The 226646-nt window shown below is 60.5% G+C and carries 214 protein-coding genes and 3 pseudogenes (2 of these 217 only partly in view); 99 read left to right on the top strand and 118 right to left on the bottom strand.

What is annotated here, in order from left to right; translation table 11 throughout:
- The 3 genes in view from ACD590_RS16690 to ACD590_RS16680 are tightly spaced (at most 12 nt apart) and all read right to left on the bottom strand, a layout consistent with a single transcriptional unit that may run on beyond the window.
- Positions 1–417 carry the 5' portion of a transglutaminase family protein gene (locus ACD590_RS16690; protein ID WP_018243168.1) on the bottom strand. Its footprint begins 408 nt before the window's first position, so 417 of the gene's 825 nt are visible here — the first part of the coding sequence; it begins with the start codon at positions 415–417; the stop codon falls past the left edge of the window.
- A gap of 12 nt (positions 418–429) precedes the next feature.
- Positions 430–1371: an alpha-E domain-containing protein gene (locus tag ACD590_RS16685; RefSeq protein WP_018446778.1), complete on the bottom strand. Its 942-nt coding sequence runs from the start codon at positions 1369–1371 to the stop codon at positions 430–432.
- Positions 1371–2780: a circularly permuted type 2 ATP-grasp protein gene (locus ACD590_RS16680; protein WP_018446777.1), complete on the bottom strand. Its 1410-nt coding sequence runs from the start codon at positions 2778–2780 to the stop codon at positions 1371–1373. Before ACD590_RS16680 ends, ACD590_RS16685 begins: the two co-directional genes overlap by 1 nt.
- A 367-nt stretch (positions 2781–3147) precedes the next feature.
- Between ACD590_RS16680 and ACD590_RS16675 the strand changes: the two genes are divergently transcribed.
- Positions 3148–4047 carry a DMT family transporter gene (locus ACD590_RS16675; RefSeq protein ID WP_439003062.1) on the top strand — a complete coding sequence of 300 codons (900 nt, stop codon included), beginning with the start codon at positions 3148–3150 and terminating at the stop codon, positions 4045–4047.
- Between the two features lie 158 nt (positions 4048–4205).
- On the opposite strand, the gene ACD590_RS16670 is transcribed toward ACD590_RS16675, so the two are convergent.
- From ACD590_RS16670 to ACD590_RS16660, 3 genes are all read right to left on the bottom strand, one after another.
- Positions 4206–5939, bottom strand: a complete 1734-nt coding sequence (locus tag ACD590_RS16670) for a DEAD/DEAH box helicase (protein ID WP_018446775.1) — start codon at positions 5937–5939, stop codon at positions 4206–4208.
- 246 nt (positions 5940–6185) lie between these two features.
- Positions 6186–7301 (bottom strand): DNA alkylation repair protein, encoded by a 1116-nt coding sequence (locus ACD590_RS16665; RefSeq protein ID WP_439020936.1) that lies wholly within the window; start codon positions 7299–7301, stop codon positions 6186–6188.
- A gap of 117 nt (positions 7302–7418) precedes the next feature.
- A complete protein-coding gene (locus ACD590_RS16660; protein WP_439003550.1) occupies positions 7419–8447 on the bottom strand; it encodes a LacI family DNA-binding transcriptional regulator in 1029 nt (342 codons plus the stop codon).
- Between the two features lie 162 nt (positions 8448–8609).
- Between ACD590_RS16660 and ACD590_RS16655 the strand changes: the two genes are divergently transcribed.
- Positions 8610–9557, top strand: coding sequence for a dihydrodipicolinate synthase family protein (locus ACD590_RS16655; protein WP_018243161.1), 948 nt, complete (start codon positions 8610–8612; stop codon positions 9555–9557).
- 196 nt (positions 9558–9753) lie between these two features.
- Positions 9754–11139, top strand: coding sequence for an MFS transporter (locus tag ACD590_RS16650; RefSeq protein WP_439003060.1), 1386 nt, complete (start codon positions 9754–9756; stop codon positions 11137–11139).
- Between the two features lie 229 nt (positions 11140–11368).
- On the opposite strand, the gene ACD590_RS16645 is transcribed toward ACD590_RS16650, so the two are convergent.
- Positions 11369–11677 (bottom strand): hypothetical protein, encoded by a 309-nt coding sequence (locus tag ACD590_RS16645; protein WP_003561784.1) that lies wholly within the window; start codon positions 11675–11677, stop codon positions 11369–11371.
- On the opposite strand from ACD590_RS16645, the gene ACD590_RS16640 reads away from it, so the two are divergent.
- Together ACD590_RS16640 and ACD590_RS16635 are read left to right on the top strand one after the other, a co-directional pair.
- The gene (locus ACD590_RS16640; RefSeq protein WP_141678138.1) at positions 11676–11885 is read left to right on the top strand and encodes a hypothetical protein; all 210 of its coding nucleotides are present in this window, start codon (positions 11676–11678) and stop codon (positions 11883–11885) included. The genes ACD590_RS16645 and ACD590_RS16640 overlap by 2 nt on opposite strands.
- Positions 11886–11994: 109 nt before the next feature.
- A complete protein-coding gene (locus ACD590_RS16635; protein ID WP_439003059.1) occupies positions 11995–15354 on the top strand; it encodes a response regulator in 3360 nt (1119 codons plus the stop codon).
- Here the strand turns inward: ACD590_RS16635 and mnmD are convergent.
- Entirely contained in the window at positions 15348–16088 is a 741-nt protein-coding gene (gene mnmD, locus ACD590_RS16630; protein WP_112904504.1) for a tRNA (5-methylaminomethyl-2-thiouridine)(34)-methyltransferase MnmD, read from the bottom strand. The genes ACD590_RS16635 and mnmD overlap by 7 nt on opposite strands.
- Here mnmD and ACD590_RS16625 point away from each other — a divergent pair.
- The 8 genes from ACD590_RS16625 to ACD590_RS16590 all read left to right on the top strand — a co-directional run bounded on the left by ACD590_RS16625 (position 16087) and on the right by ACD590_RS16590 (position 21587).
- Positions 16087–17265 (top strand): NAD(P)/FAD-dependent oxidoreductase, encoded by a 1179-nt coding sequence (locus ACD590_RS16625; RefSeq protein ID WP_439003058.1) that lies wholly within the window; start codon positions 16087–16089, stop codon positions 17263–17265. The two genes, mnmD and ACD590_RS16625, sit on opposite strands and share 2 nt — an antisense overlap.
- Before the next feature lie 114 nt (positions 17266–17379).
- Positions 17380–18087 carry a DUF1045 domain-containing protein gene (locus ACD590_RS16620; protein ID WP_128412314.1) on the top strand — a complete coding sequence of 236 codons (708 nt, stop codon included), beginning with the start codon at positions 17380–17382 and terminating at the stop codon, positions 18085–18087.
- Positions 18088–18202: 115 nt separating this feature from the next.
- Positions 18203–19126 carry an allantoinase PuuE gene (gene puuE / locus ACD590_RS16615; RefSeq protein WP_018446766.1) on the top strand — a complete coding sequence of 308 codons (924 nt, stop codon included), beginning with the start codon at positions 18203–18205 and terminating at the stop codon, positions 19124–19126.
- The gene (gene uraD, locus ACD590_RS16610; RefSeq protein ID WP_018446765.1) at positions 19126–19626 is read left to right on the top strand and encodes a 2-oxo-4-hydroxy-4-carboxy-5-ureidoimidazoline decarboxylase; all 501 of its coding nucleotides are present in this window, start codon (positions 19126–19128) and stop codon (positions 19624–19626) included. Before puuE ends, uraD begins: the two co-directional genes overlap by 1 nt.
- Positions 19623–19985 carry a HepT-like ribonuclease domain-containing protein gene (locus ACD590_RS16605; RefSeq protein ID WP_439003057.1) on the top strand — a complete coding sequence of 121 codons (363 nt, stop codon included), beginning with the start codon at positions 19623–19625 and terminating at the stop codon, positions 19983–19985. Before uraD ends, ACD590_RS16605 begins: the two co-directional genes overlap by 4 nt.
- Positions 19986–19989: 4 nt before the next feature.
- On the top strand, positions 19990–20490 hold the full coding sequence (locus ACD590_RS16600) for an ureidoglycolate lyase (protein WP_032980743.1): 501 nt from the start codon (positions 19990–19992) through the stop codon (positions 20488–20490).
- The gene (uraH, locus tag ACD590_RS16595; protein WP_003541961.1) at positions 20487–20843 is read left to right on the top strand and encodes a hydroxyisourate hydrolase; all 357 of its coding nucleotides are present in this window, start codon (positions 20487–20489) and stop codon (positions 20841–20843) included. Before ACD590_RS16600 ends, uraH begins: the two co-directional genes overlap by 4 nt.
- A 3-nt stretch (positions 20844–20846) precedes the next feature.
- Positions 20847–21587 carry a metallophosphoesterase family protein gene (locus ACD590_RS16590; protein WP_439003056.1) on the top strand — a complete coding sequence of 247 codons (741 nt, stop codon included), beginning with the start codon at positions 20847–20849 and terminating at the stop codon, positions 21585–21587.
- A 135-nt stretch (positions 21588–21722) separates the two neighbouring features.
- Here the strand turns inward: ACD590_RS16590 and ACD590_RS16585 are convergent, their stop codons facing one another.
- The 4 genes from ACD590_RS16585 to ACD590_RS16570 all read right to left on the bottom strand — a co-directional run bounded on the left by ACD590_RS16585 (position 21723) and on the right by ACD590_RS16570 (position 26131).
- Complete coding sequence (locus tag ACD590_RS16585; protein WP_439020935.1) at positions 21723–23477, bottom strand: flotillin family protein; 1755 nt, start codon at positions 23475–23477, stop codon at positions 21723–21725.
- Positions 23474–24121: an OB-fold-containig protein gene (locus ACD590_RS16580; protein ID WP_113542396.1), complete on the bottom strand. Its 648-nt coding sequence runs from the start codon at positions 24119–24121 to the stop codon at positions 23474–23476. The genes ACD590_RS16585 and ACD590_RS16580 overlap by 4 nt, the downstream gene beginning before the upstream one ends.
- A 5-nt stretch (positions 24122–24126) precedes the next feature.
- Positions 24127–25284 (bottom strand): PspA/IM30 family protein, encoded by a 1158-nt coding sequence (locus tag ACD590_RS16575; RefSeq protein WP_193443378.1) that lies wholly within the window; start codon positions 25282–25284, stop codon positions 24127–24129.
- A 235-nt stretch (positions 25285–25519) separates the two neighbouring features.
- Complete coding sequence (locus ACD590_RS16570; RefSeq protein ID WP_439003055.1) at positions 25520–26131, bottom strand: CDP-alcohol phosphatidyltransferase family protein; 612 nt, start codon at positions 26129–26131, stop codon at positions 25520–25522.
- A 202-nt stretch (positions 26132–26333) separates the two neighbouring features.
- On the opposite strand from ACD590_RS16570, the gene ACD590_RS16565 reads away from it, so the two are divergent.
- The 3 genes from ACD590_RS16565 to ACD590_RS16555 are packed head-to-tail and all read left to right on the top strand — an operon-like array spanning position 26334 to position 29893.
- A complete protein-coding gene (locus tag ACD590_RS16565; protein WP_439003054.1) occupies positions 26334–28118 on the top strand; it encodes a bifunctional alpha/beta hydrolase/class I SAM-dependent methyltransferase in 1785 nt (594 codons plus the stop codon).
- A gap of 9 nt (positions 28119–28127) precedes the next feature.
- Positions 28128–29456: a phosphatase PAP2/dual specificity phosphatase family protein gene (locus ACD590_RS16560; protein WP_439003053.1), complete on the top strand. Its 1329-nt coding sequence runs from the start codon at positions 28128–28130 to the stop codon at positions 29454–29456.
- The gene (locus ACD590_RS16555; RefSeq protein ID WP_130759614.1) at positions 29453–29893 is read left to right on the top strand and encodes a hypothetical protein; all 441 of its coding nucleotides are present in this window, start codon (positions 29453–29455) and stop codon (positions 29891–29893) included. Before ACD590_RS16560 ends, ACD590_RS16555 begins: the two co-directional genes overlap by 4 nt.
- Positions 29894–30335: 442 nt before the next feature.
- Here the strand turns inward: ACD590_RS16555 and ACD590_RS16550 are convergent, their stop codons facing one another.
- The 8 genes from ACD590_RS16550 to ACD590_RS16515 all read right to left on the bottom strand — a co-directional run bounded on the left by ACD590_RS16550 (position 30336) and on the right by ACD590_RS16515 (position 39815).
- Complete coding sequence (locus tag ACD590_RS16550) at positions 30336–32183, bottom strand: TniQ family protein (protein ID WP_439020933.1); 1848 nt, start codon at positions 32181–32183, stop codon at positions 30336–30338.
- A gap of 2 nt (positions 32184–32185) precedes the next feature.
- Positions 32186–33367, bottom strand: a complete 1182-nt coding sequence (locus ACD590_RS16545) for an ATP-binding protein (protein WP_439020932.1) — start codon at positions 33365–33367, stop codon at positions 32186–32188.
- 318 nt (positions 33368–33685) lie between these two features.
- A complete protein-coding gene (locus tag ACD590_RS16540) occupies positions 33686–35908 on the bottom strand; it encodes an integrase (protein WP_439020930.1) in 2223 nt (740 codons plus the stop codon).
- 17 nt (positions 35909–35925) lie between these two features.
- The gene (locus ACD590_RS16535) at positions 35926–36690 is read right to left on the bottom strand and encodes a hypothetical protein (RefSeq protein WP_439020928.1); all 765 of its coding nucleotides are present in this window, start codon (positions 36688–36690) and stop codon (positions 35926–35928) included.
- Positions 36691–36857: 167 nt separating this feature from the next.
- Positions 36858–37538: a hypothetical protein gene (locus ACD590_RS16530; protein ID WP_439020927.1), complete on the bottom strand. Its 681-nt coding sequence runs from the start codon at positions 37536–37538 to the stop codon at positions 36858–36860.
- Positions 37539–37602: 64 nt separating this feature from the next.
- Positions 37603–37929, bottom strand: coding sequence for a hypothetical protein (locus tag ACD590_RS16525; RefSeq protein WP_131714108.1), 327 nt, complete (start codon positions 37927–37929; stop codon positions 37603–37605).
- Positions 37930–37960: 31 nt separating this feature from the next.
- Entirely contained in the window at positions 37961–38350 is a 390-nt protein-coding gene (locus ACD590_RS16520; protein WP_439020926.1) for a hypothetical protein, read from the bottom strand.
- 901 nt (positions 38351–39251) lie between these two features.
- Positions 39252–39815, bottom strand: a complete 564-nt coding sequence (locus ACD590_RS16515) for a hypothetical protein (RefSeq protein WP_131714105.1) — start codon at positions 39813–39815, stop codon at positions 39252–39254.
- 94 nt (positions 39816–39909) lie between these two features.
- On the opposite strand from ACD590_RS16515, the gene ACD590_RS16510 reads away from it, so the two are divergent.
- The 4 genes from ACD590_RS16510 (at position 39910) to ACD590_RS16495 (ending at position 43558) form a co-directional block, all read left to right on the top strand.
- Positions 39910–40104, top strand: coding sequence for a hypothetical protein (locus tag ACD590_RS16510; protein WP_131714104.1), 195 nt, complete (start codon positions 39910–39912; stop codon positions 40102–40104).
- 318 nt (positions 40105–40422) lie between these two features.
- On the top strand, positions 40423–40806 hold the full coding sequence (locus ACD590_RS16505) for a type II toxin-antitoxin system prevent-host-death family antitoxin (RefSeq protein WP_130751387.1): 384 nt from the start codon (positions 40423–40425) through the stop codon (positions 40804–40806).
- 268 nt (positions 40807–41074) lie between these two features.
- The gene (locus tag ACD590_RS16500) at positions 41075–41680 is read left to right on the top strand and encodes a hypothetical protein (RefSeq protein ID WP_130751385.1); all 606 of its coding nucleotides are present in this window, start codon (positions 41075–41077) and stop codon (positions 41678–41680) included.
- Between the two features lie 9 nt (positions 41681–41689).
- Positions 41690–43558: an AAA family ATPase gene (locus tag ACD590_RS16495; RefSeq protein WP_439020924.1), complete on the top strand. Its 1869-nt coding sequence runs from the start codon at positions 41690–41692 to the stop codon at positions 43556–43558.
- A gap of 18 nt (positions 43559–43576) precedes the next feature.
- Here ACD590_RS16495 and ACD590_RS16490 read toward each other — a convergent pair.
- Positions 43577–43781 (bottom strand): annotated as a pseudogene (locus tag ACD590_RS16490) (DNA polymerase IV); the annotation flags it as partial.
- Between the two features lie 397 nt (positions 43782–44178).
- Between ACD590_RS16490 and ACD590_RS16485 the strand changes: the two are divergent.
- Positions 44179–44667: an invasion associated locus B family protein gene (locus tag ACD590_RS16485; protein WP_439020923.1), complete on the top strand. Its 489-nt coding sequence runs from the start codon at positions 44179–44181 to the stop codon at positions 44665–44667.
- A gap of 379 nt (positions 44668–45046) precedes the next feature.
- On the opposite strand, the gene ACD590_RS16480 is transcribed toward ACD590_RS16485, so the two are convergent.
- The gene (locus tag ACD590_RS16480; protein ID WP_439020922.1) at positions 45047–45274 is read right to left on the bottom strand and encodes a hypothetical protein; all 228 of its coding nucleotides are present in this window, start codon (positions 45272–45274) and stop codon (positions 45047–45049) included.
- A gap of 237 nt (positions 45275–45511) precedes the next feature.
- Positions 45512–45640, bottom strand: a complete 129-nt coding sequence (locus tag ACD590_RS16475) for a hypothetical protein (RefSeq protein ID WP_018069779.1) — start codon at positions 45638–45640, stop codon at positions 45512–45514.
- 91 nt (positions 45641–45731) lie between these two features.
- Between ACD590_RS16475 and ACD590_RS16470 the strand changes: the two genes are divergently transcribed.
- Both ACD590_RS16470 and ACD590_RS16465 read left to right on the top strand, forming a co-directional pair.
- Positions 45732–46133 carry a response regulator gene (locus ACD590_RS16470; RefSeq protein WP_113546431.1) on the top strand — a complete coding sequence of 134 codons (402 nt, stop codon included), beginning with the start codon at positions 45732–45734 and terminating at the stop codon, positions 46131–46133.
- A 21-nt stretch (positions 46134–46154) separates the two neighbouring features.
- The gene (locus tag ACD590_RS16465; RefSeq protein WP_439020921.1) at positions 46155–46466 is read left to right on the top strand and encodes a hypothetical protein; all 312 of its coding nucleotides are present in this window, start codon (positions 46155–46157) and stop codon (positions 46464–46466) included.
- A 72-nt stretch (positions 46467–46538) separates the two neighbouring features.
- Here ACD590_RS16465 and ACD590_RS16460 read toward each other — a convergent pair whose 3' ends face one another.
- The 4 genes from ACD590_RS16460 to ACD590_RS16445 form a co-directional block, all read right to left on the bottom strand.
- The gene (locus ACD590_RS16460; protein WP_439020920.1) at positions 46539–46955 is read right to left on the bottom strand and encodes a hypothetical protein; all 417 of its coding nucleotides are present in this window, start codon (positions 46953–46955) and stop codon (positions 46539–46541) included.
- An 88-nt stretch (positions 46956–47043) separates the two neighbouring features.
- Positions 47044–47397 carry a MarR family winged helix-turn-helix transcriptional regulator gene (locus ACD590_RS16455; RefSeq protein ID WP_439020919.1) on the bottom strand — a complete coding sequence of 118 codons (354 nt, stop codon included), beginning with the start codon at positions 47395–47397 and terminating at the stop codon, positions 47044–47046.
- An 897-nt stretch (positions 47398–48294) separates the two neighbouring features.
- On the bottom strand, positions 48295–48672 hold the full coding sequence (locus ACD590_RS16450; protein ID WP_439020918.1) for a GFA family protein: 378 nt from the start codon (positions 48670–48672) through the stop codon (positions 48295–48297).
- Between the two features lie 175 nt (positions 48673–48847).
- A complete protein-coding gene (locus ACD590_RS16445; RefSeq protein WP_439020917.1) occupies positions 48848–50188 on the bottom strand; it encodes a chloride channel protein in 1341 nt (446 codons plus the stop codon).
- A 662-nt stretch (positions 50189–50850) separates the two neighbouring features.
- Here ACD590_RS16445 and nhaA point away from each other — a divergent pair.
- Complete coding sequence (gene nhaA / locus ACD590_RS16440) at positions 50851–52041, top strand: Na+/H+ antiporter NhaA (RefSeq protein WP_164048796.1); 1191 nt, start codon at positions 50851–50853, stop codon at positions 52039–52041.
- Positions 52042–52121: 80 nt separating this feature from the next.
- On the opposite strand, the gene ACD590_RS16435 is transcribed toward nhaA, so the two are convergent.
- The 6 genes from ACD590_RS16435 to ACD590_RS16410 form a co-directional block, all read right to left on the bottom strand.
- A complete protein-coding gene (locus ACD590_RS16435) occupies positions 52122–52655 on the bottom strand; it encodes a DUF2062 domain-containing protein (protein WP_439020916.1) in 534 nt (177 codons plus the stop codon).
- Between the two features lie 207 nt (positions 52656–52862).
- Positions 52863–54104, bottom strand: coding sequence for a glycosyltransferase (locus ACD590_RS16430; protein WP_439020914.1), 1242 nt, complete (start codon positions 54102–54104; stop codon positions 52863–52865).
- A 334-nt stretch (positions 54105–54438) separates the two neighbouring features.
- On the bottom strand, positions 54439–56340 hold the full coding sequence (locus tag ACD590_RS16425; RefSeq protein WP_439020913.1) for a potassium transporter Kup: 1902 nt from the start codon (positions 56338–56340) through the stop codon (positions 54439–54441).
- Between the two features lie 481 nt (positions 56341–56821).
- Positions 56822–57085, bottom strand: coding sequence for a hypothetical protein (locus ACD590_RS16420; RefSeq protein WP_439020912.1), 264 nt, complete (start codon positions 57083–57085; stop codon positions 56822–56824).
- A gap of 4 nt (positions 57086–57089) precedes the next feature.
- Positions 57090–57902 (bottom strand): Ku protein, encoded by an 813-nt coding sequence (locus ACD590_RS16415; protein WP_439020910.1) that lies wholly within the window; start codon positions 57900–57902, stop codon positions 57090–57092.
- An 11-nt stretch (positions 57903–57913) separates the two neighbouring features.
- Positions 57914–58822, bottom strand: coding sequence for a Ku protein (locus ACD590_RS16410; RefSeq protein ID WP_439020908.1), 909 nt, complete (start codon positions 58820–58822; stop codon positions 57914–57916).
- A 335-nt stretch (positions 58823–59157) separates the two neighbouring features.
- Here ACD590_RS16410 and ACD590_RS16405 point away from each other — a divergent pair, with 335 nt between their 5' ends.
- Together ACD590_RS16405 and ACD590_RS16400 are read left to right on the top strand one after the other, a co-directional pair.
- A complete protein-coding gene (locus ACD590_RS16405) occupies positions 59158–59340 on the top strand; it encodes a DUF3606 domain-containing protein (RefSeq protein WP_077988735.1) in 183 nt (60 codons plus the stop codon).
- A 148-nt stretch (positions 59341–59488) separates the two neighbouring features.
- Positions 59489–59725, top strand: a complete 237-nt coding sequence (locus ACD590_RS16400; RefSeq protein ID WP_439020906.1) for a hypothetical protein — start codon at positions 59489–59491, stop codon at positions 59723–59725.
- Between the two features lie 8 nt (positions 59726–59733).
- Here ACD590_RS16400 and ACD590_RS16395 read toward each other — a convergent pair whose 3' ends face one another.
- Positions 59734–60153 (bottom strand): hypothetical protein, encoded by a 420-nt coding sequence (locus tag ACD590_RS16395; protein ID WP_439020904.1) that lies wholly within the window; start codon positions 60151–60153, stop codon positions 59734–59736.
- 21 nt (positions 60154–60174) lie between these two features.
- Positions 60175–60573, bottom strand: a complete 399-nt coding sequence (locus tag ACD590_RS16390; RefSeq protein WP_439020902.1) for a hypothetical protein — start codon at positions 60571–60573, stop codon at positions 60175–60177.
- Positions 60574–60792: 219 nt separating this feature from the next.
- Here ACD590_RS16390 and ACD590_RS16385 point away from each other — a divergent pair, with 219 nt between their 5' ends.
- Positions 60793–60993: a dehydrogenase gene (locus tag ACD590_RS16385; RefSeq protein ID WP_245509974.1), complete on the top strand. Its 201-nt coding sequence runs from the start codon at positions 60793–60795 to the stop codon at positions 60991–60993.
- A 949-nt stretch (positions 60994–61942) separates the two neighbouring features.
- Positions 61943–63700, top strand: a complete 1758-nt coding sequence (locus ACD590_RS16380) for a phosphatase PAP2 family protein (protein WP_439020900.1) — start codon at positions 61943–61945, stop codon at positions 63698–63700.
- A gap of 126 nt (positions 63701–63826) precedes the next feature.
- Here the strand turns inward: ACD590_RS16380 and ACD590_RS16375 are convergent, their stop codons facing one another.
- Complete coding sequence (locus ACD590_RS16375; RefSeq protein ID WP_439020899.1) at positions 63827–64825, bottom strand: hypothetical protein; 999 nt, start codon at positions 64823–64825, stop codon at positions 63827–63829.
- 410 nt (positions 64826–65235) lie between these two features.
- Positions 65236–65859, bottom strand: coding sequence for a hypothetical protein (locus ACD590_RS16370; RefSeq protein WP_130751345.1), 624 nt, complete (start codon positions 65857–65859; stop codon positions 65236–65238).
- Positions 65860–66208: 349 nt separating this feature from the next.
- Here ACD590_RS16370 and ACD590_RS16365 point away from each other — a divergent pair, with 349 nt between their 5' ends.
- Entirely contained in the window at positions 66209–66412 is a 204-nt protein-coding gene (locus tag ACD590_RS16365; RefSeq protein ID WP_164590728.1) for a dehydrogenase, read from the top strand.
- A 470-nt stretch (positions 66413–66882) separates the two neighbouring features.
- Positions 66883–68166: a trypsin-like peptidase domain-containing protein gene (locus tag ACD590_RS16360; protein WP_130751341.1), complete on the top strand. Its 1284-nt coding sequence runs from the start codon at positions 66883–66885 to the stop codon at positions 68164–68166.
- A 189-nt stretch (positions 68167–68355) separates the two neighbouring features.
- On the opposite strand, the gene ACD590_RS16355 is transcribed toward ACD590_RS16360, so the two are convergent.
- The 9 genes from ACD590_RS16355 to ACD590_RS16315 form a co-directional block, all read right to left on the bottom strand.
- Positions 68356–68730, bottom strand: a complete 375-nt coding sequence (locus ACD590_RS16355; protein ID WP_130751339.1) for a DUF3307 domain-containing protein — start codon at positions 68728–68730, stop codon at positions 68356–68358.
- Positions 68731–68743: 13 nt separating this feature from the next.
- Complete coding sequence (locus ACD590_RS16350; protein WP_439020898.1) at positions 68744–70606, bottom strand: adenylate/guanylate cyclase domain-containing protein; 1863 nt, start codon at positions 70604–70606, stop codon at positions 68744–68746.
- Positions 70596–71912: an NAD(P)/FAD-dependent oxidoreductase gene (locus ACD590_RS16345; protein ID WP_130751335.1), complete on the bottom strand. Its 1317-nt coding sequence runs from the start codon at positions 71910–71912 to the stop codon at positions 70596–70598. Before ACD590_RS16345 ends, ACD590_RS16350 begins: the two co-directional genes overlap by 11 nt.
- Positions 71913–71915: 3 nt before the next feature.
- Positions 71916–72389 carry a DoxX family protein gene (locus ACD590_RS16340; protein WP_130751333.1) on the bottom strand — a complete coding sequence of 158 codons (474 nt, stop codon included), beginning with the start codon at positions 72387–72389 and terminating at the stop codon, positions 71916–71918.
- Between the two features lie 15 nt (positions 72390–72404).
- Positions 72405–73190 (bottom strand): HvfC/BufC family peptide modification chaperone, encoded by a 786-nt coding sequence (locus ACD590_RS16335; protein ID WP_439020897.1) that lies wholly within the window; start codon positions 73188–73190, stop codon positions 72405–72407.
- On the bottom strand, positions 73180–74205 hold the full coding sequence (gene bufB, locus ACD590_RS16330; RefSeq protein ID WP_130751329.1) for an MNIO family bufferin maturase: 1026 nt from the start codon (positions 74203–74205) through the stop codon (positions 73180–73182). The genes ACD590_RS16335 and bufB overlap by 11 nt, the downstream gene beginning before the upstream one ends.
- A gap of 41 nt (positions 74206–74246) precedes the next feature.
- A complete protein-coding gene (locus ACD590_RS16325) occupies positions 74247–74516 on the bottom strand; it encodes a BufA1 family periplasmic bufferin-type metallophore (protein WP_003545955.1) in 270 nt (89 codons plus the stop codon).
- Positions 74517–74758: 242 nt separating this feature from the next.
- Positions 74759–75838: a patatin-like phospholipase family protein gene (locus tag ACD590_RS16320; protein WP_130751328.1), complete on the bottom strand. Its 1080-nt coding sequence runs from the start codon at positions 75836–75838 to the stop codon at positions 74759–74761.
- 31 nt (positions 75839–75869) lie between these two features.
- The gene (locus ACD590_RS16315) at positions 75870–76700 is read right to left on the bottom strand and encodes a 3-hydroxybutyrate dehydrogenase (RefSeq protein WP_003545957.1); all 831 of its coding nucleotides are present in this window, start codon (positions 76698–76700) and stop codon (positions 75870–75872) included.
- Positions 76701–76878: 178 nt separating this feature from the next.
- Here ACD590_RS16315 and ACD590_RS16310 point away from each other — a divergent pair, with 178 nt between their 5' ends.
- The 5 genes from ACD590_RS16310 to ACD590_RS16290 all read left to right on the top strand — a co-directional run bounded on the left by ACD590_RS16310 (position 76879) and on the right by ACD590_RS16290 (position 81368).
- Positions 76879–77775, top strand: coding sequence for a LysR family transcriptional regulator (locus tag ACD590_RS16310; protein WP_130751478.1), 897 nt, complete (start codon positions 76879–76881; stop codon positions 77773–77775).
- A 192-nt stretch (positions 77776–77967) separates the two neighbouring features.
- Complete coding sequence (locus ACD590_RS16305) at positions 77968–78459, top strand: cupin domain-containing protein (RefSeq protein ID WP_130751326.1); 492 nt, start codon at positions 77968–77970, stop codon at positions 78457–78459.
- Between the two features lie 87 nt (positions 78460–78546).
- Positions 78547–79761 (top strand): MFS transporter, encoded by a 1215-nt coding sequence (locus tag ACD590_RS16300; protein ID WP_439020896.1) that lies wholly within the window; start codon positions 78547–78549, stop codon positions 79759–79761.
- 99 nt (positions 79762–79860) lie between these two features.
- The gene (locus ACD590_RS16295; RefSeq protein WP_130751322.1) at positions 79861–80343 is read left to right on the top strand and encodes a DUF302 domain-containing protein; all 483 of its coding nucleotides are present in this window, start codon (positions 79861–79863) and stop codon (positions 80341–80343) included.
- 257 nt (positions 80344–80600) lie between these two features.
- Positions 80601–81368 (top strand): adenylate/guanylate cyclase domain-containing protein, encoded by a 768-nt coding sequence (locus ACD590_RS16290; protein WP_439020894.1) that lies wholly within the window; start codon positions 80601–80603, stop codon positions 81366–81368.
- Between the two features lie 6 nt (positions 81369–81374).
- Here the strand turns inward: ACD590_RS16290 and ACD590_RS16285 are convergent, their stop codons facing one another.
- Positions 81375–83207 (bottom strand): DNA cytosine methyltransferase, encoded by a 1833-nt coding sequence (locus ACD590_RS16285; protein WP_439020893.1) that lies wholly within the window; start codon positions 83205–83207, stop codon positions 81375–81377.
- Between the two features lie 483 nt (positions 83208–83690).
- Here ACD590_RS16285 and ACD590_RS16280 point away from each other — a divergent pair, with 483 nt between their 5' ends.
- The 6 genes and pseudogenes from ACD590_RS16280 to ACD590_RS16255 all read left to right on the top strand — a co-directional run bounded on the left by ACD590_RS16280 (position 83691) and on the right by ACD590_RS16255 (position 89713).
- Complete coding sequence (locus ACD590_RS16280) at positions 83691–85322, top strand: Hachiman antiphage defense system protein HamA (RefSeq protein WP_439020891.1); 1632 nt, start codon at positions 83691–83693, stop codon at positions 85320–85322.
- 1 nt (position 85323) lies between these two features.
- A complete protein-coding gene (locus ACD590_RS16275) occupies positions 85324–87480 on the top strand; it encodes a DEAD/DEAH box helicase (protein ID WP_439020889.1) in 2157 nt (718 codons plus the stop codon).
- Positions 87481–87542: 62 nt separating this feature from the next.
- Positions 87543–87965, top strand: a complete 423-nt coding sequence (locus ACD590_RS16270) for a hypothetical protein (RefSeq protein ID WP_439020888.1) — start codon at positions 87543–87545, stop codon at positions 87963–87965.
- A gap of 9 nt (positions 87966–87974) precedes the next feature.
- Positions 87975–88118 (top strand): annotated as a pseudogene (locus ACD590_RS16265) (IS66 family transposase); the annotation flags it as partial.
- Positions 88119–88330: 212 nt separating this feature from the next.
- Positions 88331–89488, top strand: a complete 1158-nt coding sequence (locus ACD590_RS16260; protein ID WP_439020886.1) for a Shedu immune nuclease family protein — start codon at positions 88331–88333, stop codon at positions 89486–89488.
- A gap of 6 nt (positions 89489–89494) precedes the next feature.
- Positions 89495–89713, top strand: a complete 219-nt coding sequence (locus ACD590_RS16255; protein WP_439020884.1) for a hypothetical protein — start codon at positions 89495–89497, stop codon at positions 89711–89713.
- A 208-nt stretch (positions 89714–89921) separates the two neighbouring features.
- Here ACD590_RS16255 and ACD590_RS16250 read toward each other — a convergent pair whose 3' ends face one another.
- Complete coding sequence (locus tag ACD590_RS16250; protein WP_439020883.1) at positions 89922–91493, bottom strand: hypothetical protein; 1572 nt, start codon at positions 91491–91493, stop codon at positions 89922–89924.
- A 270-nt stretch (positions 91494–91763) separates the two neighbouring features.
- On the opposite strand from ACD590_RS16250, the gene ACD590_RS16245 reads away from it, so the two are divergent.
- Positions 91764–92528, top strand: coding sequence for a hypothetical protein (locus ACD590_RS16245; RefSeq protein WP_439020881.1), 765 nt, complete (start codon positions 91764–91766; stop codon positions 92526–92528).
- Here the strand turns inward: ACD590_RS16245 and ACD590_RS16240 are convergent.
- Genes ACD590_RS16240 through ACD590_RS16225 form a run of 4 tightly spaced genes read right to left on the bottom strand, consistent with a single transcriptional unit; the run spans position 92503 to position 94884 of the window.
- On the bottom strand, positions 92503–93030 hold the full coding sequence (locus tag ACD590_RS16240; RefSeq protein ID WP_131714516.1) for a hypothetical protein: 528 nt from the start codon (positions 93028–93030) through the stop codon (positions 92503–92505). The two genes, ACD590_RS16245 and ACD590_RS16240, sit on opposite strands and share 26 nt — an antisense overlap.
- Positions 93031–93065: 35 nt before the next feature.
- On the bottom strand, positions 93066–93950 hold the full coding sequence (locus ACD590_RS16235) for a bis-aminopropyl spermidine synthase family protein (protein ID WP_439020880.1): 885 nt from the start codon (positions 93948–93950) through the stop codon (positions 93066–93068).
- A complete protein-coding gene (locus tag ACD590_RS16230; protein ID WP_439020879.1) occupies positions 93947–94336 on the bottom strand; it encodes a hypothetical protein in 390 nt (129 codons plus the stop codon). Before ACD590_RS16230 ends, ACD590_RS16235 begins: the two co-directional genes overlap by 4 nt.
- Positions 94337–94368: 32 nt before the next feature.
- On the bottom strand, positions 94369–94884 hold the full coding sequence (locus tag ACD590_RS16225) for an ImmA/IrrE family metallo-endopeptidase (protein WP_439020878.1): 516 nt from the start codon (positions 94882–94884) through the stop codon (positions 94369–94371).
- Between the two features lie 334 nt (positions 94885–95218).
- Between ACD590_RS16225 and ACD590_RS16220 the strand changes: the two genes are divergently transcribed.
- Both ACD590_RS16220 and ACD590_RS16215 read left to right on the top strand, forming a co-directional pair.
- Positions 95219–96973 carry an ATP-dependent nuclease gene (locus tag ACD590_RS16220; protein ID WP_439020877.1) on the top strand — a complete coding sequence of 585 codons (1755 nt, stop codon included), beginning with the start codon at positions 95219–95221 and terminating at the stop codon, positions 96971–96973.
- 234 nt (positions 96974–97207) lie between these two features.
- Entirely contained in the window at positions 97208–98632 is a 1425-nt protein-coding gene (locus ACD590_RS16215) for a hypothetical protein (protein WP_439020876.1), read from the top strand.
- On the opposite strand, the gene ACD590_RS16210 is transcribed toward ACD590_RS16215, so the two are convergent.
- The 4 genes from ACD590_RS16210 to puuD all read right to left on the bottom strand — a co-directional run bounded on the left by ACD590_RS16210 (position 98629) and on the right by puuD (position 103521).
- Positions 98629–99492, bottom strand: a complete 864-nt coding sequence (locus ACD590_RS16210) for a hypothetical protein (protein WP_439020875.1) — start codon at positions 99490–99492, stop codon at positions 98629–98631. The two genes, ACD590_RS16215 and ACD590_RS16210, sit on opposite strands and share 4 nt — an antisense overlap.
- A 219-nt stretch (positions 99493–99711) precedes the next feature.
- Positions 99712–100854, bottom strand: a complete 1143-nt coding sequence (locus ACD590_RS16205; RefSeq protein WP_130759612.1) for an alpha-hydroxy acid oxidase — start codon at positions 100852–100854, stop codon at positions 99712–99714.
- A gap of 121 nt (positions 100855–100975) precedes the next feature.
- Positions 100976–102286 carry a guanine deaminase gene (guaD, locus tag ACD590_RS16200; protein ID WP_439003050.1) on the bottom strand — a complete coding sequence of 437 codons (1311 nt, stop codon included), beginning with the start codon at positions 102284–102286 and terminating at the stop codon, positions 100976–100978.
- Complete coding sequence (puuD, locus tag ACD590_RS16195) at positions 102283–103521, bottom strand: urate hydroxylase PuuD (protein WP_439003049.1); 1239 nt, start codon at positions 103519–103521, stop codon at positions 102283–102285. Before puuD ends, guaD begins: the two co-directional genes overlap by 4 nt.
- On the opposite strand from puuD, the gene ACD590_RS16190 reads away from it, so the two are divergent.
- Together ACD590_RS16190 and ACD590_RS16185 are read left to right on the top strand one after the other, a co-directional pair.
- Positions 103505–103723 (top strand): hypothetical protein, encoded by a 219-nt coding sequence (locus ACD590_RS16190; protein WP_165419713.1) that lies wholly within the window; start codon positions 103505–103507, stop codon positions 103721–103723. The two genes, puuD and ACD590_RS16190, sit on opposite strands and share 17 nt — an antisense overlap.
- 164 nt (positions 103724–103887) lie before the next feature.
- Complete coding sequence (locus ACD590_RS16185) at positions 103888–104220, top strand: hypothetical protein (protein WP_018243137.1); 333 nt, start codon at positions 103888–103890, stop codon at positions 104218–104220.
- An 88-nt stretch (positions 104221–104308) separates the two neighbouring features.
- On the opposite strand, the gene gcvA is transcribed toward ACD590_RS16185, so the two are convergent.
- A complete protein-coding gene (gene gcvA / locus ACD590_RS16180; RefSeq protein WP_112904474.1) occupies positions 104309–105205 on the bottom strand; it encodes a transcriptional regulator GcvA in 897 nt (298 codons plus the stop codon).
- A 101-nt stretch (positions 105206–105306) separates the two neighbouring features.
- On the opposite strand from gcvA, the gene ACD590_RS16175 reads away from it, so the two are divergent.
- The gene (locus tag ACD590_RS16175; RefSeq protein ID WP_018243135.1) at positions 105307–105498 is read left to right on the top strand and encodes a hypothetical protein; all 192 of its coding nucleotides are present in this window, start codon (positions 105307–105309) and stop codon (positions 105496–105498) included.
- Here ACD590_RS16175 and xdhC read toward each other — a convergent pair.
- The 4 genes from xdhC to ACD590_RS16155 all read right to left on the bottom strand — a co-directional run bounded on the left by xdhC (position 105474) and on the right by ACD590_RS16155 (position 111068).
- Positions 105474–106289: a xanthine dehydrogenase accessory protein XdhC gene (gene xdhC / locus ACD590_RS16170; RefSeq protein WP_439003048.1), complete on the bottom strand. Its 816-nt coding sequence runs from the start codon at positions 106287–106289 to the stop codon at positions 105474–105476. The two genes, ACD590_RS16175 and xdhC, sit on opposite strands and share 25 nt — an antisense overlap.
- A gap of 63 nt (positions 106290–106352) precedes the next feature.
- Positions 106353–108692: a xanthine dehydrogenase molybdopterin binding subunit gene (xdhB, locus tag ACD590_RS16165; protein ID WP_439003047.1), complete on the bottom strand. Its 2340-nt coding sequence runs from the start codon at positions 108690–108692 to the stop codon at positions 106353–106355.
- A 103-nt stretch (positions 108693–108795) separates the two neighbouring features.
- The gene (gene xdhA / locus ACD590_RS16160; protein ID WP_439003046.1) at positions 108796–110262 is read right to left on the bottom strand and encodes a xanthine dehydrogenase small subunit; all 1467 of its coding nucleotides are present in this window, start codon (positions 110260–110262) and stop codon (positions 108796–108798) included.
- A 29-nt stretch (positions 110263–110291) separates the two neighbouring features.
- Positions 110292–111068 (bottom strand): 3-hydroxybutyrate dehydrogenase, encoded by a 777-nt coding sequence (locus ACD590_RS16155; RefSeq protein ID WP_439003045.1) that lies wholly within the window; start codon positions 111066–111068, stop codon positions 110292–110294.
- 158 nt (positions 111069–111226) lie between these two features.
- Here ACD590_RS16155 and glpK point away from each other — a divergent pair, with 158 nt between their 5' ends.
- The 6 genes from glpK (at position 111227) to map (ending at position 117425) form a co-directional block, all read left to right on the top strand.
- Entirely contained in the window at positions 111227–112720 is a 1494-nt protein-coding gene (gene glpK / locus ACD590_RS16150; protein WP_018446746.1) for a glycerol kinase GlpK, read from the top strand.
- A 172-nt stretch (positions 112721–112892) separates the two neighbouring features.
- A complete protein-coding gene (locus ACD590_RS16145) occupies positions 112893–113267 on the top strand; it encodes a YciI family protein (RefSeq protein ID WP_011653034.1) in 375 nt (124 codons plus the stop codon).
- On the top strand, positions 113264–114523 hold the full coding sequence (locus tag ACD590_RS16140; RefSeq protein ID WP_210067816.1) for an RNA polymerase sigma factor: 1260 nt from the start codon (positions 113264–113266) through the stop codon (positions 114521–114523). The genes ACD590_RS16145 and ACD590_RS16140 overlap by 4 nt, the downstream gene beginning before the upstream one ends.
- Before the next feature lie 100 nt (positions 114524–114623).
- Positions 114624–115091, top strand: coding sequence for an SRPBCC family protein (locus ACD590_RS16135; RefSeq protein ID WP_018243126.1), 468 nt, complete (start codon positions 114624–114626; stop codon positions 115089–115091).
- A 254-nt stretch (positions 115092–115345) separates the two neighbouring features.
- On the top strand, positions 115346–116407 hold the full coding sequence (locus ACD590_RS16130) for an LLM class flavin-dependent oxidoreductase (RefSeq protein ID WP_439003044.1): 1062 nt from the start codon (positions 115346–115348) through the stop codon (positions 116405–116407).
- Between the two features lie 259 nt (positions 116408–116666).
- Complete coding sequence (map, locus tag ACD590_RS16125; protein ID WP_018243123.1) at positions 116667–117425, top strand: type I methionyl aminopeptidase; 759 nt, start codon at positions 116667–116669, stop codon at positions 117423–117425.
- 72 nt (positions 117426–117497) lie between these two features.
- Here the strand turns inward: map and ACD590_RS16120 are convergent, their stop codons facing one another.
- A complete protein-coding gene (locus ACD590_RS16120; protein WP_018243122.1) occupies positions 117498–118073 on the bottom strand; it encodes a PadR family transcriptional regulator in 576 nt (191 codons plus the stop codon).
- Between the two features lie 166 nt (positions 118074–118239).
- On the opposite strand from ACD590_RS16120, the gene ACD590_RS16115 reads away from it, so the two are divergent.
- Both ACD590_RS16115 and sbmA read left to right on the top strand, forming a co-directional pair.
- Positions 118240–119424, top strand: a complete 1185-nt coding sequence (locus ACD590_RS16115) for a YbfB/YjiJ family MFS transporter (RefSeq protein WP_176707458.1) — start codon at positions 118240–118242, stop codon at positions 119422–119424.
- A 124-nt stretch (positions 119425–119548) separates the two neighbouring features.
- The gene (sbmA, locus tag ACD590_RS16110; RefSeq protein WP_027683515.1) at positions 119549–120814 is read left to right on the top strand and encodes a peptide antibiotic transporter SbmA; all 1266 of its coding nucleotides are present in this window, start codon (positions 119549–119551) and stop codon (positions 120812–120814) included.
- 210 nt (positions 120815–121024) lie between these two features.
- On the opposite strand, the gene ACD590_RS16105 is transcribed toward sbmA, so the two are convergent.
- Positions 121025–122011, bottom strand: a complete 987-nt coding sequence (locus ACD590_RS16105; protein ID WP_028732951.1) for a polysaccharide deacetylase — start codon at positions 122009–122011, stop codon at positions 121025–121027.
- A 136-nt stretch (positions 122012–122147) separates the two neighbouring features.
- Between ACD590_RS16105 and ACD590_RS16100 the strand changes: the two genes are divergently transcribed.
- The 3 genes from ACD590_RS16100 to der all read left to right on the top strand — a co-directional run bounded on the left by ACD590_RS16100 (position 122148) and on the right by der (position 125066).
- Complete coding sequence (locus tag ACD590_RS16100) at positions 122148–122732, top strand: NnrU family protein (RefSeq protein ID WP_439020874.1); 585 nt, start codon at positions 122148–122150, stop codon at positions 122730–122732.
- A gap of 207 nt (positions 122733–122939) precedes the next feature.
- Entirely contained in the window at positions 122940–123623 is a 684-nt protein-coding gene (locus tag ACD590_RS16095) for a tetratricopeptide repeat protein (RefSeq protein ID WP_028732950.1), read from the top strand.
- Positions 123624–123641: 18 nt separating this feature from the next.
- On the top strand, positions 123642–125066 hold the full coding sequence (der, locus tag ACD590_RS16090; protein ID WP_018243116.1) for a ribosome biogenesis GTPase Der: 1425 nt from the start codon (positions 123642–123644) through the stop codon (positions 125064–125066).
- Positions 125067–125170: 104 nt separating this feature from the next.
- Here der and ACD590_RS16085 read toward each other — a convergent pair whose 3' ends face one another.
- Positions 125171–125620: a MarR family winged helix-turn-helix transcriptional regulator gene (locus ACD590_RS16085; protein WP_439003043.1), complete on the bottom strand. Its 450-nt coding sequence runs from the start codon at positions 125618–125620 to the stop codon at positions 125171–125173.
- A gap of 161 nt (positions 125621–125781) precedes the next feature.
- On the opposite strand from ACD590_RS16085, the gene ACD590_RS16080 reads away from it, so the two are divergent.
- The gene (locus tag ACD590_RS16080) at positions 125782–126795 is read left to right on the top strand and encodes an alpha/beta hydrolase (protein ID WP_327209297.1); all 1014 of its coding nucleotides are present in this window, start codon (positions 125782–125784) and stop codon (positions 126793–126795) included.
- Positions 126796–126801: 6 nt separating this feature from the next.
- On the opposite strand, the gene ACD590_RS16075 is transcribed toward ACD590_RS16080, so the two are convergent.
- Together ACD590_RS16075 and ACD590_RS16070 are read right to left on the bottom strand one after the other, a co-directional pair.
- Entirely contained in the window at positions 126802–127983 is a 1182-nt protein-coding gene (locus tag ACD590_RS16075; protein WP_028732947.1) for a glycosyltransferase family 4 protein, read from the bottom strand.
- Positions 127984–128224: 241 nt separating this feature from the next.
- Entirely contained in the window at positions 128225–129265 is a 1041-nt protein-coding gene (locus ACD590_RS16070) for a glutamine synthetase beta-grasp domain-containing protein (protein WP_018243112.1), read from the bottom strand.
- Between the two features lie 432 nt (positions 129266–129697).
- Here ACD590_RS16070 and gstI point away from each other — a divergent pair, with 432 nt between their 5' ends.
- Positions 129698–129889 (top strand): glutamine synthetase translation inhibitor GstI, encoded by a 192-nt coding sequence (gene gstI / locus ACD590_RS16065; protein WP_018243111.1) that lies wholly within the window; start codon positions 129698–129700, stop codon positions 129887–129889.
- A gap of 118 nt (positions 129890–130007) precedes the next feature.
- Here the strand turns inward: gstI and ACD590_RS16060 are convergent, their stop codons facing one another.
- The 7 genes from ACD590_RS16060 to ACD590_RS16030 form a co-directional block, all read right to left on the bottom strand.
- The gene (locus tag ACD590_RS16060) at positions 130008–130928 is read right to left on the bottom strand and encodes a sugar kinase (protein WP_130717443.1); all 921 of its coding nucleotides are present in this window, start codon (positions 130926–130928) and stop codon (positions 130008–130010) included.
- 194 nt (positions 130929–131122) lie between these two features.
- Complete coding sequence (locus tag ACD590_RS16055; RefSeq protein WP_439003042.1) at positions 131123–131464, bottom strand: hypothetical protein; 342 nt, start codon at positions 131462–131464, stop codon at positions 131123–131125.
- A gap of 162 nt (positions 131465–131626) precedes the next feature.
- The gene (locus tag ACD590_RS16050; RefSeq protein WP_439003041.1) at positions 131627–132613 is read right to left on the bottom strand and encodes an ABC transporter ATP-binding protein; all 987 of its coding nucleotides are present in this window, start codon (positions 132611–132613) and stop codon (positions 131627–131629) included.
- A complete protein-coding gene (locus ACD590_RS16045) occupies positions 132606–133598 on the bottom strand; it encodes an ABC transporter ATP-binding protein (protein WP_018243107.1) in 993 nt (330 codons plus the stop codon). Before ACD590_RS16045 ends, ACD590_RS16050 begins: the two co-directional genes overlap by 8 nt.
- Positions 133599–134516: an ABC transporter permease gene (locus ACD590_RS16040; protein WP_018243106.1), complete on the bottom strand. Its 918-nt coding sequence runs from the start codon at positions 134514–134516 to the stop codon at positions 133599–133601.
- On the bottom strand, positions 134513–135436 hold the full coding sequence (locus ACD590_RS16035) for an ABC transporter permease subunit (protein ID WP_017965401.1): 924 nt from the start codon (positions 135434–135436) through the stop codon (positions 134513–134515). Before ACD590_RS16035 ends, ACD590_RS16040 begins: the two co-directional genes overlap by 4 nt.
- A 48-nt stretch (positions 135437–135484) precedes the next feature.
- Positions 135485–137065 carry a peptide ABC transporter substrate-binding protein gene (locus ACD590_RS16030; RefSeq protein WP_112904438.1) on the bottom strand — a complete coding sequence of 527 codons (1581 nt, stop codon included), beginning with the start codon at positions 137063–137065 and terminating at the stop codon, positions 135485–135487.
- 285 nt (positions 137066–137350) lie between these two features.
- On the opposite strand from ACD590_RS16030, the gene bglA reads away from it, so the two are divergent.
- Entirely contained in the window at positions 137351–138997 is a 1647-nt protein-coding gene (gene bglA, locus ACD590_RS16025; protein ID WP_439003040.1) for a beta-galactosidase BglA, read from the top strand.
- Between the two features lie 74 nt (positions 138998–139071).
- Here bglA and ade read toward each other — a convergent pair whose 3' ends face one another.
- Positions 139072–140769, bottom strand: coding sequence for an adenine deaminase (gene ade, locus ACD590_RS16020; protein ID WP_112904434.1), 1698 nt, complete (start codon positions 140767–140769; stop codon positions 139072–139074).
- Positions 140770–140888: 119 nt separating this feature from the next.
- Positions 140889–141992 carry a branched-chain amino acid ABC transporter substrate-binding protein gene (locus ACD590_RS16015; protein ID WP_439003039.1) on the bottom strand — a complete coding sequence of 368 codons (1104 nt, stop codon included), beginning with the start codon at positions 141990–141992 and terminating at the stop codon, positions 140889–140891.
- Between the two features lie 488 nt (positions 141993–142480).
- Between ACD590_RS16015 and ACD590_RS16010 the strand changes: the two genes are divergently transcribed.
- Positions 142481–143395 (top strand): HD-GYP domain-containing protein, encoded by a 915-nt coding sequence (locus ACD590_RS16010; protein ID WP_439003038.1) that lies wholly within the window; start codon positions 142481–142483, stop codon positions 143393–143395.
- Between the two features lie 124 nt (positions 143396–143519).
- On the opposite strand, the gene ACD590_RS16005 is transcribed toward ACD590_RS16010, so the two are convergent.
- The 6 genes from ACD590_RS16005 to ACD590_RS15980 all read right to left on the bottom strand — a co-directional run bounded on the left by ACD590_RS16005 (position 143520) and on the right by ACD590_RS15980 (position 149339).
- Positions 143520–144845 (bottom strand): aspartate aminotransferase family protein, encoded by a 1326-nt coding sequence (locus ACD590_RS16005; protein WP_018243099.1) that lies wholly within the window; start codon positions 144843–144845, stop codon positions 143520–143522.
- Between the two features lie 356 nt (positions 144846–145201).
- The gene (locus tag ACD590_RS16000; RefSeq protein ID WP_003561417.1) at positions 145202–145519 is read right to left on the bottom strand and encodes an ArsR/SmtB family transcription factor; all 318 of its coding nucleotides are present in this window, start codon (positions 145517–145519) and stop codon (positions 145202–145204) included.
- Positions 145520–145634: 115 nt separating this feature from the next.
- Positions 145635–146384, bottom strand: coding sequence for a HugZ family protein (locus tag ACD590_RS15995; RefSeq protein ID WP_439003037.1), 750 nt, complete (start codon positions 146382–146384; stop codon positions 145635–145637).
- 31 nt (positions 146385–146415) lie between these two features.
- Positions 146416–147468, bottom strand: coding sequence for a choline ABC transporter ATP-binding protein (gene choV / locus ACD590_RS15990; protein WP_018243097.1), 1053 nt, complete (start codon positions 147466–147468; stop codon positions 146416–146418).
- On the bottom strand, positions 147465–148310 hold the full coding sequence (choW, locus tag ACD590_RS15985) for a choline ABC transporter permease subunit (protein WP_026242356.1): 846 nt from the start codon (positions 148308–148310) through the stop codon (positions 147465–147467). Before choW ends, choV begins: the two co-directional genes overlap by 4 nt.
- 72 nt (positions 148311–148382) lie before the next feature.
- A complete protein-coding gene (locus ACD590_RS15980) occupies positions 148383–149339 on the bottom strand; it encodes a choline ABC transporter substrate-binding protein (protein ID WP_018243096.1) in 957 nt (318 codons plus the stop codon).
- A 237-nt stretch (positions 149340–149576) separates the two neighbouring features.
- Between ACD590_RS15980 and ACD590_RS15975 the strand changes: the two genes are divergently transcribed.
- The 3 genes from ACD590_RS15975 to ACD590_RS15965 all read left to right on the top strand — a co-directional run bounded on the left by ACD590_RS15975 (position 149577) and on the right by ACD590_RS15965 (position 152609).
- The gene (locus ACD590_RS15975) at positions 149577–150179 is read left to right on the top strand and encodes a thymidine kinase (protein WP_018243095.1); all 603 of its coding nucleotides are present in this window, start codon (positions 149577–149579) and stop codon (positions 150177–150179) included.
- Positions 150180–150255: 76 nt separating this feature from the next.
- On the top strand, positions 150256–151329 hold the full coding sequence (locus tag ACD590_RS15970; RefSeq protein WP_439003036.1) for a hypothetical protein: 1074 nt from the start codon (positions 150256–150258) through the stop codon (positions 151327–151329).
- A 149-nt stretch (positions 151330–151478) separates the two neighbouring features.
- A complete protein-coding gene (locus tag ACD590_RS15965) occupies positions 151479–152609 on the top strand; it encodes a DUF2333 family protein (RefSeq protein WP_065276282.1) in 1131 nt (376 codons plus the stop codon).
- 121 nt (positions 152610–152730) lie between these two features.
- Here the strand turns inward: ACD590_RS15965 and ACD590_RS15960 are convergent, their stop codons facing one another.
- Complete coding sequence (locus ACD590_RS15960) at positions 152731–153192, bottom strand: PAS domain-containing protein (protein WP_027683539.1); 462 nt, start codon at positions 153190–153192, stop codon at positions 152731–152733.
- A 46-nt stretch (positions 153193–153238) separates the two neighbouring features.
- On the bottom strand, positions 153239–153964 hold the full coding sequence (locus ACD590_RS15955) for a helix-turn-helix transcriptional regulator (RefSeq protein ID WP_113542376.1): 726 nt from the start codon (positions 153962–153964) through the stop codon (positions 153239–153241).
- A 475-nt stretch (positions 153965–154439) separates the two neighbouring features.
- Between ACD590_RS15955 and ACD590_RS15950 the strand changes: the two genes are divergently transcribed.
- A complete protein-coding gene (locus tag ACD590_RS15950; RefSeq protein ID WP_439003035.1) occupies positions 154440–156137 on the top strand; it encodes a hypothetical protein in 1698 nt (565 codons plus the stop codon).
- An 85-nt stretch (positions 156138–156222) separates the two neighbouring features.
- On the opposite strand, the gene ACD590_RS15945 is transcribed toward ACD590_RS15950, so the two are convergent.
- A complete protein-coding gene (locus tag ACD590_RS15945; RefSeq protein ID WP_018446715.1) occupies positions 156223–156753 on the bottom strand; it encodes a TIGR00645 family protein in 531 nt (176 codons plus the stop codon).
- A 159-nt stretch (positions 156754–156912) separates the two neighbouring features.
- Here ACD590_RS15945 and ACD590_RS15940 point away from each other — a divergent pair, with 159 nt between their 5' ends.
- The 5 genes from ACD590_RS15940 to ACD590_RS15920 all read left to right on the top strand — a co-directional run bounded on the left by ACD590_RS15940 (position 156913) and on the right by ACD590_RS15920 (position 163135).
- Positions 156913–158592, top strand: coding sequence for a formate--tetrahydrofolate ligase (locus tag ACD590_RS15940; RefSeq protein WP_439003034.1), 1680 nt, complete (start codon positions 156913–156915; stop codon positions 158590–158592).
- A 75-nt stretch (positions 158593–158667) separates the two neighbouring features.
- Positions 158668–158829 carry a hypothetical protein gene (locus ACD590_RS15935; protein WP_439003033.1) on the top strand — a complete coding sequence of 54 codons (162 nt, stop codon included), beginning with the start codon at positions 158668–158670 and terminating at the stop codon, positions 158827–158829.
- Positions 158830–159259: 430 nt separating this feature from the next.
- Positions 159260–161200: a DUF3604 domain-containing protein gene (locus ACD590_RS15930; RefSeq protein ID WP_439003032.1), complete on the top strand. Its 1941-nt coding sequence runs from the start codon at positions 159260–159262 to the stop codon at positions 161198–161200.
- Positions 161201–161234: 34 nt separating this feature from the next.
- Positions 161235–162143, top strand: coding sequence for a peptidyl-prolyl cis-trans isomerase (locus ACD590_RS15925; RefSeq protein ID WP_439003031.1), 909 nt, complete (start codon positions 161235–161237; stop codon positions 162141–162143).
- The gene (locus tag ACD590_RS15920) at positions 162140–163135 is read left to right on the top strand and encodes a HupE/UreJ family protein (protein WP_439003030.1); all 996 of its coding nucleotides are present in this window, start codon (positions 162140–162142) and stop codon (positions 163133–163135) included. Before ACD590_RS15925 ends, ACD590_RS15920 begins: the two co-directional genes overlap by 4 nt.
- A gap of 173 nt (positions 163136–163308) precedes the next feature.
- Here the strand turns inward: ACD590_RS15920 and ACD590_RS15915 are convergent, their stop codons facing one another.
- Positions 163309–164262 carry an extensin-like domain-containing protein gene (locus ACD590_RS15915; protein WP_130652847.1) on the bottom strand — a complete coding sequence of 318 codons (954 nt, stop codon included), beginning with the start codon at positions 164260–164262 and terminating at the stop codon, positions 163309–163311.
- A gap of 270 nt (positions 164263–164532) precedes the next feature.
- Between ACD590_RS15915 and ACD590_RS15910 the strand changes: the two genes are divergently transcribed.
- The 6 genes from ACD590_RS15910 (at position 164533) to queF (ending at position 171863) form a co-directional block, all read left to right on the top strand.
- Positions 164533–166767 carry a TonB-dependent hemoglobin/transferrin/lactoferrin family receptor gene (locus ACD590_RS15910; RefSeq protein WP_439020873.1) on the top strand — a complete coding sequence of 745 codons (2235 nt, stop codon included), beginning with the start codon at positions 164533–164535 and terminating at the stop codon, positions 166765–166767.
- Positions 166768–167033: 266 nt separating this feature from the next.
- On the top strand, positions 167034–169223 hold the full coding sequence (locus ACD590_RS15905; protein WP_113542370.1) for an anthranilate synthase: 2190 nt from the start codon (positions 167034–167036) through the stop codon (positions 169221–169223).
- 121 nt (positions 169224–169344) lie between these two features.
- Positions 169345–169584 (top strand): hypothetical protein, encoded by a 240-nt coding sequence (locus ACD590_RS15900; protein WP_003561395.1) that lies wholly within the window; start codon positions 169345–169347, stop codon positions 169582–169584.
- Between the two features lie 15 nt (positions 169585–169599).
- Positions 169600–170271 carry a DUF2161 domain-containing phosphodiesterase gene (locus tag ACD590_RS15895; protein ID WP_282680622.1) on the top strand — a complete coding sequence of 224 codons (672 nt, stop codon included), beginning with the start codon at positions 169600–169602 and terminating at the stop codon, positions 170269–170271.
- A gap of 213 nt (positions 170272–170484) precedes the next feature.
- Positions 170485–171399: a CDF family cation efflux transporter EmfA gene (gene emfA / locus ACD590_RS15890; protein WP_018243077.1), complete on the top strand. Its 915-nt coding sequence runs from the start codon at positions 170485–170487 to the stop codon at positions 171397–171399.
- Positions 171399–171863, top strand: coding sequence for a preQ(1) synthase (gene queF, locus ACD590_RS15885; RefSeq protein ID WP_018446703.1), 465 nt, complete (start codon positions 171399–171401; stop codon positions 171861–171863). The genes emfA and queF overlap by 1 nt, the downstream gene beginning before the upstream one ends.
- A gap of 137 nt (positions 171864–172000) precedes the next feature.
- On the opposite strand, the gene ACD590_RS15880 is transcribed toward queF, so the two are convergent.
- On the bottom strand, positions 172001–172756 hold the full coding sequence (locus ACD590_RS15880) for a DUF2076 domain-containing protein (RefSeq protein ID WP_439003029.1): 756 nt from the start codon (positions 172754–172756) through the stop codon (positions 172001–172003).
- Between the two features lie 231 nt (positions 172757–172987).
- Here ACD590_RS15880 and ACD590_RS15875 point away from each other — a divergent pair, with 231 nt between their 5' ends.
- From ACD590_RS15875 to leuA, 3 genes are all read left to right on the top strand, one after another.
- Entirely contained in the window at positions 172988–173572 is a 585-nt protein-coding gene (locus ACD590_RS15875) for an ATP-dependent Clp protease proteolytic subunit (RefSeq protein WP_003561390.1), read from the top strand.
- 142 nt (positions 173573–173714) lie between these two features.
- Complete coding sequence (locus ACD590_RS15870) at positions 173715–174944, top strand: benzoate/H(+) symporter BenE family transporter (RefSeq protein WP_439003028.1); 1230 nt, start codon at positions 173715–173717, stop codon at positions 174942–174944.
- Between the two features lie 429 nt (positions 174945–175373).
- Entirely contained in the window at positions 175374–177125 is a 1752-nt protein-coding gene (gene leuA / locus ACD590_RS15865; protein ID WP_018446700.1) for a 2-isopropylmalate synthase, read from the top strand.
- Positions 177126–177217: 92 nt separating this feature from the next.
- Here the strand turns inward: leuA and ACD590_RS15860 are convergent, their stop codons facing one another.
- Positions 177218–177727 carry a winged helix-turn-helix transcriptional regulator gene (locus ACD590_RS15860; protein ID WP_028732927.1) on the bottom strand — a complete coding sequence of 170 codons (510 nt, stop codon included), beginning with the start codon at positions 177725–177727 and terminating at the stop codon, positions 177218–177220.
- 5 nt (positions 177728–177732) lie between these two features.
- Between ACD590_RS15860 and ACD590_RS15855 the strand changes: the two are divergent.
- Positions 177733–178714 (top strand): annotated as a pseudogene (locus tag ACD590_RS15855) (quinone oxidoreductase family protein).
- A 56-nt stretch (positions 178715–178770) separates the two neighbouring features.
- Here the strand turns inward: ACD590_RS15855 and ACD590_RS15850 are convergent.
- From ACD590_RS15850 to ACD590_RS15835, 4 genes are all read right to left on the bottom strand, one after another.
- Entirely contained in the window at positions 178771–179616 is an 846-nt protein-coding gene (locus ACD590_RS15850; RefSeq protein WP_018243070.1) for an anti-sigma factor family protein, read from the bottom strand.
- 2 nt (positions 179617–179618) lie between these two features.
- Positions 179619–180128, bottom strand: a complete 510-nt coding sequence (locus ACD590_RS15845) for an RNA polymerase sigma factor (protein WP_018243069.1) — start codon at positions 180126–180128, stop codon at positions 179619–179621.
- 186 nt (positions 180129–180314) lie between these two features.
- A complete protein-coding gene (locus ACD590_RS15840) occupies positions 180315–180875 on the bottom strand; it encodes a tetratricopeptide repeat protein (protein ID WP_018243068.1) in 561 nt (186 codons plus the stop codon).
- 159 nt (positions 180876–181034) lie between these two features.
- Positions 181035–181943 carry a metallophosphoesterase family protein gene (locus ACD590_RS15835; protein ID WP_032980518.1) on the bottom strand — a complete coding sequence of 303 codons (909 nt, stop codon included), beginning with the start codon at positions 181941–181943 and terminating at the stop codon, positions 181035–181037.
- Between the two features lie 73 nt (positions 181944–182016).
- On the opposite strand from ACD590_RS15835, the gene ACD590_RS15830 reads away from it, so the two are divergent.
- Entirely contained in the window at positions 182017–182493 is a 477-nt protein-coding gene (locus ACD590_RS15830; protein WP_439003027.1) for an NUDIX domain-containing protein, read from the top strand.
- Positions 182494–182499: 6 nt separating this feature from the next.
- Here the strand turns inward: ACD590_RS15830 and ACD590_RS15825 are convergent, their stop codons facing one another.
- On the bottom strand, positions 182500–183486 hold the full coding sequence (locus ACD590_RS15825; protein WP_439003026.1) for a glutathione S-transferase family protein: 987 nt from the start codon (positions 183484–183486) through the stop codon (positions 182500–182502).
- Between the two features lie 194 nt (positions 183487–183680).
- Between ACD590_RS15825 and ACD590_RS15820 the strand changes: the two genes are divergently transcribed.
- On the top strand, positions 183681–184244 hold the full coding sequence (locus ACD590_RS15820; RefSeq protein ID WP_183619199.1) for a GNAT family N-acetyltransferase: 564 nt from the start codon (positions 183681–183683) through the stop codon (positions 184242–184244).
- 60 nt (positions 184245–184304) lie between these two features.
- Here the strand turns inward: ACD590_RS15820 and ACD590_RS15815 are convergent, their stop codons facing one another.
- The 5 genes from ACD590_RS15815 to ACD590_RS15795 are packed head-to-tail and all read right to left on the bottom strand — an operon-like array spanning position 184305 to position 191551.
- Positions 184305–184721 carry a GNAT family N-acetyltransferase gene (locus ACD590_RS15815; RefSeq protein ID WP_183619197.1) on the bottom strand — a complete coding sequence of 139 codons (417 nt, stop codon included), beginning with the start codon at positions 184719–184721 and terminating at the stop codon, positions 184305–184307.
- A gap of 4 nt (positions 184722–184725) precedes the next feature.
- Positions 184726–186795 carry a hypothetical protein gene (locus ACD590_RS15810; RefSeq protein WP_247265075.1) on the bottom strand — a complete coding sequence of 690 codons (2070 nt, stop codon included), beginning with the start codon at positions 186793–186795 and terminating at the stop codon, positions 184726–184728.
- A gap of 1 nt (position 186796) precedes the next feature.
- Positions 186797–189610: a DUF4159 domain-containing protein gene (locus tag ACD590_RS15805; protein WP_427147885.1), complete on the bottom strand. Its 2814-nt coding sequence runs from the start codon at positions 189608–189610 to the stop codon at positions 186797–186799.
- Positions 189607–190527, bottom strand: a complete 921-nt coding sequence (locus ACD590_RS15800; RefSeq protein ID WP_018243060.1) for a DUF58 domain-containing protein — start codon at positions 190525–190527, stop codon at positions 189607–189609. Before ACD590_RS15800 ends, ACD590_RS15805 begins: the two co-directional genes overlap by 4 nt.
- 13 nt (positions 190528–190540) lie before the next feature.
- Positions 190541–191551: an AAA family ATPase gene (locus tag ACD590_RS15795; protein WP_003541786.1), complete on the bottom strand. Its 1011-nt coding sequence runs from the start codon at positions 191549–191551 to the stop codon at positions 190541–190543.
- Positions 191552–191709: 158 nt separating this feature from the next.
- Here ACD590_RS15795 and ACD590_RS15790 point away from each other — a divergent pair, with 158 nt between their 5' ends.
- Genes ACD590_RS15790 through ACD590_RS15780 form a run of 3 tightly spaced genes read left to right on the top strand, consistent with a single transcriptional unit; the run spans position 191710 to position 194230 of the window.
- Entirely contained in the window at positions 191710–192333 is a 624-nt protein-coding gene (locus ACD590_RS15790) for a DUF1285 domain-containing protein (protein ID WP_018243059.1), read from the top strand.
- Entirely contained in the window at positions 192330–192980 is a 651-nt protein-coding gene (locus ACD590_RS15785; RefSeq protein ID WP_018243058.1) for a CoA pyrophosphatase, read from the top strand. Before ACD590_RS15790 ends, ACD590_RS15785 begins: the two co-directional genes overlap by 4 nt.
- Positions 192977–194230: a CCA tRNA nucleotidyltransferase gene (locus ACD590_RS15780; protein ID WP_439003025.1), complete on the top strand. Its 1254-nt coding sequence runs from the start codon at positions 192977–192979 to the stop codon at positions 194228–194230. The genes ACD590_RS15785 and ACD590_RS15780 overlap by 4 nt, the downstream gene beginning before the upstream one ends.
- On the opposite strand, the gene ACD590_RS15775 is transcribed toward ACD590_RS15780, so the two are convergent.
- The 3 genes from ACD590_RS15775 to hemF form a co-directional block, all read right to left on the bottom strand.
- Positions 194231–194416 (bottom strand): DUF1059 domain-containing protein, encoded by a 186-nt coding sequence (locus tag ACD590_RS15775; protein WP_003561358.1) that lies wholly within the window; start codon positions 194414–194416, stop codon positions 194231–194233.
- A 114-nt stretch (positions 194417–194530) separates the two neighbouring features.
- Positions 194531–194800 (bottom strand): hypothetical protein, encoded by a 270-nt coding sequence (locus ACD590_RS15770; protein ID WP_018243056.1) that lies wholly within the window; start codon positions 194798–194800, stop codon positions 194531–194533.
- A 103-nt stretch (positions 194801–194903) separates the two neighbouring features.
- A complete protein-coding gene (hemF, locus tag ACD590_RS15765; protein WP_047618591.1) occupies positions 194904–195815 on the bottom strand; it encodes an oxygen-dependent coproporphyrinogen oxidase in 912 nt (303 codons plus the stop codon).
- Positions 195816–195993: 178 nt separating this feature from the next.
- Here hemF and ACD590_RS15760 point away from each other — a divergent pair, with 178 nt between their 5' ends.
- A complete protein-coding gene (locus tag ACD590_RS15760; RefSeq protein WP_018243054.1) occupies positions 195994–196254 on the top strand; it encodes a hypothetical protein in 261 nt (86 codons plus the stop codon).
- A gap of 3 nt (positions 196255–196257) precedes the next feature.
- On the opposite strand, the gene ACD590_RS15755 is transcribed toward ACD590_RS15760, so the two are convergent.
- Both ACD590_RS15755 and ACD590_RS15750 read right to left on the bottom strand, forming a co-directional pair.
- A complete protein-coding gene (locus ACD590_RS15755; protein WP_439003024.1) occupies positions 196258–197904 on the bottom strand; it encodes a Na/Pi cotransporter family protein in 1647 nt (548 codons plus the stop codon).
- Between the two features lie 216 nt (positions 197905–198120).
- Complete coding sequence (locus ACD590_RS15750; protein ID WP_439003023.1) at positions 198121–198582, bottom strand: tRNA (cytidine(34)-2'-O)-methyltransferase; 462 nt, start codon at positions 198580–198582, stop codon at positions 198121–198123.
- A 386-nt stretch (positions 198583–198968) separates the two neighbouring features.
- Here ACD590_RS15750 and ACD590_RS15745 point away from each other — a divergent pair, with 386 nt between their 5' ends.
- Positions 198969–200825, top strand: coding sequence for an ABC transporter ATP-binding protein (locus ACD590_RS15745; RefSeq protein ID WP_439020872.1), 1857 nt, complete (start codon positions 198969–198971; stop codon positions 200823–200825).
- 112 nt (positions 200826–200937) lie between these two features.
- Here the strand turns inward: ACD590_RS15745 and ACD590_RS15740 are convergent, their stop codons facing one another.
- Entirely contained in the window at positions 200938–201168 is a 231-nt protein-coding gene (locus ACD590_RS15740) for a CopG family ribbon-helix-helix protein (protein WP_018446685.1), read from the bottom strand.
- 162 nt (positions 201169–201330) lie between these two features.
- Here ACD590_RS15740 and ACD590_RS15735 point away from each other — a divergent pair, with 162 nt between their 5' ends.
- Positions 201331–203244, top strand: a complete 1914-nt coding sequence (locus tag ACD590_RS15735; protein ID WP_439003022.1) for an ABC transporter ATP-binding protein — start codon at positions 201331–201333, stop codon at positions 203242–203244.
- Here ACD590_RS15735 and ACD590_RS15730 read toward each other — a convergent pair.
- The gene (locus ACD590_RS15730; RefSeq protein WP_130717389.1) at positions 203200–204132 is read right to left on the bottom strand and encodes an endonuclease/exonuclease/phosphatase family protein; all 933 of its coding nucleotides are present in this window, start codon (positions 204130–204132) and stop codon (positions 203200–203202) included. The two genes, ACD590_RS15735 and ACD590_RS15730, sit on opposite strands and share 45 nt — an antisense overlap.
- A gap of 284 nt (positions 204133–204416) precedes the next feature.
- Between ACD590_RS15730 and petA the strand changes: the two genes are divergently transcribed.
- The 4 genes from petA (at position 204417) to ACD590_RS15710 (ending at position 207846) form a co-directional block, all read left to right on the top strand.
- Positions 204417–204995, top strand: coding sequence for a ubiquinol-cytochrome c reductase iron-sulfur subunit (petA, locus tag ACD590_RS15725; RefSeq protein WP_026188482.1), 579 nt, complete (start codon positions 204417–204419; stop codon positions 204993–204995).
- Positions 204996–205009: 14 nt separating this feature from the next.
- Entirely contained in the window at positions 205010–206278 is a 1269-nt protein-coding gene (locus ACD590_RS15720; RefSeq protein WP_018243046.1) for a cytochrome b, read from the top strand.
- Positions 206279–206303: 25 nt separating this feature from the next.
- Entirely contained in the window at positions 206304–207188 is an 885-nt protein-coding gene (locus ACD590_RS15715; RefSeq protein ID WP_047618577.1) for a cytochrome c1, read from the top strand.
- A gap of 115 nt (positions 207189–207303) precedes the next feature.
- A complete protein-coding gene (locus ACD590_RS15710; RefSeq protein ID WP_018243044.1) occupies positions 207304–207846 on the top strand; it encodes an adenine phosphoribosyltransferase in 543 nt (180 codons plus the stop codon).
- Between the two features lie 24 nt (positions 207847–207870).
- On the opposite strand, the gene ACD590_RS15705 is transcribed toward ACD590_RS15710, so the two are convergent.
- Positions 207871–208338 (bottom strand): MaoC family dehydratase, encoded by a 468-nt coding sequence (locus ACD590_RS15705; protein ID WP_018243043.1) that lies wholly within the window; start codon positions 208336–208338, stop codon positions 207871–207873.
- Positions 208335–208826 (bottom strand): MaoC family dehydratase, encoded by a 492-nt coding sequence (locus tag ACD590_RS15700; protein WP_439003021.1) that lies wholly within the window; start codon positions 208824–208826, stop codon positions 208335–208337. Before ACD590_RS15700 ends, ACD590_RS15705 begins: the two co-directional genes overlap by 4 nt.
- A gap of 81 nt (positions 208827–208907) precedes the next feature.
- Here ACD590_RS15700 and ACD590_RS15695 point away from each other — a divergent pair, with 81 nt between their 5' ends.
- Positions 208908–210005: a hypothetical protein gene (locus ACD590_RS15695; RefSeq protein WP_439003020.1), complete on the top strand. Its 1098-nt coding sequence runs from the start codon at positions 208908–208910 to the stop codon at positions 210003–210005.
- 193 nt (positions 210006–210198) lie between these two features.
- Here ACD590_RS15695 and ychF read toward each other — a convergent pair whose 3' ends face one another.
- Positions 210199–211302: a redox-regulated ATPase YchF gene (gene ychF / locus ACD590_RS15690; protein ID WP_026188481.1), complete on the bottom strand. Its 1104-nt coding sequence runs from the start codon at positions 211300–211302 to the stop codon at positions 210199–210201.
- A gap of 264 nt (positions 211303–211566) precedes the next feature.
- On the opposite strand from ychF, the gene clpS reads away from it, so the two are divergent.
- Positions 211567–211878 (top strand): ATP-dependent Clp protease adapter ClpS, encoded by a 312-nt coding sequence (gene clpS, locus ACD590_RS15685; RefSeq protein ID WP_026188480.1) that lies wholly within the window; start codon positions 211567–211569, stop codon positions 211876–211878.
- A gap of 31 nt (positions 211879–211909) precedes the next feature.
- Here the strand turns inward: clpS and ACD590_RS15680 are convergent, their stop codons facing one another.
- The 5 genes from ACD590_RS15680 to ACD590_RS15660 all read right to left on the bottom strand — a co-directional run bounded on the left by ACD590_RS15680 (position 211910) and on the right by ACD590_RS15660 (position 217074).
- Positions 211910–212362 (bottom strand): GNAT family N-acetyltransferase, encoded by a 453-nt coding sequence (locus ACD590_RS15680; protein ID WP_018243038.1) that lies wholly within the window; start codon positions 212360–212362, stop codon positions 211910–211912.
- 4 nt (positions 212363–212366) lie between these two features.
- Positions 212367–213098: an aminoacyl-tRNA hydrolase gene (gene pth, locus ACD590_RS15675; protein WP_018243037.1), complete on the bottom strand. Its 732-nt coding sequence runs from the start codon at positions 213096–213098 to the stop codon at positions 212367–212369.
- Positions 213099–213190: 92 nt separating this feature from the next.
- Positions 213191–213904 (bottom strand): substrate-binding periplasmic protein, encoded by a 714-nt coding sequence (locus tag ACD590_RS15670; RefSeq protein WP_018446677.1) that lies wholly within the window; start codon positions 213902–213904, stop codon positions 213191–213193.
- 25 nt (positions 213905–213929) lie between these two features.
- Positions 213930–216281 carry a putative bifunctional diguanylate cyclase/phosphodiesterase gene (locus ACD590_RS15665; protein WP_047618560.1) on the bottom strand — a complete coding sequence of 784 codons (2352 nt, stop codon included), beginning with the start codon at positions 216279–216281 and terminating at the stop codon, positions 213930–213932.
- 184 nt (positions 216282–216465) lie between these two features.
- The gene (locus tag ACD590_RS15660; protein ID WP_439003019.1) at positions 216466–217074 is read right to left on the bottom strand and encodes a 50S ribosomal protein L25/general stress protein Ctc; all 609 of its coding nucleotides are present in this window, start codon (positions 217072–217074) and stop codon (positions 216466–216468) included.
- A 403-nt stretch (positions 217075–217477) separates the two neighbouring features.
- On the opposite strand from ACD590_RS15660, the gene ACD590_RS15655 reads away from it, so the two are divergent.
- Complete coding sequence (locus ACD590_RS15655; RefSeq protein WP_130717365.1) at positions 217478–219025, top strand: hypothetical protein; 1548 nt, start codon at positions 217478–217480, stop codon at positions 219023–219025.
- A 222-nt stretch (positions 219026–219247) separates the two neighbouring features.
- Here the strand turns inward: ACD590_RS15655 and ACD590_RS15650 are convergent, their stop codons facing one another.
- The 6 genes from ACD590_RS15650 to lgt all read right to left on the bottom strand — a co-directional run bounded on the left by ACD590_RS15650 (position 219248) and on the right by lgt (position 225230).
- Positions 219248–220180, bottom strand: a complete 933-nt coding sequence (locus tag ACD590_RS15650) for a ribose-phosphate pyrophosphokinase (protein ID WP_018073974.1) — start codon at positions 220178–220180, stop codon at positions 219248–219250.
- Between the two features lie 105 nt (positions 220181–220285).
- Positions 220286–221107: a hypothetical protein gene (locus tag ACD590_RS15645; protein WP_439003018.1), complete on the bottom strand. Its 822-nt coding sequence runs from the start codon at positions 221105–221107 to the stop codon at positions 220286–220288.
- Between the two features lie 91 nt (positions 221108–221198).
- Entirely contained in the window at positions 221199–222350 is a 1152-nt protein-coding gene (locus tag ACD590_RS15640) for a M24 family metallopeptidase (protein ID WP_018243031.1), read from the bottom strand.
- Positions 222351–222355: 5 nt separating this feature from the next.
- Complete coding sequence (gene pgeF, locus ACD590_RS15635; protein WP_439003017.1) at positions 222356–223150, bottom strand: peptidoglycan editing factor PgeF; 795 nt, start codon at positions 223148–223150, stop codon at positions 222356–222358.
- A gap of 111 nt (positions 223151–223261) precedes the next feature.
- A complete protein-coding gene (locus ACD590_RS15630; protein WP_018243029.1) occupies positions 223262–224362 on the bottom strand; it encodes a class I SAM-dependent methyltransferase in 1101 nt (366 codons plus the stop codon).
- Between the two features lie 19 nt (positions 224363–224381).
- The gene (gene lgt, locus ACD590_RS15625; RefSeq protein ID WP_439003016.1) at positions 224382–225230 is read right to left on the bottom strand and encodes a prolipoprotein diacylglyceryl transferase; all 849 of its coding nucleotides are present in this window, start codon (positions 225228–225230) and stop codon (positions 224382–224384) included.
- 201 nt (positions 225231–225431) lie between these two features.
- Here lgt and ACD590_RS15620 point away from each other — a divergent pair, with 201 nt between their 5' ends.
- The 3 genes from ACD590_RS15620 to proC form a co-directional block, all read left to right on the top strand.
- A complete protein-coding gene (locus tag ACD590_RS15620; RefSeq protein ID WP_003541711.1) occupies positions 225432–225692 on the top strand; it encodes an accessory factor UbiK family protein in 261 nt (86 codons plus the stop codon).
- A gap of 389 nt (positions 225693–226081) precedes the next feature.
- A complete protein-coding gene (locus ACD590_RS15615) occupies positions 226082–226582 on the top strand; it encodes a YbjN domain-containing protein (protein WP_003541709.1) in 501 nt (166 codons plus the stop codon).
- A gap of 1 nt (position 226583) precedes the next feature.
- Positions 226584–226646 carry the 5' end (the start) of a pyrroline-5-carboxylate reductase gene (gene proC, locus ACD590_RS15610; protein ID WP_439003015.1) on the top strand. Its footprint extends 765 nt past the window's final position, so only the first 63 of its 828 coding nucleotides appear in the window; it begins with the start codon at positions 226584–226586; the stop codon falls past the right edge of the window.

The following is a 226646-nucleotide window of genomic DNA, read 5'->3' as shown; positions in this document are numbered from 1 at the left end:
TTCGTGGATTGCGGCCATCAGCGCGTGCATGCGGGCAAGCTCGTTATCGCCACCGACGCCCTTGATCAATTCCTTGACCAACTTACCGCCCTTGGTCAGCGGCGTGTCGCGCAGGAAGAGCCAAAGCGGGCAGAAGCCGGTGTGCGGGCCGGTGACGCCGTTATTGTCCTCCGTCTCGACCTCGCCTTCGGCGAGAATACGCGTCACATCCTGCTCGCCTTCCAGCGAGACCAGATTGACGTGATTGCCGTACTGGTCGTCATATTCCACTTCGGGCGTGGCGCCCTCGACGTTCAGCGCCCAGCCGAGCACTTTCTGAGCGGGGCTCGTCGGCGGCGTCAGCCGCAGCCTTTGCAGCGAGAACTGCGTCGGTCCGTCGTAGCGGTATTCGGTGAGGTGGCTGATCTTCAGTCTCATATTGTTATCCGCTTATACATAGAACCGGTAGCCGTCGGAAATTTCCGCGCCGAGCTTGTTATTGCGCGAGACGAAATCCTCCAGGAATTCGTGCAGGCCCTGATCCATGATATCCCGGATCGCTCTCGTCTGCAGTGTCTTGCGGATCGCATCCGCGGTATCGTGGGCAGGGAGCCGCTCCTCGTAATCCTGGGCGAGATAGCCGAGATTGCTGACGATCTTCTCGTAGCAATAGGCAAGCGAGCGCGGCATCTGGACATTGAGGGTCAGGAAGTCGGCGATGTTCATCGCCCGGTACTCGCCGTCATAGGCCCAGCTATAGGCGCGGTGGGCGGAGACCGAGCGCAGGATCGATTCCCACTGCACATTGTCGAGAGAGGAGCCGACGGCCGAGACCGAGGGTAGCAGCACGTAGTATTTCACGTCGAGGATGCGGCTGGTATTGTCGGCCCGCTCAATGAAGGTGCCGATGCGGGCAAAATTATAGAGCTCGTTGCGCAGTGTCGAGCCATGGAAGGCACCGCGGATGAGGCCCGCCCGGCGCTTGATGACATCGATCACCTCTGGCATTTCGGCCGCCTTGACGCGCTTTTCGAGCAGCGACTTCAAGTCGATCCAGCATTCGTTGGTGGCTTCCCAGGTCTCCCGCGTCAGCGCGGTGCGCACCATGCGGGCATTGTTGCGGCCGGACTCGATGCAGGACATGACGCTCGATGGATTGGCGCGATCGCGCAGCAGATAGTCGATCGCGTCGGCATTCGTCAGCTTCGTGTGGCCCTCGTCATATGCCTCGCGCACCCCAGCGCTTTGCAGCACGCCATCCCAATTGTCATCGCCTGCGCTGCTGCGGGTGAGCGACATGCGCAGCCCAGCATCGACGAGGCGGGCGATATTTTCGGCGCGCTCGATGTAACGGAACATCCAGTATAGGCCGTTTGCGGTTCTTCCGAGCATCAGTCCTCCAATACCCAGGTGTCTTTGGTGCCGCCGCCCTGGCTGGAATTGACCACCAGCGAGCCCTGCTTCAGCGCCACGCGGGTGAGACCACCCGGAATGATCTGAACCTTGTCGGATACAAGCACATAGGGGCGAAGGTCGACATGGCGCGGCGCGATGCCCTTGTTGACGAGGATCGGCACAGTGGAGAGCGACAGCGTCGGCTGAGCGATGTAATTGTTCGGCTTGGCCTTCAGCTTCTCGGCGAAATCGGCGCGCTCCTTCTTCGATGCCGTCGGGCCGACCAGCATGCCGTAGCCGCCGGAGCCGTGCACCTCCTTGACCACCAGCTCTTCCAGATGCTCCAGCACATATTTCAGGCTATCGGCTTCCGAACAGCGCCAGGTGGGCACGTTTTCGAGCAGCGCCTTGCGGCCGGTATAGAATTCGACGATCTCGGGCATATAGGAGTAGATCGCCTTATCGTCGCAAATGCCGGTGCCCGGCGCATTGGCGATGGTGATGTTTCCGGAGCGGTAGACATCCATGATGCCGGGAATGCCGAGCGCGGAATCGGCCCGGAAAGTCAGGGGATCGAGGAAGTCGTCGTCAACGCGGCGGTAGAGCACGTCGATCGCTTCGTAACCGCGTGTCGTCCTCATCTTCACCTTGCCGTCGATGACGCGCAGATCCGAGCCTTCGACCAGTTCGACGCCCATCATGTCGGCGAGGAAGGAATGCTCATAATAGGCGGAATTGTAAATGCCCGGCGTCAGCACGGCGACGCGCGGCTTGCCCTTGCAGCCAGGAGGGGCGAGCGAGGCGAGGCTCTGGCGCAACAGATAGGGGTAATCCTCGACACGCTGCACCTTGTTCTCATGAAAGAGTTCAGGGAACATCTGCATCATGGTTTCCCGGTTTTCCAGCATGTAGCTGACACCGGAGGGCGTGCGGGCATTATCCTCCAGCACGTAAAACTGGTCCTCTCCGGTGCGCACGATGTCGGTGCCGACGATGTGCGTGTAAACGCCGCCGGGCGGCCGGAAACCGATCATTTCAGGGATGAAGGTGACGTTGTTCTCGATCAGCTCACGCGGAACGCGGCCGGCGCGGATGATCTCCTGCTTATGGTAGATATCGTCCAGAAAGGCGTTAAGCGCGATCACCCGCTGCTCGATGCCTTGGGCGAGCTTGCGCCATTCGCGGGCGGAGATGATGCGGGGAATGATGTCGAAGGGGATGAGCTTTTCGGAACTGTCGGCGTGGCCGTAGACCGCGAACGTGATGCCGGTCTTCCGGAAGATGTTTTCCGCATCGCGGGACTTGGATATCAGATGCGCCCGGTCTTGGCTGTTGTACCACTCGAAGTATTTTTCATAAGGCGCGCGAGGACTTTCGTCCCCGGTAATCATTTCGTCAAATGCCAAAGGCTCGGCTCCCCTTTTTGTTCATTTGAATACAACGCAAATGGCAATGCAAGAACCATGCGCAGTTCGAGGAAAAGATTTTGCGCTGCGGGAAACGGGTGAAAATCTGGGCATTTAAGGTGATGACGTGCGGCATGGCGGATAATCAATCGCAAGGGCTGCGCAAAATCTGAGCATGTGACCGTTTTTCGTTCGGCCAGGGCGATCGAATATGGTCATGTGCGCGAGGCTCGGCGCCTTCCGTGGCAACCGCCATCGGGTCGTTGCATCAGCGAAATTTCAAATAAGCATCAACGCTTCGCTTTTGACTGCAGCCGCCGGGTGGGGCTATCAGCACGGCGAACCCTTCTCTCCCGAGCCATGCCCCATGTCTCTCGATCGCCTTGCCCCCGCCGTTTTCGTCCTGCTCTGGTCCACGGGCTGGGTAGTGGCGAAATACGCCTCGCTGCATTCCGAGCCGTTCACCTTTCTTTCGATACGCTATGCGCTGTCGGCGGCGGCATTCCTGGCGCTCTGCCTGGTGGTGCGGGCGCAATGGCCCAGCCGGGCGGCGACGCTGCGCGCCGTCTATTCCGGCTTCTTCCTGCATGGTTTCTATCTCGCCGGTCTCTGGTGGGCGATCGCCAATGGCGTGCCGGCCGGCATATCGGGCATCATCGCGGCGCTGCAGCCATTGCTGACGGCGATGGCAGCTCCCTTCCTCATCGGCGAGCGGCTGCAGCAGGCACAGAAACTCGGCCTTGCCCTCGGCTTCATCGGCATTGCCATCGCCATTTCGCCGAACCTCCTCGATCCGGCGACCGCCGATCTCACGCATGCCGCCCTGCCGCTGGCGATCAACCTGGTCGCCATGGCGTCCGTCACCTACGGCACGCTCTATCAGAAGAAGCACCTGCAATCCGGCGACCTCAGAACCATCGCGACCTTGCAATATATCGGCGCGCTGATCCTCACCCTGCCGCTTTCGCTGATCTTCGAGCATCAGCATTTCGACGGCGCCGCACAGGCCTATGGTGCGCTTGCCTGGTCGGTCTTCGGCCTGTCGATGGGCGGCGTCGGGCTGCTGCTTCATCTGATCCGTCGGGGCCAGGTGTCACGCGCCGCCTCGCTGATCTACCTGATGCCGCCAGCGGTCGCTCTAGAAGCCTTCATCGCCTTCGGAGAACCGCTGACCCTGCCATTGATCGTCGGCACGGTAGTGGTCGTGACAGGCGTCTATCTCACCAACCGCAAGGCGTTCAGCGAGCATAGGCCTGCGGAGGTTTAGAGCGCCGTGCGTCCATTCGGACGCGCAAAGGACGCTCTAACTCTTTGAATCTACGCATCGCGCTTTCCGAAAATCGATTCCGATTTTCGGGCCGATGCGCTGGATAACAAAAAGGCCGGAGATATCCCCGGCCTTTTTGCTTTTCGATCGTTCAATTATCAGGCGCGTTCGCGGCGCTGGCCGCCGCCGTTGCGGGAGCCGGAGCCACCGCGACGGTTGCCGCCGTTGCCATCCCGGCGCGGTTCGCCGGCCTGGGCCTGCTGCGGGCCGCGGTCCTCGCCGTGCTTGCGGGCCGGACGGCCGTGGGCGTGACGGCTGTTGCCGCGGTGATGACCGCTCGGTTCACCATTGGCATGGGCGCCGTGATGGGCCGGACGCTGTGGCTTTGCAGAGGAGCGGAAATCGGAGGTCGAGGCCAGATCGTTGTCGGGGCCGAGATCCGGGGTCGCTTCACCGCGGCGCTGACCGCGGAAATCCTCGTTGCGGCTGGTCGGGCGCTCCGGACGCGGACGACGCTCGTCGCCGCCGGCGCGGACTTCGCTGCCTTCACCTTCGCGGCGCGGGCGGCGTTCCTGACGGTTGCCGCGATGCTCCGAACGGTTCTGGTCGCCACGGCCTTCGCCACGACCCTGACCTTCGCGACCCTGGCCGCCATTACGGCTACGGTTGTTGCCATTGCCGTTGGCACGGCGGGGTCCGCCGCTGATGTTGGCCGGCGGTTCGCCGCTTGCGACAGCGATGTCGATGCCCATCAGGCGCTCGATATCACGCAGCAGCTTGGCTTCGTCGGGAGCGCAGAAAGCGATGGCGATACCGTCGCGGCCGGCGCGCGCCGTGCGGCCGATGCGATGGACATAGGCGTCAGGCACCTCAGGCAGGTCGTAATTGTAGACATGGCTGACAGCAGGGATGTCGATGCCGCGGGCGGCGACGTCGGTGGCAATCAGCGTCTTGATGCTGCCGTCGCGGAAGGCCTTCAGCGCCCGCTCGCGCTGGCCCTGGCTCTTGTTGCCGTGGATCGAGGCGACGGAATAGCCGATATTCTCGAGATGCTTCATCAGCTTCTCCGCACCGTGCTTGGTGCGCAGGAAGACCATGGCGCGGCCGTCAGGGTTTTCGGTCAGCGACTTGCGGAGCAGTTCCGTCTTGTCGTTCTTGCCGCCGACGAAATGGACGTACTGTTCGACCTTGTCGGCAGCCTTGCCCGGGGGCGTGACTTCGACCTTGACGGGATCGACGAGATATTCGCCGGCGAGATCGGCGATCGCCTTCGGCATGGTGGCCGAGAAGAGCATGGTCTGGCGCTTTTTCGGCACCATCTTGGCGATCTTGCGCAGATCATGCACGAAGCCGAGGTCGAGCATCTGGTCGGCTTCGTCAAGCACGAGATAGCGGACCGTGGTCAGCGTGATCGCGCGGCGATTGACGAGGTCGAGCAGGCGGCCCGGCGTGGCGACGAGGATGTCGGTGCCCTTTTCGAGCTGAAGCTGCTGCTTGTTGATCGAGACGCCGCCGACGACGACGTTGATGCGCAGCGACGACTTGCGGATGAACTTCTTCAGGCTCTCGGCGATCTGGTTCACCAGTTCGCGGGTCGGCGCCAGGATCAGCGTGCGCGTCGTGCGGTTGTCGGGACGCCGCTCATCGGCGAGCAGCTTTTCAATCAGCGGCAGGCCGAAAGCGGCGGTTTTGCCGGTGCCGGTCTGGGCAAGGCCGATCAGGTCGCGGCCTTCGAGGAGGAGGGGAATGGCATGTTCCTGGATGGGCGTCGGCGTCTCGATGCCGAGCTGGAACAAAGTAGCGACGATCGGCTTGGAGACACCAAGCGATTCAAAATTAGTCAAGGTATAACCTTTCGGGGCGCCACAATGACTATCGCCGGAACGCACCATGCGATCCGGTTTCATTCTGGCGTCAAGAACCCCGCGTGAAGTGGGAACTTGTGAGTTGGAAAAAGCTTTCCAGCGCTTCTGGCCGCTCATGGGAGTGCGGCGCTCTATCGAAATGCGCTTTTGTCCCTTCTTCCTGCGTCTGTATTTTTCAGCAGGGGCACGCTCACGCGGCGGCCGGAAGGGTGAAAGCTGACCCGCATTTGGGCTAGTTCGCGTGGAAAGTCAAGTGCAGTGCACAAGAAAGCCTCAAGCCGGGTCAGGGGAGGGCATGACGAGGACGAAGCTTTGCGATGCGGTCTCAACGCCGTTGACGAGGATGGCGATGCGATGTTCGCCTGGATAATAGCGTCGCGTCGTGATTGGCCGCATGGCGTGGCGGCGCCCAATTGTATCGCTTTGCCCCGGAGCGAGCATTATTGCCTTGCATTTGAAGACCTTGGGTGAGAGCGAACCGTCGCTCTTCATATGGTGAATGGCGTAGTCGATCATCAGCGACTGCGCTCGCTCGCCGGCGTTTGTTACCAGGATTTCGAAATCCAGCCCTTCGCCGAACATCACCTCAGCATTCCGGAGCCGCAGTTCGCATTCGAGCGAAGCGGCCGCGGCGAAGCCGAAATTGGCGAGCGCCTGCGCGTGGCCTTTCTTCAGAAGCGTGCGCGAGGCGTGTTTCAGCAGCCAGCGACGTTCGGATGAAGCGCCGTCGATATGACTGGCGATGAAGGCGGCGACCAGGTCCGGGTGGTCCTTGGCGACGTCGTTCAGGCTGTTGGCCACGGAGCGGCGCACATAATCTTCCGGATCATCCATCAGTGCGGTCAGGATGGGCAGGATCGGCGCCGGATTCTTCACGAGCTGCGGCAGACGCATCGCCCAGGGCAGGCGCGGCCGCGTTCCCTCGCTCGCCAGCCGTCGCACATGCTGATCGGGATCGCTGACCCAGCCGGAAATGATGGCGAGTGCGCGTTGCTGATCATGATGGATGAATCTCCGGATGCCGAATTCGGCTGTGAAATGCGGCGTCAGCGCCTTCAGGAGGTCGAGACCGAGATCGAAGTGATCGGGGCCGCGTGCGGCGATGAACTGATTGACTGGCAGCAGCATCCAGCCGGAGAGCCCCGGCCTGCCGGCGGCGGGCAGGCTCGCTTTGAGCATGGCTGCGGCCTCCCGGAAATCACCGGGAAGGGTGGCAAACAGCGCGTCGCGGATCAGGGCCGAGCGCTCCATCAGCTCCAGCGCGGTGAGGCCCTCGGTCGCCAGCGTCACGAAGCGGTTTTTATCGAAAGTCGGCGCGTTGCCGGCAATGCGATCGGCCATATCGCCGACCAATGCCTCATGCAGCAGGTTCTTGAGCGGTTCTGGCATGCTAGTCCTTCCTCTCTATGCGGCCGCCGCATGCCGCCCGCATGAGGGTCTGCGAAACATCTGGCCATTTGCTATCGGATCGTGTGGAGATAGCGGGATGTGCGTGTGACGCGAGCTTTAGCGTATCGGTGCCGTCGATTTCCTTGGAATGAGGGTTGGAGCCGAGATCCGAATACGCTCGTCGGCAGCGCTGTTGTCACCGGCGAGAAGATCAAGGGCGTTTGATGCAATTTGCTCAAACGGCACCCGCAACGTCGTGAGCGGCGTGGGGAGGTGGCTGACAATCGGAATGTCGTTATAGCCTACGATCGAGATGTCCTGCGGCACGGAAAGGCCAAGTTTCGTCAGTCCCGACAAGGCGCCGATGGCGGTGTTGTCGTTGACGGCGAAAATAGCGGTTGGGCGCGGACTAAGATGCATCAGTGTCTCGACCGCTAACGCACCGGACTCGATGCCGAAAGTCGAGGGAATGATGTAGGAGGGATCCGCATTCAGTCCAGCTTCTTCCAGGGCGTGCCGGAAACCCTCCACTCGGCCCCGCGAACTGGAGGCATAGGATGGACCGGCAATGACGCCAATTCTGCGATGGCCGAGATCGAGGAGGTGGCGGGCCGCGAGGTAACCACCGAGCCTGTCATCGCCGACCGACGAGAGGCTGTGGCCATCCGTCCGGAGTGCCAGGACATAAGGAATACCGCGTTTTGCCAGCTCGTCCGGAAAGTCATCGTCTTCCCGCGCTGTGGAAAGAATCAGTCCATCGACACCGCGCTTCAGCAGAGACTCGGCCGCGAGCCGGTCTGCCTTTGGCTTGTCGTCGGTCGTTGCGACAATGGCGAAGCGGCCACTACGGCTGCAAGCCTTGGCCAGTGCTTCGTAAAGCATGGCCATGACCGTATCCGTCAACCTGGGCACGATCACCCCGATTGTCATTGTGTTGCCGCGCCTAAGGCTCGCTGCGGAAACATCCCGGACGTATCCCAGCTCTTCGGCAACCTTGCGCACGCGCCGCGCGGTCTCGCTGTCGGAGCGGGGAAGCCTCTCGTCCAGTATGCGGGACACGGTAGACTTGGAGACACCGGCTGCGGCAGCGACGCCGTGAATAGTGACGCGGGTCTGCCCCGGAACTTCATCCGTCTTTGAATTCATTGAGCCTTTTCCAATCGAGTCAGCAAGACGCCGCCGCTCTTTCAGCATGCACCAAAAAAGATATTGACTCCAGAGAATTCGAGAACGATAGTGGGAACGTTCCCGTAAACGATCCTATATCGATCGCAAGCGAACTGCGATCGCACGAAGGAGGAGACCAATATGCAACCGATGGATATGCGCGGGCTGAGCCCGGCCCCCGTTACCGCTTTCACCCGCGACGGTGAAGTTGATCACAAAGCCAACGCCAAACTCGCCAAATGGCTGGTCTCGATGGAAGGCGTCAAAAGCCTCGTCATCCTCGGTCATGCCGGCGAGGGCACCTTCCTCACGGAAGAGGAGCGCCTTGCTCTCATCCACACTTATGTTGAAGCAGTCGACGGTGCCGTTCCGATCATTGCCGGGATTACCGGTGAAGGCACGAAGGTCGCCGCTGAAGAGGCCAGGAAATGCAAGGCCGCTGGTGCCACCGGCGCACTCGTCTATCCCAACCACGGCTGGCTGCGTTTCGGCTTTCAGAAGGGAGCGCCTCAGGATCGCTACAAGGCAATCTGGCAGGAGTCTGGCCTTCAGTGCATCCTGTTCCAATATCCCGACGCCACCAAGGCATCATACGATCTCGATACACAGCTTGCGATTGCCACACAGGAAGGCGTCGTCGCCACCAAGAACGGCGTGCGCAATATGAAGCGCTGGTATGTCGAAATTCCGGAGCTGAAGAAGGCCAATCCAAAGCTGCAGGTTCTGAGCTGCCACGATGAATGGCTGCTGCCAACCATGTTCGATGTCGACGGTCTGCTCGTCGGTTATGGCAATATCGCGCCCGAGTTGCTCATCGACCTGATCAAAGCTGGCAAGGCGCAGGACTATCCGGAAGCGCGCAAGATCTTCGAGCGCCTTCTTCCGGTGACGCGTGCCGTCTATCATCGCGGCTCTCATATGGAAGGCACCGTGGCCCTGAAACTCGGCCTCGTGCACCGCGGTATCCTTGACCACGCTACGATCCGCGAGCCGCTGAAGAGCCTTGGCGAAAAGGCCGAAGCGGAGATCTTTGCTGCCTTCGACGCCGCCGGTATCGGTCGCGTTGACCAGTTGCTGGCTGCCGAGTGACCTCTTTGACGCCCCTGCGCAGGTCGCAGGGGCGCATTCCGAAGGGAGGAGGAAACCATGGAAACTCGCCGAGGCAGACTTGAACGTCTTTGCAGGCCATTGCTCTGACAAGACGAACTGACGCGCAGTAGCAACATCAAGCAGGAGCGCCCCTGGCCGGGAGAGTGGTAGGCCACGGGGCGAGAAGGAGGAACCAATGAATGTCATGCAGCCTATGCCGGCTGAGACGGCGAATGCCGCTGATCCTCAGGCCGAAATCAGCGCTCGTCTGGAGCGCCTTCCCATCACCCGCGAGGTATTCTGGGCGCGCAATATCGTCGGCGCGGCAACATTCTTCGACGGCTACACGGTCATCGCCATCGCATATGCCATGCCCGTCCTCGTCCGCGAGTGGGGCCTGACTCCCTCACAGACAGGCATGATCCTGTCGATGGGCTATCTGGGGCAGTTGATCGGTGCGATCCTGTTTGGCTGGCTTGCCGAGAAGGTCGGCCGGCTGAAAGTCCTTCTGTTCACGATCCTGCTCTTCGTCAGCATGGATGTCGCATGCCTGTTCGCTGCCGGGGCCGGCATGATGATGGCCTTTCGTTTCGTCCAGGGGATCGGCACCGGCGGCGAGGTTCCGGTCGCCAGCGCCTATATCAACGAGTTGATCGGGTCGAAGGGGCGCGGCAAGTTCTTCCTCCTCTATGAGGTCATGTTCCTGCTAGGCCTCGTCGGCGCCGGGCTGATCGGCTACTTCATGGTACCGGTTTACGGCTGGAAGGCGATGTTCGTCGTCGGTCTCGTTCCCGCAATCATCATGATTCCTCTGCGCTGGTTCCTGAAGGAATCACCGCGTTGGCTGGCTGCCAACGGCCGCTATGGCGAAGCAAACGCTATCGTCACCCGCATGGAAGAGAGTGCCCGCGCAGCCGGCAAGGAACTGCCCGAGCCGAAGCTCATCCAGGCGCCGGTCCGCCGCAAGTCGGACTGGCGCGAGCTCTTCCAGGGCATTTACCTGAAGCGGACGCTTTCCATCTGGGCAATGTGGTTTACCGCCTATACGGTGGCCAACGGTACGATCACCTGGCTGCCGACCCTGTATCGACAGGTCTTCAATCTGCCGCTTCAAACCAGCATCTTCTATGGTTTCCTGACGTCGGTCGGCGGCGTGATCGCCGCCGTCATCTGCGCGCTGCTCATCGACAAAGTGGGACGCAAGCGCTGGTACACCGGTGCACTGCTTCTCGCTCCCGTGCCGCTGCTGGCTCTCGCATGGCTCGGCGCGACGTCTCCCATCCAGGTTCTGGTTCTTGCCGGTCTCGCTTATGCGATTGTCCAGACCGTCACATTCTCCCTGTACCTATACTCGGCAGAGATCTACCCAACGCGCCTCAGGGCACTGGGAACAGGAACCGGCAGCGCCTGGCTTCGCTTGGGATCATCGGCCGGTCCGATCCTCGTCGGCACGGTGATGTCTTCCATGGGCATCCAGTATGTCTTTGTGAGCTTCGCAGCCATTCTGATCGTCGGTGCCATCATCACGGTGTTGTTTGCGGTCGAAACCAAGGATCGCGTGCTGGAGGAGCTTTCTCCGTAACGGTTGAAAATGCGATCTGATCGGCTTGGAGCTGGCGGATGAAAGTCCGCCAGTTTCATTTGATTGTCGTTCCGACTACTGCATCATTCCTTAAATCGGAATCGATTTAAGGATAAAATTATGCAGAAATTCAAAGCGTTACAGCATTCTCTGTACGTCTGAAAAGACGCGCGGCGCTGTAATTTGACCGGCGCCGACGAGAGGTCAGGCGACGCCGGATGCGTTTCCGCTATCGCTGGCAAACTTTGACGCGATAGGGATTGCCCCAATCGTCGTGCAACCATTCGAAATGGCAATAGTCCGGCCGATAGTAAGTCCGGTAAACGGGGTAGGGGCGGTAAGCGGGATAAGCGGGATAGACCGGGTAGGCGGGACGGGCGGCCTCCGACAGCAGGGCGCCGCCGACGACGCCGGCGGCAAGGCCGCCCCAGAAGGCATCGCGTGGACGGGCATCGGCAGTGGTGGCGGTGGCGAGCGAGGCGCCGGCGAAGGTCAGGGCGATCAGGCCCGTCGCCATGGTCTTATGAAGAACGGACATGGTATTTTCCTTTCATGGGCATGGCTTCCATAAAGCCATGCCGAGACTCGGCCCGGATCGCGGCGGCGCAATGGCCGCGCAAGCGGTTTCGGCATTAAATTTTCGTCATGATTTCAAGGGATCCCGACGTCGAAAGAATTATTGCGAGCGTCCTTTCAGTCTCGTGCAAGCCGGGGCTGGTAATCTCGAATTATCTTCAGCTTGGTGAGCCGGCTCGTAAAATTCCGCTGTCGAAATTTATGGTTAAAACCTTGTTAAAAGCCTTGGCGTTATAGTTTTTGTAGTCGATATTTCATTCATTGCGGGAGCGATCTTTTTTGAAATCAGCCGGGGAACTTCTGGAGTTGGCTTGTCGCCGGATCGCTGATCTGGATACCCCGGCCTATGTCAAGAACAGCGAGTTGCGCTATGTCGCCGTCAACGAGGCCTATGCCCGTTTTCTGGGTCGCGAAATCTCCGATTTCATCGGCAGGCGCAGCCGCGAGCTTCTCGACCGTCCCGAGGAAGAGGATCGTGAGGACAAGGAGCGCCGCGCGCTGGTATTCGGCACTGAGGAAAACGCAATCTGCTTCGATGCGGCGGGCCTCAGCCATGAACGCATCCAGATAGAAAGCTTTTCGCCATCGCTGGACCGGGCTTACGTGCTCGGCATTTTCGAAGTGCGCGCCGCGCCGCGCCGCGCCGCCGACGATAGCGACGACGCCGCCGATTTCGCCCGCGTGCGCGAGGCGCTGGAACAGCTCGACCATCCGATTGGCATATTTGCCGAGGATGGCCGGCCGCTGGTCGTCAACGCCGCCTATCGCAACGACGCAAAGCCTGCGGCCGTCAGCGACACGGCCTGGCACGAGAGCGTCAATGAGCTCGACCTGCTGCGGACCATCCTGGAGGACCTCCCGGTCGCGGCCTTCGTGCGCGACGAGAAGCATCGCCTCGTCTATGCCAATCAATATTACGAAACCTTCAGCGGCCATAGCCGTTCTCGGGTCCTTGGGATGACCGAACACGAAATGTTCGGTCCGGAAGGGGGCGAGGCGATCTACCAGGAAAACCTGCTGGCGTTGGAGGGAGGCAAGTCGAAGGAGATCGAAAGCCTGCTGCCGAGCAAGGACGGCCATATCTATTCCGTCCTCTCGCGCGTCAACCGCGTCGTAACAGCGGATGGTCGGCCCTATGTCGTCGGCTCCTTTTCAGACATCTCACCACTCAAGGAACGAGAGAAGGCGCTGATCGAGGCGCAGAAGCAGGAAGAGGTGCTGCACCGGGATATCGAGAATATCCTACGCTCGCTTCCGATCGGCGTGCTGATCCTCGATAACGACCACCGGATCCTCTCCGTCAACGACGAGTTCTACAGCATCTGGGAGTTGCCGCTCGACGATCCCTTCGACGGCCGCCCCTTCATCGACGTCATCCGCCGCAATTATGAGCTCGGTCGCTACGACGGCACACAGACGCCCGAGGAAATCTACGCTTTTCGCAAGCACCTGTTCGAAACCGAGGAGCCCGAGCCGATCGAGCTCGGCTGGGCGGGTGGCAAATCCGTCATATTCGACAGCCGCCGTATCTCAAACGACCGGATACTGCTGACCTATGCCGACATCACGGCAGTGCGTGAGCGGGAAAATGAGGTCCACGAGGCCCGTGCCGCGCTGGAGCATCTCGGCGAGATGATGCGCGACGCGACACACGCCATGCCGCAGGGCCTCGCCATCGTCCAGGACGGCATTATCAAGATGTCTAATGAGGCGCTGGCTCATATCCTGGAGATTCCCGCCACCTATATCGAGACCGGGCAAGGTTGGCTCGGCATGTTCGAGTTCTGCGCTGCGCGCGGCGACTTCCACGAGGACGCGGCCGAGATTCTGCAGGGTTGGCGCGACAATATCGCGGCGAGGTTGCCCATCTCCACTGCCTTCCATGTCGGCGGCGAGCGCTGGGTGAACATGGATGCAACGGTCAGCCGGGGACAGCATTGGGTGGCGCTTTTTACCGATGTCACCGAACTCAAGAGCCGCGAAGAGGAACTGCGCCAGTTGCTGTCGCGCGCCGAAGCAGCCGACCGCGCCAAATCCGAATTCCTCGCCAATATGAGCCACGAGATTCGCACACCGATGAACGGCGTGCTTGGGATGGCGGAACTGCTTGCCAAGACCAATCTCGATACGCGCCAGAAGACCTTCGTCGATATCATCGTCAAGTCGGGCAATGCGCTGCTGACGATCATCAACGATATCCTCGACTTCTCGAAGATCGATGCCGGGCAGATGAAACTGCGCAAAGCCGCCTTCGATATCACCGAAGCGGTGGAGGACGTAGCGACACTCTTGTCCTCGCACGCCGCCGAGAAGAACATCGAGCTCCTGGTGCGAGCCGCGCCCGATTTGCCCGCTGCGGTCATTGGCGACGCCGGGCGCTTCCGCCAGATCGTCACCAATCTCGTCGGCAACGCCGTCAAGTTCACCGAGCGCGGCCATGTCTTTGTCGATGTCGGCTTCCAGCCGGCCGCCGGCGGCGAGATCATGGCGAGTATCCGCATCGAGGATACTGGTATCGGCATTCCGCCGGAGAAGCTCGAATCGGTCTTCGACAAGTTCTCGCAGGTGGACGCCTCATCGACCCGGCGGCATGAGGGTACAGGCCTCGGTCTTGCGATCACCGCCGGGCTCGTCGACCTCTTCGGCGGTTATCTCAATGTCGAGAGCGAATGGGGCAAGGGTTCGGTCTTCACCGTCAACCTGCCGTTTGCGGTTGCGGCCGCCCGCCTTGAGCCGAAGCCGTTGCCGATCAACGTGCAGGGTGCGCGCATCCTCGTCGTCGACGACAATGAAGTGAACCGGCGAATCCTGACCGAACAGCTGTCCCTTTGGGGCTTCGACGGCGTGGCCGCCGAAGGCGGCGGTACCGGTCTTGCGATTCTGGAGGCGGCGGCCAATCTCGGCGTCACCGTCGATGCCGTCGTGCTCGATTATCACATGCCCGATATGAACGGCGCCGATGTCGCGCGCAGGCTACGAGCCGATCCCCGCTTCGTCGAACTGCCGATCATCTTCCTGACGTCGATGGATATTTCCGGCACGGAAAAGGAATTCGCGGCGCTGAACGGCCACGCGCATCTGATGAAGCCGGCGCGCGCCAACGTGCTGCGCAACACGGTCGTCGAGGTGGTGCGCGCCAGCCGCGTCAAGCAGGCATCCGAGGCCGAGATTGCCCGGCTGCAGACGGAAGTGGCCGTGCAGGCGCCCGCGCCTGCGCCGCAGAAGCGAACCGCTGAATTCGTCGACGTGCTCGTCGCCGAGGACAACGAGGTCAACCAGATCGTCTTCACACAGATCCTGCAAGGCACGGGTCTTTCCTTCCTCGTCGTCGACAATGGCGAGGAGGCGGTCGCCGCCTGGGAGCGGTATACGCCGCGCATTATCATGATGGACGTCTCAATGCCCGTCATGAACGGCCATCAGGCGACCCAGACGATCCGCGCGCGCGAAAACGGGCAGGGGCACCGGGTGCCGATCATCGGCGTCACCGCCCATGCGCTCGAAAGCGACCGCGAGCTCTGCCTCGATGCCGGCATGGACGACTACATGTCGAAGCCGATCAGTCCCGAGCTGCTCGAGGAAAAAATCCGCCAGTGGCTCGGAACGAGCGAGCAGCAGCCGGAGCGCACCAGCTACTGATCTGCGCGCTGACTGGGGGATGCCTTGATGCCACAGAGCATTTCGCGCTTGCCGGCGAAGCCCTGGCGGCGCTCGACGGCAAAACCCGCGGCGATGAGATTGCGGCGCACGAAGCCGGCCGCCGCATAGGTGGCGAAAGTGCCGCCGGCTGCGCTTTTCTCACAGACGAGCCGCATCAGTTCCTCCGACCACATATCGCTGTTGCGCGACGGGGCGAAGCCGTCGAGATACCAGGCGTCGAAGTCGTCTTCGGCTGCCGCGACGCCGTCCAAGGCATAGCCGCATACGACGCTGAGCGTCGTCTGGGCGTCGAGATCGAGACGCACGATACCGGCCGGTATTTCCGGCCAAGCCGCCGTCAGCACCTGACGTTCGGCATCGATCTCCGGCCAGTGCGACAGCGCCCGGCCGATTTCTTCGCCGCGCATCGGGTGGAGTTCGAAGGAGGTGAAATGCAGGTGCTGGCCGTCGGCACGGTGGAGCTTCCATTGCCGCCAGGTTTCGGCGAAGTTCAGGCCGGTGCCGAAGCCGAGTTCTCCGATCCGGAATCTCTGCCCGTTCCAGCGTTCCGGCAGGCCGTTACCGGCGAGAAAAACGTGGCCGCATTCCAGCCGCCCATCGGTCTGGCAATAAAAATGATCGCCAAAGGCGGTGGAATAGGGCATATCGCCGTCGCGCCATTCGAGCGGCTGCGGCGCGCCCGCGCCAATCTGATCGGGGTTCACGTCTGTCATGGAAAAAGCCGATAGTCCTCAGCCGGTCTCAGGTCAATCATCCTCAGAATTGCTGATCGTCGGCGGCGGCATCATGGGTCTCTGGGCGGCCGTCCATGCCGAGCGCCGGGGCATCCGTACTCTTGTTGCTGACGCCGGCAGGTTGGGCGAAGGTGCAAGCGGCGGCCTGCTCGGCGCGCTGATGCCGCATATGCCGGACCGATGGTCGGAGAAGAAGCAGTTCCAGTTCGATGCGCTGGTCTCGCTCGAAGCCGAAATCACAGCGCTCGAAGCCGAGACCGGGCTTTCCGCCGGGTATAACAGGTCCGGACGGCTGATCCCGCTGCCGAAGCCGCATCTCAAAAAAATAGCGCGCGGCCATTTCGAGGACGCTGAACAGCATTGGCGGGTGGGCGAGCGCCGCTTCCATTGGCATGTGCTCGACAGGCCACCGGTCAATGGCTGGATCGAGGCGTCCGCCGGCGAGAGCGGCGTCGTGCACGACACGCTCGCCGCCCGCGTCGCGCCCCGCTTGCTGATCGCAGCGCTTATCGCATTCCTGCGGCGAGCAAAGCATGTTCGTATCCTGGAGCATGCGACGGTTGCGTGCCTTGACCCTGATCGCGGCACGACCGAAGTCAACGGTGAAACGATCGCTTTCAGTCACTGCATCGTGGCCGCCGGCCATCGCTCCTTTCCATTGCTGCAAGAACTGACGCCGGGGCTGAAACAACCGCTCGGCCAGCCGGTCAAAGGGCAGGCAGCATTATTGAAAGCCGATATCGACCCGGCGCTGCCGACGATCTTTCTCGACGGGCTCTATGTCGTCGCGCATGAGGGCGGGCACGCGGCAATCGGCAGCACCAGCGAGAACAGTTTTGACGATCCCAGCTCGACCGACGCCCAGCTCGACGTGCTGATCGAGGCGGCGCGCGGCATCGTGCCGACGCTTCGCGACGCTCCCGTTGTCGAGCGCTGGGCCGGGCTTCGTCCGAAGGCGATCGACCGGGATCCAATGATCGGCCGCCATCCCGATCACCGGCGCCTGATCGCGCTGACCGGCGGCTTCAAGGTCAGCTTCGGCCTCGCCCACCGGCTGGCGGAGGCGGCGATATGTATCGCAGGCGATACAGACTGCGGATTTTTGCTGCCGGAAAGCTTCGCAATTTCAAGCCACATCGTCGCGGCTTCACGTTAAACGTGAATTAGGCGGCGCTGCGTTTCGTTATTCTGTCATGCAAATCACCTATCTGCTTGCGCATCGACAGCGCCGGATCTCACCGGCGCTTACTTCCTTGATGGAGGAAATTGCATGCGCTATGCCATTTGCTTCACGCCTCCGGCGAGCGACCCGCTGTCGCTCGTGGCCGCCAACTGGCTTGGCCGAAACGTGTTTTCGGGCGATATGATGGAGCCTCCTGCAGTCCGTGGCCTCGGCATTCACGAGATCGCCTTCCATACTGCCGTGCCGCGGCGCTACGGATTTCACGGCGTTTTGAAGGCGCCGTTCCACTTGTCCCGCGACATGCCCGAATCGCAACTCCTGCGCGATCTTATGCGTTTTTCCGGGACCTTTGTTCCCTTCCAGATTCCGCGTATCGAAGTCGCCCGGCTCGGCAATTTCTACAGCCTGCTGCCGAGCACTCCCTGCGAGCAGATCCAGTATCTCGCTTCGGCGATCGTGCAGGAATTCGATCGTTTCCGCGCGCCGCTCAGCGAGGCTGAGATCGAACGCAGCGATCCAGACGGGCTATCGGCGACGCAATTTGCCAATCTGCATCGCTGGGGTAACCCTTACGTGATGGAGGAGTTCCGCTTTCATATGCCGGTAACGGGTCCCGTCAACGCGATCGACATGCCGCGCATCGAGCCGGTGTTGCGGACGATCTTCGAGCCTGTCCTGAGCGAGCCTGTCACGGTTTCGAACGTGGCGCTGATGATCGAGGAGGGCACGGGCGGTCCTTTCCGCGTTCATTCGTTGCATCCAATGGGCAAGGTCAGCGCGCGCAAAATCGCTTGAATCTGCTGATGAGCTAAAGGCTTGTGCCGTAAAGGCAAAATCCGGCCGAGCAGTTTCCGTCTCGACATTCCGGCTGCGGATGCTACCGTTCCCCGTCTTTTCAGAAGGTGATTTGATGGTATCCGAGACTTATCCGCGCAATCTCGTTGGTTACGGGCGTCTGACGCCTGATCCGAAGTGGCCGGACGAGGCACGCGTCGCCGTGCAGTTCGTCATCAACTACGAGGAGGGCGGCGAAAGCTCGATCCTCGACGGCGATCCGGCTTCGGAAAACCTGCTGTCGGAGATCGTCGGCGCGGCCGCCTGGCCAGGGCAGCGTAACCTCAACATGGAATCGATCTATGAATATGGTTCGCGTGCCGGCTTCTGGCGGCTCTGGCGCATGTTCACCGATCTCAAGGTGCAGGCGACCGTTTACGGCGTGACGCTGGCGATGGCCCGCAACCCCGAGGCCGTCGCTGCGATGAAGGAGGCAGGCTGGGAGATCGCCAGCCACGGCTACCGCTGGCTGGAATATAAGGATTTTCCAGAAGATCTGGAGCGCAAGCATATCCTCGAAGCCGTGCGACTGCACACCGAACTCACCGGCGAGCGGCCCTACGGCATGTATCAGGGCAAGCCTTCCGACAATACGCTTCGGCTGGTGCAGGAGGAGGGCGGTTTCCTTTATTCCTCCGATTCCTACGCCGACGACCTGCCTTACTGGGTGAAGGGCGTCGACGGGAAACCCTTCCTGATCATTCCGTATACGCTTGAAACCAATGATATGCGATTTGCGACGCCGCAGGGCTTTAATGCCGGCGATCAGTTCTTCACCTATCTGAAGGATGCCTTTGATACGCTTTATGAGGAAGGCAAGGCGGGCAGCCCGAAGATGATGTCAGTCGGCCTGCATTGCCGCCTCGTCGGACGTCCCGGCCGGGCAGCGGCGCTGAAGCGCTTCATCGAATATGTGCTGAAGCACGACAATGTCTGGATTCCACGCCGCATCGAGATTGCCGAGCACTGGCACAAGCACCATCAGCCGGAAGCGCTTTGATGGTGTCGCGCGAGGATTTCGTCTCCCGCTTCGGCGGCGTCTTTGAACATTCGCCTTTCATCGCCGAGCGCGCCTATGACGCCGGCCCCGTGACGGAGCCGCTGACGGCGGCCGGCGTGCATGCGACGCTAACCGCCGCGTTCCGGGCGGCAAGCCCACAGGAACGTCTCGACGTGCTGCGTGCCCATCCAGACCTTGCCGGGCGCCTCGCGATATCAGGCGAACTGACCGAGGACAGCCGGAAGGAGCAGGCCGGCGCCGGTCTCGATCGCTTGAGCCCAGCCGAGCATGCCCGCTTCACCGAACTCAATTCGACCTATGTCGGAAAATTCGGCTTTCCCTTCATCATCGCCGTCAAGGGGCTTGGCAAGGACGATATCCTGTCGGCGTTCGAAACACGGATCGGCAATGATCGGCATGAGGAATTTGTGACCGCGACGGCGCAGGTCGAACGGATCGCGCTGCTGCGGCTGACATCGATGCTGCCGGAGGCTGAATGAAAGAGCGGCGCGCCATCGACTATCTCAATGAAATGTATGAGGCGGCATCCGAAGCGCTGTCTTTCGTCGGCGGAATGGATGAGGCGGCGTTCGTCGGGGACAAGCTCACCTTCAAGGCTGTTGCCTTCTGCCACTTCACCATCGGTGCGGCGGCGTCCCGACTGCTCGTCAACCATCCGGAATTTGCGACTGAGCATCCCGATCTGCCATGGACGAGAATCTGTGGCATGGGTAACCGTATCCTCGAGGAAGTCTTCGATCTCAGTCCGTCGAACATATGGGAGGCGACCTATCGCACGCTGCCGGAGCTTCTTTCCGCGATCGATGCTGTCCGTTACTGGCATGCCCAAGGCGAATGAAGCCATGTCCGAATTTCTCGAGATCCGCCCGCTCACCAAATCCGCCTTCGCTCCCTTCGGCGAGGTGATTGAGGCCGATCCGGCCTCGATGCGGTTCATCAATGGCGGCACGACGGAGCGTTTTCATGCGCTGGCCACCGCTGATGCGACGGGCGAGGGCGCAGGCGTCATCATCAACCTCTTTCGCGGACAGCCGCGCAGCTTCCCCTATGACGTCGGGATGATGGAGCGCCACCCCCTCGGCAGCCAGAGTTTCTCGCCGGTCTCGGGCCGTCCTTTTCTCGTCGTCGTCTCCGAGGACGAGAACGGCCGCCCGGGCAGGCCGCAGGTGTTTCTGGCGCGCGGCGACCAGGGCGTAAACTACCGCCGCAATGTCTGGCATCATCCGCTGATGGCGCTCGACCAAGCCTCAGACTTCCTGGTCGTCGACCGCGACGGGCCAGGCAACAATCTTGAAGAATTCTTCTTCGAAGCCCCTTTTATCATCAAAGAGCCAGCCCCATGACCGGACTGACCACGCATGTTCTCGACACCGCCCTCGGCAAGCCGGCCGAGGGCCTGAGGATCGATCTTTTTCAGCTCGACGGCGAGATTCGCAGGCATCTGAAGACGGTCGAGACCAATGCCGACGGCCGGGTTGATGGCGGCCCTATCCTCATTGGCGAAAATTTTCGAGCCGGTACCTATGAGTTGGTCTTCCACGCCGGCGATTATCTGAGGGCCAGCGGCACGCCTCTGCCGCATCCGGCCTTCCTCGATCTCGTGCCGATCCGCTTCGGCATTGCCGACGTCACGGCGCATTACCATGTGCCGCTGCTGATTTCGCCCTATGGCTATTCTACCTATCGAGGGAGCTAAAACATGCGGTTTGCGGCAATTGCCGATATCCACGGAAACCATCTGGCGCTCGAGGCAGTGCTTGCGGATATTCGTGCGCAGGGGATCGATGAGATCGTCAATCTCGGTGATTTCTTTAGCGGCCCGCTCGAAGCCGGCAAGACGGCGGACTTGCTGATGCCGCTCGGCCTGACCTCGATCCGCGGCAATCACGACCGCTACCTGATCGAACAGGATCCGGCGGCGCTGCATGTTTCGGATGCCGCCGCTTATCACCAATTGTCGCCAGCCCATCTCGATTGGATCCGTAGTCTTCCATTCGATACCGTCTATCGCGATGAGGTCTATCTCTGCCATGCGACGCCGAAGGACGACAATCTCTACTGGCTGGAATCCGTTTCGCCGGAGGGTTTCGTCTTCCTGAAGCCGATCGAGGCAATCGAGGCGCTGGCCGACGGCATCGACCTGCCGCTGATCCTTTGCGGCCATAGCCACATCCCCCGCGCTATCAGGCTTTCCGACGGCCGTCTCATCGTCAACCCCGGCAGCGTCGGCTGCGCGGCCTATGACGACGAACTGCCCTATTACCACAAGGTGGAAGTCGGCCACCCGCTGGCGAGCTACGCCATTCTGGAAAAGACGGCGGCCGGATGGATATGGCAGTTCCGAACCGTCGCCTATGACCATATGGCGATGTCAGTACTGGCCGCCGAAAGGGGCCGTGCCGACTGGGCAGGCGCGCTGGCAACGGGTTGGGTGAGATAGAGCATGATGCCGAAAAGTGTGTGCGGTTTTCGGGCAACATCACGCTCTAACTATTTAATTTAGAACAGGATTCAGATTTTAGGCCGAACCGGCCTAAAATCATCCTGTTCTAGTCCAGACCCGCTTGCGCGGTGATCAGTCCTTCTTTGGTGCCGGCTTCGGGGCCGGAGGGATGATCGTTTGTGTCGGGGCTGGGGCCGGTGTGGCCGGCTTTGCCGGGGCTGCGGCGGTTGCCGGTCTTGCCGGTTTTGCGCCATCGAGATTTCCAAGAAGTGATGAGATGGCATCGTCGCCGTCGAAGCCGGCTTCCTTCAGCAATTTGTCGAGGATCGGTTTATTCGCCTGATAGGAGAGGAGCTGGCTGGCCAGCCCTTCGCCGAGCCCGATGCCGTTTCCGCCGGCCGCTCCGTTTCCGCGGCCGAGCATGCCGCCGGTATCGAATATCCTGATATCGGAGATCTTCTCGATCGGCTTGACCGCCTCGGCGAGCGCCTGCGGAATGATGCGGATACGTTCGCGGGTGATCTCGAACTCGATGATAGCAGAGCTCAGCTTGTTGCGAGCGTCGTTGAGCAATGCTTCGCTCTCGGCCGCGGCCTTGCCGGTTTCGAGAATGCCCTTGGCCTTGATGATCGCCGCATCCGCCTCGGCGGTTGCGAGCGTCTTGATGGCCTCGGCCTGGTCGCTTGCTGCCTGCTTTTCGGCCTCCGCGCCGACGGTGACGGCGGTTGCTTCCGTCTCGGCTTTCTTGCGCGCATCAATCACGGCAATCTGCTTTTCGCGTTCGGCAATCTCGATCGCCTTGGCTGTGCCGACTTTTTCCTCTGCCGCTATCGCCAGCGCGCGGGCCGTTTCCGCAGCCGCCTTCGCTTCGGATTCTTCACGGCTTTTGTTGGCAACGGCGATCGCGCTTTCCTGCGCCACGATCTGGAGGTCACGCTTGGCTTCGGTTTCGCGTTGCTGGACGGCGCGGGCGGCGTCGATGTTGGCGCTTTCGCGAGCCTGCTTGGCGGATGCCTCGCGTTCGGCGATCGCCTGTTCGGAGGCGATGCGGGCTTCCTCCTCGGCGCGTTTTGCGGCCTGCTCCTGCTGCGCGGTTTCGGCGCGTGTCGCCGCGGATTTGTTGGCGATGTCTCTTTCCTGGCTGAGTTCGGCCTCTCGCTTCGTCCGCTCGATGGTCAGCGATTGCTGGCGGGCCTCGAGATCCTTCTGGGCGATGGCGACTTCGGTGTCGCGAACGATCTCGTTCCGCTCCTTCTTGCGTCCCTCGGTGATGCGGGTCAATGCCGCCAGGCCCTGCGCGTCGAAGAAGTTGTTGGCGTTGAAATGCTTGATATCGGTTTGGTCGAGGCGTGTCAGCGACACGGATTCGAGTTCGAGGCCGTTCGACTGGAGATCGGCGCCGACAGCTTCCTGCACGGCCTTGACGAAATCCATGCGCTGTTCCTGCAGCGCGTCGAGATTCATCGTCGCGGCCACCGAGCGAAGACCGTCGACGAATTTCGCCTCGATCAGGATGCGGAGGGCCTCGGCGTCATTGGTGCGATTGCCGAGTGTCTGAGCTGCAAGCGCAATCGAGGAGGCATCGGGTTTGACGCGCACATAGAACTCGGCGCCGATATCGACGCGCATGCGGTCTTTGGTGATCAGTGCATCGCCTTCGCCGCGGCGAACCTCGAGCCGCAGCGTCTTCAGGTTGACCCGCGCGGTCGAATGGAAGATCGGAAGGACGACCGAACCGCCGTCGAGCACGACCTTCTGGCCGCCGAGACCGGTGCGCACATAGGCCTCATCGCGGCTGGAGCGCGCGTAAAGAGAGGCGAGGACAAAACCGATGCCGAAGATCAGAACAATCCCAATGCCGGCTGGTAGAATAACGTCGTACATCATTGCTGCTCCCTGAAAGATTGATTGTTCGCATCGGTGGGGTCGACCGGCGCGGGAATGGCGATAAACACATTGGCCTTGTGATCGACGAGAAGAACCGAAGCGCCGATCCCAAGCGGACCCTCGCCCTTGGCGGCTCGGGCTCGAAGCACATGCCAGTTTCCGTGCTGATCCTTGACACGGACGCGGCCCGGCAGTCCCTGATCGAGCGGGCCGATCGACACCTCGGCGGTCCGGCCGAGGAAGGCGTCGAGATCGACGGCATAGGTTTCGTCGTGCGGTACGAGCCGCGCCACAGTTCTGCTCGATGCCCTGACCATAGGGATGGTTGCGAGCGCGGCAGGTATGACGGCGATGAAGCTCGGCAGCGGCGCCCAGAAGGCGCTGGCGACGGCCTGCAAGGCAAACCCCGTCATCGCGAAGAAGCCGAGAGTCATCATCAGAAGAATCAGCAGGGGAACACCGCCGAGATTGAGCCAGGACAGGTATGCCAGGATGCCGTCATGGCCATGAACCTCCGGCTTTCCCAGAAATTCCGTCATCGAAAAACCCATGACCATCGCAAGCATCTCGATCGCGGTCAGACCTGCAAGCACGGCGGCGGCGATGGCAAAGGGAGCACATTCGGGAGCGAAGAGAAGGGCCATCGGCGTTACCGGTTATCCGCCTTGAAGCGTGCGAGGCGCGCCTCGATCGCCTGTTCGCGATGCAACCGGTCGAGTTCGTCCAATTCGGAACTATGGGCATGCTCGCCAGTAGGAACCCCGGTCAGCCGGGAGACTGCCGCGGCAGCGCGGGCAGCATCTGCACCCGGTGCGGGCTGGCTGTGGCCGGTCGCGGCGTGTTCGGGATGCCGGGCGATGCTGCGCTTGAAATCGGCAAGGCGGGCGTCCGCCTCGCGGCGCGTGGCGAGGACGGCCTGCAAGGCTTTCTGGCCTTCGTCCACCTGTTCCCTGGCATCGGCCAGCGCCTTGTCGAGCGCTGCGATCTGGGATTCGAGATCGATCTGGCGAGCAACGCCGGCCTTTGCCAGGTCATCCCGCTCTGACGAGACGGCGATGCGGATCTTTTGGTCGAGCGCGTTCAGGTCGTCGACGATTTCGTCCTTGCGGCTCTGGATGCGGTATTCCTCCGCGCGCGCCTTGCCGAGATCGGTGCGGGCCTCATCCGCCGCTGCATCGATCTCGCGGATCGCCTGTTCGATGACGGCGATCTTGTTTACGCCTTCGGCCTTGTCGATCGCCGCATTCGCGATGCCCGCGATCAGACGGCCCATGCGTGAGAGAATGCCTTCGTTCGTCATGTTTTCCTCCATCCGAGCGGAATTCGGCGTAACGCCGATGTGAATCTCGTAGCGATTCTGGCCTGCAACGAGGTAGGCCGGAAAAATACTCTCCCATCCCCTGGAATAACCCGCGACATCGAAGGGCACGGCAACACGTCCGTGCACCGTGGCGATCGTCAGGTCCGAGGGGCCTTTGATGGCGAAGAGCTTGTCATCGAGCGGCAGATGCGGCGGATCGGCGGTGACGCCGCGATTGGCGGCGAAATCGCGAAGGCCGAGCGTGACCAGCCTTGCCGGCAAGCCCGTCTGCTCGCGGACGGTTTCATAGGCAAGGTCATGCAGCACGACGAGATTGGCGCCCGTCCTGTCGGAGACGAGGCCAGTCAGGATTTCGATCATCCTGAGATAGGCGGCAATGGTATCGTCCAGCGCCTGCCGGGCACTGTCGTCAGGCGCCAGCGTGTAGCGCAGCAGCGATGGATGTGGTGTCTTACCTGTGATAACCATAGGTAAAACATAAAGCACCGCTTTTGTGCTTTCAAGGGGTGGCGATGAAAATACAACCTAGGCTTAACGTGCGGTTAGAAGGACTGAGGCAGTGTCCATTATCGAGAGATGTCGCGAGCTGGCGGCAGTGAGCAGCCTTGTGAAAAGAGTCACGGACTCTTGAAGCCCAACGCGTGACCGGCAGCAAAAGCCTCGACACAATTCCGGATCACATGTGCCGATAAAAGAACCGGCAGCAGATCGGCTCCGTTCCCTATCGGGCGACCGTATGCGCCTCGCGAATACCGGCGCTGATACGGTTGATGGTGGTCCATATGAGAAGTAGAGCCACCACCGCCCAGATCCACGAAGTCCATGCTGCAAATGTACCACCAACCGCGACAAAGATGCCGAGCGCGCCGAAAAGGACCGCGCGGTCGCTCTTGCCCAGCGGCCCGTCGTAACGCCGGCTTGCCCCGACCGTTTGACCCAGAACGCCGGTAAATTCCGTCAGCGCCGAGAGGAATATGACCGCCATCGCCGGCACAAAGCCGTTCGGATCGATGAGCGCAAACGGCAAATACAGGGCGACATCCGACACGACATCACCGATCTCGTTCAGATACGCGCCTAAAATGCTCTTCTGCCCATGTTCGCGCGCGAGCATGCCGTCGATGGCGTTGAGACCCATGCGCAGGAGAAACCATACAGGCACCAGCAGGAACCAATGCGGAAGCGGGGCGACGCTCAGAAAAAAGCCCAATGCAACCGAGACGGCGGCGGCAACTGAAGTCACCTGATTGGCGGTGACGCCTCGCGCCGCGAGGGAACGCACCAGAGGGCGAAGAATATTCTGAAATCGGGACTTCAATTGATAGACAGACATGCTACCTCATTGGAATTTCGTGCATCGAAATAGTCTATCCCCGCCTCTCGCGGGTGCAGATCATCTTACTTAGGAGGAAAGCCACACTTCATATCGGTTCTCGTAAAGGACTTACATTTGCAACTAGACTTTTGCAATGCAGGCAAATCACTGTTCCCGCCAATGGTTGTAACCCACCCACCAATCAGAATTGGAGAAGACCGTGCTGCAAACTGCCGATAGTGGGCAACCGTCCTCGACGGCCAGACCAATGCATGAATCCGAATTCGCATCGCATGATGGCACTCGACTCTTTTATCGGGCGTGGCCTTCGACGGGCGCTGCCCCGAAGGGCGTAATCATTCTTCTCCATCGCGGCCACGAGCATAGCGGCCGCGTCACCCACCTTGCCACCGAGCTCGGCCTCGATGATTTTTCCTTCTACGCCTGGGACGCACGCGGCCATGGACGCTCGCCGGGAGAGCGCGGCTATTCGCCATCCTTTGCTGCCTCGGCGCATGATCTCGATTGTTTCGTCCGCCATGTCAGCGAGACAAGCGGTACTGCTGTCGAAGACATCGCCGTCATTGCGCAGAGCGTCGGCGCGGTCCTCGCCGCCACCTGGGTGCACGACTATGCGCCGCCGATCCGTGCGCTCGTGCTTGCCTCACCGGCCTTCAGCGTCAAGCTCTACGTGCCTTTCGCCAAAGAAGGCATTGCACTCTGGGAAAAGGTTAAGGGGACATTCTTCGTCAATTCCTATGTCAAGGCGAGGTTCCTGACGCATGACCCCGAGCGCATCGCCTCGTACGAATCCGACCCATTGATATCTAGGCCAATTGCCTCCAACATCCTGTTGCAGCTCTATGAGGCGGCAGCCCGCGTTGTCGGCGACGCCCGCGCCATCACCGTCCCGACCCAATTGCTGATCTCCGGCAGCGACTGGGTGGTGCGACACGCGCCGCAGCACCGGTTTTACGAAAATCTCGGCAGCCGGATCAAGGAACGGCATGTGCTTGCCGGCTTCTACCATGACACGCTTGGCGAAAAGGAGCGCGCGATTGCCCTGGCCGAAGTCCGCCGTTTTATAGACGCGCGTTTCGCCGAGCCCCGGGCGCCTGCCAACCTTTGCACCGCCCATATCCAGGGCTATACAAAGGACGAGGCCGACCGGCTCGCGAGCCCGCTGGGCGCCACATCCCCACGTGGCATCTACTGGGCGCTCAGCCGCCTCAACATCAAGATCGGTGCTTTGGTGTCTGAAGGCATAAAGACAGGGGTCAAGACCGGTTTTGATTCCGGCTCGACCCTCGATTACGTCTACGAGAACAAGCCGCGCGGGCTCGGTCCCGGCGGGCGATTGATCGACAAGGTGTTCCTCGATGCGATCGGCTGGCGCGGCATCAGGCAGCGCAAGCTACACTTGCAGGAACTGATCGACCGCGCGCTGCAGCGCCTGAAAGCAGTCGGCCGCAATACCCACATGCTCGACATAGCGGCCGGGCACGGCCGTTATGTCCTTGATGCGATCGAGACAGCTGCCGTGCGTCCCGATAGTGCGCGGTTGCAGGACTATTCCTCCATCAACGTCGATGCCGGCCGCAAGAGCATTGCGGCGCGTGGACTGAGTGATTTCGTCAGCTTCCGCCAGCAGGATGCCTTTGACTGCGAGGGGCTGGCTGCAATCACGCCGGCTCCGGATCTCGCGATCGTCTCCGGCCTTTACGAGCTGTTTTCCGACAATGCGATGATCGCCGCGTCGCTCAACGGGATCGCCCGCGCGATGCTGCCCGGTGGTCTGCTTGTCTACACCAACCAGCCATGGCATCCACAACTGGAGATGATCGCCCGCGCACTGACCTCCCACCGCGGCGGCGAGGCGTGGGTGATGCGACGGCGGACGCAAGAGGAAATGGACCAACTGGTCGCCGCAGCCGGTTTCCGCAAGATCGAACAGCGCATCGATCAATGGGGCATTTTCACTGTCTCGCTGGCCGAGAGAGTCTGAGGGCAAAGCGTGGAGAGGGCACGTTCTACTTTTTCCGCGGCAGCACCGGTCCCGAAGCGGGCGGCGCTCTGGCTCGTCTTCCTGGGACCGTTCTTCTATCTGAGCTATGGCGGCGCCAATTGGCTGGCATCGCAACGCGCTCATGTGCCGAACGTCGCCTTCGCATGGGAAAGCGCCATTCCGTTCCTTGGATGGACTATTATTCCATATTGGTCGATCAATCTGTTCTATGCACTCTGCCTGTTCATCAACACGACGCCGCGCGACGTGGATATGCTCGCGCGACGTTATCTGACGATCCAGATAGTAGCCGTCGCCTGCTTCGTCGCGTTTCCGCTCGAAGCGACTTTCGTGCGGCCGGCAACGAGCGGCCTGCCCGGTTTCATGTTCGCCGTCCTCGGCGGCTTCGATAAGCCGTTCAACCAGGCGCCGTCGCTGCATATCGCACTCCTGGTGGTGATCTGGGATCATCTGCGCGGCCGGTTGCCGCGGAAGGCACGGCTTCTTTGGCACCTTTGGTGCCTCCTGATCGGTGTCTCCGTGTTGACCACGTGGCAGCATCACGTCATCGACATACCGACCGGCATGCTGCTCGGTCTGTCTGCCGTCTGGCTTTTTCCGCGCGATGCCGGGTCGCCTCTCGCGAACTTTACGATGAGCGGCGATCCAAAGTCGCGCCGTCTCGGCATCTATTATCTGTGCGGTGCCGTCGCATTTCTCGGCCTTGGAGCGCTCTGCACGCCTCTATCGGCCGCAGCGCTTCTGTTGCTCTGGCCGGCTGTTGCGCTGGCGATCGTCGCAGTCGGATATTTCGGCGCCGGCCCGCAGATATTCCAGAAACGCATCGATGGCCGGGCCACGCTTGCCAGCCGCTGGCTATTGGCACCCTACCGGCTCGGCGCTCTCATCAACATTCGGCTCTGGACCCGGAGAATGCCGGCTTCTGTTGTGATCGCTGACGGCGTCCATCTCGGTCGTTTTCCGCGTCGCCACGAGGCCGACCGTTTTGCCACGGTGATCGACATTACCGGCGAACTTCTGCGCCCCGGCGGGACACGCGCGCGCTGGTGCAGCTTTCCCACCCTTGATCTTACAGCCCTCGACAAGATCCAGACGCTCGCCGCAGCGAACCTCGTCGAGGATGCGCGCCAGCAGGGACCGGTCCTCGTCTGCTGTGCGCTAGGTTTCCAGCGGAGCGCCTGCGTCATCGTGGGCTGGCTGCTCATCAGCCGACGTTGCGAAAATCCAGCCGAAGCACTGCGGCTGATCGAACGGGCGGGGTGGCGCGTTCATCTGCCGGCGGAAAGTATCCATGCCATAGCGGAGGGCGTGCAATGACGCAGTGGAATACCACGGCCTCGGCGGCTGCGCGAAATCTCGGCCGCAATTCAATCTTCTGCGGGCTGACAGCGCTGTTGCCACTGATTGTCGGCCCGGTCACCGTGGGATATCGAGGCCTCGCTCCACCGCTCGGCTGGCTTTTGATGCTCGTTTTCTGCGTGATTGTTCTTGCGCTGGCGATCCATCTCCTCTTCGATGCGCTGTTGTTTCGGCTCGCGGCGAGCCACGAGACCGAGACGGCCGGTCTTGCCGCCGTCGACGACCTGTTGTCCCGAATGCAGCTTCGCAAGCCTGACGGGATACCGCCTGACCTCGAGAGGCGGATTGCCGGATCGCGCCGCATCGTCTGGCGGCAGCGTTTTGCGCTCGCCGTCTCTCTCGTGATTTTCGCGATCCTTCTGCTCGATGCGATCGATGGGCAGCCGCTCTGCTGAATACGACGGCAGGCGATAGATGCGGGTGCTCTCCGGCATGCGTCTGGCAGGTCTTGCCCACGCCATCAGGGACGTTCAGCCAGTGCCGATTTCTCTCCTTGAGCCTCTTTGCTGTTATCTGGCGTTCGAGGTGGAATACCAGAAACGGACGCCCGGACAGCATGCTCTTCAGAATCGTGTGCTCAATGACTCAGCAATCGCGACGGCGATTCCGGGATTGGTGACTCTCCCAAGCTGGCTTCTCAATGAGCAGGCGGCTCACAAAAGGCAGGGTTTTAAAATATACCATTGAAAACATTATATAATTTTCAAATCATACCCGATAAAATGTCATTCCTGTCCTGTCAGATACGACACGAATTCCGAAAATTTCCGGAGAATAGGCACAAAAAAACCCCGGCTTGAGATGCCGGGGCCTGGTTTGGACTAGAATTCTGCCTGATTATGACTTGCGAGTTTCCGCTTTGTAGCTCTCGATTTCAGAGCGGCGATAGAGGGTTCCGTTTCTGCGCTGACCGATCGCGCGCACTGGGTGAACGCCTGCATTTTCCAGCGCGACCTTCAAGTTCCGATGCGGCATCCATCCAGCCGACGCTTCCGAGAGGGTGATGTATTCACGGCGAAACGCAGCGTAGGCTTCGTGCTCAACCACGTAGTAGGGAACGCCGTTCAAGCTCTGGGTGACTTTCTTCAGTTCGAACAGACCCGAATAGAAAAGCGGCTTGCCAACCGCATATGTCAGCCCGAGTTCACGCAGGAATTCGTGGCACTTCACGCCGAGCGATGGCGGCGCGAAGGCGGCTCTTGTCTGCTTCACATCCACCAGCAGCCGATCGACGCCAGCACGCGAGGGGTCCTTGGAGAGGTATCTTTTCGACACCTTGTCCTGCAGGATCGCTCCCAAAATATCGACTATTGAGCAGACTGCCTTGTGGGCAGCCACTCCCAACGGCACCAGGTCAGGCGACTCGTCACGCACTTCGAGACCTCCGGTCAGCTTTTCCATAAGCTCGTCGACAGCCTTCCGAGAGAACTTCGGTTTCTGCTTCTTCAAGGGCTTCGGCTTCTGTGTCAGCAAGCCTGCCTTGACCATCTTCTGCACTGTCGGAAGTGTCAGGCCCAGCCGTCTTGTAATCGCTTCGATATCGATGTCATCCTGGTACTCGGCTACGGCTGCCTCGACGTGCGAGACGCGGCACATGACATAGTTGTCCGATTTTCGACGATCGGCCGTGCTCAGAACACCATGCTGCTCGAGAATTCGACGAAGTGTCCGGCTGTCGATACCTGTTTCACGCATTGCCGTGTGCGCGGTATGCCATGTGCGGGTGCCGCCGCCGCCGATGAACGGATCCTCGGGGCCGATCGGTACCTCCGACATCGCGCAGTCTCGCACGAAATCGATCAGTAGGCGCAGCGCAGGCACTTCAACGTGCTTTGTAAGAAAGCCCTGCAGTTCTCCGTAAAGTGCGTACCCCTTCGAAAATTTGTTGCGCCTGATGAAGTCCTTGTTCACTTTCGAAAGACATCCGCGGAGCTTGCGCCTGTCCGCCAACAGCTCAAACCCGCTCAGACGGAGGTCGCGCGACACTGAGACCCGGCCAGTGAACCTAAGGTCGGGATCGTTGGCCAATCGTTCGGTGCGTCCAGCGAGGATGCAGAGCTTCTGCGCCATGGGGTACGGCAGCCCATGCAGGAACTCCATGGACGGGGCCGATCCGGTAGCCAAGCTCTCCGCGAAATACAGGTCGTATGCATGAGGCGGAGCCTCCGAGCACGTCGCAATGGCACGCTCCACCTCCGCCCTATTCTTGCGGAGGTACATCGCGAAGTCGAAACGGTCGCTCTTGGGGTATCGGAAAGAGGACGTGAAGATCGGAGTGCCGTGTTTGACGCAGATCTCGTTGAAGCTCAGAAGCCAATCCCAGCGAACGTGTGGTCGAGCTTCCCAGCGTCCGTATCCGCTACGGATCTCGCTCTCGATGCAGCGCGGGCAGAAACGCGGGTTGCTAAGGTTCAGATGCCACCCGTTGAACTCACGGTCGCCGTATTCAACGATGGTGCCTCGTACGTGAAGATTGCGCGAGGCGAGCGTTTCCGTGTCGATGCCGGTGAGAACGGAAAGCCCGTCGAGCGTCCGGGGGTGCAGTAGATGGTGATCCTGGCGGAAGTTCATATGCCGAAGGAAGTCGCGGATGCTTGGGGCGGCATTAGCCGCCACAAGCCTGGATACGAACATCTGGAGAGGTTCCGTGTTCGCAAGGATGGGCACATGTGCGAGACGAGCCATGTTCAGGCCTCCTTCTTCCTGGATCTTGAGGGCTTGGTCTCGCGCGGTGCCTTCGCGATAACGTGGGCCAGGGACTGGCGAGGATCGACCCTCTCCCAGTCGTTGACCAAGAACACGTTGGCGGAGGGTCGGCAGCCGAACTTAAAGGCATAGTCGGCGGCATAGTGCTTGATCTTCACCGCGGGGCCTGATGCGGTCCCGGCAGGCTCGTTTTCATGCTCGGTCTGAGCGCGCTCGGTAGCTCCCTGGATGGCCTGGATGATGGTTCCGCACGCACCCTGGTAGGCGTGGATCAGCCTGTGCGCGAAGTCGATCGAGTCCGTCTCGCCGAGCAAGACGCCCTCGTCCCTCACCATGTGCTGCTGGAGGGCAAGCAGTGCCTCGGCATCCGGGCGGGTCATCTGCTTGAGTTCCACTACGAAGCTGCGATTCCGGAGCTGGGCGTCGCCATCCTCGGGCGAAAGGAAAAGACCGAGCGACGGCACGCCGGAAAGGATCATGTGCAAGGGCCATCCGGGGATCTGCAGGAGACTCTTGATGATGTCCGACACGTTCTGGATCTCGTTCGTCGTCGTCCCCTTCATCACATGCTGCATCTCGTCGATGTGCATGAAAAGAATGCGGTTATTCCGAATGGTCGCCTTCAGAAGGTCGAACAATTCCTGCTCAGTGAGCTTGTGGGAGACGTTCGGGTAGCCGCATGCCTCCAGTGCCTTTCGAGCGAACCCTTTCAACGTGATGGGGCGTGGGCATTCGAACGAGACGAAGGGCGTTACCAGTTCTCCCGAAGGACGTCGGTAGGGCAAGAATTCCTTGCGCTTGGGAATGTGGAATTCCATTGCGCGGGTCTTTCCGCTGTCGGACTCGCCGATCAGGAACAGCGCTCGCCGCTTGCCGGACTCCCCGAACGCTGCGGCCGCGGCATTTTCGCAAAGCTCATCAATGCCATTTGCGATCAATGCGTCCTTGGGCATCGTCACGTACCGTGCCTGCTTTTTGCCACGGCGCTCGGCACTCATCCGTCTCTCGGGGCTCAGGGTCGCGAGAAGGGCGAGGGCTGCTTCGTGGAACTGCGGCATGCCGTCGTCGATGACGGGCGTCCCGGTCTCGATGGCGGGCGAGACGAGCGGGCCGTCGTTGGAGACAGAGGCAAGTGCGGTATTGTTAGAGGACTGCGTAGTCATGGTGGTGCTCCTGTGGAGTTGGTAGGATTGGATTTGCTTCAGTAGAGGTGGCTCGTCAGGAAGCGGCGCGAGAGGCGCGGCAGCCGGAATTGTCGAGGGAGGTCTTCGCAACCTCGACGAAGCTTGCCAGCGCTAACGGCGCTGGTGCCTCGATGAAGGTGCGAGGCGTGGGGTCGCGGTACTCTTACTGAGAGCTGTCGCGAACGCGGTGGCGGGAAGACGGCGGAATACTACGGGCGCAAGGGCCATGATTTTTCTCCTGGGTTGATAGTGGTCTGACCCGCGCATCAAGGGGCGCGGGCCGTTTTCTGCGAAACGTCAGCCCTCGATCGAGAACGAGAACCCGCTCTGCTCACCGCCATATCCGAGGCCGGACTCTTCCAGTTCCGGGGCGGCTTTCGTATCATCGAGGTAGGCGTCGACCTCCTTCTTGTTGCGTGCAAGGAAGCGAAACTCCTCGATGGAGGTCGTCAGCGGGTCATGGGCGATCGCCAGCGGCGCAAGCTCCTTGCCGCTCAGAACGTCCATCGTGATCTCGCGAGCAAAGCGCTCGTGTTCGACCTTGCGATAGGCGGCTTCGCTAGGGATGTCGGTTCCGAGTTCGGCACGGGCTGCTGCGGCGATGCCGGCTTCGCGTAGATCATTGATCGCCTTGAGCATCGTGGAGAGATTGATCTCAACGTTCTTCGCGTGGGTCTTCGAAAGCTCGGTCATCGCCTCCGTCCACTCCCACACGCTGACGCCTTCCGGCAGATGCTCCGCGGTGAGGTCACGCCACTTGAAGCCGTCGTGGAAGGAGATCGTCCGCAGGCTGAAGCGGTCGATGCGGACCTTCACCTCGACGCTCGGGGAATTCGGCAAGGCCGCGCGTTCCGCCCAGAGGCGTTCGAGCTCGCGTGACTGATAGTGGATACCAAGGAAGACAATTCCGCGGGCGGAAACCTTTCGCTTGATGACGGTTCCGAACATGACACGGCGCTGGCGCTGGCTCAGCGGAGGGAGCATGGCGTATTCGCGCGACAAGCGCATCCAAGCATTAGCCGGCGTCTCTCCACCAAGACCCGAATGCGGCTGGTGGTGATAGATGTCGACGATCGCACGGGTCAGGAAGCGGCAGACTTCGTCCACGTTGAGAACGGCGTTTCCTTCGCCATCGTAGTCACCCTTGGCGTAGACGCTGGAGAACGTGCGGCCATCGAAGTAGGCGAGGAACTTCTGTCCGAACGAACGGAAGACGGATTCAATGGTGCCACGTGCCGACGCCATGCCTGCCGGCGGGATCGTGTGCACGCAGTGGAGCGCTGCCACGGCCTGACGGAAGCCGGTGTCGATGAATCCCGCTCCAGCGTCGGTGACAAGCTCACGGGGAACGAATGAATGGATCCAACGGCTCTCTGCGCCCGCTACTTCCGCGATGTGCTCCTTCTCGGTGACGATCATTTCGAGCGCCGCGATCGACGAATGTGAGGAGTTCGCGCGGGTGCTGAACCGGAGAGCAACGATGCAGCGGGTTGCAACGTCGATAGCGACGGTGACCCAGACGCGCACCTTCGTCAGTGCCTCGCGCTGCTTCTCCGTCAACGTCAACCAGACCGGAGTGAGGATGAACCAGGCGTGAAGGTCTACCTTCCACTCGTCCATCTCGACGCGCTCGCCGGGTGCGAAGACCTGCAGGCCGTCGCGAACGGGAGCGAACTTCTTCTTCGCTGCGTCCTCGCCGAAGCGGGCCGCGTGAAGGAAGTACTCGCCCATGCCCTTGATCAAGGCCTCGAACGAATTGCGGGAAGGCATCTTGTAAAGGTGGCCGCCCTTGGGGCAGGCCTCGTTGCGCTTCTTGATCTCAGCCTGGAGCAAGCCGAAGCAGAAGCGCATCGAGGGACGCTTGTCGGTGGCGTACTTCTGGGAGAACTCCGTCCAGAGGCGGAGGTCGGCCGGATGGGCCTTCGAGTAAGAGCCGGGCCCCTTGCGACGGCTCACCAGCACGGCCGGATCGCAGCCGCCCTCAATGTAGAGATTGTAGAGACGGCGGAAGTGGCGAGCATTCGGAAGCGCTACGATCGTGTTCTTCTTGCCTGCCTTCTTGGAGGTCCATTTCAAGAGCACGTGCTGACGGGCGAGCGGCAGGACGTACTTATCCAGGCAGTCGTGACCCAGCGTAACCTTGCGCCTCCAACCCATCTCAGCGAGACGCGGATCCTTCTTACCGATGAGTGTGATGACGAAGTCGAAGGCGTCGGCGTAGACGAGGGCGCGGCGGGCCTGGTCCTCAGGGACATCGACGATGTCGCGCCCGAGCTTGAGCGGCGAGAGTTCGAGTCCCTGGCGATCCACCTCGACCTTGTTGTCGAGGTGGAGGATGTACATGGTGGCATGCGAGAACTGCTGGACGACGCCGTCCTTGTTGCGGAGTTCGCTGTAGTCCGCCGTCTGGCGGACAACCGTATAGTCGACGTTGTCGATCTTGACGGACTTGGCGTCACCCAACCAGAACATGGGCGCTGCGTTACGGGTGGCGAGTGCGTAGGGATTGTACATGTTCATTGCTCTGTTCTCCTTTGTTAGAGCGTGACGATCATGAGGGTGGTGTCTTCGATGCGTCCGGGTGCGGCAGGGCGCAGGAGACCTTCGTCGATGAGGCACCAGAGGGCAGTGCGGCGATGAGCGGGGACTTCGGCGCCTACGAAAAGGGCACGGAACGTGACCGGACCACGGACCCCCTTCACCACCTCGAGCGTCGCCTGATATTCTTCCTCGTTGCGGAGGCGGCGCGAGAGAAGGATCTCGCGTGCATTGTGCGCGGCGTCGTCGGAGGCGAACGTCTCGGTGACGAAGTTCACGTCGTCCAAGAGGCCGTTCATACCCTGCTGTTTGATGCGCAACAGAGTGCCGACAAGGTTGGTCTCGATCAGTTTCATGATCGGCTTCGCAGCGATCCCGAGACGCTTGCCGTTCCTGAGGCGCGCACAGAAGTCAAAGGTGTGCGCGTGGCGGATCCCGTAGACGTCTGTGAAGTGGCACGTCGGCTGCTGGGTCAGCAGTTCCACGATGTCGCGGTTGGTCTGAAGAATGAGCGCGGCATTGCGTTCCACCGAGCTTTCAAAGGTGAGCACACGGGGAGCATTGCTGTTCGCCACCAGGGTGCCGCGATAATTGATCGGCGACTTGGGAGCGGGTGTACGGTCACCATTGGCAGGCAGCGGTTCCGGATACTCGATGGCTTCCGTCGGCTTCCCGTAGGTGGCCGATGCCGGGATGGTGTAGTCGATCTTGTCGCCGAGGCGGACGCGGACCAGGTGGTGCTTGATGAGATGTTCGCGACGCACGAGATACTCCTTTGGCTGTCGTGAAAAATCGGCATGGCAGGTCCGGCCGCGGTGGCGATAACACCGCGTTCGGCAACTTTGATTTTCGGAAAGGGGCAGCCCGCTATGCGGGAAGCTCTAAGTTTGTAAATGTGCTCGGCGCAGAGCGCCGACACCTGCGTTCGTCATCACGCGGCCTCCTCGATGAGCGCCTTGGCGATCTCGTCAGTGAAGAACAAGCGCCATGCTTCCTCTGCGGCCCCGTCAAAGCGCCACGAATTCTTTTCGCCAAGCTCGACGAGCAGCAGTTCGAAAACGAGGTGTTCGAAACCCTCTACGCGGCAGGCGAGGCGCACCGAATTCTCGATGAGACCCTTGTCCTCGGCTTTGACCTCAACTGCTCTGGGTGCTGGCTGGCGCGCCAGACGCTCACGATGCTTCTGCTCGGCGATGCGCGCGATGACGCGGTTGGCCTGCTCGATCTGATTGAGATCGGAATCCAGGAGAGTCTGGAAGAAGTCGCTTCCAGGCGCGCCGTCACCCAGACTGACGTCTTCAGGCGAAGCGATGGTGTCACTGACACGCCAGTCCTCGAGCATTTCCAGGAAGGCCTCGTAAGTCGGAATCCCGAGCGGGGCCACATTCAGTTCGGCGAGCTGCAGGTTCAGATCGCCGAAAGCTGACATCGCACCATTCCAGAGCGCGTGTTCCTGATCCGGGCACTTCGCGGCGAGATACAGTACGTCGTCGAGAGCGTGCTGTCGCAGTTCCTCGAGGCCGAGCTTCCGCTGGACATCAGGATACTGGAGCGTGTCTCCGAGAACGTCGATCGCGTCCTGGATAAGCTCGATGGCATTGTGGTACTTCATGGTCTTCTCCTGTTTTATGACGGTAGGAAGTACGCGCCGCCGAGGTGGCGGCGCGTTTAGGTGGTCAGTGGATCTCGGCGTCGCTCGCCTCGACCCGCAGAAACGCGAGGAAGGTCTCGTAGGAAACGCACCGCAGCGGCGGGGCATCCATGGAGGCCAAGCTCAGGTTCACCTCCTTAATGGCGCTGGACATCCAGTCCCAGACTTCACGCTCAGCTCCGGGGATGTCGCGGGCAGCCTGAAGAGCCTCCTCGAGAACTTCACGTTCAACCTCTGAATGCCCCATCTCTTCGCGGATGCGGCGCTGCTCGTCCCAGTGATCAGCGATCTGCTGGAAGGTGCTCTCGATGAGCGGGTTGATCTTGGGAGTGCGGAGGACAGGCGGTTTCATGGCGTTTTCCTTTCTTGTGGGTTCGATTAGGTCAATTGAAGTTGATCTCGAGGGCCCGCGCGGCAGAAGACACGAGATCGAAGGTGTGGACCCGCCGCAGCCGGCCGAAGCGCATGTGCCGGACGAATTCGTCCGGCATGGACTTCACGATGCGGCGGAAGGTGGTGAGCGACGGCTTGCGGACCGGCACGCTGTTCCGTTCCGCGTCCTCGTCGACAAGTGCGCACAACAGCCGGTAGATCTGGCCGACGCTCGGTCGAGCTGCATCTGCGTAGGCGACAGCGGCGATCCGGAACAAGTCGATTTCGTTCCTCGTGAAGTAGCCCCAGCGCTTTTCTCGCGACCATCGACGAAGCTCCGGAATGAAGCGTTCCGGAATGCGGTCGCCAAACAGAAGGCGTGCGTCATCGTTCTGCGTCATCGCGCAGTTCCTTTCGTTCGATTCTGTGAAGAGGCCAGCAGCGGTCCTTCGCGCCCGTTGGGCGGTGAGACATGCTAGTCGAAGCGGGCATGTAGACGCCCAATCCGAGTGCCGATCCTAAGGACCAGCATCCTCAAGCCTCAATGCGAGGCCCTCGGCTCGGATGTCTTCCGGAGAAACCGGAAAGTTCCGGCGAAGCAGGCTTCGACAGAACTTGGTGTCGTCACCGGCGGCGACGACACAGCGACATCATTGTCGCGCGTGGTGGATGTGCTGGAGGGGGTCTTTCTTGGACATGCTGTTCCTCATTTTTCAAAACTAAATGGTCTTGCTGAGGGAAGGGTGGCCTCCAGGAGGTCACCGAAGTCGCATCGATGCCTTAGGCGGCTTGTTGGCCCTTCCGAGCCCGATATGTCGATGTGACTTGTTGCATGTCTTGCAGTTCCTTGATGGGTGACCCGAATTGGATCGACGGGACTGAAAATACACAGGCCTTCAAACTTGTAAATGGTGCGGTTCCAGTCTTTCGGGGCTCGAGGCCCTGATTTTCCTTAATAAAACGTAAATAAAATCCGAAGAAATAGTTACAATTATAGTTAATATCATGTGTGTTTTCCATTTGTTTACCAACATGGTCCCGGGCATTTCGTTTTGCCTGGCCATGATTTGTAAATTTCCGGTCCCGGTTTGACACGGATTCTGCGCAGTGAAAAAAGTGATAGGAACAGCAACATTTTTTCCTATCCGCCCTCTTTTAGCGGATTGAGCTGCGTCTGATCTGGTTCCAAGCGGCATTTGAAACTCGGCGATCTTCGCACTTCCGGTTGAGTGCACCGGCAAAGGGCTTCTGCGAGCGCGCTTCTTCCGGGCGACGGCACCACAGTTTGGCGGCGACGTCCAATCATCGAAACACCAGACAGTTCGTCGCTCCGTCCCTGGGTTCGAAGTCCCATCGATCCGCAGGTTCCACGAACCACTTGCGCTTGACGGGTTCGTACAGGCCTGGAAGTGGAAACTCCTCATTGATGAACATGAAATCAAGGATGTCTCGGGTCACTATCGGCATCCCATAGCGGATGGCGATCGCTGCTATAGCGGGATCACATCCGAACCTCAGATCGTCATCGGGATCACTGCTCGCCCAGAACCGTCTGAATCGGGGAACTATCGCCATCTGCGCGATCAGCCGGGAAACAGCGGAATCCATCTGAGGAATGTACACGTTCGTTTCCAGCATTCGATCCAACCAGGCGAGAAGGGGTCTCGCGCGTTCCGGGTTGATCTTGCTCAGCATCTGGCCCCCGCGTTCCAGTTCGAAAACCGCCGGTGCTGGAACTGCTACGATCCTGTCCGGGAGGGATGCCAGAAATCGTTTCACTTCCTCGACAGGTTTCGGCCCCCTGGCCTCACTCAGGACACTTGTATCTAGCAGGATATGCATGTCCTTTCCCCGGGAGCGTTTCATGCGATCGTTCCGGAAGATGGTTTACGAAGGATTAACCGCCTAGCGGCACAAGAGGAGATGATCTATCCTCAAGCCGAGAGAGGATTCGTAAGTGATGCCGCGCCAAGCCAACGAATGGACCATAGAAGAAGCCGAACTCAATATGCTCAAGCTTCTTGAAGCCGCCAGGACAAATGGACCTCAGAGGATTGTTGACCCACTGAACGGGTTCTTCATCGTCTCCCACACGAATCCTCAACCGAAACCCAGTTTCATCAAATTCCTCGTTGAAGACGGCGTCGATGAATGAACGCCATTGACTGCGGCTTGCGCTTCCAGCAGTCCGTCGCGGCGTTCCTGAGGTTTATCACTGTCAGCAAAACTCCGGAGGTGGCAAACTTCCACCCGAACCCGCACCAGTGGATTCTATGGCGGGGTGGCGCATGGTTCGAATGCAGGCGAGCAGGATCGGTATTCAGGTCGGGAAACTGCGGACGCAGAGTAGGGCGCTCGCCAACGCAAAACTCTATGTTGATGTTCGAACCTGATTGTCAGCATGCGTGGCCACAGGAGCTTGAACCACTTGCGTGGCCACAGTATTGTCTAGCTCTGAAACGGAGCTAGGACGATGGACGTACGCGTTCTTAAGCAAGTCAGAGAGATGCGCACCGCTTCGAAGAACGACTTCGTCGAGGGTCTCGGTCGCACGCTGGTCGAGGTTGCCGGCGGCACCCTGACCGTCCGGAAGGCCAAGGACGGCCTGAGCGGCGTCCTCAGGCGCGTGCGAGAGGGAGTGCCTCAGATAATTGGCAGCACCGAAGACGCCGCCGTAATCATCTCCGTTAAGGATCTCGCGACTCTGCTCGACGCGGCCAAGGAGCAGACGTTTGGCGAGGCGCTCGACGACGTTGGCTTCACGCCCTACCGCGGCGCGCGCATCGTGATCGGCGCGGGCCGGAACCGCGAGACGCTCAAGCACCGCGGCGACGCTGTTCCGCCTCCGACCGGCTGACTGCATGTATCTTCTTTCGACGGGGGCCCCTTGGACTTGATTTGCGGTCAGCCGGAGATGTGCCGCTGGTGAGATCGGTCGCCCGCGTTCCAGCCGCTTCTTTTCAGTTCGGTGAAGTCGTTCTGCTCAAAGGCCGACCCAAGATTCCGTTTGACGCCGGCTTAAGTGTTCTCTATATGTTCCGATCATGAAGCTCCAACAACGACAATACCAACGCTGATCGAACCGCCGCCGGGCGGCATTCCTTCAATCGTGTCTGGGTATCGTCATGAGTTCCGAGAGTTTCCATACCCGCGGCCGCGCCAGTGCGCGCGTTGAGCGTATCTTCTTTCCTCCAAAGGCAACCATCAAATGCGTCGGCGATCGCCTGTTCCGATCGCAAGCTGCGCGTGACGTGGGCTGTCTCCTTGATGTCGATCCGGAGGTCGAGTCCTGGGCGTGCCAGCCTTTTGAGTTGAAGGTGCTGGATCGAATCCACATCCCTGATTTCCTCGTGACTTACTCGACGACACGAAGGTGCCTGCTCGACGCATGCGAGACAGGCGGCGACTTCGCGATCAGTGACGCTGCGGCTTCCATGGGGTATTCGCACCGCTTCATCACCCGGGAAGAGAGAGAGGGCGGCTGGCGGCTCCGTAACGCCCGAGATCTCCTGCGCTATGGTAACTATCGTTGCCCGCTGGGCGACCGCATCCGCGTGATAGCTGCGCTCGATGAAGTTGGTTCATTCTCGGTGGCCGAAGGGCTTGGCCTCTTTCGTGAGATCTCGCCGATGGCAGGCCTGGCCTCGCTTGTCCTCCAACGAATTCTAACGGTCGATCTCGATGAAGAACTGATCAATCCCGACACCGTCGTCCGACGCGGCGAGCGCTAGGAAGCTGCCATGAACATGAATTTTTCCGAACGCGCGGCGACTCTCGAGGTGACCGCATGCTCCTATTCCGTTCGCAAAGCTCTGCGCAAGGCGGGTGCCCTTATCCGGAAGGAGGCATCTATCGGGCTCATCATCCCCCGGGACAGAGACGTTACCAAATATGCCGATGCGCTCAGGAGCGTCCTGCGGTCCACCAAGCGTGCCGAGGTTTACACGCAGTGCACCGTTGAGGTCTCCCACCGTGGTGACGCCAACTGGCTTGAGGCCGCCGACATCCTAAAGGCGAAGCCCGGCGTCGTGCTACTCATACCTCATGGCGTCACCATTCCTCCCGAAATAAGGGTCTCTCTGGATGAAGTCATTCAAGTCGAGCCGATCCGTCCAGTTCATCTAGTTGCCGCCATCAAGTCCTCGCGCGGAGAACCGACCACTGCTGAGGAAGCCAGGATGTTGCTGTCGTATCCCATGGACTTGATGTTCCAGGCACTTCGACCGGGCAGAAGCGTTCAGCACGCTCTCGTGCGACTCTCGGACGCGGCTGGAGCAAAGGCCGAGAGGCTGCCGCTAGCCGCTATGAGCTTCGGCGTCGAAGAGCTCCCGGGTTTCGGGCAAGCGAAGGAATGGGCTTTGGGCCTCGCCGAGGATCTTCGCGATTGGGCGCACGGATCGCTGGCTTGGAGCGATATTGATTGCGGCCTCCTGCTAAGCGGACCGCCAGGCACCGGCAAGACTATGTTCGCGCAGGCGGTTGCAAAGACCTGCGGCGCCGCGTTCGTAAGTGCCTCCTGTGCGACGTGGCAGGCCAAAGGGCACCTCGGAGATTTCTTGGCCGCCATGAAAAAGACATTCAGCGAAGCGGCAGCGAAAGCGCCGTGCATCCTCTTCTTGGACGAATTCGATGCGGTCGGGGATCGAGCGAAATTCAGCGGCGACAATGCAAATTACTGCGTTCAGGTCGTCAACGGTATTCTCGAGGCCCTCGACGGGTCGCCCCGCCGCGACGGCATCGTCGTCATCGCTGCGACCAACTACCCGGATGCGATCGATCCCGCACTGCGGAGGCCTGGTCGCCTCGACAGGCACATCAAGGTCGAGCTTCCCGACCACGACGCACGGAAGGACATCTTGACACTGCACCTGGGAACCGAAATTTCTGCCGATGTTCTCGCCCGTTCCGCACGCGCCACAAGGGGATACTCCGGCGCGGCTCTTGCCCAGCTCGCCCGGGATGCGCGGAAGCAGGCCAGACGCGCACGGCGATCGGTTACCGCCGACGACGTCCGGGCCGTCACGCCTTCGTTGAGGCCTCTCGATCCATCAACGCGACGTGCGGCGTGCGTGCACGAGGCCGGGCACGCCGTTGTCGGGACAGAGCTGGCATACGGCGAAATCGCGGTGATCACGGTGGTGCGTGAGTTGTCGCCCTGCGACGACAGCGCAGGGCATGTTGCCTGGCGGCTTGCCGAAACGCTCCAGAGATCACGGGAGTCCTACGCGAATGAGATCGCCATGATTCTCGGGGGCAGGGCAGCCGAAGAGGTCATCCTAGGATTTCTGACAGACGGTTCGGGGGGGATGAACGGCTCAGATCTCCATCGCGCTGCTGATATCGCAACGGTTATGGAGGCCACGTTGGGCATGGGGTACGGGCTTTCCTACAGCTACGTGAGAACTTCAGAGGATCTCGAGAAGCTGCGTCGCTCCGATCCTGTCCTGCGCAAACGCGTGGAGAAGCTTCTGAACGCCGAACTCGAACGCGCGAAGGAAATAGTGCGAGATAGGCGTGCCGATGTCGAGCGGCTCGCCAAGGCAGTTATGGAGAGGGAGCTTCTATCCGGCTTGGAGATGCGGCAGTTGTTGAGACCTTGTTCCGAATGAAGGGCACTGGCCGGCCATTCCGCTGCGCAGTCACCGAAGGCATGGCGGAATGAACGCCGAACTTTCTGGCTTCGTAGCTGGCGGCCGCAACCACCCCTCGGGCAGCAGGACTGCCGACGGCAACAGGCATGCCACGCAGCTCCCGATTGTCACGCAGCTCGACCGATGCGTAGAAGGCATCCACCCCAATTGCGGTCATTGCGACCTGTTTGCATATAACCATTTCCTTAAGCCAAGGGGTTGAACCACCAGTCCGGAATGAATTATATCACGTCATGATATTGATGCGACCCGAGCTCGACCTTCAACATGTCCGACGTCCCGAACCCCAAATCCTTACCTTCAGACGAAGTGCTTGCCGACCGTCTGGGCCTCACGACGAGAGAGTTCCAACGATATCGCACCCAGAATCTCGTCACGGTTTCCTCAACCGCTGCCGTCGGTGAGAGCGAAGGCCTCATGGTCACCTGCCAGCTTGGAAACCGAGTCTGGGAGGGGCACGTCGTGAGCGGGTGCATCACCTTCGAAGAGGTCCGGTTCTTGCGCGGGAAACGCGCAACCAACCCGCGCTAGGGCCGAGCCGCGAGCGTTGACTTCGACACTTCAGGAAGAGGAAAAAAATGAAGAAGCTTGCCAGCGTTGCTGTCGCTGCATCAATCCCGTTGACCGCCCATGCTGCTGCTAGGATGGTGTCTCAGAGCGGTGACTGGGGCGTGTATTCCTTTACGAGAAACGGATCTCGGGTTTGCTATGCGCTTTCGGTGCCGAAGGAATCTGCTCCCGTCAATGTGGACCATGGAAAAAACTATTTCCTGATTGCGCCGGCGGAGAAGGGGGGCGGTAATGAACCCGAAGCCATCCTCGGATACGCATTGAAAACTGACTCGACAGTGCAGGTTTCAATTGGGGACAAAACGTTCAAAATGTTCGTTAAGGACAAAGCCGCCTGGGTTTCGGACGCCGCTCTCGAACCGGAACTCGTCGATGCACTTCGGTCCGGCAGCCAAATGACCCTGCATGCGACGTCGGCACGAGGCACTCGTACGACCTATACCTATTCACTGAGAGGGGTGACAGCGGCGCTAGAGGGCGTTGCCCACTGCAAGTGAGGGGCGTGTTCAGCCTATTCCAAACGGGGCTCTCTGCTCGGGTGTCGCAAGTTCCTTCGGGCGATGCCTGGGAGTCCTGCCACGGGCCGAAAGGAGCAGATCCAGTTCTTTTTTAGAGGTGCCAAACCGCTGAAGAACTCGTTCCGCCTCGTGCCGACCAAGGCCATAGCGCAGACGTAGGCTTCGGACGTTGTAAAAGGACTCGTCTTGTTCGGCGTGCATTTCAGCCCTTTCATCGTTGTCACAGCGCTAAGGTTTTCGTGATCATCCACAATGCCATCGCCACCGGCAACGCAGGCGCACTTCAATTCATGTTTCTCGGTAGAGAACGGTTTTTTTACTCTGGGGTCGCCATCAACATTGAACCGCTCTCCGGTTATCAAGCGGTTTGCCGCGGCGGCTGGAATAAGTCGCGTCGCTCTCTCAGTTCGACGTCTTCATGCGCCCACTTGGCAAAATCGTCCAAAGTCGCCGTTCGGGAGAAGGGGATGCCGAACAGATACTGGCGATAGGCGATGATGCCGTTTTCGATCCGGGACACGTAACGCGGTCGTCCGGGATCGCGCGACACATAGGCGTGGTCTGGCTGGATCAGCGAGCGTTGCATGTCGAATATCTCCTTCGCAGGAGTAATGAGCGGCGCGCGCAACGGTTCCGTTTCCAGCGGAAAATGTCACGTGATGATGTATGTGAGGGTCAGAGCTGCAGGAAGGCGTAGATCGCTCCGCCCCATATCGCCGCGACGAATAGCACGACGGCCACCAGACAAACCTTGCTTTCAAGGGACACGGTCACGCTCCGACGCTACAGTTCATCGTTGATTTTCGCTGCCCTGCGCCAGAGATCAATTCACCGCCTGTAGCTGTTGAGCCTGCGAGACCTCGGAAGATGTCTCGCCGGGGATGGAAGCGATGGCGAACATGACCGCGACATAGCAGGCAAATACAGCAGAGAGGAAGGCGGTCTTGGTCATGGGCTCGCTCCTTATATCATGTGGTGACATTCTTTGACAGTTCGCCCATATTGTCAATCATGAATGCAGCATGAACGAAGGAGGGAAATTGGTGGCTGGGGAGAAAATACTGATTGTCGAAGACGACATGCTGATCGCGTCTGATCTTGAGGATATTCTGATGACACTTGGCTATGAGATCTCCGGGATAGCCGACAGCTTTGAGACCGTGCAGCAGTTCGCTGCCTTCAGTACGATTGCCTTGGTAGACGTCAATCTGAGAGACGGAGCGACCGGTCCGCGGATCGGGCAGTATCTCGCGAGCGATTTCGGCGTCGCGGTCGTCATGGTCACGGGAAGCCCCGAACTGATTGAAACCGATCTTTCAAAGGTTATCGGCCTGATATCGAAACCCGCCCATCCAAACTTGATCCGGGACGTTCTCGAATATCTGAGAACAATCCGCGAAGGCGAAAGAGGCGTCCCGCCAGGAGGAATGCGGCTCTTCGTTTGAACAGGCTAGGGAGGGGACGACATGATCGATAGACGCGCCGAACTCGGTCATTGGATAGGGCGGCTTGAAACGATTCTGATCAGTCGGGGAGTGCTAAGGGAGGACGGCGAGCTCGCGATCCAGGTCGGATCGCAGTTTCCCAAGGATCTTGAAGACGCGCTGGACGGATTCATCGAGAACCCGATCGAGTTGGTGGGCCTTCTGAAAATATGCCGGGACGCGCGCGACGGCAGACCGTTGTCGCCTGCGGTCCTGATGGCCGCACACCTCATGACCAGAGAGGTTCTGCAGGCATTGAAAGATTCGGAGGCTGTTGGCGATTTCAGATCGTGAAAATGGCCCGCCCGAAATCATTTCGGACGGGCCTCGCGAGGGCCAGATAACTCATCACTTCCGGCCTGAACTCTAGCTGTCGGTGACTGCCGCATCTCCTCCCGATTGCGGCAGTTCCTTCATCTTCACGAGTTGGTCGGCGCAGGCGTCCGCCGCGTTCGTGATATTACCGTCGATCCCCGCGATTTTGGCCCAGCCTCCATCGGTGATGAAGTCGTCACGTTGCCATGACGACTTCGCCTGCAGGGCCTTAAGGTTCTCCTGTGCGTCCTTCGCCGTCACAAAGTTATGGACGCAGATGCCCGCGACCAGATCCGCCTTCGCGTTTCGGACGGCGATGTCGGTCATCACCCTGGCCCTTCCCGACGTTGTCCATCCTCCCCAGGTGAAGCCAAGAGCCATCGTCAATGCCGAGGCCCCGACGATGGACCAGGCCCATAGGGTCTTGGACGGTCGGTAGTTGGACCAGCCACCTTCGCCGCTTTGCATAGCTGTTCTCCTCCTTTTATATCACGCCATGATACAATAGGGCGTTCGGAGGTCAAGCGCGTCGCGATCAAGAAATGGTGAGTGACGGTCAGGCCAGTTCCGTCACCTGACGAAGCCGAGACAAGGATTCAGCCAGCAGCGGCTCGTGCGCAAGCATTGCTTCAACATGAACCTTCGCCAGGGATTCAAGGGTCAGCTCACCCTTCGTCGTCAGGCCGATCAGCACGCTGCGCTTGTCATCTTCTGCGGGTATCCGCTCCGCCAGGCCTGCCGAGCACATCCGATCCACAAGCTGGACGGCGCTGTTGTGTTGCATGAGCATCTGTTCGGCGAGGTCGCGAAGCCTGATCTGCCAGCCCGACGCCGTGCGCACGACCAGGAGAGCCTGATATTGCTGCGAGGTGACACCAGCCTCGGCAAGGGCCGCCTCGCTGAACGACAAAAACCGCCTCATGGCTAGCCGGAATCCCGCCAGGCCTTCATAGACGTCGTCAGTCAGGCCAGAAGTCCGGCGTCCCGATCGAGGCATGCGAATGGTCCTTCTCAAATGTCATGATGTGACATGAACAGCGGCACACAATAGGAGAACGGTCTGCAAGTTGAGCCGATGCGGTAAGTGTTGGGTCGCAACGGCGTCGACGGATAGCTCGCGAGCCATATTCTCTCGATGTTGCTAAAAAAACTGTGCCAATTTCGTGACCTCACTAGAAAATTCTGTCGTGTTTCAAAGATTCGAATCCGAAGCGTTGCCACGTGACACAGATCATTTGGACGTGAGCCTTGAAGGGAATGGCCGGCATCTTCACCGGCTGGCGGCGTAATGCAGAGCTTCGCACTGTCGACGCGGAGGGGCTGGTAGAATGTAGCTTCGAGCGCTGTGGCCCGTGACTATGATGACGTGTCCGAATCGATCGAGGCGGCCTGATGATCCACGAGATTGAACCTGTGAATATTCCTCCCTAGTCTGCCTCTTCGGCTGCGGCTTCCGTGAAAATCTCGGACCGGACTTCGTCCACGGTCTTACCCACCGCACGAAGAGCGACGATCCTCCGGATGGTGGCGTAGGAGTTCGGATCGTTTCGGTTCGTTGCCGAATGCCTGCACCATTCGTCGAGCAGGAGACTTACCACAACATCTTCGCTGGCTTCCGTCGATGTCGCTTCAGGACGTCGGTGGAAGGCAAGGCTCACGAGCCCGAACAGCTTCAAACCTATCGCGGACGCTGAAAATATCATGCCGGGATATTAATGGTTTTCTTGCTCGCGAGGAAATCACAAACTAGAGGGCGGCCCTCGGAAATCGCCTGGAGAAAGAGGCCCCACTGCCGACGCGCCTTTGCCTAACCGAAATCGAGCGATACCCACCCCAGGCGACTTTCCCCGTAGACGCTTTGCGTCGGCGCTAGCGAGGAGGGGTCGGCGAAGCATCCCATAGCGACCGCGACGAGACCTTTCCTGAACTCCGGCATCCAGAAAACCGTCGAACCGCATGCAGGGCAGAACCTGAACTCGATCGATCTCCCGCTGTCGCCCGACCGGACGTAGCTGTTCGATGCTCCGGAAGTCTCCATTTGATTCGCTTGGAAGAAGACGGCCACTCCGAACGCGCTGCCGGTGCGACGCTGGCAGGCCCGGCAATGGCAGACGGAGATTTTGACGGGTTCTCCATCGGCGATTATCGAAAGCTGGCCGCATGAACAACTGGCCGCTCGTCTCATTCCGTGCTCCTCCCTAATTGATGTTCGCGATGCCAACCGACTATTCACGCCTCCCTTCGTCGACCCCGCGATGCCGGTGGACGGATCGAGCACAGCCCGAGAAGCGTTTCGACGCCGGGAGCATGCCGGTCAGCGAGATAGCCGCGCAGGTTCGTCGCTCGTCCGTGTAGGCACGCTACTCCGATTCCCTTTCGACAACACGCCGCGCCCGGATCGCCGCCGCAATAAAGACCCGTGAAAGACCGTGGTAGAGGGGTTCGCGCGATAGGATCCGCGACGTCACGTAGCCGATCATCGACACCGCCATGATTGGGATGACTGCCTGATGGTCGCCGGTCATTTCCAGGATGATGACGAAGGCCGTCATCGGGGCCTGCACGACGCCCGCGAAATAGCCGGCCATGCCGAGGATAGCCGCCAGTGCGATGCTGGTGCCGAGCAGGGAGCCGACGGTGCTGCCGAAACCGGCGCCGACGGCAAGCGACGGCGCAAAGATGCCGCCCGGAATACCTGACAGCATGGACAAGAAGCTGGCGGCGAGCTTTTCAACGAAGAAGAGCAGAGGCAGGGCATTGCCTTCGACCGCAGCTCGCGCCTGCTCGTAGCCGGTGCCGAAAGTCGTGCCTCCCGACGCCACGCCGATGACTGCGATCACCAGTCCGCAGATGCCCGCAAGCGCCAGCATGCGCTTCAGCGGCTGTGGTTGCGCCCAGCGGCGGATCTTTTGGCCGAAGTGCAACGCGAAACCGCTGAAGGCCGCTCCAAGCGCACCACCGCCGATGCCGCAGATCAGAACCAGCCCCCAGTCGCGAAGCTCGGTGGGGGCAGCCGATGCCATGCCGAAATAATTGTAGCTTCCAGAAAGCCCAAGAGCCGCGAGACCAGAGAGGATGACTGCCGTGAGCACCAGCCCGTTCGCCCGAGATTCGTAGGTCCGGCTCATCTCCTCGATGGCGAAGACGATACCGGCAAGCGGGGTGTTGAAGGCGGCCGCAATGCCCGCCGCCGATCCGGCCAGAATCAGCCCGCGCGCCTGCGCCATGCCACTGAACCGGGCGACGGCGAGCATGATCGACGCGCCGACCTGCACGGTCGGACCCTCGCGGCCGATCGAGGCGCCAGAGAATAGCCCGAGCACCGTCAGCACAATCTTGCCGAAAGCGATCTTCAGCGATAGCAGCCGCGTCCGATCTTCTTCGTCCCGCAGATGTCGCGCGGCGATCGCCTGCGGAATGCCGCTGCCCTGCGAGTTCGGAAACAGCGTCGCCGCCAGATAGGCCGACAGCATGAAGCCGAGCGGGGTCAGCGCAAGTGGCAGCAGGAAGGCCCATTCACCGGACGAGGTGAGAGACCCGAAGCCCTTCTGCGCCAGATCCGCAAGCTTCGCAAAGCCGACGCTGATCACCCCGATTGCCAATGCCCCGCACCAAAACACCAGCCTCGGCTGCCAAAGCGAGAAAGAGCCCCATAAGACGCGGGAGCGGCGAAAGAGCTTGGAATATCGATAGGATGGCATGTCGGGGCTCGGCGATACGGGGCGGGGTTGTCCTTTACTAGCGCCATCGCGCCCCAAGATCACCCCCAATTGCAACGTGTCGAACGTGGGCAAGACCGCGGGAGTGCCGAAGCACGGAGGCTCAGTTCGACGCATTCGATTTAGGCTTGCCGTCCCTCGGGCCGGACATCGTCGCTTTGATGCGTTGGATGAGGGCATGCAGCCCAGCCCCACATTTCCGTCAGGGGGTTCAACGACGACCGCGCCAATCGAGGATCAGCTCTCGAGGGTGCTTTCGGACCCATAGGAGCTGCCGATAATTTACATCGCATGAGCGAGAGTTTAATCTGAAGCGCTTCCTTAGGCGGTCGAACGCCAAAGGCATCTGGCTCGCTCCTGGCTCCCCCGCTGGAGCGGGCTTTTTTCTGTGTTCTGCCTCCTGGCGAATTGCAGGTCCGCCAGGGTGATAACTCGCGGGTAGTCCAGTTTCATCTTGCTATTTCGAGAAGCGCTGATCGAGGCAGGATGCCCATCTGCTGTCGAGTGTTGCGAGACGTGGGTATGCTCTGGAAATCCGTGCTGCTTTTGTGTACCCCTTTCAAGATGGCGTGTGCTGCGTGCGCCGCGGGCTTCCCGAAATCGACGGAGACAAAGATCAACCTTCCACAAGGGAGCGCGCAACCATGTCCTTGCCGATCGCGACCGGTCGCATTCAATCTACTCTGCGCGGATTTCTTGATAGCGAGGCATCTGGTGGCCTCGTTCTTATGGCTGCCGCGGCGATGGCGCTTGCCGTTGCAAATTCCCCGCTGGCGGAAGCCTATTTCCATGCCCTTCACTTCTATATCGGTCCACTGAGCTTACAGCATTGGATTAATGACGCCCTCATGGCCGTGTTCTTCCTGCTTGTCGGTCTGGAGATCAAGCGGGAGATGCTCGACGGCCAGCTCTCGACCTGGAGCAGGCGAATCCTTCCGGGTGCCGCCGCGGCGGGAGGAATGCTCGCCCCAGCCCTCATCTATCTGGCTTTCAATGCCGGTGCGCCAGCAAGCCTCCGCGGTTGGGCGATCCCGACGGCTACCGACATTGCATTCGCGCTCGGAGTGCTATCGCTCTTTGGGAACCGAGTTCCTGCGTCGCTGAAAGTCTTTCTGGCGGCGCTTGCCATTATCGACGACCTCGGCGCAGTACTCGTCATCGCACTCTTCTATACAAGCGGTCTCAATCTCGCGGCTCTTGCTGGAGCTGCCGCGGTTCTGGCCCTCCTGTTTTTGATCAACCGAGCTGGCGTGAAGACGCTGACGCTCTATCTCGCCCTTGGCGTCGCCTTGTGGGTGCTCATGTTCATCTCGGGGATCCACGCGACGCTTGCGGGCGTGCTACTGGCCTTGACGATACCGATTAAACTTTCTCCCGGCGCTCCGGAGGCTAGCGACGAAGAATCCTTGCTGCACCGGCTCGAACACCTCCTTCATCGACCGGTGGCATTCGTCATCGTTCCACTCTTTGGCTTCGCCAACGCCGGCGTTTCCCTTCTCGGCACGTCCATCTCGAGTTTAGGAGACCCTCATACGATTGGCGTCGCCGCCGGACTGTTTGCTGGCAAGTTGCTGGGGGTTCTTTCTGTCGTCGGTCTCCTGGTGAAGTTGGGCGTTGCGCAGCTTCCGGCAATGGCAAACTGGACGCAGATGACCGGTGTCGCGCTCCTGTGCGGCATCGGCTTTACGATGAGCCTTTTCATCGGTCTCCTCGCTTTCGACGACCCAGCGGTACAGGACAAGGTCAAGATCGGCATTCTGCTCGGTTCGGCGATCTCTGGCGTGGCCGGATCCGCGGTTCTGTTGGTGAGCCGGAGGAAAAGCAGCCGGTCGTAGTCGTTTACGAGTTCGCAGCGACGCCTCTCGTAGACGTCAAGTTCTTCGGAGGGTCTTCGCGCGGCCGCCTCTTTTGGATCTTACGATCTCCGCCGCTTTCCTCGCTGCTGGAACAGGCGAACGCCTTGCCATGTCAACACATAAAAGACTGCACCGGATAGCGCGGCGAGCGGAAGGCCGCCGACAAGTATCGGCTTTAGAATGGGATGCCAAAGCGGCGCAAAATCGAGGTGCCGGAGCAGGGCGAACAGATTGGCTTCACCCACCCTCTCGGGCGCGCGACCCAAAAGAAAGATTCCGATCCGGTAGGCGGCAGCAAAGATCAGCGGAAAGGTAAGAGGGTTTCCAAACGCCGTCCCGAGCGCAGCCGCGATCATATTGCCTCTGAGGATGAAGGCGAGACAAAAAGCCATGACGAAGTGAAAGCCCAGGAAGGGTGTACAGGACACGGCCACTCCTGCTGCAACGCCAGCCGCGACGGCATGAGGAGTAGCCTTCAATCGAAGCACTCGAATGGCAATGTACCGGATGGACCGCAATAGCCCCTTGGATGGCCAAAGGACGGCACGGATCCGCTGAGCCAGTGAGAGCGGCTTCCGTCTCCTAAACAGCATTCATTGACCTTCCGCTGCGTGAGCGCTGGATCTCAATCGATAGATATATCGAGAGAACCGCGCATGAAATGCAAGCCATCGATCTTTGCAGGCGAGCATATCTTTCGCGTACGCACATTGCGGCATCGCTGTAGTTTATCGCCTTCTCCCGATTTTGCCCGCTTGGCACGAATGGCCTCTCGACTGGGTAGGGCGAATTCATGGGCCTCAATGCAGTTTGTTCGCAGCAGCCTCGATGAAGCCGACTGCGGTGGCCACGCCATTCTCGTCCCTGATCCGTGCGCCAACCGCGTCTGCCTGGCGTCGCATAAGTGGATCGTCCATGGCCGCGATTGCGTCTGTCAGGCTCTCGACGGTCAATGCTCTGCGATCGAGTGACAATCCGACGCCGAGATCTGTTATCCGTCTTGCCCAGAACGGCTGATCGCCGAAAAATGGGCAGATGATCATCGGCTTGCCGGCCCGAAGAGCGGCCGCGGTCGTTCCGGCGCCGCCGTGGTGGATGACCGCGCTCACCTCGCGAAGCAACCTGTCGTGGGGGGCGTCGCGGACGACGTGAACGTGCCTGGATTTATGTTCTGCGGTTAGGGCCCCGCCTCCAACAGCCAAGATACCCCGCTTGCCCTGCCTCCCGAGCGCCTCGACAACAGTGGCTGTCATCCGGCCCGGATCGACGCCCGGCATGCTTCCGAAGCCGACGTAGACTGGCGGCTCTCCTTCGGCGAGGAAGGCTGCCAAATCGTCTGGAGGTCGCCAGTTCTTGCTGTCGAGAAACCAGTAGCCACTCACCAGCACGTTACTGCCCCAGTCCGGAGGGACCGGCACGACGTGGCGACTATAGGCGTAGAGCGTGCCACTCGAAGCGATGGCTGGCGTCCTGCGTTGCGCCAATCCAAGTTGTCCCACCCTCCAGATCGAGAGCAACGTGCCGAACAGAAGTTCAGCGCCCCTGATCGCCGCGATATGGCTGGTCCGATTGAACCAGCCCAGATCGTTGAAAGGCAACATCGGGCTGGGAAAAGCGGCGGTCGGCGTAAAGCCAGGCAGAGGCGAGGCCAGAATAAATGGGCACTGAAGCGCCTCCGCCATATGTGGGACCGCGATCGCCTTCGGATGATGCACGAAGATATCGGGGGTGAAGGCCTGGGCTGCTTTCCATTCCGCGTCGAACAGGGTTCGCATCATCGGACGTGCATACTTGAGCAGCTTGAAACCGGCACTGAAGCCCTTGCCGCCCGCGATCGCCGCCTTTCCTTCAGGAGTATCGAGAAGAGCGAGAAACTCTCCGGGCAGGGGGGCGAATGCGATGCCGTGGTCTTGCACCATGCTCTCGAACTGAACCGGAGCAGCGAGCTGTACTCGGTGTCCTCGCTCGATCAATCCCAGTGCCAGAGCGATATAGGGCTGAACGTCTCCGCGCGTGCCGAGCGTATGAATGGCTACCCTCATTGCGCCGTCACCGCCTGGTTCAATAGCCGTTGTTCCCAATGTCACCTTGCGGCTCGGTGGCGGGTCTTCCGAAAGCCATCTGCTAAGAGCCGAACCATCCCATCGCCCCCGCGCCCACGAGCGCAATTTGCGCCACCGCGAGGAGGGCCAGGACTATGATTACGAAGGGAATCCACTTCTTCCTAATATTCATTCCAGCGTCCACTCAAGCTACCGCTGTTGTCTACAGTAAAGGGCCGGACGCCCGCAACGAGCGGCTGGCGACTTTCCCCAGAGTCAGTTCCTGAACGACGACCGTACCGATGACGACGGCATAGGTAGCTGTGGTGCGCCACTAGATGGTTGTCTGCAGCCCGAGTTCGACCACTCGCCCCGACGGCAGCCCGAAATAGTCTGTCGCATTGCTGGCATTCTCCGCGAGCGATATAAACAGACGGTCCTGCCAGAACGGCAGGCCGCCTTTCTTCGACGGGAGGATCGTTCGGCGGGAAAGGAAGAACGAGGTCGACATGATGTCGAACTTCAGGCCAAGCTTGCGGGCGAGAACGAGCGCACGAGGAATGTTGGGCGTCTCCATGTAGCCGAACGTGATCACCAGCCGACTGAAGTGGCGATTGAAACTTTCGAGAAAGATTTTCTCATCGTCCGGGACGAAAGGCGTAGTCGAAGTCACGACGCTGAGAATGACGTTCTGCTCATGGAGCACCTTGTAGTGCTTCAGGCTATGGAGGAGTGCGGTCGGCGCGCCTTCGATGTCGCTCGTCAGGAACATTGCCGTGCCAGGCACCGTAGGCGGCTTCTTCCGAGCCAGGTTGTCGATGATCGCCGAAAGTGGGATTTCGTCAGCCTTGGTGCGGGCAGCAAGCAGCCGACGCCCCGCCGTCCATGTCTGCATGATGAGCGCCATCATCGACGCCACCGCAACGGGAACCCATCCCCCTTCTGCGAACTTCGCGATGTTGGCGGCTAGAAACCCGGCGTCGATCAGCGTAATCGGCACGATGACTGCAAGAGCCGCCGCCAGCTTCCAGCTCCAGATACGGCGCATCACGATGAACAGGAGGATCGAAGTGATGAACATCTCGCCTGTCACGGCGATACCGTAAGCGGCGGAAAGGCCGCTCGAGTTTTGGAAGAAGAGTACCAGAGCAGCCACGAAGATGAACAGCAGGTTGTTCACCTGCGGCATGAAGATCTGTCCGGATTGTGTTTCGGAGGTGTGAAGGATTCGCAGGCGCGGAAGCAGGTTGAGGTGCATCGCCTGACGGACGAGGGAATAAGCGCCGGAGATCACGGCCTGGCTGGCGATGACCGTTGCCGCGGTGGCCAGACAGACCATAGGAATCCGCGCCCACTCCGGATGCATGCTGAAAAAGGGATGCTCAGCCATCTCGGGGTTTGCGAGCACGAACGCTCCCTGTCCGAAGTAATTCAGAAGCAGACTAGGGAAGACGAGCGAAAACCACGCCGTGACGATCGGGCGGCGTCCGAAATGTCCAAGGTCGACATACAGAGCCTCGGCGCCGGTCACGGCAAGAAAGACGGCCCCGAGCACCGCGATGGCCGAGCCGATGTTGTTTGCGATATATTGGAGTGCGTGTACCGGATTGACTGCGGCTAACACCGACGGATCGTCAAAGATGTGGATCGCCCCGCTGACGCCAAGAACGATAAACCACAGAGCCGTTACGGGACCGAACACCGACGCCACGCCGCTCGTGCCGAATCGCTGGACGAAAAACAGCACGGCAATAATCGTCAGCGTTATAGGCACGACCCAGTTGGACAACGCTGGTGCGACCACCTCGATGCCCTCGACCGCAGACAGGACTGAGATCGCCGGCGTGATGATCGCATCGCCGAGGAACAGCGAAGCGCCGATCACGCCCAGGACAAGCACCCACTTGGGGCGCCCCGTCAGACCTTCGCGGGCGAGAGTCATGAGCGACAGCGTGCCGCCTTCGCCCCGGTTGTCCGCCTTCAGCACGAACGTCACATACTTCAACGTGACGACGATCGTGAGTGCCCAGACGATCAGTGACAAAATTCCAAGCACGTTGGCACGATTCGCTCCCGATCCAACGGTGGCGTGGAGGGCTTCCCTAAAGGCATAGAGGGGGCTTGTTCCAATGTCGCCATAGACGACTCCCAGAGCGGCGAGAACGAGCGATGGCAGTCCTTGCCGGGTCTGGTGTTCCAGTTCCGGATCTGCTGATCGCAGCTTTTCATCGGTCAATATGGGCTGTCCTATTGTATGCACTGTGAATGCTGGAAGTTGCCACCGGCTTGGTATGATGGCAACGCGAAAACGTACGCTCCGCAACTGCATCCACCTTCCCATAACGTCCGACGACGCGAGCTTGAACTTCCGGAGGCGTGCGTCGAAATCACCTCGACCAGGTAGCTGGCGGACGTTGTCGAGGAACCGTCAAACGACTGACCGGCTTCCCAGGCCTGACCCACGCCCCGGAAGCCGGCTGGCACATCCTTCGGGTAGCTTTCTAGTTGAGACTTGTTGCAGACACACTTCAGAGGTAGAACTCTCTCATAGGCCTTGCTGATGAGCGCTGCATTCGCTGCTCGCAACGCCGCATCGCTGAAATGCTTTTGACCACGGATGTACTGGCACTGGTAAGAAGGCGATGATGAGGAAGGTCGGTGCGGTTTCGCCCCGGCCTTTTTTGTTGCCTGAGAGGCTGGGGTTTCCTCAGGGCGGATCAGTGCCGCGTATCCAGCGACGGCTCGTCGTCGTCAAAGTTTCCATTGCTGGCGGCATCGTACGGGTTGAGGCTCCGGCCGCCGCCACGCGTGCCATATGCCGTCAACTGAACCATGACCTCTTTCGCACGCTCAATGGCCTCGTCTTCGCTTCCAGCGTGACCGTCCGCGACCTTGATCGACACCACTTCCCCGTCGTCGCCGACGAAATCTATCCGCCAGCCCATTTTCTCGTGTGCAACTTTGGTTTCCAGCAAGTGCATGTGACTACCCGGCCTTCCTGCCTTTGAGATCGGCCTCGACGGTCTTTCGGAGCGCATCCATGATGTTGACCACATTCGACGTCTGAGCGGATTCGGCAGTTTTCCCCTTCGCCGTTTTTTTCGGTTTCAACGCCTTTTTCTTCTCATCGATGAGCTTTAGCAGGCTGGTCTGAATGGGATCGCTGACCATGTCCGGCGACCAGCGCGCGGTCTTCTGCTTGATGAGCTGCTGCACAAGGGGAATGAGATCCGGATCTGCTTTCTCCTCGATGTCTTCGAAATAGTTCTGTTCCGGTCGAACCTCGTCGCCGAAACGCAGCGTCCAGAGTACGATGCCTTCGCCGCGCGGCTCCAGGACGACGGCCCGCTCTCGGCGGCCCATGACCAGCTTCGACACGCCGAAAACCTTGTCGGCCTTCATGGCATCTCTGATCACCGCAAATGCCTCGTTGCCGACGGCGTCGTCCGGCATCAGGTAGTGCGGCTTCTCAAGGTAGATCCACTCGATGCTGTCGGCCGGGACGAACTTGTCGATGTCGATCGTCTTCACCGTGTCGAGCGCAACGGCATCCAGATCGTCCTCGGTTAGGATAACGTAGTCGTTCTCCCCGCGAGCGTAGCCCTTGGCTTCGTTGTCGTCCTTGACGGGCTTGCCCGTGACGGAATCGATGTACCGGGAGACGACGCGGTTGCCCGTCTCCTTGTTGAGTGTATGGAAGCGAACCTTCTCGCTTTCGCTCGTAGCCGGGGTCATAGCCACGGGGCAGGTGACCAGGGAGAGTTTGAGATAGCCTTTCCAGTAATATTTCGGAGCCATCACCTATCTCCCTAGCTGGCCTTGCGCCGCGGAGCGGCCCCGGAAGAGGCGGCTTTCGAAGCCACTCCGCGCGCGGCGCGCTGCCTGCCAGTGCCTTGATTGGCATTGGCCGCAGTGCGTTTCGGTTTGTCGTCAGCGGCCTTCATCATTCCAGCACTCTCTCGGAGCGCGGCCAGAAGATCGTTGGGCTTCGAGACCTGCACCTTCTTAGGCTTCTGAAGCGACTTGCCTTCCAGCTTCGCCTTCACCAGATCCGCGAGGGCGGCTTCGTAGCGGTCGTCGAACGTCGCCGGATCGAACTCGCCCTTCTTGGTGCTGATGATGTGCTTGGCGAGATCGAGCATCTCGCCCTGGATCTTGAGCTTGGGCATCTCCTCGAAAGCCTTTTCGGAGGAACGAACCTCGTAGTCGTAGTTGAGCGTGCTGGCGATCAGGCCCTTGCCGTGCGGCCGTATCAGCACCGTACGCATTCGACGGAATAGGACGGTGCGGGCGATGGCTACGACCATCGACTTCTTCATCGCATCGCGGAGAGCCGCAAAGGCGTCTCCGCCCATCTTGTCGGGCGTGAGGTAGTACGGCTTGTCGAAGTAGACGTCGTCGACGTCGGAGCAGGGGATGAACGCCTCAATTTCGAGCGTCTTGTTGCTCTCAGGGATCGCGGCGGAAACTTCCTCAGGATCGATGATGATGTACTGGCCGTTCTCGATCTCGAAGCCCTTGGTCTGGGCTTCCTTCGGCACAGGATCCTCGGTCTCGCTGTCTATGAAGATGCGGTTGACGCGGTTGCCCGTGGCCTTGTTGATGGTGTTGAAGGTGATGCGCTCGCTAGTCGAGGCTGCCGTGTAGAGAGCGACGCCGCAGCTTACCTCACCGAACTTTAGAAAGCCTTTCCACTGTGCACGCTGTCCTGACGGCATGACAAAATCTCCGAATCACCAATACGCGACTCAAAGACGTGTCAGGGTGATTCGTTCCGACTCGAAACGAATCATTTTTCAATACTTTACGGAATTTCTCTCTCAAATTGATTCGGCCGTCTAAGCCCGTCGAATTGCGTCCGACGGTAGTGGAAAGCGGTGAAGATCTGTTCAGTTCGAGAGGCACGGCAACCACCTTCCTCCAGCACAATGCCGGGCACCGTTTTGGAAATCCGTGGCCGCTTCAAGCGCACCATCATCATCCAATATCTCCGGGGAACCACCGGAATCGTTGTGAGTTTCTACTGCGGACGTTCATTCGAAGGAGAAGCCCGATGGCACAGACACCGACATCCCGCGGCCGCGCACAGGATCGAGCCCGCGTGGCCGGCGGCCAGGATCACGAGGTCAAGTACGAAGCAACGAAGGAAGGCGTCTCGAAAGATGCCGTCAAGAAGGCCGTGAAGAGCGCTGGAAACTCACGGAAGAAGGTTGAGGCCGAGATCGGCCGCCGTTAGGCGGCCGAACGGCGTTGCCCTGTCCACGGACGAGGCAGTCCACGTGGGTGTCCTGTCTTTCCTAGTCTGGGATCATGGCGACGTCACTGTCTCGTAAGGAAGCAGTCATAGCCACGCCGGCCTGCCGCCTCCATGTCTGGGGTAACGCATGTCCAGGTGCATACAGAAAGAATACCTGCTGATTTCGAAGGCGGTCCGTGAATGGTATCGGTATTACGAGGTGGAGTGGGACGATCAAGCGTCCTCGTTTTTGTGTGATGCCGCCATCGAACTCTACAACGAGGGCTGTCGCTCGGTAGAGGAGATGGCGACCGTTCTGATCGGCACTTACGTCGGGCTCGCCGCCACGCGCGTCAACGCGCCATCTTCGAGCTCAGTGCATTGACGGCCAAATCAGATCGGGCTGAACTCAACGAATTCGCACTGCATGTGATCCGACCGCGTCTTCTTCCAGTCGTAGACATATTCCCCCTGGTCGATTGCCGAGCAGCTCATTCCAGGCAACACGGTACCGGATGGATTGGTCGCCGCTTTCCGAGCGATGTACCGCCAGAACATGCCCGAGGGATCGGACTGGTCCTTCTCGATACGAGAGAGTTGGACGACACCGCATGGACCTTCGGGCTGGGATGATACGACCCAAGCGCCACCATTCGCGAAGTCGGAGACCCAGACGAACTCCTGCGTGAACGGGTTCGAGCTGACCTCGCAGGTCCGAAGATCCTTCGCGTGGTCGGCCCTGGTGATCTTCAGGAAGTTCTCCTCGGTCGGATGATCGCACATGCCTGCGAGAGCGCGTAACGTGTCGAGCATACTGGGGTTCGCCTTCGCGTCCTATCGTAGACGGACCATGCCTTCCTTAAACTTCGTGGCATCCGTCGCGATTCCAGGATTGCGGGCGAGGGCGTCATCAATGGAAATCTGACCGGTGGCCATGCCGAGCCACGCGCCCATCATGTTGCATTCCTTGGGATCGGAGAATTCCTGCACAGCACCCGGATAGTTCTTGCGAGCTTCATCGAGCTTCTTTTTCAGATCGGCTGCCTTCGCCTTCTTGCGAACAGCCGTCTGGAGGAACTCGCATCGGAGGCGCTGCTGGCCCGGCTGAAGCCCGCAGCTATACGTCAGCGAGGAATCCTCCTGCTGGTTATAGAGCATGCCATTGGTGGGATAGTCTGTGGCGACGGCATCGAACGCCACCATTCCGACTGCAACCATTATCAGCGTTTTCATCGATTTTCCCCCGTCCTCAACTTTGCTCCGGCAGGAAGGGGAATTCAACCTCAGGACACGCCGCATCTTGTGACCTAAAACGCGTTCAACGAATCCTTGCTACGACTCGTTCTGGTGTCTAGCTTTTCGGTGCTCGCGCTGTCGCGCCGTTGCATAGGCCGCTTCGCTGCCGCAACATTGTCTCTGAGCATGCTCTCCCTGAACTGACGAGGATCCGACATGCTTGCTGAACGTCATATGACACCGGAATCCAACCCCGTCGACGCAGCTATGGCCTGGCACGGAGGTGATCCGCGCGCAACCATCGATGCTCTGCTCAAGGATCGTGAACGGCTGTGCGAACAGCTCGCAATCGCTCGGGCATGCATCAGCAAAGGCTATACGCGAGGTTGGTTGCCCGGCGCTGAATTCGAGGGATGATTATAACTGCGGAGGGGAGCAGTGTCCCGGGTTTCGCCGCAGAACTCGTGAGGGCGGCGAACGAAGTCGACCGCCTGACCGCGAGCGAAATCGAGAGCTTGTTGCTTCGTGCGATGACCACGGTGCGCGATCTACGCGAGCAAGCTGGCATCCCTGGAAGTGGTACCGAACACGATGCAATCGTCCGCCCATCGCGGCAAAAGGCGTCGCCACATTTTCCCAAGCGAATATCTCGGCAATCCTGCGCGAAGCCGCAGATATGGTCCGGGCTCTCTGGATCATCGTCGACAGCGGGACCGTTGTGACCTTGAAGCCGTCGCGGTAAAGCAACAATAATCGTCCTTGATCGGGTTCCTGTGCGATCAAGGCTAGTAGTTTCCCCAGGGCATGGGCCCTTGCGATTGATCGTTATTCGAAGAGAGCACGGCGAAGATGCTTTGACGCGAGACCGGACGTCGAGCGCTACCGTATCGCCCGCCCAGTTTCCAACTGTCCCCAGACGGGCAGGCTACGCCGTTGGAGCGCGTCATGCCGTCGAGCGATTGCCGACTGGTTACAAAACCACGACATCCGTCCAGTCTATCGATACTGCCATGATCTGTTCGACAACGCCCGCGCTGCCGCGATGCCCGCTTCTGGCGCGCCACGGCCAAGGCGACTGTCGGCCCATTCCCGACGTCGCGTGAGTATCGTCAGTGGATCAGCATCAAGCTCAATAACCGTACTTTGCGTCCTCGTGGCGCAAACTGCCTGATGGTCTGCGGTCAGCCTCGACACTGAATGGCTGTGTCAATCCGAAAGATATGCTGACACTACTTCATTCTGATAGCAGGCTTTACAACTTTATGACGAGTTCGCCAGCATTGACTGCACGTGGTTGTGTGATCCAGATTAATGCACGCAGGAAGTGAGTGCCGTCAAGGCGCTTGTCAACTAGAGGAGGGACACTATGTTGTTATTGCCAGAGGTTGACGAGCCTGTTGCTCTCAAGTCGTTGTCGGTCCTGTATTGGAACCACGTCGGCCTCGAGATGAATCGCATTACCCATTCGCTTGGCGGACCCCACACGGGCCCGACAATGAGTTCCAGAGCGCTCGGCCTGCTTCAGTTGGCCATGCACGATGCCTACTTCGGCGCTATCGGCAAAACCGCTGCATCCGATCCACCGCCATATCTGGGGGATCACAACTCAAACGACCTTTCCACCTTACCGGAACGCGACGCCGCTTGGGGATCTACTGAAGCCGAAGAAGCGCTCTCAGCCGCCGCCATTACGGTTTTGGATGCGTTGTACAGGAAAGGCGGAGCGGGCATCTCCATCCTCGCCAACAATACCCTAGTCTCATCGTTAAACGCATACATCTCTTCATTCACCGGCAGCATCTCAGTTCTTGGCGGACCTTATGGCTATGGCAGGAAAGTGGCCGAGCGGATACTGGCACTGTTGGCTGTCTCGGATAATCAGCATGGCGCAGACGCGGGCCGTTACAGGCCGAGCAACGAGCCAAAAAAGTTCAGAGATGAACCGGTGAATCCGGTGCGCAGGCCCGACATCGACCCTGATCATCCCGAACGCGGGACCAAGCCTCAGCGTATTTACCACGGCCCCTATTACGGCTCCGAAGTGGCCTCCTTCGCAGTTACTGACCCGAATGGGCACCAACTCGCTCACTGGCCGCACGCCGACTACGTTCCCGCTCTGATCGAGGTAAGGAAGCTCGGTGGTGCACCGTCACTGAATTGCACCACGCGAAAGCCGGATGACACTGTCACTGCGCTGTATTGGGCATACGATGGCGCTAATCTGATCGGTACACCGCCCCGGCTGTATAACCAGATCATCAGGAAAATCGCCTGGCAAGAATGGGGAGCAAATCCTGCGGGAAACCTCGGGAACTTCGTCCGCCTCCTCGCTCTGGTCAATGTTGCAATGGCGGACGCGGGCAAGTTTTCCTGGAAGGAAAAATATAAGTTCGAGCTGTGGCGTCCCTTATCCGGCATACGGGAGCACGATCCCTCTAGCGGTCCCGCTGCTGTCAATGGATCAGCCAAAATAGATGTCGAAGCGGATCCGTTTTGGCTCGCTTTGGGAGCACCCGAGACGAACTCCAACAAGATTTCCTTCAAGCCGCCATTTCCCGCATATCCTTCTGGGCATGCCACTTTTGGAGCGGCTTGTTTCCAGATCGCCCGTCTTTATCTCGCGCATACCAAGGGCCAGAACCAGAATCCGGCTGCGCCCGACAACATCGGGTTCAGCTTTGTGTCGGAAGAATTGAACGGGGTGAGCCGTGACCTTCACCAACCCTTCGTGCCCGATCAACCACTCGGCGATCAGCCCGGCGTTATCCGGACGCGGATCGTACGTTCCTTCCCGTCGCTCTGGAGCGCAATTTTCGAGAATGCAATCAGCCGCATCTACCTGGGCGTTCACTGGCGTTTCGATGCATTCGACTTCCAGGACGTGAACGGAAAGTATGACACTCCGGATCAGATAACCTACAGCAATGTCTGGGTCGCGGCCCGCGGATCGGGTGACCCGTTGCCGATCGGCGGCGTTCCGCTTGGACTCGGCATCGCAAACGACATCTGGGGGAACAACATGCGGCGTGCGGGTAGTGCGACATCAGCTTTGACGTTCAATGACCCCGCCGCGATTTCGCGCCGCGTCGAGCAGTTGAAGTCAACAAATACAAACATCCGGTGATCTCATGCCAGTGGTGGGATGGTCTGCGGCCAGAGCGCTGTAAGCGAAGAGGCCAAACAAACAGGCAAGCAGTGATCTCATGAAGTTGCTTCCCCTGGTTCTAAGTGTCTCCTGAACGCTCATGATTCAGTTCCCAGCGCCAAGAATATTGGAAACAGCACCCTCCTTTTCGTCGCCGTCTTTCACCCGCGCTGCGATGTTTGACTTGATCCCGTCGACCATTGTTTGAAGTTCCGGCCTGATGGCGAGGGCCGCGGCGTGCTCGGCAGGCATGTCGACAAACAGACGCATTGAGGTCAGTCGTATAGCTACACTGTCGAAAATCGTTCCTGGGCGAAGGATCTCGTACATTGCGGTCGCCGACCATCGTGACGGATCTGCGTTTTCGACGTCGATGAGGCATCGGTACGTCATGCCGTCCGGCGGGACCATCCTGCTGAGCTCGTCCCGTGAGTGGCGGTAGCACAGGACATCCCACAGGACTCTGCGCTCGGCCTGGCCGTACTCACCGTACATATCTCCCGACCATTGGAAGTCGAGCATGCCGGGGGATCCTTCCCTGTCGTAGCCGTATTTGTTGCGAGCTTTGATGGACTGATACAGAGCCGTATCGAAATCATTCTCCTTCAGATCGACGCCATCGCATCTCTCGACCATTAATGGCTTATCGCTCCCCATGATGTTGCCAAAGAGCTTGTCCTCGCGCAGTTCGCGGCTGTCGCATCGGTCGAATCTGAGCTTGATCCTTACGAGGCGATCCTCGTAGGCATACGCCTCGACGGTCGCCTCTCGGCCGATCGTGCACCGGATCGAAGTCAGCTTGCGCGAGTGTAATGCCCGCTCTTCATCGTAGTCCCTCGCCGGGTCTGGTTTCCCGCCGATGGAAATGAAGCCGGGACCCGGCGTATCGACAGGATCGAAGAGGTTGTCGGATAGGGTGGTGTCCTTGTTGATCCACCTTACAGGAACAGTAAAACCCCCTGAAGCGCAGCGGCTGGCCTGTCCCAGTGCGGCCTGCAGGGCAGATGTCGATTTACCAAGTTGAGCTGACCAATCGAATGCTTGAGCTACCACTACTGTCGGCATGAATGCCAACAGGGCTACTGCTGCGGTTGCAGACCGCATACCCGTCCCCGCCATTAAACCCTGAGATTGTGTAGCCAATTGGACAGGCATCAACAAGAAGGATCGAGATGGGCGGCAGCGCCGGAACGACCGTCCGCGATATCGCCCGTGGGTTCAACGTCCATCCCGGATAGTCGCCAGAGAAGTGCAACGCTTGGGGGAAGTATGCCGGCACCCTCCTGGCTGAAAATATTCTGCTTCGCCCGACTAGGTCGAAGGTGGGGTTCGAAGAATTCATCGACTAGGCCCCCGTACTCCGAACAGAAGCCGCGTTGAAGTGAATTTCGCCGGTGACAACAGCTAGATAAAGTTCAACTAAATCGGGAGAGTACCCGCGCGAGTGTAAGATTTCCCGAACGCCTACCGTATCAATGCGTATCAATCCGGTTTCAATTTCGCACAGAATGTCCTCATGAGCCGGAACCAGATGGAATTCGTTCGTTGAACAAATATCTTCGATTGAGTTCATCATTAATCTCCAATTCACCGCTCCATGTGCTGAAAGCTTCAAGAAGTTTGAATGCGAGATCTCTCGGCCGCAAGGCGCTAGGGCGACCACCTGGAATGTTCGCCAACGCGGGCAATAGTTGTGGGCTACCGCTGGTCAAAAACGGCTCGAATAAGCGTATTAAATCTGAGGGGTATTGTCCTTCAATGTCAGCTAGCCGCGACTTAATGCCGGACAGGTTCTGATACCACCAATCCTGCGTAGGTGTGAAGCCTAGCACCAACCAGGCGAACCGGCCTTCTTGCGCAGCAACCAATTTCAGTTTGTCGAATTGTAGGTTCTCAGCAGCCATGTAGAGAGCTTGCGTCAGGCGTCTGGTATTGCCGCGTCCTCTCAGCGATCCCAATACGAAGACGTCATCGATCTCCACAGCATTGCTTGAAAAATTAAGTTTAACTTTGGCGTTCGCGGGTCCATGAAAATCTATCCGATCCTTGCTGGTCGGGCTTTTGTCGATGAAATCGAACGTCAGCTCGGGGAAGGATTTGCACACCTGATGAGCGAATTTCGACGTAACTGTCCGCACTACTAACCCCTTGGGGAACTGCCAAAGCATTGGCATACACGCTGTTGATTAAGCACGTGTTCCACTAACGCCCACTATCGTGGTTCGAGGGATGGTCCGGTCGCCAGACTTGTCCAGGTCTCTGACTTGGCGATAGCTTGGGTAGCTCGGCTACAAGGCGAGACCTGAAGGATCGAAAATCCTTCGTGAGGAATGAGGCCGGCGGAATCCCGGGGCACCGGTGCTTGCTGCGACTCGGTCAGGTCGCTACCGTGGAGACGCTCCCGCCATCGTGCGTCGTTGCAATGAGCTGCCCTCGCGCTCAGCGACCTTCCATGGAGCATGTTTCTCCGGAATGTACGAGGAACTGATGATGCTCACTGAACAAAATAACAAGGCCGATCAGAATCCCGTGGATGCAGCGATGGCATGGCACGGCGGTGACCCACGAGCCACCATCGAAGCCCTTCTTCAGGATCGCATCTGGCTTCAGGAGCAACTCGCCATCGCGAAGGCCTGCATGGGAAAAGGCTATACCCGAGGATGGATGCCCGGCGCCGAATTCGAGCAGTGATGGTTCAAACGCAAGACAGCAGTATCCCATCATTCGTCGCCGAACTTGCAAAAGCCGCGAACGAAATCGAACGGGTGACGCCTTCGGAGGTTCGGAAACTGCTGTTCCCTGCGATAACGACCATGAGCGATCTCCGGGAGCAGGTCGGAATCCCTGGGAGCGAAACCGGCCACGACGCGACAGTCAGCCTCAATGCCGTTGCAAACGACATATAGCGACAATCGAGCGAGTGGATGTCGGTAGCGCTCCTCGAGGCTGCCGATCTTGTCCGGGCCCTGTGGGTTGTCCTCGACAGCGGCGTCGAGATCACCACGATCTTTAGGGACTAGGCGGATACGTCGCGATGGTCGGGCAAGGCGCACAATTCGGAGACAGTCCACAAGAGAGCCGCCGATCATTATGCAAAGTTGCAAGATTAGGTTGAAATCGACACCTCAGATGCTCTACTTTTCGACATCTGGGGAGCTCGCATGTCTGTCACCTGCCGCGTAATCATCGTCGCTGGCCTATCGATGGCCATCGCTTCAAAGTCATTTGCCGACGAACCCACGTCCTCGGGAACGGGGTTTGCGGTCACAGCGGACGGATGGATCGTGACCAACGCCCATGTGGTGCAGGAATGCGGACGCATCGAGGTGAAGGGGAGGGGCGATGCCGCAGATCCCCGCATCGATGAGATCAATGATCTGGCAGTCGTGAAGATCACGGCCGGCGAGCCACTAAAGCCGCTGGTATTCAGAAAGTCTGCAACAAGGCTCGGCGAGGATATTGTTGCGGTGGGATATCCTCTGGCCACGCTACTCGCAGATTCCGTCAAGATCACCACGGGCAACGTGAACGCTCTCGCGGGGATCCGCAACGACACGAGATATATACAGATCTCGACACCAATCCAGCCCGGGAACTCGGGAGGTCCCGTCGTTGACCGGAATGGACTCCTTCTCGGCATCACGAGCGCCACTCTATCTAAGAGGACTGCAGACGAGATCGGTATCACTGCTCAGAACGTGAACTTCGCTATCCGCGCGTCGGTGGCCGAGCTATTCCTGCAGTCTCAGAGCCTCGTTGCTCAAGCCGCTGACGCAACTGAAAATCCGACAGCCTTGTCGACGGCCGATCTTGCAGATCGCGTCACACCATCCGTCTTCCAGATCCTATGCTATCCCAAGGCAGACGCGCGCGCCGCCATCGGTGAGGCACCGCGTTCTAGCCAAACCCAACCTCCCGCAAACTCCGTCAACGTTCCGGCGGACAACGGGGCCACCAATGAAGCGTCGCTCGAAGTTCCCCGAGCCCGGAGCGGCTTCGTGCTTCATCCCAAGGGAATAGCCCCGATCAAATCTGACGCCAACGGCGATGCGAAGACGATCGGACAGGCGCCAAACGGAAGTCCAGTGGAGGTCACTGAACTACTAGGCGACTGGTATCGCGTCGCCGTCGGCGCATCCAGCGGCTACATGCACTATTCCTGGGTGCGGGTGAACGAATTCGAGGAACCTGCTGGCGACGGACGTTTCGTGCAGGTCAAATCCTTCCGGACACTCGAAGAGGCCCGCTCGTTCATCAAAGCCTCGTCGGTTCCGCTCGCGGCACATCTGGCTGCGAACGGCTGGATCGCCGTGACACTGCATGACGTCTATGGCGAGCAGGAAGCGAAGGACCTGTCACACGCGCTCAAGACGCACGGTCTCATCGCGAAGGATGCCATGGTGACCTACGGAAATACCTACGTCCGCAAGGTCTGCTGCGACTGAAATCGAGAGGACTGCCATGAATTCTTCGTTTCGACATCTCGGCGTTGCTTGTGCAGTCGTCGTTGGCGCTCAAGATCGGGCTGCCTCATCGCCTTTGGTCAGTCGAATGGCTCATTTCTCCCGGCGGAGCCAAGCCTGCGTCCACTTCGGACGAAGCGCGGACAGGCGGTTGCGTCACCGGATGACCTCTCAGGTCGCCATAACCAGAATTCCAGTGTAGGTAAGGTGATGCAGCAGTTGATCCGCTCCGTGTGAGGCCCAGTAGGCTCGGGTCGTCATGGCAACCGGGTAGAGGTGCGAATGTACCGCCTTCACGTGGTCAATCAGGTAGTGGATCAGAAATTCTGCCACCGCCAGGAGCGTGACCGTCTTGGCATCCAATCCGAATAGCAAGAGCCCCGGAATGGTGCCGGCCGCGTGGATCGCTGCATGGGCATAGCCGCCCGGATGGCGGATGTCGCCCTTGCCCTGCAGAATCCAGGCCGGCTGCAAGAGATAGTCGGCGGCGAAATGCTTGACCTGCAGCCAGGCGAGTAGGCCAATAAGGGAAAATGCACTCTCCATGCTGCCTCCTCCCTCAAGTCGGGGCCGATTTCCTCTCCAAGGTGAAAATTGGCACCGGTTGCGACTTGCCGCGCACCATCGCTTCGCCCAGCGAGCGCGCATCGACCTGATTGCAGGTTCGCTCCAACGTCTCGCCACTCAGCACGATTTCTACGCCATTGTCTTTCGCGACGCCGACGAGACGGCTCGCGAGATTCACGGCATCGCCGATCGCGGTATAGCTCAAGCGTTCGGCCGAGCCGATATTGCCGACGAGCGCCGTGCCGCTGTTAATGCCGATCCTGACCCTCACCGTGTCGTGGTGGGGTGCCAGCGGCGGCATGGCATGCATCGCATTACGGATGGCGGCGGCGGCACGGCAGGCGCGTAGTGCATGATCGGGCTCGTCGTTCGGGGCATTCCAGATCGCCATCACAGCGTCGCCGATGAATTTGTCGACCGTGCCGCCCTCGGCGTGGATCGCGGCGATGGAAAGCGTGAGGAAGCGGGTGAGGTGCGGCTCGACACCGGCGCCGAGGTCCTCTGTCATCTCGGTGAAGCCAGGAAGGTCGGCGAAGAGGACAGTGATGTCGGTGAGCTTGCCGCCGGGCTTGGGCTCTATGCCGCCATCGACCAGTGGCCGAACCACATCCAGCGGCATGAAGCGGGCGAAGGCCGATAGGCCTGACGACATCCGTTTCAGCGCCACCGAAAAGTCGTTGAGTTCAGCCAGCATCGTAGGCGTGTGGCTGACTGCACCGAGTTCAAAACGTTCGACCGCATGTAATTGCTGGGCAAGCCGGGCAAGCGGCCGGGCGAAGAGCAGGCGAGCGAAAACAATAGCCGTGACGGCGGCGAGCAGCGCGATTCCCGCAATGATGAAGAGCACGCGCTTGGTGTTCTCGTCGATATCGCCTGCAAACGTAGAGCGTGGGATTGCCGTCAGCAATCGCCAATCCTCGAACGGCAACGTGTTGGATGAAATGAAGACCGGGCCAATCGCGTCGCTCTGCTGAAGCGTGCGGAAGGCACTACGAGGATTGGCCTTGCGCGCGGACGCGACGGCGGCGGAAAGCGCATCGGCCTTTGGAAAATCAGCGAGATGGGCGGCCATGACGCCGTCTGACGGCTCTGATGTCGCGAGAACCACATCGTCCTTAGCGAGCACATAGACTTTGCTCTCTGAGGGGATGTTGAGATCCTGCAGCGTCAGTGACAATTTCCGCAGGCTGACCGCCACCATGACGACGCCTTCGAGCCGACCGAAGGCCTCGACACGCTTGGAAAGAACGATCGACGGCTCGAAGCCGCTGGGCAGGATATCGACAACAGTCCAGGCCGGATCCCTGCTGTCTTTGCCCTTGCGATACCAGGACGCCCCCTCCGTCACATAAGCGCTCTCGGTCTTGACGCGCTCTTCGAAGAATATGTCGCCGGGGATCGGCTTGTATCGGTCACGGCGCAGCGTGCGAGGTTCGCCGGGCGCGGCTATACCGATTTCGACCATCTCGATCCGGCCATCGGGGGCGGCATGTGAGCCGAAGAAGCGCCCATCGGTGAAACCGAACCCAATCCAGGCGATCGCCGGCTGCTCACGCAGCAGCGAGAGAAATAAGAACTCGCGCTTGACCTCGTCATCGGGCTTGATGGCGCCCTGGAAGAAGACGGAGCGGATTATTTCCGCCGTGCTCGATACGAGTGCGAGTTGCGAGGCGAGTTCGTTGCGGACGGCCCCAGTGCTCTGCGCATCCAGGGCCGCCACGACATTGTCGACATTGGCACTCGCGGTACGTTGCCAGATCAGATGTACGAGGACCGCGGTCGAGATGACGGCAAGCAGCAGCAGCATAGTGACTGCGCGGCCCATCTTCACGCGTGGAAGGAAATCAGCGCTCATGGCGGTCGGTGATGAGGCGGGCGCTCCGCTCATAGCGAAGATAGGCCAGGCCCCAATCCATGAAAACCACCAGGCGATTGCGGAAACCGACGAGGAACCAGAGATGGGCGAGGTTCCAGATCAGCCAGGCCGAAAACCCGGACAACCTGATCCGTCCGAAATCGGCGACCGCCGCCTTGCGGCCGATCGTGGCGAGATTGCCGAAATGCCGGTAGCGGAATGGCGCGACCGGATTGCCCGCGATGAGCGCCCGGATGGCATGCGCGGCATGCTCGCCCATCTGCTTGGCGGCTGGCGCTGTGCCTGGCACGGGATGGCCATCCTCGTTCTTCGCCGCGGCGGTATCGCCGATGACGAAGATGTTGTCGTGGCCTTGGACATTCAGCCGTTCGTCGACCACGGTGCGGCCGGCACGGTCGGCCCCGGCGCCGAGCCATTTGGCCGCTTTGGATGCCATGACACCCGCGGCCCAAAGCACGCATGCCGAGCCGATGTGGCGGCCGTCGGCGAGGATGACGCCTTCGCCATCGCAATGGGTGACGGCAGCCGTGGCCCACACTTCGACGCCCAGGCCTTCAAGCTGACGCTGCGCCTTTGCCGACAGGCAGGCCGGCATGGTGGGCAGGATCCGGTTGCCAGCTTCGACCAAGACGACGCGTGCCGAAGCGGCATTGATATGACGGAAGTCGCGAACCACGACCTTGCGGGCAAGTTCGGCAATTGCACCGGCCATTTCGACGCCTGTCGGGCCGCCGCCGACCACAACGAAGGTCAGTAACGCCTCGCGCCGCTGATCATCCTCAGTGACTTCGGCGCGTTCGAAAGCGGAGAGAATCCGGGCACGGATCTCCGTCGCGTCGCCGATCGTCTTCAGGCCCGGCGCGCATTCGGCCCACTCCTCATGGCCGAAATAGGCATGACGGGCGCCAGTGGCGACAACAAGATAGTCGTAGGGGATAGAGCGCTCGGCGGTGTGAACAAGCTGCATGGCTTTCTCGATCCGCTCGACCCTTTGCATCAATACAATCACATTCTTCTGGCGCGACAGGATGCGGCGGATCGGCATCGCGACTTGAGCGGGGGATAGGCCTGCAGTCGCCACCTGGTAGAGCAGCGGCTGGAAGAGGTGATAATTGCGACGGTCGATGACGGTGATATCGACCGGGATGCTCTTGAGCGCCACGGCTGCGGCAAGCCCGCCGAAGCCGGCACCGAGAATGACCACGCGTGGGCGGCCATTCCCGGGCATTGGGCGGATCATGTTCGGCGCACCGCCCGTCATCGCGCCCTCGGCTTCGATCCGCATGGCTCAGCGCTCCCGCGAGAAAAAGCGGCCGGCGAGATGGTCGAGCGAAATGACGCCCGCGCCTCGCGCGAAAATCAGCAGCAGCGGAGCCGCCCAGGTCAGATGTTCGCCCCAATGGGTGGGATAGACGAAGATCTGGATCGTCGCCACGACCCCAAGCAGCATCAGTGCCGCGACACGCGAGAAGAGGCCGAAGAAGATCAGGATTGCACCCGACAGTTCGGCGGCCGTGGCGAGCAGGGCCGCGACACCGGGATCGAGCACCGGCAGGCGGTATTCGAAGGCGAAGAGCTGGACCGTGACGGGCCAGGAGGCGAGCTTGCTCTGCGACGATTGCCAGAACACGTTCGCAACAGTGAGCCGCGCGACGAGCTGCACGGCCGAAAGCGGCACGGATGAGGCCAGCCGGAGTGCCTGCGAATAAAGGCCGGCGAAGCCGCCTCGTTCGGGCATGGATGTCGGGGTCATCATGGTCATCGATCCATTTCCTTGTCAGTTGATGTTTGCAGGTTGGTGGCGGACACGCGTGACGAGTCCGTCGGCAAAGAGACCGCCGAGCGAGGCGACGAGGTCGAAATTCGGATCGCGCGCGGCGGCTTTTTTGACGGCATGTTCAAGTCCGCGGCCGCTCTTTAGCGCCTGCAGAAAGGCGTAATGGGCGCCGTTGAGGCGGAGAAAGCGAACGCTGTCCCGGTTCCGCCACAACGCGATCCGCTGCGGTTGCCTTCTGATGCCGCCAAGCTGTTCGAGATCGCCTCTTGCCTGGTGCGCCGACCAGATGTCGAGCGCCGGCCAGCGGCAAAAGAGCAGTCGCAAAGACGGCTGGAGGATCAGGTCGGGCATGGTGCCTTCGCCACCTCGCGAGAGTTCCGCCATATTCGCAGGCTGCAGCGCCGGCGCGTCGAGCGCCTCGGCGATCAACCATTCAAGCCGCGCCGTATCGGCGATGAAGGGCATAGGCTTGAGGTCTTCGAGCCGGCCGAGGAAATCGGCGAAGTCGCTGCCATAGCGTACCAGCCGCGCTTCGGACGGCGGGCTCACGCGAATGAAGGTTGCGGCAATATGGCGGAAATACCGCTCTCCAATCAGGCTGACGGCGACAGGGAAGACCGACACGAGCGTGGCATTCAGCGATGCGAATGTGTTGTTGCGGTAGATGTTGAAGCGGCGCATGGGATCGAAGCGGCCGCCCGTATCGAATGAGGGGCCGAGATCCGGCCCTCCACGGTTAAGGATAGAATCCGCGACGGCGTGCTGCAGTTCGAGTTCAGACAGCATAACGCGCCCTCCGTGTGACGGAGTTGCTCGCGAAAACCGACGGTGTGATCGTCGTCAAGGCCGAGATCGCAGGCATGGCGCCGCGTGCGAGATTGCTCGTGGAGGGCAGCTCGATGCCGTGGAACCTGCGGTCCGGCTGCTGGGCGATTTGCGGCGCACCACGCTTCTCGAAACTGATCGAGGCGGCCATCATGTCGGCCCACATTGCTTCGCCGAGCAGCACATCGAGCGCGGGAACTTCGGTGTCCCATTCGATCAGCGTCGGGCGTGGGCCGATCTTGCGCAGCACATGCGCATAGAGCGACCAGACGGCCGGCGGCACGCGGGAGCCGTGATCGTCGATCAGCACGATGTCGCCCTCGACGTCGTTGACCGCATGGCCGGCGAGATGGATTTCGCCGATGGCATCGGCGGGCAGGTCGTCGATGAAGGCCTTGGCGTCGAAATCGAGATTGCAGGCCGAGACATAGACATTGTTGATGTCGAGCAGGAGGCCGCAACCGGTGCGCTTGACGAGTTCGGCGAGGAATTGCGCCTCGGTCATCGTGGAATTGGCGAAGGCGATATAGGCCGACAGGTTCTCGATGAAGACGCGGCGCTGCAGCCTGTCCTGCAACTGGTCGACATTGGCGACGACGATATCGAGCGCATCTTCGTCGTAGCGGAGCGGCAGGAGATCGTTGAGATAGGCGCCGTCGGCAACGCTCCAGGCGAGATGTTCCGAGACCAATGCTGGCTGAAACCGGATGCACACGCTCCGCAACCGGTCCAGATGGTCCCGATCAAGGCCCGAAGCGCTGCCGAGCGAGAGACCGACGCCATGCACCGACAGCGGATAGGTCTCGCGCAAATTTTCCAAAGCATCGACGGCGGCGGAATCGCCCATGTAGTTTTCAGCATGAACCTCCAGCCATCCCGCCGAAGGCCGGCGGGAGATCATATCGGAAATATGCGGGGAGCGCAGACCAATGCCCGCGGCATCCGGTACTGGAAGATTGGGAAATATCTTGGACATTGGTCACTCCTTCATATGGGTTGAATGAAGCTCGGGAGGCCTCAGGCCTTGGGTTCGATCGCGCCGCCGGAAATCTTGGCGCAGGTGCCGGCCGGCACATAGACCCAGGCATCACCCTGGTTGTCGGCTGTCGAGGTGCCGGCGCAGGAGTGGGTGGCCGTCTGGCAATCGTTAAGGCCGGCCTTGACGACGCCGTAGCACTTCTCGAACGAGAATTCGGGCTGTGCAGCAGGGCCGGCAAAGGCGCTGGAGGCAGCCATGGAGGTGATGGCAGCAAGAGCGGAGCCGATGAGGATGCGGGTCGAGTTCATGGAAATGTCTCCTGGTTGAGTTTTGATCAAACCGGTTTCCGGCTTGACTGAATTACTTTCCCGCATTGCCGGTGATGTTTGAAATGCTGTTGCGGCATGGTTTTCATAGACTGGCGCTATGCGCGGCGGCGGCTGGCGAGAAGGCAAAAAATACCCCCCGGGGCGACCCGGGGGGAGGAAGTGGCATGCAGCGAGGGACCGAGCGGACCGAACCGGCGACGCGGAAGGAACTCCTTGGAAAATCAGAGATATCGTTCGCGAATGTCGACTGTCGAGCGCTTGCCGATGTCCTGGTAGTTGGCCAGCAGCCACATGTCGGCGCATTTCCGGCCGCGGTCGCGCAGATCGACCAACGCCCCCCAATCGGCATTGAGCTTGCTCGACACGGAAAGGCTCTTCATCGTCTCGTCATCGGAGATGCCGTGCACGAAGATGCGCTTGAGATTGCCGGTACTTTCCGGAGATGCATCAATCAAATCGGTGACGAAAGCCACCGCCCGCATTTCCCGCAGCAGCGACGAATTGAAACTGATCTCGTTGATGCGATTGAGTATCTCGGAGGCAGTGTGTGGCACCTCGGCACGCTCGATCGGATTGATATGGACGACCAGCACATCCGGCGTGTCGCAGCCATAGATCAGCGGAAAGATCGCCGGATTGCCCATATAGCCGCCATCCCAGTAGGACTCGCCGTCGATTTCGACAGCCTGAAACAGGAAAGGCAGACAGGCCGAAGCCATGATGGCATCGATCGAGAGCTCGTCATTGCCGAACACCTTGACCTTGCCGGTCCGGACATTGGTGGCGCAGATGCTGAGCTTCACTGGGCAGCGCGCCATCCGGATCGCATCCATGTCGACCGATTGGTCCAAGATCTGCCGGAGCGGATTGAAATTGAAAGGGTTGAACTGGTAGGGCGACATCAGCCGCGTCACCATGTCGAACATCATGAAGGCCGGCGAGAATTCCAGCGCCCGAGATCCGGTCATCTTGTCGAAGATCGTCGGCTGCAGAGGCCCGGATGCCGATGCATGGCTGACGCGCCGCCAGAAATTGGCGAGCGCGGTCTGCGCCCCGCTCCGCCCGCCTTCGGCCAGGCCATAGGCCAATACCGCGGCATTCATTGCGCCGGCGCTGGTTGCGACGACACCTTCCAACGACAGGTTCGGCTCGTCGAGCAGCCGGTGGAGCACACCCCAGGTGAAGGCGCCATGCGCGCCTCCGCCCTGGAGCGCCAGATTGAGCGTCCGCGGCTCTCGCTCAGAGGAGGCGACAACCGCGCTGTCGGAGATTATTTTCTTCACACCTGCGTGCTTGTTCATGGTCCTCACTCCCGATTTGTTTGTGTTGAGATCAATGCGCCGTCCACCCGCCGTCGACCGGAATGGCCGTGCCGGTGATGGAGCTCGCCAGATCGCAGCAGAGAAAGACGCTGAGGGCGCCCATTTCCTCGACGGTTGCGAAACGCTTGGTCGGCTGGTTCTTGAGAAAAACGTCGCGGATCACTGCGTCACGGGCGATGTTATGCGACTTCGCCTGCGCGTCGATCTGCTGCTCGACAAGCGGCGTCCAGACATAGCCGGGGCAGATTGCATTCGACGTCACGCCGAACTCGGCACCCTCAAGTGCAATCGACTTGGTGAACCCCACCATGCCGTGCTTTGCTGCGACATAGGCCGACTTGAAGGGCGAGGCGACAAGGCCGTGAGCTGAGGCGACATTGATGATGCGGCCATAACCGCGCTCGCGCATGCCGTCGAAAGTGGCCTGGACAAGATGAAAGGCGGCCGACAAGTTGATCGCCATGATCGCATCCCACTTCTCTGGCGGAAATTCGCCTATGGGAGAAACATGCTGGATGCCGGCATTGTTGACGATGATATCGACCTGGCCGAACCGTGCCTGTGCGCGCTCCACCATCATCAGGATAGCGTCGCGCTTCGACATATCGGCGCTGTCATAGGCGACATCGACATCGTTGCCTTCGGCCATCTCGGCTCGCAACGTTTCGATCTCGGCCGGATCGCCGAAACCGTTGAGCATGATCGAGGCGCCCGCTCTTGCCAGCGCATGGGCAATGCCAAGGCCGATGCCGCTGGTCGAGCCCGTCACGATCGCCGTACGACCTTCGAGCATCTTCCGGCCAGCCAGGGCTTCGGTTTCTGTAGCAAGCAGATTGAGCATCGCATTCTCCATTTTTAGGCGCCACGACGTGTAGCTTCCCGTTCAAAATGGCGCGGCTGCAGTCATAAGAGAAATGCCGCTCGCTAATGGAATTGATAATTCAGTGGCATTGGCGGAAGATAGCGCTCGGGACCAGAATAGATGCACTGGCATACATTTGGGTTATTGGGGAGCGGATATGGATATTCATCACATCCGGTATTTTCTGGCCGTTTGCGAAACGCGCAACTTCACGCGCGCGGCGCAGAACTGCAATGTCACCCAGCCCGCGCTGAGCCGCGCCATTCAGCAGCTCGAGGACGAGGTGGGCGGGCTGCTTTTCCGTCGCGAACGGAACCTCACCCACATCACCGATCTCGGCAACCTATTGCGTCCGCGTTTCCAGCAAGTGCAGGACGAACTTTTAGGCGTCAAAACCGAGGCGTCGAAATTTCTCTGCCTCAACGATGCGCACCTCAAGGTCGGCATCATGTGCACGATCGGACCGCGGCGCTTTACCGGCCTGCTCACCGACTTCAACATGCGCCACAAGGGCATCCAGCTCCAACTCGTCGAGGGCATTCCGGCCAAGTTGTCGGGCTTGCTGGAACAGGGCGAGCTCGATATCGCGATCATGTCGAGCGCCGACAATTTTCCGGAACGCTTCGATGTGACGCCGCTGTTTCGGGAACGGTTCATGCTGGCCTTTCCGTCGGGGCACCGGCTCAGTCAATACGATGCCATTCCGATCGCCGCGATTGATGGCGAGATCTATCTTCGCCGTGTCAATTGCGAGTACTGGGACTACCTGACAGATCTCTGTGACGCCCAAGGCGTGAGCACTATCGTCTCCTATTCGAGCGAACGGGAGGATTGGATTCAGAATCTTGTCGCCGGAGGGCTCGGTATCTGTTTCATTCCGGAATACAGCGCGGTCGTGCCTGGCCTGCAAGTCCGGCCCGTCGCCGAACCGGAGGTGACCCGCGAAGTCTGCCTTGTAACCGTAACTGGCCGCCGCTTCTCCCCCGCCGTCTCGACTTTCGTCAGCGCGGTCAAATCTTACGGTTGGGCCACGCTTCCAAGCCGCTCGCACTGAAAGCATAACGAATGCAATGATTTGTGCTCCGTGTCCTGGCGATGCGGAGGCGTCCGCACGTCCTGCGTTTCACGATAGCTTCAGGCTATGGAATTGAGAATAAGGCGGCATTTCTCATTCGCCATCGAGCTCTCCATGCTCCTTGTCATGCCCGGCGCGAACGCTTCATCCGGGCCAACAAGGAGAACTCTGATGAAATTCGACCTCAATGCCAAGCGCATGACACTCGCCACCGTCCTCACTCTCGCATCCTTCACCGCCATCCCGACCGGCTATGCCCATGCCGGCGAATGCCCGGTTGATCAGGTCGCCGAAAACGGCATGCAGCCGGGCGAAATGATGCCGAAGAACGTGACCGACGAAGTCATTTCCTCGATCGATCTCGCCTCCAAGGGCGATGCCTGGAAGAACAGTGCCCTACGCATGCGCAAGCTCGTCGTGCAGCCTGGTGGCGTCGTGCCGTGGCATTCGCATGAGGTTCGCCCAGCCAATATCCTGATCGTTTCGGGTGCGATCACCGAATACCGCAGCACTTGCAAAGTGCCGATCGAGCACAAGGCCGGCGACGTGACTGCCGAATTCGGCATGCTGTCGCATTGGTGGAAGAACAATGGCAGCGAGCCGGCTATCCTCTACTCCGCCGACATCCTCACCTCGGAAGCGCAAAAGCACGAATCCATGTGAGCTGCTCCCAGGCTCGCTGAAAGGCGTCTCCGGTCCCGCCAGATCGGAGATGCCGCACCACTTCATCCAACTGTTGGAGCGATCGCCATGACCGGCATCGAGCACGTCCTCAATCCGCCGCGCGCAAATCTCGGAGCCGACACCGATCGTTGGCGCTTTGCCGTCATCGCGCTGATCGCCTTCCTGACGCTGGTCGATCTCTTCGCGGCCCAGGCAATCTTGCCCACACTTGTCGAGAAATTCCAGGTCAGTCGCGCCGCCATGGGCTTTGCCGTCAATGCAAGCACTTTCGGCATGGCCGTCGCCGGCCTTGGCATTGCCTTCTTCGGTCGCAGGATCGATCATCGCAGCGGTATCTGGATCAGCCTTGCGCTGCTTTCCCTTCCCACGACAGCTCTCGCCTTTACCCACGATCTGAAAGTTTTTGCCTCCCTCCGTATCGTCCAGGGCCTCTGCATGTCGGCAGCCTTCACACTGACCATTGCCTATCTGTCGGAACACTTCTCGCCAACGCAAGCGACAGGCGCGTTGGCGGCCTATGTGACCGGCAACGTCGCGAGCAACTTCTTCGGTCGCATCCTCTCCGCAGTCGTGGCCGGGTTCGGTGGGCTTGAAATCAACTTCCTCACCTTCGCGGCCCTCAACATCGCGGGCGCGCTGCTTGTGCGGCTCACCCTCAAAAAGACCTCGGCCATGATGCAGACTAGCGAGGACGGATCATTCAACATGCGCCGCTGGACCTATCATTTCGCCGATGGTGAGCTGCGCCGCGTCTTCGCGATCGGCTTCCTTATCCTTTTCGTCTTCATCGGAACCTTCACCTATGTGAATTTCCAACTCGTGGCTCTCGGCCTGTCGCCGATGACGCTCGGCCTCGTTTATCTGGTATTCCTGCCGTCGATGTTGACCACGCCGATGGCAGGCAAGCTCGCGGCAAGGATCGGAGCGAAACTAGGGATCATCTCGACGCTTGGGCTCGCTGTTGTCGGCCTCGCGGCACTTCTGAGTGTCAGCTTGCCTCTGGTGTTGGCCGGACTGGCGCTTGTGGCAATAGGGACATTTCTCGCCCAAGCGATCGCCACCGGATTGGTTGGCCGACGCGCAGTCACGGACAAGGCAGGCGCTAGCGGAATTTACCTCGCGTCCTATTACACCGGGGGTCTCGCAGGCAGCCTAGTACTCGGCCAGATCTATGATGAGATGGGCTGGCCGGCCTGTGTCGGCGTGCTCGTCGCAGCGCTGCTTGCAGCCATTGTGATCGCTCTTCCCATCGGCTCAACGCCCGGTCCGTCTCGGTTATAATCCAAGGTCATCGAAACGCACATCGAACGGCATTATCCATCCCGGACATCACCAGCGACAATCCAGGCGTATCGTCCAACCCAACAAAGGAATGAAGAAATGCCCAGGTTTATCAGTCAACTATTCGCCTTCACCATGCTGACCTCCGCCGCTCTCGGCGTAACCTCCGCCAGCGTCGCACAGGCCGGTAAGCGTGATGGCGTCGTCACGCTCGAGAGTCGCTACTCGGTCAGCGAGACCGTAAAGAGGATCAAGGCCGACGTCGCCGAGAAGGGAATCATACTATTCGACGACATCGACCAGGCAAAGCTCGGAAATGCCGCCGGCAACAAGGTCCGACCGTCCCGCCTGATCCTGTTCGGGAATCCCGCGTTGGGAACGACTTTCATCACAGCGAGCCCGACCTCCGGTCTGGATTGGCCGGTCCGTGTTCTCGTCTATCAAATGAAGGACGGTTCGGTGAACGTCGCCTATAACGATTTCGGCTGGATTGCCCGTCGCCACGGCATCGGCAACCGCAAGAAAGAGCTCAAGATGGCGACCGAGGTGATTGAGTCGGTAACCTCATCGGTTCGCAAATGAGTACTTCTGGCTTGGGTGAGACACTCGCCCAAGCTCCAATTTAAAGCTGAAGAGAGTAGCGACCTAAAGTTCCTTGCGATGGTCAGCTTCTCGCCGAGTATGCGAATTCTTAAAGACCAAAGCCATGGTCATTCAATAGCGAGGGGCTCACGGCTTCGCGCCGGAATGGACCGCGTTTTGCCTTGAGGTAGTTTGTGTCGAACTTCGGCCCCATGCTATCATCTGCGGCGGAACGCGTGCTCACCGAGGGGATCGGCATGGAACGCAAGCTCGCAGCAATTCTTGCCGCCGATATTGCCGGCTACTCGTCCCTGATGGAGATGGACGAAGGCGGCACGTTCAAACGACTGAGAGCTGGCCACAGCGAACTGCTCGAGCCCGAAATCAAGAAGCACAATGGGCGTATTTTCAAGCTGATGGGCGACGGGTTGCTCGCTGAATTCGGCAGCGTCGTCAATGCGGTAGAATGCGCTGCAGCACTTCAACGGGGGATGGCCCAGCACAATGCTGAAACCCCCGAAACCGCGCCTTTGGAGATACGCATCGGCATCAACCTCGGCGAAGTGATCGTCGATGGTGACGATCGCTACGGCGAGGGTGTGAACATAGCCGCCCGTCTGCAGGCGCTCGCCTCGCCCGGCGGCATCTGCGTTTCAGGAAAGGTATCGAAGGAGGTCGCAGGCAAGCTCGCATTTGCGTTCGAGCCAATGGGCGACCAGATGGTTAAGAACATCGCAGAACCGATCGCTTGCTATCGCGTGAACTTCGATGGGGGATCGCCAGACCGCATTGAGACGCCGCCTCACAAGCGCAATTCCGCGCAGAAGAAACTATGGATCGCTGTCCTGCCCTTCAGCAACATGAGCGGCGATCCCGAGCAGGAGTACTTTTCCGACGGCATCACCGAGGACATCATCACCGACCTGGCGAAGATCTCGGATCTCCATGTCGTCGCCCGGAACACGACGTTCACCTACAAGGGCCGAGCGGTGATCGGCAAATTGCGCCGCATTCGCTGGCCATGAGTACCTCTACGTGGGCGTCTCAACCGAGCTCGCCGCGAGGTCTCCGGTGAGGTCCTTTTCAGCCGCGATATAGTCCGATAGCAGCGCCGGCGCGGATACCAATCTCCTATCGTTATGCTCCGGCCAGAGCATCGCTTCAATGTCCCAACTCACGCCCTTGAGCGCCCCGTGGATCGCAAGACCAATCGCCGCCGCCATGCGCGACGGCACCGCGTTGCCAATCTGGTCAGCCGTCGCTTGCTTGCCCCCGACGAATTCCCACTCGTCCGGGAAGTCCTGAAGCCGGGCACGCATCCTCGCCGTCAGTGCGGGCATGAAGCCCGGTCTCGCTGCCTGCTCCCTGGTGGGGGCCGTTTCCGGCAGGCCCGCGATATCGACGCCCTTGGAGCCCCAGCGAGCTGCCTCTTTGGCGCGCGGCTTCCCGCGGCGCGTTACAACGGTGGACGCTACGTCATTGGCCTCCCGCCGCTCTCTGGCCCATTCGTAGGCTCCTTCCCAACCGTTTGCCGCCATCAGATCAACGAGGACGTCGCCGATGTTGGCGCGCCGCTGTGGGAATTTCGGCGGCATTCGGAAACTCCGTGCGAGATCCTTGCGGATTCCGATGAACAGGACACGGCTTCGTTCCTGAGCCAGCCCATAGTCTTTTGCCTGGATGCGATGAATATCGACCTCGTAGCCAGCATGCTTGAAGCCACGTAGGACGTCGGCGACATGGTCCGAGTGGCGTGCCTGTAGCAGGCCATCGACATTCTCGAACAGAAACGCCTTCGGCTTGATCTCATCAACGATGCGAACGCATTCCGGGAGCAGGTCGCGCGGGTCTTCCTTACCGAGACCGTACCCGTCGGATGAATACGGCTGGCAGGGAGGGCCCCCGCTTACGAGGTCGATTTCAAGCTGGCGGTAAAGCCTGAAATCCATCGTCCGCAAATCTTCCTGAATGACTGTCCAATCACGACGGTTGCGGCGGAGCGTGGCGGCAGCATGATTGTCGTATTCGACGAGCGCAACGTGCTCGAAGCCAGCCCGCTCAAGACCTATGGACATCCCGCCGGCTCCCGCGCAGATCTCGACGACCGTCGGGCGCTCGTGAGCCGGAGGTAATGCTCGAATGCTCGCCTTATTCTCTTTGTGCCCCGGCAACGCTCTCCCGGTCAGAGCATTAAGCGACTGCAGCCACGGATGCGCCCGGCCGGGGTCAGTCTCGCCGACGCCACCGGCAAGGGGCAGGGTGCCGTCCTCGAGATGCGTCAGGGCGCGATACGCCACCGATAGCTCGTATGCGGCCGAATGCGGTTTAAGTTCCTCAGGAGCGCGATGATCCAGGCCGAACAGATCTTCGAACCCAGTCCGCAGTTGGCCGGCCTCGTGCCGGACGTCCTTGGCCCCGAGTTCGGCAGCATCTCGGATGTCGATGATGCCTGAGACGAAGGAATGGAGTCGATCGAGGAAGGCGGCAGAGGAAACCTGTACTCGCTTGCGCGCTGTCGCTGCCGTGATCTTGCCACCTCGTGCAGCAATCACTTCCTCAGGGGACAGCTTCGCCTCGCGCAGACGCTTCCGGATGATCGAAATACCCTTGAGATCGATCCTCGCGCCGATTTCCATTCTCTCTAGCACTTCCGACCTGGTCTCCTCGTCAGCTCCGACCAGCGCCTTCAGCACCGGGAATGAAACCCGGTTTTTCTGTAGCAGATCCTCGCGGCCGCGCAGACTGCTGCTGAAGCGGACATAGGTCGATAACTCTGAGGCCGGCATGTTGCATGTGACGCGCAAGAATTCTCGTGCTTCGCGTTCCGTCGTCTCCTTCGTGAGCTTTTCGACTTCCGCAGCCATTTCGAGGATCCGGGCCGCCATCTGCTTCTGCAGCTCATTGATCCGACGCTTCGCCGCCGATAGTGCCTCTGCCTTGGAATTCATAGTGCCCTGCAACGCTTGACTCGACCAGTAGATGTCTCGTAGCGGCACAGGTGTTAAGGGCCCGGGAAGGCATTCGTTCAAATGCGTTTGATTGGCGAATTCAGTCTCTGTTCGGGAGGGCGCCCCTGTCCACTGCTTATCGAGTCTGCCGCCGCGACGCAGGCGCGATGGTGGGGAGATCCTTTGACATTGCCCCCCGACGACAGGAGTGGCGGCGAAGCATGCCGCGCGTTGTCAAAAAAGGGAACATGAACCTACATCGTTTTCAGCAAAGACACTCCACAGCATAGGTAACCACCACTCTCTCGAGGCAAAGCAATCCGCTGAAATGTCGTTGTACGGCTCGCAATTTAAGCTAGAGTACCGAGCGTAGAAACAGTTGCATTATAAGATTCGCATATGTCCCTCCCGCCGTTAATCGGGCCTAACCCCTCAGATGCCGGTGGTGTCGCAGGGCGTCGAGGCTTCCGGTTCCAAGATCATGTGGCTGCCCGTTTCCTGCTCCAGCTTCTGCAAACGCAGAACTTGGTTCAGGTCGAGTGCGAGACCGGGGACGACATCGCACTACGCTGGGATGATGGGAACTGCCAGACGAACGAGTATGTGCAGGTCAAGACCACCGACGACGACCGGAAATGGTCGCTGACCGAAATTTGTCAGCGGTCTCCGGCTTCGACAAAGGGCACATCGATCGTCGAGCGTTCTCTGGGCACAGAAGCTTTTCCCGGGCCTTCGATGTTTCGCTTCGTCAGCGCGCGCGACGTTCGCCATGAACTTGCTCCTTTGAAGATCGCAAGGGAATACCGCTTCGACAGCAACGCAGCGCATGCGCTGGCTATGCTTGCGCCCAGAATCTCCAAGAAGCTTCCCGGTGCGACTTCCCCCCAGGGCACGACCGTCGAAGCGTGGGCTCATTCGATGCTTTGGGAAACCATCGGCGGCGGGCTCGAAGCCCTCAGGCTGGAAAATGTGAACGGGCTTCTGCGTCTTGCCGAAGCTGACGGGGAATGCCTTCTCGTATCGGCTGCCGAGCAGATCTATGATGGCCTTGTCGGACTCGCCGTAGCGGCTGGCGATGCGTCGCGAGCACAAAATCCCACGGCGAAGGTCATCACGAAAGGCGAGATTGCCTCTTGGTGGAGGGAGCAAGCTTCACTGATAAGGCAACGGAACCAGTCTTTTGTGAAGGTCTATCAGTTTGCGACGCCTGGCTTCTTCAGCGAGATACACCGGATGAGTGAAGCTGATCCTGCCCACTCTATGGCGTCCTATGACGCAGAGTTCGACGGGGGGACGTGGAGGAAGGACGAACTTTGCGAGTACCTGATCGACTGGCTGCCAGAGATTGCCTTGTCTGCTCGAGTCCTTGCGCAGACTCCAAAACTGGAGGCACGTCGGCACATTCACAGGGCGCTTGAATCCTTCGACAGGAGTCGGCTCGACGAGGAGGCACTTCTGGCCCAGTTGCTTCTGCATGCCGTTCTTCGGCATTACAAGTCGAGCGAGCCCCTTACATGTAAATTGTTCAGCCTGGGAGGCGCGACCGCTGATGAAATGAACGCGCATGTCGTGCATTCGCCAGCAGGGGACGAGCTGTGGCTCGGCCAATCCCACATAACGGCGACGCGCGATCTGACAAGTGTGACGGGCGCAGTGGTGCACGTGCTTGAACAGACGCTTGATCGCGACTTCCTAAAGAAAGAGCGCGAGATCATAGTTCAGTTCCGCGAACCTCAGCATCTGCGGCCCACCAACATCGAACGAATATTCGAGCGCCACTCGAAGCTAGAAGACCTGATCAAGGTTCTGAACGTGCCAGTGCTTGTCGCTTATGACAGCGCGGTGCTCGCTGCTGGCTTTGCCGACGACTACCTGGATCGCCTCCAGTCGGAAGTCCAGGCGACATATGGCTTGGTCAGGAATCAGTTCTCGGACGCCCTGAAGAAGGTGCGAGTTCACGTGTTCCTGGTGCCTGTTCAAGGCGCCTCGGACTTGCTGAAAGAATTCAAGGAAAGATTGCGGAGAGCCTGAGATGGATACAAGCGAGTTGAGGCAGAAGCTACGATCAGACTTCACCTTCGACGAGGCTACACAAATCCTTTCTGCGACCAGTCGTCTGGTGAACGCGCGCGCAACCCACGATGAAGGGCGCGAACTGGTAATACGCTGCCTGGATCGTCGCGAGCGGTTTCCTACTGGTCTTGCGCCCGTTCTCGACGGGTTGGTTCGTTCCGTCGGATTGCTTCCCTATGTGGTCGACAGGCAGGCCGACACTTTGGAGGATCAACTCCTTCTCGAGGCTCACCGCATGCCGATTGCTGGAGACACGAGGGTGTTCCATACCCTCCAGCTCCAGATATACCGGGAACTGATCGCTGGCCGGAACGTCGTGCTGAGCGCGACAACGAGTGTCGGCAAGAGTGCGATCGTCGATGCGGTCATTGCAGCCGGCAAGCATCATCACCTTGCAATCATCGTTCCTACGATCGCTCTCATCGATGAGACTAGACGCCGTATCGCGATGCAATTTGGCGATCAGTACGACGTGGTCACGCACCCGACGCAGACCACGTCCCCAGACCGCGAAACGATCTTCATCTTGACCCAGGAGCGAGCGCTGACGCGACCGGATCTGGATCGAGTGACTTTTTTCGTCATCGACGAGTTCTACAAGCTTGATCTGCGGGGGGATGACGACAGCGAGCGGTCCATCGATCTCAATCTTTGCTTTCACAAGTTGGCGTCGACGGGCGCCCAGTTCTACCTCATCGGCCCCCACGTCGACGGCGTTCTCGGGCTTGCTTCGTCGTACGAGTATCTGTTCGTACCATCACTGTTTTCGACCGTCGCCTTGGACGTCGTGCAGTTCCATTTGCCGCGGCACGGAGGTCAACGAGAAGCGAAGCTCGTGGAGCTTTGCACCGACCTGGCCTCGCCGACGATCGTCTACTGCCAGTCGCCGGGTAGCGCTCAGCAGGCTGCAAATGCCTTGCTGGACGCAGCGATATTCCCACCGGCATCCGACCTGGCCGCTGCTATCGAATGGCTCGCGTTTGAATATCCTTCGGATTGGATCGTCACGACCGCCCTGAAGCACGGGATAGGAATCCACCACGGAAACATTCCGCGTGCTTTGCAGCAGTACGTTCTACGAGCATTCGAAAGCGGATTGCTGAACCTGTTGATCTGCACGTCCACGATGATCGAGGGCGTCAACACGGTGGCCGAAAACGTCGTTCTCTTCGATAAGCGGCTGAACAACACCTCTCTCGACCACTTCACATTTCGAAATATCGCCGGCCGCGCCGGCCGTATGCGGCGCTATTTCGTGGGTAAGGTCTTCGTCCTCGAAGAGCAGCCGGCTCCGGATCGCTTCACGGTTGAGATCGCTGTCGGAACACAGGGTCCGAACGCGCCGATCTCGCTGCTTCTCGATCTGGAGGAGAAGGATCTCACGGAGGCTTCATCTGAACGCATCAGGGAAGTCCGCGAGGCTAGCCCGCTTTCGCCGCAAATTTTGCGCCTCAACCGACACGTTCCAATCGATCAACAGGAGGCGATTTACAGGCTCATCAACCGGGATCTCCATCAATACCACGACATGCTTGCCTGGACGGGAATGCCAAATCCTCAGCAACTTCTTGGCGTTTGCGAGTTCATTTTCGAATACCTTGATACGAATGTCCTCAAGGGATACGGCATATTTTCCGGGACGGCCTTGAAGGCCGAAATAAACAGAGTGCAGATGTCGCGACGCTATCGCGAGGTGATCGACAACTTCGTAGCTCATCGACGCGCGGATGCGACCATCAGCGACGGGGTCGAGTTGGCACTGCGTTTCATGCGCAAGTACGTGTCTTACACATTCCCACGGCACCTTATGGCAATCTCGCACATCCAGGCCGACGTGTTCGAAAAGGCGGGGCGGGTGCCTGGAAACTACGGCCTTTTTGCCGGCATGTGCGAGAACCTGTTTCTGCCTGCAGGCCTGTACGCCCTAGACGAATACGGCGTTGCTCCCGAGACCGCGCGCAAGCTGGGTCCAGGCGACTTCAAGACGCTCGACGCGGCCCTTGACTACATAGCAAGCGCCGACCTTCAGGCTACACAGCTTCTCGGTTTCGAGCACGACATGCTTGGCGAAATCAGGTCCACATTGAAGCGGAGAAAGGCACCGCTCAGCGGATGAGCGAGTTAACACCTCCAGTTCAAAATCATTCAGCGCACTTAAACTTATTCGGAGCGGATTTTATGGACATCACGCAGGAAAAGATCGACCGGGCTGCGAATTATTTTCATCAGGCAAACCAGTTGCTTGCTCAACGTTTTAACTATTCTCTCGTTGCGCATTCCATGGCGTTAGCTGCCTACGCGACCTGTATCGGCTTCGATCCCAATGATCAGCCATTCGTGTCCTTAATCGTGGCTTGCTTCGGTGCGTATTATGCAATTGTGCAATATGTGATTACAAATCCTCTTTCGAAACGAATAGATGCTTTGCGAAAGACGTATCTGATGAAGGATGACGTGTATTTGGTATACAAGGACGCGGTGGGTGGAAGTCGTCCAAGAGGCATCCAGAGCATCCAAGTTCCGTTCGTACTTTTCGGTTGCTGGGCTATCCTGTCGGTTTACTCGTTTGTCGCTCTGCTCAAAGTTGGCTTCCCGATGTAGCGCCATCTCGCAATCCGCTTTACCCTGTCGCGCTGGGAAGGCTTGACCCGCTTTATCGACGACGGCCGGATCGAGATCGACTCCAACATCGTCGAACGGTCAATCAGGCGAATCGCTCTCCATCGGAAGAATGCGTTCTTCGCAGGATCAGACGTGTTCGAACCTCCAATCAATGATTCTCACCACGGCCAACCACGATGTGAAGATGGAGCAACTCGCCCGCGGACGTTGCCTCCATCTGCTGCGGAACACAGGGCGGTCCGTCCTGCCGGGCGCTGAAATGGCCCTCAAGCCGGAGAGTTGCTGTTGTGAAAGCGGCAATCGGGTGATCTAGTCCGGTCCGGCAGAACTGATGGATGTCCGGGATGAACGACGACGACGCGAAGTTCTTCGAGCTTCGGAAGGAAGGAAAGGCGTACCTCACGAAAGTCTTTACGCACGGCTCGATCGATGTCGAGCGGCGGCGTTTGATCCGCGGTGTCATTGAAGGAACCGAACGCGTCCTAATTGGCGAGATTGAAGGAGCCATGTGCCTCCGACTGACCGGCGAGAAGCGGAAGACGCAGGTGACGGCGCTCGTTAGCCAGGATGACGGCGGCATCCGGCGGATCACGCTGGAGACCTTTAAAAACCGCGCCGGCGACTGGTATCAGGGGTACGACAAGGACTCATTCACCTTCCGGTCCGATGAGTTTGAACGGCTACTAGCGTTCCTTGAGAGCATCCAGTTCATCGACCGCTCAAACGAGGACAGGTTCGATGTCCGAGACGTGTCGGTCGGAAGCGGCCCGAAGATCATAACCGACGCCTCCGACCACGCATTGCTTACGAGGATTCGAAAGCTCGACCCGCAGGAACGAGAACGGCTTCTCCGAGGCATACACGCTGACCTGACCCAGAATGAGATCAACCTTCTCCTCGGGCGGCGACAAGGACTTGAGGAATTTGAGCGCCAGCTTGCCGATGGCAGGTGGGTGGAAGCGGACTGGCAGGATTTCTTTGAGCGCCAGAGCTGGGTGTTCGGCTACGGCCTTGACTACCGGATCATGCGACCATTTGATCGGGAGATGGTAGTCGGCGCCGGGGGTACGGACAACCGAGATCGGCCGACCGTCGACTACATGATGAACTTCACCGACTATTCCGTCCTCGTTGAGATCAAGCGGCCGGACACGCCGATCTTCCAGCGGCGTCGGGCCGGGCGCTCGGGCACCTGGCGCTTTAGCAACGAGTTCATGGACGCCGTCTCGCAGGTTCTCGAGCAGAAGGCCGAATGGCTTGTGCAGGCGCAGACGGGACAGAACTACGACAAGTCCGGTGAGCGTCGGCTGGATACGCGTTCGCGTGATCCGAAGGCGATTCTCGTGATCGGTCGCCGTGCCGACGTACAAGGTGAGGGCAGCGCCCGCGACGCCGAAGTCAGACGCGATACGTTCGAACTCTTCAGGCGGGACACCCGGAACCTCGACATCGTGACTTTCGACGAACTGCTCGAGCGCGCGCGTTTTATTACAAGAGACTGATGCCACATGACGCTCCGCCCTATAGAAGCCAAGCTTGTCGATGACCTCTTGGCTCAGGGAGGCTATGTCCTCAACTTCACGAACCAGACCTTCGCCGAGATCCAAGGCCGCATCATACATTTCGACAAGGCGAAATACGAAGAAAGCATCCTCCTGGGAGTCGAACGTGACGTGGGAGACGACTTCCTCATCGAGCGGATCAACCCCAAGAATGCGTCAGTCTAGTGTCCTAACCCGATCCTGAGGTTACAAACTGAAAAGTCTGCCAATGACTATCACGGATACTTTCGCCTCTGGCTCGCAGCCGGAAGCAGCGAGCGCCGCCGCGCGCTCCTTCCCGTCGTGGCCATGACCGCTCCCAGCGACCACGGCCGCATCGCAGGGCAACCGGGGCTGGTAGATTCCCAGGATCACGAGGCGTGGTCACAAATGACTACGGTGCACCACTGCGGTACCTCTGTGCCACATAGTCCGCATGCAGCCGGACGGCGTCCACCGCATTCACGACGCCCGCCCGTGCCAGCGCCATGAGCAGCTCTTCGACGGCATCCATCGGAACTGCGTCCGGGCCCGCCACGTCCTGGGACAGTCTAACGCCGCTGGAGGCGGCGAGTTCTTCGATGCGGTCTCGCGCAGTGTTCGCGAAGGCTTCCGAGGTGAAATCCAGGTCGAGATCCTCGATCACGGCCAGCGTGACCTTATGCAGGAGGGCGGCGAGATTCCTCATCTCGTCGTCGGCGCTTGCGCTGGCGTAGCGGGAGACTGGATTGCCATGCATGGACGCGTTGCGCATACCGTCCCAGGCGTTGAACTCGGCGGCGGTCACGCGCCCGGCGCGCCGGAGTGCGGAAAGTACGTTCTTCGGGGAGAGCCTCCGGCGGCGCTCCAAAGTGCCAAGCAGAGCGCTGCGCAGATTTCCATCGCCCTGCCATGCCCGTACATGCTGGGAAAGGGCCTCGACGGTGGCGGCGCTCACGGTTGGGTTCAGACCATTGCTCGGGATGAGCTTCTGCAGCAGGCTTTCAACCGAACTGGCGATGACCATGGCCCATACCCATCGCGAGCCGCGCGTTGCGTGAACGACCTCTTCGTAAAGCTCGGTGATCGGCGACGCATCGATTTCGAGGGGCGCCGCCTCGTGGGCGCGGATTATGTACGCCAGAATGGAGGCGTACAGATTCCAGAATCCCCCATGATCGGCGTATCTGACTTCGCTCGACCAGAGCCGAACCCATCCCCCCGTGCTCATGAAATTGCGAGTTGGACGCACGCTGATGACCACCCTGCCGTCCGGATGGTTGCGGGCTATGATCCGCGGAAAGATGAGCTGTGCGAACATGATGCGGAAAGGCTCGACGAGCCAGTTCTCCGCGAACGGAAACCGGAAGCGCGGGGATGCTGTCACCGAGGCAGTCAACATCTGCGCATCGCGATCGTATTGAAAGCGGATCTCCTCGCCGAGGACTACGACGACGCGCCCGCCTCCGACCTGGTGATGGAGGGTATAGTCGAAATCGTCGCCGCGCGGGACATGAACTGCGATCTCGGTCGTGCCGGGCTCGCGTGCCACCTGTCGGTCTTGAACCCAGATACCGCCGTCGATCTCGCCCGAGCAGATCAGGTGCTCGTCCGCGGCCATGCTCATACCTGGGCACGTCCACGAGCTGCTGAAGGTGGAACCGTCGGCAAATTCCCCTTCGACCCGGAATGCCAGCCTCGGGTCGTAGGGGTTGTCGCGGCAGCGCGTCGCCCTGCTAAGCGCCGGTCCAATCTGATAGATACTGCCGTCGAGCCGGTAGGAAATAGTCTCATGGTCTGGAAACTCGAGGGTCCCGGCACCTTCGACTAAGGCTCCCTGATGGTCGTCGCCAAGCAGCCTCATTCTCGCAACGGGGATCGAGAGGGGGCGATCCATCAGGTGACGCCAGCGGTACAGAGTGTCTGCGACTGGCGCGGCTTCGGGGACTATTTCCGATATGTCCGGAGGTGATATCGCTTCAGTCATTCTCGTGTCCTTGCCAGAGGACAAGTGGTTCAGCACAGCATGCCCCACCCGGTCCGTTCGTCAAAATACCCTCTACCGCAGGATTGCCAAAAGAACATATAAAGAACATAATAAGGCAATCCACGGGTTCTCCACCGCCTTTCCACAGGCCTCGCACAAGTGGGATGTGGAAATCAAGCAGAGGTGCACGCGCGACTCGATGTGCGCGACAGATGGGCTAGAACGTCCGCTTGCCGCGCGCGTGGGCGTCGAAAAGTTTTGGGGGCCGCAATGCAGTTCGATCTGTTTCCGGAGGTAGATGAGTTCGTCGAAGTCGCAGCGGACGCGCCGGCCATTTCGGCATCGCCGCGCTTCGTCTGCTGGACGAAGATGCAGGCTGAAGCGGGCCAGGACCTGTCGGACATCTTCCGTCGGAAGGAATACGAGCGGAAAGCGGGCAACGGGGTGTTCTTCTGGGGCATCGGAAGCCCGCTGGACTTCTCAAGGCTCGGGTCGAGCGGCGGCGTCGATCTCGTCTTCTCCACCATGTTGTCGGCGCCGAAGTCAGAGGACAAGAATCCCGAGAGCGTGCTCGTCTGGCGCAAATACCTGACCGCCAACGGACGGGAGGTCGATCTGCCGCCGCACGTCCTCCTGATGAGCCGGGCGACGACGAAGCTTGGCCCCAAGAAGCGTCACTACGCGCTTGTCTGCCACTCTGACCGGGAGCTGACTCTTTCGGACGAAGGAGAATTCGATCCGTCCGTTTATCGGAATGCCGGACCGAACGGCGGCAAGGTAGGCTTTTCGCAGGTCACCTCGCTGCTCGAGAGGGCATCGGAGGCCCAGACGCCGTCGCGCTACCGGATCAACTTCCGTGCTGAGCTGCGGCGGCCGTTTCTAGTGAAGCTTTGCGATCCCGTGCTGCTGGAGCCGGAAGACCGTCGCCGCGTCGACGATCACCGGGCAGGGGAGTCCGGCACCTGGCTGCGGTTCGCGACCCAGATCCGGGCAGGCTCCGCTTCCGCGTTCAACGAGCCGGCCGCTCGCCTCTGAGCAGCACGCCGAAAGGCTGCGCGAGCTTCGCGGAGTAAGCCGACTTCACGATCCGCGGCGAGACCTCGTTCGCCGGACCCACGTAGTCCAGAAGGCCCTTGTCCACGCGGCCCTTGATGTATCCCCCCGCGTTCTTGCCCTCGCTCGGGCCGATGCCGACCACGTAGCGCGTAAGGTCGACTTCGAGATCGCCTGGGACGATTTCGTTCAGGACGAGAGCGTATTTCGAACCGCGTACCTCGATACCTTCCGGGACCGGCTTCCAGTTCTCCCCGTCCTCCGAATACTCGTCCGCAATGACCGACACGGAATGGTTCGACTTGATCAGCTCCATGACGAGCCGGACATCGCGACCCTGCTCGATCCTGTACTTGGCGAAAGGCTGCAGCTTTGAGATCGGATGCATGGTGCCGCCGCCGTAGCCCCAGAAGCTCATGCCCGTGCGATCGAACTCCTTGTTCTTTCGTACGAGGATGTCCTCGAAGGATTCGGACGCATGCATTCCTACCTTCATAAATACGATCGACTCCATCCCATTCATTCCGCTACCTCGCTTTCAATCTTGTAGTCCCGTGGGTCCGCCATGCCGCGTCCGATATGCTCGATCTCCCGGACGTAACGAGCCTCAAGATGCTGGTCGCGACCGTAGAAGTCCTTCTTCTCCTCGGCGGTCAGCGGCTCGTTCGTCAGTTCGAACTTCTCCACCTTCCGGAAGATCATCGCGCAGGATGCCAGTTCGGGCGCGTCTTCGAGATGGTAGGTGTGCATGTGCGGCTGCATCTCGACGACTGCCATGCCGAGCTCGATCGCCGCTTTCTGCGTCATCCGCAGTACCAGGCCCGGCCATGTTTTCGTGTCGTCGTCGGCGATCGCGACGACGCCCAATCCTTGGTCAGTCAGAAGCTGCGCGCCGCGCCGAAGGAAGGAGACAACGCTCTTGCCGTCGTTGTACTGGCCCCACGGCGGGTTGATGTGGAAGGCATCGAAGGATTCGAGGAGGGCAGGGTCGAGGGCGTCCGCAACGTTATAGAGACGAGCCTGCATCTGGTGGGAGAACTCGTTGTCCTGCGCGAATCGGTTGACCGAATTCACCATGCGCTCGTCGAAGTCGAGTAAGAGAAGTCTGCTCGGACCGTATTCAAGAATTCCCTCGTTCATAAGGTGGGCAATCGATAGACCGATGGCGTCGCCGTCGCCCACGAAGGCGAGCGAACGGCCGTCGAGCTTGCGGCACAGGTATTCGGCGTACACGACCATGTCGCCGACCTTCATGTAGATCTGGTCGAATTCGCGGATCGGAGGAGGGCGGTTCTGGACGACGTCCGACAGGGCGTTGAGGGCCAGGCGCAGGTCGAGGGCCTTGCGCCTCGGCTGGCCGTTACGCCCGTTACCGTTTTTCTTGCGCTCGTCGTTGTCGCTCATGAACTCCTCGAGGATTTCTTTCGCTGCGGAATTTCCGATATCGGCAGCGAGAGTTGCTTGCCGAAGAGATAGCGGGTGACGAGGTAGCCCAGCCCGAAGACCTGCGCGAGGACGCTCGGAAAGAGGACCTTGAGCAGAGTGACGTCGAAACGCAGGACCTCCGCGCCGATGAGGAGCATGAGCAGGAATGCGAAAGCGATCTCGACGCAGATCAGCGAGAAGATCATCTTCGCATAGAGCGACCGCATCTTGCGCTCGTCGTCCGTCTGCTGCGACCAGACGCGGAGAAATGCCTGAAGTCGCTCGCGGGCCTCCCATTCAGCGAAATTGTTCGGCTCCCAGGACGAGCCGTCGTGCGGTTTGACCTCGCCCAGAACGTCGACCACTGATTTCGGTTTCGTAGGAGGGCCCGCGTCGTTCATTCAAGGAGCCCCAAAGTGTCGAGGCGGAACGTCATCGCCTGCTGGGAGACCTGGAAGAACGCTGCCATTCCTTCAGGATCTGCGATCTCCTTCCAAGCCCGGAGTACGGCGTCCCTAGGCATGAGGAGGGCGGCTGCGAACACGTTCGCTTCCCATTCGGCACGACGGGCGGCGTCCCAAGGGGTGTCGGGATCCTGCACCGTGCGGAAGTTGTCCTGAGTGTCGATGAATTCGCCCTCGCCGGCGGCGAGGTGGAGAATGAAATGGCCTAATTCGTGAGCTACCGTGAACCGCTTCCGGACCGGCCGGTCATTGACGTTAACGTAGATGCTGGTGTTGGACGGCCGCTTTGCGATCAGTCCATGAATCCCTTCGTCGTCGAACGTGGCGTTGTAGACCTTAAGTCCGAGTTCGTTCGCGACGGCGACGGGATCCACCGGGCCGGTCGAATCCATCCCGATCCGCGAAAGCAACGCACTCGCTTCCTCCTCGATCGCATTGCGCGTCGCCAAGTCTCGCTCCTGAAGAACCGTGCTGATGCAGAGAACGAATCAATGAATGAATTTGATAAGTATAGCTCGATATTTCTGTCTACTCAACCGCAGCTTGCGAAGTAGTTTGGTATTTGCGCACAACACGATGGCGACAAGTAATGTCTCTGGTGTTTGCACTCCACAATCCGAGCGGAATGGTCTGAACGTTATAGCAACAAAGACAATCTGGCTCCCGTTGATCCGGTATCGATTGACCGGACCGCTTCAACAGCCCGGCAATCACCGAAGTTAGTATGGCAAAGACTCCAGAATCACACGTATAACGTTTTCGATTTCAAGCCCGGTTCACGTCATGCTCATAAAATCCTTAGAATTCTTCGACTTTAAGACATACCCGCATTTTGGAATTTCCGCGAGAGAACGAAACGTTCTTGTCGGTCCTAATAATATAGGGAAGTCGACTGCTTTGGACGCACTTCGGATCGCGTTCGATGTCCTTCGGTTTGCCAGAAGACGGACACCCGATCTGAAAGATCAAGAGGGCGATGGCGTTTGTCCGACATACATGGTCCCGCCCAGCGTCATCCAGACCGACCTCCGGTACTGCGTGCATAACTTCGATGAAGGTCCTGCGCGGATACACATCAAGATTGCAAACGGCTCGGTTCTGAAAATGAAGATTCCGCCGGACGGTGATGTCGAATGTTGGCTCGTTTCCGACATGCGAGTTCAACGATCGGCCAGCTACCTCAAGAAGGCGTTTCCCTTGGACATCGTCGTGGTGCCGACGCTTAGTCCCTTAGAGCAGAATGAAGAGCTCGTCACCGAAGTCACCGCGGAACGGAATCGTTTCGGCCGGCTCGCCAGTCGAAGCTTTCGAACGTTCTGGTACCGGCAAGAGGAAAGCGAATTCGAAGCATTCGCAGACCTCGTCGAACTAGGGTGGCCAGGCGTCCGGATTCAGAAGCCGGAGCTTGAAAGGACTGACGGGAAAACCATCGTCAGGATGTATTTTCGACACGGTGGGAAGGTCCGCGAAGTGCAATGGGCCGGCTTCGGCTTTCAGGTGTGGATGCAGACGATGATGCATCTTCGAAATGCCGGGAAGGATTCCGTGCTCGTCCTCGACGAGCCGGACGTCTATCTGCATCCCGACCTGCAGCATCGCCTGCTCAAGATCGTTTCCCACCGCGTGGGTCAGCTCTTCATTGCCACGCATTCAACCGAGATCATTAACGACGTCGATCCTGGTGACGTACTGGTCCTGCGGCCTGGGGCCAGATCCGCAAAGCGCATTAAAAACGAAGATGATTTCTCCACGGTCTACGATGCCATCGGCAGCTCCGAGAACGCACAGTTCGCGCGCTTGGCACGGACGAGGAAGGTCCTTTACGTCGAGGGCAAGGACGCGCGATTGCTGGGAAAGATCGGCAAGCTCGCCGGCGGTTCTGAATTTCTGTCTGACTCGTCGGTGACGCTGATGAAGACCGACGGATTCGCCAACTGGACCAGGGTCTCAACGTCAGCATGGGTCTTCAAGCAGTTCTTCGAGTTCGAGGTGAAGGTCGCCTCGTTGTTCGACAGGGACTATCGTACAGAAGCTGAGGTTCAGGAATTCGTCGACGAACTGAAAGGAAGCGATGTTCTCTGCTTCGTCCTGCCGTTCAAGGAGATCGAAAATCTTCTTCTCGTCCCGGAGGCTATTAAAAAGGTTGTCAGCAAGCATGCGCGCCGCCAGCTCCCTGCCAATTGGCAGGCACGGGTGGAAGAGATCTACGAGGCATCGCTCGAAGGCTTGAAGGACCAGACGTCATCGAACATCGTGATCAATTCAGTCCAACAAGAGATGAAGCGGAAACCCAGCTCGAACATGCACAGCGTCTATACCCTCGCATTGGAGGAGTTCCGAAGGAACTGGGATCAACCCGAGTTTCGAAGAACGAAGGTCGGCGGTAAGGCCGCCTTCTCCGGCATCGCGAAGGCGGTTCAAGATGAATTTGGCGTCAACTTGACGGAAACCCGAGTGGTCGATGAGATGACCATTGCCGACATTTCGGCGGCCATCAGAAATATCTTCCAATCCCTGGAGAACTTCTTCCGCGACTGAACCCTGAATCTAGCGAGCACATTGCGATCCCCGGCTGGTGAGCAATCCATTGGCTAGCAACTGCCACCAAACTGTGAAGCATGCGAGCGAGGTAGGATCGAGTTGCTCACAGGTTCGGTCGCGAACACGACGCGGGAAGCGCCTATGCGGTGAGCCTGCGGGCGATTGCTGTAACGCTAACCAACTGACAAGGATTGGATGCGACAAGGAGGAGACGGATCCTTGAGTTGCACCATGACAGAACCTGACGCCATCGACGATCTCCCCGGCAAGCTCGAACATGAGGATATCGGCAGATATTTCGCAGAAGCCATCCGTTGCTATCACGCGGAAGCCTACCGAGCCTCGATAATCATGGTCCACAATGCCGTCATGGCAAAGCTGCGTCATGAGCTTTCCGAATTCGTCAAACTAGACATGGCTGGAGGTTTGAAAGCCGAAGGGGAAGTCATTGCTCTCGAAAAATCCAGGGGAGGCTACGAAGGGAGAGTCGTCTCCTATTTCAAGGACAACGGGTACTTCAGCCCGCACCAGGATGGTTTCATAAACAACCTCGCGAGGATCAGAAATGATCTCGCGCACTCATCGGGGAGGGAAGCGTCGCAGGACGAAGCAAAGCTTATGCTGCGCCTGTCGATAGATCACTTCCTTGGCTCGCAAAAACCTCATCCTGGTGTTGCTATTCCGCTCCTCATTAAGCATCTGAGTAGACCAGATTACTTCCCGGACGTCACCGTCGACGGCGTTTGTTCTGTCGTCGAAAGCGAAGTGAAAGCAATTGATCCGACGGGCTACAAGCGTCTTCTCGACCAGTTGGTCGATGCTGTGGAGATGCCGGGGAGCAAGAAGGATGCCGAACTTGTCGGCGGGGTCGAGGCGATGAATACCGCCGCCACGAACGCGGAGAACTTCCTATGCGGACTTCTTCTTCTGAAAGACGTGGAAGAGACAAGGATCTGGTCAGCCCGGATTGCAAAATCAGTCTTTGAGAGACGAAAATCACGTACCCTGAATCCGGAAGGCCACGGTTACTTGCTAAGTCTGATCAGTGTATGGCCAGCCTTCCTGAAAGAGTTGGAACCGGCGTTTCTGATGAGGATCGACCAGCTTGCCGCAGCGGTCTACCAAGCGCTCGACAAGCTTCCTGAGAAAGAGGCCAGCCGTCACCCCGCACAGGTCGTCCTCGCTATGTCATCCGAGCCCACTGAAAGGGGCCCCGCCACGGATTTCCCAATGATGCTCGACTGCATCATTGACCGGTTCTGGAGTGACGCGGACGTTGTCGATGCTCTCCTGGACGCGGGCTTGGGAACGAGACTGGTAGACCGGATCGTCAGCCGCATGGAGGAAGCAACAGCGTCCGTCGACGAAGCTGAGGTTGCCGAAATCCTGAGGCGTTTTGATGCGAGACTGGCCGAGCAGATCGACGGGCCGAAGGCAATTAAACTTCTCAGCTCGATGTCGCATTCGCGGTTCTGCGGCGCTGTGGCCGAAATTTACAACGGGGAATTCTTCCGCCTTCCAAAAATTAGAGGGCTCGGCCGGGCGTATGTAGTCGAGCATATCCCGGGACGGCTCCAAGATCTTGGGTTGACCCGGGAGCCAGTCGTTGTAAGCGGGTTTGAACGGGCGATGAGGCGACGCCGGAAGAGCGGCTAAAGATAATTCGCCCAATCATTGGTTGGATACAGGTCCAGATACGGTTCCTTGAGCGCATCCGGATGGAGGTATCTATAGTCGCGTGGGCCCGCCCACTCGTGCTCCTCCCGGGCCTCCAGCAGCCGCTTGATCCCGTTAACGCCGAGGTGCCCCCCGGTCCTTTCCTGGAACAGGATATTGAGTTCTTCTTCAGAGCGTACGTGGTCCCGTCCATCGGATGCGATCTCGAAAAGGAGCATATAAAGGTACTCCTCTGTAGTGAAGCCCCAGTCATAGGCATCCTTAAGGGTCCAATCCATGATGCCGGTTTCGGCTAGATGCTTGCCATAGATGGCTGTAGTCGGAGCGGTCTTGGCGAAAACGTAGGCGGTTAGGAAGCGTCCATTGCGGCCTTTCGGATCGGCCCATTGAATTTCCTCATCGCGAATTTCCTGCCTGTACGCCCTGTCTCCGAAACGTTCGCTGCTGACAGCGCGTTCGGCGCGGTCGCGGATGTCATACATCGAGCTGAACCGTCCAGGGTCATTCAAGTGTCCAGTGAAGGAAGACGACATTAGCGCTGTCAGCTCAAGTTCGCTTCGCACGTGATCTCCCATCGAAGCATGCCAGTAATGCATGATCGCCTGATACTCGCGTGTCGTGAAGCCGAGTGCGACTACGTCGTCAAGGTTCAAGTATTGGAGACCCTTTTCTCCCACGGTTCTCGTGCTGTGCCCATAGCCGCTTTTTGTGTCGCAATCGTAGATCGCATAAGGCGTTGCGAAGCGATCGGCAGTGCTAGCGACCAGGTTGCCATCGGCATCGAGCCAACCGCGAGCTTTCTCGAACGGCGGCGGGTCCACGCGAATTTCTCGTGCCATTTATCGTCTCCTCCATAGTTCGAGCTATGATGAGGCGATCGGTAGCAAGGAAGAAGCTACACTGGCAGAGCGGCGGTTGTTCCCTGGTCGAAGGTGGACGACTGTAGCGGAAGCGCTGGGATGTGGCTCTATGGCGAACCGTGTCGGATGTGATCAGTCAAGAATGTCATCAAAGTCGGGATTCGTGACTTTTCTGAACGGGCTGCTCACTCAAGCAGGTCATTGCCGCCCTGCGATGATCGACGAATTTACGTCATTGATGTCGCGCCTGCCGCAGAGTGCCATGGTGATGTCCATCTCCTTGCGGATGATGCCGAGCGCCAGCGATACGCCTTCCTTGCCCATGGCGCCGAGGCCGTAGAGGAAGGGGCGGCCGATATAGGTGCCCTTGGCGCCGAGCGCCACGGCCTTCAGCACGTCCTGGCCGGAGCGGATGCCGCCGTCGAGATGGACCTCGATACGGTCACCGACGGCATCGACGATCTTCGGCAGCATGCTGATCGAGGAGGGAGCGCCGTCAAGCTGGCGCCCGCCGTGATTGGAGACGACGATCGCATCGGCGCCGGTGTCGGCGGCCGCCTTTGCATCCTCCGGATCGAGTATGCCCTTGATGATCAGCGGGCCGCCCCATTGTTCCTTGATCCAGGCGACATCCGCCCAGGACAGCCGCGGGTCGAACTGCTCGTGCGTCCATGCGGAGAGCGAGGCGATGCTGGAGACATTCTTCGCGTGGCCGACGATATTGCCGAAGGTGCGGCGCTTGGTCTGCAGCATATCCAGGCACCAGAAGGGCCGGGTCGCCATCTGCCAGACATGTTTCGGCGTGAATTTCGGCGGCGCCGACAGGCCGTTGCGCAGGTCTTTATGGCGTTGGCCGAGGATCTGCAGATCGGCGGTCAGCACCAGCGCCGAGCATTTGGCGGCCTTGGCGCGATTGATAAGGTTGAGGACGAAATCCTTGTCCCTCATCACGTAGAGCTGGAACCAGAAGGGGCGCGTCGTCACCGATGCGACGTCCTCGATCGAGCAGATGCTCATCGTCGAGAGCGTGAAGGGAACGCCGAACTCCTCGGCGGCGCGTGCCGCCAGCATCTCGCCGTCGGCATGCTGCATGCCGGTCAGTCCGGTCGGCGCCAGGGCCACCGGCATCGACACTTTCTGGCCGATCATCGTCGTTTCCAGCGTACGGTCGGTCATGTCGACCATCACCCGCTGGCGCAGCTTGATCTGGCTGAAATCGCTCTCGTTTGCCGCGTAGGTCGATTCCGTCCAGGCGCCCGAATCCGCATAGTCGAAAAACATCTTCGGCACACGGCGCTGTGCAAGCTTTTTCAGGTCAGCGATGGTGAGCGGAGCGGCCATGAATTGAACCTTCACATCTGAATGCGGCTATCGGCCATAACATGAATTTCGTGGGAGTGTTACGGGAAACTGGCCGTGCCGGGCAGCTTTCATGGTCCGATTTCAAGGGTGACAGGGCGTCTCATTGAAGCTCCTTCTTCGACGCAACGCCGGCCACATAGGTCTCGGCGATCGCCCGGTCGTCGCCCATCGTCTGCAGCAGGAAAAGCTCCTCGGGCAGCGTCTTCACCACTTCCATCTTCAGCGCCATGGCCGGTGTCGCCGTGGCATCGAGAACGACGAAATCGGCCTCGGTGCCGGGTTCCAGCGTGCCGATCCGGTCCGCCAGCGACAGGGCCTCGGCATTGCCGCGGGTCATCAGGTAATAGCTTTCCAGCGGGTTCAGCCGTTCGCCGAGCAGCTGCTGGATCTTGTAGGCCTCGTCCATCGTCCGCAGCATCGAATAGCTGGAACCGCCGCCGATATCGGTCGCCACGCCGATGCGAACCGGCTTTTGGCGCCGCGCCAGCGCCTTCAGCGGAAACAGGCCTGAGCCGAGGAAGAGGTTCGAGGTGGGGCAGTGGACGGCGACGGCACCCGCCTCGCTCATGGCATCGGCTTCGCGCTCGGACAGGTGGATGGCGTGGCCGAAGAGGCTCTTCGGCCCGAGCAGGCCGTAGCGGGCGTAGATGTCGGTATAGTCGAGCGCGTCGGGATAGAGCTCGCAGGTGAATTTGATCTCCTCGTGGTTTTCCGAAAGATGCGTCTGGATGTGCAGGTCGGGAAATTCGCGGGCAAGCGCTGATGTCGCCTCCATCTGCGCCGGCGTGGAGGTGATGGCGAAGCGCGGAGTGATGGCGACGTGGTTACGGCCCTTGCCGTGCCAGTCCGCTATCACTTGGCGGGTCTCATCATAGCCCATCTCGGGCGTGTCGAGCAGGCCCTGCGGGGCATTGCGATCCATCATCACCTTGCCGCCGACCATGCGCATATTGCGCCTCAGCGCCTCGGCAAAGAAGGCGTCGGCCGAGGTCTTGTGCACGGAGCAATAGGCGACCGCCGTCGTCGTGCCGTGGCGGATCAACTCGTCATAGAAATGCGTGGCGATCCTTTCAGCATGCGCACTTTCGACGAAACGGCATTCCTCGGGAAAGGTGTAGGTGTTCAGCCACTCGAGCAGGTTGGCCGCATAGGAGGCGATCACCTGCATTTGCGGAAAATGCAGGTGCATGTCGATGAAGCCGGGCATGATCAGATGCGGGCGGTGGTCGATCTCGACCATGTCCTCGCCTGTTTTTGCCTTGATGTCGGCATAGGGGCCGACTGCCGCGATCAGCCCATGCTCGATCAGCAGGCCGCCATCCTCCTCGTAGAGATAGCTTTGGCTGTCGGTAAGGCTTAGCGGCGCGCGATGGAAGGAAAGCAGGCGACCGCGCAGGAGTGTCGTCGTCATTGTGTCTTGCCTTCGACTGCGCTCTCGAACCACGCGACGAGCAGCTTGCGCTCGTCCGGCGTGATGTCGGTGATGTTGCCGGGCGGCATGGCATGGCTGCGGCCCGCCTGTATATAGATTTCGCGGGCATGGGCGGCGATTTCCGCGTCATTTTCGAGCAGCACGCCCTTCGGCGGCCGCACGATGCCCTCATAGACGGGCTCGGCCGCGTGGCACATGGAACAGCGCGTCGAGACTAGCTGCTTGACGGCGGGGAAATGCGGATCGCCGGCGAATTGCTGGAAGGCGGGCGCGACCGCGGCCGCATCCGTCTCGCCCGTCAGCAGCTTCGGCGCGGTTGAAAGCCACATGATCAGGATGAAGAGGATGACGGTGACGATCCACGTCCAGGTCGGCCGGCCCTTTCTGGCATGCGTGGTGTTGAACCAGTGACGGATGGTGACGCCCATCAGGAAGACCAAGGCGGCGATCAACCAGTTGAACTGCGTTCCGAAGGCCAGCGGATAATGGTTCGACAGCATGAAGAAGATGACGGGCAGCGTCAGGTAGTTGTTATGCAGCGAACGCTGCTTGGCGACCTGCCCGTATTTCGGGTCGGGCGTGCGCCCGGCGATAAGGTCGGCGACAACGATCTTCTGGTTCGGAATGATGATCATGAAGACGTTGGCCGACATGATCGTGGCGGTGAAGGCGCCGAGATGCAGGAAGGCGGCGCGGCCGGTGAAAAGCTGAGTATAGCCCCAGGCCATGAAGACGAGCACGACATAGAGCACCGCCATCAGCCCCCAGGTATTCCGCCAAAGCGGGGATTTGCAGAGCAGGTCGTAGACGATCCAGCCGAGGGCAAGCGACGCCAGCGAGATCAGGATGGCGACGGGCGGGCTGATATCGAGCACATGCCGGTCGATGAGGAAGAGGTCGGCGCCGCCATAATAGACGATGCAGAGCATCAGGAAGCCGGAAATCCAGGTGAAATAGCTTTCGTATTTAAACCAGGTCAGATGCTCCGGCATCTGGGCGGGCGCCACCAGATATTTCTGGATATGGTAGAAGCCGCCGCCATGAACCTGCCATTCCTCGCCATAGGCGCCGGGCGGCAGATGCGGGCGCTTCACCAGTCCGAGATCGAGCGCGATAAAATAAAAAGACGACCCGATCCAGGCGATCGCGGTAATGACATGGAACCAGCGCGCCGCGAAGGCGAGCCATTCCCATGCTATGGCATATTCATACATCGAGTTCCCCTATCTTCCTCCGACTCGTGACATTGCGGAAATTTTGGCGGGGAGGGAAGAGGAGATTGAAGAACTGCACACGCGCGACGACCGGCGCGGCCAAAGGAGCAATGGAATGATCACCGCGCTCGTCGAGATCTTCAGCGGTTTTGCAGAAGCTGCCGATCGCGGACGGATCGCCGATCTGCTGTCGCGTGCCTAAAAGCTGCCGAGAAGGCTGTGCATTATCTCTGCCTTATACTGAATCTGCTAATTCAGCAGATCTGGAACTGCGACGACTCGATTACAGTTATTTTTGCAGGCCGCCGGAATAAAATAAGAACCCTTAGATCATCGGCGGCGCATTCATCGACGGAGAAGATGCCCATGCGCAGCATTCTGACGTGTGTGATGATTGCGTATGCGTCGTTGGCGACGGCTCACGACGCACCTTCGGGGTGGAGTTATGACCCCTATTGTTGCAACGGCGACAGTCATAATGGCGATTGTCAGATGATCCCTTCGAAAAGCGTGGCGGTGACGCCAGGCGGATATCGTGTGACGCTGATGCCGGGAGACCACCGGTTGGTGACGCATGCTCATGTCTTCCTGCTGCCAATGACGAAGGCAATGCAATCCGGCGATAACGACTATCATCTCTGTCTGTTCCCGAACGAGGATACGCCGCGCTGTTTCTATGCGCCGGAAATGGGATATTGAAGGCGGACCACAGCACCGGACCCGGCTCACCAACCGGGTCCGGTATGTCGTTGTCCGAAAACCGCTGTACAGTTTCAGGCGGCATGCATCAATTTCCGGCTGCCTTCATCTCCTCAAGGATCCAGTTGCGGAAGGCCTTGATCTTGGGCACGTTGCGACGGTTTTCGGGGTAGACGAGCCAGTAGGCCTTGCCGTCGCTACGGGTCAGTTCGAAGGGCTGGTAGAGCCGGCCGAGCGCGATCTCGGCCGCATAGAAGGCCGGATGGAGAATGGCGACGCCATGGCCGGCGATCGCCGCATCGGCTTCCACCGCCTGGGAGCCAAGCTGGTTGCGCGGGCGCCGATCGAGATCCGTCTCGGTGACGCCGGCTGCCTCGAACCATTGTTTCCACCAGACGTCGCCGGCGTCAAAGAGATCGAACTTCAGGAGATCGCGCGGCTCGCTGATGCCGCCTGCCGTCTCCGCCAGCTTTGGGCTCAGCATCGGGGTGAACTCCAGGCCCATCAGCCGGTGCAGCGTCAGCCCCGGCCAGTTGCCGTCGCCCCAGCGGATGCCGACATCGATCTGCTCGCGGGCGAAGTCGATGATATCAGAGCTCGCCTGAAAGCGCACCGCGATCGCCGGATGTTTCAAGTGGAAGGAGCCGAGGCGCGGCGCCAGCCATTTCGAGGCGAAGGTATGGGTCGAACTGATGGCGAGCGTGCCTTCGACGCTGTCGCGCGCCGTCGCCATCGCGTCGTGCAGCAAGGCAAAGGCTTCGGTTACCTTCGGCGCCAGCCGCTCGCCGGTCTCCGTCAGTGCGATCTGGCGGGGACGGCGCAGGAAGAGCGGCTCGCCGACATTCTCCTCCAGCAGCTTGATCTGGTAGCTGACGGCCGTCTGCGTCATGCCGAGCTCGTCGCCCGCCTTGGTGAAACTTCCGAGCCGGGCAGCGGCCTCGAAGACGCGCAGCGCATTCAGCGGGAATTGTTTGGAGAGTTTCATGGATAAGTTCTCTTGATGCAGGCAGACGGTCATTCGATTGGAATTGCAGCATTTTTACCGTCAAACTGCAACTCATACCATCAAACCATCGAGGTGATGTCATGGATTGCTATGCTATCGAACAGAGCCCGCCGCAGCAGACCATCGGAATTTTCCGGCGCATCGGCGGTCGGCTGACGCGGATCTGGCGCATGCCCAGCCTCGATCTCGACACGGTGCCGGATCGCGTTAAGCGCGATCTCGGTTTCCTCGACGGACGCGATCCCTATTACGAGGACGAGCGGATGCGGTAGGCCGCGAGCGCCGTCAGGATTTCGGCGGCGGTCATGGCGGCGATCACCTCAGGGCGCTTGTCCCTGACCGCCAAGCCGCCGATCGGCAGCGTCAGCCGCTCCATCCAGCCGCGCTCTCCGCCACCTTCGCGGGAAAGCCAGCTTGCGAAGGTGGCGCGCTTGGTCGCCGAGCCGATCATGCCGGTATAGGCGAGGTCGGTCTTTTCCAGCGCCTCGCGGGCGATGAGGAAATCCAGCGCGTGGTCGTGCGTGAGGATGACGACCACGCCGCCGGCCGGAATATCCCTGACCAGTGCTTCGGGCATCGGCACGAGCCGCGCCTTCGTCTCTGCCGGCAGGTTGGCGAGCTCTTCCTGCCGCGTTTCGACGACCGTCACCGACAGCGGCAGCGGCGCCAAGGCCGCAGCCAGCGCCCGACCGACATGGCCGGCACCGAAGAGATAGACCTCCGGCAGACACTCGATCTCACTGGTTAGCCTGGCTTCGATTTCTTCAGCAACCGCCTTTGTCACCCGGCGAAACCGCAATTGCGTGCGTCCGCCACAGCACTGGCCGATGTCGGGCCCAAGGGGGATATCCATCTCCGCCATCCCACCCGTTCCCGCGAGCATGTCCCGCGCATTCGCGATCGCCATGAATTCGAACTGGCCGCCGCCGATCGTGCCCCACAGAGCTTCAGCCGAGACGAGCATGAAGGTACCGGCCTCACGCGGGGTGGAGCCCTGCGTACCGGTGATGTCGATGAGGATGCTGTCCGGGTGGGCGGCGAGGAAGCGGCGGATGTCTGTCATGGGTGGCTGACCGATGGGTTCGCCGCCGAGGACAGCAAACGAGCCTTACGCGCGCCCATTTTCCTACGCCCGCTTCATCCGCTCGACCGCCATCAGCACCCGCTCCGGTGTCGCCGGCGCGTCGAGCCTCGGGCAGACCCGATAATCCGCGACACTTGCTACCGCCATCGACAGCGCTTCCAGCACCGAGATCGCCAGCATCAAGGGTGGTTCGCCGACGGCCTTGGAGCGGCCGATGGTGGCCTCAGTGTTCTCGGACCATTCGGCAAGGCGCACGTTGAAGATCTTCGGACGGTCGGAAGCGAGCGGGATCTTGTAGGTAGAGGGGGCATGGGTGCGCAGCCGGCCGTTGTCGTCCCACCAGAGTTCTTCCGTCGTCAGCCAGCCCAGGCCTTGGACGAAGGCACCTTCGACCTGACCCATGTCGATCGCCGGATTCAGCGAGCGGCCGACATCGTGGAGGATGTCGGTGCGGTCGATCAGATATTCGCCCGTCAGCGTGTCGATCGACACCTCGGTGCAGGAGGCGCCGTAGGCGAAATAATAGAAGGGCGTGCCGCGGCCGGCCTTGCGGTCCCAGTGGATCTTCGGCGTCTTGTAGAAACCGGCGGCGGAAAGCTGGACGCGGGCGAAATAGGCCTGCTTGATGAAATCGGGGAAGGGGATCTCGATCTCGCCGACGCGCACGCGGTTCGGCAGGAAGGCGACGTCGGCAGGCCCAACATCCCATTTCTCGGCAGCGAAGGCGACCAGCCGTTCCTTGATCTGGCGGGCAGCGTCATAGGCGGCCATGCCGTTCAAGTCCGAGCCGGAGGAGGCGGCAGTGGCCGAGGTGTTCGGCACCTTGGCCGTCGTCGTCGCGGTGATCTTCACCCTGTCGATATCGACCTGGAAGCTGTCAGCGAGCACCTGCGCCACCTTGGTATAGAGGCCCTGGCCCATTTCGGTGCCGCCATGGTTCAGGTGGATCGAGCCGTCCTGGTAGATGTGGACGAGGGCGCCGGCCTGGTTGAAGGCAGTCATGGTGAAGGAGATGCCGAATTTCACCGGCGTCAGCGCGATGCCCTTTTTTATATAGCGGCTGTCGCGGTTGAAGGCGATGATGGCGTTGCGCCGTGCCTGGTATTCGGACGTTTCCTCCAGCTCCTCGACGATGCGGGGGATGATATTGTCCTCGACCTCCTGATGGTAGGGGGTGAGCGTGCGCCCGGAGCCCGGCTGGCCGTAGAAATTCAGCTTGCGGACATCGAGCGGATCCTTGCCTACGGCATAGGCGATTTCCTCGATGAAGCGTTCGGCCCCGAGCATCCCCTGCGGCCCGCCGAAGCCGCGGAAGGCGGTGTTGGAGACGGTGTGCGTCTTCAGTGGTTTCGACGTCAGATGCACATGCGGGTAGAAATAGCTGGAATCGGCATGGAAGAGGGCACGGTCGGTTACCGGCCCTGAGAGGTCGGAGGAGAAGCCGCAGCGTGCCGCATAGGTCGCGTCGACCGCGTGGATGCGTCCTTCGGCATCGAAGCCGAGCTCGTAATCGACGAGGAAATCGTGGCGCTTGCCGGTAGCGCTCATATCCTCGTCGCGGTCCGGGCGGAATTTGATCGCGCGGCCGAGCTTCTTGGCGGCAATCGCCGCAAGTGCTGCGAACTGATTGCCCTGCGTCTCCTTGCCGCCGAAGCCGCCGCCCATGCGGCGCACGTTGACGGTCACGGCGTTGGAGGGAATATCGAGCACATGGCCGACGATGTGCTGGATCTCGCTTGGATGCTGCGTCGAGGACCAGACGGTGACCTCGTCGTCCTCGCCGGGGATCGCCACGGCGATATGGCCTTCGAGGTAGAAATGCTCCTGTCCGCCGATGCGCATCTGACCTTTCACACGCATGGCGGCATTCGTCATTTCCGTATCCGGCTCGCCGCGCCGCAGCGTCATCGGGGTGATGACCAGCGGGCTGCCATTGGCGAGCGCCCCGTCGATATCGCTCCAATGCGGCAGGTCGCGATAGTCGATCTTTGCCAGCCGCGCGGCGCGGCGGGCGGCATCACGCGTCTCGGCGATGACGGCAAAGATCGGCTGGCCGTGGAACTGAACTAAAGTTTCGGCCAGCAGCGGCTCGTCATGGCTGCCGTTGGAGCTAACGTCGTTGGCGCCGGGGACATCCTTGCCGGTGAAGACCCAGACGACGCCGGGATAGGCGGCGACCGCGGAGAGATCGATAGCGGCGATTTCGGCATGTGCCCGGTCGGAGAGGCCGAGGGCGCCGTGCAGCAGGCCCGCGGGTTCCGGAATATCGTCGATATAATCGGCGGTTCCGGTCACATGCTTATGCGCTGAATCATGTCGCTGCGAGCCGTGCATCGGGCCTGCGATGATGGCCTTGCGCTCTTCGAAGGTGGACTTGTCCATTAGCGCCTCCCTCCGCGAAGGGAGTGAGGGGAGGCGACCGCGACCGTTCCCATCGAAGCTTGCCACCAGGTCTTGGAGATCAGGCTGAAGATCGATTTTTCCATCACGCCACCTCCTCGAACCGCTTCAGTTCGGCCGGCGCGCCGACGGTCTCAAGATAGAACCGCGTCAACAGGTTCTTCGCCGTCAGCTGGCGGTATTCCGCCGTCGCGCGCCAGTCGGTCAGCGGCTGGTAATCGGCGTCGAATGCGGGGCGGGCTGCCTCGATCGTCGTTTCCGTCCATGGTTTGCCAATCAACTCGGCCTCCACCGTGCGGGCGCGTTTCGGCGTCGCCGCCATGCCGCCGAAGGCGATGCGAATATCGGTGATCATCTCGGCATCGTCGAGCGTCAGCAGGAAGGCGCCGAGCACGGCAGTGATGTCCTCGTCGCGGCGCTTGGTGATCTTGTAGGCGGCAAAGCGGCTCATTGCTGCGGGGTAGGGCACGAAGACGCACTCGACGAATTCGCCGGGCTTCCGGTCCTGCTTGCCATAGGCGATGAAGAAATCCTCGAGCGGCATTCTGCGCTGGCCTTGCAGGGATCGCAGCGTCAGCGTCGCGCCGAGCGCGATCAGCGGCGGCGGGCTATCGCCAATCGGCGAGCCGTTGGCGATGTTGCCGCCGATCGTGCCCATGTTGCGCACTTGCTCGCCACCGATGCGATCGATCAGCCGCCCGAGCGCCGGGATTTTCTTGGAGATCGCCTCGAAGGCCCTGGTGTAGCTGACGCCGGCGCCGATGGTGACGCCGTCCTCGCCTTCCGTAACCGACTGCAATTCGCTGAGGTGATTGATGAAGACGACCGGGCTCAGCCTGCGCATCTGCTTCGTCACCCAGAGGCCGACATCGGTCGCGCCGGCGACGATAATCGCGTCGGGTTCCTGTGAAAGGACCTCGGCCAGCGCCTGGACAGAAGCCGGCACGATCAGCCGGTCTTCGCCATTCCCAATCCTGATCGTGCCGCTCGCCTGCATTGCCCAAAGCCGCGCGACGATTTCCGAGCGCGTCCGTTCCAGCGGGTCGAAGAGCGTACTCGGCCGCACCAGGCTCACCTGCTCGGCGGCCTTGACGATCGGCTCGTAGCCCGTGCAGCGACAGAGATTGCCTTGTAGCGCCTTTTCAATTTCCTGGCGGCTCGGCTTTTCCTTGGCGAGCCAGAGACCGTAAAGCGACATGACGAAGCCCGGGGTACAGAAGCCGCATTGCGAGCCATGACAATCGACCAATGCCTGCTGGACGGGATGCAGCGCGCCGTTCTTGCCGGCCAGATGCTCGACGGTCACCACATGGCTGGCGTGCAGCGAACCCATGAAACGAATGCAGGCATTGACGGATTCATAGGCGAGCTTGCCGTCGGCCAGCCGGCCGACGAGCACGGTGCAGGCGCCGCAATCGCCTTCCGCGCATCCTTCCTTGGTGCCCGTCAGCTGTCGCTTCAACCGCAGAAAATCGAGAAGCGTCTCGGTTGGCCTGACATCGGTGAGTGTGATGTCCTCGCCATTCAGGATGAAGCGGATGCTGTCGTTCATGATGTTCCTGTTGTTGTTTTTCCAAATGGTTAAGCCGCCGTCCAGCCACCGTCAATCGAGATGTGCGTTCCCGTCACCTGCCGGGCGGCATCGCTAGCGAGATAGAGCGACAATGCGCCGATTTCCTCGGCCTTGACGAATTCATGCGTCGGCTGCGCCTTGAGGATGACCTCGCTCTTCACCTGTTCCTCGGTCATGCCGCGGGCCTTGGCGGTATCCGGTATCTGCTTCTCTACGAGCGGCGTCAGCACGTAGCCGGGGCAGATGGCGTTCACGGTCACGCCGAATTCGGCGAGCTCCAGCGCTGCCGTCTTCGTCAGGCCTAATATACCATGTTTTGCCGCGACATAGGCGGATTTGAAAGGGGAGGCGACGAGCCCGTGGGCCGAGGCGATGTTGATGATCCGGCCGTACTTCTTCGCTTTCATCAGCGGGATCGCGGCGCGCATGGTATGAAAGGAACTCGACAGATTGATCGCGATGATCTGATCCCATTTCTCGATCGGGAAATCCTCGACCTTCTCGACATGCTGGATGCCGGCATTGTTGACCAGGACATCGACGCCGCCGAAGGTCTTGGCCGCCGTTTCGATCAGGTCGGCGATCGAGGCGGGCTTGGTCATGTCGGCCGGATGATAGAGCGCCCGGCCTTTGGATAATGATTCAAGCCGTTCGACGATCGCCTTGATTTCATCAGCCTTTCCAAAACCGTTGATGACGATGTTGTCGCCCGTTTCTGCGAAGGCAGTGGCGATCGCAAGACCGATGCCGCTGGTGGAACCGGTGACGACGACTGTTCTGCTCATGCTGTTCTCCCTGAAATGGCGATGCTGCGGTGCAGCGCTTAGCTGCGAGGTTATGCCCAAAGCCGGCGGGCTGGCAATTCCGCTTTATTCGCTTTTCTCGCCCCCATCCGTGTCCTATTGATTTGCTTCGACAATTGACATGCTGAGGGAGGGTTTTCATGAGCGGATATGTTCTGGCGATCGATCAGGGAACGACGTCGACGCGGGCGATCGTCTTCGATGGCGACATGCATGTCGCCGGCAAGGGCCAGAAGGAATTTACCCAGATCTACCCGCGCTCCGGCTGGGTCGAGCACGATCCCGAGGAAATCTGGGATTCGGTCGTCTCCACCGTCCACATGGCGCTGCGCGATGCCGGGATCGAGGCTAGGGATCTTGCAGCACTCGGCATCACCAACCAGCGCGAGACGGTGGTCGTCTGGGAACGCGAGACGGGTCGGCCGATCCAGAATGCCATCGTCTGGCAGGACCGGCGCACGGCAAGCTATTGCGACAATCTGAAAAGGCAGGATCTCGAGCGGCTGTTCACGAAGAAGACCGGCTTGATCCTCGATCCCTATTTTTCCGGCACCAAACTTTCCTGGATGCTTGCAAACGTGAAGGGCGCGCGGGCGCGCGCTGCCAGGGGCGATCTCTGCTTCGGCACGATCGACACTTTCCTGATCTGGCGGCTGACGGGTGGCAAGAGCTTCGTCACCGATGCCACCAATGCCTCGCGCACGCTGATGTACAATATTGCCGAAAACGCGTGGGACGAGGATCTGCTCGATATTCTGAGGGTCCCCGCCGCGATGCTGCCGGAGGTCAAGGATTGCGCCGCGGATTTCGGCACCGTCGATCCTGATATCTTCGGTGCTGCTATCCCCATCCTCGGCGTTGCCGGCGACCAGCAGGCGGCCACCATCGGCCAGGCGTGTTTTGCGCCGGGCATGATGAAATCGACCTATGGCACTGGCTGTTTCGCGCTGCTCAACACCGGCGCCGACATGGTGCGTTCCAAAAATCGGCTGCTGACCACCATCGCCTATCGCCTGAACGGCGAGACGACCTATGCGCTGGAGGGTTCGATCTTCATCGCCGGCGCCGCCGTGCAATGGCTGCGGGACGGGCTCGGCATCATCGGCAGCGCGGCGGAGACCAACGCGCTTGCCGAAAGGGCCGATCCGACGCAGGAGGTCTATCTGGTGCCCGCCTTCACCGGTCTCGGCGCGCCGCATTGGGATGCCAAGGCGCGGGGCGCGATCTTCGGGCTGACGCGCAACAGCGGCCCGGCGGAACTCTCCCGAGCGGCGCTGGAGGCCGTCTGCTATCAGACCCGCGATCTGCTCGACGCCATGCAGAAGGACTGGAAGAACGGCACTGAGGACACAGTGTTGCGCGTCGACGGCGGCATGGTCGCCTCCGACTGGACGATGCAGCGCCTTGCCGATCTGCTCGATGCGCCGGTCGATCGCCCGATGATCCTGGAGACGACGGCGCTGGGGGCTGCCTGGCTCGCCGGCAGCCGGGCAGGGGTGTGGCCGGACAGGGACGGTTTTTCGGCGACCTGGAAACGGGATCGGCGGTTCGAGCCAGACATGGACGAGAAGGTGCGGGCGGCGAAGCTCAAGGGTTGGAAGAATGCGGTCAAGCGGACGCTGAGCGAGGGCTGAGGCGCGATCAGCGCCCTCATGTAGCGCCGCTCGTCCCGGGAGATGCCAGCCATTTCTTCAGCTATGACGCCGTCCGTGCTCCGGAAGATTACGAATTTCCGGTCAATAATTTTTTGATGCGGCCTGTCGGGTAAGCGGTTACTCCTTCGTCATTCAAAAAGAGGAGTGAGCGATGCTTTATGCAATCCTTTGTTACGCCCATGAGGAAACTGTCTTCGCCTGGTCCAAGGAGGAAGAAGCTGCCGTCATGGAGAAACTCTACGCCGTGCAGGAGCCGCTTGCCGCATCCGGCAAACTCGGCCCCGTCGGCCGGCTGATGCCGACGACGGCTGCGACCACCGTGCGCAAGGGCAAGGACGAGCCCTTGGTCATTGACGGACCTTTTGCGGAAACGAAAGAGGCGCTTCTCGGCTTCTACGTCGTCGACTTTGAAACGCTCGACGAGGCGATCGCCTTCTCGAAGCAGCTTTCATCCGTCAATCCAGGTTCCACCTCTTACGAAATTCGGCCTTTCTACGTCTTCAGGCCCGGAGATGCTTCATCATGACAGACATTGCCTGGATCGACCTCGCGCTTGCATCGGCCCGCCCGAAGGCGCTCGGCGCGCTGCTGCGCTATTTCCGCAATCTCGATACCGCGGAAGAGGCCTTTCAGGAAGCGTGTCTGAGGGCGATCCGAACATGGCCGGAGAAAGGGCCACCACGCGATCCCACAGCCTGGCTCATCTTCGTCGGTCGAAACAGCGGCATCGATGCGGTGCGCAAGCGGGCGAAGATCCAGGCTCTGCCGGATGAGGACGTCATCTCCGATACCGAGGATGCCGAAAGCGACATCGTCGAGCGGCTGGACGATTCCAATTATCGCGACGATATTCTGCGGCTGTTGTTCATCTGCTGCCATCCCGATCTACCGGCGACCCAGCAGATCGCGCTGGCGCTGCGCATCGTCTCCGGTCTTTCGGTGCCGCAGATCGCGCGTGCCTTCCTGGTTTCCGACAGCGCCATGGAACAGCGCATCACCCGGGCCAAGGCGCGCGTCGCCAAGGCCGGCGTGCCTTTCGAAACGCCGAGCCCGCAGGAGAGGGCCGAACGGCTCTCGATCGTCAGCACGATGATCTATCTGATCTTCAACGAGGGCTACAGCCAGGCCGATCCCAGGCATGAGGCGGCTGCCTTCAGCGACGAAGCGATCCGGCTGGCGCGATTGATGCTGCATATCTTCCCATCCGAACCGGAGTTGATGGGGCTGCTTGCGCTCATGCTTCTGCAGATCTCGCGCCGGCCGGCACGCTTCAACGCCGGGGACGAGATCGTGCTGCTCGAAGATCAGGACCGGTCGCTGTGGAACCAGCCCTTCATCAATGAGGCCTTAGCGCTGCTCGACAAGGCGCTGCGCCATCGTCAGCCTGCCCCTTATCAGATTCAGGCGGCCATCGCTGCTGTTCATTCCCGCGCAAAACGCGCTGGGGATACCGACTGGGTAGAGATCGACCTGCTTTATCGCGCGCTGGAGCGTCTCCAGCCGTCGCCTGTGATAACGCTCAACCGGGCCGTCGTCGTCTCCAAGCTCCAAGGTGCGCAGGATGCGCTCGACCTCATCGATCCGCTTGGCGAAAAACTTGGCGGCTATTTCTACTATCACGGCTTACGGGGCGGGCTGCTGAAGCAGCTTGGCTTGACCAGCCAGGCGCGAGAAGCCTTCGACCGCGCCATTGCACTGGCCCATTCGGCGGCTGAGGCAGCCCATATCCGCCGGCAGATCGACAAGATGCAGGAAGAGACCACGCAGCCGATCGCAAAATAAAATGCGAAAGGGCCTGCGGGCTGTCGGAATGCCGAACTTCGACACGTCCTTGTAACGACCTGACAGGAGACAGGTTTCATTCAAATGGAGAGATGTCGACATGACCGCCAGCACGCAACATGAACTCGTCCTCGTTCGCGAATTCGACGCGCCACGCGAGAAGATCTACAAGGCATGGACTAATCCTGATCTGCTGAAGCAGTGGTTCGTGCCGCGTCCCTGGGGGGTGGCGGAAGCGACGCTCGACGTCCGCCCCGGCGGTTCCAGTGTGGTCGTCATGCATGACCCCGAGGGCAATCAGTACCCAAACCGCGGCGTCTATCTCGAGATCATCGAGAACGAGAAGATCGTCTTCACCGATGCCTATACAAGCGCCTGGGTGCCGTCCGAGAAACCTTTCTTCACGGGCGTCATCCTGCTCGAAGATCTCGGCAACGGCCGGACGAAATATACGGCCAAGGCGCTGCACTGGCGCGCCGAGGACAAGGAAGCGCACGAGAAGATGGGCTTCCACGAAGGATGGGGCAAGGCAGCGGACCAACTGGCGGAGTTGCTGGCGAAGATGTAAGCGGGGGCGAGGCGGCGCGGCGAGACCGCGTCGTCCTGGCAGTTGAAGCATCGTCTAAGACGGTTCGAAAGATGATTCCGCCGGTGCTTCGAAGTCGTTGAATTCAGATTCGAATTGGTCGCCGATCGGTCTTCCAGATCGCCGAAGACATCACGCCGCCCATCGAAATTCTCGAACATTCCGTTTCAAAATTTGTATTTGCGCTCTATCCCCGGCATCCTTATCTCAGCCGAGAATTCAACAGGATGCCGATGATGGAACTGGGGCTTTACACATTCGCCGACGTCAATCCCAACCCTGCCGGCAGCAGAGGCGTCGAAGGGGCGGAGCGGCTGAAGAACCTGATCGAGGAGATCGAACTTGCCGACCAAGTGGCGCTCGACGTCTTCGGGCTCGGCGAACATCATCGGCCGGACTATGCCGCATCCGCTCCCGCAGTCGTCTTGGCCGCGGCCGCCGTCAAGACCAGAAGTATCCGGCTGACCAGTGCCGTCACCGTGCTCTCCTCCGACGATCCCGTGCGCGTCTTCCAGCAGTTCTCGACGCTCGATCTGCTTTCCAACGGCCGGGCCGAGATCATGGCAGGGCGCGGCTCCTTCATCGAGTCCTTCCCGCTATTCGGCTACAATCTCGAAGACTACGACCAGCTTTTCGAGGAGAAGCTCGATCTGCTGCTGGCGCTGCGCGACAACGAGGTTGTGGAATGGAAGGGTGAGCTTCGCGCGCCGATCAACGGGCGCGGCGTCTATCCGCGACCGCTGCAGGATCCGCTACCGCTCTGGGTTGCCGTCGGCGGCACGCCGCAGTCGGTGGCGCGCGCCGGCGCGCTGGGCCTGCCGGTGGCGCTGGCGATCATCGGCGGCGAGCCGCGTCGTTTTGCGCCGCTCTTCGATCTCTACCGCGAGGCGGCGCGCCGGGCAGAGCAGGATCCAGCGAAGCTGAAGACCAGCATCAACGTCCATGGCTTCATCGCCGATACAACGGAGGCGGCGGCCAATCAGTTCTACGGGCCTCAAGCCGAGGTGATGAACCGCATCGGCCGTGAGCGCGGTTGGGGACCGACGAACCGGGCACATTTCGACATGTCGCGCGGGCCGAACGGCGCGCTCTTCGTCGGTGATCCCGAGGCGGTCGCCGAAAAGATCATCGCCCATCATGCACTCTTCAAGAACGACCGCTTCCTGCTGCAGATGGCGATCGGCCTGATGCCGCATGCCGAGATCATGCGCGGCATCGAGCTTTACGGCACGAAAGTCGCGCCGATCGTCAGAAAGGCATTGACTGAAAGGGGCGAAGAGGCGAAAGCCACGGCCTGACGAGCGCATAACGTCGAACATCGCAATCGATTTTCGAAAATGGATTGTGCGCCACTTCAACGTGATGAGCGTCCTTCGCGCGTCCTGTCGAACGCGCGGCGGTCTAGAACAGGATGATTTTAGACCGGTTCGGCCTAAAATTTGAATCCGGTTCTAAATTAGATAGTTAGAGCATCATGTTGTCCGAAAACCGCTCACACGTTTCGGCATCATGCTCTGAGGCGGCCGCGGCCGTCTTGCGCAAGGCCGGAACAGACGAATGGTTATCGCAAACGACGACGAACTGGTAAAGCTCAAGGAGATCGGCCGGATCTGCGCCAACGCCATCCAAGTGATGGCAGCGGCGATGGAGCCCGGCATGACGACGCTGGAGCTCGACCAGATCGGCCGCAAGGTGCTCGAGGATTCGGGCGCGCGCTCGGCGCCAGAGTTCTGCTACCAGTTTCCCGGTGCCACCTGCATCAGTATCAACGAGGAAATCGCCCACGGGATTCCCGGCCCGCGCGTCATCCGCGCCGGCGATCTCATCAATATCGACGTCTCGGCGGAAAAGGATGGCTTCTTTGCCGATACTGGCGCTTCCTTCGCGGTGCCGCCGATCAAGCCAAAGATCGAGCGGCTCTGCCGCGACGGCAAACGGGCACTCTGGGTCGGGCTCAACCAGGTCAAATCGGGCGAGCCACTGGCAAAGATCGGCACCGCCGTCGGCGCCTTTGCGCAGAAGAACCGCTATACGCTGGTCGCCAATCTGGCGAGCCACGGCGTCGGCCGCTCGCTGCACGAGGAGCCCGCCGAGCTCTCGACCTGGCCGGACCCTTCGGAAAAACGGATGATGACGGAAGGTCTCGTCTTCACGGTCGAACCTTTTCTCTCCCTCGGCGCAACATGGGCCGAAGGCGGCGACGATGCCTGGACGCTCTATGCCGATCCGAAGGCGCCGACCGTGCAATATGAGCATACGGTGGTTGCAACGCGCAACGGGCCGGTGGTTCTGACCTTGCCGGATGAGCGGGCGTAAGACCGGTACTGAACAATGAAGAGAGGCGGCAGGAGCTGACTCTGTCTCAAATCCCGCCGTACAGTCTTCGTCTCAGCTCCGCGTTTCCGGCCTGCCGCCTTGCAGGATTTCGGTGGCGGCGCGTTCGAGGATGCCGGCGATGCGGGCGGCTTCGGGTTTCGACCAGGGATAGCGCATGCGCATCGCCGAGCGCAGCAGCATACGGGCTGCACGGATATCGCCGCCGTCCTGCATGAAGTCGCCGTCATCACTGTCGTCGGCGCCGTGACGATCGGTTTCGAAGACACGCTTCACGTGGGCCATCTTCTCGCCGATGCGTTCCAACTTGGCGAAGGTATGCAGGATCATGGCACGGTTTTCCTCGACGCGGCGGCGGCCCGCCTCGGTGATGCGATAGAGCTTCTTGGCGCCCTCAGCCTCCACCTCGGCAAGACTGGTTTCCTCGAGATAAGTGAGGGCGGGATAGATGACGCCCGGACTCGGCACATAGAAGCCGCCCGAGCGCTCTTCCAATATCTTTATCAATTCGTAGCCGTGGCGCGGCTGCTCAGCGAGCAGCGCCAGGATGACCAGCTGTAGATCGCCGGCCGCGAATTTGCGGCCCATGCGGAAATCTCCGCCGAACATGCCGCCTTTAAAACCTCTCATGGCTTTTCCTTTCATCGTGGGATGTATCTCTAGCTATGTCGTAAAACATATATCGTACGATAATAGCTTTCAAGTGCGACTGAGAATTTTTGATGTTTCGGGAAATTGATCGATCGATCAGAATTACTTGATTGTGATGCCGGTACTGCGGCGTGATAAACGCGGCATGCTCGAGCGCATCCGTCACTCCCCACCGAACCTTGTTTCCACTGCCGCTGCCGGCGCCGTTGCCATGGCCGCCGCCATGGGCTTCGGGCGTTTCTCCTACACGCCGATCCTGCCCGGGATGATCAGCGGCGTTCCGCTTTCGGCAGCGGATGCAGGCTTCATCGCGTCGGCCAATTTCGTCGGCTATCTCGTCGGCGCCGTGCTTGCAGCCTATGGCTGGGCGGCGGGGCGGGAGCGGCCGGTGGCGCTGTTGTCGCTGCTGGCAACCGCGATCCTGCTTGCCGCCATGGCCGCCACCGATTCCGTCGCCGTCTTTGCCATCATTCGTTTCTTGGCCGGCGTCGCCAGCGCCTTTGCGATGGTCTTCACCTCGTCGATCGTGCTCAGCCACGGGGCTGCCGCTGGCAACGATCATGTGCAAGCAGCGCATTTCGGCGGGCCGGGTGCGGGTATCGCGCTGTCTTCGGTCATGGTGCTGCTGATCGGCCTCGGCTTTCACGATGAACCGGGCGGCTGGCGGGCCGATTGGATCGGCGGGGCGCTCTATTGCGCAGCAAGCCTTGTCGTCGTCTTCCTGCTATTGCCGTCGGCGCCGGCGCAATCGGCGCAGGTGGGCAAGGAGCCGGCGCTCACCTGGAACCGGCCAATGGTGCTTCTGACGCTGTCCTACGGCCTGTTCGGCTTCGGTTACGTCATCACTGCGACCTTCCTCGTTACCATCGCGCGCCTTTCTGCAACCGGACCCTTCGTCGAATTCCTCTGCTGGTTCATCGCCGGCCTGACGGCGGCGGTGGCGCTGTTTGCCTGGAAGCCGCTGGTCAAGCCGCTCGGGCTTGGCGGGGTCTATGTCGCAGCGCTTCTGATCGAGGCCGCCGGTGTGCTTGCGACCGTAGCGCTGCCGCCTTCCGTCGCACCGCTGATCGGCGGGGCGCTGTTCGGGGCGACGTTCCTGGCAATCACTGCTTATGGGCTGCAGATCGGCCGCAAGCTTTCGCCTGACAGTCCGCGGCGGATCCTGGCGATGATGACGGCCGCCTTCGGCCTCGGCCAGATCGTCGGACCTGTTGTTGCCGGCTGGATCGCCCAGCGCAGCGGCAGTTTTACCGTCCCGACGGTGATCGCCGCGATCGCGCTCGTCGCCTGCGCGGCGCTGGTGATGCCCGTGATCAAGAAAATCTCTTAACCGGTTACTCTCCGTAACAATCGGCCGAACCCATTGCTGCTTCCTTCGAACTGCCTTAGTTTCCGGCACAATCAGTGTTCGACGACACTCCCGAGACTCACAGTTCAGGAAAGCAAAGCCTCCCGTGTTTCATTCCTTTTTTCCGCAGCCAAAGGCGTTCTTTAGTTCGCTCGTCGTTTGGACCCTGATTTCCATTGCCGGCTGGTATCTCTTCGCCGCCAGCCTCGGTGTATCGCTCGGTTATGCGCCGGTTGCCGAAGAGCAGCAGCCGATCGACCTTTCGTTCTTCCTGCTGCCCGAAAATGTCTGGTTCTACGGCTATTTCTTTCTGTCGGCGGTGGTCTTCTGCGGTGCATGGCATCTGAAGGCGCTGAACCACCCCTGGAAGATTTGGTCGATCTGGGGTTCGGCACTGATCATCTTCGTGACCTACTTTGGCGTCCAGATTAGCGTTGTGATCAATAACTGGCGCCGGCCGTTTGGTGACCTTCTGCAGAACGCATTGTCGAAGCAGCCAGGCATTTCCGTCGATAATTTCTACAGCCTGATGTGGGTCTTCTGCCAGATCGCATTCCTCAGCATGTTCGTATCGATCATGACCGACTTTTTCACCAGCCATTACATCTTCCGCTGGCGAACGGCGATGAACAATTTCTACATGTCGAAGTGGGAAAAGCTTCGTCACATCGAAGGCGCCTCCCAGCGCGTTCAGGAAGATACGATGCGCTTTTCGAGCACGCTCGAAGGTCTTGGCATCAGCCTCATTAACTCGGTGATGACGCTCGTGGTATTCCTTCCGATCCTTCTGGCCCTGTCGCATTACGTGACCGAGCTGCCGTTCATCGGGCCAGTGGCGAATTCGCTCTTTTGGCTGGCGCTGTTCTGGTCGGCTTTCGGCACGCTTCTGTTGGCGGTCGCCGGCGTCAAGCTGCCGGGGCTGAATTTCCGCAACCAGCGCGTCGAAGCGGCGTATCGCAAGGAGCTCGTCTATGGTGAAGACCATGCGGAACGGGCTGAGCCGCTGACCGTCAGGGAGCTCTTCGGCAACGTTCGCCGGAACTATTATCGCATGTATTTCCACTACATGTATTTCAATGTCGCCCGTTATTTCTACATCCAGGCCGACGCGCTCTTCGTGGTCTTCATGCTGGTGCCGACGATCGTGGCTGGCACCATCACTTACGGTATCTTCCAGCAGATCTCGACCGCCTTCGGACAGGTCAGCAACTCGTTTCAGTATCTCGTCAACTCCTGGACAACGATCATTGAACTGCTCTCGATCCACAAACGCCTCAAGGCCTTCGAGGCTGCGATCGACGACGAACCGCTGCCTGAAATCGACCAGCGCTACCTGGAGCGTGAGACGGGGGTCGTGCACGCCGACGGCTGATGGGCAGGGAATCTTTGCGAGCATCGGAAGATTGGCGTTTGGGGCGCCTCCTCCTCGCTGGGTAGGAGGGGCAATCGCAGCGTCGCTACGAATCTCTTCTCCACCGCGGGGAGAAGATGCCGGTAGGCAGATGAGGGGGCGGCCCGGCACATCTTCTCGTTCAAGGGAACTTAGAGACACCCTGCAGGCTCGACCGCGCCATAGCCGCCATCAAAGACCTGACGTCTGCAATCTGCCGCGGGCCTCGATCATCGGGATCGCCTCCGAATAGCTGACGCAGGCGACGTCGGCGCGGTGGCAGACGTCGCTGACCAGGCGGTCGAGCGCCCGCCAATAGGCGCCGCCGTTCATTTCGACGAAGTGGAAGCCGAGCTGTAGCGGGACGCGGGCGCCGGCATACTGTTTGTCGAAAGCTTCCTTGAAGGCGGCATAGGCGCGATCCTCGAATTCCGCGGAATCGGCCGTATCCTCCTCACCCTTGGAATGGCGGACGAAGAGATTGTAGTCCATGCCGATGATCGGCTTCTCGTTCGGGCCTTCGGGGATCAGCGGCAGGCCGAAGCGGATGATGCCGTCTTCCTCGACAGGCATGGCAGGCCCTTTGGTGACCAGGCTCGCATCATAAGTGAAGCCCGCCCTCTTTTCGGCGGCGATCATGTCAGCGCCCGCGGTTGCCGAGAGATAGGGGGCGCGAAAGCCCTTGATGCCGTGATCGACCAGATCCTGCCAGCCGGCCGGCTCCTGCAGGCCGACGCTCTTCCAAGCGTTTTTCAACGTCGCATGAAAGGTTGCGTATTCGGCCGACCAGTCGGCCTCGCTCCAGAGGCGGCCGTCGAAATGGCCACAGGCATGGCTCGATATGTCGTGTCCTTCGAGGTGGGCGTGCCAGATATTGCCGAGGCGCTCGCGGATCTCGTCGTCGCTCTGGGCGAAGCCGACATTCGATTTTCCGCGTTTCTGGTGCGGCGCCTGATAGGCCTTCTTCGCCGCCTCATTCATCAGGAAGGTGCAGGAGAGAAAATAGGTGAAGTGGGCGCCGTTTTTCGCCGCCATCTCGCGGCTCTTCAGCCAGAGCGCGTTGTCGTGGGCGCCGTCGAAGGAAATGATGACGAGCTGTTTCGGCCGGTCGGCCGCCTCGGCGATTGCCGGGAGCAGGAACGAGGCAGCCAGACAGGTGGAGAGGAGAAGACGGGACATGGACACCGCGACAATTTGTTCGCGGTTTCCCTCCGACAGAATTGCGGCGAAGCTGCGGTCGCGCTGGCATTTCTTCACGCCAGCCGTTAGAGCCTTTCCTGGTCAGATGTGACAAACGGTACGGAAGGGATCCGCAATGACATTGCTTATCGTCGGCATCATACTTTTCCTCGGGGTGCATCTGGTGCGGGTGGTGTCGCCGGACTTTCGCCGTTCGATGATCGCAAGCCTCGGCGAGAAAGGCTGGCGGGTAGCCTATTCGATCGCCAGCATCGCCACGCTGATACTTTTGATCTACGGCTTCGGGCAGGCGCGTGATGTGACCGGCATGCTTTACAATCCGCCAGTCTGGATGGCGCATATAACAATCACGCTGATGCTGATCGCGATGATCTGTCTCGTCGCCTCGCTGCTGCCGGCGGGGCATATCGCGACCAAGACCAAACATCCGATGGTGCTGTCGGTGAAGATCTGGGCGCTGGCGCACCTGCTCGCCAATGGCGAGACGTCGTCGGTCCTGCTGTTTGCCGCCTTTCTCGCCTGGGGCGTCATCCGGCGCATTTCCTTGAAACGGCGGCAGCGGGCGGGCGAGATCACGCTCCGGCCGTTCGTCTCGGCCAAATACGACCTCTATGCCGTCGTCATCGGCATCGTCGTCTGGGCGCTGATCATCTGGAAGCTGCACGAATGGTTGATCGGGGTTTCGCCGCTCGTCATGTGACCGGCGCATAACCCCGAAAATCGATTCCGATTTTCGGAAAGGATTATGCGCGGATTCAAAGTGTTAGAGCGTCCTTAGCGCGTCCTGTTGGACGCGCGGCGCTCTAATCTTTCACATCCCCCTTACAACGGCTGCAAAATGGGGTAGAAGGCCCCGATAATATGCGTTTTGCATTGTGTATGGGTATTTCCGCGGCCGGAGACGAGAATGGCATTCAACGACGACAGCTTCATCCGTGAAGTCAATGAGGAATTGCGATCCGACCAGATGAAGGGTGTCTGGCGCCGGTTCGGCCGCTATATCATCGTCGTCGCCATTCTGATCGTCGTCGGCACAGCCGGCAAGGTTCTCTACGAGTATTGGGACGACAACCGTTCCTCCGGCACCGGCGACCAGTTTCTGGCGGCGATGAAGCTTGCCGACGAGAACAAGAACGACGAGGCGCTGGCCGCGCTCGACAAGCTCGAGAAGGAAGGCCATGGCGCCTATCCGGTGCTGGCGCGGATGCGGGCCGCGACCGTCCAGGTGCAGAAGGGTGATACCGCCGCGGCAATCGCCGCCTTCAACGAGATCGGCAAGGACAATGCCGTTCCGGCCGCCGTGCGCGATGCCGCCAAGATGCGTGCCGGCTGGCTGCTCATCGAGAACGGCGCTTACGAACAGGTTTCGGCCGCGATCGAGGAAATGGCTGTTCCCGGGAACGCCTTCCGTCATTCGGCGCGCGAGGCACTCGGCCTTGCCGCTTACAAAGCCGGCAACATGGCGCAGGCGCGGCAGTGGTTCCAGTCGATCGTCGATGATACCGACAGCCCACGCAATGTTGCCAATCGCGCCCATATGATGCTTGATCTGATTACCGCATCCGGCAAGGCGCCCGCCGCTCAGGGCTGATCGCGTTAAGGACAAGATATGAGTTTCACGGTCGCCATCGTCGGTCGTCCGAATGTCGGCAAGTCGACACTTTTCAACCGGCTGGTAGGTAAGAAGCTGGCGCTTGTCGACGACACGCCGGGTGTTACCCGCGACCGCCGGCCGGGCGATGCGCGGCTGATGGGCCTGACCTTCACGATCATCGATACGGCTGGTCTGGAAGAGGCCGACGCGGAGAGCCTGCAGGGCCGGATGCGGGCGCAGACGGAAGCGGCGATCGACGAGGCGGATCTTTCGCTTTTCGTCGTCGACGCCAAGAGCGGATTGACGCCCGTCGATACCGACCTTGCCGAAATGTTGCGCCGGCGCGGCAAGCCGGTGGTGCTTGTCGCCAACAAATCCGAAGCGCGGGGCTCCGACAGCGGCTTTTATGACGCCTACACGCTCGGGCTCGGTGAGCCGACGCCGATTTCGGCCGAACATGGGCAGGGCATGCTCGACTTGCGCGATGCGATCGTTGCGGCAATCGGCGAGGACCGGGCCTATCCCGCCAAGGAGGATGTCGCCGTTACGGATGTCGACATTCCACAGACGGAAGGCGAGGACAGCGACGCGGACGAAGAGCCGGCCTATGACGAGACGAAGCCGCTCAGGGTGGCGATCGTCGGCCGGCCGAATGCAGGAAAATCGACGCTGATCAACCGTTTCCTCGGCGAGGACCGGCTTTTGACCGGGCCGGAGGCAGGCATCACCCGCGACTCCATCTCGGTCGAATGGGACTGGCGCGGTCGCACCATCAAGATGTTCGATACGGCAGGCATGCGCCGCAAGGCGCGGGTTATCGAGAAGCTGGAGAAGCTTTCGGTTGCCGATGCGCTGCGCGCAATCCGCTTCGCCGAAACCGTCGTCATCGTCTTCGATGCGACGATCCCCTTCGAAAAGCAGGACCTGCAGATCGTCGACCTCGTGCTGCGCGAGGGCCGTGCCGCCGTGCTCGCCTTCAACAAGTGGGACATGATCGAAGACCGGCAGGCGGTGCTTGCGGATCTGCGCGAAAAGACCGACCGCCTGCTGCCGCAGGCGCGCGGCATCCGCGCCGTGCCGATCTCTGGCCAGACCGGCTGGGGACTGGACAAGCTGATGCAGTCGATCATCGACACGGACAGGGTCTGGAACAAACGCATCTCGACGGCGCGGCTCAACCGCTGGCTGGAGACGCAGCAGATTCAGCATCCGCCTCCGGCCGTTTCCGGCCGCCGCATCAAGCTGAAATATATGACGCAGGTCAAGGCCCGCCCGCCGGCCTTCATGATCTCCTGTACCCGCTCGGATGCGCTACCGGAATCCTATACACGCTATCTGATCAACGGGTTGCGCGCCGATTTCGACATGCCGAGCGTGCCGATCCGCATCCATTTCCGCTCGCCTGATAATCCGTTCGAAGGCAAGAAGAGGCGGACGTAGGCGGGGAGCTTGCACTGATTGGTGGGGCATTGCGCACGCGTCGTGGAGCCATCCCCTCTGCCTTGCCCGGCAGGGCAGAAGGGGGGGCACAGGCACTGTGATAGCTATCCGGCAATCTCAGCCACGCTTTTGTTCAGCGCTTCACGCAGCGCCACGATCTCGGCCTGGAGGCGAGCGAGGTCGACTGTATCGCGACCGCTGGCAGCGGCGATGCAGCCGGGGATGCCGATCGCCTTTTCCTTGAGGCGCTTGCCTTCGTCCGTCAATCGAAGCATCACGACGCGTTCGTCGTCTTTGCTGCGTTCGCGTCTGACATAACCTGCGGTTTCAAGGCGTTTGAGCAGCGGGGTCAGCGTGCTCGATTCCAGGAAGAGCTTTTCACCCAAGCCGCCGACGGTCTGGCCGTCCTGTTCCCAGAGCGAAACCATCGCCAGATATTGCGGATAGGTGAGGCCGAGCGTGTCGAGCAGCGGCTTGTAGACGCGGTTCAGTGCGTGGCTTGCCGTATAGACGGCAAAGCAGATGAAATTGTCGAGCTTCAACTGATCCAGCATGGGAAATCTCCAAAATCAAACAAATTTACATCGTGCGATAAATAATCGTAGCCGCTTTTTATGCATGGTAGCTATGCAGAAATATAAATTGTGCGATAAACAATCGTGCGCGATATAAAGTCAGTGTTCACAACGAACATCGAACCCGAGAGGACAAGACAATGTCGACCATCAAGACCGTAGTTTCCGCAGCAGCACTGCTCGCAGCCTCCGCCGTTGGCGCGCTTGCCGATCCGGTACTCGAACCGACAACGCAGAAATTCATCGACGGGCTTGCCGGCGGCAAGCCGATCTACACGCTGTCGCCGGCCGATGCCCGCAATGTCCTGGCCGGCGCGCAGAAGGGCGATGTGAAGAAGCTTGCCGCCAAGGAAGAGGACCGGGTCATCAAGGCTGGTCCGACAGGCAGCATCAAGCTGCGCATCGTCCGCCCGGAACATGCCAAGGGCACACTGCCGGTCATTCTCTATTTCCATGGCGGCGGCTGGGTGCTGGGCGATGCGGATACGCATGACCGGCTGGTGCGCGAGATCGCCAACGGCGCCGATGCCGCTGTCGTCTTCGTCGACTACGAGCGCTCGCCGGAAGCCCGCTATCCCGTTGCCATCGAGCAGGCTTATGCTGCGACCAAATATGTCGCCGAGCATGCCAAGGAGTTCAAGGTCGACGCCTCCAGGCTCGCGGTCGCAGGCGATAGCGTCGGCGGCAACATGGCGGCGGTGGTGACGCTGCTTGCCAAGGAACGCGGCGGTCCTGCCATCGATCAGCAGGTGCTGTTCTACCCCGTCACCGACGCCAATTTCGACAATGGTTCCTACAACCAGTTCGCCGATGGCCCGTGGCTGACCAAGGAGGCGATGAAGTGGTTCTGGAACGCCTATCTGCCCGACGAAGCCAAGCGCAAGGAGCCGACGGCTTCGCCACTGCAGGCATCGCTGGAGCAGTTGAACGGCCTGCCGCCAGCGCTCGTCATCGTTGACGAGAACGACGTGCTGCGTGACGAGGGCGAGGCCTATGCCCGCAAGCTCAGCCAGGCCGGCGTGAAGGTCACGTCGATGCGATACAACGGCACGATCCATGACTTCGTGATGCTAAACGCCATTGCCGAAACGCCTGCCGCACGCAGCGCGATTGCGGTCGCGAACGACACGCTTCGCAGCGCGCTTCACAAGTAAAACCAATCAGTCTGCGGACGGGAGGGGCCCGGCGGTTTCGCCGGGCTTTCTGCTTCTTGGAAGCGATTTGGCAAACTGCCAGGCCTTCCTCCATTTCGGCGTGATGACGCCGTTGGCGGCGCGGATATTGTTGATGAACTGCAGTGTCGCCGCTTCCCAGGAATATTGCATGGCGAGTTCACGCGCCTTGCTGCGCGAGGCGGAGAGGGCGGCAAGGCAGGCGGCTTGCAGGTTGGCGTCGAGCGCCCCGACGTCACTGTCCTCGCCGATGATGTCGAGCGGGCCGGTGACCGGGTAGGCTGCGACCGGCACGCCCGATGCCAGTGCTTCGAGGATGGTGTTGCCGAAGGTGTCGGTGAGCGAGGGAAAGACGAAGACGTCGGCCTGGGCATAGGCTTTCGCCAGATCCTCGCCGAACTGCACGCCGGCGAAGAAGACGTCGGGATATTGCTTTTCGAGCTCGGCGCGGGCCGGACCGTCACCGACGACGACCTTGGAACCCGGCAGGTCGAGATCGAGGAAGGCCGGCAGGTTCTTTTCCAGCGCCACGCGGCCGACGGTCATGAAGATCGGACGCGGCAGGCCGAACGGGTTTTCCTCGAGCGCCATCGGACGGAACTGCGTGGCGTCGATGCCGCGGCTCCAGGGCATGAGGTTGCGGATGCCCTTTTCCGAAAGTTCGCGGGCAAGGCTCGGTGTCGCCACCATGCAGCCTGCGCCGCCATTGTGGAACCAGCGGACAAAGGAATAGAGCCAGCTCTTCGGTATGGGCAGGCGCGCGGAGACGTATTCCGGAAAGCGGGTGTGGTAGCTCGTCGAAAACGGCATGCGGTTCTTCAGGCACCAGCGGCGGGCGGTCAGCCCCAGCGGACCTTCGGTGGCAATATGCACGTAGGAGGGATTGTGCTTTTCGATCTCGCGGGCGATGCGGCGGTAATTGGCGATCGATAGGCGGATCTCAGGATAGGTCGGGCAGGGGATGCTGTTGAAGCGCTCCGGCGTCACCATCGAAACCTCGACGCCCATCTTCGCCAGTTCGCGATTGGTGTTCTCGATCGAGCGCACGACGCCGTTGACCTGGGGGTGCCAGGCATCGGTAACGATCACCAGCCTTTCGGGCAGGTTTCCGGCGGCTGCGGCATTGGCCCAGCTCTCGCCGCTATAAGTGTTTGCCGGACGTTGCAGCATGTCACGATTTCCATCCGCGTCGCAGTGATCTGGCAACGCTCAACCCCTCAGCGGGGTTCCGGAACGGCGATTCCCGCTTGCTTATTTTGAGGCATGACCATGATGGAAATATTACAGCCCATATTGCAAGGATTGCAGGGGCTTTCGCTGGCCTGATCGCCTCGATTATGTCGGCGGCGGGCGGCGGTTTTCATGCACAAAGAATAACGGCGCCGGTCCAGGACCGGCGCCGTTTGGGAGGTTAAGCGGCAGCGGAAGCCGAGCTTGCAGTCGGAACTTCCGAGATCGTCTTCAGAACCTGCGAAGCGATCTGGTAGGGGCAGCCCTGTGAGTTCGGGCGGCGATCTTCCAGATAGCCCTTGTAGTCGTTCTTGACGAAGGAGTGCGGAACGCGGATCGAAGCACCACGGTCGGCAACGCCGTAGGAGAACTTGTTCCACGGTGCCGTTTCGTGCTTGCCGGTCAGGCGCTTGTCGTTGTCAGGACCGTAGACGTTGATGTGGTCCATCAGGTTCTTTTCGAACTGCGCCATCAGCGCTTCGAAATAGGCCTTGCCGCCGATTTCGCGCATGTACTTGGTCGAGAAGTTGCAATGCATGCCCGAGCCGTTCCAGTCGGTGTCGCCGAGCGGCTTGCAGTGATACTCGATGTCGATGCCGTATTTTTCGGTCAGGCGCTGCAAGAGGTAGCGTGCCATCCAGATCTGGTCGGCGGCTTTCTTGGAGCCCTTGCCGAAAATCTGGAATTCCCACTGGCCCTTGGCCACTTCGGCATTGATGCCTTCGTGATTGATGCCGGCAGCGAGGCAGAGGTCGAGATGCTCTTCGACGATTTCGCGGGCAACGTCGCCGACGTTCGAATAGCCGACGCCGGTGTAGTACGGACCCTGCGGAGCGGGGTAGCCCTGCTCAGGGAAGCCGAGCGGGCGGCCGTTCTGGTAGAAGAAATATTCCTGCTCGAAGCCGAACCAGGCGTCTTCGTCGTCGAGGATGGTGGCGCGGGCATTCGATGCATGCGGCGTGACGCCATCCGGCATCATGACTTCGCACATGACGAGAGCGCCGTTGGTACGGGCCGGGTCGGGATAGATGGCGACCGGCTTCAGCACGCAATCGGAGCTGCGGCCTTCAGCCTGCTGTGTCGAGGAGCCGTCAAAGCCCCAGAGCGGAAGCTGTTCCAGCGTCGGGAATGCGTCGAATTCCTTGATCTGCGTCTTACCACGCAGGTTCGGTACCGGAGTGTACCCATCGAGCCAAATATACTCGAGCTTATATTTTGTCATCGTGACTCTCTCAATGCTACGAAGGTGAGCAAATCCGGAGGTGATCTCGGCGCGCAAGCGCATCCGACCGCCAGGGATGACGCTTTAAAAGCACGTAGCGTGCCAGTTTTGGCGCCACGCAAAAGAAAAATCGCGAATCAGCGTGCCGGCCGATTTTTTCTCTTTTGGAAAATCGGGCTGTTTTTAACGCTCACAGGCGGTATCGCCCATCAAAACGCACTTTTCCCATCTGGAACTGGATGAAAATTGCGGCGTTAGGCTGAAATGATGAAGTGTTAAACAAATTATCGGAAGCTTTTAGCCGAGACAGCATGCCGACCGATCACAATTGTAACATTGCCCTTATTTTGTGCAATTTGCATAAACTATGTGCATTGTGCTATGTAGATGGTCCTGAAATGTTGATGCGCCGAACTGAATGGAGGCGATCTCATGCCCACCGGTTTCCATCGTGAATCCGCAACGATCTACCAGTTTCCCGTGAAGGCGATACGAAACGCCAACCGGTTCGAACGCGCCAGGCTGATGGAGCGCGAGGCAGCAGACGTCTGCGATGCTGCGCTCGACAGTTGCTGGTACCATGACGAGGCAGTTCGCGAGTCCGATCGGCCGACGAAGTCCTGATTTTTTCTTTCGTATAACCCTGAAATCGGAATCGATTTGAGGGGATCGGCGGAGCAAACGATGCCGACAAGGCGGGAAGCGCCTGTGCATGGCGATCGTACTGCGTCAGCATGTGCGGCTAGCCGCCATCCAATCCGAGCTTTTCCCTTACGACCAATGCGCCATGTTCGCTGACGACGCGGGCAGCGACCTTTGCTGCGAAGCGGGCGGCGGCAGGCGCATCGCCTGCTTCGAGGTATCGTGCGAGAAAGGCGCCGTTGAAGCTGTCGCCGGCGCTGGTGGTGTCGACCACCTTCTTCACCTTTTCAGCCGGAACGAAGGTTTGCTCGCCGGCAAAATTCAGCGTGACACCGTCAGCGCCGTTCTTGACGACGATATCGACGGCGCCCAGTGCGCGATAGCGGTGGATCGTCGCCTCAATGGAATCATCGCCGAAATGGGCCGCCTCGTCGTCGAAGCTCGGCATGACGAGCACGGATGAGCGGGCGCCTTCGCTGATTGTCGTGTGCATCACGTCGTAGCTCGACCAGAGGCGCGGCCGGATGTTCGGATCGAAGACGACGAGCTTGCCGGCGGCCTTGGCGCGACGGACTTCGGCAAGCAAAGTCTCGGCATCCTCATGTGGCAGGATGGCAAGGGTGATGCCGGAGAAATAGATGACGGCAGCGCTCTCCACCGCCTCGCGCAGGCGGTCCGGATCAGCCGCCAGGCTGCGGGCTGCCGAGCTGTCACGCCAGTAGCTGAAGGAACGTTCGCCGTCCTTCAGATTGATCATATAGAGGCCGGGCGTCCTGCCCCTGATGCGGCGGATGAGGCTCGTGCCGATGCCTGATGTGTCGATGAAGGCCAGCATCTCATCCGACATGGCGTCGTCACCGAGGGCGGTGAAATAATCGACCGACCAGTCGGCGGCAAGGCAGGCGCGGGCATACCAGGCGGTGTTGAAGGTATCGCCGGCAAAGCCTTTGCGCAGCAGGCCGTCGCCTGCCTGCGAGAGTTCCACCATGCATTCACCGATCGATAGAAACCGTCTGCTCACCTTGTCCTCCCGGCATTAGAGTGCTGCGGATCCAACAGGACGCGCTAGGGACACTCTATCACTTTGAATTGGCGGATTATCCGCAGGTCTTCATTCGCTGATACGCGGAGCCGGGCAGAGTGACAAGCGTCGATATTACGGGAGATGAAGCCCGTCTTCGCGGGCGAGGCGAAGGCGGGCTTTCAGAAGGACGCCTATTCGTGGATGGTGTAGCTGCCCATCGCGCAAAGATCTTGCGTATCTTCCGTGGTTGCGAGGTTTGAGCCTTCTTCGAATTCGAAGCGCATGTCGTATTTGCAGACGGTGAGGCCATCAGCGATGGTGATATCGATGCTTTCGCCCGGATTGAGAACGTCGTCACCGAAGACGTCTTCTTCCCATTCGCCGACGCCGGTCGGCGAGCTGTAGAAACGTGTCAGGACGGAGTTCGTCCCGTTGGTGAGCTTGAAGTTCAGATCTTCGGCATGCGACGAAACGGCGGAGGCGGCGATCATCGTGGCGGCGAGTGCGATCAAAGCTGATATTTTCGATTTCATGTATGCGTTCCCCTGGCTTGCGATTAGGCCGAAATGGGATAGCATTCGCTCATAAAATCTTTCTTATCGGGGACTTTAGATCCAAAAATAGTCCGCTTCGTCCCGGGATGGACGGCGGTCGGACATTCAAGGCGAGGGCCGCCTGGGCGGCCGTCTTTCCGTTCATGGCCTGTCCATATGATAGCAAGCGGCCTTCTGCCCGGGGCGGACCTCCTCGGTCGGCGGCATTTCGGTGCGACAGATGTCGGTCGCCTTCCAGCAGCGCGGTGAGAAGACGCAGCCTTTCGGCGGCTTGAGCGGTGAGGGCGGGTCACCCTGCAGGCGGATGCGGGTTCGCAGGCGCGCAAGCTTCGGATCCGGGATGGGCGCGGCGGAGAAGAGCGCCTGCGTATAGGGATGGGCCGGATGATCGAAGACGGTGGCGCAGTCGCCGGCTTCCACCACCCTGCCGAGATAGAGCACCAGCACATCGTCTGAGATCAGGCGGACGACGGAGAGGTCGTGGCTGATGAAGATCAGCGTCAGGCCGAATTCCTTGCGCAGCTTGCGCAGGAGCGTGATGACCTGACCCTGGATCGAGACGTCGAGGGCCGAAACCGGCTCGTCGCAGATGATGAGCTTCGGTTTGGTGACGACCGCGCGGGCGATACCGATGCGTTGCGCCTGGCCGCCGGAGAATTCGTGCGGATAGCGGTTGATCATCTCCGGCACCAGGCCGACGGCGGTCATGATCTCGCGGACACGTTCGGTGCGCTCGGCTTTGGAGAGTTTCGGCTCGAAGACGGTGAGCGGCTCGGCGATGATGTCGCCGACCGTCATGCGCGGGTCGAGCGAGGCGATCGGATCCTGAAAGATGATCTGCATGTCGCGGCGCGCGGCGCGCATTTCCTCATCCGACAGGTCGAGCAGGTTCCGGCCCTGCCAGAGGATGCGGCCCTTCTGCGATTTCAACAGCCGCAGGATGGAGCGGCCGAGCGTGGACTTGCCACAGCCGGATTCGCCGACGATGCCAAGCGTGCGGCCTTCGCTGAGGTCGAAGCTGACATTGTTGACGGCTGTGAGAAAGATCGGCGGCTTGAAGAGGCCTTTTGCCGGCAGTTCGAATTGGGTCGTCAGGTTCTCGACCCTCAGAAGCGATCGTTCAGCCATGGTTCAACAGCTCCTCGCGACGCGGGAAGGGGTGGTAGCAGGCGGCGCAATGGTGCGGCGCCAGGGTTTCGAGCGGCGGCGGGCGGTCGATGCAATCGTCCTGGACCTGCGAGCAGCGCGGCGAGAAATTGCAGCCCTTCGGCAGGTGCTGCAGGTTTGGCGGACGGCCGGGGATGACGACGAGGTCGTCGACATCCTGGTCCGGGCGCGGGATCGAGGCATGCAGTGCTGCGGTATAGGGATGGGCCGGATTGTCGAAGAGTTCGTCGACCGGAGCCTCCTCGACGATGCGGCCGGCATACATGACGGCGACGCGGTCGGCGAGTCCGGCAACGACGCCGAGATCGTGGGTGATCATGACGAGCGCCGTGTTCATCTCCGCCGTCAGGTCGTTGAAGAGATCGAGGATCTGCGCCTGGATGGTGACGTCGAGCGCCGTCGTCGGTTCGTCGGCGATCAGAAGCTTCGGCCGGGTGAGCAGCGCCATGGCGATTACGATGCGCTGGCGCATGCCGCCGGAGAGCTCGTGCGGGTAGAGATGGAAGCGTCGTGTCGGATCGGGGATGCCGACGCGTTTCAGCATGTCGAGTGCGGCGGCGGATGCGGCGCGCGCCGTCAGCCCGCCGTGAACCTCGAGCTGCTCCGTTAGTTGCCGGGAGATCTTCAGCGATGGATTGAGGGCGGTCATCGGGTCCTGGAAGACCATCGCCATGTCCTTGCCGCGGATCTGGTCGAGCTCGCGCGGTTTCAGCGCCAGCACGTCCTTGCCTTCGAGCAACGCCTGTCCCGTCGTTTTGCCGTTCTTGGCGAGCAGGCCCATGATGCCCAGGAAGGTTTGGCTCTTGCCGGAACCGGATTCGCCGACGATGGCGATGCGCTCGCCGCGCTTGACCGTCAGGTTCATGTTCGAGACTGCCTTCACCTCACCGTCCGGCGTTTTGAAGGTGATCGAATAGTCTTTGAGTTCGAGGAGGGTATCCGTCATTTAACGATCCTTCGGGTCGAACGCGTCGCGCAGGCCGTCGCCGATGAACAGCAGGCTGAGCAGCAGGGCCACGAGGAAGCTTGCCGGGAAGACCAGCAGCCAAGGCATGCTTTCCATGGCATCGGTCCCCTCGGCGATCAGCGTGCCGAGCGAGGTCAGCGGTTCCTGCACGCCGAAGCCGAGATAGGAAAGGAAGCTTTCGGTGGCGATGATTTCAGGCACCGTCAATGCTGCGAAGATGACCACGGGTCCGACGAGATTCGGGATGATGTGCTTGATGATGATCTTGAACGGCCGCTGCCCGGATGCGCGGGCCGCCTCGATGAATTCGCGATGCTTGATCGATAGCGTCTGGCCGCGAACGATGCGGGCCATGGTCAGCCATTCCAGCGCGCCGATGGCGGCAAAGAGCAGATAGACGTTGCGGCCGAAGATCACCATCAGCAGGATGACGAAGAGGATATAGGGAAGCGCATACATGATATCGACGAAGCGCATCATGATCGCATCCAGCCTGCCGCCGATATATCCCGATACCGCACCGTAGAGCACGCCGATGAAGACGGAAACGACGGTCGCCGTCAGCGCCACGGCCAGCGAGACGCGGGTGCCGTAAAGGACGCGGGCGAGAAGGTCGCGGCCGTTCGGGTCGGTGCCGAAATAATGACCGGTCTCGAACGAGGGCGGGATCCGGAAGGCCGCCCAGTCGGGATCTTCATAGTTGAAGGGAATGAACCAGGGGCCGATGAAGGCGACGAGGATCAGCAGCGTCAGGACGACGATCGACAGGACGGCTGCCTTGTTGCGGCCGAGGCGGCGCAACGCATCCTTAGTGAGCGAGCGGCTTTCGGGTGCCAGCCCTTCCGCCGCCAGCAGCTCCTGGGCGAGCAGCTCGCGTTTTGCGGGGTTGAGGATCATCTGTTTCTCACTTTCGGATCGAGCCACGCATAGGCGATATCAACGAGAAGGTTCAGAAACACGATCAGCACCATGTAGAAGATGACCGTGCCGAGAACCATGCCGTAGTCACGGTTCAGCGCTGCGTTGACGAAATAGCGGCCGATGCCGGGCAATCCGAAGATGCTCTCGACAACAAGCGAGCCGGTGAGAAGATAGCTTGCTGCCGGACCCAAATAGGAGACGACCGGCATCAAGGCGGGCTTCAGTGCGTGGCGCATGACCGTCAGTCGAGGGCCGATGCCCTTTGCCTTGGCGGTACGGATAAAATTCTGGTTCATCACCTCGATCATCGAGCCGCGCGTGATGCGCGAGATACGGCCGGCATGCGGCAGGGCGAGAACGACGATCGGCAGGATGAGGTATTTGATCGAGCCGTCACCCCAGCCGCCGACTGGAAACCACGCGAGATGGATGCCGAAGACGAGCTGCAGGATGGGCGCGATCAGGAAGTTCGGTAGCACGACGCCGATCAGGATGAGCGCGCCCAGAATATAATCCGGTGCCTTGTTCTGATAGAGCGCCCCAAGACAGCCGACGGCGACACCGACGATGATGGCAATCAGGAAGGCAGCCGTACCGATGGTGAAGGTGTAAGGCAGACCGATCATGATCTGCTGGGCGACGGTGAAATCTTCGCTGGCGAAGGAGGGGCCAAGATCGCCCCGGAGCAGATCACCGACATAGATCAGGTACTGCTGGATGAGCGGCTTGTCGAGATTGTAGTGGATCGCAAGGTTCTTCAGGATCACCGGCGGCAATGGCCTTTCGCCATCGAAAGGGCCGCCGGGGGCAAGGCGCAAAACAAAAAACGAGGCTGTTACGGCGATCCACATGACGGGGATCGTCGACAGAAGGCGACGGAGTGCGTATTTGATCATGGTCGTGGGCCGGTCCTTTCCGCAACGCGCGGAAAGGACCGTTTTCCCTTACTCTTTCATCGACAGCCAGCGGGTGCGGTGGATGTCCTGGATGTTATCGACGAAGCCTTCGATCTTTGGCGAAACGACGTTCTTCGAGACATAGTAGTAGATCGGCAGGGCGGCGGATTCATCCAGCGCCAGCTGTTCGGCCTTCTTGAAGATCGCAGCACGCTTGGTGAGATCCGTCTCGGCGTTGCCTTCCTTGATCATCTTGTCGTACTCGGGATTGGACCAGCGGCCGTAGTTCATCTGGACGCCTGTCACCAGGAGGTTCAGGAAGTTGTCCGGATCGTTATAGTCGGCGAGCCAGCCGGCGCGGCCGATTTCGACCTGGCCACGCTGCATCTGGTCGTAATGCACCTTGGTTTCGGCATTGACGAGCTCGACATCGACGCCGAGCGGCTTCCACATGGATGCGATGGCGACGGCGATACGCTTGTGGTTGTCGTTGGTGTTGTAGCTGAGCACGGCGTGCAACGGCTTGTCCGGCCCGAAACCGGCTTCGGTCAGAAGCTTCTTGGCTTCGGCGACCTTCTCGCTATAGGGCAGGTCCTTCCAGCTGACATAGGCCGGCTCGCCGTAATTCGCCGTGCCCGGCGGAACCCAGGAATAGGCCGGCAGCTCGCCGGTGCCGAGGATTTGCGGGCCGATGACCTCACGGTTGATCGCCATGGAGAGAGCCTGGCGGACGCGCTTGTCGCTGAAGGGCGGCTTCTGTGAGTTGACGACGTAATAATAGAGGCCGGAGAAGGGGGCGACATGCGCCTGGCCCGGCAGGTTCTTCTTCATCCACTCGTATTGGTCGGTCGGGAAGTCGGTGAGGATATCGAATTCGCCGGCGCGGTAGCGTTTCAGCGCGGCTTCCTGGTCTTCGAGCACGAAGAACTTCGCTCCGTCGATCTTCAGGTCCTTGGTGTCATACCACTGGTCGTTCTTGACTGTGGTGACATGCGAGCCCGGAACCCATTCGACGGGCTTGTAGGGGCCGTTGGTGACGATGTTGCCGATCTTGACCCAATCCTGGCCCTTCGCCTCGACGACATGCTTCGGCAGCGGGTAGGCGGTGTAATGCATCAGGGCATTAATGAAATAGGGGGTGGCATTTTCGAGGGTGATTTCGAGCGTCTTGTCGTCGATCGCCTTGACGCCGAGCTGGTTGAGATCGGTGATCTCACCCTTGTTGATCTTTTCGGCGTTCTTGATGGTGAACTGCAGATAGGCATAGTCGGCGGCGTTCTTCGGGTCGACGAGGCGCTGGAAGGCGAAGACGAAGTCTCCTGCCGTTACCGGCTGGCCATCTGACCACTTGATGCCGTCGCGAAGCTTGAAGGTGTAAACCTTGCCATCAGGCGAAATCGTCCAGCTTTCGGCCTGGCCGGGGATCGGATTATCCTTGGCGTCCTCGGTAACGAGGCCTTCGAAAATGTCGCCGGCGATACGGTTTTCCCAGTCTCCCGAAAGCTTCTGCGGATCGAGCGACTGCGGGTCGCCACCATTGTGAATGTTGAGCGTTGCCGCATGGGCCGAAAACGCCAGCAATGTGCCAAGCATTGCAGAGGCGAGAAATTTTTTCGCGAAATGGTTCATGGTGGGTCCACCTTTCTAGGCTTTTCGCCTTTATTAGACATTTGTTCCCGGTGTTTGACCTCTTACGTGCAGGTCAGCGCGCACATTATCGCAAAGGCTTTGCGTTGCAACCCCAAATCCGGAGTGTGGAAACGGGTTGTGGACAAGCCTATATACGTCTCCCCCTTGTCGGATCGCGACGACCCGCAGTGACGTCCGCCACGCTCTCATCACAGCTTCACCCGGTTGTCTTTTGTTTTGTCCGCTTTAGTGTGGCGAGCGCAAACGAGGCAGGAGATGTAGCCGATGGCATTGCAGGCAGGCGGGAGTGCGGACTGGTGGCGCGGCGCGGTGATCTATCAGGTCTATCCGCGCTCGTTTCAGGACACCAACAGCGACGGTCTCGGCGATCTCAGGGGAATCACCCGCCGGCTGCCGCATATAGCCAGCCTCGGAGTCGACGCGATCTGGCTCTCGCCCTTCTTCAAGTCGCCGATGGCCGACATGGGCTACGACGTTTCCGATTACTGCGACGTCGATCCAATCTTCGGCACGCTCGCCGATTTCGACGAGATGATGGCCGAAGCGCACAGGCTCGGCATCAAGGTTGTTATCGACCAGGTGATCTCGCATACCTCCGACCGGCATCCCTGGTTCGTCGAGAGCCGGTCGAGCCGGACCAATCCCAAGGCGGATTGGTATGTCTGGGCCGATCCGAAGCCGGATGGTACGGCGCCGAACAACTGGTTGTCTATCTTCGGCGGGCCGGGCTGGGAATGGGATGGCGTGCGCCGGCAATATTACCAGCACAATTTCCTGACCTCGCAGCCGGACCTCAACTTCCACAGCAAGGCCGTCCAGGATGCGGTCCTCGAGACGGTGAAGTTCTGGCTCGACCGCGGCGTCGACGGCTTCCGCCTGGATACGGTCAACTATTATTTCTGCGACAAGCTGCTCAGGAGCAATCCGCCGCACGAGCCGGATGAGAATGACGCAGGCCTTGATGCGCCCGACAGCAATCCCTACGGCATGCAGAACCACCTCCACGACAAGACGCAGCCGGAAAATGTCGATTTCCTCAAGCGCTTCCGGGCGCTGCTCGATCAGTACGAGGATCGCACGACTGTCGGCGAAGTCGGCGATGGCGCGCGTTCGCTGAAGACGGTTGGCGCCTATACGAGCGGCGGCGATAAGCTGCACATGTGCTACACATTCGATCTGCTCGGGCCGGATTTCACCGCCGAGCATATTCGCGGCTGCGTCGAGGCGTTCCAAAAGGCAGTCACGGACGGCTGGGTCTGCTGGGCTTTTTCCAACCATGACGTCATGCGCCATGTCAGCCGTTTCGCGCGGACGGAGGAAGAACGGCCTGTCATCGCCAAGCTGGCGGTCTCGGTGCTTGCGGCGCTACGTGGCTCGATCTGCCTCTATCAGGGCGAGGAACTCGGCCTGCCGGAGGCCGAGCTCGCCTTCGAGGATCTGCGCGACCCCTACGGCATCCGCTTCTGGCCGGCCTTCAAGGGCCGCGACGGATGCCGCACGCCGATGCCCTGGGAAGCCGGCAAGGCGCATGCGGGCTTCACATCCGCGGAAAAGAGCTGGCTGCCGGTGCCTTACGAGCAGGCAGCACTTTCCGTCGATACGCAGGAGGCGAGCGACAGTTCGGTGCTGCATCACTACCGCAAGACGCTTGCATTCCGGAAGAGCCATCCGGCGCTGGTCGACGGCGACATGGCCTTCATCGGCACCAACCAGGACCTACTCGCCTTCACTCGCGAAAAGGACGGAGAAAAACTGCTCTTCGTTTTCAACCTGACGCGCAAACCGGCGGAATTCCGCCTGCCTGATGGCATCGTGCTCGGGGGACCGCTTGATATGCCGGGCTTCGAGGCGGTAGCGGGCGCGGGGTCAGTGAAGCTTGCGGCGCTCGACGGGTTTTGCGCGCGGGTTTGATGTTCGACTGCTGTGTCTCTGAAGGCGACCGTCGAGAGGTTGTCCACCACGGAGCCAGCCCTGTTTCAATCGCATCACCCAATGAGCGCGAACTTGTCCACATCCACCATGCCGCGGTCGGATATCTTCAGGTGCGGGATGACCGGCAGCGGCAGGAAAGCGAGCTGGAGGAAGGGTTCTTCCAACGTGGCGCCGAGCGCGAAGGCGGCCTTGCGCAGATGGTGCAGGATGTCGCGAACCGTCTCATAGGGCTCGAGGCTCATAAGTCCGGCGATGGGCAGGGCGATTTCGCCGGTGACCTTGCCGTCTTCGACGACGACGAAGCCGCCCTTGATCTCGCCAAGGCGGTTTGCGGCGCAGGCCATGTCGTCCTCGCTGACGCCGACCACGCAGATGTTGTGGCTGTCATGGCCGACGGTCGAGGCGATCGCACCCTTCTTCAGGCCGAAGCCCTGGACGAAGCCGTTGGCATGGTTGCCGTTCTTGCCGTGGCGCTCGATGACGGCGACTTTGATGATATCGTTGGCAAGATCGACCGTCGTCTCGTTGCCCCTGACGGGCAGGCGGTAGCGGCGATGCTCGGTGATGATCTTGCCCGGCATGACGCCGATGACAGGCGTCTCGCCCTCGGCGACCGGGACGCCGAAATGGGCGGCGTTGACGGGTCGGGCCTTGACGCTGTCGAGGCCGATCGGGGCAACCGGTCTGCGCGAAGAAAAGAGCGCATCGGTGACGCGGCGGCCGGCGGAGAAGATCATGTCGGCGCGGCAGTTTTCCAGGCTGTCGAGAACCACCAGATCGGCGCGCCAGCCCGGCGCGACCAGGCCGCGGTCCCTGAGGCCGAAGGCGCGGGCGGCCGAAATCGAGGCGGCGCGGTAGATCGCCAGAGGCTCGACGCCGCTTGCGATGGCCGTGCGGATCATATGATCGAGATGGCCCTGTTCGGCGATATCGAGCGGATTCCGATCGTCCGTGCAGAGCGCCAGATAGGGCGACAGCCGCTCGGTGATAATAGGCATCAGCGCCGCGAGATCCTTGGATACCGAACCCTCGCGCACGAGGATATGCATGCCCTTGCGGATCTTTTCCAGCGCTTCGGCGGCAGTCGTGCATTCGTGTTCGGTGCGGATGCCGGCCGAGAGGTAGCCATTGAGGTCGTTGCCGGACAGTAGCGGCGCGTGACCGTCGATATGGCCGCCCTGGAAGGCATCAAGCTTGGCCATGCAGACGGGATCCTTGTGGATCACGCCGGGGAAATTCATGAATTCGGCAAGGCCGATGACCTTCGGGTGGTGGCGGTAGGGCAGGAGGCGCTCGATCGGCAGGTCGGCGCCGGAGGTTTCGAGATGCGTCGCCGGAACACAGGAGGAGAGCTGGACGCGGATGTCCATGATCGTCTCCAGCGCCGATTCCAGAAAGAATTCGATGCCGGCGGTTCCGAGCACATTGGCGATTTCGTGCGGATCGCAGATCGCGGTCGTCACGCCGTAGGGCAGAACGCAGCGATCGAATTCATGCGGTGTGACGAGCGAAGATTCGATATGCAGATGCGTGTCGATGAAGCCGGGAACGACGATCCTGCCCGATATATCGATTTCGGTCTCGCCATCATAATCGCCTGAGGTGCCGACGATGCGATCGGCGCCGATCGCAATGTCCGACAGGACGAGTTCGCCGGTAACGAGATCGAAGAAACGGCCGCCCTTCAGCACGATATCGGCCGGCACGCGGCCGACGCCCTGGTCGATGAGACGTTCGAGCTTGGTGGTCATGGCATTGCTCACATTACAACCGATTCCGAAACTTATAACCGATCTGCCGCCACAAGCGAGTGCCGCAAAACGAAACCGGGCGCCATAGGGGCGCCCGGTGGTCGACGGTCCGCGATGGTTTACTCGGCGGCGACGATCTTGCCGGCTTCCCATTTGTAGAGCGAGAAGCTCTGCGAGGTCAGGTCGCCGGTCTCGCCGTAGGTGACCTTGCCGATGGCGGTCGGGATTTCTTCGCCGCCCTTCAGCGCGGTCGCAACGGCTTCGGCATCCTCGGCACTGCCGGCCTTCTCGATGCCGGCTTTCAGCACTTCGACGGCGGCATAGGCGTTGAGCGTGAAGGCCTCGGCCGGGATGTTCTTGGCGGCGAGCGCATCGGCTGCGGCTTTGGAATCCGGGCTCTTGGTGGCGTCCGAAGCGTTGGTGAAGATCGTGCCTCCTGCCGCATCCGTGCCGATTGCCCAGAATTCGGTGTTGGAGAGTCCGTCGCCGCCGATGATCGTCGCGTTGGCGGCGAGGTCATGCAGCTGGCGGGCGAGCAGGCCGCCTTCCGGGTGGTAGCCGCCGAAATAGACCACGTCGACCTTTTCCGACTTGATGCGGGTGGTGAGCGCGCTGAAATCCTTGTCGCCAGGCGTGATCGCGTCATTGACGACTTCGGTGATGCCTCCGGCGTTCAGCGTCGCCTTGAAGGCGTCGGCGAGGCCCTTGCCATAGGCGCCCTTGTCGTTGACGATGGCGACGCGCTTGTCCTTGAAATTCTTCAGCACATATTTGGCGGCGACTTCGGCCTGCTGGTCGTCGCGTCCGCAGGTGCGCAGCACGTTGGTGAGACCGCGCTTGGTCAGGTCAGGGGCGGTCGCGGTCGGGGTGACCATCAGCACGCCGTTTTCAGCAAGCACGTCCGAAACGGGAATGGCGACGCCTGAGGTCACTGGGCCGACGACGAAACGGATGCCGTCGCCGACGACCTTGTTGGCAGCGGAAACGCCCTGCTTCGGCTCGCCGGCATCGTCGGCCAGTTCGAGGACGACCTTCTCGCCGAGAATCCCGCCCTTCTTGTTGATCTCGTCGACGGCTGTCTGAGCGCCGTTCTTCACCTGGTCGCCATAGGCAGCGACGGGGCCGGTCAGCGGCGCGATCAGGCCGATGGTGATATCGGCGTGGGCAAGCGGCGCAAAGGCGAGTGACGCGACGAGGGTCGCCGTCAAAGTCTTGAGGGTCATTGTCTGTCTCCTTGGATGGGGTCATTCGACCCGCGATGAAGCGTCGCGCCGGCTTTTCCGGATCGTTCAACGGCCCTAAGGCCGTGCCAAGGACGATCGATATCGGCGCGATCAATGCGCCCTCCGGCCATATTTGGCTCGAATGGGTGCAACGGCAAGATTTCTAGGAATTTTGGTGAGATTTCGCAAGTTGATAGCAAAATGAAACGAGAATTGAGCCGATCCCGTGCGAAATCGTCCGAAATCGTCGATTTTGACGCCGTCTGCCGATTTCTAGAGGGTGCCGGTACCCCGCGTCAGCGATGCGCCGATGAAACCTGGCGAATTTCGCGGAGGCTCTCTTCGTCTTTCTGAATATTCGAATTCTGTTTCGAGATTAACATTTGATTCTACCAATTAGGGTAGAACCATTATTCGCGCATATATTGCTGCGATGCAAAAGAACGGTCGACAATAAACAGAGAGTTATTTCAGGAATAGAGAGCTGGATGCTCAAGCGGGTCGAAGCCAGGCAGGTGCGCACCGGAATGTTTGTCGAGGCCATCGAGGGTGCATGGCACGATCCCTTTCTGTCCAAGCGCAGATTTCTTCTGCGCCGTGAAATCGATGCCCAGAAGCTTCGCAAGAACGGCATGACAGGCGTGATCATCAACACCAGCAGAGGCCTGGATATTGACGGCCTGCCAGGTGGCAACATCGAGATCGACACCAAGGCGGCACGCGAGACCATCCAGAAATCCATGCAAGTGCTGGAAAGCGTTTTCGGTCGACTCCAGCATGGCGATGAGATCAGCGTCGATCAGGTGGCGCCGGTGATTTCCTCAGTCTCCAAGTCTATCGATCAGAATCCCACGGTCTTTCTGAGCGTTACGCGTCTGAAATCCAAGGACGAGGCGACGTTCCTGCATTCGATTTCGGTGAGCGCGCTGATGATCCTTTTCAGCCGTCATCTCGGACTTGACGAGACAACTGTTCAGATGCTCGGCACAGCAGGATTGCTGCACGACGTCGGCAAGCTCGAAATTCCGCTCGAGATACTCAACAAGGAGGGCCCCCTGGACGAGGACGAGATCAAGATGATCCGCGACCATCCGGAAAAGGGACACGCCATCCTGTCGCGCCAGGAAGGCATGTCGGAGATCGTTCTCGACGTCTGCCTCAACCATCATGAGCGTATCGACGGCAAGGGCTATCCCCGCAAACTTTCCGAGGCGCAGGTCAGCCTCCATGCGCGTATTGCTGCGATTTGCGACGTCTACGACGCCATCACCTCGGTGCGGCCGTACAGGGCGCCATGGAGCGCGAGCCAAGCATTGAAATGGATGCTTGGTAACGAAGGGCACTTCGATCGCCGGCTCTTGAAGAAATTCGCCCTCTGCCTTTCCGTCGCCGCCGTGACCTGAGGTCTATCCAACTTCGCAACAAACCGGCCTGTGTGGAGTCATAGCGCCGCGCGTCCTTTCAGACGCGCGGCGCTATGACGCTTTGACGTGCTGCATGCCCTTTTGCCGGAAATTTCAGAGCTTCTCAGATGTTGTTCTGCAGGATGGTCCGCAGCTTGCCGAAGAGCTCGTCGATGTGGTGCTTCTCGATGATCAGCGGCGGCGAGAGTGCAATGATATCGCCGGTGGTACGGATCAGCAGGCCGCTTTCATAGGCTTTCAGGAAAGCGGTGAAGGCACGCTTGGTCGGCTCGCCGGCGATCGGGTCGAGTTCGATCGCGCCGATCAGGCCCGTGTTCCTGATGTCGATGACATTGGGGCAGTCCTTCAGTGAATGCAGCGCGTCGGCCCAGTAGTCGGAAAGCTCGGCGGCGCGTGTCAGCAGCCCCTCTTCCTTATAGGTGTCGAGCGTGGCGAGTGCGGCGGCGGAAGCGATCGGGTTGCCGGAGTAGGTGTAGCCGTGGAAGAACTCGATCATGTGCTCCGGGCCGTTCATGAAAGCATCATGGATCTCGGAGGTGACGAAGACGGCGCCCATCGGGATGACACCATTGGTCAGTCCCTTGGCGGCGGTGATCATGTCGGGCTTGACGTCGTAATATTGGGCGGCGAAGGGGGCGCCGAGGCGGCCGAAGCCGGTGATGACCTCGTCGAAGATTAGAAGGATGCCGTGTTTGGTGCAGATCTCGCGCAGCTTCTGCAGGTAGCCCTTGGGCGGGATCAAGACGCCGGTGGAGCCTGCCACCGGCTCGACGATGACGGCGGCGACGGTAGAGGCGTCATGCAGGGTGACGATACGCTCCAGCTCGGTGGCGATGTCACCGCCATGCTCGGGCTCGCCGCGGGTGAAGTTGTTCTTGCCGGGCTGGTGGGTGTGCGGCATGTGATCGACGCCAGTCAGAAGCGTGCCGAACATCTTGCGGTTGGTGACGATGCCGCCGACGGAGATGCCGCCGAAATTGACGCCGTGATAGCCGCGCTCGCGGCCGATCAGGCGGAACCGTGATCCATTGCCCTTCACCCGGTGATAGGCGAGCGCCACCTTGAGCGCGGTCTCGACGGATTCGGAACCGGAGTTGGTATAGAGAACGTGGTTCAGGCCTTCCGGGGCAATGTCGACCAGGCGGTTTGCAAGTTCGAAGGCCTTGGGATGGCCGAGCTGGAAGGCCGGCGCGTAATCGAGCTCGCCGGCCTGCTCGCGGATCGCCTCGGTGATCTTGGGGCGGCAGTGGCCGGCATTGACGCACCAGAGGCCAGCGGTGCCGTCCAGCACCTGACGGCCGTCATGGGTCGTATAGTACATGTCCTTGGCGCCAACGAACAAACGCGGCTCCTTCTTGAACTGGCGATTTGCCGTAAACGGCATCCAGAAGGCGCGAAGATCGTTCGGTGCGTTGAGGCGATTGGACATGCTGTTCTCCTGGCCGCTGACGGCCCTTTCCCGGGGGCTTTACGCCCATATTTTTACTGCCCGGTCAAATTATCAGGGCTTCCCAAGGCGTCAACGGGAAAAGTCCCGAGAACGGCTCCCAACGGGAAGTTCAACGTGTCTCGGTCGATCACGGGGCGAGCGCTTCAGCTCGATCAGGCTGCAATTCTTTCCCCGCCGGCGAAAGGAGCAAAAGACCGGGCGCGCAAAGACACGACCGGCAAATCGCAAATTTGCCGGTCGTGCCATAAGGTTCACGTGCTGAAATATCGTTGCCAAGCCTCCGGGAACATTCCCTTGCAGCCTGGCATCGGCCGACATTCATGTCAGCGCTATCATTAAGCGGCGGATCTGTTCCGGTTCTGCACGAGGTAGATGTCTTCGAGCGTTGCCAGGATCTTCATGACCGGCTCGGAGGTGCTCGAATAATAGATGGTCTGTGCGTCCCGGCGGGTCTTGACCAGCTTTTGAGCGCGCAATTTCGACAGGTGTTGAGAGAGAGCCGACTGGCTGAGCCCGACCTGCGTCGCAAGCACGCCGACGGCCACTTCGCCCTTCACGAGGCTACACAGGATCAGCAATCTCTTCGGGTTTGCCATGGCCGACAATAAAGCTGCCGCCACGTTCGTGTGATCGGCCAAATCAGAGGTTTCCATATGTTATCTTCCTAATGCGAAACGTACATCAAGTGTGTTGGCGCAGGCCGCCAGCCGGGATTTTGACTGACATCAAAAACTAGCAACTGGGCTCGAAGATTGTATATACCTAAATTTAAGGTATCGAGTATGCTATTTTAGATATGTTTGAACAAATGTGATCGGCATCCACAGCGAGGGTTTCGAACTCGTATCGCAGCAGAGAATCGCCGGAAATCATGTCGAAACCTGAGGAATCCACACCACAAATGCGCCAAGAACCCGATTCCGGCGCATTTAGCCTGGTAGCAAGGCTTTCCTCCACATCGGGGTGGCGTTCTACTAAATCTCGCACTGTCTCTGTTGCCCTGGCGGCAATCTCCTCATTCGCGGCCGACTGGATTACGAGATCGTTCCCATCGAGTTGGTAGGCGCGGCCGAAACCGCCATTGAGGCTGGCCTGCTCAGGCTTGAGACGGAAGAATAGGAAATCAGGAAAGTCGATATAAAGCTTCGCCTTGGGGTGGCGAGCGAGAAAACGCGTGCGTATCCGCGCGTAGAATGGATTGCTGTGCTCGATGGGTTCTGCCAGGCATTGGGTCGTCAGGCGGGGATAGGCAAGGGGATCCCCCTTGCCGGGCTCGCCGGTCAGGAGCGAGGCGCGCGGATCTCTGGCGAGCGCCTTGGTATGAGCCGACAGCTGCGAAACCAGGATGACGGGGATGCCGTCGATATCGGTGGCGACGAGCACGCGGCTGGCGAAGGGGAAGCCGGTCTCGGGGGCGAGAACGGCAATCGCCGCGTGCCTGGCGGAGCGCAGAAGCACGCGGGCGAGCTTTCGGGCATCGTCGTCGGTTTCGCGTAAGGGCGAGGGCTGATCTTTCATATCCACTTTGTGACAAAGCGGATGGAAAACATCAAGCTTCCTGCTTGCGGCGATGGCGGGTGAGGCCGGCAACGATATCCTGAGCCGAGATGGTGCCGACGATCGCGCCGTTCTCGACGATGCCGATACTGCCTGGCTGGCGGGCAAGGGCATCGAGGATATCGATGAGCGGGGTCGCGGCGCGGGCCGTGGCGCTGACGCTCATGCCGGCGGCAGTCTGGCCAAGGCCCGGCTGCATGACGTCGGCCGCCGTCAGCATGTTGATCGGATTGAGGTTCTGCACGAAATCGGCGACATACTGGTCTGCGGGGTTCTTGACGATGTCGTGGGGCGTTCCGCACTGGATGATGCGGCCGCTCTCCATGATGGCGATGCGATTGCCGATGCGGAAGGCCTCGTCGAGATCGTGGCTGACGAAAAGAATGGTCTTCTTCAGCCGCCGCTGGAACTCCAGGAGCTCGTCCTGCAGGCGGGTGCGGATCAATGGGTCGAGCGCCGAGAAAGGCTCGTCCATGAGCAGGATCGGGGCGCCGGTGGCAAAGGCGCGGGCAAGGCCGACACGCTGCTGCATGCCGCCGGAAAGCTCGTTGACCTTGCGGCCCGCCCATTTCGTCAAGTTGACCAGTTCAAGCTGCTCGCCGACGCGGAGCTTGCGTTCGGCTTCCGGCATGCCGGCGAGCTCGAGGCCGAAGCCGACATTCTCGGCGACCGTGCGCCATGGCAGGAGAGCGAACTGCTGGAACACCATGGAGACGGTGTGCGTGCGCAGATCCCGCAGCGCCTTGGCATTGCATCTGTAAGGGTTGACGGGGCCGGTGGTCGTGGAGACGGCGACATCACCACGCACCACGGGAGCGAGCCCGTTGACGGCGCGCAGCAGCGTCGACTTGCCGGAGCCGGAAAGGCCCATCAGCACCAGGATCTCGCCTTCCTCGATCGTCAGCGAGGCATCGGCGACGCCGAGCACCAAGCCGGTGGCGGCGCCGATTTCGTCGCGCGATTTGCCCTGATCGACCATGGCAAGCGCGGTTTCCGGCCGATCGCCGAAGATGATGCTGACATTGTTAAAGCTTACCGCGGTCATGCACCGCCTCCTTCACCCGCCGTGCGGAACATCCGGTCGAGAATGATTGCCAGGATGACGATGCAGAAGCCCGCCTCGAAGCCCTTGGCGATATTGACGGTGTTCAGCGCACGGACGACGGGCACGCCAAGCCCGGGAGCGCCGACAAGGGCGGCGATGACAACCATCGACAGCGACAGCATGATGGTCTGGGTGAGACCCGCCATGATCTGCGGCGTGGCGTAGGGAAGCTCGATCTTGCGCAACACCTGTATCGGCGTCGCGCCGAAAGCGACGGCGGCTTCGACGAGGGACGGCGGCGTCGAGATGATGCCAAGGCGCGTCAGCCGGATCGGGGCGGGGATTGCGAAGATGACGGTGGCGATCAGGCCCGGCACCATGCCGAGGCCAAACAGGATGAGCGCCGGGATCAGGTAGACGAATGTCGGTATGGTCTGCATGAGATCGAGTACCGGGCGCATGGCAGCATAGATCCAAGGGCGGCGGGCGGCAGCAATCCCTAGCGGAATGCCGATCACCATACAGACGAAGGTGGCGGCCAGCACGAGGGCGAGCGTCTCCGTCGTTTCCTTCCAATAGTCCTGGTTCACGATCAGCAGCAGCCCGAGACAGGTGAAGACGGCGACCGCGATCGAGCGGCGCAGCCAAAAGGCGATGGCGGTGATGGCCGCGATGACGATGAGCGGATGAGGCTTCTGCAGCACGAAGAGCAGGCCGTCTATGGCGCTCGACAGCAGGAAGGCGATCTGGTTGAAGAACCATTCGCCGTTCGAGGTCAGCCAGTCCACAAAGGATTTGGCCCAGGGGCCAACGGGAATCTTAAATTCGGTGATCCAATTCAAGGGCGCGCCCATCCAGAAAAACAACAATCGGACAAAAATGAAACGGGGCGGCGAGCCGCCCCGTTCGTATCATCAGAGGCCGAGGCCGGTCTTGGCGGCGGCGAGAGCGTCGCCCTTGCCATCGCGGGTCTTGACGCCCGCGAGCCAGGGCTCGAGTGCTGTGGGGTTCGCCTTCAGCCATTCGGAAGCTGCAGCCTCCGGCTCTTTGCCGTCGTTCAGGATTTTGCCCATGATGTGGTTCTCCATGTCGAGGGAGAACGTCAGGTTCTTCAGCATCGTGCCGACATTCGGGCATTCGTCGAGATAACCGGCGCGGACATTGGTGAAGACCTTGGCGCCGCCGAAATCCGGACCGAAGATATCGTCACCGCCAGTCAGGTAGGTCAGCTTGAAGTTGGTGTTCATCGGATGGGGTTCCCAGCCGAGGAAGACAACGGGCTTGCCTGATTTGTCGGCGCGCGCGACCTGAGCGAGCATACCCTGCTCGGAGGACTCGACGACTTCCAAATCCTTCAGGCCAAAGGTGTTCTTTTCGATCATGTCCATGACGAGGCGGTTGCCATCATTGCCGGGCTCGATGCCATAGATCTTGCCATCCAGCTCGTCCTTATGAGCGGCGATGTCCTTGAAGTCCTTGATGCCAAGCTCGGCGCCCTTGGCGTTGGTGGCGAGCGTATACTTGGCGCCGACGAGGTTGGGGCCGAAGGATTCGACCGACTTGTCGTCGAGATAGGGCCGGACGTCCTTTTCCTGTGTCGGCATCCAGTTGCCGAGGAAGATGTCGATGTCCTTGTTCTTCAGCGAGGTGTAGGTGACCGGCACCGAGAGAACCTTGATGTCGGTCTGATAGCCGATGCTCTTCAGGACGACGGATGCGGTGGCGGTGGTAGCGGTAATGTCAGTCCAGCCGACGTCCGAGAAATGAACGGTGGAGCAGCTGTCGGGATCGGCGGCGAAGGCGGCGGTCGCAACGGAGAGGGCGGCGACGGCAGTTGCGGTAACGAGTTTGAACGTGCTTGTTGTTTTCATTTTAGACTCCCAGTCTTTAAGTTCCCAAGCCAACCATCAATAGCCGAGTTTGACAAGCGACCTCAGTGCGTTTGCGTCGTATCGACCCATGCGATTGCGACGTCGGTGGATTTTTTCGCGACGCCTTAGTTTCTGGGCTTTCGGCGGTTTTTGAGCGTGGATTCCTGTGATTATCGCCGTCACGGGGCTTTTCTTTGCCATTCCAAGCTTTCAATAAGCCGATTAAGGAGAAATCGGATGGCAAAACTCTATTTCAACTACTCGACGATGAACGCCGGCAAGTCGACGATGCTGCTGCAGGCCTCCTACAATTACCAGGAGCGCGGCATGCGGACGGTGCAGTTGATCGCCGCTTTCGACGAGCGCGCGGGCCGAGGCGTCATCGGCTCGCGGATCGGCTTGGAGGCGAGCGCCATTCCCTTCGAGCCGCATGAGGATCTGTTCCGGTTGGTTGCGACGCTGAGCGGCGAAGGAGCACCGATTTCCTGCATCTTCGTCGATGAGGCGCATTTCATGACGCCTGTCCATGTCTGGCAGCTTGCCCGCGTCGTTGACAGGCTCGGAATCCCTGTGATGGTCTACGGGCTGAGAACCGATTTCCAGGGCAAGCTGTTTCCGGCCTCGCAGGAACTGCTGGCGATCGCCGACGAAATGCGCGAAGTGCGCACGATCTGCCATTGCGGGCGCAAGGCGACGATGGTTGTGCGGCTCGACGGAGAAGGAAAAGTGTTGCACGAAGGCGCCCAGATCGATGTCGGCGGCAACGAGAAATATGTGTCGCTCTGCCGCAGGCATTGGGACGACGCGATGAACGGTGCCTGGATCGCCGAGCCGGTCTGAAGCCGGCGACGCCGCCTGTTTTCTTTGGCGCCGCAAGCGACTAGCTTGGGGTCAGGAGATTCCCTGGAGAGATCAGGTGCGCAAACCCCCGCCATTCGACAGCCAGTACGAAGCCGCCGACAGCCTTGCCGAGAGGATTGCGGCCGAGGGGTCCTATTGCGTGGCCGCGATCGGCGCCTTCGGCGGCGACGAAACACGGTCGGCCGACGAGGTCTTCCTCGAGCAGAATGCCCGCTTCCAAGCACATATCGCCGATGCTGCGACGCTTGACGCCCAAATGGCCGAGCTGGTTTTTTCCCTCGACCGGCTGACGGCCGAGGTTTCTGCCGATCTCGATAGTTTCCGGGGGCTGACGCCGCGTGAGAAGATGGCCGGCTGGGTGTCGCGCCAGCGGATGTGGCGCATGTATACGGAACGCGTGCGCGAGGCGCCGGTCATCGAACGGCTGCTCGACCTTCTGACGAAATCGGACGCTCTCGCCAGGCTGATCGCCGGCCAGCGCGCCGCGCTCACCGAACGGCACAGGGCAGCCGAACTCAACCTCGTCGACATCGTCGAGCAGAGGCGCCGACTGGTCGTTTCCATCGATATCGCCCGTCTCAAGATGAAGGAGCTCAATGCCAAGGCGCTGACGACGCAAGGCCGTATCGGCGTCTATGGCAACAGGGCGCACTGGGAGCAGATGGAGGCAGAGCGGCGGGCGCTGAAGGCGGAAGCCGAGCGGATTTCCGCCGGGGAACACGAGATGCGCGACGACAGCCAGCGGCGTGAGCGCTTCATCGGCCTGTTCCAGGCTTTTGTCGATTCGCTGAATGGTCGGATCGCTGCCTGCAACCTGCTGCTGCGCAAGCTGTTGATCGACGTAGAGGAGCGGCTGATCATCTACCAGGCGCAGGTCGATACCGACCGGCCAGGCATGAAGGTGAGGATCAAGCCGGAACTCTTTCCTGATATCGCTGCGCCGATCAGGCTGTTCGAGAAGGGCATGCTGGTCGCCCAGGATCTGGAGCGGCGCAAGAGCCGTGTCGATCTCGAATTCGCCAGAAGGTTCCCGACCTATGCCGAACTGCCGCCGGAAACATCGGGAGCACCTCTGATCGACACAGCGCGCAGGTCCTTCCGTTTCAGCCTGCCTTTCCTGCGCTCCTGACCCACAGGCGTAGACAATACCCCCTCTTCCCAATGCTTCCATTCCGGAAAATCGAAGGGCTCGTGTTGTGCTCGGCCCATCGAGCGCATATGTGGGATGCAGCGGGGCGGCAATGTCCCGATGTTCGCCTCGCCTGACAGGAGACGACGATGCTTGACCGGATAGCCGGTTTTTTCAGGCTGATCGGCCAGATGATCGGCCGCTGGGCCCGCCTGTTTTCCGCCTGGGCCTTCTGGCCCTTTCTTGCCGCGCACGGCTGGTATCAGCGCCGGAGCTGGATGATCCGGTTGCCGGTCATCGCGTTCGTGGCGCTGCTGGTCGCGCTCTACGGCTATTTCTTCTGGGAGACGCAGGTCTGGTCGAATTTTAACACCGCCTTTGTCGACCAGTACCGGCTTTCCGAACGCAAGGTTGCCGCCGGGCAGGAAGTGCCGGTCGCCGAGGGCGCCAATACGACGGCGCCGAAGACCTGCCAGCGCTCGGCGATCGTCGACGTCGCGGCCGATCTGACCGATTTCAATGTCAACCAGAACGCATGGATCTCCTCCATGGTGCTCTACAAGATGGGTTTCTTCGGCATCGACTGGGATCACACGCCCTTCCTCGACAACAAGGCGTCGTTCCAACGCGGCGTCAACCAGGCGGTCCGGCGAACCTCGGTGGAGCTTGTCGATACGCTCGGACGTGTGCGCGGCACATCGGGCATCAACAACGACCTGCAGAACGCACGTGGCAACCTGCAGTTCGACGAATATAGCTGGTATTTCGGGCTCAATCCCTTCGGGCCGAAGACGCCGACGCCTTCCTATTATCGCTCGGCGATCGGCAGCCTGCGCAAGTTCAACACCGATCTCGCCCTCTGCAACGCCATTTTCGACGGACGTGCCGACAATCTCGTCCAATTCATCGACCGCATCGCCAACGATCTCGGCGGCACCTCCGACATGCTCGCCGAGCGTTCTGAAAACCACAACCGCGGTTGGTTCGATACACGTGCCGACGACCGGTTCTGGTTCGCCTACGGCCAGCTATACGGCTATTACGCGATCATGGCGGCCGCCCAGGCGGATTTCTCGCAGGTGGTGGCGGAACGCAATCTCGGAGCGATCTGGGGCGGGACCATGCGGCAGTTCCAGTCGGCGCTGCGCATCCAGCCGGCGATCATCTCGAACGGGCGTGAGGATGGCTGGATCATGCCGAGCCATCTCGCCACGATGGGCTTCTATATTCTGAGGGTGCGCTCGAACCTCGTCGAGATCCGTTCGGTGCTCGACCGCTAAAGCGCGTCGCGATCTTTCAGATTCGCTCCTCGCGCTTTGGCTCTTTGCTTTTACGCATGTCGGTGTCGCGCGACATGCTTTGGATCCTGCGCGTCCAGCAGGACGCGCTATCGTTGTTGAATCAGCGGGGTATCGTGTTGTCCTCGAAGCCGACGACGCGCAGTCTTTCGACGAATTCATAGGTGACGCCGACGATGCCGCCGCCGCTTTCATCGTCACGGAAGCGGCCGACGCTGCGCACCAGCTTATAGCCGCCAAGCCGATTGTCGACGCGATAGACGAAATGGAAGCCGACGCCGTGAAGGCTTGCTTCTTCGAAGGTTTGGGCGATCAGGCTGCGGTCTTCCTCGTGGATGCGCGACATCAGCTCTGTCAGGTTGACAGGGCCGTCGCTGTAAGGGAGGCCGAAGATCGCGTGGACATCCTCGCTTGCAAAGAAATGTCCTGTCTCGATGTCGATGCGCCAAAAGCCGAAAAGACGGTAGGCAGCGAGCATCTGGACGACTTCCGCATCGGTAATGCCGATGTGGGCGCGGGATTGTTCTGTCTTGTCAATGACGGGCTGTTCGAAGTGAAGAGGCACGATTCCCCCAGATCACGGGACGACGTGCCGACTCTCTTCCGATTCCTCAGTTGATCAGCTTCAATCGAATTGCCTTAGCTACCAACTGGGTGCGGTTGACGCAATCGAGTTTTTTGATCGCATTCGTCATATAGGCGTTCACCGTATGGTCCGAGAGCGTCAGGATCTGGCCGATTTCGATCGAGGTCTTGCCCTGGGCCGTCCATCGCACAACTTCTAGTTCTCGGTTCGATAGCGCGGTATGCGCGCATTCCTCGTTGCGCTTGACTGCATTGTATGCATCGAGTGCATGGAGAATGATCATTACCAGCTCGTTGATCTCGCTCTGGCCGAGTGCGGTGCGCTCGCCGCAGAACCAAAAGACCAGGCGCTGGCCGTCGGCCGCGATGGTCGGCATGGCAACGCCTGCCGGTATGGCATGGCGCAACATCAGGGCGCGCAGTTCGGCGGGAAAGGCCTGACCATTGACGGCGTCGTTGAGGTGCCAAGCCGGCGGCACAGCGGACTGCCTCAGCCTTAGGCCGAAAGGGCAGCCGCGCATCATGTGGGCGCGGTCGAAATCCCTGACATAGGCGGCCGGAAGCGAGCTCTCGATCAGCAGAGGTTTCAAGAGAAGGTCTTCGGGGGAGGGAGCGTGCATCAGCGTCGCATGCGACAATCCGAAGGCTGTGGAAACCCTGCCGAGTGCCTGCGCAAACAGGCTGCGCGTTCGAGCGGTCGCAAGCTCTGCCGAAAGCAATGACTGTCTTTCAGAGGTAGTCATGTAAGACATTTGTACGCCTCCGGCAGCCTCAATGTTACCGCTATCAAACACAGAAAATCTGCAGGATGCTAGCCCCAATTAACTTAAGGCAGGCCGATTCATTCAAATTGTGAGAAATTAGCCACGGGAGATCGCGCTCTGATTGAGTTTCGACTTGCAAAGATAACGTTGCGGTATCTTGAGGCGCTTCGTGACGGCATAGCTATGGCCTCACGCAGCAGGGCAGGCGGAGAATCACCTGAGTGAGTTCGATGAGAACTCCGGTCTTCTCGCACCGGCGTAAAGGCGATGGACCGGTCCACCTGCAGCGCTTTGCGCTGGAGCAGATGAACTGCGTGAACACGGCCGCAGCGGGGCGCCATGTAGGCCGGATTGCGAATGAGAGAACAAGGCTAAGAGGGCCGCAGCGGGCGTCGAAATCCGGCTTGCTGGTGTTCAATCCAATTGCTAAGCGTATGTTCAGTACAACTGAGGCAATTTAATCGTGCGCTTTGCAGTTTCCTTTTTGGTGAAGTGTCTATTTTCCAGATCATTACTTGTTTTTCTCCTTTTGACCTTACCGATCGGAGCGGTAACCTCGCAGGCTGCCGAGAAGAAGAAGGCAGCACAGCCGCCGATGAGCTTCATCCTCGTGCGTAGTTTTCTCTGCCGGGAAAACTGTCCGGAATGGATATCGGCGGAGGGACGCATAACGTCCGATACCCCCGCGCGGCTGAGAAAAATTCTCAAGAAGATCGGCGGCCGGAAGTTGCCTGTCGTCTTCCGTTCGGAGGGTGGCGATGTCGATGCCGCCTATGCGATGGGCCGGATAATTCGCAAGGCCGGGCTGGAAACGGCGGTAGGCGGTACGCGGCTGAAGGGGTGCCCCGTTGGGGATACGCGCTGCGAAGCCGCTATTGCGAAGGACGGTGCCTCGGGCGGCTACACTTATTCTGCTGGTGCATACTGTCTTTCCGCCTGTCCGCTGGCGTTAGCGGGCGGTGCGTCGCGTGTCTCGTCGCAATGGGCCTTTATCGGCGTCCACCAGATCACGACCGTCTACAACAAGGTGCGTGTTTCCTATCGCATCGAATACAAGATCGTGAACGGCAAGAAGAAGGAAATCTCCCGCAAGGAGGTTGGGCGCAAGGTGGCGGGGCAGAGCAGTTCCACCAAACTTGGAAAGAAGGCTACCGCTGCCTTGACGGCCTACTTGAAAGAAATGGGCGTCAGCGAAGATGTGATCGGTCTGATGATGAGCGCCACGCCTGACAACATCAATATCGTACCGGTTGCAGAGGCACTTCGAACAGGTCTCATCACGGACATGCTGTCTTACAATGAGTGGCCCGGAATGCCGCTCTGCGCGCCGGATGCAGCGGCCGAAGCTGTGTGTCACGGCCATCCGGTAGCCGAAGCGCCCCTGGCGGCTAAGGCGCCTGTATCTGAGACGCCGGTATTTGAGTCGCCCGTGCAGGATGCGGCCGCAGACATAAGCGAGAGACTGCCGAGAACCCGGCCGATGGACTTTCTCCTGATGTACAATGGCAATTGCCAGGAGGAGTGCACGCAGTGGATTTCCGCGGATGGAGACATCACGCCGGACACGCCGGCTCGGCTGAAGGCGATGTTGACGACGCTCGGCGAAAGAAAGCTGCCGGTCGTCCTTCAGTCTAATGGCGGGGACATGGATGCGGCTTTCGCGATGGGGCGTATGATCCGTGCGGCAGGTCTGGAGACATCAATTGGCAGAACGCAATTGCCGAATTGTCCTAAGCTGGATCCGCGTTGCATAGCCAGCATCGGCAAAAGCGGACCGACCGAAGGCGAAGTCTTTGCCGGCCGTGCGTACTGCCTTTCGACCTGTACGCTTGTCCTGATGAGCGGAACGCCGCGGATTGTCGGATATTCGGCGATCGGCCTCGTTAGGCCCACGACGGCTGAATATACGAGATTTTTCGCTTATTTCGACGAGATGGGCGTCAGTGCCGAAACATACGAGACGATGATGCCTGCCACATCAACTGAGCGAGGAAGTATCATACTTCCTTCTCAGGCGCTCGAGCTTGGCATCATCAATGGGATCATCCCTTATGATGAGGAGCCCGGTTATCACCTGTGTGGGCCGGATGCCAAGGAAAGCCTTCGATGCCCCAGGAAAGCTGAAGCAGAGACCGTTCCTGCTGCTGCTTCGGTCAATTGATATCGGGACGCGAAAGAGCATAGCTCGGCGTTTTGCGTCGGGCAGTTGTTTGTTCACCCGCTCAAAGGGCCCCCTGTGCCGTCCTCTAAGCCTTATCCTTCAAATCGTTCTTTGACGTGACGCTCATGAGCTTCTCCAGGAAGCCGAGCATGACGGCGGAGGCGACGAAGGCGAGATGCATCAGCGTCAGCCACATGATCTTGCCGTCCTCGTATTGGTCGGCGTTGAGAAAGACCTGCAGCAAGTGGATGGAGGAGATGGCGACGATCGAGGAGGCGACCTTGATCTTCAGGCTGCCTGAATCGAGCTTGCCGAGAAAGGAGACTTCGTTGTCGGCTTCGCTGGCTTCATCGAAGCGGCTGACGAAATTCTCGTAACCTGAGATCATCACCATGACGATCAGGCTTGCGACGAGGGCCGCATCGATCAGGCTGAGCATGGCAAGGATCATCTCCGCCTCGTCGAGGGCGAAGACGCCGGAAGCGATCTTCAGGAGCTTGTAGCCGAAGGAAACCGCGTAGACGGCGAGCGCCGCTACCAGGCCGATATAGAAGGCGACGAGGATCCAGCGGCTCGACAGGATGATGCGCTCGATGATGAGTTCCAGTGCTTTCATGTCTTCACCCTGTAAAACCGCGATCGTTGCCCGCCACATAAACATCCGGCGTGGCGGCCGCAAGGCGCGGCGCTATTCACACCCCGCCGATATTTCGCTATCCCGATAAAGAGAGAACAAATAACTCCGCGTCTGCGGAGGTCGGGACGGGGAACTTTCATGCCATCCATCAAATCCGATATCGAGATCGCGCGCGCCGCAGCCAAGAAGCCGATTTTCGAGATCGGGGCGAAGCTCGGCATTCCGGTCGAGCAGCTCGCTCCCTATGGTCACGACAAGGCAAAGGTCAGCGCCGAGTTCATCGCCGCGCAGACAGGCAAGAAGGACGGCAAGCTGATCCTCGTCACCGCGATCAATCCGACGCCGGCGGGCGAGGGCAAGACGACGACCACCGTCGGGCTCGGCGACGGGCTGAACCGGATCGGCAAAAAGGCGATTGTCTGCATTCGTGAGGCTTCTCTCGGCCCCTGCTTCGGCGTCAAGGGCGGGGCGGCCGGCGGCGGTTACGCGCAGGTCGTGCCGATGGAAGACATCAACCTGCATTTCACCGGCGACTTCCATGCGATCACCTCGGCGCACAATCTGCTGGCGGCGATGGTCGATAACCACATCTACTGGGGCAACGAACAGAATATCGACATCCGCCGCATCACCTGGCGGCGGGTCATGGACATGAACGACCGGGCACTCCGCAGCATGGTCTCTTCGCTCGGCGGCGTTGCCAACGGCTTTCCGCGCCAGGGCGGCTTCGACATCACCGTCGCCTCCGAGGTGATGGCGATCCTCTGCCTTGCCACCGATCTCAAGGATCTGGAGCGGCGGCTCGGCGACATCATCATCGGCTATCGTTTCGACCGGACGCCGGTGCATGCGCGCGATCTGAAAGCCGACGGCGCCATGGCGGTGCTGTTGAAAGATGCGATGCAGCCGAACCTGGTACAGACGCTGGAGAACAATCCGGCCTTCGTGCATGGCGGGCCCTTCGCCAACATCGCCCATGGCTGCAATTCGGTAACGGCGACAAAGACGGCGCTGAAGCTCGGCGACTATGTGGTGACGGAAGCAGGCTTCGGCGCCGATCTCGGCGCGGAGAAATTCTTCGACATCAAGTGCCGCAAGGCCGGGCTGAAGCCGGATGCGGCGGTGATCGTCGCCACCGTCCGGGCGCTGAAGATGAATGGCGGGGTGAAGAAGGACGATCTCGGCACGGAGGATGTCGTCGCATTGAAGAAGGGCTGCGCCAATCTCGGCCGGCACGTCGCCAATGTCCGCCGTTTCGGCGTGCCCGTCGTCGTGGCGATCAATCATTTCGTCTCGGACACCGATGCCGAGATCGCGGCAGTCAAGGAATTCGTCTCGAGGCTCGGCGCCGAGGCGATCCTCTGCCAGCATTGGGCGAAAGGTTCGGCGGGCATCGAGGAACTGGCACACAAGGTGGTGGAACTGGCCGAGTCAGGACAGGCGAAATTCCAGCCGCTCTACGGCGACGATCTTTCGCTGTTCGAGAAGATCGAGATCGTCGCCTCGAAGATCTATCACGCCGGCGAGGTGACGGCCGACAAGGCGGTGCGCGACCAGTTGCAGACATGGGAAGAGCAGGGCTACGGCAAGCTGCCGATCTGCATGGCGAAGACGCAATATTCCTTCTCCACCGATCCGAACCTGCGCGGCGCGCCGGAAGGCCACATCGTCACCGTGCGGGAAGTGCGGCTTTCGGCGGGAGCCGGCTTCGTCGTCGCCATCACCGGCGAAATCATGACAATGCCCGGCCTGCCAAAATCGCCGTCGGCGGAACGGATTTTCCTCAACGATCAAGGTTATATCGAGGGATTGTTCTGATCCTGGGAGCGCTGGACGGGCCGTTCGGCCCGACGACGCTGGCGCTTCTCAAAGTCCGGATCGATGAACAGCCAGATGAAAAGCCTTTCCAGAGGGGCGGAAAACAACATTCCGATGACAAGGAACCAAGGCAGTTCGCCGGTAACCGATCCAATGGCGACGAAAGAGAGAGCGGCAATCAGCTATGCGATGATCTTCATTCGCCGCCAACCCTTGTCTTTGCATTTGCATCTTTGATTTGGATATTTCACGGCCTGATTCAAGCGCGGATTGCAGGCTTTTGAAACAATTATGTCCTCTGCTCACGAACCGCAACGTCCGGTTTCAGAGGGATCGGACATAGAGGGGCCGTTGAGGTATTTGCGGAAGCGCCAACGACCGCCATTCCCATCATGCTCGTTCAACGTTCAGTTCTCGGCCAAAGCCAAACTGGCAGGCCGCGATGCGTTTGCAGAAACCAGATGCTACATGAGTTGGATTTCTTCTGGAGGTTGTAAAATGAGAGACTGAACAGGTTTTGGCGGCGTGCTATGATTGAAGCCGCATTCACGACAACACGCCTAGAAATGACCGAGGACCGGGAGGCAGGGGTCCTGTCATTGAGGCAGATCAAAGGATGCCCCGTCAGGCGATGTCAGTATGACGCGGAAGAAAAAGGGGGGGAACGATGAAAAACACATCCGTGAAGCTGATTCTTGCCGGGCTCATCAGTCTGGGCTTTCCCTTGGCGACCGCAGCCCAGGAGGCCACGGATATCGGCGCGCTCGATAAGGCCACCGCCAATAGGGCGTTTGCCAGCAAGCCGGCCTATTCGCCCTATGCAGGGCGTAACTTTCCGACCCGGCCGTTTTTCGGCGACACTCATTTACACACCGGAGCGTCGTTTGATGCCGGGGCATTCGGTGCGAGGCTGACGCCCCGCGATGCATATCGCTTCGCGCGCGGTGAGGAAATCATGGCGTCGAGCGGCCAACCGGCCAAGCTGTCGCGGCCACTCGATTTCCTGGTGGTCGCAGACCATTCCGATAATATGGGCATGTTTCCTGATCTTTTTGCCGGTAAGCCGGATGTTATCGCCGATCCGCAGGCCAAGACTTGGTACGATATGATCAAGTCGGGTGACGGCGGCACGGCAGCGCTGGAGATCATCTTCAGCTTCGGCAAGGGAACGCTTCCTAAGTCGATGATCTATGGCCCGGAGACGCGTCCCTACAAGACAGCGTGGCAGGATACGGTAAAAGCCGCCGAAGAGTACAACGATCCCCGCCGATTCACCGCCTTTATCGGCTACGAGTGGACCTCGAACACTGCAGGAAACAATCTGCATCGCAATGTGATCTTCCGCGACAACGGCGACAAGGCGGATCAGGTCGTTCCCTACACGACCCTGAAGCCGTTGGGCAGTGACAACCCCCGCGACCTGTGGAAATGGATGCAGGCGTATGAAGAGAAGACAGGCGGCAATGTGCTGGCGATCGCCCATAACGGCAACCTGTCTAACGGTCGCATGTTTCCGATGATCGAGTCGTTCACTGGCAAGCCGGTCGACAAAGAATATGTCGAGGAGCGTGCAAAGTGGGAACGTCTCTACGAGACAAGCCAGACGAAGGGTACCGGTGAGGCCCATCCCACTCTGTCTCCAAACGACGAGTTCGCCGATTTCGAGATCTGGGATTTCGGCAATCTCGATGCCAGCGTCCCCAAAACTCCGGATATGCTCGAGTTCGAATATACGCGGTCCGCATTGCGAAATGGTCTCAAGCTTGAAGCGCAGCTTGGCACGAATCCGTATAAGTTCGGCTTGGTCGGCAGTTCCGATGCGCATACAGGACTTGCGGCCATGGAGGAGGAAAACTTCTTCGGCAAGACCACGCCGCAAGAGCCAAGTCCGGAGCGTCTCACGGCGACTTTCGTAAAAAATCCTAAGACGAATATCATGGTCATGGATTGGGAAGTGGGCGCGTCGGGTTATGCCGCCGTCTGGGCGATGGAAAATACCCGAGAGTCGATCTGGGATGCGATGCAGCGCAAGGAGACTTACGCCACTACTGGACCACGAATGACCGTGCGCTTCTTTGGCGGCTGGGACTTCGAGCCAGCCGATGCCCAGAGCCGCAATCCCGGCGCTGTCGGATATAGCAAGGGCGTGCCTATGGGCGGCGACCTCACTGCCGCGCCGGAAGGTAGGGCGCCGACATTCCTCGTCGCTGCGTTGAGGGATCCGATCGGAGCCAATCTCGACCGCTACCAGATTGTGAAGGGCTGGCTCGACGAGAACGGCGAGACCCACGAAGAGGTTTACGATGTTGTCTGGGGCGGCGACCGCAAGCCGGGCGCCGACGGCAAGGTGCCGCCGGTCGGCAACACTGTGGACATCGGGAATGCCAATTGGACCAATACCATCGGCGCACCGGAATTGATCGCGGTCTGGAAGGATCCGGGCTTCGATCCGAAGCAGAAGGCCTTCTATTACGGGCGCGTCATTGAGATTCCGACACCGCGCTGGACCGCCTATGACGCCAAGCGGTTCGGCGTCAAGCCGCTGGAGGGGACGCGGATGACCGTCATCGAACGCGCTTACACCTCGCCGATCTGGTATACGCCTTGATGTAAGGGCATTTTTTCACGATGCCGGCGGCTATGTGGGCCGCCGAACCTTTCGGGCCCATTCACTCCGTAAACGAGCAAGTGCGATGGTGTTGAAGAGTGTTTTGAGGGAGCCGCTGGTCCACTTCCTGCTGTTCGCGCTACTAATTTTCGCGGCCTACGGGGCAATCGGCACCGACGCGAAAGACAGGCCGGACAGCATCGTGGTAACGGCACCGAAGATCGAGCAGATGGCCATCCTGTTCACCAAGACCTGGCAGCGTTCACCGACTGCGGAAGAACTCAAGGGCCTCATCGACGACTATGTGAAGGAGGAGATACTCGTTCGTCAGGCGCTTGCGCTTGGGCTCGACAAGGACGACACGGTTGTTCGTCGTCGCTTGCGCCAGAAGATGGAGTTCCTGAACGTCGCGGACGCCGATGCGCTCGGTGCCACCGATGCTGAACTGGAGGCCTATCTGGCGGCCAATCCGAGGGCGTTCGATGTCGATGCGAAGCTGGCATTCCAACAGATCTTCCTCAACCCGGAGCGGCGTGGCGAGACAGTCGCACGGGACGCAACCTCCAACCTGCAGGTACTGCTGACCAATCCTGCGGTAGATTACACATCGCTCGGTGATGCCACTATGCTTCCGTCCGATCTGCCACTTACCGACAAGACATCGATCGCTCAGACTTTCGGGATGGATTTCGCCGAGGCACTCGACAAGGCTCCGGTGGGGCAGTGGACAGGTCCCGTCCTTTCGAGCTTTGGATTTCATCTCGTCCGGGTGGTGGAACGCAAGCCAGGCCGAGTGCCGAGCCTCGACGAGGTGCGCGACGCCGTGACGCGCGAGTGGATCAATGCAAAACGGAGGAAACTCGATGACCAACGTTTTGCGGAGCTTCTTAAAGGGTATGTCGTGCGCATCGAGAGCCTGACCGACGCGAAAACCAGCCCATGATGCGGCTCGGAGCCCTACTGGGCCTACTCCTCCTGGTATTTCTAAGCGAGCCGGGATACGGCCATGAAATTCGGCCAGCTTATCTCGATATGCGGGAAACCGCCCGGAACGAGTTCGCGGTCGTCTGGAAGATCCCGGCGCAAGGCGAGATGCGGCTCAGCCTTTACGCACGCCTGCCGGTCTCGTGCAGGGAGAAGGCCAGGCGCACGAAGTCGATCGAAGGTGGCGCATATATCGAGCGATGGACGGTCACCTGCGCAGGCGGGTTGAAAGGGGGCGAAATCGGTATCAACGGGCTGCAGTCAACCATGACCGATGCCCTTGTCCGCATCGAATACGCGCGCGGCAATAAGGAGATTGCCCGTCTCAAGCCGGAAATGCCATCCTTCGCCGCAGCCGGCGCGCAAACCAGCATCGCGGTGGCGAAAACCTATTTCCTGCTGGGGGTCGACCACATCCTTTCCGGCATCGATCATCTGCTTTTCGTTTTTGCTCTCATCCTGCTCATTCGGGATCGATGGATGCTGATGAAGACGATCACGGCCTTCACCGTCGCTCACAGCATCACTCTGGCTGGAGCGTCGCTTGGATATTTCAGTCTGCCGCAGAGGCCAGTAGAAGCAACGATTGCCCTCAGCATAGCGTTTGTCGCCAGTGAACTGATCAAGATCAGGCCTGGCGAAAGGCGACTTTCCGAGAGCTATCCGTGGGTCGTGGCTTTCGCGTTCGGGCTGCTGCATGGTTTCGGCTTTGCTGGCGCTCTCAAGGAGATCGGTCTGCCGCAATCGGATGTGCCGCTCGGCCTTCTGACATTCAACCTTGGCGTCGAGGCGGGACAGCTGATCTTCGTGGCCGCAGTGCTGATCCTGTTCAAGGTGGCGGGCGCCTTGAGCACAATACGGCCCACGCTGGCACGTCAGGGGGCAGCCTACATCGTGGGCACCGCCGCGATGTTCTGGCTGGTCCAAAGGATCGCAAGCCTGGCGGCTTGAAACCGCGATCCACCGGAAAGTCTGCTTCACGCGCCGTAAGCGGAAGTCGGGGTGCTGAGCGGCAATGTCGCATCTGGAGGCCAAGCAGATTGCGCTTGGCCTTTCGGCCTGCCGAGAAGGATCATGCGATACGCAAGCTCGCCGCCATCCGGCTTTGCTTTCAGCATTATGCTTTAGTGACAATAACGATAGTTGCCCTTCCTCTCGATGACGTCGAGATGGAAATGCGTTTCGTGGGCGGCGTCGCTTTCCGGGTCGAGGACGGTGGTGAAGTAGAGGCAGCCGGCGGCGCTGACGGTGCGCTGGAAGGCGCCGGTGAGTGTCGGATCCTCGCGACGGGAGCGGACGGCGACATCTTCGCCCTTTTCGAAATGGAAGCTCGCAATGTCGATGGCGTTGCCGCGGGCATGTTCGGAGATCTTGCCCGTTTCGGCGCCGTTGCGCAGGCGGCACATATAGGACGTTGCCTGGTTGACGGTGGTGATGCGGCCCTGCTCCGGCAGGGCGGCGGAGGCGGCAGGAATGACGCTCTCCTTCATCCAGCGGGCAAGGGCAAGTGCTGCCGGGCAGCGGATCGTCGCCTCCGGCTTCAGCTTGATGCCGGGCAGTGCTTCGGAGACGATGATCGGCTTGTCGATGCCGCAGCCATTGCCGTCGTCGATGCGTGGCGTGTCCTTGAAGACGACGCCCAGGGCCTGAAGCGCAGCCGTGCACTCGGCGTGTTCGGCATCGCTTTCGGGCTCGATCGTCAGATGCTGTTCCTCAAGTGTTTGTGCGGCGGGGGGCTTGTTCTCCTCCGTCGGACCCTGCGGGTTTTCCTTCCCTGGGGGAAGTGGCGGACCCTGCATTGGTTTGGCGGGTTCGGTTTTCGGTGTCGCCGTTTCGTTCGGCGTCGATGTCTCTGGTTTTTGGGTCTCTGGTTTTTGATTGTCGGGCTTCGGTTCAGGAGTGGGCATTTCTGCGGCCGGCGGCGGTTGTGTGCCTCCGGCATTTGAATCGGGGGTGGGTGCGGAACTGCCCTCGATATCCGGCCTTTGTTGTGGCAGAGGGCCGTGAACGGGCAGGCGGGCACCGGCAAGAACGGCGGTTGCGGCGAGAAGGATCGCCAGTATCGCAAGTTTTCTCAACGCATCCGATTCCCTGGTGTCGATAGCTAGGGATAACGCAAGCGGGCGGATTTCGTTGCAATTTCGCAACGTCGGGAGAGATCATTAAAACTTGATAATTTTATTCAACATAAGTCGCTGGTTTATGTTGACAATACTTCTCATGTTTTTTATGCGGCAAAAAGAAGGCGGAATTCTGCATCGTCTTCATCCGCAAAAGCCCAGCCAGCCCATCGAGCGTTCGACGCGCCACGACCAGCCAGCCCGGTAATCATCATTAAGGGGTAGGTTATGATCGTCCGGCATTGGCGTTCGGTTCTATTGGTCTGCACGGCAGCCACAGTTGTTCTTCCTGTTTCGCAGTCTTTCGCGCAAAGCGCTCCGGCAACCACGCCGCAAGCGACCGCGGAGGACAGCACTGTTCTGCAGAAGATCGTCGTCAAGGGCAAACGCGTGGCGCCGGGCAGCGTCGCCGACACGCCGCTTGCGACCGAGATCACCGCCAAGACGCTGGAAGAAAAGCAGGTCACCAATTTTGACGATATCGGCCGCAGCGTCGATGCAGGTGTGAACTATTCACGCGGCGACGCGGGCTTCAACCTGCGCGGCCTTTCCGGCGCTCGCATCCTGACCACCATCGACGGCATTCCGATCCCGTATATTTCGAATAGTTCGCGCCAGGGCGCTTTCGCGCCGGCCAACGCCAATGGCGGCGGCGACACCTTCGATTTCGATTCGCTTTCCTCGCTCGATATTGTGCGAGGCGCGGATTCGAGCAAGGGTGGCTCGGGAATGCTCGGCGGCGCCATCGTTCTCAATACGCTCGAGCCGGAGGATCTTATTCCCGAAGGCCGTGATTGGGGTGCGATCGTCAAGTCGACATACGACAGCGAAGACCGCAGCATTTCCGGCTCGGTGGCGGCTGCCAAGAAGATCGGCAACACGTCGATCCTGTTTCAGGGCGGCTACCGCAAGGGCCATGAACGCGACAATATGGGTGACAATGACAGCTATGGCCGTCCTCGTACCGAGGCGGATCCCGCCGATTTCGACCAGCACAACCTGCTCTTCAAGCTGCGCCAGGAGCTCGAAGGTGGTCATCGCATCGGCCTGACGGCCGAACGCTTCCGGCGCGATCTCAAGACCGACCTGCGCGAGCTCCAGGGCGGCACTACGCCCCGCAACTTCCTGATCGACAATTATGACGGCCGCGAATTGCGCGACCGCGACCGAGTTTCTCTCGATTACGATTATGAGGCGCAGTCTTCCGACGCATTCTTCAGCAGTGCGCGAGCCACGCTTTACTGGTTGGATCTGAAGAAGGAAGCCGGCAGCAGAGGCCGTACGACTGCCAATGTGGCTTATGGCCGTAACAACCAGATAGAAAACGAAACCTGGGGCTTCCGCGGCACGGCGACGAAGGATTTCGAATATTCCGGTCTCAGCCATTCCGTTCGCGTTGGTCTCGACGTCGGCGTTTCGAGCTGGAGCCAGTATAGCTGGGCCCTTTGCCCGACGCCCACAACGTGCCCGGCGCTGAACAACCAGGCGGAAGTGCCCAATGTCGACAGCCAGAATCTTGGGCTGACCTTCGAAGACAAAATCGAAATCGGCAATACCGGCTTCGCGCTGACACCCGGCTTCCGCTTCGACTGGTTCAACTACAATCCCTCGACCGGCGGAAGTTTCGCAAGCAATACCGGGCTTACCCGTTTCGGGGACCTAAACGATCGGACGGAAGCCGGCCTGTCGCCGAAGATTCTTGCGACATACGAGCTGACGCCTGACGTGCAGATTTACGCACAGCTGGCAGTCGGTTTCCGTGCACCCACCGTGGACGAGCTCTACAGCCGCTTCTACAACCCGACGAGTCGTTATGCCCAGCTTGGCAATCCTGATCTGGAACCGGAAATCGGCCGCGGCGTCGAAATCGGCGCCAATTTCGACACGGGCGATTTTACCGGTCGGATTGCGGCTTTCCACACCCGCTACCAGAACTTTATCCAGACGGTGACGAGCGTCGACGCGACCGGCTTCACGACATTTAATTACACCAACGTGTCTGCGGCCACGATTTCGGGTGTTGAAGCCAGTGCCGTCAAGTCGTTCAACAACGGCATCAACCTGCATGCGTCGCTTGCCTATGCCTATGGCCGCAACGAGGATACAGGCAAATACTTGCGATCGGTTGCTCCCTTCAAGGCGATCATCGGCGGCGGTTGGAGCAACGACAACTACGGTTTCGATCTTTCCTCGACGCTTTCGGCAGCCATGCCTGACGACGATGTTGCGACCACATTCGATGCGCCCGGTTATGGTGTCGTCGATCTGACGGCATGGTGGACGCCGGAACAGTTGAAGGGTCTGCGGATCCAGGGAGGTGTCTACAACATCTTCGATCAGGAGCATTGCAATGCGCTCGCCGTGCGCGACGTCAACCTGACCTCGGTGACGGCGTCGCAGCCGCAGGAGTGGTATTCGGAGCCGGGCCGTACGTTCAAGGTGTCGATCACCAAGACTTTCTGATCACGATCACCTCTTCAAGGCTGGGGAGGGGCGGCTTTCGGGCCGCCCTTTTTCATTCCCGCATTCGCCTCTTGCGCAATGGCTGATCTCAGGCTAACAATTTTTCCATGATCAAGTCCTTGAACATTGCAGTTTGGTGGTGGGTTCGCTAAGGCGGCCTCGACCAATCGTGTTCAAAGACGACGAGTGAGCCGCCCGAAACTTCGAGGCGGCTTTTTTTGTTTTATGGCCGCCTGTCGTCCGGGCCCCGATAACGGAGTGGAACAATGGTAACGATCCTGCGGGATGATGGTGCGGAAATCTACGAGACCAAAGGCGGCATATCAGTCACGCGGCAGCGGCGGGCGATCCCCTACGGCGATGCGGTCTCTTCCTATGTCGACAAGCTCGACGAGCGCCGCGGTGCGGTGTTTTCGTCGAATTACGAATATCCGGGCCGCTATACGCGCTGGGATACCGCCGTCGTTGATCCGCCGCTCGGCATCTCTTCCTTCGGGCGCGACGTCTGGATCGAGGCCTATAATGAACGCGGCGAGGTAATCCTCGGCTTCGTGACCGAGCGGCTGAAGACGGTGTCCGACATCGTGCTCGGCGCTTCTTCCGCCCGTCGCCTCGACCTCGCCGTCAAGACGCCGGACCGGGTGTTTACCGAGGAAGAGCGCTCGAAGATGCCGACGGTCTTCACCGTGCTGCGCGCCATCACCGACCTGTTTTATTCGCAGGCGGATGCGAGCCTCGGGTTCTACGGCGCCTTCGGATACGACATCGCCTTCCAGTTCGACGCGATCGATCTGAAGCTGACGCGACCCTCCGACCAGCGCGACATGGTGCTCTACCTGCCGGACGAGATCCTCGTCGTCGACAACTACGCAGCCAAGGCCTGGGTCGACCGTTACGACTTCGAAAAAGACGGCGTGACGACCGAGGGCAAGGCCCAGGATATCGCAGCGGAGCCCTTCAAACACACGGATGCCATTCCGCCCAAGAGCGATCACCGGCCAGGCGAATATGCCGAGCTCGTCACCAAGGCGAAGGAAAGTTTCCGCAAGGGCGACCTCTTCGAAGTCGTGCCCGGGCAGAAGTTCATGGAGCGTTGCGACAGCAAGCCGTCCGACATTTCCAAGCGGCTGAAGGCGATCAATCCGTCGCCCTATTCCTTCTTCATCAATCTCGGCCATCAGGAATATCTGGTCGGCGCCTCGCCCGAAATGTTCGTGCGCGTTTCCGGCCGTCGCATCGAGACCTGCCCGATTTCGGGCACGATCAAGCGCGGTGACGATCCGATCGCCGACAGCGAGCAGATCCTGAAGCTCCTGAATTCGAAGAAGGACGAGTCCGAGCTCACCATGTGCTCGGATGTCGACCGCAACGACAAAAGCCGTGTCTGCGAGCCGGGTTCGGTCAAGGTGATCGGCCGCCGGCAGATCGAGATGTATTCGCGCCTCATCCACACGGTCGACCATATCGAAGGGCGGCTGCGCGACGACATGGACGCTTTCGACGGTTTTCTCAGCCACGCCTGGGCCGTCACCGTCACCGGCGCCCCGAAGCTCTGGGCGATGCGCTTCATCGAGAGCCATGAAAAAAGCCCACGCGCCTGGTATGGTGGGGCGATCGGCATGGTCGGCTTCAACGGCGACATGAACACCGGCCTGACGCTGCGCACCGTGCGCATCAAGGACGGTATCGCCGAGGTGCGCGCCGGTGCGACGCTGCTCAACGATTCCATTCCTGACGAAGAAGAAGCCGAAACAGAATTGAAGGCCTCTGCCATGCTTTCCGCCATCCGAGACGCCAAGACCGGCAATTCCGGCAGGGTCCAGCGCGACGTCGCGAGCGTCGGCAAGGGCGTCAGCATCCTGCTCGTCGATCACGAGGACAGCTTCGTCCACACGCTCGCCAATTACTTCCGCCAGACGGGGGCGACGGTTTCGACCGTGCGCACACCGGTGCCGGAGGAAATCTTCGACAGGCTGAACCCGGACCTCGTCGTGCTGTCACCCGGACCCGGAACGCCCAAGGATTTCGACTGCAAGGCGACGATCAAGAAGGCGCGGGCGCGCAACCTGCCGATCTTCGGTGTCTGCCTCGGTCTGCAGGCGATCGCCGAAGCCTATGGCGGGGAACTGCGCCATCTGGCGCTGCCGATGCACGGCAAGCCGTCGCGCATTCGCGTGCTGGAGCCAGGCATCGTCTTCTCCGGCCTTGCCAAGGAGGTGACGGTTGGTCGCTATCACTCGATCTTTGCCGATCCCTCGACGCTGCCGCGCGAGTTCATCATCACGGCGGAAAGCGACGACGGCACGATCATGGGCATCGAACATGCCAAGGAGCCGATCGCCGCGGTGCAGTTTCATCCGGAATCGATCATGACGCTCGGTGGCGATGCCGGGATGCGGATGATCGAAAATGTCGTGGCGCATCTGGCACGCAAGGTGAAGACGAAGGCTGCCTGACCGCAATTTCGCCTGGCCCTTCCTCCTGTGGGAAGGGCCGGCCATTGGGCCGTCGGGCCGCGACTTGACTTCTTCCGGCAAATCAGAACATTTCAGGAACGATCAATTGGAACCTATCGCCGTGGCCAATGCTGAAAAGTTCATCGTTCTCCCTTACCGCAAGAACCGCGGCAATCTCGTTCCCGGCGAAATGCGCCAGGCATCGAACTCCGTCAGCGCGGAAAAGATCGCTTCGGCGATGGCTGAGCGTTTCGTCGGCGTGGCCGCCTATGCCGTCATCGTCGACGAGGAAACCGGCGACATGTCGTCGCCGCGATTGCTTGCACGATATGGCGAGATTGCCGATCTCAACGCCGCCTGAGGCGCCGTTTTCACCATGGAGACGTCGCTCTACCTGCCGGTCAAAGCCTTCCTGGAGGCGGCCGGTTATGTCGTGAAGGGCGAGGTCGGCGGATGCGATCTCGTCGGCTTGAACGGCGCCGAACCGCCGGTCGTGGTGGTCTGCGAATTGAAACTCTCCTTCAACCTCGAACTGCTTCTCCAGGCGGTCGATCGCGCGGCGTTGAGCGATGAAGTCTGGGTTGCGGCCCGCGTTTCCGCCAAGGGCCGCGGGCGAGAGGCCGATAGACGCTACCGCGATCTCTGCCGAAGGCTCGGTATCGGCATGCTCGGCGTCTCCGATGGGGGCGAGGTCAGCGTCATCGTCAGTTCCGTCTCGCCGATGCCGCGCACCAATCCGAAGCGGCGCTCGCGCCTCGTCAAGGAGCATCAGCGCCGCCGTGGGGATCCCGCCGTCGGTGGTGGCTCGCGGGCGCCGATCATGACCGCCTATCGCCAACAGGCGCTGCTCTGTGCTTCAGCACTCGCCCAGGGACTGGTGCGGCCGCGGGATATGAAGGCGCTTACGCCCAAGGCCGGCTCGATCCTGCGTGACAACGTCTACGGATGGTTCGAACGCGTGGACAAGGGCGTTTACGCCCTGACGTCTGTAGGGCAGGCTGCTCTTTTGCGCTGGCCGCAATCTTTGCTCTCCGACCCCGCTCCTTGAGCCGCGCTGTACCGGGCATCGGGATCGCTCGTTGGGGCTGTTTTCCGGCCGGGGACGGTAACGCCTGTGAAGGGCGTGTCATTCCCCTTTGACAAATCCTCCATCATCGCCCATATCACCCTCAACTGAACCGCCTGCGCGACATTCGCGTGGGCGGTTTTGCGTTTCAACGGCTTAGATGCTGCAATTCATTCGCAACCGCAGGGGGACGATATGAGTGACAACGGCGATCTTACGGTTCGGAAGCTGGCGATGTGGGGGATTCCACTGTCGCTCGGCGTCATGGGTCTGAAGATGGTGGCGTGGTGGGTTACCGGGTCGGTGGCGCTGCTGTCGGACGGGCTCGAATCGTCGGTCAACGTCGCTGCCGCCTTCATCGCCTTCTTCGTGATCCGCTATGCGCAGAAGCCGGCCGATCACGATCACCCCTTCGGCCATCATAAGGCGGAATATCTGTCTGCCGTGACCGAGGGCGTGCTGATCGTCGTCGCTGCCCTGCTGATCGTCGACGAAGCCGTCGGTTATCTCGCCGAGCCGCGCATGCTGGACGCACCTGTGCTCGGGCTTGCGATCAATTTCGCGGCCGGTGTCATCAATGCGGTCTGGGCGCGGTTGCTGATCAGAACCGGACGCAGGCATCGTTCGGCGGCACTGACGGCGGATGGACAGCACATCATGTCCGACGTGGTGACCTCTGTCGGCGTGCTCGTCGGCCTGCTGCTGGCGCTGGCAACGGGCTATGCGATCTTCGACCCGGTGCTTGCCATTCTCGTTGCCGTCAACATCCTCTATCAGGGCTGGAAGGTGATCTCGCAATCGATTGGCGGGCTGATGGACCAGGCGGTGGAGCCGCAGGAGGAAGAAGCGATCAAGCAGGCGATCGCCACCCATGCGGCGGGTTCGATCGGCGTGCACGACCTGAAAACGAGGCGGGCAGGCACCGTCACCTTCATCGATTTTCACATGGTGGTGCCCGGTGGGATGTCCGTGCGGCAGGCGCATGATATATGCGACCGCCTTGAGGATGCCATCAGGGCAGTGCACGAGGGCGCCACTATCGCAATTCATGTGGAGCCGGAGGGCGAAAAGGCTCACGGCATCCGCGTCAAAGTCGTCAAGGAGGCATAATGCCGAGTACCGATGTTTCCAGCCTGTCGATGCTGGGTCAGCAGACCGAAACCGCGCAATCGCCGGAGGAGGCGGTGCTTGAAAAAGTGCCGTCCAACCATGCCGGCACCGATTACGTCGTGCGCTTCACCGCGCCGGAATTCACCTCGCTCTGCCCGATGACCGGGCAGCCGGATTTCGCTCATATCGTCATCGACTACATTCCGGGCGAATGGCTGGTGGAATCGAAGTCGCTGAAGCTCTTCCTGCATTCCTTCCGCAATCACGGCGCTTTCCACGAGGATTGCTCGATCTACATCGCCAAGCGCATCGTCGAACTGCTCGATCCCCGGTGGCTGAGGATCGGCGCCTACTGGTATCCGCGTGGCGGCATTCCGATCGACGTCTTCTGGCAGACGGGCAAGCCGCCGGAAGGCGTATGGCTGCCGGAACAGGGCGTTGCCAGCTATCGCGGCCGTGGGTGAGTTGCGTTCGGGCGCAGCCCGAGCAATCGATCCAGTGAATCGATTGCAGCAGCGAACGCCCTGAGCCCAAGCGAAGGGCCGGGCGACGGTGCGGCAATGGTAAAGCCAACGGCCGCCCATTCTTTGGCCGCTAGATCTCACACATCCGTAACGTCGTCGCTGGACGAGTCGTCGCCGTCGTCGTAATCGGCCTGCTGCACGTTGGCGTTGTCGTCGTCCTTGTCGCCGGCGTTATCGGAGGCCTGGCGGGTGTCGTCATTGCCGTAATAGTTGTTGATGACGGTTTCCTCGGTGGGGGCGCTGGCATTGCCGAAGGGATTGGCGCCGAAGGGCGAGCCCCAGCCGAGCGAGGACATGTGGTTGCCGAAGATGCCGCTCAGCGAATTGGCAAGCAGCATGCCGCCGGCAACGCCCGCTGCCGTGCCGAGTGCGCCGCGCAGGAAGCTGCCGCCGGCCGACGGCGCATAGGCCTGCTGGCTCCAGGGGCCGGTCGGCTGTTGTGGCGTCTGGCGGAGATTGCCGTCGCCGGGATCGTCATAGCTGCGGGACTGGCCCCAAGGACCGGGGTTGGACGGAACGGGGGCCGGCTGCTGCGTCTGGGTGTTGCCGAAGATCGAGCTCAGGAAGCCGCCGCCCTGTTCGGCCTGGCGGTGTTCGCTCACGCCAGCTTCCAGCTGGCGAACATGCTCCTCGAGTTCCTTGATGTGGTTGGCGGCCGCCTCCAGCCCCTTTTCCTGAACAATGACGGCCTGGGCCAGATAATAGGTGGCCGACGGCTGCTCACGCGTCGCTTGGTCGATCAGGGCTTCGGCGTCGCGGTCGCGCGGCGTGGCCGCGGCGGTGCGCACGCGGTCGAAGAGGGCGGTCAGCAATTGGCGTTCTTCGGGTGACATTGTCCTGCCTCCTAATGATCTGATGCGGCATTTGCCGCGTGAGGCTGAGGTAGGAACCGATTTAGGCTTTTCAAAGCCTTTCGCCGTTACAATTCAGTAAGGCTTGCAGAACGGCGCGCGGCTTCTTAAGGATATCTCCATCGCTTCGGTGCCTTGTGTTTTTCCCGCATTGTTTTAGGCATTGAGTCGCACTATGTGCGAGGAACCCGAATTCATCTCCAAGAGGTTCGAATGAACGACGAAGACCAGGACGACAAGACGAAGGAACTGCCGCTCGGCAAGGAAACGGAGGCGAATCTTTTCAAGTCGCGTTCGATCTTCATCTACGGACCGATCAATCAGGAATTGGCGCAGAAGGTCTGCTCGCAGCTTGTGGCGCTTGCTGCTGCCAGCGACGAGGACATCCGCATCTATGTCAATTCGCCCGGCGGCCACGTCGAATCCGGCGATTCCATTCATGACATGATCAAATTCATCAAGCCGAAGGTCTGGATGATCGGCACCGGTTGGGTCGCCTCCGCCGGCGCACTGATCTATGTCGCCACTCCGAAGGAGCGGCGCCTGTGCCTGCCGAACACGCGCTTCCTGCTGCATCAGCCCTCCGGCGGCACGCGCGGCATGGCATCCGACATCGAAATCCAGGCGCGCGAGATCATCAAGATGAACGAGCGTCTGAACAGGATCATGGCAGCGGCCACCGGCCAGCCGCTCGACAAGATCGACAAGGATACGGATCGCGACTACTGGCTTTCGGCCGAAGAGGCGAAGGAATATGGCCTCGTTTCACGGATCGTGACGTCGCAGGCCGATATCTGAGTTTTCTCAGCCAAAACTGCAAGAACCCGCCCTTGCCTGCCGATCGCAGGTGAGGGCGTTCTGTTTTCGGATAGTGCTAGCGGCAAGGTCTGAACGGAAAGCAATGAATCCGGACTTGCGCCTGCGGCAACCATCATGCTCCATGCGTCATTCGCGCAGCTCGAGTCCCGTCATGCTCAAAGATTTTTCCGTCCAAGCCCTGTTCATGGGGCTGCTGACCGCGTTCGTCGGTTCCGCCAGCTCCTTCGCAGTTGTGCTGCACGGGCTGCAGGCGGTCGGCGCTACGGATGTACAGGCGGCTTCCGGGCTGATGGCATTGTCGATTTCCATGGGCGTCTGCGCGATCGTGCTGAGTGCCGTGACCCGATTGCCGGTCAGCATCGCCTGGTCGACACCGGGTGCCGCACTGCTGGCAAGCACCGGGGCGGTCGAGGGCGGCTTCAATGCGGCGGTCGGGGCATTCCTGATCTGTGCTGCGCTGATTATCGTTGCCGGGCTGTTCAAGCCGCTCGGGCGGGCGGTTGCTGCCATTCCGGCACCACTCGCCAATGCCATGCTCGCCGGCGTGCTGATCGGCCTCTGCTTCGCGCCGGTGCAGGCGATCGGCTTCAATCCGCTGTTCGGCCTACCAATCGTCGTCGCCTGGATCGTCGTCGGCGCCTTCAAACGGCTTTGGGCGGTGCCGGCAGCACTCGCGGCGTTCGTGCTGGTGCTCGCCTTCGGCGTCGATATCCCTGACGATGCGCTCGGCTCGCTGGAACAATCACTGGTGCCGACGGTGGAGATCGTCCGGCCGGTGTTCAATCTTGCCGGCCTCATCTCGATCGCGCTGCCGCTCTTCATTGTCACCATGGCCTCGCAGAACATTCCGGGTATTGCGGTGCTGAAGGTCAACCACTACGATCCAAAGCCCGGTCCGCTCTTTGCCGTCACTGGCTTCTTCTCGCTGCTGTCGGCGCCGTTCGGCGGCCACGCGGTCAATCTGGCAGCGATCACCGCGGCAATGTGCGCCGGACAGGACGCCCATGCCGATCCGAAGCGGCGCTATTGGGCGTCACTGATCGCCGGCGTCGGTTATATCATTCTCGGGCTGCTCGCCGGCGCGGTGACGGCCTTCGTCGCGCTCGCGCCTTCGATCCTGATCGAGGCGGTAGCGGGGCTGGCGCTGGTCGGAGCCTTCTCGTCCTCGGCAATGTCGGCCTTCCAGGCGCCGGACTCGCGCGAGGCGGCGGCAATCACCTTCCTTGTCACCGCCTCCGGCGTTTCCTTCGGCGGCATTTCCGGTGCCTTCTGGGGCCTGATCGCGGGTGGGCTGATGCTGGCGCTGTCGCGGTTGGTGAAGATTTGGAAAGACCGAGATCAGTCGAGGTAACGGAAGGTCGTTGTGCTCTCCAAATGTTGGATTCTGGCGTTTTCAAGCAGCTCCGCCGGCAATAGCTGGGCAGTTCGTCGAATGTTGGCGGCGACCAAAAGCCGGCCAAGGACTTGCCAGCTTTACCGTCCGAGGCTATAAGCGCGGGCATGAAGACCACTGGCGCCAGAATTTCTGACACGATTGCACGCGGCCGCATCGCCCTGCGTGACAATACACGCGCCCTGACCTCGCTTCTTCTCCTCGGCCTTACGCGCGGTTGCCGGGTCCTTTGAGGAGCGCCCGGCGGCCGAAAGCCCGCCCGGCCATCGCTCCTCGCGACTCACTTTCAAAATTGACCTAACGACCGACAAGGTCCGCATTTGTTTATCGCCAAGCCCGACGTGATCGGCTAAGAGCGGGCAAATGCCGGGACGAGGAGACGATACGATGGACGCGAAGACGCAATCTTCCCAAAATAAGGTGGCCTCCACAAACAAGACGGCCCCCGCAAAAGGCATGCCCGACGCCGCGGTGAAATACCGGGCCTATCCGCAGGTGAACATTCCCGACCGCACATGGCCGACGAAGACCATTACCAAGGCACCGGTCTGGTGCTCGGTCGACCTGCGCGACGGCAACCAGGCGCTCGTCGACCCGATGGGCCACGATCGCAAGGCGCGCATGTTCCAACTGCTGATCGAGATGGGCTTCAAGGAAATCGAGATCGGGTTCCCCTCGGCTTCGCAGACCGATTTTGACTTTGCCCGCTGGTGCGTGGAGGAGGGCAATGTGCCCGACGACGTCTCCCTGCAGGTATTGGTACAGTGCCGCCCGGAACTCATCACCCGTACCTTCGAAGCACTGGAAGGCGCAAATCGGCCGATCGTGCACTTCTACAACTCCACCAGCGAGTTGCAGCGCCGCGTCGTCTTCGCCAAGGATGTGCAGGGGATCAAGCAGATCGCCGTCGATGCCGCCAAGATGATCACCGATATGGCCACGAAGGCCGGCGGCGGTTACCGTTTCGAATATTCGCCGGAGAGCTTTACCGGCACCGAACTCGATGTGGCGCTGGAGATCTGCAATGCCGTCATCGAGGTCGTCAAGCCGACGCCCGATAACAAGCTGATCATCAACCTGCCGTCCACCGTCGAGATGGCGACGCCGAACGTCTATGCCGACCAGATCGAATGGATGTGCCGCAACCTCGACAATCGCGAGAACCTGATCGTTTCCCTGCATCCGCATAACGATCGCGGCACCGGCATTGCCGCTGCCGAACTGGCGTTGCTGGCTGGTGCCGACCGCGTCGAAGGCACGCTGTTCGGCAATGGCGAGCGTACCGGCAATGTCGACATGGTGACGATGGCGCTGAACATGTTCACGCAAGGCGTCGATCCCGAGATCGACTGCTCGAATATCGAGCGCATCAAGGAAGTGTTCGAATATTCGAACCAGATGGCGATCGGCGAGCGTCATCCTTACGTCGGCGAGCTGGTCTACACGGCCTTCTCCGGCTCGCATCAGGATGCGATCAACAAGGGTATGAAGGCAGCACAGGTCGCCAATCATCCCGTGTGGGAAGTCCCGTACCTGCCGATCGATCCGCGTGATGTCGGTCGTTCCTACGAGGCGATCATCCGCATCAACTCGCAGTCCGGCAAGGGCGGCATCGCCTATATCCTGCAACAGGATTACGGGCTGAACCTGCCGCGCAACCTGCAGGTGGAATTCCGCGAGGATATCCAGCGCATCACCGACGTAGAGGGCAAAGAGCTTCCGTCCCGGCGCATCTATGACCGCTTCATCGAGCGCTACGTGACGCAGCCGGAAGGGCGCCTGCGCTTCGTCGACCATCACACCTATCCTGACACTGAGCACAAGGGCCAGCGGATCGTCGCAGCCGAGATCACCGACAATGGCGAGATCAAGCGCATCGAAGGGCGCGGCAACGGTCCGATCGACGGCTTCATCAATGCGCTGTCGCATTATCTCGGCATCGAGATGTCGGTCGAGGACTATTCCGAGCATTCGCTCCAGCATGGCTCGAACGCAGCGGCAATCTCCTACGTCGAGACTTCCTATCCCGGTGGCAAACTCTTCGGCGCCGGCATCAATACCAACATCGTCGCGGCGTCGCTGGAGGCGATCGTCTCGGCCGCCAACCGCGTGCTCGACGTGAAGGCTGGCAAGGCCTGATTTCGGAAGGTCTTAGGCCGCGATCGCACTACTGCATAATTCCTTAGATCGGAATCGATTCAAGGATAAAATTATGCAGCAATTCAAAAGTGTTACAGCGCCCTTTGCGCCTCTGAAAAGACGCGCGGCGCTGTAGCGCTGCGCGGCCTGACGATGCAGTCGGCGATTTCGTCGGCCTCGTCGCGCGCCTCGGCGTGCCGCTGACCCCAGTGGCAGAGCGCCAGCAACACCGGTTCGAGACCGAGACCGAGTTCGGTCGCGCTGTATTCGACGCGGGCGGGGACTTCGGCGAAGATCTGGCGGGCGACCAGCCCGTGCTCCTCCATCTCGCGCAGCTGCTGGATCAGCACCTTCTGGGTGATGGCGGGCATCATCCGCTTTAGCTCCGACAGACGCTTCGGGCCGGAGAAGACGTAATAGAGGATGACTGGCTTCCAGCGCCCCGAGATCACCTTCAGCGCGCGTTCGACCGGCAGTTCCGGCAGTCTTTTCATCGGCTCAGCCATGGTCACCTCCTGGTGGGTAGGGCACGAAAGAGTGTGTATTTTTACCTGATATCCTATTGCTAAACCTGCCCCACGCCAATCAGACGTGAGGTTCATCTGCCATGAAAGCCGTTCAATTCACTCGCTTCGGTGCGCCCGATGTCCTCGAGCTCGTGGAACTGCCGGTTCCCGAGCCGGGCCCGAGCGAGGTTCTCGTCCGCGTCCATGCGGCGGGTGTCAACTTCTTCGAGGTGTTGATTCGGGCCGACCGCTATGCCGCAACGCCTGACCTGCCGATGTTTCCCGGTGTCGAGGTCGCGGGTATAATCGAGCGAGCAGGGCCTGGTGCCGACCGCTCGCTGATTGGCACGCGGGTTGCCGTTCCTCTCTTTGCGATCGGGCGCGGTTCGGGCGGTTATGCCGAGTTCGTCGCGGTCGATGGCGGGGCGGTGGTGCCGCTGCCCGATGCGGTCTCCTTCGAGGCGGCTGCCGCGCTGATGGTGCAGGGGTTGACGGCGCTGCACCTCCTACGCCGCAGTCCCGTGAAAGGCAAAATCGTTCTCGTCAACGCAGCAGCCGGCGGTGTTGGTTCTCTGCTCCTGCAACTGGCGAGGCGCGACGGGGCGGGGATGGTGATCGCAGCGGCGAGCAGTGACGAGAAGCGGGCGCTTTCCCTATCTCTCGGCGCTGATCATGCGGCCGATTATACGGCGCCCGGTTGGCAGGAGGACGTCAAGAGGCTGACCGGAGGGGCCGGCGCGGATATCATCTATGAAACCGTCGGCGGCGCGGTTTCTAAGGCGGCGCTCGATGTGCTGGCGCCTTGCGGCGAGCTGGTGCTGGCGGCGATGGGGCGGGTTTGGGCTTGAGGCGGCCGATGTCGAGCACATGCTTGATGACAATCAGTCAATCAAGGGATTTTCGCTATTGCCGCTGCTGACGCCTGAGGGTGTGCGGGAGGATCTTGCCGCGCTCTTCGAGCTTGCCGCAGCGGGCGCCTTGACGGTTACCGACGGCGGTCGTTTCCCACTGCATCAAGCGGCGGAAGCGCATCGCGCCATCGAGGAGCGGAGGGCGGTCGGCAAGGTGGTGCTGGTGCCTTAAGTCAAAGAAGGCGAGCACGACGTCGTGCGAAACCGCTCGTCATCATGCTCCGGCAATCAGATCGCGGTGGCGATCTCCATGGCAAGCTGGCCGAGCGTTGCTTCGGCGGAAGGGCCGGCGAGCACGTAGGAGGTGCCGGCATTGTGCCAGGTCACGAGGCCGATCTCGTCCTTGATCGTTTCCTTGAAGTCGTCGGTCTCCGGCGGCTGCGCGTCCTTGCGGAAGCAAATGGAGATGATGTCGCCATCGGCATTCGAATAGACGAGCTGCCCGACAGGGCGGCTGTCGCCGAGGATGACGCGCGCGCCCTGGAAGGTCCAGGCTTCTGCGCTCAGATCCGGCACGCGGAAGGGCACGCCGATCGCGGTCGTCAGCCAACTGGAAATTTCCTCGGCCTGCGAGGCGGGCACTTCGACGAGATGGCGGGGCTGGCGGATCAGCAGGCGCTGATAGGCGGTGACGTCGCCGAGCCAGTCGTTGGTATTGGCCGGAGCCGGATTGGTGGTGGCCGTGGTGGCAATCTCGTCGGCATCCGGGGCGGTGCCGACGAAATAGCCGATACCGCAGCCGACGGCAAAGAGAATGAGGGCGGCGGCCAGCGCCTGCGGGCCGCTCGGCGCCAGTTTCACTTGCGGGCGCGTGGCACGCTGGGCGATCGACGTTTTCGGCGGTTGCGTGCTCTTGATGGAACGGACGAGGGCGAGCGGCACCGGCTCCTTCAGGATATCGTCCAGGCGGCGGCGGCCGAAATCAGCCCCGTGGCGCAGCTTCTCATGCAGCCGGCGCGCATTCTCGTCGCTTGCCAGACGCTGCTCCAGTTCGTGCCGCTGTTCGGGCGAGACTTCGCCATCGAGAAGGGCGGTGAGCTGGGCTTCGAGCGGCAGTTTCCTAAGATCGAGCAAATTCAGAACCTGTGGATCGGGTGGGTGCCGGCAAGCCCGGCAAATTGCAGCCTTGCGGTGGCGAGTTGCGAGACGACGTTTGCCACCGGAATGCCCATGATGTCGGCCGCCTGCTGGTAGCTGTGGCCTTCGACGTCGACAAGCAGGAACATGCTGGAAACGCCATCCGGCATATCGGAAATCATGTGATGGATGGTGTCGGGATCGACCGCGGCCGAGCGTTCACGCGCGGCCTCGCGAATATCGGTGACGTTGCCGCGGACGGAAGCCTTAGGCTTGCGCTTGCGGTTGTCGTCGGTCCATTGCTGGCGGGCAAGCGTGTAGATCCAGCTTTCCAGCCGGCCTTCGCCGCTCCATTGATGACCTTTGGCGATGGCGCGCTGACAGACGGACTGAACGAGTTCATCGGCCACAGCAACCTCACCCGCGAGCGTGATCGCGAAGCGGCGGAGGCGGGGCAGGAGGCCGACGAGATCACGCCGGAGATCGATGGTCGTTGCGGGCTGACGCATTGTCTATCCAAGAAGCATTCACAATGGTTTCGCGGTCGAAGGGTTCACCCTCGGCGCGAAGCCGACATGGTTGGCGCCGGCGATACATGTGCTTTATGAAACAAGTCTCCTGCACTTCGCAAGCATCCGGTCGTCTTCATCCCTCTTTCCCAAGGGATTTTCGTATTGTGGCCCGCAAAGCTTGCGTCAATATGTCTTGTAGCCGTTCAAGCTTTGCAGCAGAGCGCGATAGGCCCAGGTGCCTTCGCCGCCGCGATCACGGATTTCGACCAGCTGGACGCGGGCGCCCTGGATATCTCCCTGTTCCACCAGCGCCATGCCCATGTAGGAGCGAGCGAGGATGTAATTCTCATCCGCCTGCAGCGCCTTGCGGTAGTAGGACATGCCGAGCTCCATGCGGCCGGCCTTGCGGTTGGCGTAGCCGAGATAGTTCAGGATGCGCGGGTCGTTCTGGTTGCGGGCGAGATTGAGCACGGTGATGGCGTTGTCATACTGGCCGGCATAGGCAAACTCGCGGGCGAACTTATAGAGATCGTCGTCGTTGAAGCTGCTCTTCTTCGGGTTGACACATTCCTTCTTGGCCTTGTCCCAGACCTTGCCGCCGGTGCAGGTCTTGGTCGTCTGGGTCTTCGGCGGCGGATTGGTGTCATCGTTGTTGTCGCCGACCGCGAAAGCGGCCGTGGCGAAGCCGAAGGCAAAGCCGGCGGCGAGCGAAAGTCTGGACAGGTGACGGAAAGAAGAAGTCATCGGCACGCTCCGTTCTCAGGCAATGCAGTTGCTCGAATTGTACGCTTACCACTAAAAATACCAAGAGGGTAAGCAACCTCCACGGCAAATGTTGCAGCGGTGGCCGGATCTCCTCGCTGATCGATTCAAGTGCTGCATAAATAGAGTCCGGACCCGGCGCTAAGGTGCGAAAATATTGGCACTTTCCGGCATCACCGCGTCGCCGGCCCTGTTGAGGCTGAAGCGCTCGCCGCTGAGCTCCCAGGCGCCGGGAGAGCCGTCGATGGAGAAGAGGTTGTAGGCGGCGGGCGGCTTGATGCTGCCCGGTCCCTGCGAGGCTGACGCGATGCCGACGACCGGCACTGGCTGCACCTGGCCGCGCAGCCAATGAAGCGTGTTCAGGTGCGTATGGCCGTGTAGCACGAGTTCGGCGCCGCCCGTCGAAATCACGGCAGCGAAGCGGCGGATGCCGATCATCCGTTTGTAGAAGGCCGTGGCGCCGCGGATCGGCGGGTGATGGATCATGACGACGCGGAAGAGACCGGCTTCGCCAGCCGCACGCAGTATGTTGACAGTATCGCGGGCCTGTCGCGCGCCGAAAAAGCCAGACGCGGCGAAAGGAGGGGTGGCGACCGCCGTCGAACAGCCGACAATCGCGACTTTGCCGCGGACGCGCAGATAGGGGAAGATATGGCGGTCGTCCTGCCATTGCGGCGGGGCCAGATCGCCGCGGACATAGTCGTACCAGGCGCGCATCGACTTCTCATAGGCGCCTGGCACATAGGCGTCATGATTGCCGGGAACGACTGACGTGTTCGCGGGATCGCCGAGCGCGCGCAGCCATGCAGCGGCAGCGCGGATCTCAATGCCGCTCGCCAGATTGACGAGGTCGCCGGTGACGGCCACGTGATCGGTCTGATGGGCGCGGATGTCGTCGAGCAGCAGATCCAACGTGCTGCCGAAAAGGTGCTTGCGTCGATTTCGATGCCAGTTCACAAAGCCTGTTATGCGTTTTGAAAACAGCTCCTGAATGGAAAGACTGGGCAACGGCCCAAGGTGGACGTCGGAGATATGCGCGAGCTTGAACATGTTACGAGACATAGACCAGCTTATTGACAAATCAAACACATCGGGCGCGATGAAGAGCTGAAACGGAGCGATAGTGGATAAAGAGAACAGGCCCCTCTACACGAGGCTGGCGTTGCGCCTGCTGCATGTCTATTTCAGTTTCGTCCGCAGCATGACCGTGGGCGTGCGGGCCGCCTGTTTCGATGAAGATGGACGCATCTTTCTCGTGCGCCACAGCTATATCGGCGGCTGGCATATGCCGGGCGGCGGGCTGGAGCGCAACGAGACGGTCGAGGAAGCGCTTGTCAAGGAATTGCGCGAGGAGGGCAACCTTAGGATCATCGGCAAGCCGCAGCTGATCCAGGTCTATTTCAATACCACGACGACAAGGCGCGACCATGTCGTCTTCTACCGGGCGACCGTCGAGCAGACGGCGCCGCGACCGCCGGACTGGGAGATATCCGACAGTGGCTTCTTTTCCCTCGACAGCTTGCCCGAGGGCACGACCAAGGCGACGCATCGCCGCCTCGCCGAGCTTCGGGGCGAGCAGGAGCCCGATCACCGGTGGTAAGAAGTATCAGGCGGCATTTAGCCTGGCGCGGCCATGCGGGCTGTCGAGATCGAGCGCCGGACCGACGGGGACGATGCCGGTCGGATTGATCGTCTTGTGGCTGCGGTAATAATGCTGCTTGATGTGGTACAGGTTCACCGTCTCGGCCACGCCTGCCGTCTGGTAGAGGTCCCTGAGATAGCCGGGCAGGTTGCGGTAATCGGCGATGCGGCGGATGTTGCACTTGAAATGGCCGACATAGACGGGGTCGAAGCGCACCAGCGTGGTGAATAGGCGCCAGTCGGCCTCGGTCAATCTGTTGCCGAAGAGGTAGCGGCCCTTGCCGAGGCGTTCGTCGAGCGTGTCGAGTGCTTCGAACAGCTTGCCGACATTTTCCTCATAGGCTTCCTGGGTGGTGGCAAAGCCCGCTTTGTAGACGCCGTTGTTGACGGTGTCGTAGACGGTGGCGTTCAGTGCATCGATGTCGGCCCGAAGGTCCTCGGGATAGAAATCAGCCGTCGAGCCGGTCAGCCCGTCGAAGGCGCTGTTGAACATGCGGATGATCTCGGCGGATTCGTTGCTGACCATCGTGCCGGTCTTCTTGTCCCAGAGCACGGGAACGGTGACGCGGCCGGAATAGTGCGGATCGGCCCTGACATAGATCTGCCAAAGCGCGGACGCTCCGAAGAGGTGATCGCCGGTGGCGCCATCGCCGACCTTAAATTCCCAGCCGTTCTCGACCATCAGCGGATCGACGACGGAGACCGAGATCAGCTCTTCGAGCTTCTTTAGCTTGCGGAAGATCAGCGTGCGATGCGCCCAGGGACAGGCGAGCGAGACATAAAGATGGTAACGCTCGGCCTCGGCCTTGAAGCCGCCGCTGCCGGAAGGGCCGGCCTCACCGTCTGATGTCACCCAGTTGCGGAACTGCGAGGGCTGCCGCCTGAAATGGCCCTTGCTCTCCTTCGTGTCGTACCAGGCGTCATGCCAAACGCCGTCCACCAGCATTCCCATGGTCTACATTCCCTTGATTGCGTGTTGGAATGGAAGATATCGCAGATGGCAGGGCTTTACAGGCGGCAAAGACTGAACAGTGCGTCACGTCGTGCATTTTGCGTTGGACGGCGGAAATTTTTCCTGCTATCGGCCTTTTCACGATTTTCGGACCCCTGCTTGATGTTCATTTCCAGAAACCTGCGACGACGCTGATGCTCCCGAACGCCCAAGGCGTGTTCGAGACCCATCAATCTGTCCATCCGGTTTCTGTCATCATGTACAAGCACGATCTCGTCTACCTCACTGAAGACGCGTCCCATGACGCCGCCATCGAACACATCAACGAAGAAGCCTTCGGTCCAGGCCGCTTCACGCGCGCTGCCGCGCGCATCCGTGAGCAGGGACCGCATGACCTGTCGCTTTCCTTCATCTGCACCGATAACGGCGAGACGATAGCCTCCGTGCGCATGACGCCGGTACTGGCCGGTACAGTGAAGGGCCATCTGCTCGGCCCGCTCGCCGTCCGTCCCTCTCACAAGAACAAGGGCATCGGCCGGGAACTGGTGCGGATCGCAGTGGAGGCGGCAAGTCGCAAGGGCTCGGAAGCTGTCATCCTCGTCGGCGACCCGCCTTATTACGGACCGCTCGGCTTCGAGAAGGTCTCCTACAACGCGCTTTCTTTTCCAGGCCCGGTCGATCCCCGTCGTGTGCTCGTCGTTCCGATCGCCGAGGGCGTGCACGAGCGGCTGAAAGGCACGATCGCCTGGCGCGAATGATTTAGAGCGCCGTGCGCGGACGCACAAAGGACCTCTAACTCTTTCGATCCTCGCATCCTGCTAGAGGCTTTTCCGGAGGAAGCTGCGCGTGCGACCTTCCGGGAAATCCTTGAGCTCTCCGAAAATCTCATAACCCTGACGCAGATAGACGCGCAGAGCCTGAGGGCTGAACGTGTCGATCCAGGCGCCGCGGCACCCTCGCGCCCTGGCCTCTTCTTCCGCCTTTGCGAGGATATTGCCTGATATACCGGTGCCGCGCAGTGTATCGGGAATATAGAGCATCTGGGTGAAGAGCCAGCCCCAGGCGGTAAAGCCGGAAAGACCGCCCGTCACCTTTCCGTCGGTGTCGCGGATGAGGACCGCAAGCGGCCGGCGATTCGAGGGGCCGACATCGCTGTTGTTGAAGGCCGAGAGCGCATCGGTGATCGCCGCCAGTTCCTCCGGCGAGGGCGAAGCGGTGAGCTCGAATTCCGGCATGAGATTACCGCCCTTCGCGCCACCACATGGCGCCGAAGGCGAGAAGCAGGATGCCGACGCCAGCGAACCCGGCAAAGAGCGGCAGTGTGTTGATGCCCTTCAAGACCGTCTCGCTGGTCATGCGGATCATCATGCGATCGTTGTCGGAGACGCGAACCTGGCCGCGCACCGGCAGGATCGGCGGGACGGAGATCGCGCCATTTGCATTGGAAACGCGGGCGACGAGACCCTTGCTTCTGTCGGCGACCGGCTGCAGCACCTCGGTTGTCGAGATCATCGCCTTGAATTCCGGCGCGTCGACGGCGCCGATATGGACAAGCGTCGACAGCTTGCCGTTGCGGATTTCGAAGAGGCCGATCTCGTCCATCCTCTTCTCGGCCTTGTAGAGGCCCGGTTCGGACTGGGTGAGCGGCAGGGTTTCGGTCTTGCCGGAGGGATAACGCACGGTGGCGTTGCCGGGATTGTCCCCGATCGTCTGGCGCGTGACCTCAAGGGTCCGGCCGGAGGCGCGCGCCGTCAGCGCTTCTTCCTCGAGCGCCGGCTCCTTCATCAGCCAATGGGCGATACGGCGATAGAGCGAAACGTTCGGACCGCCGCCTTCGAAGCCGCGCGCCCAGAGCCAGCCCTGATCGGAAAGCAGCATGGCGACGCGGCCCTGGCCGGCGCGGTTCAGCACCAGCAGCGGGTGGTTGTCGGCGCCGAGCATGATCGTCTCGCCCTGCGGCCGGTCGACATCGACGCTGCGGAACCATCGGCCCCAATGCGGCGGCTCCTCGCCCGAACCATCAAGGCCGCGCGTGACGGGATGTTTGCGGCCTTCCTCGGAGAGGCGGGGATAGAAGGCCTTTTCGATCATCTCTCCGGTGGGCGTTGCTGGCAGGACCGAGGAGAGTGGCGTCAGTGCAATGGAATCGGGGCCGGCGTGCTCGGGGCCGGCGGCGATCAGCAGCGCGCCGCCATTGTCGACATATTGCGCGATGTAATCGTAATAGAGCAGCGGCAGCACGCCGCGGTGCTGGTAGCGATCGAAGATGATCAGGTCGAAATCCTTGATCTTGTCGACGAAGAGTTCACGCGTCGGGAAGGCGATCAGCGACAGCTCGTTGATCGGCGTGCCGTCCTGCTTTTCCGGAGGACGCAGGATGGTGAAGTGGACGAGATCGACCGACGCATCGGATTTCAGCAGGTTGCGCCAGGCGCGCTCACCGGCATGCGGCTCACCGGAGACAAGCAGGACGCGGAGATTCTGGCGGATGCCGTCGATGACGTGGACGGCACGGTTGTTGGCGGTGGTGACTTCGCCAGGAAGTGCTGCGACCGAGAATTCGAGCACATTGCTGCCGCCACCCGGCACCTTGAAGGAGAAGGGCGTATCCTGCCCTGGTGTCGCCTGCAGGGTGGCGATCTCGTCACCATTCAGCTTCACCGTGACATCGGCCGCGCCGCCCGGGCTCGGGCCGTCGTCGAAGACGCGCAAGATCACCTGCTGCTCCTCGTTGACGATGCCGAAGCGCGGCCCCTTGATGACTTCGATGCGGCGATCGAATTCGTTGGCCTTGCCGGTTACGAGGCCATGGATCGGCGCGTCGAAACCGAGCGCCTGATTGGCGGCCGGAACATCATGGACCTCACCGTCGGTCAGCATGATTGCGCCGCCGATACGGGCGGGCGGGACATCGGCGATGTTGGCCGACAGCGCGTCGAACAGGCGCGTGGACGGCACGTCGGAATTGACGTCGCCTTCGACATCGACGAAGCGGGGCTCAATCTGGGGGAAGCGGGCGAGCTGTCCCTTCAAGGCCGCAAGCGCATCGTCGGTCATCTTGACGCGATCGGGCGTCTGCTGGCTCTGGCTTCGATCGACAAGAACCGGGACGATCGTCGACAACTGATCCCGGTCTTCCTGCAGGAGCACAGGATTGGCAAGGGCGGTCAGCATGGCGAGTGCTGCCAGCGTTCTGATCCAGGCGCCGCGAATGCCGCGCCAGATCGCGAAGGCGGCGATAACAGCGCTGACGACGGCAAGTGCAGCCAGAACCGACCAGGGCAGGAAGGGCGAAAAGTCGAACGTCATCTCATTGTCCTAACCGTTCGAGGAGGTCGGGAACATGGACCTGGTCGGTCTTGTAGTTGCCGGTCAGCATATACATCATGATGTTGACGCCGGAACGGTAGGCATATTCGCGCTGCGTTTCATCCGACGGCACGGTCGGCAGTATCGGTACGCCGTTGTCGTCGATCGCCCAGGCGCCGGCGAAATCATTGCCGGTGATCAGGATCGGCGAAACGCCGTCGGCCGTTGCCGCCGATTTTTCGCTCGGCCCCTGACCACCCTGCCGGGACTCAATCCAGAGGGGGCTGCCGGTATAACGACCGGGAAAGCTCGACAGGAGATAGAAGGATTTCGTCAGCACATGGTCTGATGGTACCGGTTCGAGCGGCGGAATGTCGAGATTGGCGAGGATTGCCTGCAGCCTCTCACCGTTAGCGCTGACATTGCCGCCATTGTCCAATGCGCTGATCTGATCGCGCGTATCGAAAAGCACGGTGCCGCCGTTGCGCATATAGGCGTCGATACGGCTGATCGCCGCGGTCGACGGCATCGGCGCCGTTGCCGAAACCGGCCAGTAGATGATCGGATAGAAAGAGAGCTCGTCTTTGGTGAGGTCGATGCCCACGGGCGGTGCCGGCTCCAGCGTCGTGCGGAAAGTCAGGAACTGGGTGAGTCCCTCAAGACCGCGCTCGGAAATATTGTCCACGTCCTGTTCACCGGTGACGACATAGGCGAGGTGCGTGTTATCAAGCCTCTGCAAGATGAGGTCGTCACCGGGCTGGGAGTCGTCGGCGTGAAGCGTGCCGGGCTGCATGAGAAAGCCGGCGCCGACGGCGACTGCGATCATCGCTGCGGTGCGGACGGCCGGGCGCAATCGCGAGAACGCGCCATTCATGAAGAGGACGATCAGGCTATCGGCCAGTAGCAGCAGAAAGGCTGCGAGAAAGAGTGCGGGTTTTGCCGACCAGCTTTCGCCGCCGATCAGGCCTTCGCGCACGGCATTGGTCCCTGCCGTGTCGAGCGGCGTCAGTTCGGCGTTCTCGGGCAGCACGTTCAGGGAGGTGAAACCGTCCTCGGAACCGTAGAGCCCGGGCGGATTGTCGAAATTCGCCGTCGGTTCGGCTCCGGCCTGCGGGATGAGCGGCCGCGCCGAACCCGTCTCGGAGACCAGCGTGCCCTTGGCCGTCAGCATGCGGAATGGCGGCAGGGTTTCGGAGACACGCGCATTGCCGCGCGCCTCCGACGTCACGCCGCCCGAGCGCGATATCTGCAGGAGGTGACGCAGCATGTCGACGAAAGTGCCTGAGATCGGCAGATCGGACCAGGTTGCTTCCGCGGTGACATGAAACAGGACGATCTGGCCGGATGCGATCTGCTTCATCGTGACGAGCGGCGTGCCGTCAGCCAGGCTAGCCCAGGTGCGTTCGGCAAGATCGGGCGTCGGTTCGGCAAGCACCTGCCGCTTGACGACGACATCGGCAGGGCGCGCTATGCCGGCAAAAGGCCCGAAACTCGGAAATTCGGCAAGCGACTGCGGCTCGCTCCAAGACAATGTGCCGCCCAGCGCCCGTTCTCCCTGGCGCAGGATGACAGGGATCAGCGGATCGTCTGCGGGAGCCGCCGCCATGCGCGGGCCGGCAAAACGCAGGAGCATGCCGCCATTCGATATCCAGCGCGTCAGAGGTTCGTAGGTCTCCTCCGGCAGCCGGCCGATATCGGCCATGATGATGATGGAGGGATTGTTGGCGAGAAGTTTTGGTATCGCGACCGAGAGATCGGAATCGGCGGGCTGGATCAGATCCGCATAGGGCTGCAGTGCCCGCTGGATATAATAGAGCGGCGAGAGCAGCGGCTGGAACTCATCCCCTCCTTCGCCCGACAGCAAGACGACACGGCGACGCTTGAACGCGTCGTCGAGAAGATGGACGGCGCCGGCCGTCGCGCCATTGTCGACGCTGACGCGCGCGAAATCGTTGCGCATCTCGAAGGGTGCTGTGATCGAACTTGTCGCAACACTCTGGCCGGGGCGGAAATCCACCCTGCCATTGGCAATCGAGCGACCCTGGCTATCGACGGCGTTCAGCGCCACGGATGCGGCCTGCGAGGTGTTGAGTCGAGTGACCTTGACGGCCATGGCATCAGCCGCATTGTTGGCCGCGGTGATCGCGACCGTCCTTGCGGCATCGCCCTCAATCAGGCGCAGATCAGCGGGCTGGAGTTCGGCCAGCCTGCGCACCGTCGTGTCGTCGGCCTTGGCGGCGGCACCGTCGGTCAGGAAGGCGAGGGTGCCGGGCTTTATGCCGTTCAGGGCGGCGCGCAGCGCCTGGAAGGCGCGCTCACGGTCCGGTACCAGCGGTCGCGGCTCGGCAGCGCGCAGCTTGTCGCGAGCGGCAGCGGCGGTGCCGGGCACGGCGTCGTTGGTCGGATCGGCGGTGAAAGCGATAGACACGGGTGTGCCGGCGGATTCGGCATCGTCTATCAACGCGTCGGCGGTCTGGATGCGGCGCTCCCAGTCGGGTGCCGCCGCCCAGCTGTTATCGACGAAGAGGACGAGCGGGCCACCTGATGCGAGCGAACTGGTGCGCGGATTGAAAACCGGATCGGCGATCGCAAGGATGATGGTGGCGGCGAGCAGCATGCGCAGCAGCGTCAGCCACCAAGGGCTTTGCGCCGGCGTCTCCTCGCGCTTCAACACCAAGGCCAGGATCTTCAGCGGCGGGAAGACCTCGGTCTTCGGACGTGGCGGCGTCAGCCGCAGCAGCCACCAGATGACCGGCAAGGCAACGAGCGCGCCGAGAATGGCGGGATAGGCGAAAGCGAAGGGAAGGGCGCTCATAGCTGCCCTCCATGCGTTGCCTTGGCCGGCATGCCGGACAGATACATGTGCACCGCGACCAGTGCTTCCGAAGCAAGATGATCGGTGCGATGGGTCGCGAAGGTCCAGCCGAGATGGCGCAGCGACTGTCCGAGGCTGTCCCTGCGGGCGAGGTAGGCGTTGCGATAGGCCTCGCGGATGTGTTCGGCGCGGCCGGAAACGAGCCTGGCGCCGCTCTCCGGATCGGTGAATTCGGTGCGGCCGCTATAGGGGAATATCTCTTCGGCGGGGTCTGATATCTCGACCACGTGGCCACGCAGGCCGCGGCGGGCGAGCGGGCCGAGCCGTTCCATGATTGCCGGCGCATCGTCGAGGAAATCGCCGATAAGGACGAGGTCGCTCCAGCCGCGGATCATCGCCGTTTCCGGCAGGCCGCCCGTCAGCGGCGTGTGCATGAGCGCGGCTGCGAGGCGTTCGGCGGCGTTGCGGGCGGAGGCGGGTTCCATGATGCCGGGGCAGCCGATGCGCTCGCCGGAGCGGGCGAGGATTTCGGCAAGCGCCAGCATGATGACCAGCGCGCGGCTTTCCTTGGACACGTTGCCATAGCTCGACTTGTACATCATCGAGGGCGACATGTCGCACCAGAGCCAGATCGTGTGCGCCGCCTCCCATTCGCGCTCGCGCACATAGGTGTGGTCGTCGCGGGCGGAGCGGCGCCAATCGATGCGCGACAGGCTCTCGCCCTCGGCATAGGGACGGAACTGCCAGAAATTCTCTCCGATGCCGCGCTTGCGGCGACCATGCCAGCCGGCGATCACTGTGTTGGCGATGCGCTTGGCTTCCACCAGGCAGTCCGGCACCAGGGCGGCCCGCTGCCTGGCGCGAGAAAGGGCATCGCTGCCGGGTGTCGGATTGACGATCTGTCCGATAGATGCCACGCGTCCGGCTTCCTTATCCCTTTGCCTGCTTGACCAGTCCGGCGATGACATCACGCACCGACATGCCTTCGGCGCGGGCGGCGAAGGTCAGCGCCATGCGGTGCTGGAGAATGGGTTCGGCGAGCGCGAAGATATCGTCCAGAGACGGTGCGAGACGGCCTTCGTAGAGCGCGCGGGCGCGTGCGCAGAGCATCATTGCCTGGCCGGCGCGCGGGCCTGGACCCCAGGCGACGTTCTTGTCGGTCGAGGCATTGCCCTGTCCGGGGCGGGCGGAACGCACCAGCGCCAGGATGGCATCGACGACCGTGTCGCTCACCGGCATCTGGCGCACCAGGGTCTGGATCTCGATCAGCCGCTGCGCATCGATGACGGCTTCCGGCCGGGTTTCGCCCAAGCCCGTTGTCTCGAGCAGGATCTGGCGCTCGGCGGCGAGTTCGGGGTAGTTGACGTCGACCTGCAGCAGAAAGCGGTCGAGCTGGGCTTCGGGCAGAGGATAGGTACCTTCCTGCTCGAGGGGGTTCTGGGTGGCGAGCACATGGAAGGGCGCCGGCAGGTCATAGCGCTGGCCGGCGATTGTGATGTGATATTCCTGCATGGATTGCAGAAGGGCCGACTGGGTACGCGGCGAGGCGCGGTTGATCTCGTCGGCCATCAGAAGCTGGGCGAAGACCGGGCCCTTGACGAAACGGAAGGAGCGGCGTCCACTGTCGTCCTGGTCCATTACCTCGGAGCCGAGAATATCCGAGGGCATCAGATCCGGCGTGAACTGGATGCGGTTGGCGGCAAGGCCGAGCACCTCGCCGAGCGTCGTCACCAGTCTGGTCTTGGCAAGACCGGGAACGCCAACGAGCAGGGCATGACCGCCTGACAGCACAGCGAGAATGGTGTTCTCGACGACGCTTTCCTGACCGAAGATCACTTTCGAGACTTCCCCGCGGATGGCGGCAATATCGGAGAGCGCCTTTTCGGCGGCGGCGACGATCGCCTTTTCATCGAGGCTGGCTTCGGTCTTCATCATACCCATGCGTATCTCCAACGGCTGAAATCATTCGGCAGCGAATCGGCGGACTTATACATGTGCCTCATACCCGATAGAGTTATGGAGATGTGACGGGCTGACAAGTTCGTTGCGAATGACTATCTCGTGACTTTACTTCGTTAAGGACAAACCGGGACGGAAGAATGGCAGCCGAGGAAATCAGCGGACAGGCGGATGCGGCGGGACTTGCCGCACTGATTTCGCGTGCGTCTGAGGAAAGTGGCGAGAAAAAACGAGGGTTGCCGCCCGTCGAACGGTGGAATCCGCCATTCTGCGGCGATATCGACATGGAAATCCGGGCTGACGGCACCTGGTTCTACATGGGTACGCCGATCGGCCGGCCGGCGCTGGTGCGGCTGTTTTCGACGGTTTTGAGGAAAGACGACGACCAGAAGACCTATCTCGTAACTCCTGTGGAAAAGGTCGGGATAAGGGTCGTCGACGCTCCGTTCATCGCCGTGGAGATGAGCGTGACGGAGAGCGAAGGTCAACAGGTGTTGACCTTCCGCACCAATGTCGGCGATGTCGTGGAGGCGGGAGGGGAGCATCGGCTGCGCTTTGCCATTGCGGACGGCAACGCCGAATTGAAACCCTATCTGCATGTGCGCGGGCGGCTGGAGGCGCTGGTGTCGCGTGCAGTGATGTATGAACTGGTCGCGCTCGGCGAGACTTTCGACGTGGAGGGGCGGGCGATGTTTGCGATCTGCTCCGCCGGCGAGGTCTTCCCGGTCATGCCGGCCGACGAACTGGATGCGCTTTGCCGATGAATGATGCGATCACCCACCGCTACCCGCTGTTTTCCGCAACCGAATTCCGCCGCCGCGCGCTCAATCAGAATGGCGGGCCGGTCGACCATGCCTGGCGCGATCACGGGGACCATATCCTCAACCCCGACATCGTCGCCGAGGTCGAGACCTTCAAACTGCGCGACGCCGCCGTGCTCGTGCCCGTCGTCGACGACGGCGAAGAGGCGCATGTGATCTTCACCAAGCGCACGGCGACGCTGCGCAAACATTCCGGGCAGATCGCCTTTCCCGGCGGCTCGATCGATCCCACCGATATCTCCCCTGAAATGGCGGCGATCCGCGAGACGGAGGAGGAGATCGGACTGGCCGGTTCCTTCGTCGAAACCGTCGGGCGGCTACCGAATTACCTTGCCTCGACGGGCTTTCGCATCACGCCGGTGCTCGGCGTTGTCACGCCGGGCTTTGCGCTGACGCTGAACCCGACCGAGGTGGACGACGTGTTCGAGGTGCCGCTTTCCTTCCTGATGGATCCTGCCAATCACACCCGCGACAGGCGTGTCATCGACGGCATCGACCGGCATTTCTACCGCGTGCCCTATGAAACCAGAATGATCTGGGGCATCACCGCCGGCATCGTCCGCACGCTTTACGAAAGGCTTTATGCATGACCGGCCTTGCCGACCAAGCATGGTTCCGCGACCCGGCGCTCGGCCGGATCTTAGCACTTCTCAGCGCCGATGGCGGGGAAGGGCGTGTGGTTGGCGGGGCGGTGCGCAACAGCCTGATGGGCCTGCCGGTCAATGATGTCGACATAGCCACGACACTCAGACCGGAGGCGGTGATGGAGCGGGCGGCGGCGGCCGGCATCAAGGCAGTCCCAACCGGCCTGGAGCACGGCACGGTGACGCTCGTGATCGACGGCAAGCCCTTCGAGGTGACGACGCTTCGCACCGACGTCGAGACCGACGGACGCCACGCCAAGGTTGCCTTCAGCACAGACTGGAGGGCGGATGCCGAACGGCGGGATCTGACGATCAACGCGCTTTATGCCGATGCCGAGGGCGAGGTGGTGGATCTCGTTGGCGGACTTGCCGACATCGAGACGCGCAACATCCGCTTCATCGGCGATGCCGCAAGGCGTATTGCCGAGGATCATTTGCGCATCCTGCGCTTCTTCCGCTTCTTTGCCTATTACGGTTCCGGACGGCCGGATGCCGAGGGGCTGAAGGCGTGTTCCGCGGCGCGTTCGAAACTGACGACGCTTTCAGCAGAACGCGTCTGGTCGGAACTGCGAAAGCTGCTTGGCGCCGGCGATCCCGGCCGGGCGCTGCTCTGGATGCGGCAGGTGGCGGTGCTGACGGAAATCCTCCCGGAATCGGAACGATGGGGGATCGATGCGATCCCTTCGCTGATCACCACCGAAAAGGCGCTCGGCTGGACGCCCGATCCGTTGCTGCGCCTTGCGGCGATCGTGCCGCCCGATGCGGCGCGCATGGAGGCGCTCGCAGCCCGGCTCAAGCTCTCGAATGCGGAAGCGGCCTATCTCAAGGCCTGGGCAATGGCAGCGCCTGTTAATGACGACATGTCGTCGGCGGCCTTCGAACGGCTGCTTTACCGCAACGGTGCCGATGGCATCACGACACGGCTGAAGCTGGCGCTTGCGGTTGCGCGCGGCAAGGCTGAAAGCGATTTCGACGAAATGGCGCGGTCGGCGCGGCTTGTCAAGTTGCTGGACAAGGCAATGCACTGGAAGAAACCGCAGTTTCCGCTGAACGGCGGCGACGTGATTTCGGCAGGAATCGCGTCCGGTCCGCGCGTCGGCGAGCTGCTTGCCGGCCTGGAAAACCAGTGGGTGGAGGAAAACTTCGTTTCCGACCGGGCGGCGCTGCTCGCCCGGCTGCAGGAACGCGTGCAATAATCAGGCGGCGGTCGCTTCGTCACGGATGCGAGCCTTGATATTATCCACCATGTTCTCGCGGATCGTGGTTTCGCCGTGAGCATCTTTCAGGTGCTCGACGGCACGGCGAACCACCTCGGCGTCGCTATCCGCCCGTGTATGCCAGGCGCAGCCCGGAACGAGAGTGCCGCATTCGAAAAGTCGCATGGTCTTCTCCTCTGTTCAAAACACAACGACGATCGCGATCTTACGCGATTTAAGAATGTGCGGGGGGAGGGAAGGTTCCGGCCGGCATCGACATGCCGGCCAGTAAAGGCCGTATCAGTCGGGCATCGCCCAGGCTTTGTAGGTATCCGAAAGCTGACCGGGCATGTTGCTGTTGGCGGCCGCTGCTTCGTTCTGCAGTTGTTCCGGCGACTTCCCGCCGGCCAGTTGCAGCTTGACCTGCTCGATGAAGCAGGACAGCGGCAGATCCGAGCCGCTCTTGGTCCGCAGTTTCTCGGCGATGCGCGTCAGAAACTCGGATGTGTCGATAGTGCGGGATGTTTCCTGGACATCCGTAGACGCTGGCGAGCCACTTTGTATCGTCATGACAATCCTCCTCCGATTGTTACGCACATACATATAAAGTTAGGACGCACTGAATTTTCGTGAAGGTCTATCACCTCGAATTTATCGACGAGATATCACAGTTTCATGGCCAGCGAACGACGGGGGGCAACGAAGAGAGAATGGATTCAACGTTGCCGCCGGTCTTCAGGCCGAAGATCGTGCCACGATCATACAGCAGATTGAATTCGACGTAGCGGCCCCGGCGGATCAATTGTTCGTCGCGATCGGCCTCTGTCCACAATTTATTGAAGTTGGAGCGGACGATTTTTGGATAGACCATGGCGAAGGCCCGGCCGACATCACGCGTGAAGGCGAAATCGGCGTCCCAGCCGCCGGCTTCCTCGCCTGAATGCAGCCAGTCGTAGAAGATGCCGCCGATGCCGCGGGCCTCGTTGCGGTGTTTCAGGAAGAAATATTCGTCGCACCAGGCTTTGTACGCATCGTAATCGGCGACCGCATGATTGCGGCAGGCGATCTCCATGGCCTTGTGGAAGAGCTGGCTGTCTTCGTCCTCCTGCGTGCGGCGGCGTGACAGCACCGGCGTCAGGTCGGCCCCGCCACCGAACCAGCGGCTGGTGGTGACGACCATGCGAGTGTTCATGTGCACGGCCGGAACGTTTGGGTTCACGGGATGGGCGATCAGCGAGATGCCCGAGGCCCAGAAACGCGGATCGTCCTTGGCGCCGGGTATCTGGGCGCGGAAATCCGGGGCAAATTCGCCGTAGACGGTGGAGGTATGGACGCCGACCTTTTCGAAGACGCGGCCTTCCATCATCGACATCCGGCCACCGCCGCCGGCGCCGTTTTCGCGTGACCAGTCCTTGGCGACGAAGCGGCCGGGCTCCTGGTCGGAGAGTGGTCCTTCCAACTCATCCTCGAGGGCCTCGAAGGAGGCGCAGATCGTATCGCGCAATCCCTCGAACCAACTGCGGGCGGCAGCCTTCTTCTCTTCGATATCGTCCGGCAAGCCGATGGGCAGTTCCGGTCTTTCCATTTACGCCTCCGACGGTCGACATCTCCTTCGGAGGCGACTCGCTCATTCTTGATTGCACGCCATGATTAGCAGTTGGTGCTGCATCTCGCCAAGCGTGGCCAGGCACCGCCGAGCGCTTCCAAGATTCGACTCGCAAATCAAGAACTTCGATACTACCTTTTCCGAGGAGGTAGGTTTGATGAAAAAAGTTCCAGGGCCTCCGTCCTTCGACGGCCTGAAGCGCAGGATAGCGAGACATCGGGCGGAAAATCCCCCGAGCAGGAAAGACCATTTCGTGCGTGAGACATATTGCCTCGGCCTCATGGACGCACGCGCCAAGGCGCGCGAATGGTTCGACGAATATCCGAAAGCCGCCTACTGGACCGAGGTGGAGAGCTGGCGTCAGCTCGACGGCGACCAGATCGAATTCACCATGCGCCGCCTGCCTTCGGCCGACTGACGGTCACTTCGCAGTCGCCCGCACACGGCTTTCGATCAGCAGGCCGTTTTCGTCCATGATCGGATGCGCCACCGAGACGATGTGGGCGTTGAGGCGCTTCAGGTCGCGCAGCATGTCGAGATGCAGAGAACTCGTCTGCAGGCTGTCGGCGCGGCCGTCACGCAGACGTTCGAGGTGGCGCTCGGCAGACTGTTTTTCCATCCGGCGCACCTCGACCTTTACCTCCATCATCTGGCGCGCGAGATTGAAGTCACGGGTGACGAAGATCGTCTGAGCGACGCGCAGATTGTCGATCGTCAGATCGAACAGCTTCCGCAGTTCCTGATGACCGTCCTCGGAAAATTTCAGGCCGAGGGAGATCTTCTTCGCCACCTGCTCCAGCAAGCCCTTCTCGATGATGTCGCCCATATGTTCGAGGTTGATCGCATAATCGATGACGACGATCGAGCGGCGGGCGTTCTCGTCGCTGAGACCCTCGCGACCGAGCTTCGAGAGATAGACCTTCACCGCCTGCTGCAGTCGGTCGACGCGCTCTTCGAGGGCGGATATCTCGGCAAGCTTCGATGCGTCGTTACGCTCGAAGGCTTCGGAGACCCGGATCAGCATGCGCTCGATCAAGTCGCCGACGCCGAGAACTTCGCGGGTAGCGCTGGCCAGGGCCACGACCGGCGTTGAAAGCTCCTGCGCATCCAGATATTTTGGGGCGCTGTCAGGCTCGGCCTGATCCGGCACCAGCCGGGCCATCAGGGTGGCGAGCGGCCGGGAGAATGGCCAGGCCAGCGCCGCCAGCAGAAGGTTGAAGGCAAGATGCGCATCGACCGGCAGCTTGGCAGGACCGAAGGGCAGCATCTGGATGAGTTCCGCCCCATAACCCGCCAGCGGCAAGGCGATAAGGCAGCCGAGCGTGCGGACGGCGAGATTGCCGAGGGTGACGCGCCGCGCCGAAACCGGACCGGACAATGTCGCGACGACAGGCGGTATCGCGCCGCCGAGATTGGCGCCGAGCACGAGCACGATGACGAGTTCGGCGGAGACGACGCCGGCCGAGGCGAGCGACAGGATGAGCACCACCACCGCAAGGCTCGACGAGGATGCGAAGGCAAGTGCTGCCGAGACGATCATTGCCACGGGCAGGGCGCCATCCAGCAGGCCGATGAAGGCGGCGAGAGCAGGGGAGGCGCGCATCGGCTCCGTCGCAAGACCAAGGAGGTGCAGCGACAGCAGCATCAGCCCGATGCCGATCAGCGCCGTGCCGCCGCCCTGGCTGGTGCTTGAACGGCCGCGGTAAAGCACAATGCCAACAAGAATCAGAAGAGGAGAGAGCCATTCTATGCCCGTTGCCACGATCCAGGCGGTGATCGCGGTGCCGACATTGGCGCCGAGCAGAACGATCTGCGCCATGCGCGGCTTGATCAGGTCACGCTCGACGAAGGAAGCAGTCATCAGCGCCGTTGCCGTCGAGCTCTGCAGTGCGACGGTTGCAACGAGGCCTGACAGGAAGGAACGAAGACTGCCGCGTGTGCCGGTCGCCAGCCCCGTTCTCAGGCGGGCGCCGAAGGCTCTGGATACGCCATCCTTCACCTGCGCGAGGCCGAACAGCAGCAGAGCCACGGCGCCGAACAGGTTGATCATGATGATTGTAGAGTCCATTTTGTTGTTTTTATTCTTCTTTCACAGATCTGGAGAAATGCGGTTTTCCTCACATGGCCATTCCAACGTGTTGGAATCATGGAGGCCAATACTGAATTTTTGATTGCCCGGCTAATAAATATACGCCGGTTTGACAGATAGACAACGCTATTTTGCGACATATTCTGGAGCGGATCGGCAATTCCACGGGCTTTGCTCCGCCAGCGCCGGTGTCCGTCAGGCCCAGGCGGTTTGGCGCATCGCCTCGCCGACGATCATGGCGGCCGAGACGGCGACATTGATCGAGCGCTGGCCTTCGAGCATCGGGATCAGGACGCGGGCGTCGGCCCTCTCATGCACCTGATCCGGCACGCCGGCGCTTTCGCGACCGAAGAGCAGGATATCGTCCGGGCGAAAGGCAAGATCGGTATAGCGCTCCGCAGCTTTGGTCGAGGCGAGGATCAGGCGGCGGCCGGTGGTCAGACGCCATGCCTCGAAGCGGTCCCAGCTGACATGGCGGGTGAGGGCGGCGGCGGCAATATAATCCATACCGGCCCGTTTCAAGTTGCGGTCGGAGATGTCGAAGCCGGCGGGCTCGATCAGATCGACCGCGAAACCAAGGCAGGCGGCAAGACGCAGGATCGTGCCGGTATTGCCGGGAATATCCGGCTGGTAGAGTGCCAGTCTGAGTGAAGTCATGATGCGCCATCTTCCCGCTTTCACCACAAAAGGCCTAATGCAACTGTGATTTCGACGCAACATGGCGCGTTTGGACCCGAAAAGATGAATTTTTCGGCAGAACAGGGCTGGAAAATTCCTCGTTTTCGCGTTATCGGTGCATATCTTTAATCGCCAGCAAGGAGCGCCAGAATGAATATTTTGCTGTATGTGCGCGTCCAGGCCGTGATGCCAAGCGGTGCGATTTTCCGCCGATAGTGCGGATTTCTTCCCTGAATTTCCTTTTTTGATCCATTGTGCGGCTGTCTCAGCCTCGCCCCTTGAACGTTCGGTTCCCATATGTGCTTGCAGTGCGCTGGGATGGCGCGAAGCCGGGAGCCGGAACGGTGACGTTTCGGAGCAATTTCATGTTTGGCTGGTTCGAACAGCGACTCAATCCCTTTCCAAGCGAGGACCCCGTCGCCCCGCCGAAAGGTCTTTTTGCCTTTTGCTGGCACTACAGCAAACCGGCTGCGCCCTGGCTCGGCCTGATGGCCGTGCTGACCGCGCTGATCGCGATCGGCGAAGTGGCGCTCTTCCAGTTCCTCGGCGACATCGTCGACTGGCTGACCAATGCCGACCGCGCCACATTCCTGGAGAGGGAAGGCCACAAGCTTTTCTGGATGGCGGCGCTGGTGCTGGTCGGCCTGCCGCTGACGGCCGGGCTCGATTCGCTCATCATGCATCAGATGATGCTCGGCAATTATCCGATGATCGCACGCTGGCAGATGCACCGCTTCCTGCTGCGCCACAGCATGTCGTTCTTCGCCAACGAGTTTGCCGGGCGTGTCGCGACCAAAGTGATGCAGACGTCGCTTGCCGTGCGCGAGACGGTGATGAAGATCCTCGACGTCTTCGTCTATGTCGTCACCTACTTCCTGACGATGATCATCGTTATCGCAGCGGCCGACTGGCGGCTGATGATCCCGATCCTCGTCTGGCTCGCGGTCTATATCAGCATCGTCGCCTATTTCGTGCCGCGGCTTCGCAAGATCGCGGCGGCGCAGGCGGATGCGCGCTCGATGATGACGGGGCGCGTGGTCGACAGCTATACGAATATCGCGACCGTCAAGCTGTTTTCGCATGCGGGCCGCGAGGAGGTCTATGCCAAGGAGGGCATGGACGAGTTCCTGCAGACCGTGCACAAGCAGATGCGCAAGGTGACGCTCTTCCATATTTGCGTCTACCTGAACAACTGTGTTGCGCTCTTCGTCATCTCGGGCCTGTCGATCTGGTTCTGGCTGAACGGCGCGATCTCGGTTGGCGCCATCGCCATCGCCATCGGTCTTGCCATGCGCGTCAACGGCATGTCGCAATGGATCATGTGGGAAGTCTCGGCGCTGTTCGAGAATATCGGCACGGTCTATGACGGCATGGAGATGATGAGCAAACAGCACGACATCGTCGACAAGCCGGGCGCACCCACCTTGACGGCGAAGAAGGGCGCGATCCATTACGACCGCATCCGCTTCCACTACGGCAAGAGCAAGGGCGTCATCGACAACCTGTCGCTCGACATCAAGGCGGGGGAGAAGGTCGGCCTGGTCGGCCGTTCCGGTGCCGGCAAGACGACGCTGATGAACCTGCTGCTGCGCTTCTACGATCTGGAGGCCGGTCGCATCACCATCGACGGGCAGGACATCGCCGGCGTCTCGCAGGAAAGCCTGCGCTCGCTGATCGGCGTGGTGACGCAGGACACCTCGCTGCTGCATCGCTCGATCCGCGACAACATTGCTTATGGTCGTCCCGAAGCAACGGACGACGAGGTGATCGAGGCCGCCAAACGCGCCAATGCCTGGGAGTTCATCGAAGGTCTCGTCGACATGCAGGGCCGCGCGGGGCTCGACGCACAGGTCGGCGAACGCGGCGTCAAGTTGTCTGGCGGCCAGCGGCAGCGTGTCGCGATCGCCCGCGTCTTCCTGAAGGACGCGCCGATCCTGGTACTCGACGAGGCGACCTCGGCGCTCGATTCGGAAGTCGAGGCGGCGATCCAGGAAAACCTCTTCGCCCTGATGGAGGGCAAGACGGTGATCGCGATCGCCCACCGGCTTTCGACGCTGACGGAGATGGACCGGTTGATCGTGCTCGACAAAGGCCGGATCATCGAGGCCGGCTCGCATATCGAGCTGGTCGAAGGAGGCGGCATTTATGCCGACCTCTGGAACCGCCAGTCCGGCGGCTTCCTCTCCGATCACGCCGAGGAAGCGGAAGTGGCGGCGCAATAAGATGAAATGAGGCCCTCCCTGCGAAAGCGGGGAGGGCATCTTGAATTCTTAGGATGGCTATAAGCTTGCCGGACGGTTGCTGAAGAACTGACTCCGTTTGCCTCTTATCCGTTCAAAGGCTGTCGGCCCAGTCGATCACGCGGTGATGCTCGACGACGACCATGGTGTTGACAGCCGCGATCGTGCGCAGGGCGACGAGGCGGCGATGCTCCTCCTGATCGATCCAGGTGGTGATGGCCTCGGCGATGATCTCGTCGCGCGGCAACCCCAGGGCGAATGCCAGGGCATCCAGCCTTTCTGCAAGCGGAAGCGGAACATGCACATCGAGCATTTTCGTTTCCATGGAAGTGGTCTCCGGTAAACCGCGATCGTAACGTGAGATTGTGACCAGTTCGGGGGCATTCAATGGGTATGCCGCCGATGTTACCGATAATTACCAAAATATAACATTCTGTCCGCTTTTCATTCCCTTTGCCGGCTCGGCTAATCCGCCTATATCGCTTCTATGTTGTTGAGCCCCATCCTCCGCCGGTTCGAAACCTGGATCGATCCGTTCCGCCCACGCGCCAATCTCCAGCCGCCGCGCTCGACGCTCGGATTCATCTGGTTCTATATCGGCCAGGCGAGGATGCCGTTCGTCGCCATGCTCGTTCTGGGTGGGACATCGGCGGCCATCGAGGCCGCACTGTTCTGGTTCGTCGGACGCCTGGTCGATATCCTCGGCAGCATCACGCCTGGGGCCGGCTGGAACGGTCTTCTCGCCGCCCATGGCGGCGAATTGTTCGGCATGCTCGCCCTTATCGGGCTCGTGCGTTTCGTCGTCGCCTTCCTGATTGCCCTCGTCGACCAGCAGGTGATCACGCCGGGCTTCTACAATCTCGCACGCTGGCAATCTTATCTCCACGTCTCCAGGCAGTCGTTGTCGTTCTTCCAGAGTGATTTCTCCGGGCGCATCGTCACCAAAGTCTGGTCGGCCGGGCAGGCAACCGGTGATCTTGTCACCTCGCTGATGGAAAGCGTCTGGTTCGTCGGCATCTATGCCGCAACGACGCTTGTGCTCGTTGCCCGGCTGGACTTTTCCCTTGCTGCCGTCGTGCTGTTCTGGCTTTGCGCCTTCAGCCTGCTTGCCCGCCACTTCGTTCCGCGGATCCGCCATCATTCCCGCGAAACGGCGGAAGCCGGATCGATGCTGAATGGCCGGATGGTCGACTCCTACAGCAACATGCAGACGCTGAAGCTGTTTGCCCGCGAGGAGGAGAGCGACCGCTACATGCGGGAGGGTTTCGATATCTACCAGGATACTGTGCTGCGCTTCACTCGGTTCATCACGGGCGTCAGGGCCTCGATGGCGCTGCTCTCCGGCCTGATGATCGTGACGATGGCGGGGTTGAGCGTCGATCTCTGGTTGCGCGGCCTGGTCAGCTCCGGTGCCGTGGCATTCTCGTTGGCACTGGTGCTCAGGTTGAATTTCCTCCTCGGTCGGCTGATGACGCAGTTCAACGGCATCATGCGCAATCTCGGCACCATCCAGAACGCCGCCGAGCTGATCTCCCAGCCTCTGGGGCTCATCGATCGGCCGGACGCCAGAGGCCTGGTGATCCGGCAGCCCGGCATCCGCTTCGACAATGTTTCCTTCCGCTACGGCAAGGGTCATCAGCCGGTCGTCGAGAATTTCTCCCTGACCATTCGGCCGGGCGAAAAAGTCGGGATCGTCGGCCGTTCGGGCGCGGGGAAATCGACGCTGATGAACCTGCTGCTGCGCCTCTACGATATTCAGGACGGGCGCATTCTGATCGACGGCCAGAATATTGCAGCCGTGACGCAGGAATCTCTCAGGATGCAGATCGGCGTCGTCAGCCAGGATACCTCGTTGCTGCATCGTTCAGTGCGCGACAATATCCTGTTCGGGCGGCCCGATGCCGGCGAGGAGGGGCTGGTCGAGGCGGCCGGGCGCGCCGAAGCCATCGAGTTCATCGAACGCCTGCAAGATCAGCAGGGCCGCAGAGGTTTCGATGCGCATGTCGGCGAACGCGGCGTCAAACTGTCAGGCGGGCAGCGGCAGCGCATCGCGATTGCCCGCGTCATGCTGAAGGACGCGCCGATCCTCGTTCTCGACGAAGCGACGTCGGCGCTCGATTCGGAAGTGGAAGAAGCAATCCAGTCCAATCTCCATCGCATCATGGAAGGCAAGACGGTGCTTGCGATCGCCCATCGGCTGTCGACGATCGCAGCGCTCGACCGGCTGATCGTCGTCGATCTCGGCCGGATCATCGAGGAGGGCAGCCATGACGAACTGCTTCGCCGCGGTGGACTCTATGCGGAACTGTGGGCGCGACAGTCTGGCGGCTTCCTCGCTACGGATGAGGATGCGGGCCTAGGGGTCGACGACGAATTCCGCCATGAGGCCAAAATGATTTGATCCGAAGCCGTTCTCGATGCGGCGAACCGATTTCAGCCGCAGGGGCGCGCGGGTAAAGATATGATCGATCGGAATGCCGAAAGCACCGGCGCGGATCGGCCATGTCGCGGGCTCCAGCGATACCGTGCCCAAGCCCTGGCTACGCATGAGATACTGCACGTCGGGCGCCAGAATCGACGTATTGAAATCGCCGGCAAGAACGAGCGGTCCCGAAAGGGAGGGAATGATCTCGGCAAGATCCTCGATTTCCAGGCCGTGGAATTCGTCGTAATAAGGTTTGGTCAGATGCGCGGCGAGGAAATTGATCTTCTGGCCATCGAAATCGATCGTCGAGATCGTCAGCCGGTTGCGCCAGAGCAGGCCGAGATTGCGGATACGGGGTTCGATTAACGGACGCTTCGACAGCACCAGCGTATCGCATTGCTCCATGCCGACACCGCAGCCGATGTAATAGGGATAGATCTTCAACAACCGCGGCAGTTCCGACAGCAGCGGTTCGGCCTCCAGGATGCTGACGACGTCGGCGCCTGAGGCAATGACCATATCGGCGATATCAGGGCCGTTTGCGAAATTATCATTCTCGATATTGAAGGACATCAGCCTGAAGAGGGCGGGGCGGCTCTCCTCGACAGCCGGCTCGACGAATTCGCGCATCATCACGACACCATGGACGGCAAGGACCACCGATACCGCGAGGGTCAGCAGCGCATACCAGTGCCGCTTGACGAGAAGGGCAGCGACCGAGGCCACGGCGCCGGCCACCGCCAGATGGACCTGGAAGCTGTAAAAGAAGGACAGCAGATAGAAATCGGTGACGTATCGGAGGGAGACAATGGCGAGAACGAGCGTCGTGAGAACGCTGAATACGCAAAAAATCGTGTCTCTCATCCGCTCCGGTCCGGCTCGCTGGCATGGCTGCGACTGCGCCTATCACGGGGGCATTTTTGTTGCAATGCAACATAATGGCAAGCGCGTGTTTGCCTTAAAAAATTCATCCGAAATTTCCCGCGACATTGTGCCCTCATCCCCTTGCCAAGGCTGGACATAATTTGCGATCAAGCATAGAACGCGCCGGATTGCCGGGGAATCTATGGCCGAATTGTGTCCAGAGAGATTCGCCGGTAGAGGGGGCAGGGCGGAATTCCGCGAAAATTGCGCAGAGGATGTTAGCCGTGAGCGAACACGAAACGACAAGCGAGGGCATGGGCGAACCCACTCGCCGTGATTTCCTTTATCTCACCACTGGTATGGCAGGCGCCGTCGGCGCCGTTGCGGTCGCTTGGCCGTTCATCGATCAGATGCGTCCTGATGCTTCGACGCTCGCTCTCGCCTCCATCGAAGTCGACGTTGCCAGCCTTGAGCCCGGCATGTCGCTGACGGTCAAATGGCGCGGCAAGCCGATCTTCATCCGCAATCGCACGCCTGAGGAAGTGGAAGCGGCAAACGCCGTCCAGCTTGCTGATCTAAAGGACCCGATCGCGCGCAATGCAAACCTTCCTGTCGACGCTCAGGCAACGGCTGTTGACCGTTCGGGCGGCAAGGGCAAGGAAAACTGGATCGTCATGATCGGCACCTGCACGCATCTCGGCTGCGTGCCGCTCGGCCAGGCCGGCGAATACAATGGTTGGTTCTGTCCCTGCCATGGCTCGGTCTACGACACGGCCGGCCGCATCCGCAAAGGCCCGGCGCCGCAGAACCTGGCGATTCCGACCTTTTCATTTTTGTCCGATACCAAGATCAAGATCGGTTGAGGGGAGACTGATTAATGAGTGGCCATTCCAGCTACGAGCCATCAACCGGCCTCGAGAAATGGGTCGATGCGCGCCTTCCGCTGCCGCGCATGGTCTATGACAGCTTCATCGCCTATCCGGTTCCGCGTAACCTGAACTATGCCTATACGTTCGGCGCCATGCTCGCCGTCATGCTGGTGGTGCAGATCCTGACGGGCGTCACGCTCGCCATGCACTACGCCGCCGAATCGTCGGTCGCCTTCAACTCCGTCGAAAAGATCATGCGCGACGTCAACCACGGCTGGCTGCTGCGCTATATGCATGCCAACGGCGCATCCTTCTTCTTCGTCGCGGTGTACCTGCACATCGCCCGCGGCCTCTATTACGGCTCCTACAAGGCGCCGCGCGAGATCCTCTGGATACTCGGCGTGGTCATCTACCTCCTGATGATGGCGACCGGCTTCATGGGCTACGTTCTGCCCTGGGGCCAGATGTCCTTCTGGGGCGCCACCGTCATCACCGGCTTCTTCTCCGCCTTTCCGCTGGTTGGCGAATGGGTGCAGCAGTTCCTGCTCGGCGGCTTCGCGGTTGAAAACCCGACGCTGAACCGCTTCTTCTCGCTGCACTACCTGCTGCCCTTCATGATCGCCGGCGTCGTCATCCTGCACATCTGGGCGCTGCACGTCGTCGGCCAGACGAACCCGACGGGCGTCGAGGTCAAGACGAAGACGGACACGGTGCGCTTCACGCCTTATGCGACGATGAAGGATGCTCTCGGCGTCTCGATCTTCCTGCTGGTCTATGCCTATTTCGTCTTCTACCTGCCGAACTTCCTTGGCCATGCCGACAACTACATCCCGGCCGACCCGTTGAAGACGCCGGCCCATATCGTTCCGGAATGGTACTTCCTGCCGTTCTACGCGATGCTGCGTTCGATCACCTTCAACGTCGGCCCGATCGACTCCAAGCTCGGCGGCGTGCTCGTGATGTTCGGCGCGATCATCGTGCTGTTCTTCCTGCCCTGGCTCGATACCTCAAAGGTCCGTTCCGCCGTCTACCGCCCCTGGTACAAGCTATTCTACTGGCTGTTCGTGATCAACGCGATCATCCTCGGCTGGCTCGGCTCGCAGCCGGCGGAAGGCTTGTTCACCACGATCTCGCAGATCTGCACGCTCCTCTACTTCGCTTTCTTCCTGGTCGCGATGCCGGTTCTCGGCTTGGTGGAAACACCGCGCCGCATCCCGAACTCGATCACCGAAGCGGTGCTCGAAAAGCGCAACAAGACCCTAGCGGTCAAGGCATAAGCGAGCGACGGAAGGGAATAGAAATATGAAAACGCTTGTTACAAGCATTCTCTCGTTCGCATTCGCTGCCAGTCTTGGCAGTGCCGTGCTGGCCCAGGAGGCGACGCCCGCCAATGGCGCGGCTCCTGCCCATCACGCGGAAAGTGAGACGCCGCACTATCCGCTGAAGGAGCCGAAGGAGGAGGAATGGACTTTCGCCGGTCCGTTCGGTCATTACGATAAGGGTCAGCTTCAGCGTGGCCTCAAGGTCTACACCGAAGTCTGTTCCGCCTGCCACTCGATGAACCTCGTGCCCTTCCGCATGCTCGATGAGCTCGGTTATTCCGAGGCGCAGGTAAAGGCTTTCGCTGCGAACTACGAGGTTCAGGACGGCCCGAACGCGGCCGGCGAGATGTTTAGCCGCAAGGCCGTCCCTTCCGATCACTTCCCGGCGCCTTTCCCCAATGCAGAGGCCGCTGCTGCTTCCAACAACGGTGCGGCTCCGCCCGACTTTTCACTGATCGCCAAGGCCCGCGAGGTCGAACGCGGCTTCCCGCAATTCGTCTTCGACATCTTCACGCAGTATCAGGAGGGTGGCCCGGATTACATCCACGCGCTGCTGACCGGCTATGAAGAGCCGCCAGCCGGCTTTCAGGTGGCGCAGGGCTCACATTACAATCCATATTTCCACGCTGCAGCCGTCCTTGCCATGCCGAAGCCGCTCTCCGACGGGCAGGTGACCTATGACGATGGCGCGCCGGCGACGGTCGACCAGTATTCGAGAGACGTCTCCGCCTTCCTGATGTGGGCCGCAGAGCCGCATCTCGAGGAGCGCAAGCGCACCGGCTTCATGGTCATGATCTTCCTGGCGATCTTCACGGTGCTGATCTACCTGACGAAGCGCTCGATCTACGCCAACAAGGAACACTGAGCGGTTTCCGATCGACATTCAAAAGGCGGCCTCGGGCCGCCTTTTTTGTTGGTTCCACCCCTGGCAATTGATAGGGTGCGGCCAGTTTCATGCCCTCGCAGAATATGGACTTTCCATGGACAATACGACTTCGGAGCTCGCAGCCAGCATCCGCTCCATTCCCGACTATCCCAAGCCCGGCATCATTTTCCGTGACATCACCACGCTGCTCGGCAACCCCCGTGCGTTCCGCCGGGCGGTCGACGAACTCGTGCAGCCCTATGCGGGCATGAAGATCGACAAGATCGCCGGCATGGAGGCGCGGGGCTTCATCCTTGGGGGCGCGGTGGCGCATCAGCTTTCTTCCGGCTTCGTGCCGATCCGCAAGAAGGGCAAGCTGCCTCACGAGACCGTGCGTATCGCCTACAGCCTGGAATATGGCGTTGACGAAATGGAGATGCATCGCGATGCGGTGCAGCCTGGAGAGAAGGTGATCCTGGTCGACGACCTGATCGCCACCGGCGGTACGGCTGTGGGTGCCACGAAACTGTTGCGCCAGATCGGCGCTGAAGTGGTCGGCGCCTGCTTTGTTATCGATCTGCCGGACCTTGGCGGCCGCAAGAAACTGGAAGAGCTCGGCGTTGTCGTGCACACTCTGGTCGAATTCTCCGGGCACTGAACCCTCGTCCGACCGCCTGCAGTGTCAGTCGAATTCGAGCACGCCGCTTTCGAAGCGGATAACGGGATCGCTGTTTTGATTGACCCCCTCGCAGAGGATGGTGTTGAGGTGCCAGCCTGGTCGCGATGCGAGCGGCCGGCTGGAGAGGAAGGCGACGGAATAGGTGACGACGTCGCCTGCGAAAACCGGCCGCAGCCATTGCAGTTTCTGGAAGCCGGGTGAAGGGCCGAGGTTCGGCGATGTCAGGCCCTTTTGCGCGAGGGCGGCGCTCTGCCTTTCCCAAAAGGCGAGGAAGGTCCGCATCCAGGCGGCGGTGGTGTGCCAGCCCGAGGCGCAGAGGCCACCGAAGAGGGTGTCTTTGGCGGCTTCTTTGTCGACGTGAAAACGCTGCGGATCGTAGCGCGTCGCGAAGCGGATGATGTTTTCCTCGGTAAAGGTGTAGCTGCCGATCTCGGCCTTTTCGCCGACGGTGTAAAGCTCGGACATCCTCATGCGGATGTCTCCGGGCTTATGCCGATATCTGCGGGCCGGACGCGCATGCCGAACATGACCGAGTTCTCCGAGACGCAGACGAGTTCGCCGCGCTGGTTTTCCACCTCGTGGCGAAACTTGACGATGCCCATGCCGGGGCGCGAGCGCATCGACCGGGCTTCGAGCACGGTCGAGCGGCCCGACAGCGTGTCGCCGGCAAGCACCGGCTTTCGCCATTCCATCAGATCGACGCCCGGCGCACCCTCGCAGAGCGAATGCAGCACATAGCTCTCGGCCATCATTCGCATGAACATCGAAGAGGTATGCCAGCCGGAAGCGGCAAGCCCGCCGAGAATGCTGGCGCGACCGGCGGCCTCATCGAGATGCATCGGCTGCGGGTCGAATTCGCTTGCGAACTCAATGATCTCCTCGGTGGTCACCGGCTTCGGGCCGAGCGTGAAGCGGCGGCCGGGCTGGAAGTCCTCGAAGGAAAGCTTTTCTGCCGACATTCGCTCCTCCCGCCATATGCAGCGCACAATGCTTACAATAGCATCCGCGCGGGCTCAATGATTCCGGGGAGATAAACCGGCATGACTGAACTAAGGTCGATACTCGATGAGGCCGTGCGCCAGGAGCTGATCTCGCCGGAGGCCGGGGGGCGGCTTTTGCCGTTCCTGATGGAGCGCGGTGTCGGCGTCGCTGAGGCGCAGCCGGCAATGGCGGCGGAGGGACAGGCCTGGTCGGATACCGAGACGCCGCGCTTCGTGCGCGGCTTCCACGATGTGCTGATCACCATCGGCGTCGCCGTGGCGCTGGGCGGTCTCTGGGGGCTTGCCGCGCTCTATGCTGTGCTGCCTGCAATCATCGTGCTCTCGGAAATCCTGGTACGCCACCAGCGGCTTGCCCTGCCGGCCGTCAGCCTGACAATCGCGCTGTTCTGTTGGACAGTCCTGCTGATGTCCTTCTTCTTCAAGCCGGGAACAGCCTTCTTTAACGACATCGGGGCGGACATGACGCAGTTCGTCGCCGGCTTCCCGATCATTCTCGGCCTCTATTATGCCCGCTATCGAGTGCCGTTGGCGTTGGCGCTCTGCATCATGTCGGCCCTTGCACTCGTCCTCACCCTGCTTTTGCGGCTCGTGCAATGGGCGAGCGGGGATCCTGCGTTTTTCGGCAATCATCCCATGGTGCTGGCGGTGGTCTTCCTCGCTTGCGCGCTGGGCTTGTTCGCGACGGCGCTCTATTTCGACCTTGGCGATCGGCTGCGCCGGACGACACGCTCCGATATCGCCTTCTGGCTTCATCTGGGTGCTGCGCCGGCGCTGCTCTTCAGCGTAAGGCTGCTGATTTCGTTCGACGGCAGCTGGCTGGATGTTGCCCAGTCGGTGTCGATCAAGACGCCCGTCGTTGTTATCAGCGTGGCGGTGTTAATGTTGATCGGCCTTGTCATCGACCGCCGTGCCTTCGTCACGTCAGGTCTGCTGTCGCTCGGTTTTGCGATCTATGGCATTTTCCGGCAGGGGAGTGCGACTGTTGATACCTATATCTACACGACGCTGATTGTCGTCGGAGCGATCGTACTCATCATCGGAACAGGCTGGATGCCGCTGCGCCGCATCGTGCTGCGGGCGCTGCCAGCTGCCATTTCGCAAAAACTGCCGCCTGCTGTCTTAGCGGCGACGTCGTAAAACAAATGTCGCCCAATCTACTCAGCAGTTGGGCGACAAGCATTGGTCGGGACAGCAGCGATTTCCGGTTAGAGCGGTTCAGCTTTTCATGGAAGCGCAGAACCGTTCTAACCCTTTGTTTTCACGCAATTCCCGGCAAAAACGCCTCGCGCTTTGCCTGGGAAAATCGCTTCGCATTTTTCCTGGAATTGCTTTAGGTGTTGAAGCGGAAATGGATGACGTCGCCGTCCTGGACGACGTATTCCTTGCCTTCGTCGCGCGCCTTGCCGGCATCCTTGGCGCCGACTTCGCCGTTGTATTTGATGTAGTCGTCATAGGCGATGGTATTGGCGCGGATGAAGCCGCGCTCAAAATCCGAATGGATGACGCCGGCGGCCTGCGGCGCCTTGGTGCCGCGCTCAATCGTCCAGGCGCGCGTTTCCTTAGGGCCGACAGTGAAATAGGTGATGAGGTGGAGCAGCTTGTAGCCGGCGCGGATCAGCCGGTCGAGACCTGCCTCGTCAAGGTCGAGGGCGGAGAGGAATTCTTTGGCTTCCTCTTCGGGAAGCTGGGCAACTTCCGCTTCGATCGCCGCCGAGATGACGACGGTTTCGGCACCCTGTTCCCTAGCCATCACGGCGACGGCTTCGGTGAACTCATTGCCGGTCGAGGCATCGCCTTCGGCGACGTTGCAGACGTAGAGCACCGGATGCGACGTCAAAAGATTGAGGCTCTTGAGGATGACGATCTCTTCCGCATCGAGCGTCGAGAGCAGCGTGCGCACCGGCTTGCCTTCGTTGAGCAGCTTCAGCGAGGCTTCCATGATTGGCAGCATCGCCACCGAATCCTTGTCCTTGCCGGTGGCGCGCTTGCGCGTCTGCTCGGTGCGGCGCTCCAGGCTTTCGAGGTCGGCGAGCATCAGCTCGGTCTCGATCGTCTCGGCGTCGGCGACAGGATTGATGCGGCCCTCGACATGAGTGATGTCGCTGTCTTCGAAGCAGCGCAGCACATGGACGATGGCATCGACCTCGCGGATATTGGCGAGGAACTGGTTGCCGAGGCCTTCACCCTTCGAGGCGCCGCGTACGAGGCCGGCGATATCGACGAAGGAGATGCGGGTCGGGATCAGTTCCTTGGACTTGGCGATGTCGGCAAGCTTGCGCATACGCGGATCGGGAACGGCGACTTCACCGGTGTTCGGCTCGATGGTGCAGAAGGGATAGTTCGCCGCCTGTGCGGCGGCCGTCTTGGTGAGCGCGTTGAAGAGGGTCGATTTGCCGACATTCGGCAGCCCGACGATACCGCATTTGAAGCCCATGGCTTGATCCATATCTGTTTGTAACTTTGCCCTGCCTATGCGGGAATGGCCGCCCTGGGTCAAGGGTTCGCAACAGGAATTGAAGTTCAACGGCTCTCCGGATGACAGGAAGGCTGCGGCGATTCTCGAAAAACGTGGCCGGGATTGCCTCCGCTTTCCGCTGAGTGATATTTACGTCATTGAACTGCCGTGCTTACGGTGCAATATATTGTCGGCGGACGTTTTCTCCGCCTTTTCCATGTCATCAACGGGTGGATTTTTCCGATGAGTGACAATGACGTTGCCCTGAAACCGAAGACCAAGGTGAAGCCGAAGCTGGATAAGCCGAAGCTCTACAAGGTCATTCTGGTCAATGACGATTATACGCCGCGCGAACTGGTGATCATGATCCTGAAGTCCGTCTTCCGCATGAGCGAGGAGACCGGCTACCGGGTGATGATGACGGCGCACAAGCTCGGTTCCTGTGTGGTCGTGGTCTGCGTAAGGGACATCGCCGAGACCAAGGCCAAGGAAGGCATCGACCTCGCCAAGGGCATGGGCTTTCCGCTGATGTTCACCACAGAGCCGGAAGAATAGGCGCTTTGCCGGGGGCAGTCCCGAGAGGGGCTCAGCGTCGGCGGATCTGGTAGCCGGTCTTGTCCTGAGCGAATCCACAATTCTCGTAGAAGCGCAGCGTGGCCGGATTCTTGGAGCCGGTGAGCAGCATCACCTTGTAGCAGCCTGCGTTCCAGGCGTCTGCGATCGCGTGGCGGATAACGGCGCCGGCGTAACCGCGCTTGCGATGATCGGCGTGGGTAACGACGTTTTCGATGAGCCCATAAGGAGCGCCGCTCCGCGTCAGGTTCGGCACGACGACGCTTGTGACGGTTGCGGCGGCGACATCACCGGCATAGCCGATGAACACGGTCATGCCCGGCTGCAAGAGGATGGCGGAGAAGCGTTCCTCGGCAAGTGCCTCGTCGAGAACCGGATCGGTCGGGTTCAGGTGACGGTAAAGCGTCATGAGACTGGGGAGATCGCTGCGGGCAGCAGGGCGGATGACGAAGTCCCGGTCCGTCATGGCTTCAGTCGCCCTTGTTGCCGAACATCTTCTTCAACATGTCGGCCATCGGCCCTGATGTCAGCAGCTTCGGCTGATTGTGGTTGCGGGCCTGATGGATATGCGACTGGCCGGCCGGCTTCTTTTCGGTATTCTTGTTTTCCTTTCGCGGTTTCTCCTCCTCGGCCTTGTCGCCGAGCGCCAGCGCGATCTTGTTCATCAGCTGCGAATCCTCGTTTCGCACCAGCATGTCGGCATTGTCGGCGAGCGTGTCGAGAAGCGGTTCCAGCCAGGCCTTGTCGGCTTTGGCGAAATCGCTGAGCACATGGTTCTGCACCATTTCCTTGACGCCGGGATGGCCGATACCGAGGCGTAGCCGCCGGTACTCCCTGCCGCAATGGGCGTCCAGCGACTTGATGCCGTTGTGGCCGCCATGGCCGCCGCCGGTCTTGAGCCGCGCCTTGCCCGGGGGGAGGTCGAGTTCGTCGTAGATCGCGACAAGGTCGGCGGGCTGGAGCTTGTAAAAGCGCATCGCCTCACCGACGGACTCACCGGAGAGGTTCATGAAGGTCTGCGGCTTGATCAGCAGCACCTTTTCGCCGGCGATCTCGCCCTCGGCGATCTCGGCCCTGAACTTCTTCGACCAGGGCGAGAAGCTGTGGCGCCGATGGATGGCGTCGACGGCCATGAAACCGACATTGTGGCGGTTGCCGGCGTATTTGCCGCCGGGATTGCCGAGACCCGCGATGATCAGCATGGCCTGTCTTCCCTCGCTAAAACTTCCCGCCGTTCACCACCGCGAAACGAAAGCAAAGTCAAGCGGAAAGGGCAGCAGCCCGCCGAGCAGGGTCATTCCGAGAGGTTCATACCGTATTTCAGGAAGATCTGCTTCTGGTCGCCATCGGCGATCAGCTTGTCGAGGGCAGCCTGCATCCTGGTGAGCAGATCGTCCGGAAAGTTCTTCTCGCAGGCGATGCCCATCGGCTGGGCGGAGAGCACGGTCACCATTTCCACCGGCTGGTCGACCTTCAGCTTTTCGAAATAGAGTTCGGAGATCGGCATCATGTCGATGCGCCCGCCAAGCAGTTTGCGCAGCGTCGCGTTGAAGTCGCTGGCGACATCGAGCTTGGTGAAGCCCTTCTCCTTCAGGATCGTCTCGGTGTAATCCTCGCGCTGAGTACCAACCGTATATTTCTTTGCCTCGTCCAGATTGCCGGCGGTGACGCCCGAACCCTTGCGAGTGATCAGGATGTTGCGGTCGATGAGCAGCGGCTCGACCCATTTGAACAACGGGTCGCGCGCGCCGTTGTGGGCGGTCGCGAAGACACAGGTCATCGGCGCCGTGCGGGCAAGGCTAAAAGCGCGCGCCCAGGGCATGATCTCGATCGTGTAGTCGACGCCGATTGCGGCCATTACCTTTTCGACCTGCTCGACGGTCGCGCCCTTGATCTCCTTGCCTTCGCGGTAGTTGAAGGGGGCATAATCCTCGGTCGTGAAGGTCACACTTTGCGCATGGGCGGTGCAGGGCAGCGCCAGGCATGCGAGAAGCAGGAGCTTTTTCATCGGCATCATCTCCTTCGTTCTTCGTTTACGAGGCGCGTGCGACGGCCGATTGCGAGGCCATCAGGTTCTCGATCAGTGAGGCTGCATGCTGCGGACGGTGGAAGAGGTAGCCCTGACCATAGTCAAGCCCCATCTGGTGGAGCGTGCGGCATTCCTCTTCGGTCTCGATACCCTCGGCAATGACGGTGCAATTCATCTTGTGGGAGAGCGTGGTGATGCCTTCGATTAGCATACGGCTTTTCTGGCGCACGTCGTCGTCGCCGTCGTTGATCGCGCGGGTGAAGGACTGGTCGATCTTGATGATGTCGACGGGGAAGCGGTTGAGGTAGCTCAGCGACGAATAGCCGGTGCCGAAATCGTCGAGCGCGATACGGCAGCCAAAGCGACGAAGCTCCGTGACGATCATGCGAATCTCAGGATTGTCGTGCATCAGCACGGCTTCGGTGATCTCGACGACGATGCGCTCGGGGCGGATGCCGTGGCGACCGACGAAGGCGGCAAGACGGGCCGGCAGCGCCGGCTCGAACTGCAGTGGCGAGAAGTTGATGGCGAGATAGGTATCCTGCATGCCTGATATGCGGGAAATTTTTGCGAGGTTGGCGATCGCCTTTTCCATGATGACGTTGCCGACCCGGACGATCTTTGCCGTCTCCTCGGCGACGCTGATGATCTCGGCCGGCGGCATCAAGCCCTTCTGCGGATGGTTGAGGCGCATCAGCGCCTCGAAACCGGCAATCCCGCGGCCGTTCAGGTTAACGATCGGCTGCAGGAAGGCCTCGAACCAGTCGTCGACGAGGCCGGCTTCGATGTTGGCTTCGATTTCGGCGCGGCTGCGGGCACGGTCGAGCATGGCATTGTCGAAGAGCTGCGCGCCGTTCTTGCCGTCGCGTTTCTTTGCATACATCGCCATGTCGGATTTCTGCAGCAGTTCGGCCGCGGTTGCAGCATGATGCGGATAGATGGCGATGCCGACGGAAGCGCTCAGATGCATGTCGGGGGCGAATGGCGTTTCGAAGATCGAGGCAATCTGCTCGCACATCACCCTGGCGCGTTTTTCTGCATCCTTCGCCGGCAACAGGATGGCAAATTCGTCGCCGCCGAGACGGGCTGCCTCGTCGGAAGGGGCAAGATGGGCCTTCAGGCGCTCGACGAGCTCGACCAGCGCCATGTCGCCGGCGGCATGGCCCATATTGTCGTTGATCCACTTGAAGCGGTCGAGATCGACGAAGAGACAGGCGAGTTCCTGGCCGGCGGCGTCGGCGGCGGCGATCTTGTTGTCGAGGACGGCTTCGAAGCCCTGGCGATTAAGAAGCCCAGTCAAGTGATCGGTGATTGCCTGGCGGTGGTTGCGGTCTTCGGAGGCCTTGAGTTCGGTGACATCGGTCATGACCGATAGCGAGAGGCGGTCGTGAGCGCCGGCTCCCGCCTCCGATTCCATGATGAGGACGTCCATCGTGCGGCCGTCCAGGCAGACAAACTTGACGGTGACGGTCAAGCCGCTTTCGGCCCGGCGGCGCTTAACGAATTTGTCGCGGGTGGTGGGGGTGACGAGATCGGCGAAGTTGCGGCCGATGACGGCAGCGCGGTTGTAACCTGTGGCAAGCAGCCAATAATCGCTGACGGCGGTGATGCGATCCTCCTCGTCGAGCGAGAAGAGCATGGCGGGAGTCAGATTGTAGATGTCGGTGGCGCGGCGGTGGGCGAACTTCAGCTCCTTTTCCTCGCTTTCGAGCTTGGTCTGCATCTCGTTGAAGCTATGGGCAAGTCGCCCCATCTCGTCGTTCGACTGCCAGTCGACATGATGGCGGGAGCCCAATTGGCGGGTGGCTTCGATCGCTGCCGTTAGCCGCATCAGCGGCTGGATGACGAAGAAGCGGTTGCCGATCAGTGCCGTGCCGAAAACGGTCAATACCGCAAAGATGAAGATCGAGATGAAGACGACCTCTTCCTGCTTCAGGCCGGAAAACAGGCCGAGCGCGGGATAATAGACGCTGATGCTGCCGAGGTTCCTCGGACCGTCGACGGTGTTGTAGATGATGGCGCGCGACACCTGCACCAGCTTGCCGTCGAATGAGCGCGGAATGGTGGACTGGCTGACGTCGAGCTGGCCTGACTGGTCACGCACTTCGACCTTGACGATGGCGCCTTGGGAAACGACCGTCGCGCTGATCTGGGTAACGCTGTCTTCATCGAGGTCCCACAGGGGTTTGGCCAGCGCCTGGGCATTGGCGACAAGAAGAACGGAGATATGGTCACGTATTTCCTTGTCGGCCCGTTCCGAGGAAAGAAAAAGGAAGAGAACAAAGAGGGGAGCGACAAAAACGAGCAGCGCTCCGCAAACTATCGCAAAAAATCTGTTCTCAACGGAATTGTTCATGGTTCCGTCTACTCCCCAGGCCGACCATATTTGCTGTCGCGCGTTGAGGCGGGCTTCTTCGCAGCTGACGGATCATGCTTTCACGAATTTGTTAAATGTTGCTGAAACGGGGCATTTCTGGGCAATGAAAAGCCCGCCTTCCAGGGGAAAGCGGGCCATATGCTTTATAAATTGGTCGAAGCGATCAGGCTTCGGCTTCGCCTTCCGCGGCGCTCTCGTCGATGCCGGCAGCGGGAGCGATAATCGTCGCGATCGTGAAGTCGCGGTCGATGACCGGGGTCACGCGCTTCGGCAGGGTGACTTCCGAGATATGGATGCTGTCGCCGATCTTCTTGCCGCTGAGGTCAATGTTGAAGAACTCAGGGATCGCATCGGCCGGGCAATGAACTTCGACTTCATGGCGAACGATGTTCAGAACGCCGCCGACCTTGAGGCCCGGGGACTTCTCTTCGTTGATGAAGTGAACGGGGATTTCGACGGTCACCTGGGTGTTGCCGGAGACGCGCAGGAAATCGACATGCAACGTGAAGTCACGGACCGGATCGAGCTGGTAGTCCTTCGGCAGAACCTTGTGCTTCTTGCCGTCGATTTCGATCGTCGCCACGGTGGTCATGAAACCACCGGCGTGAATGCGCTTCGTCACCTCATTGGTGTTGAGAGCGATGGCAATGGGGGCCTGCTTGTCACCATAGATGACAGCGGGAATCAAACCGTTGCGGCGAAGTTCACGGGCGGACCCCTTACCAACCCGTTCGCGCGCCTCGGCCTTGAGCTCGTAAGTTTCCTGGCTCATGGCTATTCCTTTCGAGGTTATATGGAGAGTTCGGCGGCGGGCAAAAGCCTTGTTCCGACGAACCGGAGGCGGTATGACCCGACCTCATCCGCGTTGCCTCCAAGGGTGTCTACACGGACCGGTGGCCTATATTATAAGTCGATCGGAAACGCAAGTTGCGGATTCGGGCTGTTTTCCGGTGATATACACGCTTCGACAAGCCGAAACCGCATTCGAGCATTGCGTCGATCGTCAACGGCGAGCCGAATGGCGCATACGAGGAGGCGATATCCTCGCCCGTCCGAAATACGCGGCCGTATGAACGGCGAAATTGCCATTCTCTGCCACAGCTGAGGTTGACATCGGCGCGCTTCGCATCTTTGGATGGCCGCATTCAAAAAAGGGGCTGAGGAGAAATCGGACTATGCGTCTCAAACTTGTCACGGCAACGAGCTTGCTGGCACTTTGCCTTGTCACCACGGCTCAGGGTGTCGAGATCAATCAGGATGGCGCCAATGCGGTCAAGGACAATCTGACGAAGCTGCTTCCCGAGGATCTTGCGAAGAGCGGCCTGCTTACCGTCAATCCGGCAGGCACTCGCTACGAGATCATTTACGATCTGGCGAAGCTGCTTGCCAAGGCCGATCCGGCGACATTCGCGATCAACGGGCTGACGCCGTTCTCGATGTTCGCTACGCCGCTCGACAGCGGGCTCTGGAACATTGAGGGTGACAACAAGCTCAACGTCTCCGGCCATTTCAAAGGCCCCGACCAGAAGCCAACGGATTTCTCCTACTCCATCGCTTCGCTTGTCTACACCGGCGTCTTCGATCCGGCGATCAGCTATCTGCGCTCCGGCACTTTCACCGCCAAGGACATCAAGGTCGCCAGCAAATCCGACACCGAGGAAGTCCATGCCAGCTTTGCCGGGATGGACCAAAAGCTGACTTCAACGGACAGCGCAGGCGGCAATGGGCGTATCGATTTTGCCGGTAGCGGCTCGATGTCGACTTTCGTCGAGCAGGTTTCCGGCCTGCAAATGCCGCCTGTTGAAATCCGTGCCGACTCCATTGATTTCGATGCCAAGGTGAACGGCCTGCCGGCCAAGCAAATCCGCGAGATCGTCCTTTTCATTCTCGACCATCTCGAGGAGAAGGAACTAAGCCCGGAGAACAGCGACAAGATAAAGGGAATGCTCAAGCAAGCCTTTCCGATTCTTGCCTCGTTCAGCGAGACAATCGGGGTCAATAACCTGACCATCAGCAGCCAGGTAGGCAATGGCGGCGTCAAGGCGTTCGGTTACAACCTGGCCATCGATGGGCCGAGCGATGCCATGCGTTTCGGCTTCGGTATCGACGCTCAGGACATCAGCCTCGACAGCCCGGCGATGCCGGCAAGTTATTCGCCCTTCGTGCCGACCAATTTCGATCTGCAACTCGCCATTCCGAATCTGGATTTCGCAACCTTCGGCGACGCGCTCATGGCGATGGATTTCAACGCCAAGCCGCCGGAGCAAAGCGGCGACGAGATGGCGAAAAAGCTCTTCCGCGATGGCCGGCTCACCGTCGAGTTTCCGAAGGTCAGCGCCAAGTCCGATGTCTACGACGTCGACATGACGGGCAAGATCGAGGGACGCGTCGATACTCAGAAAGACTATTCGATGGAGGCGACCATCCTTGCCCGCGATCTCGACAAGACGATCGCCGCGGTTCAGGAGCTTGCCAAGACAGATCCCGACCTCAACCAGGTCTCCTTCGGCATCATGATGGTGAAGGGCTTTGCCAAGACCGATGCAGATGGCCGCTCGCGCTGGGACATCAGCATCAGTCGCGATGGTTCCGTGGCGATCAATGGCCAGCAGATCAAGGGTCCGGATGGTCCTGATCAGGATCAAGATCAGGAGCTGGAGCCAGACCAGCAGGAACCGGATCAGGGTCAGGACGCGGTACCTGCGCCGCCGCAGCAACCTTGAGCGTTATCAATTGGCATCAGAAGTGAAAGAGGCCGGCCTTGTGCCGGCCTTTTGCGTCTTGCGTCACAAGCCCTGCGGAGACCAACGATCGGGACGGCGGTTTGCGACGCGGCTCCGCGACAATCAACGGCCAGCAATTCATGCGGCTCGGAGAGCATGCCCGGCAATAGCTTGGTCCATCTGAAGTAGAAATTGAAAGAGCCGGTCGAACGCCGGCTCCTTTTAATCGAAGAGGCTGGAGACGGACTCTTCCTGAGCCGTGCGGCTGATGGCTTCGCCGATCAGCGGCGCCGTCGTTACGACGCGGATATTGTGGGCCGAGAGGACGGCCGTGGTCGGCTGGATGGAATCCGTGATGACGAGTTCGCGCAGCTTCGAGGAGGTGACGCGGGTGACCGCGCCGCCGGAGAGAACGCCGTGGGTGATATAGGCGGTGACGCTGGATGCGCCCTTGGCCAGCATCGCGTCGGCCGCGTTGCAGAGCGTGCCGCCCGAATCGACGATATCGTCGATCAGCAGGCAGTCCTTGCCGGCAATGTCGCCGATGATGTTCATGACTTCGGATTCACCCGGCCGATCGCGACGCTTGTCGACGATGGCCAGAAGACAGTCCAGGCGCTTCGCGAGCGCGCGGGCGCGAACCACGCCGCCGACGTCGGGCGAGACGACCACGACGTTGCTGAGGTCATAGTGGCTCTTGATGTCGCGGGTCAGCACGGGCATGGCAAAGAGGTTGTCTGTGGGTATATCGAAGAAGCCCTGGATCTGCCCTGCATGGAGATCGAGCGTCATGACGCGGTCGGCGCCGGCTTCGGTAATGAGGTTTGCGACCAGCTTGGCGGAGATCGGCGTGCGGCCGGAGGCCCGGCGATCCTGACGGGCATAGCCGAAATAGGGTAGGACGGCGGTGATGCGGCGGGCTGACGAACGACGCATCGCGTCGATCATGATCAGCAGTTCCATCAGATGGTCGTTGGCGGGAAAGGCGGTCGGCTGCACGAGGAAAACGTCCTCACCGCGCACATTTTCCTGGATTTCCACGAAGATTTCCTGATCGGCAAACCTTCGAACACTGGCTTTCCCCAAGGGAACATTGAGATAGTTGCAGATCGCTTCGGCGAGTTGCCGGTTCGAATTGCCTGCGAAAACCTTCATTTTGGTCCGCCTGTTACGCGCTGATAGCCGCGCTTTTTAGTCAGCTTCCCCGTGAATGCAAGGGCAAAGGCGCCACAGGCTTCCATATTTGCAAAAAGTTTGTGACTAACCGCCTTGAGTCTGCCGCCAGGAGGAGAATTCCGCGATGGTTTTTGAGCCGATTTGCTGCATCACCGAGGCCGGAACGCCCGCCCAGGGATCGGCCGCGGCCGTCGGCACGCTTTCCTGTCCCTGGATGCGATGCAAGCGGCCGCCGCCGCTGTCGAGAACGTCCCAGACATAGACGACGGTAACCTTGCCGTCGTCGCTGAAGGCGGAGAGATAGCCTTTGAGGATGTAATCGCTGCTCGCATCGTTCGAGCTCTTGATGGAAAGGCCGTGCGCGCGCGCCTCGGTGCCGAGCTGGCGCGAGAGCGGTGTCACGGCCTGCACCGGCGCGCCGATGATCGGCAGGAAGCGCACGGTACTGCCGCGAACGGAGGAGGAACTGGAGGGGAGGGCGGCGGTCTGCTGCGGCTGTCGTGCCTCGGCCGGCTGAGCCGACTGTGCGGGAAGCCCACCACTGGCCACCGGCGGTGGCAGCGATTGTCCGTCGATCGGGGCGGAGGCGGCCGGCGAGGAGCTGCTCCTCGACAGGGCGTCTGCCTGCTCCTGCATCGTCGTCGGCGGCGCGCCGGTGCCGGGCCGATAGGCCTGCTGTGACTGATCATAGGCTGGATGGTAGCCGCCCTGCTGCGAGCTTGCCGAGAAACTCGGCTGGCGGGTGCCCGCCAACCGCTCGGCTTCGCTCTGCGTTACCGGGCTCGACGACGGGCGGCCGGAGGAATCGCCGATATCGACCTGCGGCGTCAGCGCATCGGTGGTGTTGCAGGCGGTCAGCAGAGCCATGACGAACAGGAACGTGGGCACAATCGCAGCTCGCGTCATCCCTTGATCCGTCCTTCCCACAATCGCAATCAGCCCCACCCGAATTTATGCGGGTGGGGACGGTCGTCTGTCAATTCCGGATTCTCACCGGTCAAAGCCCGATGAAATCGAGCGGATGGCGCGACAAGGCGCGCGGCGCATCCGGTGTCGTCAGATAAGTCTGGCCGAGCGTCATCGCCGTGCCCGTATCGGAATCGGCGATGATCATGTGCACGAAGAGCGACATGTTCGGCTCGATCGGCTGCGGATTGCCGACATGGAACATCTGATGCTCCATCCAGGAGGGCGAGAAACGGGCGCCGAGCGAATAACCGCAGGCATTCAGCCGGTGGCGGGCCAGGCCGCGCTCATCGATGATCCTGGCGTGCATGTCGAAGACATCGCCGAAGGTCTGGCCGGGCTTCAGCACGGTCTCGATCGCCTCGATGGTTTCGCGGCAGGCGTTGTAAAGCTCGCGATGGCGATGCGTCGGCTCGCCGATGACGATCGTCCGCATCATGGCGGCATGGTAATGCGCATAGGCGCCGGCCCATTCGAGCGTCAACTGGTCGCTGGCGTCGAGCTTACGGCGGCCGGCCTTGTAGCGGCAAAGCAGCGCGTCGGCGCCGGAGCCGATGATAAATTCGTTGGCGGGATAGTCGCCGCCGCCGGAAAAGATCGCGCCCTGCATGGCGGCGAGGATATCGGCCTCGTCGGCGCCGGGTTTTGTCAGCCGGATCGCAGCATCGAGCGCATCGTCGGCGAGAGCGGCGGCGCGCTCGACATAGGCGACCTCCGTCGGGCTCTTGATCAGGCGCAGGCGGCTGACGAGGTAGGAGGCGTCGACGATCTGGCCGAAGGTGGTCAATTGCGCGTCCAGCAGGCGGGCGACGCGGCCGGTCATGCCATGCGTATCGTATTCGACGCCGATGCGGGCGCCGAGCAGATCCATCTCGACCAGCAGGTTCTTCAGGTCGAGCGTCGGGTCGGCATTGACCCGGTCGACCCAGATATGGATGTCCTCGAGGATTGAGGTATGCCTGGCCTGGCGAAGATCAGCCGAGCGGGTGATCAGCGCCATGGTGCCGTCGCTCTTGACGACCAGCGTCTGGAAGAAGCAGTAGCCGAAGGTGTCGTAGCCAGTCAGCCAGTACATGCTTTCCTGGGCGAAGAGCAGCAAGGCGTCGAGCTTTTCTTCCTTCATCTTCTCGGTGAGGCGCGCAAGCCGGCTTGCGAATTCGGCCTTTTCGAAGTGCAGTGCCATTCTGCTCAAGTCTCCCTGATTGATATCGCGGAAATCTGGCGGCCGTAATCCGGCTCCTTGCGATGTGTCGTCCTGCGGTAGGAAAAGAAGCGCTCGTTGTCCGGATAAGTGCAGAGGCCGAGGCTTTCGGCCCGCACGCCGGCTTTCGCCAGCCGGTCGACGGTCAGCGCCGGCAGGTCGAACATGGCGTGGCCGGGCGTTGCGGAAGGCACGAAAAAGCGCTCGTCGTCCGGGTTTTCGGCGACGAAACGCTCGACGAATTCGGGACCGACCTCATAACTTGCCTGGCTGATCGAGGGGCCGAGGCAGGCGACGATGCTGCCGCGGTCCGCACCCAGCGCCTCCATGGCGGCGACGGTATTTTCGAGCACGCCCGTCAATGCGCCTTTCCAGCCGGCATGAGCGGCGCCGATGACGCGATTGTCCGGGTCAGCAAACAGGATCGGTCCGCAATCGGCGGCAAGCACGCCAAGCACAATACCAGGGGCTGCCGTTACCATCGCATCGGCGTCGGGGCGGATGCCGTCATAATCGGCGCCGATCGTCACGACATCGGGGGAATGGACCTGATGCACGGTTGCCAGCCGCTCGACCGGCAAGCCGAACCAGGCGGCGACGCGACGGCGATTTTCCAGGACCTTGTCGCGTTCGTCGCTGGAGCCGAGGCCGACATTGAGGCCGCGATAAAGCCCTTCGGAAACGCCGCCGGCCCGAGTGAAATAACCGTGCCGGATCGCGCTGCCCGCCGCCTGGTTCAGCAGCGCGCTTTCGATCGGTGCGGGAGAGGCCGCGTCCTGCATCTGTGATTCCGGGGTTTTCGAGGGGTTTGTCATGATCCCAAGCGCATCGCATATGCGGCGCGCTTCAAGTTCTTGTTTCGGGCGGATGTTGAACCAGCCGCGTGCGCCCTGTCAATCCACCGGACGAAAGGGCATGAGATCGATGGCGGGGTAGGAGACCGCCATCACCTTGAAGAGTTCGCCCATCCGGCCTTCACCGGCGCCGGCGAGCCTTTCGACCGCCGTCTGGATGACCTGCTGGGTTTGCAGCTCGCGATCGCGGCTGAGGGCGGTTGCGCGCTCGAGGATGCCGAGACCGGTCAGAAAATCACCCTGATGCAGGGCGCCGTTCAGATGGAGGCCGGCCGCAAGCGCCGTTTCGGCGAGTTGCTGGAAGTCGACATGACTCGTCAGATCGGCTTCACCTGGATGGGCGAGCGGCGGGTCGAATTCATGCATGCGCACGGCCTGCAGCGTATCGCCGAAGCCGGTGACGAGATGGCCGTAGTCGATCGTAAGCGCCGTGCCGCCGAAGGCGCGCAGCCGCTCGCAGATCGCCATCATCACCGCCTGGCGGGCAGGCGAGATCTCGAAGAGCGTGCCGACCGGCACGTCCTGCACCGGTTCGGGCAGCAAGGTGGGGTCGATGCCGGCGACGCCGGCGGCAAAGGTCAGCTCGCCATCGGCGTCGATGCCGACCATGCGCTCGCGGAAACCCGTCGGCATGCGAACGAACTGGCGGATGGGGATGGCATCGAAGAGTTCGTTGGCGGCAATCAGCGTGAAGCCGGGCGGTACTTCATCGAAGCCATCGTGCCAAGTGATCTTCTCGCCGTGGTGTTCGAGCGTCTGGCTCTGGACGTCGCGCAGGCGCTCGCTGGTTTCGACGAGATGCACGGTCATGGCGTCGAAAAGCGGTGGAGCGATGCGGGAGATGACGCGCAGCATGTCGGCCATCATGGTGCCGCGGCCGGGGCCGATCTCGACGAGGCGGACGTCCGTCGGTGTGCCGTGGCGCTGCCATGCATGGACGATGAAGACGCCGATCATCTCGCCGAAGATCTGGCTGACCTCGGGCGCGGTGACGAAATCACCGGAACGCCCGAAGGGCTCGCGGGTGCGGTAATAGCCGTGTTCGGGGTCTGCGAGGCAGAGCGAGAAATAATCGGTGACGCTGATCGGGCCGTTGGCCTGGATGATCGCCTTGATCTTTTCGCCTAGAGCGGTGGTCATGTCGCGCGTCCTGCCGTTTTCAGAGCTGCAGCGCAGCCTGGCGGCGGGCCCGCAGCATCGCCCAGAGGCCGAGCAGGATCATCGGGGAGGAGAGCACCATGCCCATGGTCAGCCAGTTCGTGCCGAGGAGATAACCGAGCTGGGCGTCAGGCTCGCGGAAGAATTCGACGAAGATGCGCGACAGCGCATAACCGCAAACGAAGACGCCTGTAATGAAGCCGGGGCTTTTCAGCGCGCGCATGCCGTAGACCAAGGCGGCCAGCACCAGGAGCAGAACGATGCCTTCGAGGCCGGCTTCGTAAAGCTGGCTCGGATGGCGGGCGAACGGGCCGCCAGTCGGGAAGACCACGGCCCAGGGCACGTCGGTCAACCGGCCCCAGAGCTCGCCATTGATGAAATTGGCGATGCGGCCGAAAAACAGGCCGAAGGGAACGACGGTGGCGACGATGTCGAACAGGCTCCAGATCGGGATGGCGTTGCGGCGGGCAAAGAGGATCATGGCGATCGTCGTGCCGGTCAGGCCGCCATGGAAGGACATGCCACCGTTCCAGATCTCGAGCGCACGGACGGGACTGCGCAGGACGGCAGGGAGATCATAGAAGAAAATATAGCCGAGACGGCCGCCGAAGACGACGCCAAGCGCTGCCCAGACGATGAAATCATCGAGCTGCGTCCTTGATATCGGCGAGACGTTGCCGGGCCAGAGACTTTCATTGGCGGCGAGGCGGCGCGCATAGGCCCAGCCGAGCAGGATGCCGGCGACGTAAGCGAGGCCGTACCAGTGAATCGCCAGCGGACCGATCGAAAAGGCGATCGGATCGATATCCGGGAAAGGCATGATGGCAAGGAGATCGGCTGTTATCGGCAAGGTTTTCCACCTGTTGAGTTGCGCGGAACATGCCGCTGCGATCCCGGACGGTCAAGTCCATTGTTCGTGATGGCTCGTTCCCGGCCGGTTCCGGCAAGCTTATCCCGTGCAAAGCGCTTGCATCGTCGATGGTGAAGCCCTACCTCAACTCTTGAAGCCCTGAAGGGCTGAATTCACCTCATGCGAAGGGAGAAAACCGCCATGACGACCGGAACGAACCGCATCATGGACGAATTCGCCAAGCTGATGACCGATGCGGCCGGTGCCGCCCAGGGCGTCCGCAAGGAGATCGAAACCGCCTTCAACGCCCAAGCCGAGCGTTGGCTGAACAGCATGGACATCGTCAAGCGCGAGGAGTTCGAGGCTGTGCGCGAGATGGCGATCAAGGCACGCGACGAGAATGAGGCGCTTGCCGCCCGCATCGCAGCACTCGAGGCAAAGCTTGCCGGCGAGGGCGCTTAAATCCTAGTACGACACAGATGCGGCGTTGCCTTCATGCCACACGCCGCATCTTCCGTAAAAAAACCAGGTGAGTTTTCCACCTGTGGACACTGCCAAAAAAGCCAATTCGCAGAGTCGCTTATTCTCCCTTCTGAATTGAATTTCGAAGAGCCTTTCCACAGTGGCCAGTCCTATTTTCCGTTCGGGGGGCTGGCAGGGGGCAAGGGGCGCTATACACTGATTTTAAATGATGATTCGAAGCGACTTGGTAAGCTCCGGGCAGGTTATCTGCGTTAAGTCTGGCAGCGGTTCAACGATCATCCGAGTGGTGGTTTCCGGTATTTGCGTGTGTCTTTCTTGTGTTCGTACACCAAGTTAGGTCGCATTCGTTCCGGTCAAGAAGGTGCTGCATGAACCTGATGGAATTGGAAGTCGAGCGTCAGTCGAACCCGGTCGACATGATCGAGTACGTTGCCTCCAACAACGACTGGTCGTTCGAACGGTCCGGCGAGGACGAGATCGCGATGACGGTCGAGGGGCGCTGGACGGACTACCACGTCTCCTTCTCCTGGATGGAGGAATTCGAGGCGCTGCATCTTGGCTGCGCCTTCGATATCAAAGTTCCCGACATCAGGGTCAACGAGGTGGTCAAGCTGCTCTCGGCGATCAACGGGCAGGTGCTGATGGGTCATTTCGACCTCTGGCGCCAGGAAGATGTCGTCATTTTCCGCCAATCGCTGCTGCTTGCCGGCGGTGCGGAGCCTACCAATCGCCAGGTTGAGGTGCTGCTTTCCAGTGCGCTTGATACCTGCGAGGCCTATTTCCAGGCATTCCAGTTCGTCGTCTGGTCCGGCATGGAAGCGACGAAGGCGATGGAAGCCGTGCTGTTCGAAACGGTCGGCGAGGCTTGAGATGCCGACGAAGGCTTTCTCCTCGACACATCCCGTCGTTCTGATCGGCGCCGGAAATATGGGC

The sequence above is a fragment of the Rhizobium sp. 862_C5_N1_2 genome (assembly GCF_051811205.1).
GTDB classification, from domain to species: Bacteria; Pseudomonadota; Alphaproteobacteria; order Rhizobiales; family Rhizobiaceae; genus Rhizobium; species Rhizobium leguminosarum.
Note: the sequence above shows the minus strand (reverse complement) of the source record. Positions and strands in the feature narration are given on the sequence as shown.

Coding starts and splice junctions, on each gene's coding strand:
- ACD590_RS16480 (WP_439020922.1), bottom strand. CDS start 45,274: ATGCAACGCTCGCTGATCCAGCCAGACCACGCCTATGTGTCGCGCGAT.
- ACD590_RS16285 (WP_439020893.1), bottom strand. CDS start 83,207: ATGGCTGCGGAAGTCGAAAAGCTCACGAAGGAGACGACGGAACGCGAA.
- ACD590_RS16350 (WP_439020898.1), bottom strand. CDS start 70,606: ATGAGCGCTGATTTCCTTCCACGCGTGAAGATGGGCCGCGCAGTCACT.
- ACD590_RS15615 (WP_003541709.1), top strand. CDS start 226,082: ATGAACCTGATGGAATTGGAAGTCGAGCGTCAGTCGAACCCGGTCGAC.
- ACD590_RS16190 (WP_165419713.1), top strand. CDS start 103,505: ATGGCATATTCATACATCGAGTTCCCCTATCTTCCTCCGACTCGTGAC.
- ACD590_RS16075 (WP_028732947.1), bottom strand. CDS start 127,983: ATGCTGCAACGTCCGGCAAACACTTATAGCGGCGAGAGCTGGGCCAAT.
- ACD590_RS15930 (WP_439003032.1), top strand. CDS start 159,260: ATGAAAAACACATCCGTGAAGCTGATTCTTGCCGGGCTCATCAGTCTG.
- ACD590_RS16055 (WP_439003042.1), bottom strand. CDS start 131,464: ATGAAATCGAAAATATCAGCTTTGATCGCACTCGCCGCCACGATGATC.
- ACD590_RS16500 (WP_130751385.1), top strand. CDS start 41,075: ATGAGTTCCGAGAGTTTCCATACCCGCGGCCGCGCCAGTGCGCGCGTT.
- ACD590_RS16135 (WP_018243126.1), top strand. CDS start 114,624: ATGACCGCCAGCACGCAACATGAACTCGTCCTCGTTCGCGAATTCGAC.
- ACD590_RS16000 (WP_003561417.1), bottom strand. CDS start 145,519: ATGGAAACCTCTGATTTGGCCGATCACACGAACGTGGCGGCAGCTTTA.
- ACD590_RS16505 (WP_130751387.1), top strand. CDS start 40,423: ATGGACGTACGCGTTCTTAAGCAAGTCAGAGAGATGCGCACCGCTTCG.
- ACD590_RS15730 (WP_130717389.1), bottom strand. CDS start 204,132: ATGAGAGACACGATTTTTTGCGTATTCAGCGTTCTCACGACGCTCGTT.
- ACD590_RS15720 (WP_018243046.1), top strand. CDS start 205,010: ATGAGTGGCCATTCCAGCTACGAGCCATCAACCGGCCTCGAGAAATGG.
- ACD590_RS15715 (WP_047618577.1), top strand. CDS start 206,304: ATGAAAACGCTTGTTACAAGCATTCTCTCGTTCGCATTCGCTGCCAGT.
- ACD590_RS16360 (WP_130751341.1), top strand. CDS start 66,883: ATGTCTGTCACCTGCCGCGTAATCATCGTCGCTGGCCTATCGATGGCC.
- puuD (WP_439003049.1), bottom strand. CDS start 103,521: ATGTATGAATATGCCATAGCATGGGAATGGCTCGCCTTCGCGGCGCGC.
- ACD590_RS16640 (WP_141678138.1), top strand. CDS start 11,676: ATGGTATTTTCCTTTCATGGGCATGGCTTCCATAAAGCCATGCCGAGA.
- emfA (WP_018243077.1), top strand. CDS start 170,485: ATGAGTGACAACGGCGATCTTACGGTTCGGAAGCTGGCGATGTGGGGG.
- ACD590_RS15655 (WP_130717365.1), top strand. CDS start 217,478: ATGCGTCTCAAACTTGTCACGGCAACGAGCTTGCTGGCACTTTGCCTT.
- hemF (WP_047618591.1), bottom strand. CDS start 195,815: ATGGAAAGACCGGAACTGCCCATCGGCTTGCCGGACGATATCGAAGAG.
- gcvA (WP_112904474.1), bottom strand. CDS start 105,205: ATGAAACTCTCCAAACAATTCCCGCTGAATGCGCTGCGCGTCTTCGAG.
- ACD590_RS15645 (WP_439003018.1), bottom strand. CDS start 221,107: ATGACGCGAGCTGCGATTGTGCCCACGTTCCTGTTCGTCATGGCTCTG.
- ACD590_RS16590 (WP_439003056.1), top strand. CDS start 20,847: ATGCGGTTTGCGGCAATTGCCGATATCCACGGAAACCATCTGGCGCTC.
- ACD590_RS16485 (WP_439020923.1), top strand. CDS start 44,179: ATGAAGAAGCTTGCCAGCGTTGCTGTCGCTGCATCAATCCCGTTGACC.
- puuE (WP_018446766.1), top strand. CDS start 18,203: ATGGTATCCGAGACTTATCCGCGCAATCTCGTTGGTTACGGGCGTCTG.
- ACD590_RS15775 (WP_003561358.1), bottom strand. CDS start 194,416: ATGCGACTTTTCGAATGCGGCACTCTCGTTCCGGGCTGCGCCTGGCAT.
- ACD590_RS16570 (WP_439003055.1), bottom strand. CDS start 26,131: ATGTCTGTCTATCAATTGAAGTCCCGATTTCAGAATATTCTTCGCCCT.
- ACD590_RS16030 (WP_112904438.1), bottom strand. CDS start 137,065: ATGAACCATTTCGCGAAAAAATTTCTCGCCTCTGCAATGCTTGGCACA.
- ACD590_RS15755 (WP_439003024.1), bottom strand. CDS start 197,904: ATGGACTCTACAATCATCATGATCAACCTGTTCGGCGCCGTGGCTCTG.
- ACD590_RS16300 (WP_439020896.1), top strand. CDS start 78,547: ATGACCGGCATCGAGCACGTCCTCAATCCGCCGCGCGCAAATCTCGGA.
- pgeF (WP_439003017.1), bottom strand. CDS start 223,150: ATGCAGGACGCGGCCTCTCCCGCACCGATCGAAAGCGCGCTGCTGAAC.
- ACD590_RS15945 (WP_018446715.1), bottom strand. CDS start 156,753: ATGAAAGCACTGGAACTCATCATCGAGCGCATCATCCTGTCGAGCCGC.
- ACD590_RS16250 (WP_439020883.1), bottom strand. CDS start 91,493: ATGACTGAAGCGATATCACCTCCGGACATATCGGAAATAGTCCCCGAA.
- ade (WP_112904434.1), bottom strand. CDS start 140,769: ATGACCACCAAGCTCGAACGTCTCATCGACCAGGGCGTCGGCCGCGTG.
- ACD590_RS16520 (WP_439020926.1), bottom strand. CDS start 38,350: ATGACGCAGAACGATGACGCACGCCTTCTGTTTGGCGACCGCATTCCG.
- ACD590_RS15910 (WP_439020873.1), top strand. CDS start 164,533: ATGATCGTCCGGCATTGGCGTTCGGTTCTATTGGTCTGCACGGCAGCC.
- ACD590_RS15735 (WP_439003022.1), top strand. CDS start 201,331: ATGTTGTTGAGCCCCATCCTCCGCCGGTTCGAAACCTGGATCGATCCG.
- ACD590_RS15835 (WP_032980518.1), bottom strand. CDS start 181,943: ATGTTCAAGCTCGCGCATATCTCCGACGTCCACCTTGGGCCGTTGCCC.
- ACD590_RS15860 (WP_028732927.1), bottom strand. CDS start 177,727: ATGAACCTCACGTCTGATTGGCGTGGGGCAGGTTTAGCAATAGGATAT.
- map (WP_018243123.1), top strand. CDS start 116,667: ATGGTTATCGCAAACGACGACGAACTGGTAAAGCTCAAGGAGATCGGC.
- ACD590_RS16315 (WP_003545957.1), bottom strand. CDS start 76,700: ATGCTCAATCTGCTTGCTACAGAAACCGAAGCCCTGGCTGGCCGGAAG.
- ACD590_RS16475 (WP_018069779.1), bottom strand. CDS start 45,640: ATGACCAAGACCGCCTTCCTCTCTGCTGTATTTGCCTGCTATGTCGCG.
- ACD590_RS15790 (WP_018243059.1), top strand. CDS start 191,710: ATGGCAGCCGAGGAAATCAGCGGACAGGCGGATGCGGCGGGACTTGCC.
- xdhB (WP_439003047.1), bottom strand. CDS start 108,692: ATGGACAAGTCCACCTTCGAAGAGCGCAAGGCCATCATCGCAGGCCCG.
- ACD590_RS15965 (WP_065276282.1), top strand. CDS start 151,479: ATGCTTGACCGGATAGCCGGTTTTTTCAGGCTGATCGGCCAGATGATC.
- ACD590_RS16010 (WP_439003038.1), top strand. CDS start 142,481: ATGCTCAAGCGGGTCGAAGCCAGGCAGGTGCGCACCGGAATGTTTGTC.
- ACD590_RS16540 (WP_439020930.1), bottom strand. CDS start 35,908: ATGAACATGTACAATCCCTACGCACTCGCCACCCGTAACGCAGCGCCC.
- ACD590_RS15640 (WP_018243031.1), bottom strand. CDS start 222,350: ATGGCACTGCACTTCGAAAAGGCCGAATTCGCAAGCCGGCTTGCGCGC.
- ACD590_RS15840 (WP_018243068.1), bottom strand. CDS start 180,875: ATGACTTCTTCTTTCCGTCACCTGTCCAGACTTTCGCTCGCCGCCGGC.
- ACD590_RS16555 (WP_130759614.1), top strand. CDS start 29,453: ATGACGCAGTGGAATACCACGGCCTCGGCGGCTGCGCGAAATCTCGGC.
- ACD590_RS16095 (WP_028732950.1), top strand. CDS start 122,940: ATGGCATTCAACGACGACAGCTTCATCCGTGAAGTCAATGAGGAATTG.
- ACD590_RS16290 (WP_439020894.1), top strand. CDS start 80,601: ATGGAACGCAAGCTCGCAGCAATTCTTGCCGCCGATATTGCCGGCTAC.
- ACD590_RS16525 (WP_131714108.1), bottom strand. CDS start 37,929: ATGAAACCGCCTGTCCTCCGCACTCCCAAGATCAACCCGCTCATCGAG.
- ACD590_RS15880 (WP_439003029.1), bottom strand. CDS start 172,756: ATGTCACCCGAAGAACGCCAATTGCTGACCGCCCTCTTCGACCGCGTG.
- ACD590_RS15700 (WP_439003021.1), bottom strand. CDS start 208,826: ATGTCGGCAGAAAAGCTTTCCTTCGAGGACTTCCAGCCCGGCCGCCGC.
- ychF (WP_026188481.1), bottom strand. CDS start 211,302: ATGGGCTTCAAATGCGGTATCGTCGGGCTGCCGAATGTCGGCAAATCG.
- ACD590_RS16120 (WP_018243122.1), bottom strand. CDS start 118,073: ATGAGAGGTTTTAAAGGCGGCATGTTCGGCGGAGATTTCCGCATGGGC.
- ACD590_RS16325 (WP_003545955.1), bottom strand. CDS start 74,516: ATGAACTCGACCCGCATCCTCATCGGCTCCGCTCTTGCTGCCATCACC.
- bglA (WP_439003040.1), top strand. CDS start 137,351: ATGGCATTGCAGGCAGGCGGGAGTGCGGACTGGTGGCGCGGCGCGGTG.
- ACD590_RS16255 (WP_439020884.1), top strand. CDS start 89,495: ATGACGCTCCGCCCTATAGAAGCCAAGCTTGTCGATGACCTCTTGGCT.
- clpS (WP_026188480.1), top strand. CDS start 211,567: ATGAGTGACAATGACGTTGCCCTGAAACCGAAGACCAAGGTGAAGCCG.
- ACD590_RS16045 (WP_018243107.1), bottom strand. CDS start 133,598: ATGACGGATACCCTCCTCGAACTCAAAGACTATTCGATCACCTTCAAA.
- ACD590_RS16385 (WP_245509974.1), top strand. CDS start 60,793: ATGCTTGCTGAACGTCATATGACACCGGAATCCAACCCCGTCGACGCA.
- ACD590_RS15810 (WP_247265075.1), bottom strand. CDS start 186,795: ATGACGTTCGACTTTTCGCCCTTCCTGCCCTGGTCGGTTCTGGCTGCA.
- ACD590_RS16260 (WP_439020886.1), top strand. CDS start 88,331: ATGAACGACGACGACGCGAAGTTCTTCGAGCTTCGGAAGGAAGGAAAG.
- ACD590_RS15630 (WP_018243029.1), bottom strand. CDS start 224,362: ATGACCACCGCTCTAGGCGAAAAGATCAAGGCGATCATCCAGGCCAAC.
- ACD590_RS16510 (WP_131714104.1), top strand. CDS start 39,910: ATGCCGCGCCAAGCCAACGAATGGACCATAGAAGAAGCCGAACTCAAT.
- nhaA (WP_164048796.1), top strand. CDS start 50,851: ATGTCCTTGCCGATCGCGACCGGTCGCATTCAATCTACTCTGCGCGGA.
- ACD590_RS16420 (WP_439020912.1), bottom strand. CDS start 57,085: ATGCACTTGCTGGAAACCAAAGTTGCACACGAGAAAATGGGCTGGCGG.
- ACD590_RS16410 (WP_439020908.1), bottom strand. CDS start 58,822: ATGCCGTCAGGACAGCGTGCACAGTGGAAAGGCTTTCTAAAGTTCGGT.
- queF (WP_018446703.1), top strand. CDS start 171,399: ATGCCGAGTACCGATGTTTCCAGCCTGTCGATGCTGGGTCAGCAGACC.
- ACD590_RS16380 (WP_439020900.1), top strand. CDS start 61,943: ATGTTGTTATTGCCAGAGGTTGACGAGCCTGTTGCTCTCAAGTCGTTG.
- ACD590_RS16645 (WP_003561784.1), bottom strand. CDS start 11,677: ATGTCCGTTCTTCATAAGACCATGGCGACGGGCCTGATCGCCCTGACC.
- ACD590_RS15905 (WP_113542370.1), top strand. CDS start 167,034: ATGGTAACGATCCTGCGGGATGATGGTGCGGAAATCTACGAGACCAAA.
- ACD590_RS15705 (WP_018243043.1), bottom strand. CDS start 208,338: ATGAGGATGTCCGAGCTTTACACCGTCGGCGAAAAGGCCGAGATCGGC.
- ACD590_RS16495 (WP_439020924.1), top strand. CDS start 41,690: ATGAACATGAATTTTTCCGAACGCGCGGCGACTCTCGAGGTGACCGCA.
- ACD590_RS16280 (WP_439020891.1), top strand. CDS start 83,691: ATGTCCCTCCCGCCGTTAATCGGGCCTAACCCCTCAGATGCCGGTGGT.
- ACD590_RS16450 (WP_439020918.1), bottom strand. CDS start 48,672: ATGAGACGAGCGGCCAGTTGTTCATGCGGCCAGCTTTCGATAATCGCC.
- ACD590_RS15780 (WP_439003025.1), top strand. CDS start 192,977: ATGACCGGCCTTGCCGACCAAGCATGGTTCCGCGACCCGGCGCTCGGC.
- ACD590_RS16415 (WP_439020910.1), bottom strand. CDS start 57,902: ATGGCTCCGAAATATTACTGGAAAGGCTATCTCAAACTCTCCCTGGTC.
- ACD590_RS16545 (WP_439020932.1), bottom strand. CDS start 33,367: ATGACTACGCAGTCCTCTAACAATACCGCACTTGCCTCTGTCTCCAAC.
- ACD590_RS16305 (WP_130751326.1), top strand. CDS start 77,968: ATGAAATTCGACCTCAATGCCAAGCGCATGACACTCGCCACCGTCCTC.
- leuA (WP_018446700.1), top strand. CDS start 175,374: ATGGACGCGAAGACGCAATCTTCCCAAAATAAGGTGGCCTCCACAAAC.
- ACD590_RS16435 (WP_439020916.1), bottom strand. CDS start 52,655: ATGCTGTTTAGGAGACGGAAGCCGCTCTCACTGGCTCAGCGGATCCGT.
- ACD590_RS16390 (WP_439020902.1), bottom strand. CDS start 60,573: ATGAAAACGCTGATAATGGTTGCAGTCGGAATGGTGGCGTTCGATGCC.
- ACD590_RS15980 (WP_018243096.1), bottom strand. CDS start 149,339: ATGAAAACAACAAGCACGTTCAAACTCGTTACCGCAACTGCCGTCGCC.
- ACD590_RS16210 (WP_439020875.1), bottom strand. CDS start 99,492: ATGGCACGAGAAATTCGCGTGGACCCGCCGCCGTTCGAGAAAGCTCGC.
- ACD590_RS16655 (WP_018243161.1), top strand. CDS start 8,610: ATGCAACCGATGGATATGCGCGGGCTGAGCCCGGCCCCCGTTACCGCT.
- ACD590_RS16130 (WP_439003044.1), top strand. CDS start 115,346: ATGGAACTGGGGCTTTACACATTCGCCGACGTCAATCCCAACCCTGCC.
- ACD590_RS16240 (WP_131714516.1), bottom strand. CDS start 93,030: ATGCATGCGTCCGAATCCTTCGAGGACATCCTCGTACGAAAGAACAAG.
- ACD590_RS16365 (WP_164590728.1), top strand. CDS start 66,209: ATGATGCTCACTGAACAAAATAACAAGGCCGATCAGAATCCCGTGGAT.
- ACD590_RS16040 (WP_018243106.1), bottom strand. CDS start 134,516: ATGATCCTCAACCCCGCAAAACGCGAGCTGCTCGCCCAGGAGCTGCTG.
- bufB (WP_130751329.1), bottom strand. CDS start 74,205: ATGTCCAAGATATTTCCCAATCTTCCAGTACCGGATGCCGCGGGCATT.
- ACD590_RS16220 (WP_439020877.1), top strand. CDS start 95,219: ATGCTCATAAAATCCTTAGAATTCTTCGACTTTAAGACATACCCGCAT.
- ACD590_RS16650 (WP_439003060.1), top strand. CDS start 9,754: ATGAATGTCATGCAGCCTATGCCGGCTGAGACGGCGAATGCCGCTGAT.
- ACD590_RS16270 (WP_439020888.1), top strand. CDS start 87,543: ATGGACATCACGCAGGAAAAGATCGACCGGGCTGCGAATTATTTTCAT.
- glpK (WP_018446746.1), top strand. CDS start 111,227: ATGAGCGGATATGTTCTGGCGATCGATCAGGGAACGACGTCGACGCGG.
- ACD590_RS15920 (WP_439003030.1), top strand. CDS start 162,140: ATGATGCGGCTCGGAGCCCTACTGGGCCTACTCCTCCTGGTATTTCTA.
- ACD590_RS16345 (WP_130751335.1), bottom strand. CDS start 71,912: ATGCGGATCGAAGCCGAGGGCGCGATGACGGGCGGTGCGCCGAACATG.
- ACD590_RS15955 (WP_113542376.1), bottom strand. CDS start 153,964: ATGTCTTACATGACTACCTCTGAAAGACAGTCATTGCTTTCGGCAGAG.
- ACD590_RS15940 (WP_439003034.1), top strand. CDS start 156,913: ATGCCATCCATCAAATCCGATATCGAGATCGCGCGCGCCGCAGCCAAG.
- der (WP_018243116.1), top strand. CDS start 123,642: ATGAGTTTCACGGTCGCCATCGTCGGTCGTCCGAATGTCGGCAAGTCG.
- ACD590_RS15670 (WP_018446677.1), bottom strand. CDS start 213,904: ATGAAAAAGCTCCTGCTTCTCGCATGCCTGGCGCTGCCCTGCACCGCC.
- ACD590_RS16580 (WP_113542396.1), bottom strand. CDS start 24,121: ATGGCCCTTCTCTTCGCTCCCGAATGTGCTCCCTTTGCCATCGCCGCC.
- ACD590_RS16445 (WP_439020917.1), bottom strand. CDS start 50,188: ATGCCATCCTATCGATATTCCAAGCTCTTTCGCCGCTCCCGCGTCTTA.
- ACD590_RS15845 (WP_018243069.1), bottom strand. CDS start 180,128: ATGCGTCAGCCCGCAACGACCATCGATCTCCGGCGTGATCTCGTCGGC.
- ACD590_RS16295 (WP_130751322.1), top strand. CDS start 79,861: ATGCCCAGGTTTATCAGTCAACTATTCGCCTTCACCATGCTGACCTCC.
- ACD590_RS16140 (WP_210067816.1), top strand. CDS start 113,264: ATGACAGACATTGCCTGGATCGACCTCGCGCTTGCATCGGCCCGCCCG.
- ACD590_RS15740 (WP_018446685.1), bottom strand. CDS start 201,168: ATGGAAACGAAAATGCTCGATGTGCATGTTCCGCTTCCGCTTGCAGAA.
- ACD590_RS15695 (WP_439003020.1), top strand. CDS start 208,908: ATGACTGAACTAAGGTCGATACTCGATGAGGCCGTGCGCCAGGAGCTG.
- ACD590_RS16245 (WP_439020881.1), top strand. CDS start 91,764: ATGCAGTTCGATCTGTTTCCGGAGGTAGATGAGTTCGTCGAAGTCGCA.
- ACD590_RS15760 (WP_018243054.1), top strand. CDS start 195,994: ATGAAAAAAGTTCCAGGGCCTCCGTCCTTCGACGGCCTGAAGCGCAGG.
- ACD590_RS16215 (WP_439020876.1), top strand. CDS start 97,208: ATGACAGAACCTGACGCCATCGACGATCTCCCCGGCAAGCTCGAACAT.
- choV (WP_018243097.1), bottom strand. CDS start 147,468: ATGACCGCGGTAAGCTTTAACAATGTCAGCATCATCTTCGGCGATCGG.
- ACD590_RS16235 (WP_439020880.1), bottom strand. CDS start 93,950: ATGAGCGACAACGACGAGCGCAAGAAAAACGGTAACGGGCGTAACGGC.
- ACD590_RS16605 (WP_439003057.1), top strand. CDS start 19,623: ATGAAAGAGCGGCGCGCCATCGACTATCTCAATGAAATGTATGAGGCG.
- ACD590_RS16600 (WP_032980743.1), top strand. CDS start 19,990: ATGTCCGAATTTCTCGAGATCCGCCCGCTCACCAAATCCGCCTTCGCT.
- ACD590_RS15660 (WP_439003019.1), bottom strand. CDS start 217,074: ATGAGCCAGGAAACTTACGAGCTCAAGGCCGAGGCGCGCGAACGGGTT.
- ACD590_RS16620 (WP_128412314.1), top strand. CDS start 17,380: ATGCGCTATGCCATTTGCTTCACGCCTCCGGCGAGCGACCCGCTGTCG.
- ACD590_RS15820 (WP_183619199.1), top strand. CDS start 183,681: ATGCTCCCGAACGCCCAAGGCGTGTTCGAGACCCATCAATCTGTCCAT.
- ACD590_RS15750 (WP_439003023.1), bottom strand. CDS start 198,582: ATGACTTCACTCAGACTGGCACTCTACCAGCCGGATATTCCCGGCAAT.
- ACD590_RS16660 (WP_439003550.1), bottom strand. CDS start 8,447: ATGAATTCAAAGACGGATGAAGTTCCGGGGCAGACCCGCGTCACTATT.
- ACD590_RS16400 (WP_439020906.1), top strand. CDS start 59,489: ATGTCCAGGTGCATACAGAAAGAATACCTGCTGATTTCGAAGGCGGTC.
- ACD590_RS15770 (WP_018243056.1), bottom strand. CDS start 194,800: ATGACGATACAAAGTGGCTCGCCAGCGTCTACGGATGTCCAGGAAACA.
- ACD590_RS16460 (WP_439020920.1), bottom strand. CDS start 46,955: ATGCAAAGCGGCGAAGGTGGCTGGTCCAACTACCGACCGTCCAAGACC.
- mnmD (WP_112904504.1), bottom strand. CDS start 16,088: ATGACAGACGTGAACCCCGATCAGATTGGCGCGGGCGCGCCGCAGCCG.
- ACD590_RS16085 (WP_439003043.1), bottom strand. CDS start 125,620: ATGCTGGATCAGTTGAAGCTCGACAATTTCATCTGCTTTGCCGTCTAT.
- ACD590_RS15680 (WP_018243038.1), bottom strand. CDS start 212,362: ATGACGGACCGGGACTTCGTCATCCGCCCTGCTGCCCGCAGCGATCTC.
- ACD590_RS15650 (WP_018073974.1), bottom strand. CDS start 220,180: ATGAAGGTTTTCGCAGGCAATTCGAACCGGCAACTCGCCGAAGCGATC.
- guaD (WP_439003050.1), bottom strand. CDS start 102,286: ATGACGACGACACTCCTGCGCGGTCGCCTGCTTTCCTTCCATCGCGCG.
- ACD590_RS16015 (WP_439003039.1), bottom strand. CDS start 141,992: ATGACCCTCAAGACTTTGACGGCGACCCTCGTCGCGTCACTCGCCTTT.
- ACD590_RS16685 (WP_018446778.1), bottom strand. CDS start 1,371: ATGCTCGGAAGAACCGCAAACGGCCTATACTGGATGTTCCGTTACATC.
- ACD590_RS16155 (WP_439003045.1), bottom strand. CDS start 111,068: ATGAGCAGAACAGTCGTCGTCACCGGTTCCACCAGCGGCATCGGTCTT.
- ACD590_RS16550 (WP_439020933.1), bottom strand. CDS start 32,183: ATGGCTCGTCTCGCACATGTGCCCATCCTTGCGAACACGGAACCTCTC.
- ACD590_RS15805 (WP_427147885.1), bottom strand. CDS start 189,610: ATGAGCGCCCTTCCCTTCGCTTTCGCCTATCCCGCCATTCTCGGCGCG.
- ACD590_RS16050 (WP_439003041.1), bottom strand. CDS start 132,613: ATGGCTGAACGATCGCTTCTGAGGGTCGAGAACCTGACGACCCAATTC.
- ACD590_RS16530 (WP_439020927.1), bottom strand. CDS start 37,538: ATGAAGTACCACAATGCCATCGAGCTTATCCAGGACGCGATCGACGTT.
- ACD590_RS15825 (WP_439003026.1), bottom strand. CDS start 183,486: ATGGGAATGCTGGTGGACGGCGTTTGGCATGACGCCTGGTACGACACG.
- ACD590_RS15665 (WP_047618560.1), bottom strand. CDS start 216,281: ATGAACAATTCCGTTGAGAACAGATTTTTTGCGATAGTTTGCGGAGCG.
- xdhC (WP_439003048.1), bottom strand. CDS start 106,289: ATGACAGACATCCGCCGCTTCCTCGCCGCCCACCCGGACAGCATCCTC.
- ACD590_RS15785 (WP_018243058.1), top strand. CDS start 192,330: ATGAATGATGCGATCACCCACCGCTACCCGCTGTTTTCCGCAACCGAA.
- ACD590_RS16035 (WP_017965401.1), bottom strand. CDS start 135,436: ATGATCAAATACGCACTCCGTCGCCTTCTGTCGACGATCCCCGTCATG.
- ACD590_RS16205 (WP_130759612.1), bottom strand. CDS start 100,854: ATGGCCGCTCCGCTCACCATCGCTGACCTGAAAAAGCTTGCACAGCGC.
- ACD590_RS16335 (WP_439020897.1), bottom strand. CDS start 73,190: ATGCTGTCTGAACTCGAACTGCAGCACGCCGTCGCGGATTCTATCCTT.
- ACD590_RS15620 (WP_003541711.1), top strand. CDS start 225,432: ATGACGACCGGAACGAACCGCATCATGGACGAATTCGCCAAGCTGATG.
- ACD590_RS16185 (WP_018243137.1), top strand. CDS start 103,888: ATGCGCAGCATTCTGACGTGTGTGATGATTGCGTATGCGTCGTTGGCG.
- ACD590_RS16395 (WP_439020904.1), bottom strand. CDS start 60,153: ATGCTCGACACGTTACGCGCTCTCGCAGGCATGTGCGATCATCCGACC.
- ACD590_RS16100 (WP_439020874.1), top strand. CDS start 122,148: ATGACATTGCTTATCGTCGGCATCATACTTTTCCTCGGGGTGCATCTG.
- ACD590_RS16145 (WP_011653034.1), top strand. CDS start 112,893: ATGCTTTATGCAATCCTTTGTTACGCCCATGAGGAAACTGTCTTCGCC.
- ACD590_RS16070 (WP_018243112.1), bottom strand. CDS start 129,265: ATGACAAAATATAAGCTCGAGTATATTTGGCTCGATGGGTACACTCCG.
- ACD590_RS15875 (WP_003561390.1), top strand. CDS start 172,988: ATGAACGACGAAGACCAGGACGACAAGACGAAGGAACTGCCGCTCGGC.
- ACD590_RS15710 (WP_018243044.1), top strand. CDS start 207,304: ATGGACAATACGACTTCGGAGCTCGCAGCCAGCATCCGCTCCATTCCC.
- ACD590_RS16080 (WP_327209297.1), top strand. CDS start 125,782: ATGTCGACCATCAAGACCGTAGTTTCCGCAGCAGCACTGCTCGCAGCC.
- ACD590_RS16375 (WP_439020899.1), bottom strand. CDS start 64,825: ATGCGGTCTGCAACCGCAGCAGTAGCCCTGTTGGCATTCATGCCGACA.
- ACD590_RS16405 (WP_077988735.1), top strand. CDS start 59,158: ATGGCACAGACACCGACATCCCGCGGCCGCGCACAGGATCGAGCCCGC.
- uraD (WP_018446765.1), top strand. CDS start 19,126: ATGGTGTCGCGCGAGGATTTCGTCTCCCGCTTCGGCGGCGTCTTTGAA.
- pth (WP_018243037.1), bottom strand. CDS start 213,098: ATGCTGATCATCGCGGGTCTCGGCAATCCCGGCGGCAAATACGCCGGC.
- ACD590_RS15870 (WP_439003028.1), top strand. CDS start 173,715: ATGCGTCATTCGCGCAGCTCGAGTCCCGTCATGCTCAAAGATTTTTCC.
- ACD590_RS15975 (WP_018243095.1), top strand. CDS start 149,577: ATGGCAAAACTCTATTTCAACTACTCGACGATGAACGCCGGCAAGTCG.
- ACD590_RS15935 (WP_439003033.1), top strand. CDS start 158,668: ATGAAAAGCCTTTCCAGAGGGGCGGAAAACAACATTCCGATGACAAGG.
- ACD590_RS16005 (WP_018243099.1), bottom strand. CDS start 144,845: ATGTCCAATCGCCTCAACGCACCGAACGATCTTCGCGCCTTCTGGATG.
- ACD590_RS15745 (WP_439020872.1), top strand. CDS start 198,969: ATGTTTGGCTGGTTCGAACAGCGACTCAATCCCTTTCCAAGCGAGGAC.
- ACD590_RS16675 (WP_439003062.1), top strand. CDS start 3,148: ATGTCTCTCGATCGCCTTGCCCCCGCCGTTTTCGTCCTGCTCTGGTCC.
- ACD590_RS16175 (WP_018243135.1), top strand. CDS start 105,307: ATGGATTGCTATGCTATCGAACAGAGCCCGCCGCAGCAGACCATCGGA.
- ACD590_RS16670 (WP_018446775.1), bottom strand. CDS start 5,939: ATGGTGCGTTCCGGCGATAGTCATTGTGGCGCCCCGAAAGGTTATACC.
- ACD590_RS16310 (WP_130751478.1), top strand. CDS start 76,879: ATGGATATTCATCACATCCGGTATTTTCTGGCCGTTTGCGAAACGCGC.
- ACD590_RS16115 (WP_176707458.1), top strand. CDS start 118,240: ATGCTCGAGCGCATCCGTCACTCCCCACCGAACCTTGTTTCCACTGCC.
- ACD590_RS16585 (WP_439020935.1), bottom strand. CDS start 23,477: ATGATGTACGACGTTATTCTACCAGCCGGCATTGGGATTGTTCTGATC.
- ACD590_RS16340 (WP_130751333.1), bottom strand. CDS start 72,389: ATGACCATGATGACCCCGACATCCATGCCCGAACGAGGCGGCTTCGCC.
- gstI (WP_018243111.1), top strand. CDS start 129,698: ATGCCCACCGGTTTCCATCGTGAATCCGCAACGATCTACCAGTTTCCC.
- ACD590_RS16625 (WP_439003058.1), top strand. CDS start 16,087: ATGGAAAAAGCCGATAGTCCTCAGCCGGTCTCAGGTCAATCATCCTCA.
- ACD590_RS15895 (WP_282680622.1), top strand. CDS start 169,600: ATGGAGACGTCGCTCTACCTGCCGGTCAAAGCCTTCCTGGAGGCGGCC.
- ACD590_RS16465 (WP_439020921.1), top strand. CDS start 46,155: ATGATCGATAGACGCGCCGAACTCGGTCATTGGATAGGGCGGCTTGAA.
- uraH (WP_003541961.1), top strand. CDS start 20,487: ATGACCGGACTGACCACGCATGTTCTCGACACCGCCCTCGGCAAGCCG.
- ACD590_RS15995 (WP_439003037.1), bottom strand. CDS start 146,384: ATGAAAGATCAGCCCTCGCCCTTACGCGAAACCGACGACGATGCCCGA.
- ACD590_RS15815 (WP_183619197.1), bottom strand. CDS start 184,721: ATGCCGGAATTCGAGCTCACCGCTTCGCCCTCGCCGGAGGAACTGGCG.
- ACD590_RS16430 (WP_439020914.1), bottom strand. CDS start 54,104: ATGAGGGTAGCCATTCATACGCTCGGCACGCGCGGAGACGTTCAGCCC.
- ACD590_RS15795 (WP_003541786.1), bottom strand. CDS start 191,551: ATGGGTATGATGAAGACCGAAGCCAGCCTCGATGAAAAGGCGATCGTC.
- xdhA (WP_439003046.1), bottom strand. CDS start 110,262: ATGAACGACAGCATCCGCTTCATCCTGAATGGCGAGGACATCACACTC.
- ACD590_RS16275 (WP_439020889.1), top strand. CDS start 85,324: ATGGATACAAGCGAGTTGAGGCAGAAGCTACGATCAGACTTCACCTTC.
- ACD590_RS16665 (WP_439020936.1), bottom strand. CDS start 7,301: ATGCCAGAACCGCTCAAGAACCTGCTGCATGAGGCATTGGTCGGCGAT.
- ACD590_RS16515 (WP_131714105.1), bottom strand. CDS start 39,815: ATGAAACGCTCCCGGGGAAAGGACATGCATATCCTGCTAGATACAAGT.
- ACD590_RS16320 (WP_130751328.1), bottom strand. CDS start 75,838: ATGAACAAGCACGCAGGTGTGAAGAAAATAATCTCCGACAGCGCGGTT.
- ACD590_RS16355 (WP_130751339.1), bottom strand. CDS start 68,730: ATGGAGAGTGCATTTTCCCTTATTGGCCTACTCGCCTGGCTGCAGGTC.
- ACD590_RS16105 (WP_028732951.1), bottom strand. CDS start 122,011: ATGTCCCGTCTTCTCCTCTCCACCTGTCTGGCTGCCTCGTTCCTGCTC.